The following is a 229,882-nucleotide window of genomic DNA, read 5'->3' on the forward strand; positions in this document are numbered from 1 at the left end:
AGCCCAATCTGATATTACCGGTCGATGCCAACAGCCCCTGCAATGATTATGACTTTCCGGGCGCGCTGACCCGTGAAGCCGATGGCAGGATGACATGCCATTTACCTATCATTCGCGAAACGCTGCCCAATGGCGTCCAATATGACACGATCGACGCCCGTCGCCGCGACACGGACAATATGGGACCGGTCAAGGTTCCGACTGGCCATGTATTTCTTATGGGAGACAACCGGGACAACAGCTCCGACAGCCGTGTCGCATCGGAACTGGGCGGACTGGGCGGCCCTGTTTCCTGGGATCGCCTCGGTGGCCGGGCCGAAATAATCACCTTCTCGGTTGATGGCAGTACAACGCTCAACCCCGCCACATGGTTCAGCTCGCTACGAGGCGACCGCGCAGGAACCAGCTTGCGCCCCCACAAGGCGAAACCGAATGAATGACGCGGCCACACCAAAACCGCGCAAAGCCAGGACCGCGCGGAAAAAGGCAGAACCCGTAGTCGAAACGTTCCGCGAAGAAGTCGGGCCCACCGAACTCTATGACCCGCTGGTCCGCAGCGAATTGAAAAAAGCAGCTGTCTGGATCGGCATGGCAACCCTGGTTGTTGCGCTGGTGTGGCTGGCACAACCGATTTTGCTTATCATCGGCGGCCTTGTCCTCGCCGCCATGTTTGATGGCGGCGCGCGTCTGTTGGGACGGATATTGCCGATTCCCCGCGGTTTTCGCCTCACAATCGTGGTGCTGGCGGTCTTTGGTTTCATTTACTGGACTTTTGTGTTCACCGGTTCCGAACTGGCAGCCCAGGCAGCAAGCCTTCAGACGATTGTCGAACGGCAGATCGAGACCATTGGCAACCAGATCGCGGCGGCAGGCTTCAACATCTCTGCAGATGACGTCAAAGGCTTCGGCAGCCAGATCCTGAACTCTGTCGGACGCGTCACTGCCGCAGTGACATCGGTCGTTGGAACTCTGACCAATATGGCCATGATGCTGGTACTGGCCATCTTCATCGCCGCTGAACCGCGGATGTACGAGCGTGGTGTGGCGTGGATGTTGCCCCTTGCCGAACGCGAACATTTCTATGGCACCGCCGAAAAAATCGGCCGCGTGCTCCGCCGTCTCATGGCCGGACGCTTGCTTGGCATGGCGGTCGAAGGTTTTGGTACATGGATATTGCTGAGCCTCGGTGGTGTGCCGATGGCGGCGTTACTGGGTATTCTGACCGGTTTGCTGGCGTTTCTTCCCAATATCGGGGCGATCGTGTCGGGCGCGCTTATCATACTGGTTGGCTTTTCTGCCGGGGTTGATGTCGGCCTGTACGCGATTTTCGTCTATTTCGTGGTCCAGATGGTCGACGGCTATCTGATTGTGCCGATGGTGGCCAAACGGGCGGTGGATCTGGCACCAGCTTTGGTTCTGGGTGCGCAGATCCTGTTCGGCGCCTTGTTCGGCGTGCTGGGTCTTGCGCTCGCCGATCCCATCATCGCGATGATCAAGGTTGCGCTGGAACGGCAGTCCGAGCGGAACGAGGCGCGGGCCATCCGCCAGGGGCCGTGAGGCCGCGCGCATGCTTTTGATTATCGGGTTTCTACTGGGCGTCGCGAATTTCGCGATGCACAAGGCTGTGGTGGAATCCGGACATCCCTTTGTCGAGGATACCAAGCGTTATTTTGGCCGGCATATTGGCCCTTATGGCAGCTACGCTATCGAGCTGGCGTTACTCATCGGGGCCTTGTGGCTTGCGAACGAGGGCTCCGTTTTGATCACGCTGTTTTACGCCGCTTATACAGCGATGAATGTGATCGCGACCTGGCTCTTACTGACGGGCAGGAGCTAAGGCACCAAAGACCCTTTGTTATTGGACGCCGCCTGCCTATATGGCGCGGGTGCCGCCTTTAGAAACCCCGACCGATAGCAAGCCCGATTTCGCCGTCATGCGGCGGTTCTTGCCCTATTTGTGGCCAAAGGACCAGATCGGGCTGCGTGTGCGTATCGTCGGCGCCCTGCTTCTGGTCGTTCTGTCCAAGCTGATACAGTTGAGCATGGCGTGGCTTTATGGCGCTGCGGTCGACCGGATGGTGCCGGGCATGGAGGACGGCGTTGCCATCGCCATTGCGCTGGTCGCGGCCTATGCGGGCGCGCGTTTTAGCGGCGTATTGTTCGACAATTTGCGCAATGTCGTTTTCGAACGCGTCGGACAGGACGCCACCCGACGCCTTGCGGAAAATGTCTTTGGCCATTTGCACAATCTGTCGATGCGGTTCCACATGAACCGGCGGACAGGAGCCGTCACCAAGGTCATTGAGCGCGGCACCAAGAGCATCGATATCATGCTCTATTTCCTCCTGTTCAATATCGCGCCGACGCTGCTCGAACTGATACTCGTGTCCGCCTATTTCCAGATCGAATTTGGCTGGGGCCTTGTGGCGGCGACCTGGGTCATGGTGGTCGCCTATATCAGCTTTACCGGCGTCATCACAAACTGGCGCAACAAATTGCGCGAGGAAATGAACGAGCTCGACACCCAGACGGTGGCCAAATCGGTCGACAGCCTGCTGAACTATGAAACCGTCAAATATTTCAACGCGGAAAAGCGGGAATCGATCCGCTACAATCAGGTCGTCAGCCAATGGGCGGATGCGGCCGTCAAATCTGAAAACTCGCTCGCTGTCCTCAATATCGGCCAGTCCCTCATCACAAATCTGATGATGGCAGGGGCGATGGGCTATGTTGTGTGGGGCTGGTCACAGGGGCAATTTACCACCGGTCATGTCGTGACGGTCAACACGCTTCTGGCGCAGCTTTTCCGGCCGCTGGACATGCTCGGTATGGTTTATCGCACGATCCGCCAGGGCCTGACCGATATGGCGGCGATGTTTGAACTGATCGATACGGCACCTGAAATCGTCGATGCCCCGGGCGCGCCATCTCTCGTTATCAACGGCGGCGCGCTTGCCTTTGAAAATGTCCAGTTCGGTTATGAGGCCAATCGTCCGATCCTGAAAGGTGTAAGCTTTGAAATCCCGCCCGGCGGCCGTCTGGCGGTTGTTGGGCCGTCCGGCGCAGGGAAATCGACAATTGCCCGCCTCATTTACCGCTTTTACGATGTTACCGGCGGTCGGATCATGATCGATGGCCAGGATATCCGGCAGATCACGCAAAGTTCCCTGCGATCCCAGATCGGCATTGTCCCGCAGGATACCGTGCTTTTTAACGACAGTATTGGTTATAATATAGGTTATGGCCGCGAAGGTGCAGACCAGACGGCGATAGAAGAAGCTGCGCGGGGCGCCGCCATCCATGACTTCATCGCCTCCCTGCCCGAAGGTTATGATGCAAAAGTTGGCGAGCGTGGCCTGAAATTGTCCGGCGGGGAAAAGCAACGGGTGGCCATTGCCCGTACATTGCTGAAAAATCCCCCGATCCTGATCCTGGACGAAGCAACCAGTGCATTGGACAGCCGGACCGAGGCAGAAATCCAGTCGACACTCGACCGTATTTCCGTACGCCGCACGACCATCATCATTGCGCACCGGCTTTCCACGATCGTCGATGCAGACCGCATCCTTGTTCTGGAAGCAGGTCAGGTAGCCGAACAGGGTACGCACCACGAATTGCTGGCAAAGGGCGGGCTCTATGCCGAAATGTGGGCACGGCAGCAGAATGAGGTCGAAGAAGAGATGCTTGCCGAGCAGCAAAGCTAAGGACGGACAGCATCTTTCTGGTTGGAAAATGGAACTATTTTCGGGCGACTGTATTTTTTTGAAACAATTGCGGTGTACCTGAACTGCGTTAACCAAATATCTTCACCATCTGCTGCGTGAATTCTGAATAGGTTAGTGTGAATTTCGCGGGACTTCGCGCTTCAAATGCAACTTTGGTTAATCACATTGATCCACATTTTCCGGGTGATAGCGGGGAATCGTGGCGCGTTTTTTATCGCGCTGACATGTTCTTCCAGAGGAGGTTTATATGAAAGCCCGCACCCTGCTTACCCTCGGCCTTGCATCCGCGATGCTGATTGCTCCTGCTTCGGCATTTGCCAAAGACGAGCGTGATCCCGGCCGCCTTCCGCGCGTCGACAAGAATAAGGATGCTCCGGCGCCTGCGCCTGTTTCAACTGCCAATGGCGAAGCCGTCACCACGCAGTCCGTGGATGTACGTGACCCCGGCAGCGCAAAAGTACCGGACAAATCGCGCGACACCATCCGTCGCCGCTGAACATGGCGGAGTGCGCTTCCCGCATCGGGAAGCGCACCCGAAATTCTGGCACATCCGGTCGGATGCTTTTATGCAATGGGGGCATAAAGTGAAACGCGCGGTACTGACGCTCATATTATTGCTGGTGGCAATTACAGGCACCGTATTGAATCCGGCCGTCGCGGCCGAGCGCGATTACACGCCCAATCACCCCAATCTCGAGGATGAAGAACGGGTATATGCCGGTTTTTCCTTCACGCCGCTTTTGGTCGAAACGAAGGTCGCCGGAGTGGATGTGGAGGTTGAAACGTCCATCGTCCGGGAAGTCCGGGCTCTGGCACCTTCGGTACCCTCGACGGCTGCGCTTCCTGCGGCGCCCTTGCACGACGGTAGCGCCGCCAAACGTGCGGCGCGTGCAACCGATGTACGAATCTCCGCGCGGCGAACATTCGCGCTCAGTTCCAAATTCTTTGTCGACACTCTGGCTCGGGCAGAACTGCCCACAGGGGATGTTCAGACCGGACTGGGCAGAGGGCGGACGGAATTCATGGCGGATCTGGGTGTGCGATCCGAAATTGGGCGGTTCAGCCTGTGGGCCGGCGGCGCCCGCAAAGCCAATCTCAAAACCAGATGGTCCTCCGGTCGCGACGTGAATGAAGTATATGCTGGCTGGAATGCCCGGATAGGGAAGTCTTCCGATTTGCGCATGGACTTTGTCGCGACGCAAAAGCGCGAAAACTATCTTCGCCGCGAACAGTCAATATCCACCGAATTCAGCAAGGCTATTGGCCCCGGCAAAAGAATTGCCGTTTATGCCGGCCGCTATACCGGGCCATGGGGCAAGGAAGTAAGCGCAGGGGCAACTCTGCGTTTCAAACTCTGAACCCTGTTTCTTAAGCGCGGAGCCTTTACAGGCCTAAATCTGTTCTTTAATTGTTCCAAAGCGACTCAACTATCCACAGCGGAGTCGCTTCATGGTCGCATCACGGTCTATCCTGGAAGAGTTATCAGGGTTAGAGGGTGGCGCGATGGCAACCGCCCCTGTACCAGTTAAAGCTGCCGACATATTGCACCGTGTCTTTGGTTTTCCGGCCTTTCGCGGGGTTCAGGAAGATATTGTGTCGCGGGTGCTGGCTGGTCGGAACAGTCTGGCCGTGATGCCGACGGGGGCAGGAAAGTCCCTGTGCTATCAATTGCCGAGCGTGATGATGGACGGCACGACCATCGTCATTTCTCCCCTGATCGCGCTGATGCATGACCAGATGCGGGCGGCCGATGCCGTCGGTATCAGGGCAGCGACGCTGACTTCGGCAGACGATAACCGGGCCGAAACCATGAACCGCTTTCGACAGGGGCAGCTCGATCTTTTATATGTCGCGCCGGAACGGGCGAACAGCTTTGAATTCCGTGGCCTGTTGCGGGAGAGCAAGATAGCGCTTTTCGCCATCGATGAGGCACATTGCGTATCCGAATGGGGGCATGATTTCCGTCCGGATTACCGACTGTTGCGGCCCTTGATGGATGATTTCCCAGAGGTCCCCCGTCTCGCCCTGACGGCCACGGCCGATGCCCATACGCGGGCGGACATTGCCGAACAGCTTGGCATATCGCCGGACGGCATCATCGTCTCCGGCTTTGACCGGCCCAATATCCGCTACGCCATGACCGGCGGCGGCAAAGGCGGGGTCGCTTCGCTGGTCCGTTCACTGAATGGCGCCGGCATTGTCTATGCACAGACACGCGACCGGACCGAAAAGATCGCGGCACAGATTGCCGCAACCGGACGGACCGCGCGCTTCTACCATGCGGGCATGGAGCCACATGTTCGCGCAAAGGCACAGGCCGATTTCGTGGCGTCGGAAGATATGGTGATGGTGGCAACGGTCGCTTTTGGCATGGGTATCGACAAGCCGGATGTGCGCTTTGTGGTCCATGCAGGACTGCCAAAGTCAATCGAATCCTATTATCAGGAAAGCGGCCGTGCCGGACGGGATGGCGATCCGGCGGTGGCCCATATGCTGTGGTCTGCGGGCGACTTTACCCGTGCGCGCGAACGGCTGGCCGAATTGCCGGACGAACGCCGTGATGCGGAGAGGGTGCGTATCGACGCCCTGTCGCGTCTTGTCGAAACCCACGCCTGTCGGCGCGCGATATTGCTGCGCCATTTTGGCGAAGATCCGCCCGAGACATGTGGCAATTGCGACAATTGTCTGGAGGCACCAGCGGTAAAGGACGCAACCGAGCTCGCGCAAAAGCTGCTTTCGGCTGTGTACCGGACGGGGCAGATATTTGGGGTTGGCCACCTGGAAAAGGTTCTGACCGGCAAAAGCGACGAACGCGTCCTCAAATTCGCGCATGACCAGTTGTCGGTCTATGGCATCGTCGATGACCAGGAAGCCGGATCGCTGAAGCCATTGGCGCGGGCATTGCAGGCGCGGGGCAGCCTGGTTGCCAATGAACATGGCGGCCTGAAGCTGGCGGGTGATGCACGGCAGATCATGCGCGGCGAAAAAAGGATCGAGATTGCCCTCGTGCCCACAGGTCGCAAACGGCGTGAGCGCGGGGGCGGCAATCCGCTTGGCGATCCCCTGTTCGATGCCCTGCGGGCCAAACGCCGCGAGCTGGCGGAAGAGGCGGGCGTGCCGCCCTATGTCATATTCCACGATTCCACGCTGCGCGACATGGCGATGCTGAAACCGCGGAACCGGGCGGACATGGCGCTCGTCAACGGGGTCGGGGCACGCAAGCTGGACGCCTATGGCGAGGCGTTTCTGGCCGTAGTGCGCCAGTTCCAGACGGCCGCATGATGCACACCGCTTGTGCTAACTGCATGATTAAAATATGGGTCGAGCCATGTTCAGAAAATTGACCGATAAAATCCTTGTCGCCCCGCAGATCGACTGCGCTGCCGTTGCTGCTGCGGCCGAACAGGGCGTCACGTTGATCATCAACAACCGGCCGGAGGATGAATCGGCCGACCAGACCCCGGGCGCAGAGATTGAAGCCGCAGCAAAAGCGGCCGGGATCGCCTATGTCGCCATTCCGGTGACCCATGCCGGATTTGCCGAATGGCAGGTGACCGCCATGGCAGATGCGTTGGACAAGGCCGAGGGCAAGGTGCTTGCCTATTGCCGGTCGGGGACACGTTCGACCTTGCTGTGGGCACTGGCCCGGGCGTCGCGCGGCGACCATCCCGCGGTGCTGAGCGAGCAGGCCGCAGATGCCGGATATGATCTTTCGCCCGTGACGGCGATGATGGACATGGTCCGCGGACGCGCCTCATGACACCCATGGTGGCCGAGCTTCTGAAACTGGGCGGGTCCATCGCGGCCATCCTGTTTCTTGCTTGGCTGGCACGCAAACTCGGGCTGGGCGGCGATGTGCGTATCCGCAGCGAAGAACAGGCCCGCGCCATTGCCGAGGAGATTATCTGCGGATTTGATCCCGTCGATATTGCCATCGACAAGGCCGGCATCGGCGCATTGATGCGGGATGCCCAGGGGCGACATCTGCTTGTCCGCCGCCACGGCGCGCATTTTGCCGGACGCCTGCTCGACAACCATAGCGAGACAAGGCTGGACCAGAATTTCCTGACCGTCGGCACCGGCGAGCGAACATTTGGTCGGGTCACGCTCAACCTTGGTAAAGACGCACAATATTGGGCTTCGGGCCTCAGGCATTTACGCACATGACCGAAAAACTGTTCAATCCTGTCGACTATGCCGTCCCCTTCTTCATCCTGCTCGTCATTCTGGAAATGCTGTGGGTGCGCCGGAATGCGCCCGAGAAATACGAGCCGCGCGACACGCTGACGTCGCTGGCGCTCGGCACCGGAAGTACTGTTGCAGGTGCGCTGTTCGGCGGCACCATGTTCGCCATCGCCATGTGGGGCTATGGCTTTCGCATCACGACCATCCCCTGGACCTGGTGGGCATGGATCGCCTGCTTTGTCCTGGATGATTTTTTCTATTATGTCTTCCACAGGTCCGCCCATCGCGTCCGCTGGTTCTGGGCAGCGCATGTCAACCACCACAGCAGCCAGCATTACAACCTGTCGACCGCACTGCGGCAGACATGGACCGGCTTTTTCGCCTTCACCTTCCTGTTTCGCCTGCCCCTGGTCTTTATCGGATTCCATCCGGCGATGATCCTGTTCGTGGGGGCCATCAACCTGATTTACCAGTTCTGGATCCACACCGAGGCGATTTACAAATTCCCCCGCTGGTTCGAATTCATCATGAACACCCCCAGCCATCACCGCGTCCACCACGCCACCAATCCGCGCTATCTGGACCGCAACTATGCCGGTGTCTTCATCATCTGGGACCGGATGTTCGGCACCTTTACCGAAGAGGTCGAGGGCGAGAAAATCCGTTACGGAATCGTCAAGCAACTGGGAACCTTCAACCTGTTATGGTCGGTTTTCCACGAATGGGTGGGGATCGCGCGGGATATCTGGTCGGCACCCTGGAAGCACAAGTTGTCTTACGCATGGCGGCCGCCGGGCTGGAGCCATGACAACAGCCGCGACACGTCGGACACCATCCGGCAGCGCTGGCTTGACCGGCAACAGAATCAGCCTGCGGAATAGCCTTATTTACACTCTTGCCAGCAATTAACCGTCCGATTAAACCCTCCACCGAAGAGGAGACGGCATGGACGAATTTGACATCATCGTGGTTGGCGGTGGATCGGCTGGCAGCGCGGTGGCAGGGCGCCTTTCCGAAGGTGGCCGGTTTAAAATATGCCTGATCGAAGCCGGCGGCAGCAACAACAATATGCTGATCAAAACGCCGGGATTCATGCCCTTCATCCGCGGTGCGTCCAACTGGAAATATGAAACCGTACCTCAAAAGGGACTGAACGGCCGGACAGGCTATCAACCGCGCGGGCGCGGGCTGGGCGGGTCGAGTGCAATCAACGCCATGGTCTACATACGCGGCCACCAATGGGATTATGACAATTGGGCCGCGCTTGGTTGCGATGGCTGGTCCTATGCGGATGTGCTGCCCATATTCAAACGTTGCGAAGACAATGCCCGCGGTGCCAACCCGTTTCATGGCACCGGCGGCCCCCTGTCGGTCATGGACCAGCATTGGCCGCAAGCAGGAAGCCTTGCCTTCATCGAAGCGGCGGCGGAGCTGCAACTGCCACGCAATTCGGATTTCAACGGCGCAAGCCAGGATGGTTTCGGCCTGTATCAGGTCACACAAAAAGGTGGCGAACGCTGGACAGCCGCGCGGGCATATGTCGAACCGGCCCGCGACCGCATGGAGATCATCACCGGCGCCCTTACGGAAAAAATCCTGGTCGAAAACGGGCGCGTCACAGGCGTCGTCATATCCCAGGGCTGGGGCCGGAAACGCACCATCCGTGCGCGCGGCGCGGTTGTGCTTTCGGCAGGTGCGTTCGGAAGTCCGCAGATATTGCAGTTATCGGGCATCGGTCCCGCAGCACATCTGCAGAGCGTCGGCATAGATGTCGTGCACGACAAGCAGGCGGTCGGCGCAGATTTGCAGGACCATATCGATTATGTTTCGAGTTTCGAAACCACGTCGAAAGACGATTTTTTCGGTGATTCCCTGCGCGGCACGATCCGTATGGCAAAGGCATTTTTCGAACACCGGCGCAAGCGGACCGGAATTCTGACCACATGTTTTGCTGAAGCCGGCGGTTTCTGGCGGTCCACTGCCGATGCGCCCGCACCCGACATCCAATATCATTTTGTGCCCGCCATGCTGGAAGATCACGGGCGCACCAAGGTGAAGGGCCACGGATTTAGCTGCCACGCCTGCGTCCTTCGTCCCGAAAGCCGCGGCACCGTACGCCTCGCCTCGCCCGATCCTCGCAAAGCACCGCTGATCGATCCCGCATTCCTGACCGATGATCGCGACATGGCAACCCTGCGCCGTGGCGTGCGCGAGATGCATCGCATTTTCAGCGCACCGTCGCTCGCGGCCTATGGCGGAATAGACCGTCACCCCGTCAACATCGACAATGATGCCGAACTGGATGCCCTGATCCGCAGCCGCGCCGACACCGTATACCATCCGGTAGGAACCTGCCGCATGGGTTCCGATGCCGATGCGGTGGTCGATCCACGGCTGAAATACCGGGGGCTGGATGGCCTTTATGTTGCCGACGCCAGCATCATACCGCGGCTGGTTTCGGGTAACACCAATGCGCCCAGCATCATGATCGGAGAGCGTGCAGCCGAATTTATCCGCGCCGATTTGCAATAATCTTGCGGAAAGCTGCCCGCACCGCTAACGGCGGGCGCGCTATGGGCAACAACAGCACAGAATATTTCAGCACGCGCGGAAATGCGGATATCCTTGATTTCGCAGGCGTCACCCTTACCGGTCTTGCGAGTGACGGCGGGCTCTATGTTCCGCGTCATTGGCCGCGGTTCACACCCGACCAGATTTCCGACATGCGCGGGCTGGACTATGTGGCGCTCGCCGCACGCGTCATGGCACCGTTTACCCAGGGCGTTCTGAGCGAGGATGAACTGCAGGACCTCTGCAAAGCCGCCTATGGCAGTTTTGCCCATGGTGCGATTGTCCCGCTGAAGCAGCTCGACAGCCAGCATTTTCTGCTCGAGCTGTTCCATGGCCCCACATTGGCATTCAAAGATGTCGCGTTGCAGTTGCTGGGCCAGTTGTTCGAACGTTTTCTGACTGGAACCGACAAGAAACTGACAATTGTGGGCGCGACGTCGGGCGACACGGGTTCTGCCGCCATTGATGCCGTGGCAGGGCGCGACCAGATCGAGATTTTCATGCTGCACCCGCACGACCGGGTATCGGATGTGCAGCGGCGGCAAATGACGACGATCCTTGCCCCCAATGTGCACAATATCGCCATTGAAGGCAGTTTTGACGACGCACAAGCGATGGTCAAACGCATGTTTGGTGACAGCGACGTCAATGGTCCCCTGACCCTGTCGGCCGTCAATTCGATCAACTGGGCCCGGTTGATGGCGCAGGTCGTCTATTATTTTGCTTCGGCCCTGCGGCTTGGCGCGCCCGATCGTGCCATTGCCTTTTCCGTCCCGACCGGCAATTTCGGTGATGTCTTTGCAGGCTATGTCGCTGCCCGGATGGGATTGCCGATTGAAAAGCTGATCGTTGCCACCAATGTGAACGACATATTGCACCGTGCCCTGGCCCATGGTGACTATTCGGTGTCGGGCGTTACCCCGACGGCAGCGCCGTCGATGGATATCCAGGTGTCGAGCAATTTCGAGCGTCTTCTGTTCGATCTGGAGGGTCGCGACGGAGCGGCCACGCTGGCACGGATGCGGGCTTTTGAGGCCAGTGGCCACATGCAGATCGCCGCCGAAATGCGGGCCAAAGCCGATATATTTGTCAGCGCGCGGGCCGATGCCAATGACATGGCGCTGGCGATGCGCTGGGCCTATGAACATTGCGGGGAAGTTCTGGATCCGCATACCGGAATCGCGCTGCATGCCGCGCGCGCCGAAAAAATCGCATCGCATATTCCGGTGGTAACCCTTGCCACCGCACATCCGGCAAAGTTCCGCAACGCAGTGGAACGGGCCACCGGTGTTCGTCCCGCCCTGCCCCAGCGCCTCGCCAATCTGTTTGAACGCGAAGAGCGTTTTGACATTTTGCCGGGTGATTATGACGCGGTGCGCGACTATGTTCTCGCAAGGGCCGCGCGATGATATCTGGCCTGAACGCACATTAAAGCCGAACATGGAAACCCGATTCGTCACCCTGACCAGCGAACCGCGCCCCGATTATACCCTGATCGACAGCGGCAATGGCCGGAAATATGAAAGCTATGGCGACCGCCGTTTCATCCGCCCCGAACCACAGGCCATGTGGGCACCGGCGACGGAAGACTGGGATGCGGATGCCGAATTTGTGCCGGGATCGGACGAGGATGGTGGCGGTCGCTGGTATAACAACCGTCCGGTTCCGATGGATGGATGGCCGCTTGTCTGGAACGACGAAGTCACTTTCAATGCACAGTGCACACCGTTCCGGCATCTGGGATTTTTCCCGGATATGGACCCGGTCTGGCGCTGGATGCGTGGTGAACTGGCCGGCGTGGAAAATCCGGTGGCGATGAATCTGTTTGGCTATACCGGCGTCGGGACACTCGCCCTTTCTGCGGCAGGCGCACAAATGGTGCATGTCGATGCCTCAAAAAAATCCGTCGCCCAGGCCCGCGCCAATGCGGAAATGTCGGGCATGAGCGGCCGGCCGATCCGCTGGATCGTCGACGACGCTGCAAAATTTGTTGCCCGTGAAGTCCGCAGGGAAAAGCGGTATGACGGCATCCTTTTGGATCCGCCCAAATATGGCCGCGGGCCCGAAGGGGAAGTGTGGCGGCTGGAGGAAGATTTGCCCGGTCTCATCGCCAATTGCCGCAAATTGCTGGATGATCAATCCCATTTTCTGTTCCTGACGGTGTACGCGGTCCGGATGTCGGCACTGGCATTGGGTGGATTACTCCATTCCCATTTCGCGGATTTGGGTGGCAAGGTCGAGTTCGGGGAACTGGCCGTCCGGGAACAGGCGCGGGGCCTGTTGTTGCCCACTGCAATATTCGCGCGCTGGTCGCGATAAGGAGGATTATGGCCGACTCCCTGATACTTGAAGTGCATGATCTGGTCGTCAATGTCCTCACCGGCATTTACAGCCAGGAAACACATTTGCCGCAACCGCTGAAAATTTCGATCAGCGCGACACTGGATATTGCCGATCGCTACACACCGGACACGCCGCTGGATGCGTCTAAAAACTATATGACGTTGAAAGAGGCGGCGACCCATCTTCCCGAAGGTGTCCATTTCACCCTGATCGAAGCGGTTGCCGACCACATCATCGAAAAGCTGTTCGCCGACGATGCGCGTATCAGCCATATCAGCGTCAAGATCGTTAAACTGGCCATTGCCGAAGACGGGGAAGCCATCGGCATCACAATGGCGCGGAGCCGCAAATGACAGTCGGCGCGCCGCTCGCTTTGGTCACGGGCGGCAAGCGCCGCTTGGGCGCCGAAATTGCAAAGACCCTGGCGAAGGCGGGCTATGCCCTTGCGCTGGTCAGCCATGTGGACAAGGAACCCGATGCAGATCTGCTGCAGATTATGGCCGGGCAGAATAGCGAATGGCATGCTTTTACCTGCGACCTTGGAAATCCCGAAAATGCGGGAAAGCTCATTTCCGAAGTGGCGGCACATTTTGGCCGGCCTGTGGATTTGCTGGTCAATAACGCCGCCATGTTTGGACAGGATGACTGGCACGGCATGGATGTCCATTCTCTGGAAGCCCATTTCCGGCTGAACCTGTTTACGCCGCTGCTGTTGGCAAAGGAAGTTGCACAGGCGGCCGGTGGCGGCCAGCGACCCGCCATTGTCCATATTCTTGACCAGCGTATCACCAATCCGCATCGCGACCAGGTCAGCTACACCTTGTCCAAACAGGCGCTGGCGGCTTCGGTCCGGTCGATGGCCGCATCCTTCGGATCTGCGGCGCGGGTAAATGGTGTTGCACCCGGACTTGTCATTTCCACCGACGATTATGACGACGCGCTTGAGGGTCGCCTGGCCCGGATGATGCCGTTGGAAGCCCTGCCTTCACCCCAGGCGGTGGCCGAAGCTGTATTGTATCTTGCGCGGGCGACGGATGTGACCGGCCAGACAATTTTTGTCGACGGCGGCGCCCATTTGAAAAGCTTTGACCGCGATTTCATGCATCTTTGAAAGATGCACGTTTAACGCACGCGCCAGACCTTGATCCCCTCGCCCCGCGTTCCCAGCGGTTCAAGCCATTGCGGAACTTTCCCCTTTTCCATCTGTGCCCATAATCCAGCCGGATCTTTGCGGGCATAAATGGCAAGCTCGGTTTCCGCGGTACACAGCGCCAGATAATCGATCCCCCGCGCCTTTATCAGCTTGTGCGCGGCATCGGGTGGGGAACGGAACATCTGGATATGGTCGTGCATCGCCTGCTCGTTACGGTGATGGCTGCTGGCAAGCACGCTATGCGGTGTTTGCGCCAGAATCGTGGGGCCCATGTCGAAGGTCGACAGAAAATTCCCCTTGGGCAGAGAACCAAGCGCACGGATCGACGGGGCCGACTGGCACAATATATCGGCAGCCTTGGTTTTGGCCTTGGCCGTGCTGGCATTGCCACTGTCCGGCAGCGCACGGATCAGCGACGACATGGCAGCCCCGGGAACCAGAAGAACAAGGATCGCGGCAATCAGGCCAATTCTGCGGATCGGAACCTTGGCCTGGCGATATTGCCGGAAAAGCACGGCGATGAAGCTGGCGGTCACGGGGATGGCAAAGGCGGTCGCCACCGAAATGGTGCGAACGACGAGCAAGGACAGCAGCAGTCCGAAGAAAAGGAAAAAGCCGATCGTCAAAAGCTGGCCCCGGGCTTCGCCCCGTACACGGGCGCTCAAAAGGAACCAGCTGATTGCGCCTGCAACCAGCCCTGCCGACAGGTTCAGCGCGACCCGCCATGGCTGGTGCCAGATGGGCAGGCCTTCGGTGACATTGCTGTACCAGTACGTACGGACCAGCGGGTCCATGCCGCCAAATGCACCGCCGACGCATTGGGGCGCCATCGACAGTAAGAGCGCGAGTGCAAGACCACCGGCCAATGCTGCCGCGCCCAGACGCATTTCCCACCGGACCGGGTTCAGATAGGTCGCAGGGATCATGACAAAAGCGGCGGCGGCAATCGCAAACATGTGCGGCGGCGAAATGGTGTCGCAATAGGTCGCAGCGTAAAGCCCCTGCGCCTGCGTCCCGAAGAAGAGCAACGCTGTGCACAGGGTGAAGCTGATGATCGTCCAGAAAAGCCGCCCCTCAACACCCGATCCCCGCACCCAGCCGATGCCGAGAAACAGGAAGAAGGCCGCAGTCATCGGCGCACCTTCAAGCGAGATATGCAGCCATACCGCCAAGGCAAGCCCGAGCAGGATACCGGCCTTGCGCACATCGGCACGGAACAGGGTGGAAAGGGCAAGCACGGCCATGGCAATCTGCCAGCCATGATGGTCGATCCGCATGGGACGCAGTTGCAGGAGCAACGCGCCCGATGACAGCGTTATCAGCGCTGCCGCAACGCCTGCTTCCCGCGATGCGATGTGGGTTGCGATCCGTGCAAGCATGTAGCTGACCCAGCCGAGCAGCAGCAGCGGCACCGCAATCCCGGCGACAATCTCTGCCCACATCTGCCCCGTCAGCGGGCGGAGAGCCAGGATAATCAGGGCAAGCGGAACTTCGACCAGCCGCGACCAGTGCATCGGCGCGCCGTCGGGGCGGTTCATGCGATATTGTGTGGTGTCAAACCAGCTCTGCCCGTTCAGAAAATCGCGCAACTGCACGAGCCGCAGGGCGTCATCGGGGTCCCACCCCGCCAGCGTGCCGATCTGCGGCCAGCTCGACCAGACCAGAGCGACGCTTACCAATAGCCATAATATCGCCAGCAGCCGCACCGGCATCGTCTCGCGACCTTTTTGCGCCCCAAAGTTCATCGGATACCCCCGCCTCGCTTTAACGCGGTGCAGCGTTCTTGTCTGCCTCATCTTTACGGCGCAGATAGAGCCAGGGAACATGGCCGGGATCGAACTGGGTCCGGTGATGCCGGTCAAAATAGGGCGGCATATGGTCGCCGACGAGCAGGATGTCCGCATCGGGGAAATCGGACGCGGTAATCTCATCCGCCAGAGCAGTCTGGATGTCGTGGTAAATGGCAAACTGGCGGCAGATCTGCGGATATTCCGCCTTCAGAAAGGCCGAAACACGCTCGCAATTGTCGACGTTCAGATTGAGTCCCGACGGCACCGGCAAATGGGAATTCAACGTCAGCCAGTACAGGAATGTCGGTTTTTGCGCCGCCTTCAGCTTGGCCGCGATTTGCTGCGGTATCTGCCGGTCGCACGCGCCGGGAAACACACCGCCGCATTTTTCGGCGCCGGCCTTCATCATGTCCTTGCCGAATTCGCGTTTGGCAAAACCGATATTGGGATACCATTGTTCCCGCTTGAAGAAGGAGCCGGTAAAGCTGTGCATAGCCAGCGTGTCATAGCCCTTTTTCGCCAGAACACTGGGCAGGCACCCTGTATCCTTGCGGTCGAGAAGGTCATAATAATCGCCCCAGCGCCCGCACAATTCACGGATTTCACCAGCGGTGGTGCTGTTATAATAGGGCGCGGTTCCGCGCTTGAATTCGTACCGGGCCTGGACAGCGCTATTGTCGACAAGCGGCGCGAACAACAGCTTTGCCATTTCGGGATTGTCCTTGGGCAGGCCCATGGCCTCCACCACGATCAAAACCAGATGGCGCTTGCCATCGGCCCGTGCGGCAAATCCGCTGTCCCCTGTTGCCGAACCGAAAAGCGCACCTTCGGGTGCGGCGCGGAAATAATGGCCGCGCATATCCTTGCCCATCCACAAGTCGACAGCGGCAAGCGACACAAAGGCGGCGGCGGCAGCAATGATGAGCATCGGCCGCGCAAAATCGCTGTCGCGGCGCAAAAGTTTGTAGGCGGCAATCATCACACCGATAATAACCGCCGCGCCCGCGATATAATCGAACGAGTTTGAAGGCTTGATCTCGGCAAAGAACTGCAATGAGTAAAAGAGCGACGACATGTCGAGATTGAACAGCCCGCCAACAAATTTCAATGTCGAGAAGGTCAATATGCCCACAAAGGCCAGATAGCGGATCGCAAAGGGCATGCGTTTGACGACAAGCCCGATCAGCCCAGCATAGACTATTTCCATATGCCGCGGGGGTGCGCCTGAAAACCACATGGCGGCAAAGCCGATATTGGCCAGCACCACCCATATCAGGATCCAGTTTCCGAATTTCCGGACTTCGTCATCAACCTGCAAAAGGGCAGGTCTTGCGGCTTGGGCGGTCAAGGTTGTCACCGGAATACCCCCCATTTGCGCATGGCATAGACGGCAACAAAACTGATGCCGATCGCCACGGCTTTTGACGCGATGGGTTCGATACCAAAGCGGCCGAGAATTTCGACGGTGGTGACAGTAATCCCGAGGCCCACCAGAGCAGAGCCTGCAAACAAAGCCCGTTGCACATGCAGCGCCGCGCCATCGCGTGTCTTGCCCGTGAAGACAATATTGGCGCTGACCAGCCAGTGGATGACGATACCCACACAATAGCCTGCCGCCGACGCAATGGTCGGGTCGACCGCCACGGCCACAAGGCCGGAAAACAACGCCACGTCAAACAGCAGCGCAATGATGCTGGCGGCGAGATAGCGCGTGATCGTAAACCGGTGCCAGAGCACCAGTGCCGAGGCGATTGCGCGGTCCATGGCGCTTAGGCAGCCTGGCCGATCTTGCGGCCTTGGCCGTTATCGTCCGTATCCTTGACGATACGGCGCGGAACTTCGCGTTCGGACTCGAGCGCAGCGGCTTGGTCCTCGGTCACCTTTGCAACCATGACCTGCTGTGCACCTTCATCGCCGGCTTCGTGATATTCGGCGTCTTCGTTCACGTTCCAGATATTGTAGACGCGCGATCCTGCGACGATGTTTTCGACCGTCAGCATGGCCGTCATCATGGCATGATCCTGGTTGTTATACCGGTGCATCCCGTTCCGGCCTACCATATGCAGGGTCGGGTAGAGCGTTTCGAGTTCGGACCGCATGGCTTCGACATTGGCGGCATAGTCATCGTCATAAACGGGATAGGCCTTTTCCTGACGGACAACGGCACCACCCACGACATCCTCTGCCTTGCACAGCCCAAGGATCGCCATTTCCTTTTTAGCAAGCTCGATAAGATCGGCATCGCTCGACGACCAGAGGCCGTCATTTTCGAAGCAGAAATATTCAAGGCCGACGCAGGCAATCGAGGGATCGGGAACCATTTCGGGCGACCAGCTGCGGAAATTCTGTACGCGGCCAACCTGTACCTTGCTGTCGTGGATATAAATCCAGTTGTCGGGAAACAGATCCTTCGACTTGATCATCAGGGCGACCGTCAAAAAGTCACGATAGCGCAAATTCATGGCGGGCATCGAACATTGTGGCAGCGGGTGGATACGTGCCGAAAGCTCGCGCATCGGCGCGCTGCTGATGACATGCTTTGCACAAATCAACGCTTCGGTGCCATCGGTCCGGGTTGCCGACAAGCGCCAGTCACCATTGCTGTCCTGTGCCAGTTGCTTGAAGCGGTGGCCCATCAATACCGTGTTGCCATTCGACACCACAAAGTCGCGGGCCGCGTCCCACATCATGCCGGGTCCCAGACGCGGATAGCGGAAGGTTTCCAGCAATGTCTTGGTTTCCATGCCGTCATTCGGTTTCCTGTTCAGACCGAAAGACCGTTTGAGGCCATCGACGACGGCGGCACCGAGGCTGAGGCCCTTAATACGCTGTGCGGCCCAGTCGGCAGACATTTCGTCGCACGGCATACCCCATACTTTTTCCGTGTAGGTTTTGAAAAAGATCGAGAACAGCTTTTCGCCAAACTGGTTTATCGTCCAGTCCTGGAAGCTGCGTACATTTGTATTGGGGTAGAGCTTTGCCTTCGCATAGCTGATCATGCATTGGGTGGAACGGACGATGCCCAGATTGAACAGGGCCTCGAATGCCCGCAGGGGATAGCTGTAGAATTTTCCTTCATAATAGATGCGGCTCATCCGCGGACGCTGGATAAAGTCGTTGGGCAGGATTTCATTCCACAGGTCAACGACCTCTTTCGACTTTGAAAAGAAACGGTGCCCGCCAATATCAAAACGATAGCCGTCTACTTCGACAGTCCGGCTGATGCCCCCGACATAGCGCTCATCCTTCTCGATGACGGTGACGCTATATCCTTTTTTGGTCAGGAGATATGCCGCAGTCAGGCCGGCAGGCCCCGCTCCGATAATCGCCACGTCAACTGAGTTCTGGCCCTGAGCAATCACTTGTAATCCCCCGTAGATATGTATCGGGGAAATCTGTGAACGAAATGCCCTAATAGATGGTTAACGCGGGGTTACAGAATCGCCAAAACGCGGCAGATAATGTTACCGAATATTGCGACCAGCTAATATTATCTTGCTTTTAGTGCCACCGGGGAGCATAGGGCCGCCAAGCGTATGAGGCGAGCGGACATAACCGCCGCAGTATTGGCAGCGTGAGGGCCCGGACGAACCGGCTCCGCCAATCGGACAAGATACGCAAAGCTTAGAGGCTTCCCATATCACGCAGGGTTGTTTCCAACGGGTCGGCACAAGCCGCTCCCGAACACCTGCTGTTGCGCCCGTGCGATCCTGTCTGAAGGGTCTGTGCGTTGGGGCGAGACGACTATTGAAAGTAATTTTATGTCTTTTTTCCATGACCTGGGCCTCGCCCAACCTATCCTGAAAGCGCTTGAGGCGGCCGGATATGATACCCCCACGCCGATCCAGCAGCAGTCGATCCCGCCGCTGCTCCAGGGCCGCGACCTGTGCGGAATTGCGCAGACCGGAACCGGCAAGACGGCGGCATTTGCCCTGCCGTCGCTTCACCATTTTGCGACAAAGCCCAAGGCACGCCAGCAATATAGCTGCCGGATGCTTGTGCTTTCGCCGACGCGCGAACTGGCCGCGCAAATTGCGGAAAGTTTCCGCACCTATGGCAAGTTTCTTGGCCTCAAGATCGATTGCGTCTTTGGTGGCGTGCCGATTTTCAGCCAGAAAAAGCGGCTTGCAGGCGGCGTCGACATTCTTGTTGCCACGCCGGGCCGCTTGATCGACCTGATCGAGCAGCGCGCGATTACCCTGAAGGATGTCGAGATTTTCGTGCTCGACGAAGCCGACCAGATGATGGACCTCGGTTTCATCCACGCCTTGAAACGGATCGACCAGTTATTGCCGAAGCAGCGCCAGACGTTGTTTTTCTCCGCCACCATGCCCAAGGCTATTGCCGAACTGGGCAACCGTTTCCTGAACAACCCTGTTCGCGTGTCGGTTGCCCCTGCGGCAACCACGGCAGAGCGGGTGGAGCAGTTTGTAACTTTCGTCGAGCAGCGCGAAAAGCAGACCCTCCTGACCCTGAAGCTGAAGAGCGAGGATATCGACCGCGCTCTGGTCTTCACCCGCACCAAACATGGTGCCGACCGCGTTGTGCGCGGCCTTGCAGGTGCAGGCATTCAGGCTGCCGCCATTCACGGCAACAAAAGCCAGGGCCAGCGCACCGCCGCCCTGCAGGCATTTCGTGACGGCAAGATCAAGATTCTGGTGGCCACCGATATTGCCGCGCGCGGCATCGACGTTCCGGGCGTCAGCCATGTGTTCAATTTCGAACTGCCCAATGTTCCGGAACAATATGTCCATCGCATTGGCCGGACCGCACGTGCGGGACGCGAAGGTGTCGCCATGAGCTTCGTTGCCGGCGATGAGCGCGGCTATATGAAGGATATCGAGCGCCTGACCGGCGTACGCGCTATGACCTTGGGCCTGCCCGAAGGTTTCCGTGCGGCAGTCGCTGCCTTGCCCCCTCCCATCGCGGATAAAAAGCCGCAGCAGTCCCGCGGTGGTCGCGGCGGTGGTCACCCCGGTGGCGGTCGCAGCAACTATGCCGGCAAGAAACTGGGCGGGAATAATGGCGGCATCGGTCGCAACGGTGAAACGCGCCAGCGTACACCGACCCCGCAAGGTGGCTGGTCACCCGCTGTTGGGCCCCGTGATGATGCACAAGCGGCGCGCGAACGCATGCCGACCGCCGACCGGGCCTTTGCCGCACGCAAGGAAAGCCGTCGTGACCCCGGTGCACCGCCACGCAATTACGGCCCGAAAAAATCGGGCCCCGGCAAATATCGCAATGCTGTAAAGCGCGCCGGATAAGCATATTTGGTCCCGCCGTTTTTTTGCGGAAACGCTTCGGAAAAAAACGGCGGAGACTGGCTACCCGGCGGGCAGGTTTAATGCCGGAAGTGGCGCATCCCTGTGAAGACCATCGCCAGACCGGCTTCGTCGGCGGCGGCAATCACCTCATCATCGCGCATTGAACCACCGGGCTGGATCACGGCGGTGGCCCCTGCTTCCGCTGCGGCCAGCAAGCCGTCGGCAAAGGGGAAAAAGGCGTCCGATGCCACAGCCGATCCGACTGTGCGCGGGGTTTCCCAGCCATAGGTTTCGGCCGCTTCACGTGCCTTGATGGCGGCAATACGCGCGCTGTCGCGCCGGTTCATCTGGCCTGCGCCAATGCCCGCGGTCGCGCCATCCTTGGCATAGACAATGGCATTGGATTTGACATGCTTCGCAACCGTCCAGGCAAAGCGGCAATCCGCCAATTCCTGTGCGGTCGGCGCGCGCTTCGTAACCACCTTGAACTCGCTATCGGCGACATGGCCATTGTCCCGCGACTGGACCAGCAATCCGCCGGTGATCGGCTTGATTGCAAGACCCCCGCGCTTGGGATCGGGCAAATTGCCCGTCAGTAACAGGCGCAGATTCTTTTTCTTTGCAAACACCGCCTTGGCCGCGTCGTCAGCGGCAGGCGCCGCAACCACTTCGGTGAAAATTTCGGTGATCGCCTCGGCCGTTGCGCCGTCGAGGGGGCGGTTGACGGCCACAATTCCGCCAAATGCCGAAACGCTGTCGCATTCGAGTGCCGCCCGATAGGCGTCGATCAACGTATCGCCGCTGGCCACACCGCAAGGGTTGGCGTGCTTGACGATAACAACCGTCGGCGGGCCATCGCGAAACTCGCTGACAAGTTCGAGTGCGGCATCAGCATCGTTATAATTATTATAGGACAGCTCCTTGCCCTGCACCTGCTCGGCCTGCGCAATGCCGGCACCATGCGGTCCGACAGGGACATAAAGCGCGGCACGCTGATGCGGGTTTTCGCCATAGCGCAGTTCTTCGATACGGTTGCCATTGACCGCGAGCATGTCCGGAAACAGTTGCTGCTGGTCGGCAAAGGCGAACCACTGGCTGATCATGCTGTCATAGGCCGCGGTCGCGGAATAGGCCTTGGCCGCGCATTTCCGGCGGAAATCATAGCTGGTCTTCCCGCCGCTTTCCTCCAGCTCGGCCACCAGATTGTCATAGTCGGCGGGTTCGGTAACTATGGTGACATAGGCATGGTTCTTGGCCGCGCTGCGCACCATTGAAGGGCCACCAATATCGATATTCTCGATAATCTCGTCGCGGCTCGCGCCCTTCATGACGGTCTGGGCAAAGGGGTAAAGGTTGACGACAACCAGATCGATCGCGCCGATGTCATGTTCTTTCATGGCGGCGGCATGTTCGGCATTGTCACGGACGGCCAGCAGGCCGCCATGGACCTTGGGGTGCAGCGTCTTTACCCGGCCATCCATCATTTCGGGAAAGCCGGTCAGCTCGCTGATATCCTTAACCGCCAGACCGGCGTCGCGCAGGGTCTTTGCGGTCCCCCCTGTCGACACCAGTTCAACATGCCGCGCCGCCAAGGCATGGCCCAATTCGACAAGGCCGGTTTTGTCCGAAACCGACAAAAGGGCCCGTTTGATTACGACGTCTTCCATGTATTTATCCTAAATGGCGTAATTGCCAGCTGAACGTGAGGCCGCCCTTACCGGAATCGGCGCCGATCACAAGTTGGTGCGTGGGGTGCGGGCGACCTTCTTCGTCGACCCAGAGGCTTTCGTCGACCGCTAGCGTTCCTCCCGCAGCGGCAAAGGCCCAGTTGCTGCCGTCCGCCATCCGCAACAGGGCCGTCTGCTTGTTCTCGGTCGGCATGATCTCGATATCGGGGCCAAGGTGGAACCGGACGTGCACCGGCGTGCCTTCCTTCGACTTCCCCTTGGGAAGCAGCGTGTCTTCGCCGCGCAGTTCGAGCCCGTCCGATCGCAGGATCAAAAGCCGCGAATGGATATAGCCATAATTACGGACATAGCCGTCATGGCTGGCCTCTATGCGTGTTGCCTTGTCGACATCGCGCCGTTCAAGACCGACCTCGGCCACGCCTTTGCCCAGTTGCCCGCCTTGCAGGATGGCGGTGGAGTTGGTGTCGTTGATGCACAGGGTCGAATGCGCCGCCGTCGTGCGCAGACCCCGTGCCAGCGCCACCGGGATGGACGAGCCGACGAGGGCCGCCCCGCCGCAATTCACAATGATCCGCTGACGCCCGTGCGATAATTCAAATGCCAGCGTCGACGCGCAGCCCGATGCCGATTGCCGCGCCAGGGGCGGCGGGCCTGCATCCAGCAGAAGGACCGACTTGCCCGCCGATACCCGCTGATAGCCCCAGTCCAGCGCCTGGCGGTGCGGGCGGGCACGCACTTCGCTCGCTTTAACAAGCGCCTCGATGCTTTCGGCGGCCATATGGGCCGACCCCTGCCATGCCCCCAGCCCGCCATCGGCATGCGTCAGGCCGAGCAGGGCCGGAACGGCGCGGCCGATTGCATCCGACAGAAAGGCGGGCACCATTTCCTTTCGGGCGTTGTAGCATTGTTTCAACAGGCTCAGCAGGCCGATCAGTTCGATCAGCTGCACCGGTGAGCGGGAAACCACACCGCCATCTGCGAAAATTGTTGCCTGCAGGGATGCGGCCAGCCCGTCCTCCCCCACCGCGCGGCGTGCCTTGCCCTCGGGCAGCAGCAGCGACGCCGCGACCACACCGGCCCAGCCCAGGCTTTTGGTGAAGTGGCTTTGTGCACGCGGTGCCGACTGGTCGAGATGGCGCGCGACACGGGCGAAATGGTTGATGACGCGCGACCGGTAAACCGGATCATTGCTGCTCAGCAAAAGCGGCGATCCTGCCGCCATGTTCAGCAGCCGCCACGCACAATTGTCCACGCGCCAGGCGGGCTCGCGCGTTTTCATGCCATTGGCGATCAGCCAGTCATCCGCAATCGATGCCGCGATCGGCGCGCCTTCGCCCCTGTTCGTCGCCGCCGCCAGATCGCGCAGCCAGCCAAAACGGTGGATATAATCCGTCATCGTCGGCGGCAGCGCCAGCTTCTGATAGTCGAGCCCGCTGAACGCCTGTTCGAAACCCTGATAATAGAATTTGCCCATCCGCAGCGCCTGCCCGCGCGCAGCATCGCCGTTCAATATGTCTTCGGGAACGGTGATCAGGCGAAGCGGGACTTTGCCCTTCAGCCGCCCGCTGTGCAGGGGTGTGCGCCAGGTGAGCTTGTAAAATTGCAACGACAGGCGTTCGAAGAGATTTTGGCCCACGCCCGTGGGCCTGACGATCAATGCCGCCTGCCTTACTCCCCCATCGCCTGCGTCATTCTCCGTCATCCACCCCTCAATGCGTGGATGTTGGCGGCATAGTGGCCCGGCCCGCCCTTGAACGTTGCTGTTCCGGCGACCAGTGTGTCGGCGCCAGCCGCAATTGCCAGCGGCGCGGTGTCGACCGTGATGCCGCCATCGACCTCCAGCCGGATATCGCGCCCTGTCTTATCGATCATTTTGCGGATCGCCTCGATCTTGCGCAGCTGGCTGGAGATAAAGCTTTGCCCGCCAAAGCCGGGATTGACGCTCATCACCAGCACAAGGTCGACCTCGTCAATCAGATAGTCGAGCATCTTGGCCGGTGTCGCAGGGTTCAGGACAACCCCCGCCTGCTTGCCCAGCGATTTGATGAGTTGCACCGTCCGGTGGGGATGTGGCCCGGCTTCAGGGTGGAAGGAAATGATATCCGCCCCTGCGTCGGCGAAATCCTTCACATATTGGTCCACCGGCGAAATCATCAGATGCACGTCAAAGGGCTTGCTGCTGTGGGGACGAAGCGCCTTGACCACAGCGGGGCCGATGGTGATGTTCGGCACGAAATGGCCGTCCATAACATCGACATGGATCCAGTCGCAGCCCGCTTCGTCAATCGCGCGCACCTCTTCGCCCAGCCGGGCAAAATCGGCAGAAAGGATCGAAGGCGCGATGCGGATGGCGCGGGTCATGAATGGCGCTTAGCGGCCTGACACGCCAGCGGCAAGGCGAGCCGTTGCGTTATGCACAGCTTATCGCGCGTTTGGACTCGGTTCGCGGCGGTAAATGAACAGGTCACCGATAACATCGGTTGATTCGGCAAATTTGACAAAACCCAATTTGCCCGCGACCTTGTGCGAAGCGGCATTGCCCCGGTCAATGATGCACCGTATCTCGCCCAGTTGCGCTTCTTCATCGGCCCAGTTCAAAATGGCGGTCATCGCCTCTGTCGCATAACCCTTGTTCCACGCGTCGGGGACAAAAGCCCAGCCGGCTTCAGGATAGTCCACCAGCTCGGGCAGGCCGCGTTCGAAGCTAGCCAGACCGCCATTGCCCACAAAGGCACCGGTCGCACGTTCGACAAAGGACCAGTAGCCATAGCCCAATAGGGTCCAGAGCCCGATCCCGCCCAGAAACTTCCCCCAGCTGGTGTTGCGGCTGCGCGGTTCCCCGCCGATAAATTCGGTCATGCGCGGATCTGCCCATGCGGCGGCATAAGCTTCCCAATGCGACAGCGCCATCGGTTCGATGCGGAGCCGTTCGGTTGTCAGCGTCGGTGGAATCATAAATTTCAGGCGCCCTTTCGCTTAAATCGCGCGATGAAAAATCCGTCCATACCACCCTTGTCGGCAAGCATGTGCGGCATGGTCCGGACATCGCCCTGCGCATTGGCGGTCACCCCCTGCGGCAATTCACCTGCGGAGACAGGCAGGGCCGAAAAGTCGGAATGCTTGGACAGGAACAATTCGGCCTGCGCTTCGCCTTCCTGCGGTTCCAGCGAACAGGTGGCATAGACCAGCAGACCGCCGGGTTTCACCCAGTCCGCCGCACGGTCCAGCATCGCGCATTGCAAGGCGGCCAGATTGTTGATCTGTTTGATATCGATACGCTGCAGCACATCGGGATGACGCCGCATGGTGCCGGTTGCACTGCACGGCGCATCGAGCAAGAGGGCATCAAATTGTTCCGACGGTTCCCATTGCATCACATCGGCCGTAACCCGATCGGCATGAAGCTGTGTCCGTTCCAGATTGGCCATCAGCCGGTCCATCCGGCGCGCGCTGTTGTCGAGCGCCGTGACCGCATAACCCGCCGCCGAAAGCTGCATGGTCTTGCCCCCCGGTGCGGCACACAGATCCAGCGCCCGCTTGCCCGAACCATCGCCCAGAAGCCGTCCGGGCAGGCTGGCGGCCAGGTCCTGCACCCACCAAGCGCCTTCATCATAGCCCTGCAATTCTTCCACCGCCGTGCCGCGCGGCAGCCGGACATGCCCCGGCATCAGGCTTTCCCCGCCCAAAAGCGCGGCCCAATGTGCGGTCGAGGCGGGATCGCGCAGCGCGAGGTCCAACGGCGGCGGTTCCGATAAAGCGGCTTGCGCGCCTGCAACCATGTCGTCGCCCCATGCCGGATGCCACCGCATCAGGACCGCTTCGGGCAAGGACGGCAGTTCGGGCAGGGTGACATTCGCCCGCAACAGGGAGCCCAAAACACCATGCACCAAACGGCGCGGACCTTTTTCCACCAACGGCAAGGCTGTTGCGATGACGGCATGGGGCGGCGTTCCCAGCCGCAAAATCTGCGCCAGCGCGAGCCGCAATACCATCCGCGCCTTGCTGTCGTCCGGCAATGCCTGCTTCGTCTTGCTATCGATCAGGACGTCGAGATCGACCGACCAGCGCAGGCTTTCCTGTGCAATGGCAATGGCGAGCGCGCGATCCGGCGGCGAAAGGCCCTTGGTTGCATTCGCCGTTGCCTGATCCATGGGTGTGCCCATGCGCATCACCGCATCAAGCAGGCGCAGCGCAGCGCGGCGGGTGGGCAGACCGGAAATTTCTTCGTTCATGAATGCCCGTTAGGCGGTCACCCGGCGAAGCTCAATCAGATTGTCCCGGCCCCGGCCTGCTTTCAATCCCGACCGAGCGGGTCCAGTGCGCTGCGGCGGGGCGCAGCCGGCATCTCGCCGGTGCGCACTTCCCCTGCAAGATCCTGCAAAGCAGCAATGCGATTTTCCGTTGCGGGATGGGTGGAAAACAGCTCGGACACCTGCGTCGGCACGATGTAGAGTTGCGCCGCCGATGGGTTGGCCTCGCTTACCGGATTGCGAATGGCCTGCGCCGCGCCCGAAATTTTGGCGAGGGCAGAGGCAAGAGCCATCGGCTTTCCGGAAATTTCCGCGCCACCCCGGTCGGCGCCATATTCACGGGTGCGGCTGATCGCCATCTGGACGATCATCGCGGCAAAAGGCGCCACCAGCACCGCGGCCAGGGCCGCAAGACCGCCGCTGCGGTCGTCCCCGCTGCGGAAAAAGAGACCGAAATTGGCAAGCATCGAAATGGCACCGGCGATGGTCGCCACCATGGTCATGATCAATGTGTCGCGATTCTTCACATGTGCCAGTTCGTGCGCCATCACCCCTTCGATTTCATCCCGGTTGAGCATGTTCATCAAACCGGTGGTCGCCGCGACGGCGGCATTTTCGGGATTGCGTCCGGTGGCAAAGGCGTTGGGATGCGGGCTGTCGATAATATAGACTTTAGGCATCGGCAGTTCGGCCCGCTGGGCAAGGTTGCGCACCATGCTATAAAATTCGGGCGCGCTGTCGATGTCGACCTCGCGCGCGTCGTGCATGCGCAGCACGATCTTGTCGGCGTTCCAGAACGTGAAAATATTCATTCCAAAGGCGACGAGAAGCGCAATCATCGCGCCGCCCGTTCCGCCCAGTATATAGCCCAGCGCCATGAACAGCGCGGTCAGCCCGGCCAGTAACATTGTGGTTTTGAGCATGTTCATCTTGCAAATACTCCTGTTGCACCCAATGTGGGAATGCACCGAAAGTCCTTCAAGGAGCATCCGCCATGGGCCAGCGCCCACCCCATGTGAAAGCGCCCGCTTATCTGTCCAAAAGCCCACCCGTGCCGGAGCCCAAGGACGTTGTGCGCAAACCGGAGCCGGATCCCGAGCGGCCGGACCCTGTGCGCTATGGCGATTGGGAACTTAAAGGCGTCGCCATCGACTTCTGAACCACGGCATCGGGCGACAAACTGCCCAAAATTTGTGCATGTGCGAAGTTACTTGTTCTCTGCATTATTTTTGTGCAGACATTAGGCAATGGCAACAAGACCGCCCTGCTTTGACGAGATGCTGAATGAGGACGGGACGCCGCGCGCGGCTTATGCAGCCTATCACAAATGGTTCTCCGAACAGGACAGCACCCATCTGAAGCAAAAGGCCCGAGATGCGGAAGAATTTTTCCGGCGGACGGGAATTACCTTTGCGGTCTATGGGGATGACGAGGCGGAGGAACGGCTGATCCCGTTCGACATCATCCCGCGCATCGTCACCGCACGGCAGTGGACCAAATTATCGCGCGGGATCGAACAGCGCGTGCGCGCCATCAACGCCTTTTTGCAGGATATCTACCACCGTCAGGAAATCGTCCGCGCTGGACGCCTGCCTGTCGACCTTCTGGTCAAAAACGATGCCTTTGTCGCCCAGATGATCGGCTTCACTCCGCCGGGCGGCGTATACACGCATATTGTCGGCATCGATCTTGTCCGCACAGGGCCCGACGAATTTCTGGTGCTGGAGGATAATGCCCGCACCCCGTCGGGCGTATCCTATATGCTCGAAAACCGCGAAACGATGATGAACATGTTCCCAGAACTGTTCAGCACCATCCGCGTCCGGAATGTCAGCGATTATCCCAAGAACCTGCGCGCTTCGCTCAGCCGCGTTGCCCCGCCGGCCTGCACCGGCGATCCGGTCGTCGCCGTCCTTACCCCCGGTATCCACAACAGCGCCTATTTCGAACATGCCTTTCTGGCCGACCAGATGGGCGCCGAACTGGTCGAAGGCCATGACATCCGCATCGTCAATGGCCGGGTCGCCATGCGCACAACCCGCGGGTATCAGCCCATTGACGTGCTGTATCGGCGGCTGGATGACGACTATCTGGACCCCTTGATTTTCAAACCGGAATCGGTGCTGGGCATACCGGGTATTTTCGATCTGTACCGCGCGGGCAAAATCACGATCGCCAATGCGCCGGGGACCGGGATCGCCGATGACAAGGCGATTTACAGTTACATGCCCGACATCGTCGAATTTTATACCGGCGAAAAACCGATCCTGAAAAATGTCGATACATGGCGCTGTTCGGAACCCGATTCCCTCGCCTATGTGCTTGACCATCTGTCTGAACTGGTCGTCAAAGAAGTGCATGGATCGGGCGGCTATGGCATGCTGATCGGGCCTGCCGCGAGCAAGAAGGAACTGGCGGCGTTCACGGCAAAACTGAAGGCCAAACCGGCCAATTATATTGCGCAACCGACGCTTGCCCTGTCAACCATACCCATTTTCGCCAATAGCGGCCTTGCCCCCCGCCATGTGGACCTGCGGCCTTTTGTTCTGGTGTCGCCCGACAAGATCGACATCACGCCCGGTGGCCTGACCCGTGTGGCCTTGCGCAAGGGATCGCTGGTGGTCAATTCCAGCCAGGGCGGCGGAACCAAGGATAGCTGGGTGATCGAGGATGATTAAGCCATGCTAGGCAAGACCGCTTCCGGCATATTCTGGATGTTCCGCTATCTGGAGCGGGCGGAAAATATTGCCCGGCTGATCGAAACCGGACACCGTTTCACCCTGACCCGCAACCGCGGCCGACAGGACGAATGGCGCTCGATCCTTTCCGCATTGGGCATGGATGCGGCCTATCGCGCCAATCATGACGAATATAATGCCGCACAGGTTGTCGACTATCTGCTGCGCGACAAGACCAATCCCGGCAATTTGCGCAACCTGATCGACAGCGCCCGGCAAAATGCCCGCACCACCCGCACCGCAATCACGCGCGAATTGTGGGAGGCGGTCAACGAATGCTGGATCTGCGTCAACGATGCCCTGAAACGGCAAGTGCGCGAGGCGGAATTGCCCGCGACGATCGACCTGATCGAGCGGCAGACGTCGCAAGTGCGCGGTGCGCTGGAAAACACCATGCTGCGCAATGACGGCTATAATTTCAGCAGGGTCGGCAATTTTATCGAACGCGCCGACAGCATGGCGCGGCTTCTTGACGTCAAATATTATGTGCTTTTGCCGTCCGTCTCCTTTGTGGGATCGTCACTCGACAATATACAGTGGGAAACGATCCTGCGGTCGACCTCGGCCTATAGCGCCTATCGCTGGCTCTACCCCGGCAGGGCAAGTGCGCTCGGCATAGCGGACTTCCTCATCCTCGACCGCCGTTTTCCGCGCAGCCTTGCCTTTTGCTATGGCAAGCTGACCGATAATCTGCGCCACCTTGCCATGTCCTATGGCGTCCAGTCGGACAGTCTGACCGAAGCCGAGCGCATCTACGCAGGGTTCGCATCGATGACGGCGGCATCGATATTGGAGGACGGATTGCACGAATTTCTTGTCGATTTTCTTGCGCAGAACCGCCGGCTCGCCGCCATGGTGGAGCAGGAATATAGGTTCAACTCCTGATGCTTTTGTCCATCCACCATCTTACCGAATATCAATTTGACCAGCCGGTCCATTATGCGCTGCAACGGCTGAAGCTGCGTCCCAAGGACGGGGCGGGGCAGCAGATTGTGGATTGGACCCTGACGGTCGATGGCGGCAAGGTCGAGGCCGAGCATGACGATCCGCACAATAACCATGTGACCCTGATTTCGATCGAAGAAGGCCGCACCGCCATCACGATCAGCTGTCAGGGGCAGGTGGAAACCACCGATAACCACGGCATATTGGGCCGCCACCGCAGCCATGTGCCGCTCTGGGCCTATTGCCGTCCGACGCGGCTGACAACGGCGGGGCGGGGCGTGCAAAAGCTTTTGTCGGGAATGGAGCGGGACCAGAACGACCGGCTGGCGCTGTTGCACCAGCTATCGGCCCATATCCTCGCCTCGGTCACCTATCAGGGCGGGGCGACGGGCGTCGACAGCAGCGCCGAAAATGCCATCGCCGCAGGGGCGGGTGTCTGTCAGGATCATGCCCATATCTTCATCGCCGCCTGCCGGTCCATGGGGATCCCGGCGCGCTATGTGTCCGGTTACCTGATGATGGACGGGCAGGTGGAACAGTCCGCCAGCCATGCCTGGGCGGAGGCGCATGTCGATGCCATCGGCTGGGTCGGGTTCGATATCTCGAACGGCATCAGCCCCGATGGCCGCTATGTCCGCGTGGCGACCGGCTTCGACTATCGGGACGCCGCGCCGATTTCGGGCATGTCCTTTGGCGCGCGGGACAAAAGCATGGTTGTCAGCTTGCGGGTGGAACAGTAAGCGGATCAAAATCAAGGGTCGGGGGACTTTTCGGATAATGACTTATTGCGTGGGAATGTTGCTGGATAAGGGCATGGCCTTCATGTCCGACACGCGCACCAATTCAGGCGTCGACAATATATCGACCTTCCGCAAGATGTTCAGCTGGTCCGTCCCCGGCGACCGTTTCATCACCATGATGACCGCAGGCAATCTCGCCACGACGCAGGCGCTGATCAGCCAGCTGGAGGAGCGGACCAAGGCGCCGAGCGAGCGCAAGCCGTCGATATTGGAAGCGCCGACCATGTTTCAGGTCGCAAATATCATCGGCACCACCCTGCGCGATACCATTGCAGCGCGTGCCCTGACCGGCCCCACCGCCGCCAGCCCTGCCCCCAATTTCAACGCCAGCGTCATTGTCGGCGGCCAGATCAAGGGCATGGAATCGCGCCTCTACCTTATCTATCCCGAGGGCAATTTTATCGAAGCCAGCCCCGAAACGCCCTTTTTCCAGATTGGCGAAACCAAATATGGACGGCCCATATTGGTGCGCGGTTTTGAATCGCACATGTCCTTTGCCGACATCACCAAGCTGTTGATGGTGTCGTTCGATTCCACGCTGAAAGCGAACCTTTCGGTCGGGCTGCCACTCGATCTGACGCTCTACCGCAACGACGAATTTGCCGCTTTCCACGAGCGTCGCATTACCGCCGACGATCCCTATTTCGAAAAAATCTCGGACAGCTGGAGCGAGGCGCTGCGCAACGCTTTCCATTCGCTGCCGGATTATGAACTTGACGCCTGATCCTTGAGGTCAGCAGGCCCGATACCGGTCGCTTCATAGATATCCATCACCGGTCGCTCGGTCGAAAGCCGGCTGATCGCCTGCACAAAGGCAACCGATTCCGGAACCGCAAAATGGGTCAGCAGCGATGCGCGGTCCTGCCATTTTTCGACGAAAACCAGCCGATCGGGCTGCTCGCAATCGGCATGGACATTGTGCGCCAGGCACCCCGGTTCCGCGCGCGAGCGCTGGCTGTGCGCGATACATTCCGCCTCGATCGCCGCGCGGTTTTCCGCATTGGTCAGCACATGGCCGGTCACGATGATCATGCAGTTTCTCCCGAAAAAGGCGCGGCAATTTCCGGCCGGACCCGCGCCAGCCGCCCGGACGCCCGGTCGATCATGGCCCAGGTGGTGTTGGCCCGCACGATGACCTTGCCCGCCGTATCGACAAAATCGACCCTGCGGTCAAATTGCGCGCCCTTGGGGCTGCTCTCGATCCAGGTCCGGCCCGTCACGCTTTCGCCTGCGGCAATGTTCCCGCGATAGTCGATCTCGTGCCGGGTCACGACCCAGATATAGGCGGCGATATGCTCGGGCGCAGCCACCGCCTGCCAGTGCGCTGTCGCCATGTCCTGTATCCATCGCACCCACACGGCATTGTTAACATGGCCGAGTTCGTCAATGTCCGCCGGCGTCGCGGTAAAGCTTTGTGTGAAGGGTGTCATGATCCGCTTTTGGCCATCCCCATCTGCCACAGAAGAAAGGCCGCTTCTTCCGCATTTTCACGCAGGCGTTCAAAGCGCCCCGACTTGCCGCCATGCCCTGCGCCCATATTGGTCTTGAGCAAAAGGACATTGTCGTCGGTCTTCATGGCGCGCAGCTTCGCGACCATTTTCGCAGGCTCCCAATAGGTCACGCGCGGATCGTTGAGGCCCGCCGTCCACAGCATCGGCGGATAAGCCTTTGCCTCGACATTATCGTAAGGCGAATAGCTGCGGATATAGTCGAACGCGGCCTTGTCGGTAATGGGATTGCCCCATTCGGGCCATTCACCGGGCGTCAGCGGCAGGTCTTTGTCGAGCATGGTGTTGAGCACATCGACAAAGGCGACGTGGCTGACCACCGCGCCGAACAATTCAGGCGCCTGGTTGACCACCGCACCCATCAGTTCGCCGCCCGCCGAACCACCACTCGCCGTTACCTTGCCCTTGCCGGTGAAGCCCAGGGCGCTCAGCCCCTTTGCCGCGTCGACAAAATCGTTGAAGGTGTTGGTCCGCTTGGTCAGCTTGCCGTCGAGATACCATTGATAACCCAGATCATCACCGCCCCGGATATGCGCGATGGCATAGGCAAAGCCGCGGTCAACCATGCTGAGCCGGTTGGCGGAAAAGCCCGGCGGAACGGCATAGCCATAAGCGCCATAGGCATAGAGATGCAGCGGCTGGCTGCCATCTTTCTTGAACCCTTTTTTATAGAGCACGGAAACAGGAACCTTCGTTCCGTCGCGTGCGGTGATCATGACGCGTTCGGTCACATATTGCGCTGAATCATAGCCGCTCGGGATTTCCTGAACCTTCAGGGTTTCAAGCCGCCCTTCCCTCACATGATAATCATATACCGTGTCGGGTGTGACCATCGATTCATAGGACAGACGCAGCTTATCGACGTCATATTCCGGGTTGTCGTCAAGTTGGGCAACATAACTCGCCTCGGGGAAGCTGATGGGCGTCGTGCGTTCGAGGTCATCATAATAACGGATCTCGACCTGATCGAGGCCGGCCTCGCGCCCCTCTACGACGTAGAATTTTTTGAACAAGCTCAGGCCGGTAATATAATAGTCGTCCGACCCGCCAATCAGTGTCGTCCACTCAGCGGGTTTTTTCAGGCTCGCTGTCGCGATGCGGAAATTCACATGATCGTCGTTGGTAAGGATATAGAGCGTCCCGTCGCGGACATCGACGCTATACTGCCGGCCGACCTTGCGCGGGGAAATCATGATGGGCGTCGCTGTGGGGTTGCTTGCCGGAACCAGGCGGACTTCGCTCGTCACATTGTCGCCCGTTGCAATGACAATCCAGTCTTCCTGCGCGGTCAGGCCGACGCCCACGCCAAAGCCGATATCCTGTTCCTTGTAGAGCAGCTTGGCCGCCGTCAGATCGTCCCCCAGACGGTGATACCAGGCATTGTCCGTGCGCCAGTTTTCATTGGCCAGACCATAGACCACGCCCTTGCTGTCGGATGACCAGACGATACCCGACAAGGTGCCGGGAATCACGTCATTCAGATTTTCGCCGGTCGCCAGATTGCGGAAATGCAGGTCGAACCGTTCCGATCCGTTATCATCATAGGCATAGGCCAATAGCGTGCCGTCGGGGCTGACTTCTGCGGCGCCAAGGCGGAAATAAGCCTTGCCCTTGGCAAGTTCATTCTCATCCAGAATCAGCTGGTCCGGTCCACCCGCCACGGGCTTGCGGTAATGCTTGCGATATTGCGCGCCCTCTTCAAATTTGGACCAGTAGATATAGTCGCCATCCTTTTGCGGAACCGAACTGTCATCTTCTTTGACCCGGCCCTTCATCTCCTGGAATATGGTTTCAGTCAGCGCGGCCTGCGGGGCCATCTGCGCTTCGAAATAGGCATTTTCCGCCTTCAGATGCTCCAATATTTCTGCGTCATCGATCGTGGGATAGCTTTGATCCTTGAGCCAGTGATAATCATCGGTCAGCGTCACACCATGATAGGTGGCGCTATGCGGACGCTTGGCCGCGACGGGCGGCTTGATTTCGGCAGCGGATTTTTCGGTCATATTTTCTTTCTGGGCAAATAGTGGCGAAGACACAGCGCCAATCATGACAAACAGGGGGAGCAACGCTTTCATGAGAAGACTTCCTCGCTTATAGGGGATGTATAACCATATGAACGGAAGTCCGATATGTCCACCTATGAAGCCCGCCTAGGCGCCCTGCGCGCGCAATTGAAAAAAGACCAGCTGGACGGATTTGTCGTGCCGATCTGCGACGAACATATGTCCGAATATGTCGGCGACTATGCGCAGCGTCTGGGCTGGCTGACGGGCTTTGGCGGTTCGGCAGGATCCGCCGTTGTGCTGAGCGAGGAAGCAGCCATTTTCACCGACGGGCGCTACACGCTGCAGGTGCGCGAGCAGGTTGACGGGCAGAACTGGCAATATGTCGGCGTGCCGCAAACCAGCATTGCCGACTGGCTGAAGGAACATGCACCGGCGGGCGCACGGATCGGATATGATCCGTGGGTCCACACCAAAGGCTGGGTCGAAAGCGCCAGCCGTGCGCTCAAGGCCAAGGGCGCCGAGCTTGTGGCCGTCAAAAGCAATCCCATTGATGCGGTGTGGGCGGATCAGCCGGCGAAAAGCGATGCCAAGCTGTTGGTGCACGAGGACCGCTATGCCGGCCAGAACAGCGCCGAAAAGCGCGCCGCCGTCGCGGAATGGCTGACCGACAATGGCGTCGACAGCACCGTGATTTCGGCGCTGGATTCGGTCGCATGGCTTTTGAATGTGCGCGGGTCCGATGTGTCGAACACGCCCGTCGCGCTGAGCTTCGTGCTGGCGCATGCCGACGGAACGGCGGATTTGTTTGTCGCACCGGAAAAGGTGGACGATGCGGTCAGGGCCCATCTGGGCAATGCCGTCCGGCTGCGCACTCCGGAAGAATTTGTGCCCGCGCTCAAGGCCATGAACGGCAAACGTATCGCCGTCGACCCCGACCGCGCGGTTGCTGCCATATTCGGCGCGCTGAAAGATGGCGGCGCGACGATAGTCGAGGCGCGCGATCCCACGATCCTGCCCAAGGCGATCAAAAACCCTGTCGAACAGGAAGGGCATCGCGCCGCGCAAGCCCGTGATGGCGCAGCATTGAGCCGCTATCTGCACTGGCTTGCCCAAGAAGCGCACAAGGGCGAACTGACGGAACTTTCCGCAGCGGCGCAACTCCGCGCCTTCCGCGAGGCGACCGGAATGCTGAAGGATCTGAGCTTCGATACCATCTCGGCCGCCGGACCCAATGGGGCCAGCCCGCATTACAAGGTGGATGAAAAGACAAACCGCCGTATCGACCCCAACAGCATTTATCTGGTCGACAGCGGCGGCCAGTATCTCGACGGAACTACCGACGTCACGCGCACCATCTGGGTCGGGCCGGGCGAACCGACAGCCGAAATGAAGGACCGCTATACCCGCGTCCTCAAAGGTCATATCGCGCTTGCCCTTGCCGTCTTTCCGGAAGGTACGCGCGGGGCACAGCTCGACACATTGGCGCGCGCGGCGCTCTGGCAGGCGGGCGTCGACTATGCCCACGGCACGGGTCACGGCGTCGGCAGCTTCCTCGCGGTGCACGAGGGCCCGCAACGCATCGGCAAATTCTCCGGTGGCCAGGCCGGAACGGACGAACCCTTGCAAGCGGGCATGATATTGTCGAACGAGCCCGGCTATTATAAACAGGGCGAATATGGCATCCGGATCGAAAATCTGATCCTGGTGGAGGAGCGCACGATCGAAGGCGCAGAGGGTCGCTATTTCGGATTCGAAACCCTCACCTTCGCACCGATTGACAAGGCCCTGGTCGACACCAGCCTACTCACCCGCGATGAATTGCGGTGGTGGGATGATTACCATGCCAAGGTGCTGAAAATCGTCGCCCCGCAATTGGACGGGGATGCGCTTGCGTGGGTAACCGAAGGCTGCGCACCTTTGGCTAAGGGATAGAAACTCTGCCATTGGGCGTTGGCGAGGGGGGTGAGCCCCCTCCACCCGCACAACCCGGATTTCAAACCTTGTGGTGCGCCCCGATGCTGGACCGGATCCGGTCGAGCGTCTTCGTGCGGATCGCCTTCTTGTTCCACGCATAGGAGGGGGCGGGCAACTGGGCCAATTGTCCGGCGACGGCTAGGGCGGTTGCCTCCACCTTGTCCGGATCGGCAAGCATATCGAGATAGCCCGCTTCAACGGCACCGGCCGGATCATAGATGAAACCCTGGATCATCGCGCGGGTCAGATGCGTGGGATTCAGGCGGTCGCGGGCGAGTTCCATGGCAAAAACAGGTAGCTGCATTCCGGTTACCGCTTCATTTGCCCCGATTTTGAAGGCGCCTGATGCCCCGATGCGGGTATCGCAGGCATGGAGTATGAACGTCCCCATCGCAATGGCATGTCCGGTACAGGCCGCAACGACCGGCAGGGGACCGCCATAGAGGCGGAGCAGGAGTTCAGCGCCAGCGTCCAGCAGCTTGTAAACCCCGTCGGCCCCCAGCGTCGCAAAGGCATTGAGGTCGAACCCGCCCGAAAAGCGGCCTTCGCGTCCTGCCAGAACGATTGCCTTTGCTTGCGCCTCCGCGGTGTCCAGCGCCGCGTTGACAGCCGCAATCATTTCGAAATTGATCGCATTTGCTTTGTTATCGTCCATGCGGATCAGGGCAATATCATTGGCGATTTCAACGGTTGCGGACATGGATACTCTCCCAAAAACCTTAATTGGCCAATTAAACCTCCAGTTTACGTAAACGTCAAGTGCTATTGCTTCACGCGGCCTTTGCTGGTCGTTTCTTTTGCTATGGCGTTCGGGATGGCAGAGGCTAATATCCGCCCGACATCATTCAGGAGTTCAGTATGACGCAGACTTTTTCCGACTATACGCCGCCCAAAGTCTGGGAATGGAACAAGGAAAATGGCGGCCAGTTCGCCAATATCAACCGGCCAATTGCAGGTGCAACGCACGAAAAGGATTGCCCGGTCGGAAAGCATCCGCTGCAGCTTTATTCGCTGGCGACGCCGAACGGGGTCAAAGTGACCGTGATGCTGGAAGAGTTATTGGCGCTTGGCCATGAAGGTGCCGAATATGATGCCTGGCTGGTAAACATCCGCGACGGAAACCAGTTTTCGAGCGGTTTTGTCGAGGCCAATCCCAATTCGAAAATCCCGGCGCTGTTCGACCATTCGACGCCGGAGCCGACACGGGTTTTTGAATCAGGGTCGATCCTGCTTTATCTGGCCGAAAAGTTCGGCGCATTTCTGCCAACCGAGCATCACAAGCGCACCGAAACCATCAACTGGCTGATGTGGCAGATGGGCAGCGCCCCCTATCTGGGTGGCGGGTTTGGCCATTTCTATGCCTATGCGCCGTTCAAGTTCGAATATGCCATCGACCGTTTCGCGATGGAGGTGAAGCGGCAGTTGGACGTGCTCGACCGGAACCTTGCAGATCGGGAATATATGGCGGGCGACGAATATAGCATCGCCGACATGGCGATTTGGCCCTGGTATGGCGCGCTTGTCAAAGGGCTGATCTATGAGGCTGGCGAATTCCTGTCGGTGCACGAATATCACAATGTGATCCGCTGGACCGACCTGATTGCCGAGCGTCCGGCGGTGAAACGCGGGCGAATGGTCAATCGTGTCATGGGCGACCCTGCCAGCCAGTTGCACGAACGGCATGATGCGAGCGATTTCGACACGAAAACACAGGACAAGCTGGCCCCCACGGGCTGATTGACTCTGTTGGAATGTTCTTATAATGTTCTCTTCTTCTTTTGGGAGAGATTCGATGATTGGATATGTTACCTTAGGTACGAACGACCTTGCGCGTGCGGCTGTTTTCTATGACGCACTGGCCGCGGAACTTGATACGCCGCGGATGATGGACTTTGACGGCTTCATTGCATGGGGCAAGCCCGGCGGTGCGGCAGGGATCGGTTTGACCAAGCCCTATGACGGCAATCCGGCCACCGTTGGCAATGGCGTGATGGTCGCGCTGGAGGCAAAGGACAAGGAACAGGTGGACCGGTTGTACGAACTGGCCCTGGCCCATGGCGGGACCTGCGAAGGCCCTCCCGGACCCCGGGGCGACAATTTCTACGCCGGCTATTTCCGTGATCCGGATGGAAACAAGCTGAACGCTTTCATCATGACCTGAAATCACCCCTTATTTTAAGGAGAGCGCCATGGCCCGGGATGTTTATGATCTGGAAACTTGTCCCCTGCATCTCGGGCTGGGTGCTCAGGCGCTGGTGCAGCCGCCTTTTACCGGCATGGAATGGTATGAAAGCTATGCCGCCCGCACCGCGAAGGACGGGGCGGAAGGGCGGCTTGTCACCATCCACCGCTTCAGCGAAAGCTGGGACAGCTGGGAAATGCACCCCTTGGGCGACGAGGTGGTGCTATGCCTCAGCGGCGCAATTACCCTGCATCAGGAAAATGCCGACGGGTCGACCTCGGTTGTGACTCTGGGACCCCATGAATATGCCGTAAACCCGCCCGGAACCTGGCATACCGCCGATGTCGCGGGGGAGGCCGCCGTCCTCTTCATCACCGCCGGAGCCGGCACTGAACATCGGCCTCGAAAGGCGGCTGAAGCGTAAGCCGGGTTAACGAACGGGGGTTATCTGGACCGAGCGGAGCACAAATTCAGCCCCCAATTGTCCGCTTCCTCCTGCCAATTGAAGCTGGAGCAACTGATGCAGACAGTCGGCACCCAGCGTAAAGCTCTGGACATCACCACTACGCCCCGCTTGCACGGTCCGTGACGTAAACCATTTGCCGCTATTCCCCTTCGCCGAAACACACGACAAATCCCAGCGGATTTCCGAATCAGGAGCGCTCGATTGCGCATCATATTGCGCCGTAAACCGGTAGGATCCGGGCTTGAGGAAGAGAAGTTTACGCATCAACTCGCCCCGTTCACCAGACCCCGCAAAGGCCGACAGGGTAAACGCGCCCCGCTTGTCAGCTTCGGAAAATGCACCGCCGATCGCCGAATTCTCGGTGAGCTGCCAACCGGCAGCGGGGTAGCGCAGATTGACGGTGTCTTTGTTCATCGCGGCGGTCTGCAGCGCCTTTGGCCGCACCGACGGCAAACTGGCATAGTAGCGCTCAAAGGCCGAAAACTGGCCTTTGTTTGCCAGAGTCGAGAGCAGATAATTGGATTGGTCCCGATATTCAGGCCGATCCGGCAAAGGACCTGCTTTCAGCAACACGTCGACCAGATATGACGGGTTCTCCATCGTCCCGATCGCATGGGGCAGAAACGACAGAAGCCATTCCGGCGCGGCCTTAACATAGGGCGCCAGACCTGCGCGTACCTCCGGATCATCCAGCGCGCCGGTCAGTGTCGGAAACAGCAGCGGGAAACTGCTGGGCGTCGTGCGCATGGCGATATCATAGTGATACAGCGCCTGCTTCTTGTCGTTCCGCGCAACTGCATCTTCGATCAGCCAGAGCTGCGTTCCAAAATCGCGCCGGGATACCTTCTGGGACAACAGCATGAATTCCCGCGCCTTTTTCCGGTCCCCGCGCGCATCGGCAACATAACCCAGCAAACGGATCGCCACCGGGTTCAGCGCACCGCCGCGAAGCGATTGCTTTGCCATCGCCTCAACCTTCGCCAGAGTCGCCGGGTCCTGCTTGGCCGCAAAGAGTTCATCGGCCTTGCGCGACAAGGCCAGCGGATGATCGGGCACAAAGCGCAACGCCAGATCGGGATTTTGCTGCCAGGTGATATTGGCGACGGCGTGGATGAACGACAGCCATGCAAGAGTGCAGGTGATGGCGGCGATACTGACCAGCTTGACCCAGAACAGAGGCGGCTTTGCACGGAGAGCGGCAAAACGCGGTGGGGCTTTACGTTTTCTGGACATATCTTAGCGCGGTTTCACCTGTCGAAGGAGCCACAAACTGGCGGAGACGGAGGGATTCGAACCCTCGGTACCGGATTTACCAGTACGACGGTTTAGCAAACCGTTGGTTTCAGCCACTCACCCACGTCTCCTGCGCGCTTGGCATCGGGGGCCTATAGCGTCGCAATTCGGGGGCTGCAACGGTTATTGATGGATGAATGACCGCACCGGCAAAATTGCGCGCCTAGATTCGCTCTGGCGCAAATAGGACTCGGGTGGTCGCCCGTTCATTGTGCGCTCATCTACAAGATTCATAAGTTTAGGCCATTTTTGACGGGAGGTGTGCGCCATGCGCAATCGGGCACATAAACAGGGAATAGGAGCAATGATGAAACAGGCATTGTTTATGATGGCACTGGCGCTTTTTGTGGCCACGCCATCCAGCGCCCAGATTACAACGGTTGATCCTAACGAGGCCATTGACGCAGATCTTGGCACTCCGCCTGCATCCCCCCCGGCCGACCAGAATGTGACGGTCCAGGACGGTGTACCGACCGAGACCCCGATGCCCGCACCGTCGGACAAGATGATTACGCCTGCACCTGCTGCGGACCAGAACACCTATCAGGAAGACGATCTGATTGGCGCTGCCGAAGGTGTCTTTGGCAAAGGCGCCCAGGGCCTGGGCAAGCTGATCGAAGATATTCTTAAAAAGCAGGGCCGGCCCAATGGCTATATTGTCGGTCGCGAAGGCGGCGGAGCCTTGGTTGTTGGTCTGCGCTACGGTTCGGGAACACTGAATCACAAGATTGAGGGGCAAAGGCCGGTCTACTGGACGGGTCCTTCAATCGGATTCGACGCAGGCGCTAATGCCGGCAGCACCTTCGTGCTCGTCTACAATCTTTACGATACGGAAGATATCTACAAACGCTTCCCCTCGGGCGAAGGTGTCGCCTATCTGGTAGGCGGATTTAACGCCAGCTATCTGCGGCGCGGCGACGTTGTCCTCATTCCCATCCGCGTGGGTGCAGGACTGCGGCTGGGCGCCAATGTCGGCTATATGAAATTTTCAAAGAAGCAGCGCTGGCTGCCCTTTTAACGGGCGCGTAAATCTTCCATCCGCTTGAGATAGCGTGCGAGGACGTCGATCTCGAGATTGACTTCGCGGCCAACATGCACGCTATCCAGCGTCGTCATCTCGGCCGTATGCGGAATGATGTTGAGCGTGAAATGCGCGGTCTGGTCCGACTGGTCTTCAATTTCATTCACCGTCAGGGAAATGCCGTCGACGGTGATCGAACCCTTTGCCGCGATATAGGGTGCAAGCGCGGCGGGCGCTGATACAACGACTTTCCAGCTATCCCCTACGGGATCGCTCGCAATAATCTGGCCAATTCCGTCGACATGGCCGGTAACGATATGGCCACCAAGTTCGTCGCCCACTTTTAACGCGCGTTCGAGGTTCAGCCGCGCGCTGTTTTGCCACAGTCCACGGGCAGTGCGCGAAATTGTTTCCGCCGATGCGTCAATGGCGAACCATCCCTCACCCTTGTCCACGACAGTGAGGCAAACCCCCGAACAGGCAATGGATGCGCCAATGGCGACACTGTCCATGTCGTAATTGCAGGTGATGACCATGCGCAGATCACCACGCTGCTCAACAGAGGTGACAGTGCCAATATCGGTAATGATGCCGGTAAACATTTCAGTTGCGCCTCTTAATAGGTCCTGACCCTAGATAAGGGCGTCGTAGACTTCGATGCTATCCTTGCCAAGACGGCGCGATAGGGAAATCTGCCACCGCCCATGTGCCGCATCGAGATTGCCGAGACCTATATCGCCAAGACAGGCCGTTCCGGCGCCGATCAATATAGGCGCACGGTATAGAAGCAGACGGTCCACAAGACCCGCGCGCAGAAAGGCGGACGCCGTCTTCGCCCCCCCTTCCACAAGCAGCGTGTTGCAGCCGAGCTGCCCAAGATCATCGAGGCTGCGCAGCACTTCCCAGCCCTGCGGCGCATCGCCACTACCCAGCATAATTTTGCGGGGGCTGCGTGATTCGAGGCCGGCGATCCGTACGTCCAGCCGGGGGGCGTCGATCCGGACCGTCCCTGCGCCTACCAATATTGCATCGCACCGAGCTCGTTCGACATGGGCATGGGCACGGGCATATTCGCCCGTAATCCAGCGGCTTTGTCCATTTGCGAGCGCGATCTGGCCGTCCAGTGATGTCGCCATCTTCAGCGTGACAAAGGGACGTGCACGCTCCAACCGGCTGAAAAATCCGGCTAATTGCCGTCGCGCCTCCGACGCCATGACGCCAACTTCAATAGCAATTCCTGCTTCCGCCAGTAATGCGAAGCCCTGTCCGGCGGTGCGCGCATCCGGGTCGTTGATGGCGCCGATCACCTTTGCCGGACGTGCATCGCGCACCAATTGTGCACAGGCCGGACCACGTTCGGATTGATGTGCACACGGCTCCAACGTCACGTAGATAGTCGCGCCGGCCGCAGCAGAGCCAGCTTGCTGGAGCGCCATTGCCTCGGCATGCGGACGCCCTCCATTCTGGGTCCAGCCACGGCCGATAATGACATCGTCCCGCACAATTATGCACCCTACGGAAGGATTGTTTCCGGTCTGGCCGACGCCGCGCTCGGCCAGGGCCAGCGCCGCAGCCATATAATGATGGTCGGCGCGCGTTGCTATTTGTCCGCTCCTGCGCGCTGATTTTCCTGCTCCGCTTTTTGCGCAGCCTGTTCGGCACGCGCCTCACGCTCGATCCGGTCAACATCCATGCCTACGGCGCGACCGAAGGCTTTATAAGCCTCTTTCTCACGGGCAATCATCTCGTCTTTCAGCTTCTGCCGCTCTGCAATCGCAGCCTTCGATTCTTTGATCGTGCGTGTCGCGGGCCAGCTTTCGACGTAAATGATCTCGCGTGGAGGCGGTTTTCCTTTTTCTAGGGTGTCGAGATAAAATGTGTAGATGATGATAGCCGTCGGCACGCATGCGGCGAGAAACAACCAGGGACTGTGGTTTCCCGACGTTCGCAGGAACCCGATCAGGTCGGAACCGGCGCTTTTGAGCGAGACATCTTTGAAAAAGGACATATCCGCTCAATAGGCGGGGTGCGGCCTGATTTCCAGTGTCCTGGGGTCAGGCCGCACATTTTGTTCTACTTGATGTCGAAACGGACGGTCAGTGTTTGCCAATCTTCAACGGGTATTCCGTCGCGCGTCGCGGGCTTGAAACGCCATGCCCGTAAAGCCTGCTTTTCAGTTGCGCGGGCAAAGTCCGGATCTGTAGCGTTCAGGATCTGCACCTGCCGGACACGTCCATCGGTACCCACCAATATGCGGACCGTTACACTGCCCTCAATCTCCAGTCGCAATTTGCCGACGGGATAATCAGGTTGGAAATCCTTCGCAAAGCGGGGATCACGCAACGCTGCCTTGAAAATGGGTGTCGGTATTTTGGAATCGGTTCCCAAGGAGGAGCCCAGTTCGTCATCACCCCCCGCAGCCGTTCCGATAGAGCCTGTATCGGGCTTATCACTGGTTGTAATAGGGCCGGGATCGGGCGGCATCTTTGTTTCAATGATAGGGTCGGGCGCAAATATCGGTTTTGCCTGTTTTGCGACATTGTCGTCCGGCTTAGGATCCTTTTTGACAGGTTTCTCTTCGGGGATATTGGTGCCGTGAATGATCGTCGGAATGGGAACTCGTTCGGCAATGATCGGCGATAACGCCACAGCCAGAATGATCGATCCATTGACCAATATGGCGGCACCCATCCCCAAACTGCTGGTACGCCGCGTTTCCTGTACATAACTCATATCGGGTCTCCTCTCTCCCAGTTATGGCGAAAGGGGCCGGAGCCATGCGTAGCAACGAACCACTCCGGACTCGTCTCGCAAAAGTTATGTTATATTATATCTAATAATAAGCAAGCGGAAACCGTGCGCTGCTGCGCGCCCGCCTTACGCGCTGCGAAAAGCGTTCGTAATGGGGTAGCGCCGGTCACGTCCAAAGTTGCGGGTGCCGAGTTTGACACCGGGCGGTGCTTGCCGGCGCTTATATTCTGCCAGATAGAGCAGTCGTTCGATCCGCGTTACATCGGCGCGGTCAAAGCCGCGGGCGACTACTTCGTCGACCGACAATTCTTCCTCGACCAAAGCATGCAGCATTTTGTCGAGGACCGGATATTCGGGCAGGGAATCGCTGTCCTTCTGATCAGGGCGCAACTCGGCACTGGGCGGCTTTGTGATGATGGATTCCGGCATGACCGGTCCGTCCGGACCCAGTCCGATCCGGGGTTTGTTGGCGTTCCGCCATTTGGAAATGGCAAACACCGTCATTTTATAGGCGTCCTTGATCGGATTATAGCCACCGGCCATATCGCCATAAATGGTGGCGTACCCCACGCTCATTTCGCTCTTATTGCCTGTCGTCATCAGCATGTGGCCGAATTTGTTGGACAAGGCCATCAACGTTACGCCCCGGATGCGCGATTGCACATTTTCTTCGGTGATATCGACCTTTGCATCGGCAAAACTGTCTGAAAGCATGACGTCAAAGGCATCGACCGCAGGGGAAATCGGGATGGTGTCCAGTCTGCAGCCGATCATGCGCGCGCATTGTTCGGCATCATCGAGGCTGGACTGGCTCGTATAACGGCTGGGCAGCATGACACACCAAACACGGTCGGGACCCAGAGCATCGGCGGCGATCGCCGCGCAAATGGCGCTGTCGATACCGCCGGACAGGCCCAGCACCACGCCGGGAAAGCGGTTGGTATCGACATAATCGCGCAGGCCCGTCACCATCGCACTGTAAATGTCGGCAGGATGATCTTCCCAGATGGCCAGTTCACCGGCTTCACATACCCAACCGGTGCCCTTGCGGTGCCAATGGGTCACGCGCAGTTCCTCTGTCCAGTCGGGCAAACGGTGCGCGGCCGTTCCATCGGCATTGAGGACAAACGAGCTGCCGTCGAAGACAAGCTCATCCTGCCCGCCGACACGGTTCAGGAAAAGCAATGGCAAGCCGGTCTCGACGACACGGGCTGCAAAGATATGCTCCAGACGGCGGTCATCCTTGTCAATTTCATAGGGGCTGCCATTGGCTGAAATCAGAATCTCGGCGCCCTGTTTGGCGAGATGTGTCGAGACAGGTTGCAGCCAGCCATCCTCGCATATCGGCAGGCCCAGCTTGACCCCCCTGAATTCGACAGGTTCCGGCAACGGCCCGGGCGTAAAAATGCGCTTTTCGTCAAAGGTGCCGTAATTGGGCAGCTCATGCTTGTACCGCACCGCGACGATGCGTCCGCCGTCAAGCAATGCAATCCCGTTATAAAGCGCACCGCCGTCCACAAAAATGGACCCGACAAGCATCGCAGGTCCGCCATCTGCTGTTGCAAGCGCGAGTTCGGCGAGTTGCGCGGCTGCCTTGGCTGCAAAAACCGGCTTCAGGACAAGATCCTCGGCCGGATAGCCAATGAGTTGCTGTTCCGGAAAAACAATCAGATCCACACCCGGCGCCTTGGCGCGCCATGCCAGCATTGCCGCTGCATTTCCGGACAGGTCACCGACCCGCTGATTGATCTGGGCCATGGCGATTGTGAGCTGGTCTGTCATTGCCCCTGTCTATTGTCCACAATGTAACGGGGCAAGCTGATTGTCAGGGCGTCTGTCTCTCGCTAGAGCGGCCGGAAAACCTGCAAGGTGGATTTTCGGGGAACGCGCGCATGAAATTGATAACGGGAAACAGCAACCTGCCTTTGGCCAAGGGGATTGCCGAATATCTGGGCCTGCCGCTTACAGATGCCAGCGTCCGCCGTTTTGCCGACAATGAAATTTTCGTGGAAATCCATGAGAATGTGCGCGGCGAAGACATGTTTGTGATCCAGTCGACCAGCCACCCTGCAAATGACAATCTGATGGAATTGCTGATCATGATCGACGCGTTGCGGCGCGCCTCGGCCAAGCGAATCACTGCCGTTCTTCCCTATTTCGGCTATGCCCGGCAGGACCGCAAACCCGGCCCGCGCACACCGATTTCCGCCAAACTGGTCGCCAATCTCATCACCGAGGCAGGTGCCGACCGCGTGCTGACGGTTGATCTGCATGCCGGGCAGATCCAGGGCTTTTTCGATATTCCGACCGACAATCTCTATGGCGCGCCGGTTATGAGCGCCGACATTTTGTCGCGTCATGCCGACAAGAATATCACTGTGGTTTCACCCGACGTCGGCGGTGTGGTCCGCGCCCGGGCGCTGGCTAAGCGGCTGGAGGATGCGCCGCTCGCTATCGTCGACAAACGCCGTGAAAAGGCGGGCGTGTCGGAAGTGATGAATATCATCGGTGATGTGAAGGACCGCTTCTGCATTCTGATCGACGATATCGCTGACAGCGCAGGAACGCTGTGCAATGCGGCCGATGCCCTGAAGGCCGCGGGCGCTTCGGATGTGGTTGCCTATATCACCCATGGCGTTCTTTCGGGCGAGGCGGTCAACCGCGTCAATGCATCGTCGCTGCGCAAACTGGTGATTACCGATTCGATCCTGGCCTCCGACGCTGCGAATGACAGCGAAAAGATACGGCAGCTGCCCATCGCGCCGCTCTTGGGCGAGGCTATCAAGCGGATCGCCGATGAAAGCTCGGTCAGTTCCCTTTTCGACTGATGAAGTCGGACGATATCCTTCTTGCCAACAGGCTTGCCGATGCAGCGGGCGAGGCGATCCGGCCTTTTTTCCGCTCCGGCTTTGCGCATGAGGCGAAAGAGGACGCATCGCCGGTAACCGAGGCGGACCGTGCGGCAGAGGCCGCGATACGACGCATTTTGGACGCCGAATGCCCGCGCGATGGCATTATCGGCGAAGAATATGGGGAAAAGCCGGGGACGTCCGGCCGCACCTGGGTGCTCGATCCGATAGACGGCACGGTCAGCTTCATGGCCGGCAGGCCCATATTCGGTTCGCTGATTGCGCTTATGGAAGAAAACTGGCCGGTGCTGGGCGTGATCGACCAGTGCATCAACCGCGAACGTTGGGTGGGGGCGGCCGGCTATCCGACTACCCTCAACGGGAATGCGGTGCAGACGCGCGGCTGCCGTTCGCTGTCGGATGCGACGCTGGCGACCAGCGGACCCCAGTATTTTACGCAACATGACGGGGACCATTTCATGGCCCTCGCCGCCAAAACGGCGCATAAGCGCATGCTGTTCGGTGGCGACTGCTACAATTATGCCCTTCTGGCGAGCGGCCATATCGACATCGTGGTGGAAGCTGGCTTGAAGCTGCACGATTTTGCTGCTTTAGTGCCGGTAATAATAGGATCGGGTGGCATGATGAGCGATTGGTCGGGAGAACCCCTTCACGCAGATGTTAGTGGTCATGTTATCGCCGTGGGCGACCCCGCACGCTTAGAAGACGTGCTGGAGGCGCTCCAATGCGACCACTGAAACGCATCAGTCCGGTCCATTTCATCCTGCCAGCGCATGCGCTGCGTCGCTATGTTTCTACTTATTATTTCTTTGATTTCAAGAGTGATAGGGGTGAACTCGAAGACTTGTTGCATCCGGAATGGGCCAGTGTGCATTACACCGTATCCGGATCTTCACGGGGCAGTATCGTCGGTGAGCCACCATTGTTGACACCGGATGTGAATCTGACCGGTCCGACCGGTAAAGCCGCCCGTATATTCTTCGAAGAACTGAAGCTCATCGGCATTGGTCTGCTGCCGCTCGGCTGGTATCGGCTGGTCGGGTGCCCTGCTGAACGTTGGGCCAATAAAGTTGGCGAGCTGGAAACGGTTCCCGAGTTTTCCCTGTTCCAGAAAATCTGGACCGAATTGAAAGGACTGAACGATCCGCAAGAAATCGCAGCCCTGTTTGACCGCATGTTATCGGAACAGATTACCATTGCAGACCCTCTGGAAATCGAGATTGAAAATATCCACGAAGCCTTGGCGAATCCCGACATAAGCAGCGTTGCCGATCTGGCGAATGTGGCAGGGATCGGCCAACAACGTTTGGAACGCCTGTCGCGCCGCGTATTCGGTTTCCCCCCGAAAAGGCTTCTGCGTCGTCAGCGGTTTCTTCGTACACTGGGCAGTGTCATGATGGATCCTGAACTGAAATGGTCCGCCGCACTGGACGACCAATATTTCGATCAGGCGCATTTTAACCGCGATTTCCAGGAATTTATGGGCATGTCTCCTGGCCAGTATCTCGCAATGCCACGCCCGATCAGCATTGCCGCCACTTTGGCGCGTGCCGAACATGTCGGACATCCTTTACAAGCGCTGCAAGGGCCAGGTTTGTCGGACAATCATTAGGTCGAGGCTTATGCTTCGGGTTATATGCCTTCTTTACTTGCATTCCTGCCCGAATCCCGCTAGGCGCGCGCCTTCCGAATAAGCAGGCTGGCCAATAGGGCTGCCATGTCGGCTTGATACGGACTCAACAAAGGAGACCAAAATGCCCAAGCTCAAGACCAAGAGCGGTGTGAAGAAGCGCTTCAAGCTCACCGCAACCGGCAAGATCAAACATGGCGTCGTTGGAAAGCGGCACCGTTTGAGCAGCCACAATGCGAAATATATCCGCCAGAACCGTGGCACCAGCGTGATCTCGGATCCCGATGCCAAGACAATCAAGAAATGGGCGCCCTACGGTCTGTAAGACCGGCGATCATTTGCACGAAAGGATATAGATTATGGCACGCGTCAAACGTGGTGTGACCACCAAAGCCAAACATAAGAGAATTTTGGATCAGGCGAAGGGCTATTATGGCCGTCGCAAAAATACCATCCGCGTCGCGCGGCAGGCCGTCGAAAAGGCAGGCCAATATGCCTATCGCGACCGTAAGGTAAACAAGCGCAATTTCCGCGCTCTCTGGATTCAGCGCATCAACGCTGCTGTACGCGCCGAAGGTATGACCTATGGCGTATTCATGCACGGACTGAAGCTGGCCGGTGTCGAACTGGACCGTAAGGTACTTGCCGACCTCGCCATGAACGAAGGCGCCATGTTTAGCACCATCATCGCGCAGTCGAAGGCGGCGCTGGCGAAGGCAGCTTAAACCTCCAACTTCGAAAAATGCGCAAAAGGGCGTGGGCGGCACTTGCCGTTCGCGCCCTTTTGCTTATGCAGGCGAACCGAGATGACAGACATTGCAACCTTACAAAATGAACTGACCGCCGCCATTGCGGCCGCTGAGTCACCCGAAGCCCTTGAAGCCGTCCGGATTGCCGCGCTCGGTAAACAGGGGAGCGTCTCGGCGCTGCTGAAAACGATGGGCAGCATGTCACCCGAAGAGCGTCAGGTGCGCGGACCATTGATCAATGGTCTGCGCGAAACCGTAACCGAAGCGCTCGCTGCAAAAAAGGCAGCGTTGGACACTGCAATTCTCAATGCCCGGCTTTCGACAGAGCGGCTGGACATGACCTTGCCTGCGCCCGCCCTAGTGCAGGGGTCCGTACATCCAGTCAGCCAGGTCATGGACGAACTAGCCGAAATCTTTGCGGACATGGGCTTTGCCGTAGCCGAGGGTCCGGAAATTGAAGATGATTGGCACAATTTCACGGCACTCAATATTCCGGAGACCCACCCGGCGCGCGCCATGCATGACACATTCTACTTTCCTGCAAGCGCGGATGGTGCGGCAAAGCTGCTGCGCACGCATACTTCACCTGTGCAAATCCGCACCATGACGTCACAGGAACCCCCGATCCGGATCATCGCCCCCGGACGCGTCTACCGTAGCGACAGCGACGCGACGCACACCCCGATGTTCCACCAGATTGAAGGGCTGGTCATCGACAAGGGCATCCATCTGGGCCACCTGAAATGGACGCTGGAAACCTTCCTTAAAGCCTTTTTCGAACGGGATGACCTGACCATCCGTTTGCGACCAAGTTATTTCCCCTTTACCGAACCTTCGGCGGAAGTCGATGTCAGCTTCTCTTTGGAAAATGGCAAACGTATCCTTGGTGGCACCGGGGGATGGATGGAGCTTCTAGGCTCCGGCATGGTCCATCCAAAAGTCATTTCCGCCTGTGGTCTCAATCCGGACGTTTATCAGGGCTTTGCCTTTGGTGTGGGTGTCGACCGTCTCGCGATGCTGAAATATGGCATGGATGATCTTCGCGCCTTTTTCGACGGCGATCTGCGCTGGTTAAAGCATTATGGATTTTCCGCGCTGGATGTTCCCACTCTGAGCGGAGGAGTATCAGCATGAAATTCTCTCTAAGCTGGCTCAAGGAGCATCTGGAAACCGACACTGACGTGCATGGCGTTGCCGATATGCTTAACCGCATTGGGCATGAGGTGGAGAGTATCGACAACCCCGCCGACAAATTGGCAGACTTCCGAATTGCACGCGTGCTGACCGCTGCCCCGCATCCGCAGGCGGACAAGCTGCAGGTGCTTTCCATCGATACAGGCGGTGAACCGGTGCAGGTGGTTTGCGGTGCCCCTAACGCGCGTGCGGGCTTGCTGGGGGTTTTTGGCCCTGCCGGTGCCGTCGTTCCGGCTAATGGCATGGTGCTGAAAGTTGCCGCCATCCGCGGCGTCGAATCCAACGGCATGATGTGTTCAATTGCCGAGCTTGAACTGGGTGACGACCATGATGGTATCATCGAGCTTCCCGAAAATGCTCCGGTTGGCCAAGTTTATGCGCAGTGGGCAGGTCTGGACGATCCGGTAATCGATGTCAGCATCACACCTAACCGACAGGATTGTATGGGCGTCCGCGGCATTGCACGCGATCTGGCAGCTGCTGGATTGGGTAAACTTCGTCCGCTGTACGAAGTATATCGCATGGACTCGCTCGCTCCCATTTCCGGCGACGATCCCGCTCCCGAAATTGCGACGCTCGACCCCGAAGGTTGCCCTGCCTTTTACGCACAAGCTGTAGCGGGCGTCACCAACGGACCCGCTCCGCAGTGGATGCGGGACAAGTTGCACGCAATTGGCCAGAAGCCGATTTCGGTCCTCGTCGATATCACCAATTTTATTTCGATTGATCTGGGCCGTCCGCTGCACGTCTATGATCGGGCAAAGCTGAACGGCCCGCTTGTAGCGCGGAAGGCAACCGACGGGGAAGAGGTGCTGGCGTTAAATGGCAAGACCTATACGCTCGATAGCAGCATGACCGTAATCGCCGATGACACCATGGTCCACGATATCGGTGGTGTCATGGGGGGTGAGCATTCAGGCGTTTCTGAAAGCACCACCGATGTTTTGATCGAATGCGCCTATTTCACGCCAGAGCATATCGCTCGTACGGGGCAGAAACTGACGTTGACCAGCGATGCCCGCCAAAGATTTGAGCGTGGCGTTGATCCGGCATTTCTGGATGATGGCCTTGCCATCGCAACCAAGCTAGTGCTCGATCACTGCGGAGGGAAGCCCAGTGCGATCACGCGCGCAGGAACGCCACCAGTTGCGCCGCGCAACATTTCCTACGACCCGGGACACTGCCTGCGGCTTGGTGGCATTGACGTTTCGGGCGACGAACAGCGCAACATTCTGGAAAAGCTGGGCTTTTCACTGACGCCAGATTGGCAAGTCACGCCGCCTAGTTGGCGCCGAGACGTCGAAGGTGTCGCGGATATAGTTGAAGAGGTAGTCCGCATGGTCGGGCTGGACAATGTGCCTTCCACTCCGCTGCCCCGTGCGGAAGGAGTGGCGAAGCCGACCGCAACCGCCATGCAGAAGATTGAGCGCAAGGTTCGTCGCACGGCAGCGGCGCGTGGTTTGAACGAAGCCATTAACTGGTCATTCCTCCCGGAGAAGGAAGCCAATGCATTTGGCGGCGGCCATTGGTCGCTCGCAAATCCGATCAGCGAAGATATGAAGGTCATGCGGCCGTCATTGCTGCCTGGACTGTTTTCCGCGGCTCAGCGGAATATGAACAGGGGCGCGTCCTCGGTGCGGCTGTTTGAAATCGGTCGTCGCTATCTTGCGGAAACGGAACACCTTACTGCAGCTTTTGTCCTTGCCGGTGAAAAGGCGCAGCGCAACTGGGCGAGTGGCAAGGCAACCCGTTTCGATGCTTTTGATGCCAAGGGAGAAGTGTTGGCTCTTCTGGCTGCGGCAGGAGTGGCGACCGAAGGTTTGATGTTAATGGGAGAGGCCGGAGAGCATTATCATCCCGGCCAGTCGGCAACGCTGCGCATGGGACCCAAAAATGTTCTGGCTGCATTTGGCGCCGTCCATCCGGTCACCGCCAAGGCCTTTGACATGGACGGACCAGTGGTCGCGGCCGAAATTTTTCTCGATGCTATTCCGCTTAAGAAGAGCAGTAGCATCATGCGATCGGCCTTTACACCGCCGGCATTGCAGGCAGTTACCCGTGACTTTGCCTTCCTCGTACCGGAAGACATGCCCAGCGGCGACTTGGGCCGTTCGATTAGAGCAGCCGACAAACAGAATATCGTCGATGTCCGCCTGTTTGACCAGTTCAGCGGTCAAGGAGTCCCAGAGGGCCAGAAATCACTGGCATTTGAGGTGACGCTGCAACCAGTTGAGAAAAGCTACAGTGACGAAGATCTGAAAGCGATCTCCGACAGGATAATAGCAGCGGCGTCTAAACAGGGTGCTCAGTTAAGAGGCTAAAGAAAAAGGCCGGAGCATTGCTGCCCCGGCCTTTCACTTTTCTAACGATCTTGTTTTCTCAAAATTTTAAACCGGCCGTCAGGAATACTTGGCGCGGGTTGCCGTAAAATGCGGTGAGCGTTCCTTCACGGCCCAGTGAAGCAATCGGCAAACCGTTAACGCCGAGTGTTGGAACACCGGTCGTCGCGTTAGCGGCGATAAAGCTGTAGCCGGATGTTTTATACTGCTTGTCGGTCAGGTTCTTGCCGTGAATGCCGATGCTCCATTTATCGTCAGGCGATGTGTACACGATGCTGGCATCCAGCAATGCATAGCCAGACTGGTCGATAAACGAATTGGGGATTTCAAACTGGTTGGTGCTGCTGCGGTAGGACAGGGTTGTACCTAGATTCAACCGGCCCGCACCTAGGGGTGTCATATAGGCCAAGGTTGCACTGGCGGTCCAATCCGGTGTGTTCTGGATTTGCCGGAATTGAGCAACATCTGTGGGCACATTCGCGATGTTGGTGATGTATTCGTCGAACTTGGCATCAATATATCCGACTGCACCCAACAGATTGAGCCTGTCACCATCGGTGGCAAAATTTTCGCCAAGGTGCGCGTTGAATTCGAGTTCCACGCCCTTGAACGTTGCCTTGCCCGCATTCGATGTGACGCCGCAGAAAGATGGTAGTCCGCCGACAATGCAAGCAACCGAACCCGGAATCTGGACATCGGTGTAGTCGGCGTAGAAGCCGGCCAGTGCAAAAGTCAGCCCGCCATCAAACAGGTTGCCTTTATAGCCAACTTCATAGCTGTCGACGCTTTCGGGACGGAAGCTCAGGAATGCGGCGACTTCATCATTTTCGCCCCGGATACCGTTCCCGTTGAGGTCAGGCGCGTTTGCGCCCACGCCGCGGGGATCAAAACCGCCGCCTTTAAAGCCCTGGCTGTAGCTGGCGTAGATATTGTGGTCAGGGGTCGGCTTAAAGCTGACCGACACGCGCGGGGTGAATTTGTTGAAGCTGCGCTTGCCGCTGAAGTTTGTGCTGGCCGCCCCGAACGGAACGCCAGCACCGCCAAAGAAAGGCGATCCGCCACCCAGATAGTTCTGACGAAGAATGTTGGCTGTACGGGTATCCCATGTGTAGCGCCCACCGACCGACAGGCTAAACTGATCGGAAAAATCATAGGTGAAATCGCCGAATACGGCATAGGTTTCCGTATCCACCGCGGCATTTGTAAACGCCGTCAATCCGTTCAAAGTGGTGAACAGACGGACGTCAAACAGGGTGTCGGCGGTCGCATCAAGATAATAGGCGCCGATCATGCCGTTTAACGGGCCTGCATCGACGAGCAGCTGCACTTCCTGGCTGATCTGTTCGTTGAAATAGGCGCCGGGAACATCGACATCGACAGCCGGAAGTGCGTCGAAATCGATAGGCGTGAAGGTATCATCCTTACGCCAGGCAGAGATTGACCGCAGCGTCAGGCTTTCCGAAAGGTCCACCGAAATGTTCATGGCCAGTCCGTAGGCCTTGATGTCCTGCTCCGGATCAACGAGACCGCCGCGCGTATCATAGACATCGTCCAGCACGGGTGCACCGGACAACAGCCCTGGGATCAAACGGTGTCCACCGCGCGGGTCGCTCTTGTCGCGGCTGTAGTCGCCGCTGATACGAACAGACACAGGCGCGCCATAGCCGCCAAGTTCGATGGTGCCACGGGCAGCCCAAACGTCTTTGTTGTAATTTTCCCGACCCGTCGTCAGATTGTCACCAAAGCCGCCACGCGACAGGCGGGCAACGCTGGCGCCGACACGCACAATATCGCCAATAGGTGCCGATGCTGTAATGACACCATCAGCCTGGCCATAGGTGCCAACCGTTGCGCGCACGGCAACGGACACGTCCTGCGGCAGCCGCTTGGTCACATATTTCACGGCGCCACCGATAGTGTTGCGTCCATAAAGTGTGCCTTGCGGGCCGCGCAAAACCTCGATGCGCTCGACATCATAGATATCGAGAACGGCGGCCTGCGGACGGTTCAGATAAACATCGTCAAGGTAAATACCGACGCCCGGTTCGAAACCCGACACCGGATCCTGCTGCCCGATGCCGCGGATGAATGCGGACAAGGTCGAGTTACTACCGCGTGACGTTTCGAGAGTGGTGTTGGGCGTGATGTTGCCCACATCGGTCAGGTCAAGAGCGCCCCGCATTTCGAGCGCCTCGCCAGAAAAGGCGCTGACGGCAACAGGTACATCCTGAAGACTTTCTTCGCGGCGACGTGCAGTGACGATGATTTCATCACCCGCATTATCGGCCTCTGCCGCATCTTGCGCCATCACGGGCATGGCCACAAAAAGGCCGGGTGTGGCAATGCCGGCCAGCAAAGCTGCGCGAATGAAAGAGATTTTAGGGGATTTCATAAGTCACTCTCCTGCAGAAAAGCGGGTCTTTACCCGTTCTGGAAATGGGCTATAGTGAAAGTTGAACCATGTTTCAACTTGTAGTGAGAGGAAAGCTGGAGAATGCCCGCCGAACGTGGCATATCAGCAACAATGACGCCCGCTGGCAAAACTCCCCGTACCGAACGAGGGCGCAAAACCTTGCGCCTGCTGCTGGATGCAGCTGCGGCCGAGTTTGGGGAAAAGGGTTTTCATGAAAGCTCGGTGGTCAGCATTACGCAGCGCGCGGGCGTCGCTCTGGGCAGCTTTTATACCTATTTCGATTCGAAAGATTCATTGTTCCAGGCGCTCGTTCGCGACATGTCGGCCCGGGTGCGCAACACCGTTGGCCCCGTCATGGCTGCCGAGCCCGACCGTCTCGACGGTGAGCGCAAGGGCCTAGCCGAATTCTTGCGCTTTGTGCGGCGGCACAAGGAATTATACCGGATTATCGACGAGGCGGAGTTTGTCGATCCGCCCAGCTACCGCGCACATTATGAAAATACCGTGGCGGGCTATATCGCCAGTCTGAAAGATGCCGCCACCAAAGGACAGGTCCGCGCAGATGTCGAAGAAGTGCACGCCTGGGCAATTGTCGGCATGAACGTGTTTCTGGGTCTGCGCTATGGCGTAATGGGTGAGGATCGCGACGCGAACGAGGTTGCCCAGATTGCTGCAGATTTCCTGACCCATGGCTTGAAACGGTAAAGCTGTCCCCAATCCGCTCGGTTACCGGTTCCAATTGCGGACAAATCCCTCTAAGCGGCGCGCATGACGCTGAACCGCCGAACATTTGCTATCATTTCCCACCCTGACGCCGGTAAAACGACGTTGACCGAAAAGCTTTTGCTGCAAGGCGGCGCAATCCATCTTGCCGGTGAAGTCAAGGCGCGCGGGCAAGCGCGACGGGCGCGTTCGGACTGGATGAAAATCGAACAGCAGCGCGGAATCTCCGTTACTTCTTCGGTCATGACCTTCCAGAAGGATGGCATTGTCTTCAATCTGCTAGATACGCCCGGGCATGAGGATTTCTCGGAAGACACTTACCGGACCCTCACCGCTGTTGATTCCGCGATCATGGTGATCGATGCGGCAAAAGGTATCGAGCCACAGACCCGCAAATTGTTCGAAGTGTGCCGCCTGCGCTCGGTACCGATCATCACCTTTGTAAACAAGGTGGACCGTGAGGGGCGTCCGGCATTCGAAACTATTGACGAGGTTGCCGATGCACTTGCGCTGGACGTCTGCCCGATGAACTGGCCCGTCGGCATGGGTGGAGAATTTGAAGGGCTGTTTGATTTTACCACCGGCCGCTTGAGCCAGCCTTCAGGGGACAGCAGGGCATTTGAAGGCATGTGCAGTGACCATGAATGCCTGGATGCAACCAGTCTGGACCAGGTGTTGTCCGCAGAAGGAGTTGCGCGTCTGCGCGAAGAGGCGGAGCTTGCGCAGGCAGGCTATTCCGAATTTGACCTTACCGCCTTTCGGAACGGTGATCTGACACCGGTTTATTTCGGATCTGCCCTGAAAGAATTCGGCATCATCGAACTGATCACCGCCATTGCCGCTTTCGCACCGCCGCCACGTCCGCAACCCAGTTCGAAAGGCGAAATTGATCCTTCTGCCAAGGAAGTCACGGGCTTTATCTTCAAGGTGCAGGCAAATATGGATCCGCAGCATCGGGACCGTATTGCCTTTATGCGGCTTTGCTCCGGAACGTTCAAACGGGGCATGAAATTGACCCCATCGGGCCTCGGTAAGCCGGTTGCTATCCACTCGCCCATCCTGTTTTTTGCACAGGACCGTGAAATCGCCGACAGTGCCGAGCCTGGAGATATCATCGGCATTCCCAACCACGGGACCTTGCGCGTTGGTGACACCTTGTCGGAAAAGAACGATGTTCGCTTTACTGGTCTTCCCAATTTCGCGCCGGAAATCCTGCGCCGGGTTGTGCTGCGCGACCCCACCAAGACCAAACAATTGCGCAAAGCCCTCGACGATCTGAGCGAAGAGGGAGTCATTCAGGTATTCTATCCGGAAGTCGGTTCTAACTGGGTTATCGGCGTGGTCGGGCAATTGCAGCTTGATGTGCTCATTTCCCGTCTCGAGGCGGAATATAAGGTCGATGCCTTTTTAGAAGCAGCGCCGTATGACACAGCCCGCTGGCTGGTCGGCCCGGACAGCGCGCTGGCACAATTTGCATCTTTCAATGCCGGCAATATGGCCAAGGATCGCGACGGCCATCCCGTCTTCATGGCCAAATCGGCATGGGATGTGGGTTACCAGCAGGAAAAGCATCCGGATCTGAAATTCAGCGCAACAAAGGAGCGTTGATTACGGAGTTGCGCGGGTTTCGTCGCCGCTGCGCTAACGCCAGACGGAAACGCCAAAAGGTTCGACAAGCTGCCCGCCCAGGATGAAATTCGCCCCATCCGGCGCAGGCACATGGACTGGCTCAGCAGCAAGATTGAAGGCAAAAGTCATCCCCCCCCGACGCCGTAACCGGAGCGTGGAGGGCAAGGGTGTAACCGCGATATCCGCTTCCGCGCACAGCCGGACCAGCAGGCTTTTCAAAAATGCATCATCCGTAAGGGTCGCGACATAAGTAGTGCGGCCCGATCGGATGGCAGCAGGGCTGCCATCTTCATAGCTGGCGATTATCTCAGCCTCATCCACCTCAATAGTCTCACGCCAACGTCCGCTTGTGAAACATTCCCCCTGATAGTTCAGAAGTTCGGTGCAATCCGGCCGCAAGGTTTCAACGGCAATGATCTTCGCCGGTACAAACTCCCGCAAAGGACCAGGCGGCAAACCTTCACTGATCGAAAATTCCTGCGTTTTGGCGCCCGAACGCGGCCCGAAAAAAAGTAAGCCGTCACTTGCGCGCAAGCGTTGCATAACCGCATCATCCGGCATGGCCAATGTCGGCGCGACGATAAGCCTGTACCCTGCCAGCGATGCTTGCCCAGCGGACAAGATATCAACATCGACCCCTAAAGCCCGCAATGCACAATAATATTGGAAGACTACCGCCGGATAGCGATAGCCAGCTCCCTGCCGTTCAATATCATCAACGAAAGCAGATGCGGTGTCGACGAGCAACGCGACCGGCGCTTTAGCTGCTGCTTCTGAAAGATCGCCAAGCTGCGCCATCTCCCGTGCGACCTGCTCAACTTCCGGCCAGGCTGGCGAAGGATGGTCATCGGGACGCAGCAATCCGGCATGCATCTGTTCCTGGGCAAAGGGCACCTGACGCCAGCGGAAATAGGCCACACAGGCTGCGCCATGGGCAAAAGCCTGCAAGGACCAATGCCGGATCATTCCAGGGGCCGGTCGTGGATTATGGGGCGCCCAGTTTACCGGTCCGGGTTGCTGTTCCATCACCCACCAGGCGCCTTTGGAAAGTCCGCGCACAGTATCGAAATTCAATGCGGCCAGGTCCGGATGACCCGTACGCATGAAGGGCTGCCAATCCGCAGCCGGTGCCTTTGCCATCAGTTGATCGGAAAAGCCGAGCGGATAATTGTCATAGCTAACAAAATCTAGGCCTTGGGTCAGCGCGGCATTGTCGACGCCGGTTGTCGCAGGCGGAATGATATTGTGCGTAACCCATTGTTCCTTGCCGGCATGTGCCCGGATTGCGGCAATCATGACGTCATGAAAGCGCACGACCTGATCCGAGGCAAATCGGCGAAAGGCGAGCCGATGGGCAGGGTTGGTTTCACAGACGGTAAAGAATGGCAGGTCGATCTGGTCGAAACTGTCATATTCCATCGACCAGAACACATTGCCCCATGCGTCATTGAGCGCGTCTATGGTCCCGTAGCGTTTTGCACACCACAGCCGGAACGCGTCGCGCGCCGCCGGTGACGCGCTAAGCGTCGTATCGTGGCAGCAAAGTTCATTGTCGGTCTGCCAACCTGCGACATAGGGATGGGAGCCGTAGCGCTGCGCCATAGCCGCGCTGATGCGTTCCGCCTGAGCAAGATAGGTTTTGCTGGAAAAGTCGTAATGACGGCGCGAACCGAAGCCGCGGCGCAAACCGGTTTCGATATCGACAGGCAAAATATCGGGATATTTTTCACAAAGCCATTTGGGCGGTGTTGCTGTTGGCGTACCGAGGACGACCTTCAATCCGGCTGTACCCAGAGTGTCAATGGCGCGGTCCATCCACTCCCAAGTGAACGCACCTTCGCTTTTCTCCACACGGCCCCAGGCAAATTCACCGATGCGCACATAAGAGAGGCCGAGATCGCGCATACGCTGCGCATCGCGGGCCCACATATTTTCGGGCCAATGTTCGGGATAATAGCAAACGCCTAACATGACGGTCTTGTTACTGGACATTCCGTCAAGAGCAAGAGCTTCATGTACGCTTGATATCAAAAGCGATTGTCAGTCGCTCCCCTGCGTCAAAAGGAATGGTGCTATGCCACATGGTGGACGGAAACAGGACCAGCCGCCCCGGACGTGGCTCGACAGTTTGATAGGCAGGCAGATCGAGGCCCAGTTCCGGTGGTGGTGTGCCCAAGGCGAAATGTCCGGAGGGCGGCGGTCCCGGTTGGTCGGGTAAGGCGACGTAGAAGGCCGAACTGATCCAGCCGTTCACATGGCTGTGGCTTGCGTGAAAACCGCGATCCACAAGCCGCACAGACCAGCTTCCGTCCAGCAGAAGCTTTGAGCGGTCTGCCGCAAGAAGCGGATGTCTGGGATCTGGTGGCGGCAATGCCTCTACGTAACCGCGCACGGCATCCATGATCGCTCGCCGGATGGATTGCACCTTTGGATCGGGATGGAAAAACAGCGGGCGATCGGTTTGGGTGCCACCGCGGACCGACTGTTCGGGATAGGGCGCCTGAAGGATATGCAAGCACCGCAGCATTTCGGCCAGATCCGAAATCTGTGCCGATGAGATATCCAGATCAAGCACCGCCAAATAGGGCGGCGCGCCATCAAGCCACTGCGCCAGCGCGTTGCCCGTCAGCCGCCAGATCAAAGACAGATAAGGCCAGAACATTGCACCGGCAGGCGTCCCGATATGGCGGCGCGCACATTCCTCAGCGGCACCCCACTGACTGCGACGCAGGTGGTATCGCACCCGGCACAGATCCAGACCCGGATCACGCAACCCTTCGACATCTGCAAATGCGGTATCGGCCCCGGCATCGTCACCCGATTCCGCAGCGAGATAGAAGCGGGCGGAACGCAAGTCATTCTGGCCGGGATAAAGCGTTTCCGCTTTTGCCAAAATCTCCCTGACTTTTTCCCAATCCCTGATCATTGCCGCCTGATGGAACCAGGCGAGGTGAAGTGCCAGCGAACCGTCCTGCTGCGCACAGGCCTGCGCATAGCTGCGGTCGTAATCCACCGCATCACCTGTCGTGAGCCTAATGCGCGCCAAAATGCCATGGCCTTCGGTCCATTTGGGATGCTGTTCCAATGCGCTTTCCAGCAAGGCTTCAGCCGTGTCCCGCTCCCCTTCCGATGCCAGAGCCAGTGCGCGATTGCGGATCAGCTCCATGTCCCCAGGGTTTAACGTGCATGCACGGGCAAAAAGCCCTGCTGAAGGCCGCCAGCTTTCGTAATGCAAAAGCGCGCGGACAGCCGCAATTTGTGGATTATCAGGGGAAAGCCGGTGGGCCTCGTCAATGGCTTCAACCGCGCTTTCGATATCCTGAATCTGCCGCGCCTGGCATGCTGCCCCGAATAGCGCGGCGGCATCCACGGTTTAGATGCCCGCCTTGCAATGCTGGTCGATAAATTGCTGGTGTGTGGGCTGGCGCCCGGCTTCGAACTGCATCGCACCGCGCAATTTACCCAGCCACTCCCGGCCGTCGATACCGCGGTAATCAAATAGCGGATCGACAGCTTCCGGAATATTGCCCTGCCCTATATGGACCGCCAGCCAGCTGGGAGGGCCAAATAAGTCCATGTCGCGGGCGATGTGGCGTCCATAGCTTTTGAAATGGTCAATCTTGAACTGTAACGTGTCGGGAATGGCCATTTGCGCGCAATATCGCCAAAGTTCGCCATCGTCGCGGGTGCTAAGCTTGTAATGCAGCACCAGAAAATCACGAATGCGTTCAAACTCGGTCACGGCGATATGGTTATATTCGTCGGCCAAGAGCGGGTTGAAATCCTTATCCGGAAACAGCGCGAGCAACTTTGATATCCCGGCCTGGATCAAATGCAGGCTGGTGGATTCCAGCGGCTCCATAAAACCGCTCGACAGGCCTATGGCGATGACATTCTTGTTCCAGAACTTCCGCCGCCGCCCTGTCGTAAAGCGCAAGCGGTTGGGACCGGCGAGCGCTTCTCCGTCCAGATTGGCGCGCAGTGTTTCCTCCGCCTCATCGTCCGAAATAAACTGGCTGCAATAGACATAGCCGTTTCCGGTCCGGTGTTGTAGCGGGATACGCCATTGCCACCCGGCGGTGCGTGCGGTGGATCGGGTGTAGGGGGTAAATTCGCCTGCCTTGGCGCATGGCATCGCGACCGCACGGTCGCAAGGCAGCCAATGTGACCAGTCTTCATAGCCCGTTTGCAAACTACCCTCGATCAGCAGGCCGCGAAAGCCCGAACAGTCTATGAACAGATCGGCGCCAAATACTTGGCCATCTTCCAGCTGGACGGAGCTGACAAACCCGTTCTCGCCATGTTGTGCGACCGACGCGATCTTGCCTTCGACACGCTTTACGCCGCGCTCTTCGGAATAGCGGCGGAGATAGCGCGCATAGAGTCCGGCGTCGAAATGATAGGCATAGTCAAATGTCGACAGAACATTGCGCGGGTCCTGTCCGGGCCGTGTAAAACGCCCCGCCCGCGCAAGTGCCCACGCCATGCTGTGTTCGTCAAATGCGGCGGTCTCGCCTGCTTCGCGCGCTTTCAGCCAATAATGGTGCAGGCTGACAATATCGAACGCCCGGCCATGGGGTCCGAAGGGGTGGAAATAGCGATTCCCCAAATGGCCCCAATCGACAAATTCGATCCCCAGCTTGAACGAGCCCTGCGTTGCTTTCACGAATTCCCGTTCATCAATGCCGAGCATTTCGTTAAACGTGCGGATGGGCGGGATCGTGGCCTCACCTACACCGACGGTGCCGATATCGTCGGATTCGATCAGGGTGATCCGGCACCCTTGCCGAAGGCTGTTCGACAGCGCGGCCGCGGTCATCCATCCGGCTGACCCGCCGCCGACAATTACAATCGATTCGATACGCTTGTCCGTCATCATTTCCCGTTACGCCCGCCACTTGTTTTTGCAACGAAAACGGGTCCGGAAGCTTTCGCCACCGGACCCGTCTCTTATCCTGTCGAAGGTGCGACCCTTCGGGCCTGGTTTAGAAGCTGAAACGCACCGAACCGGTCAGCGTGCGGCCGATCACCGGTGTGCCGGTAATGCCACCACCAAAGGTGCCATTGCCATTACCGCGCGAGTCATAGGTGTTGAACAGGTTGTAGACGTTAAGGCCCACTTCCAGATTATCGAGCGGCATGACCTTCAAATTGGTGTTGAAGACCGTTTTGCCCGGATACACCAGGGCCCCGTCAAAGGTGCTCGACTGGCCCACGGCGGTGACGCCGATCGTGGCAATTTCCATTACGTCATAATTCGCCGACAGCGAATAGCTGAGGTCCGGAATGTTCAGTGCGCGGCCAAAGTTGGCCGAGCCTGCCACCTGCGTGCCGTTGCGTGTCGACGTGAACTTCTGCTTCGCCTTTGTATAGGTGGCGTTGGCGATGAAGTTGAAACCGCCCAGACGCAGAGTTGCGAAGAATTCCGCACCCTGGGTTTTGAAGCTGTTGTCAATGACGCAGCCGCCGCCCGGGCAGATGCCGGTCGTGGTCGGTTCAAAGTCGCTGCGCTTGAAGTCGCCCTTGAGCAGGGTGAATTCCACGGTGTAACGGCCACCGCCCAGATCACCGCGGTTCTTCAAACCGATTTCATACTGGTTCACAAAGTCGACCGAAGGTGTCACGCCATCGGTACAGGCCAGCGCGGTTGCCTGTGCGCGGGTGCACAGGCTGCCATCCGGATTGAACTTGCCGCTGACGGTTTGACGGTCGCTGTTGAACCGGCCACCGCGCGAAGCGCGGCCAAAGATCGAGAGATCCGGCGTTGCCTTCCACAAGGCACCTGCTGTCCAGCTGGTGTAGCTGCGGCTGTAATCGAGCACTTCGCGGGTGCCATTGGCCGTCATCGTGGGGATGAGCACACCATTGGAATTGATGTTGAGCTCCGCACCCCCTGCAATGGTGTAGCCCGATGCCTTGACCTTTTCAAACCGGACGCTGCCGTCCAGATTGAACGTGTCGTTGTCGAGAACCAACTGCGCATAAGGCGCGGTGTTGGTATAGGACAGGTCATAGTCACGTGCACAACAACTACCCCAGTTATTATTATAACCGGAGATGCCTTCCTGCGTGATCTTGTTGGCAGCCGCAGTCGCGGTCGGGCTGTCAAATAGGTCCAGCTGTGACGGGTTGTTACCGCTAAGTTCGCGCAGTGATTTGTTGACGTGCCAGTCCATTGCGATGGTCTGGTCCATGTAGAAATAGCCGACGCGTGCAGTCAGTTCCGCAAAGCCGGTTTCAAATTTGCCCGCGATGGTCAGATCGTTCACAAAGCTGCCGAGATCACGGATATTCGTCTTCACATTGACGTTATTGTCCAGATAGGTGCCCGTGTAGAGCTGGCCGGCATTGGGTCCGCTCGCATAGCGGATCGCCTGCACGGTACGGCCATTGACGGTCGAACCCAGAACGCTGGCCGTTGTCGCAATGCCAAGGAATGGCGAAGCAAAACCACCGCTCAAATCCGAATAGCGCGCATTATTGTCCACGGTGATATTGTCGCTCAACTCATAACGGAACTGCGCACCGATCGATTTCTGCTTGGTGGTGATCCCGTCCATCTTGACGCGTTCCAGTGTGCCTTCCCGATTATAGATGAGGAAGCTCTGGTTATAGAGCGAGTAATTGGTGTCCTTGCGGCCGTCAAAGCCGGGGAACGGACGAATATTGCTCACCTTTCCGCCGCTGATCGTCGCCAGTGCAGGTGCGCCGGTGTAATTGGGCTCTGCTGTGTCGGCATATTTGAACAAGAGACGGAAATAGCCTTTGCCGTCTCCAAATTCCTTGGTGACATTGGCCTTGACCTGAATGCTGTCGCTGAGGTTGTAGCCGGCGTCGAGCGGGCCGCGACCGCGCTTGAACGAACCGCCAACATGGAAATTCATGCTGTCGGTCAAAGGACCACCATAGCGGAAGTTCAACTGGGTTTCGCTGTAGTCGATACCCTTTTTCAGCTCGACATAACCACCCTCTTCGCGGCCATAGTTGCTGATATAGTTGATGACGGCGCCGGGAGCTTGCGACGCAAAGGTTGTCGCAGAACCGCCGCGCACCGCTTCGATATTGGCGACGGACGGATCAAAGCGGGTCCAATAGTCGTTGTTACCGAACTGGATATCGCCGAACAGCACGACAGGAAGGCCGTCTTCCTGTAGCTGCACGAAGGGAGCACCACCGGTCGCAACGGGCAAACCGCGTACCGCGATGTTGGAGTTACCGCCGGGACCCGACGTTCCGGGCACCTGAATACCGGGGATCAGTTTGAAGACTTCGGCTTCTGAACTGGGCTGGAAATCCTGGATCAACTGCGCGTCGATGCTGGTGACCGATACCGAGGTTTCGATTTTGGTCTGGTCACGGCCGGAGGCGGTGACCACAATTTCGTCAAGGCTGGAAACTTCTTCATCAGCCGCCGCCGCTTCATCTTGTGCAGACACCGGAACGGCGACCAATGCGGCGCAAAGTGCAATCGCGGACGCGTAGCCATGCATATGGGATATCTTCATATCATCCTCCCCTAAAAATCGAAAACGGGCGCTGTTTTACGCCTCCACTGCGCTTGATAGTGATTTGGAAATCGTTTGCAAGAATTTTTCGCAAACCTTTGCATAAAATTTTGTCCGGGCCTTTTTTGTGGCATTATCGTCACATTTTGCAGCGGGTCAGGCGCGCTCAGGCCGTGCCTAATTCACTATCCTTCACCCGTAAAACCGCAAAGGCCGCGCATATCAGCAAGACCCCCGCCAGCACCAAGGCATTTCGGGCATCCCCGCCGAGCCAGGGTTCATAATAGAATGGAAATGTGGCCGCATTCAAAAGCATGGGAATAACGATCATCATGTTGAATATCCCCATATAGACGCCCGTGCGGCGGGGCGGAATGCAACTGGCCAGCATCACATAGGGCGTTCCCATGATGCTGCCCCAGCATATGCCAACACCAATGGCTGCCGGAAACAACATCGCGGTATCGGTCATCTGCGGTATGGCCATCATGCCGAGGCCGCCCGCCACCAAGGCAGCGGCATGCACCTTACGTGCACCAATCTTCCGAATCATCGGCATCATCAGCAGCGCGGCCACAAAGGCGACGGCATTGTAGAAGGCCGCCATGGTTCCGTTGGTCAGAACGGCGCTGCGAAAACCGTCGCTGACCGGTTCGCTGGTGTTATAGACCGAGCGCGCGATCGAGTAGGTTACATAGGTCCAATAAATGCCCATGGCGTACCATTGGAACAGCATCATCACACCCAGCTTGCGCATTGGCCGTGGCATTTCGACTATCGCCGATCCTATTTCCCGGAATGTCGCCGACGCGGTTTTGGGTTGGGCCGCAATCTCCGCCTTCTGGCTTTCAGTCAGCGGTAATTCCGGCACGCGGATAACGGACCATAATATGGTCGAAAGCGACAAAACGGCACCAATTGTGAACACAACATAGACCGTATCGGGAATGTTATTCGCGCCAATGGCATCCTTGTTCATGCCGAAAAGTCCGACAAGAAGCGCGGGCGTCCCGAGCGCAAGACATTGGGCAAGGCCGGTAAAGGCGCTTTGGGTCAGAAAACCTACATTATGCTGATCTTCGTTGAGGCGGTCGCTCACATAGGCGCGATAAGGTTCCATTGTGATATTGTTGCCAGCGTCCAGGATCCACAGCAGGCTCGCCGCCATCAATATGCTCTGCGACAGGGGCATGAATAAAAGCCCGAGCGAACATAATATCGCACCGACGATGAAATAGGGCGTTCGCCGTCCCCATTTCGAATTGGTCCGGTCGCTCATTGCGCCGATAATTGGCTGCACCACCAGTCCGGTGACCGGCCCTGCAAGTTGCAATATGGGTAAAGATGCCTCGTCCGCACCCAGATAGGAATATATCGGGGCCATGTTGCCTTGCTGCAGCCCGAAGCTGAATTGCAGCCCCAAAAACCCCAAATTCATCTGCAGAATTTTTGACAAGGACAGATGCGGTTTGGTCGTCGGTTGGGACATTTTTTTCTCCTCGGCGGAACAATCCGCTACTCTCCGCATTATCTGCTAACGCATAGGGGGAATTTTGCAACAATCGATTGCATAACACGGGGCTGTTATTTTCTTTCCTCTTGCCACAGGGACAAATCGTCCTCAATATTGGCGGGGTCTGGACCCGATATTAGGAGCAAAAATGGACAGTCAGGGGCGGGTTCGGAATATTACCGATTTGGCGCGTTTGGCCGGGGTCTCCCCCGGAACAGTATCCCGCGCCTTGGCAGATTCGCATCTGATCGCGAAAAAGACCCGTGACAAAATTCAGCAACTTGCCCGCGAACATGACTTTCGGCCCAATGTGATGGCCCGCAACCTGCGCATCAAGCGCGCAGGCGCGATTGGCGTACTGATACCATTAGGCCACGAAACGGGCCAGCATATCTCTGACCCCTTCTTTATGACCATGTTGGGTCATCTCGCCGATGCGTTAACGGAGCGGGGTCACGACCTCTTGCTGTCACGCGTTATTCCGAAAGATCCCGATTGGCTGAACCGCGTCGTTGATTCTGGGCGCGTGGACGGAGTGATCTTGATTGGACAATCCGACCAGATCGACGTCATTGAGAAAGTCGCCAGCCGCTATCTTCCCCTGGTTGCCTGGGGCGCAAATCTGCCCGGCAAGAATCATTGCTCTGTAGGGTCGGACAACCGGAAGGGTGGCCAGATAGCGGCACAGCATCTGATCGACCGGGGATGCCGTAATTTTGCCTTCTTCGGTGATCCTGTTGCGCCCGAGATAGCGGAACGTCTTGAAGGCTGTCGTGCCGCCCTTGCGTTGGCCGGTCTGGGCGACAGCCTCAGCATTTTACCGGCTCATTTGACGGCCGAAACGGCCCATCCTGCTATCAGCAAATGGCTGGACGATACGCAGTCGATCCCAAATGGCATCATCGCCGCATCCGACGTGATCGCCATGAGCGCATTACGCGCGCTTGCCGAACATGGCGTGAAGGTGCCGGGTCAGGTGCATGTGGTTGGATATGATGACCTGCCATTTGCCAACCAGACGGTTCCGACACTTTCGACGGTAAGGCAGGATCTTGCTGCCGGTGCCGGACATCTGGTCGACCTTTTGTTCCGGCGCATTGCGGGAGAGGAAACAGGTTCGGTTGTGCTCAAACCCGAGCTTGTCGTCCGTCAATCAAGCTGAGCATTTTTAGGGTCAGGACCTAGCTGGGCGTGGCGAGAATATCTTGCGCCAGCGCCAGACCGCCGAGCAGCCCGGCCTTGTCACCCAAGCCGGGTGCCACAATGATATCAGATGCCTTTCCGCGGAAATAACCCCGACCCAACTCATCCGCCTGCGCACATATCCGGTCGAGCAATGCCGGCGTAGCTGTGACACCCCCGCCCAAAATGACGCAGCCCGGTTCCATGATCGACTGCAACGTCACCACCATATGCGCAATATACCAGGCGATGATGCTATGCGCTTCATGGTCGGACGGCAGTTCGGACAGGGACATTCCCCACCGCGCCTTGATGGCGGGGCCACTGGCAAGGCCTTCCAGGCAATCAGCATGGAACGGGCAGATACCGGGAAATTGCATATCCTTTGGATGGCGAGGGATGCGGATATGCCCCATTTCAGGATGGGACAGACCCTGAAGTGGCTTGCCGTCGACAATCGCGCCGCCACCTATGCCGGTGCCGATCGTGACATAAACACAGGCGGGCTTTCCCCGACCGGCACCCCATCTCGATTCGGCGAGTGCTGCACCATTCACATCGGTATCGAAACCCACAGGAAGACCCAGCGCCCGACCGATGCGACCGGCAAAATCGGTGTCACTCCAGCCCGGCTTTGTCGTTGCGGTGATATGCCCCCAATTGGGCGCATTTCGATCCAGCTCGATCGGACCGAAACTTGCTATGCCTATTGCAGCCAGCATGCCGTGCTGGTCTTGTGCGGCGCGCAACCAGTCCAGCGTTGCGCCAATTGTTTCATCGGGCGTTAGGGTATCAAAGCGTGCGGTTTCCCGGACATCATCGGGTCCTGCCACAATGCCCGCTACAAATTTGGTTCCGCCCGCCTCGATGCAGCCGAAGAGCGGGCGGGTCATGCGGGCCCCAGAAGCTGGGTGGTTGTTCCATCGATCGAAATTTTCAGCACAGGAGCGATAGTGCCCCCAAACTGGTCGCGCTGCAATCGGGGTTCGGCAAAAATATCGCGTCCCGCGAGGCCCCAGTGATCGACAAAGCTATAGACTTCCAAATTATCCAGAACTTGCCAGCAATAGGCTTGTCGTGGTTCGGCTGCAGGATTTGCAAGGACAAGACCCGTTCCGTTCAGCGGGGTATATGGCCCGGCAAGGGCCGGCGCGACCATGCCATACAAACCGCTCGGTCCCTTCGGTCCATCCGGGGCGAAAACGGAATTTTGCGAGGACCAGAAAAGATAATAGAGGCCGTCCCGCAACACCAGATGCGGACGCTCCATCTCATTGCAGACCCCGTCTGCGGAAATGATGGGTGGCAGCAGACGAAATCCGTCTTCTCCCATCGCAGAATGCGCCACCGCGAGCCCCACGACGCCATTATGTTGGGACCGTGAGCCCGGTAATGACCCTGTGAACAGAATATAGGCATTGCCGTCTGCTGGATCGCGGAACCAATAAGGGTCGCGAAAGCCCTTGATATTGCCGGGCACGCCCTGATCGACACCGACATCCACATACATGCTGCCGTCATTGACGACGAGAGGGCGGGCAACAGACCAGTTGGAAATGGTTGGTAGCTTCCCTGAAAGGTCCAGCTTTCCTGTTGTCTGGAACAACCGCTGTTCGAAACTGGGTTTGGGATCGCTGCGGCGGCCTGCAGCTGTGAAATAGGCAGTGACCTCGTCCGTTTCCGGATTGAAGCGCGCCGAACCGGACCATTCGCGCGTACCCGGATTCAGGTCGTCGGGAAAAAGGAGACCGCAATCTATCCACGCATCATCCTTGCGGAAAAGCATGCGGGTGCGGGCAATGTCGTGACGCAGGCCGGGATCAGGCAAACGCGGTGCCGACAACACCATCCACAATTCCCCGCCGGCAATCTGGGCCACACTGCCGTCCGCATTTTGCAACGGCCACAAGTCCCACAAATCCTGATCGGGAACGACGGAAACAACATCCTGTGCGGATATAAAGGGCGCTGCGGGCAAGGGGCGCTTGGCGATGTCTGCCACATGCTGCGCGCTCCAATGGGACATCGACCAGCCGCGATCATCGGAAATATGGTGCGCTGAAATCGACATTCGCTGCTCTTGCCCCTCTCTTCGGGACGTCCCTATAATGCTTGCAGACAAATTACAACAATCGATTGCATAAATTAGGGTCAGCGAAAATTCAGGGCCATATTTGGCCTTTTTTGCCATGATATCGCCATGACTAATGCCTATCTGGAAGATCAAGACCCCCAAGGCGATACTTGCAATATGACTGATATGACTTTCTCCCCTGCCAAAACGGCGCGCGAAACAGCGTCCGATATCGGCGTTGCCGCCCGTGCCGAGCGGCTGAAGCGCGTGCCCGATGACAAGGCCATGCTGCGCGCCGTGGCAGAGCTGACGCGCGATCTGGGTACGGCGAATCCCCGTATCTTCTGGTCCGACTTCCTGTTTTCGGCAGCGCTCGGCTATGCCGCGCTGGCCGTTGCCATCCTGGCCGGGCCTCTTTGGCTAAAGCTTGTCGCCGCTGCGGTTTCTGTGCTCGCACTTTACCGGGCCGGTGGCTTTATCCATGAGGTCACCCACATGAAGCATTCGTCCGTTCCGGGTTTCCGGTTCGGCTTTAACGCCGTGATCGGCGTGCCCCTGCTGGTGCCGTCCTATATGTATGAAGGTATCCACAATCTCCACCATGCCCGCACCCGGTACGGGACGGACCAGGATCCCGAATATCTGCCGCTCGCGCTGATGAAGCCCTGGACGCTTCCGGTGTTCATCCTTGTGTCAATCCTTGCGCCCTTCGCATTGCTGTTCCGCAATGCGGTTCTTGCACCCCTGTCCCTGTTTATCCCGCCGCTCCGCAAGCTGGTGGTGGAACGTTATTCCGGACTGGTCATCAACCCTGCCTTCCGCCGCCGGCCGGCCGAAGGCGAAGCGCGCCGCAACTGGATTTGGCAGGAAACCGCCGCAAGCATCTGGTCGATTGCGCTGTTGACCGGTGTTTTCACCGGAATCATCCCGCTGAACGCTTTTCTGATCTTTTTGGGAATCGTGTCGGCCGTCGCCGTTTTGAACCAGATTCGCACATTGGTTGCACATCTGTGGGAAAATGACGGCGAACCGTTGAGCGTCACCGCGCAGTTCCTCGACAGCGTCAATGTGCCGCCGCCGGGGCTGTTGCCCGCGCTGTGGGCGCCGGTCGGCCTGCGTTACCATGCGCTTCACCACCTGCTGCCCAGCGTGCCTTATCACGCCCTCGGCGAAGCCCACCGCCGCCTCAGCGCCGAGCTTGCGCCCGATTCTGCGTACCACAGCGCCAGTTACAAAGGCCTGCCCGGCCTTGCCTTTCGCTTGGCCAGAAGCACAATGGTGCGCGGGGCCTGAACGGCCCTTCAGTTCAGAAAATCGAAGGAAAACTGGAGCGGGCGAAGGGATTCGAACCCTCGACCCCAACCTTGGCAAGGTTGTGCTCTACCCCTGAGCTACGCCCGCTCTGGCGGTCGGGACAGCGGATGAGCCTGATGGCCATCTCGATTCCCCGACAGGTGAGGCGCGCCGTTAGCATGGGGTATTTCCCCCCGCAACCCCCAATTATATGCTTTTTATGCAAACGGGTGATTGCCTGTCTTGTATAAGGCATATCTTTGCGCACATAGGACGCTTACGAATCCGCTTACAAAGCACGGAGAATGACTTTGGCAACGTTGGGCCTGACCACCGAAGAACAAAAAGCAGTCGAGCAATTCCGCCAGCAGGTGGTGACGCCTTCGATGGACAAACTCGTCATATTGGATTTCTGGGCCGAGTGGTGCGGCCCATGCAAGCAACTGACGCCGGTTCTGGAAAAGGTCGCGGCCGACTATGCCGACCGGGGTGTCGTGCTGGCCAAGGTGAATGTCGACGAAAATAAATTCATCGCCGCGCAGTTTCAGGTGCGGTCTATTCCCACCGTCTATGCCATATTCCAGGGGCAGCCCATTGCCGACCTGACCCCGGCACGGACCGAACCGCAATTGACCCAGATGCTGGACCAGATTTTGGCAAAACTGCCCGTCAAGGCAGGTGACGGCAGTCCAGACCCCGCCACGCAAATTGCCCCGCTGCTGGAGGCGGGCGAAGAATTGCTGGAAAATGAGGGCGCAGAACAGGCCTATAGCCTGTTTATCGATGCCCTCGCGATTGCGCCGGAACATCCCGCCGCCCTGTCCGGCCTGATCCGCGCATTGGCAGCGCTGGGGCGCGCGGACGAAGCGCAGGCGATCTATGACAGTCTGGACGAATCGCTCAAGACGGACGCGGCTTTGGTACGCGCCAGCTCGGTATTGAGCATTGCAGCCTCCGCCGTGGCACCCGACGAGTTGAACGCGCTGAAGGCGGTGGTCGACGCAGCGCCGGACGACCATGCCAAACGGATAGAACTCGCCAATGCCCTGATGGCGGCTGGCCAGCGCGATGAAGCAGCCGATGCGCTGCTGCACAGTATCGCTGCCGACCGTGAATGGAATGACGGTGCGGCCAAGGCGCGGCTGCTCGAAATTTTTGCGATGATCGGTTTGGAAGATCCCTGGGTGTCAGCCACCCGCCGCAAATTGTCGGCCATATTGTTCGGATGACCGTTCGCCGCATCTCGATCTTTCCCCTGACCGGGGCCATCCTGTTTCCGGGCATGCAATTGCCGTTGCACATATTCGAGCAACGCTACCGCGATCTGGTAGGTGATTCACTCGCCCGTGACCGGATGATCGGTATGGTCCAGCCGAAGAGTCAGGGTAACCATCCCCCCTTGTTCGAAGTCGGTTGCCTTGGCCGGATCGGCGATGTCGAAGCGATGGATGACGGCCGGTACAATATCATATTGGAAGGACTGCAGCGCTTTACGATCCGCAAGGAACTGGACGTCAGCACCAGTTTCCGACAGGTCGAGGGCGAATTGTGGGAAGAAGACGAAGCATCCGATGCTCTGTCCATTGCCGAACGCGCATCGCTAGAGATCGAATCGCGTCGCTTTGCCGATATACAGGGCTATGCCGTTGATTGGGGTGCCGTGGGGCAGCTTGATGACTATTCGCTGGTCAATGCCATCGCCCAGATCGCGCCTTTCGACTATGCAGCAAAGCAGGCTTTGTTAGAGGCGCGCGGGCTATCTGCCCGGGCGGACCTGATCGTACAGTTGATGCAGTTTTTCGGTCGGCACGATGGCTCCGACGACCGCGTTACCCTGCAATAATCGCCAGCCGACGGCGCTTACAAAAAGCTTTCGCGCAATCCATCAATTACAAATTGCGCCGCCAATGCGCCCAGCAATACACCGAGTAGACGGGTAATCACCGCCTCGGCCTTTGCGCCCAACACCCGCATGAGCGGACCCGCCGCCAAAAGTGCCAGTAAGGTAAGTACCAGTACGGCCGCAAGTGCCGCCAGAATGACTCCGGCCCGTTCCAGCCCGTCATTCTGCGCCATTAACAGCATGACCGAAGCGATGGATCCCGGCCCTGCAATCATGGGCATTGCCATCGGAAAGACCGATACGTCTTCGATTTCGGGGGTGTCGATGATTTTTTGCGCCCGTTCCTCGCGACGTTCGGTACGCTTTTCGAAAACCATTTCGGTAGCGATCAGGAACAGCATGATTCCGCCGGCGATCCGAAAACTGTTAAGTTCGATGTGCAATGCCGCGAGCAATTCTTCGCCAAACAGCGCAAAGACGAGCAATATCATCGACGCCACAAATACCGCACGCAATGCCATATTCCGGCGCTGCGCGGCGTTTGCGCCCTTTGTCAGGCTGGCATAAATCGGCGCGCAACCGGGCGGGTCGATGACGACGAAAAATGTGATGAAGGCGGAAAGGAACAGATCGATCATTTCGATGCCGCAACCTGATCCAAAATGACGGTTTCCGATGCTTGACCGTTCCACAGCTTTACTTCGACCGTCCGGCTTCCGTCGGGTTGGACAACCCATGTGTAGCTGAGTGACTGGTCGCGGGAAAATCCGCTTTTCATCTGCGCACCTTCAGCCGGAGCGACCAGCAAAGCCGGAGCGCGGCCTTTGCAGCTTGCGACCTTTGTCTCGATCATTTCCTTGGGCACGCGCGGTGTCGTCAGCGCGTCGCCATGATCGACAACCCATTTCCATTCACCGTCGCCGCGTTCGTTTTTCTGGATGAACTGCCATATGGTCGTGAAATAGCCGAATGTGCCATTTGGTCTTTGCCACGCGCCGGTTGTCGCCCCTGTTTTGCCGTCGCAGGACATAAATGCCTTGTGCGCCTGCCATTTGACGGCAGCCGGCGGGTCAGCACGACCCTTGAGCCAAGCCTGCGCCAGATTGGGCTCCGGGTCAAACATCACCGCATCCTTGGCCGCGGTTTCACGAAATGCGGTCCACTGGCCCTTTTCCTGCGCCAATCGGGCAAATGCTATTTCAGCGGAGATGATAGCACTGGGATTTGCAATCCGCGGTTCGAACCCTTCGGGCGCACGGGGTCCCCCGGCACAGCCGGAAAGAACCGACAATGCAACGCCCATCAAGCCGATCCGCTTTAGCACATCATATTCCTTCAGGTTGTGGAAGGTCAGCGCGACGATATGCCGCAACCAGCGTATTGCGCAGAAGACAGGCTATTGTCATGGGGCCAACCCCTCCCGGTACCGGTGTGATGGCGGCAGAATGCCCTGCCGCTTCGGCAAAGGCAACATCGCCGACCAGACGACCTTTGGTTTCACCTTCGGCCGGTGGCAGCCGGTTAATACCAACATCGATTACAACTGCCCCGTCCTTGATCCAGTCGCCCTTCACCATTTCCGCGCGGCCAACTGCGGCCACGATGATATCGGCACGGCGAACGACATCCGCCAAATCCTGTGTCCGGCTATGTGCGATTGTTACAGTGCAGTTTTCGGCGAGCAAAAGCTGCGCCATCGGCTTGCCCACAATATTGGAACGACCGATGACCACCGCATTTTTACCGGACAGATCGCCCATCCGGTCTTTGAGCAGCATCAGACAGCCCAAAGGCGTACATGGAACAAATGCCTCTTCACCCACGGCAAGCCGTCCGGCGTTGACCACGTGAAACCCGTCCACATCCTTGGCCGGATCCAGCGCGGCAATGACGGCCTTGTCGTCCATGTGCGGCGGCAAAGGTAATTGAACAAGGATACCGTCAACCTGTTCATCGGCGTTGAGTCTTTCGACCAGTGCGATCAGATCGGACTGCGCGGTATCTGCAGGCAGACGATATTCGAAACTGGCCATTCCCGCTTCAATGGTCGCCTTTTTCTTCGAGCCGACATAGACTTGGCTGGCGGGATCGTCGCCGACCAGTACAACGGCCAGGCCGGGCTTGCGACCGGTGTGTTGCACAAAATTTGGTACAGACGCAGCAATACGTCCGCGCAGATCCGCGGCGAATGCCTTTCCATCAATGATCGTATCTGTGCTCACATGCCCGCCGAAGCAATGTCATTGGCGAGGCCCATCAGCAGCATTTGCAGAATGCGCAGTCCGATCAGCAGGACCATGGGTGAAAAGTCGATCATGCCTGTATCCGGCATGATCTTGCGTATCGGTTTCAAAAACGGGTCCAGGATCATGTTGAGGGCATGCCAGATGGAGGACACGAAATTGTTCGACAGACTCACCACATTGAAGGCCAGCAAAAGGCTGAGGATGAATTGCACGATGACGACGGTCGACAGGATCGTCATCAAATAGCCAATGATTGAAATAAGCGCGAGAAGCATGGGTTTCTCCGATAGAAGACAGATAGCAGCGATTAGCCGAGGCGGCGCGCTGTATCAATCACCTAAAACACTATTTGTGAATCAGCGTGCCTGCGCCTTTATCGGTGAACATTTCGATCAGCATCGCATGGCTCGCACGTCCGTCCAATATGACGGCGGCGTCGACACCGGCCTCTACCGCATTAACGCAGGTTTCAATCTTGGGTATCATGCCGCCGCTGATCGTTCCGTCGTCCTGCAGTGCGGCAATGGCTTCCGGATCGAGATCGGTCAGCAACCGCCCCGCTTTGTCGAGCACGCCTGCCACATCGGTCAGCAAGAACAGACGCGAGGCACCCAGTGCACTTGCAACCGCACCTGCCATGGTGTCTGCATTGATATTATAGGTGTGGCCATCTTCGCCCACGCCGATCGGGGCGATGACCGGGATCATTCCGGCACCGCTGATTGTATCGATTACGCTGCGATCAACTTTCTGGGGTTCGCCGACATATCCCAGATCGATACTACGTTCGATATTGCTGTCGGGGTCTTTTTGCGTCCGTTGCACCTTGGTTGCCGTTACAAACCCGCCATCCTTGCCGGAAATGCCCAGGGCACGGCCACCTGCCGCGTTAATCCAGCCGACCAGTTCCTTATTGATCGCGCCGGATAGCACCATTTCGGCCACCCTTGCGGTTTCGGCATCGGTGACGCGCAGACCGTCCACAAATTCGCTTTCGACGCCCAGTTTCTTGAGCATCGCGCCTATCTGCGGTCCGCCGCCATGCACCACCACGGGATTGATGCCGACCGCTTTCAGCAGGACAACGTCGGATGCAAAATCGCGCGCCAATGCCGCATCGCCCATCGCATGGCCGCCATATTTCACGACGAAGGTCTTGCCCGCATAGCGCTGCAAATAGGGAAGCGCCTCGGTTAAGGTTTCCGCCTTAGCAAGATTGATCGGGTCGATACTCATGGGTTAGGCCGCCGCATCCAGCTTGCGGCCGATGCGCACGACCAGCGCAATGACGAGAGGAACCATGACCGCAGAGAGTACGATTTTGGCGATCATTTGCCCCATCATCAGCTCGGCAATCGGGCGGACGCCATAAAAGGAAACGGAGATGAAGATCAGCGTGTCGACAATTTGCGATAAGGCCGCCGCGATGAAACCGCGTATGGCCAGAAACCGGCCCGATGTTCCCTTAAGCCGCGCAAACAACCAGACATTCAGGGACACCGAAACGCCATAGGCAATAATGCCCGCGGCCATCATCCGGCCGCTTTGCCCGACGATGATGGGAAAGGCTTCCTTCGCCGGTTCATACATGCCCGCATCGGTGGGCAGTTGAAGGACGAAGTAGGACAGACCGATGGCGATAAACAGCGGGACAAAACCGTAGCGGACGAGACGGTCCGCTATTTCCCGCCCGTGCAGTTCGGCAATCGCGCTTGATACCGCGATCAGGGTCAGGAAAGGAAAAATCCCGGCCTCGACGGCCAAGGGACCGATCGCCACCTGCTTTGCGCCCAGAAATCCGCCTAAGGGAACCATGCCGCCGTAAAAGATCGCAAATACAAAGAGCGAGCGGGGAACGGCACCCAGTGATGTGCCCGATGTGGTCTGTTCAGTCATGGACACTGACTAGCGTCTAATTTTATTGGCGCAAGACCGAGGTTGACGCTAGGTGGGGGGTAAAGTGCTTGGGGTCGGGAGTTTTTCATGCAAATTTTGTTAAGCCTTGCCGGCATGGTTTTGATTTTGGCGATTGCGGTTGCGCTTTCGTCAAACCGCCGCGCCATCAAGTTTCGCGTTGTCGGTGCCGCCTTTGCATTACAGGCCAGCCTGGCTGCGCTGGTCCTTTATGTGCCGTGGGGCAAGACAGTGCTGGAAGTCATGTCGAATGGCGTATCCAATCTACTGGGTTATGCGGCTGCCGGGACAAATTTCATCTTCGGTCCGATCGCGACACCGGAAATTGGCGGGACCAGCTTTGCGATAGCGGCCTTGCCCGTCATCATCTTTTTCGCGTCGTTGATCTCGATCCTCTATTATCTGGGCCTGATGCAATATGTGATCCGCTGGATCGGTGGCGGCTTGCAAAAGGTTACCGGCATCTCGAAGGTTGAAAGCCTCTGCGCCGCTGCCAACATATTTGTCGGCCAGTCGGAATCGCCGCTCGTCATCCGACCCTATCTGGCGAGCCTGAAGCCCGAGCAGCTCTTTTGTGTCATGACCGTCGGCATGGCCGGTGTCGCCGGCACCATATTAGCCGCTTATGCGTCGATGGGTATCCGCATCGATTATCTGCTTGCCGCTGCATTCATGTCGGCGCCGGGGGGTATCCTCATGGCCAAACTGATGATGCCGGATGTCCCGCCCCTGCCGGTGAGCGAGGGTGACCCCGCGCTTTCCAATCCGCATCCGGATGAAGAACCCGTCATCCTTGCCGATGATGGTGAAGAAAAGCCCGCCAACATCATCATGGCCGCTGCCCAGGGTGCGCAAACGGGGGTCAAACTGGCCGTTGCCGTGGGTGCAATGGTGCTGGCCTTTGTTGCTCTCGTGGCTCTTGCCAATGGGATATTGGGCGGGATCGGCGGATGGTTCGGGCAGCCAGGCCTGAGCTTCCAGCAAATTGTGGGCTATGTCTTTGCGCCGGTCATGTATCTGCTCGGCGTTCCCTGGGGCGAAGCGTTGCAGGCAGGCGGCCTTTTCGGCACCAAAATCGTCCTCAACGAATTTGTCGCCTTCATCGATTTGGGGGCGTTGAAGACTTTGTCCCCTGCCACCGTCGGCATCGTGACCTTTGCCCTGTGCGGTTTCTCCAATTTTTCGTCAATCGCCATCCAGATGGCCGTTACCGGCGGGCTGGCACCCAACCAGCGACCTGTGATCGCGAAGCTCGGCCTCAAAGCCTTGGCGGCGGGGTCCCTATCCAACCTGATGAGCGCCGCCCTGGCGGGGCTTTTCCTCAGCTTGGGCTAAAGCCAGATCACCCCTCACCCGCCGTGCGCTTCAGCTCATAGAGCAGGTCAAGCGCGGCCCGCGGGCTGAGGGCGTCGATGTCGAGCCCGTTCAGCTTTTCCCTCAAAACATCGACCCTAGCTTCAGCCGAGTTAAGAGCGGCGCTAAAAAGAGGAAGATCATCGAGTCCTGCGGCTAGTCCCCCGGTCTCGGCACGGCCTTTCTCCAGTTTAGTCAGCACCGACTGTGCCCTGGCAATCACTGCCGGCGGCAACCCTGCCAATTTAGCAACTGCAATGCCATAGCTACGGTCGGCAGCACCTTCTGCCAGTTCATGCAGCAGGACAAGATCCCCCTTATACTCCTTCGCCCGGACATGGTGAAGGGAAAGCGCATCAAGACTATCCGCAAGCCGGGTCAGTTCATGATAATGGGTAGCAAACAAACAACGACAGCGGTTCGTTTCGTGAATTCCCTCAACAACCGCCCAGGCAATCGCAAGACCATCATAAGTCGATGTGCCTCGTCCAACCTCGTCCAAAATTACAAAGCTTCGGGGAGTCGCTTGTGCCAAAATTGCCGCTGTTTCGACCATTTCGACCATGAAAGTAGACCGACCTCGAGCAAGATTATCGGACGCACCAACGCGACTAAAAAGTCTGTCGACTATGCCAAGCCGTGCTGAAGTAGCGGGCACATAACTACCAGCTTGGGCAAGCACAATGATAAGCGCATTTTGCCGCAGAAATGTAGATTTCCCTCCCATATTCGGTCCGCTAACCAGCCAAAGGCGACGGTCTGGCGCAAGGGTACAATCATTAGCAATAAATCGGTCACCCGATTTGGAAAGTGCACTTTCGACCACCGGATGGCGGCCACCTTCAATGTTTATCTCCGCTAAATCCGAAAAACTCGGCCGACACCATCCTCCTTCTGCTGCACGTTCAGCCAGTGCAGCAGCGACATCAATCCGTGCCAATGCGTCAGCACTTTCAGAAATTGCATCGCGGCGACTAAGGATATGGTGAATTAAGTCCTCTAAATGCGCAGCTTCTGCTGCGAGAGCATGCCCGCTTGCCTGTGTAATACGGACTGCTTCTTCATGTAATTCAGGAGAGTTAAACCGCACAGCACCCGCCATTGTCTGTCGATGCGTAAATCCGGTGCCGGGTGCTAGAAGCGCATCACCATATTTGGCAGGAACTTCAACGAAATAACCAAGCACAGCGTTGTGCCGAATTTTGAGTGCGGCTATTCCTGTAGATTCTCGGTATCGCGCCTCCATTTGACTTATGGCAAGTCTACCATCGCGTCCCAAAAGACGCAAAGAATCAAGCGCTGCATCGTAGCCTTCGGCTATATAACCACCTTGCCCAATATCGGTGGGCGGCGCGGCTACAAGCGCCCTAGCAAGCAAATCCACCAACGCTCCGTGCCCATCAAGCTTTGGTAACAGCTGGTCAAGCAATAGAGGACGGTTGTTCAATGCTCCTAGTCGCTCACGAAGCGTGCGCGCTCCATTCAATCCGTCACGTATTTGTCCCAAGTCGCGCGGGCTGCCTCGCCCTGCAACTACGCGGCCCAGTGCGCGCGCAATATCAGGTAATTGGCGAAGTTCGGTACGTATAGTTTCTCGTAGCAAAGGCGCTTCATGCAACCATTGTACTAATGAAAGGCGTGCATGGATTACACTTTTGTCCATCAATGGAGCCGCTAGATCTGCAGCTAGTTGCCTAGCCCCGGCACCCGTGATTGTGCGATCCACTTCAGCCAATAAAGTGCCGGACCTCCCGCCTTTTAGGCTGCTATTAATTTCTAGACTGTCGCGGGTAGCCTGATCGATCAGCAAAAAATCCTGTGCTTCACGGCGCAAGGGTAGCTTCAGAAACGGCATTGACCCTTGCCCAACGTGCTCAAGATATTTGAGCAGTCCACTAGCCGCAGATAACTCCGCACGCGTTAACGCGCCAATGGGGTTTGTAGATGGCAGCATGAAAAGCCGCTTCAGCATTTCTTCCCCGGCCAAACTGTCAAATTCTGTTTGAGGTCTCTGGATCGAACCAAGTGGTAAGTTTTTAAATCCAGCTGGCACTACAATTTCACGAGCAGCCAACCGTGCCAGCTCAGCTTCAACTGCATTTTGACCCACATTGATCAGTTCGAAATATCCTGTTGAGATGTCAGCGGCAGCGATCCCCACAACATCACCAACCACCGTTAATGCGACAAGTATATTCGATGCCCAACTGTCGAGCAGGCTGTCTTCTGTGAGTGTCCCCGCCGTAACAAAGCGGATGATGTCGCGATTAACAAGTGTTTTGGCACCGCCTCGAGCGCGCGCTTCTTCTGGACTTTCTGTTTGTTCAGCAATTGCAACCCGATGCCCTGCTTTTATTAGGCGGGCAAGATAGCCCTCGGCTGCCTGAACTGGAACACCACACATCGGAATGGGCTTTCCATCATGCTCTCCACGCGAAGTTAAAGCGATATCCAGTGTTGCCGCTGCGATGCGCGCATCATCGAAAAATAATTCGAAAAAGTCACCCATTCGATAAAATAGGAGACAATCTCCAGCCTTGGCCTTCAGAATTAGATATTGCACCATCATCGGCGTCGGTTTGCTATAATCTGCCATGTCAGTTGCGTTAGCGAAGGCTACACTGCGGGGCAATGCTTGCCCTAACCTCGCCAGCAGGTTAGGGGCAATGCACGTCGACAATAAAGGATTAGGGTCCAAAAGATGAGCGAAAGCGATGTACAGTTTACCGCGCAGGAGGCCCTAGAATTCCATTCACAGGGGCGTCCCGGTAAAATTGAAATTGTCGCAACAAAGCCGATGGCAACGCAGCGCGACCTTAGCCTCGCGTACTCGCCTGGCGTCGCCGTTCCAGTTCAAGCGATCGCTAACGATCCGGCCACCGCTTACGACTATACAGCCAAAGGCAACCTAGTTGCCGTCATATCTAACGGCACGGCAATTTTGGGAATGGGGAATTTGGGAGCGCTCGCTTCCAAACCGGTCATGGAAGGCAAAGCTGTGCTCTTTAAGCGCTTTGCCGATGTAGATTCTATCGACATTGAAGTAAAAACCGAAGATGTTGGCCGCTTCATTGACGCGGTCGAATTGCTGGAGCCGACATTTGGCGGAATCAATTTAGAGGACATTGCTGCACCGTCTTGTTTTATCATAGAACAAACCTTGCGCGAGCGTATGAATATACCCGTGTTTCATGATGACCAACATGGGACCGCAATCATTGCAGCAGCCGGACTTATCAACGCATGTGAACTGACGGGGCGTTCGCTCAAAGATATAAAGGTGGTTTGCAACGGTGCAGGTGCCGCGGCCATTGCCTGCACAGAACTAATTAAAGCCATGGGCGTTCCCCACGATAACGTCATCATGTGTGACCGGTCTGGCGTTATTTATCAAGGCCGAACGGAGGGCATGGACCAATGGAAATCAGCGCACGCTGCACGTACAGCAACACGTTCATTAGCTGAAGCAATTGTTGGTGCAGATGTGTTTTTAGGACTGTCAGCGGCAAATGCTCTCAGTGCGGATATGGTGAGGTCCATGTCTGACCAGCCAATCATTTTTGCGATGGCTAATCCTGATCCAGAAATCTCCCCGCCGGTGGCACGAGCAGCGCGACCGGATGCGATCATAGCAACCGGCCGTTCGGACTTTCCCAATCAAGTTAACAACGTTCTTTGCTTTCCATTCCTCTTCCGCGGTGCGCTTGACGTCCGTGCGACAACTATTAACGAACCAATGAAAATTGCAGCGGCTAATGCACTTGCACAACTCGCTCGCGAAACGGTACCTGAAGAAGTCGCTGCAGCATATGGTGGAATGTCCCATAAGTTTGGCCGCGACTATATCATCCCTTCACCCTTTGATCCCCGCTTGATGGAAATTGTGGCCTCAGCCGTTGCCAAAGCTGCGATGGAATCTGGCGTCGCGCAAAAGCCGATTACGGACATGTCCGCCTATCGAGCCCAACTGCGTGCTCGTTTGAATCCTACTAATTCTGTGCTGACCCAAGTATATGAAGCAGCTCGTGCTAAACCACGCCGCGTGATTTTTGCTGAAGCGGAAGAGGATGTCGTTTTACGAGCGGCAATTCAGTTTAAACAAGATGGCTACGGTGTGCCGGTACTTGTTGGGCGTGACGCACGTGTAAGGGACATGTTGCGCGACTTAGGCACTGACGCTGAAGACTATGAGATCCACAACAGTGCGCAAAGTCCTCTTGTGGAAAGAATGGTCGACCGTCTCTACAGTCGACTGCAACGACGGGGCTATTTACGGCGCGATATCCAGCGGATGGTCAACCGCGACCGCAATATTTTTGGTGCACTACTGCTGCAACTGGATCAAGCCGATGCCATGATTACCGGTGTCACCCGTACCTTTGGCCAGACATTACGCGAACTTCGCCGCGTCCTTGACGCCAAGAAGGGGGAAATATCTTTTGGTATTCACGTAATGGTCGGAAAAACACACACAGTTTTCATCGCTGACACCACGGTAAACGAACGACCTTCTGCAGAAGAATTGGCGCATATTGCTGAAAAGACCGCTGGCGTTGCACGTCGAATGGGCCATATACCGCGTGTTGCCTTCTTGTCGTTTTCAACCTTTGGAAATCCGCACGGCACGTGGTTGAACAATATCCGCGACGCCGTAGCTCTTCTTGACGCACGGCGTCCCGATTTTGAATACGAAGGGGATATGCCACCCGACGTAGCTCTCAACCCAGCCTTGATGAAAAATTATCCCTTCTGCCGCCTGTCGGGTCCGGCAAATGTATTGGTCATGCCCGGACTTCAATCCGCCAACTTGTCGGCAAAGCTGCTGAGAGAATTGGGAGGCGATCAGGTAATCGGGCCGATGTTGATTGGGATGGAAAAGCAAGTTCAAGTCGCCACAATGGCATCAAGTACAAGCGACCTTGTTACCTTGGCGGTGTTAGCAGCGGCTGCAGTTACCGAATGAGCCTTCGCCTGTCAGGCACATTCTGGGCTCAATTGGGACTATTCGGCGTGCTACCTTGACCAGTACCCGCGCCTACAGATCCAATGTTGCCAAAGATATCTTCGAAGAAGCTCTTGTTACGACCTAAGGTCGGGGTCTTGTCACCTTCGGGGCTGATTTTAGAGATCAATTCTTTCCCAGTCTGCGTCACTGATGTTACATTTCCTGCTGAGTCAAACCGAACTTTGAGTACATATTGTTCGGTCGCAGTCGGCTGAGCAAATGCTAGCTGACGAGTGTCGCGGGCGTAATAATACCAGTCATTCTTATCGAACTGGCCGACAAATGTTGGGCGGCCTAAGGCTGCCTGGACCGAATCCTTATTATCCACTCCCGGCTGGACTGAGGTCAGCAGAGTCTGGTCACCGATATAGCCCTGATGCGCGCGCAGGCGAGTACAGCCTGACGACATAATCAGCGCAGTAACAAGCGTGCCGAAAACCATAATCTGCGACTTCCGCATAAACATCTCCGCTTTTCCACGAAACTAGCGCATTGCCATTGCATCCTTGGCTGGCAATATCAATATGCAAAGCCGGATGAATGCTTGATGAGCGTTATGGAAGTGGTTGTTGATGGCTTTTTGGAAACAATTTTGGAAACCCGGATCAGCCGATCCCAAGACTCGGATGGTTCCGCTCTATAATCAAATTGTCACAAAAGCGCGCGAGCCGCATTGGTATGAAATGGGCCACGTTCCCGATAGTATCGATGGCAGATTCGATATGATTTCGATACTATTCTCGATAGTTTTATTGAAATTGGAGACAGAACCGGCGCAAGCGCAGAACATGGCTCACCTAACCGAAGTCCTTGTAGACGACATGGACGGGCAATTGCGTGAAGTCGGTATTGGAGACATGATCGTCGGCAAGCATATAGGTAAGATTATGGGTGCCGTTGGAGGTAAGATTGTAGCCTTCCGCGAGGCGGGCGTTGATCACAATCGATTGGACGAGGTCATTGCTCGAAATTTGTATCGAGGCGAAGCCGTCAATATCGACGCGGCTACGCACGTACGGGAGAATCTCTTAGACGTAATGCAAAAGCTGTCAAATATTGCTCCTTCTGACCTTGCCAGAGGAAGCGCTGCATGGTGACGCAGAGCGAATTCAGTTATAAGCTAAAAATTTTAGAACTGGGAGGAAAAATCCGCAACATTCTTTTGTCTGCTGATGAACCCCAACTTGCAGCTTTAGCAAAGCGGTTCGACCTCGCTGCATTAGAACGGTTGGATGCCGAAATAATGCTTTCAATTGAAGGCTCTGAAATATCGGCAAACGGCCGGTTTGAAGCAATTTTAGTGCAGAACTGTATCGCCTCAAATGAACCTGTACCAGCAGTTATAAGTGAGCCGGTTTCCATTCGCTTCATTCCCGAACCTCAAATAGATCAGGAAGAGTATGAAATTCTGGCAGAAGATTGTGATGTAATGTTTCATGACGGCCAAGTGATTGACCTCGGGGAAGCTATTGCACAATCACTCGGTCTTGCGCTTGATCCCTACCCGCGCAGCCCGAATGCCGATAAAATACTGAAGGCGGCCGGCGTTAAAGGAGAAGACGAAGACGAAAGCGGTCCTTTTAGTGTGCTCGCTTCGTTGAAGAAAAAAATGGCAGAAGAATGATTCGCAATGTTTGACTCGCAACTGCGATTGCTAGTCGATAGGCCACTACATTTCGTGGCCCTTCGCGTAGCACGCGCCGGTCCATCCGCCGATTGCCTGACAGTAGTTGGTGCACTGGTGGCGTTGGGCGCCTCTGCCGCAGTTTCAGGGGGGCATATGCCGTTGGCTCTCGCCCTAGTTTTTGCAAGCCGTATCTTTGATGGCTTGGACGGCGCTGTTGCTCGAATCAATGGTCCAACTGCTTGGGGCGGGTATCTGGACAGCCTTGCAGATTATGTATTTTATGTTTCGATCCCGGTTGCATTTGGTTTGAGTCATCCAGAGAATCTTGTTCCGGCGTTGCTACTTGTTGCAAGCTTTACCATTACTGCGGTGAGCTTCTTGGCATTCGCTGCTATAGCAGCACTTCAAACTCCAGATCGGAATGGAGAGCAGCCGAAAGCTTTTGTTTATTCGACCGGCCTTATGGAGGGCGGCGAAACTATATTGTTTTTTGCGCTCTTTTGCTTGTTTCCGACCGCTTTTCCAGTGCTCGCTCTTACATTTTCTGGGTTATGCTTGCTCACGGTAGTACAGCGCCTGTGGCTTGCATCTAAACAATTCTCTTAAGGCGACAGCTAATCTAAACATTATCCACGCCGCCACCTGAACCAGCGTTCTGCCCATTTGAGCAAACCCTCTGGTTTATGGGAGAGGCCATATTGGCCAGCAGCATATTTTGTTGCCTCTGACCAAGTTGGATAAGGATGGATAGTCGCCAGAATCTTGCGCAGGCCCATTTTGTGTTTCATCGCAAAGGTAATTTCGGCCAGAATTTCACCCGCATTTTCGCCAATTACTGTGGCTCCCAAAATCCGATCACTACCCGCTGCGGTCAAGATCTTTACGAAACCTGTGCGCTCCCCTTCGGCAATAGCACGATCTAACTCATCAAGATCATAGCGGGTCACCTCAAACGCCCCGCCCATATGGACAGCATCAGCTTCCGTAAGCCCCACCGCCGCAAGTTCTGGCTCTGTATAAGTAACACGAGGGAGCACACGGTAATCGGCCTTGAATTTCCTAAACGGACGAGCGAGCGCATTGACGCTTGCGTACCAAGCTTCGTGAGAGCCGCCATGGGTCAATTGTTGCTTTCCAGCGACATCGCCTGCGCAAAGAATATGCGTCATATTGGTCCGAAGAAAGCCGTCAACGGCAAGTTTTCCGTTAACGACCAATCCTAATTCTTCGAGGCCGAAACCGGTCACACGAGGTTTACGGCCCATAGCGATGATCACGTCATCGTAAATGATCTGTCTTAACCCGGCTGACGCTTCCACAATTAAACGTTTATCTGGTTCAAATCGAACCGCTTTATGTCCGGTCAAAATCTCTACGCCGTCAGCGCGGAGGCTTTCCATAACAAGTGCTGCGGCCTCTGCCTCTTCCTTTAACAAAAGCCGGTCGGCTAATTCTACCAAGGTGACTTGCGCGCCAAGTCGCTGGAAAGATTGGGCCAATTCGCATCCGATGGGACCTCCGCCCAAAATGACGAGTTTTTTTGGCGGCACTCGGCGCTTCGCAAACTCATTCCATAAGGTTTCGCTCGTAAGATAGCCGCTTTTGTCGATGCCAGGCAGAGGTGGGACTAACGGTTCTGCTCCTGTAGCAATGATAAAGGATTGTGCAGTCAGCCGCCTGTTACCGTCAATTTCTACTGTCCAAGGGTCAATGAAGCGCGCATAGCCTTTAATGCAGTCGACGCCGAGGCTGGTGAAGCGTTCCACGCTGTCATGCGGTTCGATCGCCGTGATGACGTCACGAATTCGCTGCATGACTGTTTGGAAATTGATGACTGGAGTAGGGGTTTCAATTCCAAAACGGGCGGCCGTAGAAACCAGATGAGCGACACGCGCGCTTTTTATGAGTGCTTTTGATGGTACGCATCCGGTATTGAGGCAATCGCCGCCCATCTGATGCGCCTCAATCAATGTGACTTTTGCTTGTACCATTGCGGCGATGTAAGCGGAAACCAGGCCGGCGGAACCGGCGCCAATGACGATCAGGTTGCGGTCAAAACGCTTGGGCTTGGTTGCTCTATTTACCACGACGGCCGTTCACATAAGCTATTAAGCCTTTGGCCACCCACGGGAAAAATGCGAGCAGAACAAAAGATCCAATCAATGTCGGCGACAACAGGCCTGCTGTGGACTCTATTTGGCTGATTTGTGTGCCAGCATTCACATATACAATTGTTCCGGCGAGCATACCTAATTGGCTGACCCAGAAAAATGTCCAGGTTCGAATTCCCGTGAGACCCATCAACAAATTGATAACGAAGAATGGAAAAACGGGAATCAAGCGGAGGGTAAACAGATAAAATGCGCCGTCCTTGGTTAATCCATCGTCTATGGCTTTTAACCGTTCCCCGAACTTCGATTGCACCCAGTCTCTGAACACATAGCGAGATCCCAAAAAAGCCAGAGTCGCGCCGATCGTCGAAGCGAACGATACAAGAATTGTTCCGATTATAAGGCCGAAGAGCGCTCCTGCTATAAGCGTCATTATCGCTGCACCCGGAATGGAAAGTCCAGTAATGGCAACATAAATCAGAAAAAATCCGATTAAATACAGTTCAGGATGAGTGTCCTTCGCCTTGAGTATTTCAGCCTGCTGAGCCTTGAAATGCTCAAGGCTGAGATATTCGCCGAGATCCAGAGCAAAATATGCAACGACAAGGGAGGCAACGAAAAGAACGAGTAGAATTTTTTTCATATCGCTCCCCCCAAATTCAGATCGCTAAGCGCACCTGCCCCTTAAAATGGTACGTCGTCGTCAAGATCATTGTCAAAATCTCCGCCGCCAAAGCCCGACGACCCGCCGCTCCAATTGCCACCACTTTGACCGCCACTTCCTTGTCCGCCGCCTGACGTTCCACCGGACCAGCCATCATTGCCTCCGGATCCGCCACGTGCGCCATCCAGCATAACCAGTTTGCCGTCAAAACCGCCAACCGAAACTTCCGTTGTGTACCGGTCGTTACCTGCTTGGTCCTGCCATTTACGTGTGCGCAACTGGCCTTCAATGTAAACTTTGCTACCTTTCTTGAGATAGCGTTCTGCAACACCAACTAAACCGTCACTTTGCAATACAACGCTGTGCCATTCGGTACGCTCTTTTTTTTCACCCGTTGCACGGTCTTTCCAGTCTTCCGACGTGGCGATGCGCAAATTGCAGATGCGACCACCATTTTGGAACGACTTCACTTCCGGATCTGCTCCAAGATTCCCTACAATTATAACTTTGTTGACGCTGCCCGCCATGTTCCTGCCCTCTAATTTTAAACTGAATGTTATGTGCGGCTATAAGCCGAAGGAGACCGCTGTCCAATAGGTTATACCTGCGGCGATGTAAGCTAGAGCAAAAAGATAAATCACCATGAAGGCGGGCCATCGCCATCCATTAGTCTCACGACGAGTTACGGCGATTGTCGAAATGCATTGTGGCGCAAAAACAAACCAAGCTAAAAAAGCCAAAGCGGTGGCGAGTGACCATTTGGCAGACAGTTGAGAACCAAGACTCATTGCCGCCTTTTCTTCGTCTTCGGCGTCGACAGCATAGGCTGTGCCAAGAGCAGACACAGCTACTTCTCGCGCAGCCATAGCTGGAATCAATGCCAATGCGATATCATGATTAAAGCCGATCGGGCGCACTATCGGCTCGAGGCCATCGGCAATACGGCCTGCAATTGAGTATTCCACTTGGCTTTGTGCGTCACCCATCGGCACTTTCGGAAAATTCAACAGCGCCCACAAAATGACCGTTGCAGCAAAAATGATTGTGCCAGCCCTACGTAAAAAAACCCAAGCGCGTTGCCAAAGGCTCAATGCAATGTCGCTGAAACGTGGTAACTGATAGCGCGGCATTTCGATCAGGAAACTGCCGCTACGGCTTTTTGTGACGAAGCGCTGTATGACAGCGGCAGCCAACATAGCGCCTACTATCCCAAACAAATATAGCCCAAACAACACGAGGCCTTGCAGACCAATGCCCGGCCCAATGTTCTGCGCAGGAATGAACGCACCAATGATTAGGGTATATACAGGCAAACGGGCGGAACAGGTCATTAGCGGCGCAATCAAAATAGTCGCTAAACGCTCCTTCTGGTCCATGATACTGCGCGTGGCCATGATGCCAGGAATTGCGCAGGCAAAAGAAGAGAGTAATGGAATAAAGCTATGGCCTGACAATCCAACAGCTGCCATCATTCGATCCATGACAAAGGCGGCACGCGTCATGTATCCGGTTGCTTCTAGCAATAGAATGAAGAGAAACAGTATTAATATCTGAGGCAAAAAGACCACAACGGAACCAACGCCTGCTATTACGCCGTCTGTCAGGAAAGACCGCAATATGCCAGCAGGTAACTGCCGATTGATAACGTCTGACAACGCGGCGAATCCACTTTCGATCCAGCCAATCGGCGCTTCGGACCACCCATAAACGGCCTGAAACATGACAAACAATAGCATCAGCAAAATCGCGACACCGCCGACGGGATGGAGGAGGACGGCGTCCAGCCTTCTTGTCCATTGCCGACCTTGGGTTTCGCTGAGAATAGCCCGCTTTGCAATTCGGTGTGCACGCTCTGTAATTTGTTTTTGATTTTCTAGCGCATGGTCTTGTTCTGGCCTTGGTTTGGACAACGCTTCACTGAGCACGCTAAGCAACCGCTCTAGCCCGCGTTTGCGAACGGCGACCGTGGAAACAACGGGCACGCCAAGTTCGGCCGACAGAATTGCCGGGTCAATTTCTAGACCGTCGCGCTCAGCAAGGTCTACCATGTTCAGTGCTACAACAACTGGCAGACCTTGCCCGATCAATTCGATGGCAAAGCGTAAATGATTGTCCAAATTGCCGGCGTCTACAACTATCACAAGCGCATCGGGACGACGTTGTCCTTGGAGTTTACCAAGTACGACGTCGCGCGTGACTGCCTCGTCCAAGCTATCGGGCTGCAAACTGTAGGCACCTGGCAAATCCAGCAGCTCAACCGGACGCCCGTCAGGTAATGCTGCACGACCTGATTTACGCTCAACGGTTACCCCTGGGTAGTTTGCTATTTTTTGCCGCGCGCCGGTCAGCGCATTAAATAGCGAGCTTTTGCCACTATTGGGATTGCCCACCAGCGCAACTAATGGTGGCGTCCCACTCATTCAGAAAGCTCGCAAAAAATGGCCGAGGCAACTTTTCGGCGCATTGCAATCCGCATACGTCCCACACGCACAGCAATCGGGTCACGCCAAAGCAACATACCCTTATGCAGAACCTCAACCTCGACGCCTTCTTCCAAACCTAGGGAACGCAAACGATGTCCCTCATTTTCGGGAATTGCAGCCCAGTTTATGCTTCGCACTTGAGCATGACTGTTTAGAAGGAGGTGGTCTAATTGCACCGATGTCATTTGCAACCGATTCGCAATAACATCAAGTGCTATTCGGTTCTAAGCCGGATAGCGAAGACGTCCTACAAATCGTGATACGCTCGGAATAAAGTCTTTCCGCGAGCGGACCTGCGCTTTCAACTTTTCAAACTGCATCACATTTTCAATCCGCCGATCAAGAAATGCACGCGTCTCGGAAAATTCAACACTTTCATCATTGATGAAAACGCTCAATGTGCTGCCATAAACGGCCGAAAGCATGGCACGTTTGGTATAGTGGTTGAAATCGCTGGATGTATCACCTGCCATTCGCCACATTCGGTCCGCGGTCCGCCATCCGATTTTGGAGGAACGGACGAGATTTTGCGGCATCGCCATAATCGCCATCGCACGGCGTAAAGATTCGCGATTGGGGTTCATCACCTCTAGTCGAGTAGCCAACAGGGTCGTAACGCGATCTCGAATTTTTAACGAATTCAACTTTTCTTCTGGCAGTCGATCTGCCAACTCCCGATCGACCGCGTCAATCCAAGAGTCGATCATTGCCATTGGATCCCCTTTGAATGACAAGGAGGCGATATCGGATTCAATGCCCAATTCTGAGGTCGCCAATTCTACCGCGACATCATTCCATCCGTCAAAGGCCGCATTGCGGGCAATAAGTGGTGCAAGCGCAAGACGAATTTCGTCTAGGGTCGGGTCCTTAGGAAGATCATGATTAATCATGAACCAGATGTAGGCGCAAGATGGCACCATTAAAAGAGCTATCGTTTTCTCACCAACACCAAAGCAATCATGACCAGTAGGCTACCCGTGAAATCAAGGGCTGTTAATGTCTCCCCAAAGGCCAGCCAACCAGCGGCAGCCGAGAGTGCTGGTTGAAGCAATAATGCCAGGCCGATGACCAGTGGGCTGAAATGTGGAAGGGCATAGGTTAGGCAACCCTGACCCAAAAATTGCGAAGTGAACGCAAGCAACAGCACAGGCCACCAAACGGTCGGCAATATTTGTTCGCCTGCATATAGCGACGCCGGCAGCAGGACAGCGGCTGCCACGGCACTTGCAAGAGCCAGAGAACCCCAGCTTTCCGTACTCTCCCTCACGCGTATCATCATGAGAAGATACACCGTATATGTTAGCCCGGCACCTAGGCAGAGCATATCTCCCGCGAAGTGCTCCGGCGACAATTCCAAACTTTGTCCCGTCAGTAGAATTGCACCGATGAAAGCCAATACAACCGACACAATTTGCCACTTTCCCGGCATTTTGCGGGCTGCCACCACTCCGTAAATGACCAGCAGCAGACTGGCACAATTGGCGAATAGCGTCGCGTTGCCGAGCTTTGTTTTGAATATACCGATGTGCCAAGCGATGATGTCGATTCCAAAGAAGACACCCGCAATGAAAATGAAAATAAAGGTGCGCGGTTTCACAGAAGTAAGGCGGAATCCAAACTTACGGCCAACTAAAAATAGGAAAGGTGTGGCCAATGCCAGCCTCCAGAATCCCGTTGCAATGGGGCCGCTGTCTGCAAAACGTACAAACAGGGGACCAAAAGCAATGGAAATGTTCCCCGCAATCAAGGCGAGAAAAGCCAATGCCTTTGGGCTTTGATGATGGAAAATATTTGTTGGCATAAACCCCCGTTGCAATTTGCAACGCTTATCCGCATCTTGGTCGCAACCAAAGCTTAAAAGAACAGGAAGACTTATGACCGCAACTTTGTTCGATCCGATCCAACTTGGCGCAATCGGTGCACCCAATCGCATATTTATGTCGCCCCTAACCCGCGGACGCAGCACCGCTGGTCATGTTCCAATATCCGATTTGAAAGCCGACTATTACAGTCAGCGTGCGAGCGCGGGCCTTATCATCGCGGAGGCAACCGGAATTTCACAGGAAGGTTTAGGTTGGCCTTCTGCACCAGGTATCTGGAACGATAATCAGGTGGCAGCATGGAAACCAGTGACTGACGCCGTGCACGGAGCCGGCGGGCGAATTATTTTGCAATTGTGGCATATGGGTCGGCTAGTGCATCCGGATTTTCTTGGTGGTTCGCAACCAGTGTCGGCATCAGCAACCACTGCCCCGGGGGACGCGCACACCGCTGAGGGTAAAAAGCCCTATGTGCAAGCGCGGGCGCTGGAAACATCGGAAATTCCGCGTATCGTTGAAGATTATGTTACGGCCGCAAAAAACGCCATTGCGGCTGGATTTGACGGGGTGCAAATTCACGCTGCCAACGGGTATTTAATCGACCAGTTTCTTCGCGACAATTCTAATTTCCGCACTGACCAATATGGCGGCTCCATCGAAAACCGTATCCGCTTACTTTGCGAAGTGACGGAGGCAGTAGTCAGTGCCGTCGGAGCCGATCGTACAGCCGTAAGACTGTCACCCAATGGCGAAACGCAGGGAGTTGATGATAGCAACCCAGTTTCGCTGTTTACGACGGCAGCGGCTGCCCTCCAAAAAATCGGAATCGCCTTCCTTGAGCTGAGAGAAGTAAAGCCTTACGGCAATTTTGGCAGGACAGATGTGCCCCGTGTCTCCCCTCAAATTCGGCAAGTGTTCAAAGGTCCACTTGTTCTGAATCAAGAATATACAAAGGAACTGGCGGATGCGGATTTGGCTTCAGGCCTTGCTGACGCGATAAGCTTTGGTCGCCCATATATCAGTAACCCTGATCTTGTGGATCGTCTTCGAACAGGAGCTGATCTGGCGAAAGACAATTATCGGACATGGTATTCGCCAGGCGCAGAGGGATATACGGACTATCCGTTTCTTGAACGCAGCCACGCTTAACGTTCATGCTTGCGGCGGGGCTGAATTTTTATGTGATTGCTATACCCGCCGGCTTGCTCATCCTGTTTTCAATTGCCGAGTGTTTATGGCCCCGCAGCAAACGCGTTCTGGGGCGCCTCCCACGCTGGCGGACACATGCGCTGTTTTTTCTAACTAACGCCGCTTTAGGTAGATTGCTTGCGTTGTTCGTTGTCGTGGGAAGTGCTGCGACTTGGTCTGCGGCCAATGAATTCGGCCTGCTCTACCAAAGCGAATGGCCTTGGTGGATAGAGGCTTGCGTCGGCTTTCTGTTACTCGATTTAGCCGTTTGGGTGCAACATTGGGCTATGCACAGGTCGCACATATTATGGCGGGTACATAAAGTGCACCATAGTGATCGCGATCTGGACGCAACTACAGCGCTGCGGTTCCATCCTTTCGAGCTCTTTATATCCACTTTTTTCAAGTCGGCCTGCGTCGCTTTACTGGGCATCCCCGTACTTGTTGCACTTGCTTTTGAGGTTTGGCTTAATTGCAATGCCCTATTCAACCATAGCAATATTCGTCTTCCAAGTGCCCTTGATCGAGCGCTGAGAATAGTTTTGGTTACGCCCGACATGCACCTCGTTCACCACAGCACGAATGTCAAAGATCAGTGTCAAAACTACGGTTTTGCTCTGACTTGGTGGGACCGAATATTTGGGACCTATGCCGATCAACCCACTATGGACCGAGATCAACAAACTGTCGGTCTTGAAAACATAACAGATGACCGTCCGGCACAGTTTATGTGGAGTATGAAGCAGCCATTGACGTAGCGTCAATGCGGCCTTTACATGCACCACTTGACGAGCCCCGAATTCCAGAGCAGTTTTCTTCGCGGGAGTGGGGAAAATGCCGAAAAAACGTTTCATCTTTTTAGGGGCGGTTGCCGTCCTAGCCATCGGTTTCGGAGCAACTTACGGATGGCGTCAATGGCAGGAAAAATCTGTCCTCGATGATTCCAGGATCGCACAGGTTGCGTCAGATAAAGAAAACACATCTGGCCCAGCGATGAAGCTGCTCTGGGGTGACACCCATTTGCATACATCAAACTCGATTGATGCATTCGGGTTTGGTGTCAAACTGGGACCCGAGGAAGCATTGCGTTTCGCTCGCGGGGAGGAAGTTACCTCGACCTGGGGTTTAAAAGCAAAGCTGGAACGCCCACTGGATTTTCTCGTGATTGCAGATCACTCAGGTGGGCTCGGTGCGACTAAGGCATTATACGACGCACCTGGTTTCCTCATCCGCGATCCAGTATTGCGCCGCTGGCATGATGAGATGCACAAAGGACCCGAAGGCATGCAGAGGGTCACAGCAGAGCTTATTGATCGGGTGGGTCGCAACGACCTTCCAAAGTCACTTACCGATCCTGAAAGACAGCGCGAGACATCAACTAATATCTGGACCCAGCATAGCACCCTGATCGAACGTTACAACGAACCGGGTAAGTTTACCGCATTTATGGGTTTCGAGTACACTTTGATGCCAGGTGGCAACAATCTGCATCGTGTTGTTATGTTCCGTGACGGCAAAAGCCGTACCGATCAAGTGCTCCCATATGACCCCGGCCAAGGCGATACTCCTGTGAGCCAGCTCTGGGACTATATGGATAATTATGAAAAACGTACGGGCGGTAAAGTCTTGGCCATTCCGCATAATAGTAACTTGTCGAACGGCCTAATGTTCGAGCTGGTTGGCCCTGGCGGAGGACCAATGACCGCGGAGTATGCGCGTCGCCGCGCAGCTCGGGAGCCAGTGGTGGAAATGACGCAAATCAAAGGTGACAGCGAAGCGCATCCGTTCCTGTCTCCGAATGACGAATTTGCAGGTTTTGGAACTGCAGGCTGGGATTTGGGCAATTTAACCATGCAGGCCGCAAAAAAGCCTCAGGATTTTGCGGGAGAGTATATTCGCGAGGCATTGAAACGCGGACTTGCAATTGAAGCGAAAACGGGAGTGAACCCCTATAAATTTGGCGTTATTGGTTCAACAGATAGTCATACTGCACTCGCAACCGCTGATGAGAATAATTTTTTCGGTAAGCACTCAGGCGGTGAGCCCAATGGGAAACGGGCATCAGAACCACAAAATCTTGGAACTCGAATGGGGCGCTTTGGTTGGCACTATCTCGCCGGAGGTTATGCTGCCGTGTGGGCAACGGCCAATACCCGCGCAGCCATTTTTGACGCAATGATGCGTAAGGAAATTTATGCCACCACCGGACCACGGATGACCGTGCGATTCTTTGGCGGATGGGATTTTAAGCCCAGTGATTTTAAGGGCAATTGGGTAATGTCAGGTTATAAGCGTGGCGTGCCCATGGGAAGCGACCTTAAGCCTGGTAAAGGAGTACCCACCTTTATCATTTCTGCTCTCAAGGATCCGATCGGCGCCAATCTTGATCGTGTTCAGGTTGTTAAAGGATGGGTCGATGCATCCGGACAGATGCACGAAAAGGTATTCGACGTGGCTTGGGGTGATGCAGACAAGCGAAAGCGGGACGCTACTGGAAAGATTCCGGCCGTAGGGGACACAGTAGACGTCACTAAAGCAAGTTATACCAATATCATTGGTGATCCTGAGTTACAGACGGTGTGGAGCGACCTCGAATTCAACCCGAACCAAAAGGCTTTCTATTATCTGCGTATTCTAGAAATTCCGACACCGCGGTGGGTTCTTTTCGACGCTATCCGGTATGGCGCAAAGTTATTGCCGGGTACCCAGTTAAAATCGCAAGAAAGGGCGTATTCGTCACCGATCTGGTATAATCCGACCAAAGCAAGTTGAAAAAAGGAGGGCTTGGAAAGCCCTCACGTTCATTCGGCTTCAATCTCGGCCAATACTGGGTCAGGATCAGCAATGCCCATCAAACGACGCATGGCTAAGCGGGCTAGACGTTGTGTCTCTGTCTTTCGTCGCGCCGCCGCCATGGGAACTAACGCCGCGGGGCGAGCGATTTCGGCGTCATAAGCGTCTGCAATAATAAGTCCTGTTCGTTCAGGCAGGAATGAATCTTGGTACAAGGGACCTATATCAAATCTCTCCGGCACTGCCCAAAAGAAGCGATCGCAAAAATCTAGATATTCTTGCCATTTTTGGTCACCCAATAAATCCGCACGCGCGCATTTTATCTCGACCAATATGATTTCACCTTTCGTGTTTATACCCATTAGATCTGCACGCCGATTATTCCGTAGCGAAACCTCAGGCTGAACCATGATCTGATTGCGTAAAAACAGGCGCGAAACACCACGCGCAACAGCAGCGGCATTCACTGCAAGCATAGGCAAAGGATCGAAGTTAGCAGCATCAGTCATGTCAGGACTGATAGAACATATAAGGAACAAAATAAAGGCTCCAATTCGGAGCCTCTATTTTTAGTTCGCTTTGGGCGGATCAACGATAGAATATATGGTTGTCGATCGATCCGATCCGGGTCAACCTCCAACCCGGCGAAACATGACGTGCGTGGAAAAATAGTGCGCCTTCAACTGGGCTTTTCCAACTGTCATTAAGTGCGATCCGACTGATCGCCACAGCATTACGCCAATGCGCACTGCCCGTTGAAATAGGCGGCATGCCACCGCCACGTACAAATGAGAACTGACTTTTTTGATACACTACACCGCAAAGCGTAGAGGGGAAGCGTCCTGACTGGGACCGAGCGATAACAACTCGTGCAACTGCTAACTGTCCAGCAAGGGATTCCCCTTTAGATTCAAAATAAACTGCACTTGCTAAACAACGCTCTTCGGCATTGAGCGGTTCTCGCACGTCTTGCATGCTTACGAGTTCTGCTAGCGAGGAAACGGGATTGGTTATCTCGGAATCGCTTTCTGCGCCTTCCGGTTTCGACTGCTCGCGATCGGTTGGTATAAACACGATATCGCCATCTTGAGTAAGACTCGTCGTCACTTCACCTGATTTCAGGCGGTCGACATTTTCCTGATCTGAAGCGATTTGGGCCGCATCAACTACGATGGCGGATGCGCTAAGCGCTGCGCTTTGGTCATTTCCAAAAGCAAAACCAGCATCGGCGGTCAGAACGGCGGATGCTAGTGTACACGAAATGGCCACCACGGAGGCAGCCCGAACCATTTTCAACATTAATCGTACATTAGTGCGGTGGCAGCAGCGGATGAGCCTCTAATCTTTTGTTCTGGCTCTTCGTTTGTTGCATCCGACTCGCGTGTTTGTCTGGTCACCCCAATTGTGTCCCGCGCGACAACCTTCGCTACTCGTTGCGCGCCCCTCTATTGAGCATCACCGCGCAGTCAAGACTCAGCGACTAAAAGTCCGTTCAACCGTTCTTTCGACGCGACATCCAGTTCAAGAACCCACAAATCAGGATCGCTTTTCGTACGCGATTTCCAATATTTTGTGATCTCTGTATCGTTACCCTCAACCCCTAGTATTATCGGGTGCCAGGAAAAGGAACCATCAAGTTCAGGAAAACGCTCATAGATAACAGGATCAGAACCCTTAATCTGCCCGACAAGTAAAATGGCACCCGACAGTTGGTCGCCTTTGCGCAGAACGGTGGCAAATCCGCCTTGGGCTTCGGTAAGTTTCTGAAGCGCCGAAACGCGAAACTCACTGGTGAACCGCACAAAACTCAAGCAGCGTTGCGCTCTTCAGACAAGGTTAGCAGTGCGAACATTGCTCCTGCATCAGCAGCACCACGTAGTTGCGTACGAAATTTTTCGTCCCGGAAGAGGCGCGATACCTCGGCAAGTGCTCGCAAATGTGATGCACCATCTTGGGCAGGGGAAATCAGCGCGCAAACCAAATCTACCGGTTCGTCGTCGACAGCATCATAGTCTACAGGTTTCGCCAGACGGGCAAAGACAGCTACCGGCACTTCAATGCCTGAAACCTTACAATGAGGGATCGCCGTACCACCACCAAATCCGGTTGGACCCAATCGCTCCCGCTCAATCAGGCCGTCAAGAACGGCGCTTGAGTCGAGCAAATAGTTTTCGGCGGCAAGGGTCGAAAGGCGTGCGAGAAGATCAGATTTGCTCGCGCAAACCAAATTCGCAACGACAGCTCCCTCAACGAGCCTTGTAGAAATTCGAATCATATCTTGTTCAATTGCACCCGGTCGGGAACCGGGAAGCAAACCCCAAATATCTGAATATGTTTAAATATGTGTCGTGATGTTGGCCGAATTCTAAGGTGCCGATTTCGGTTCAACCCACCCGATCGTGCCGTCTTCGCGGCGGTAAACCATATTATGGCGGCCAGTGCCAGTGTTTTTAAACAGTAAAGCAGGCGTGTTGCGCAAATCCATGAGCATGACGGCATCTGACACAGTGGATTCTGGAATATCAACACTCATCTCTGCCACGATCACTGGCGCGTCAGGTGGCGGAACGTCTTCAGAGAAGTCTCCACCGTCAAAGACGGTATATGCGGCTTCTTCTTCGCGGAGGGCATGCGCGGATTGAGCATGTCGGTCCTGTAAACGTCTCATGTAGCGACGAAGTTGTTTTTCAATACGGTCGGCCGCTTGATCAAGCGCTACATGTGCATCCTGCGCTTCGCCTCGACCCTTCAGCACGAGACCTTGCATCACGTGCATTACAATATCACTTGTGAAACGTTCATGCGGTCCACGACCGAATGTGGCATGCGACGAAAGTGCCTTGGAAAAATATTTGTTGGCGATGGCGCCAAGCCGCTTTTCTACATGGCTTTGCAATGCTTCACCGGTCTCGACCTGATGTCCTGAAACCCTGATATCCATTGCTTATCTCCTTTTCTATAGTGCTGACTCGGAACCAAGCCAGAGCGCATCTTTGATTTTGGATATAAATTCACTGTGTAACGCCAATTCTTGGGGGGTGGCGCTATGTGGACGAGCTGCGCGAAATGGGCGATCTCTTACAAACTGGCGTACACTACCATCGTCCAATCCTACAACGGCAGCCTTGTCATCCACTAAACCAAGACCAATCTGGCGGCCGCCAGTAAGTTCAATATAGAGCTGTGCGAGTAATTCAGCGTCCAGCAGTGCGCCATGTTTTATGCGGTGGCTCCGGTCAATGCCGTATCGCGAGCATAATGCGTCCAGGGATAGCTTCGCCCCCGGATGCTTTGCGCGCGCCAGTCCAATTGTATCTATCATGCGGTCGAGCGAAATCGGGTCAAAACCACAAAGTTGAAGTTCGGCGTTGAGAAAGCCAAAGTCAAAGCTCGCATTGTGCGCAACAAGCGGGCTGTCGCCCAGGAACTCGAGCAATTCCTCAGCCTTTTCCGCAAAAAGCGGTTTATCTGACAAAAAACGATCCGATAAGCCATGCACCTGCTCGGCCGCTGCAGGCATTGGTCGTTGCGGATTGAAATAGGCGTGGTAGCTTTCACCGGTTATCACCCGGCCGACCATTTCGATGCATCCTATCTCTACCATCCGATCCCCAGTATGGGGATCAAAGCCGGTCGTTTCGGTATCGAAAATTATCTCTCGCATTCTATTCTCGAATGTGAGCCTGTTTTACAGGTTATGCAAGACCCGCTCGCAGCTTTTTGACAAGTTCATGAACATTGCGTCGTGTTTCATCGAGCGACTGACCCGTTTCGATTATAAAATCTGCGCGTGCACGCTTGTCTGCATCATTAGTTTGTAATGCGATAATCTGATCGAATTTTTCCGCTGTCATGCCGGGTCGTGCGAGAACTCTGTCCCGCTGAATATTATAAGGTGAGGAGACTACAACAATGGTGTCGACGCCGTTATGTCCGCCCTTTTCAAATAAAAGCGGTATATCAAATAACACCATATCCGCATCAGCATGTTCGCTCAAAAATGCTAAGCGCTGCTTTGCTACCGCAGGATGAACAATGGATTCCAATCTCGCTAGTTTGTCCCTATCCCCAAACACCGCCGCACCTAACGCTTTTCGGTCTACTCCGCGCGCGCCGGTTGTGCCGGGAAAAGCTGATTCAATTTCGGGTACCAATGCCCCGCCTTCTTTCTGCAATTCGTGCACAACAGCGTCCGCATCAAATACAGGTATGCCTTCATCGGCAAACATCGCTGCCACTGTCGATTTGCCCATACCGATTGACCCAGTGAGCCCGATAATGCGAGGTCTTTTCACTTTAGGAGCAACTCCCGCAGTTCATTTTCCACATCGTCGGGGGGTGCGACACCAAAAAAGAGTTCAAATGCAATTGCGGCTTGACCCACCAGCATCTCAAGTCCGTCGACTACCTCTAAGTCCCGTTTCCGGGCCTGTTTAAGCAAAGCCGTTTCGATAGGAGCGTAGACCAAATCATACACTACCGCATGTTCAGGCAAAGGGCTGAGATCGATTTCGAGCGGTTCATGCCCTTTCATGCCTAAAGGACTGGCGTTCACCAACAATGTCGACTCAGGCAGACGAGCGTTCATTGGCAATACCCGCCCTTTTAAACCGAAATGCGAAAGTAGTCCTGCCGCTTTAAGGCCATTACGTGCGAGTAGAACGACCTCGCCGATATCTGCCTGCCCCAGTGCGAACAATACCGCCCGAGATGCACCGCCAGCGCCGATTACTACCGCGGTCTCTCCTGCAAGTGGAAGGTCTGCAATAGGGCCATAAAAACCGCCTGCATCGGTGTTCGTCCCAATCAACTGACCATTCTCGCCTCGAAAAACAGTATTGATCGCGCCAATGGAGCTTCGAATATCGCCAACATCCATCACATGATCCAGCGCTGCGATTTTGTGTGGGATGGTCACGTTGCATCCACGCCATTCCGGATCGGATGCACGCTCACGGAAATAGCCCTCCAAAAACTCTGGCGCTATATCTTGCGCCTGATAGTCGCCTACAAGTCCCAGCTGGCTCAACCAAAATCGATGAATCAAAGGCGATTTGGAATGCGATATGGGATGCCCGATAACTTCAGCATAATTGGTCATGACGGCAAAAGACCCCTCAGTCTTAGATAGTCAAGCACCGGTAACAGCGGCAAGCCGATGATTGTGAAATGACTGCCGCTTACGCTTTTGAATAGCTGCGCGCCTTCAGCTTCTATACGATAACAGCCAACACAATGGCGGATATCTTCCCAGTAGTTAGCTACATAGTGGTCGATAAATGTCGGGCTTAAATGTCTCACCGTCATTTGTGCGCTGTCTATAACGCGCCAAATGGGTTGGCCCGCTTCGCAGATGACTGCCGCGCTAATCAAGCGGTGAGTCTTATTCGACAGTTGTGACAAATGCGCACGTGCGACGTCAGGATTGTCGGGTTTATCCAGTATTTTCCCGTCGGCAGTAACTGCGATCTGATCGCAGCCCAATACCAACGCCGCGGGGTATTTGCGCGAAACCTTCAGCGCTTTGGCTTCGGCAAGCGCATCCGCGATCTCACGAGGCTTAGCATCGTTGGCAATCAACAAGTCCTTGATGCTATGTTCGTCAACCGATGCAGGCACCACTTCAAGTGAAACGCCGGCTTTCCGAAGCATCGCTTCTCTTCCAGCACTTTGAGACGCCAAAATCAGCTTCACGACGATTCGGCTCGCTGGAGTTCACGTTCGTTAAACAGATTAATGATCGCTGCCGCTGTTTCTTCGATGGAACGTCGCGTTACATCTAGAACCGGCCAACCATTATCTGCAAACATCCGCCGTGCATGCGCAACCTCTAACTTCACTTTTTCTTCATCGACATAATCTGTATCGGGTGACTGGTTGAGCGACAAAAGACGATTACGACGCACCTGTACCAATCGTTCTGCACTGGTAACCAATCCAATCACCATCGGATGCTTCAGGGTAAAGAGAATAGGCGGTGGCGGAGATTCTGGCACAATTGGAATATTCGCCGTCTTGTATCCTCTGTTTGCTAGATAGATACTTGTCGGTGTTTTTGACGTCCGGGAGACACCAGCCAATACAATATCGGCCTCTTCCCAATTCTGGGCATTGATGCCGTCGTCATGTGCAATCGTGAATTGAATTGCATCAACACGAGCAAAATAGGCAGCGTCCATTGCATGTTGGCGACCAGGACGAGCCTTTGCTTCTTGGCCCAGCATTGTAGACAAAGCGTCACTAACAGCATCAAGAGCGGCGACTGCCGGCAAACCTAGAGCTCTACACCTGTTTTCCAGTTTACGACGTGTGTCTCTGTTTACCAATGTAAACAGAACCAATCCTGGGTTGGCCGCTACGTCAATCATAATACGGTCTAAATGGCTTTCGGACCGTACCATCGGCCAGAAATGTTTGACCACATTTTCGACCCCGTCATACTGCGCTAACGCAGCTTTTGCGATATTTTCCAAAGTCTCGCCTGTGGAGTCGGATAATAGGTGGAGATGAAATCGGTCCATTGGGACAGTCTTGTTGGCAGCATGGGGATAAATCAAGGGACAAAGTTTTTGCTCGAACAACTTCCCCGCTGTTCCAAATTAAGCACCCGATTCTGGCACAACCTTTCCACAAGGACATTTCGCTATCCACAGGCTGTTAATAACAAGGAAGACTTGTGCGAATCCGAGCGCCTCCTTCACTTGCTTCCAGTCAAGCTGTTGGCAATATCAGCAAAAGCTTTTAAGACCGAGCATATCAACAGCCCATCATCTTTCATCATCCATATATAAATTAGATATTTGATTGGATTCCTTATCCCGATGCCAGCGACTACCCACAAGAAACTGCTCAGCGTCCTACAGGGCAACCAAGAATTGGTTCCGCCCGTTTGGCTCATGCGCCAGGCAGGCCGTTACTTGCCCGAATATAGGGAATTGAGAGCGCAAAAAGGTGGTTTTCTGGAACTTGCCTATGACAGCGATGCTGCAACCGAAATTACGATCCAGCCGATCCGCCGTTTCGGCTTTGATGCGGCTATCCTTTTTTCTGATATTCTCGTCGTCCCACATGCAATGGGGCAGGAGTTATGGTTTGAGGCTGGGGAAGGTCCGCGGCTGGCTCCGAGGTTAGCTCAATCGGAGTTGAATGGATTGACAGCCAGCCCAGAGCGCCTTTCTCCAGTTTTGGATACTGTGCGGAAAGTGTCTGCTGCTTTACCTAAAGAAACGACATTTCTTGGGTTTGCAGGCAGCCCATGGACTGTCGCCACCTACATGGTGCACGGACAGGGTAGTAAAGACCAATCAGAAGCGCGGCGAATGGCATATGCTGAGCCCGATCGTTTTCACGCACTGATTGAGTCGATTATCACAACGACGGTCGACTATTTGTCCGGCCAAATTAACGCAGGTGTCGATGCAGTCCAATTATTCGATAGTTGGGCCGGCTCCCTGTCGCCCGCTCAATTTGAAAAATGGGTTATTGCACCCAATGCGGAAATAGTCCGTCGCCTGAAGGTCCTTCACCCAGACGTTCCGATTATCGGATTTCCGAAGGGAGCGGGTGGAAAACTTGCCGCATATGCCGAAGGAACCGGCGTTGATGCGCTTGGTCTGGATGAAACTATTGATCCCCATTGGGCCAACCGCGAACTACCAAATGGGCTGCCAGTACAAGGCAATCTCGATCCACTCGTGTTGATTTCTGGTGGAAATGATTTGATCAAGGCGGTGGAAAATATACTTTCGGCCTTCAGAAACCGACCCCATATTTTCAACTTAGGTCATGGCATATTGCCCGATACCCCCATTGAGCATGTTGAACATTTGCTTTCTCAAATACGAAAAGGATAAGCATGGGAAGATGCCTGTATGACGGATGTTATATCAATGCTCTATTTGTGGCTTAAATCCGCGCATATTATTTTTGTAATTTTCTGGATGGCGGGCTTGTTCATGATCCCGCGTTTCTTTGTTTATCATCAAGAGAGTCCCGAAGGGTCCGAAGAAGAATCTCGATGGGTTAGCCGTGAAACCAGGTTGATCAAAATCATCCTGAATCCATCAATAATTGTAGTTTGGGCGGTCGGCCTTTTATTAGCTTGGCATATTGATGCGTTATCTGCAGGTTGGTTCCACGTTAAACTCCTCTTTGCATTATGTTTGTCAGCTTATCATGGTTGGGTAGCAGGATATGCCAAGAAGTTGGCGAAGGGGGAACGAAAACTCAGTGGTAAGCAATTGCGGTTGCTCAATGAAGTACCGGGGATCGCGGCGGCGGCGATAGTAATTATGGTTGTTGCCAAGCCATTTTGATTTTTTGATCGAAGCTGACCAACTCAAGTTGGTTGACTTTTCTACTTTGGACACTATCGAACATTTGAAGCCCGTCCTGGGCGTGAGCGCAAGCATTCAAGCAACTGCGCCAAACAAACTTCCTCTTTTGCCGGTTGTCCTTTTTGAAGCCGGCTGATCAACAGGGTCAACAGCCCTTCTGTCAATCGGGTACAAAACCCACAACGGAATTATCTATGCATTTGAAAGAGCTGAAAAGCAAAAATCCAGCAGATTTGGTTTCGATGGCCGAAGAATTAGGCGTCGAGGGTGCATCGACGCTGCGCAAGCAAGATCTTATGTTTGCAATCTTGAAAGAGCTTGCAGAAGATGGCGAGCAAATAATGGGACTGGGAACTATCGAGGTACTGCCCGATAGTTTTGGTTTTTTACGTTCTCCGGAAGCCAATTATTTGGCTGGACCTGACGATATTTATGTTTCTCCTAACATGGTGCGACAATTCGGTTTACGGACTGGCGATACGGTTGAAGGTGAGATCCGCGCACCCAAGGATGGTGAACGATATTTTGCTTTAACTAAAGTCATGAAGATTAACTTCGATGATCCAGATGCTGTACGGCATCGCGTCAATTTCGATAATTTGACACCTCTTTATCCCGATGAGAAACTTACGCTCGATTCATTGGATCCGACGATCAAGGATAAGTCTGCACGCGTTATCGACATCGTTAGTCCACAGGGTAAAGGGCAGCGCGCTCTTATTGTAGCCCCCCCAAGAACCGGTAAAACGGTACTGCTGCAGAATATTGCACGTGCAATTACGGACAACCATCCAGAAGTATTTCTTATAGTGTTGCTGATCGACGAACGACCCGAGGAAGTCACCGACATGCAGCGTTCGGTCAAGGGTGAAGTCGTTTCGTCTACCTTCGATGAGCCGGCAACCCGTCACGTTCAAGTAGCTGAAATGGTTATTGAAAAAGCAAAGCGGTTGGTTGAGCATAAGCACGATGTTGTAATCCTACTGGATTCAATTACTCGTTTGGGCCGTGCCTACAATACGGTGGTGCCAAGCTCCGGAAAGGTATTGACTGGCGGTGTGGATGCCAATGCGTTGCAACGGCCTAAACGCTTCTTTGGTGCTGCGCGGAACATAGAAGAAGGCGGATCGTTGTCGATCATCGCTACTGCGCTGATTGATACTGGTAGTCGGATGGACGAAGTTATTTTTGAAGAGTTCAAAGGTACAGGAAACTCTGAAATTGTGCTTGATCGTAAAGTTTCGGATAAGCGCATCTTCCCATCGCTTGACGTTGGTAAATCGGGAACTCGTAAAGAAGAGTTGCTGGTCGAGGAGGGTAAACTAAAGAAAATGTGGGTGCTGCGCCGCATTCTGATGCAGATGGGTACTGTGGATGCAATGGAATTCCTGCTCGACAAAATGAAAGATTCTAAGACGAACGAAGATTTCTTCGATTCTATGAATCAGTAATACAGAAGGCTCGATATGATGTTTGAACTTGTGATCGCCTCAGCCGCTGCAGCAACCTCATTAGGTGGTCCTGCCGATATTTGGGCGGCTATAGTCAAGGATTTCTCAAACATCGGAGAACCAGCCGCTTTCGCGGCTTTTGTTCAGGTTCTTCTCATCGATTTGGTTCTTGCAGGCGACAATGCGATTGTGGTCGGGGCATTAGCTGCAGGTTTGCCAGCAGATCAACGTAAAAAGGTCATTTTAATTGGTGTTTTGGCCGCGCTCATCTTGCGGGTCATCTTTGCATTGATGGTAACTTGGCTTCTTGGCATTGTGGGACTGGTTCTTGCGGGCGGATTGCTACTTCTATGGGTGGCTTGGCGCATGTACCGTGATATTGCCGGCCACGCAGGGGAATCCGCTGGTTCACCTGAAGTAATTGGTGATGAACATTCAGGCATAAAATCTACTAAAACTTTCGCTGGAGCTGCATGGGGGGTTGCAGTTGCCGACGTGTCGATGAGTCTCGACAACGTGCTTGCGGTTGCTGGAGCAGCACGTGAACATCCAGGTATTCTAATTGTCGGTCTTATTTTTGCAGTCGCGTTAATGGGTGTCGCGGCGAATGTTATTGCACAATATATTGAACGATACAGATGGATTGCTTGGGTCGGTCTTGCAGTGATTGTTTACGTCGCGGGCAAAATGATCTGGGAAGGTTGGCACGAAGTCCAACCCCACGTAATGGCAATTGCTGGGATGTGATATTAAAGAGCCCTACCAAGGGCTCTTTTTAGCTCAAATGCTGGTCAAAAAATTCTGCTGTTCGCAAATCCGCAAGTTGAGCGCCTTTATCGTCACGACGGTCTCCCATTTCCGTGGCAAACCCGTGATCAAGGCCTACATAGTCGTGTAGTATCACCTTTGGATGATTATCAAGACGGGCATGAATCGCGGCCTGCGCTTCGGGACCGACAAAATGGTCCGCAGTTGGAATATGGAGCATCAACGGGTTAGCAATCGCATCTGCTTCATTCAGCATCTGATCAATCATGACACCGTAGTAGCCAACTGATGCACTAACATCAGTTCGCGTGGCTGCCATATAGGCAAGACGTCCTCCCAAGCAGTAGCCGACACAGCCGACTTTCTCCAAAGGTAATTGTCCCGAGATCCCTGCGCGTAAAGCATGTATAACAGCTTCGATATCCTTGACGCCATCATCGGGATCATATTGACCGAAATAGCCAAATGCTTCCTGTAACTCCGTCTCTATATCCGGGTTGAGTTCTACGCCTGGAGCAAAGCGCCAAAAGAGGTCGGGAGCTATAGCGACATAACCGTCGGCCGCTAGTTTATCGCATTTCTGACGGATTCCCTGGTTGATTCCAAAAATTTCCGGAATGACGATTATTGCAGCCTTTGCTCCACCCAAAGGTGCTGCCAGATAGGCGTTGAAAAGCGCATCTTCGTCCAACGCATTGATCTTCACCATGTTAACCATAAACAGTCCTCTTGCTGTGCAATTGCTTGATTCGGCTTTCGCTCTATAGTGTCCTGTGTTCGAGGGAAAAGGAAGGAGGGCAAGAGCCCATGAAAATGAATATAGAAATTGACTGCTCACCAGAAGAGGCCCGCGCTCTTTTGGGATTGCCCGATGTCACCGAGGCGAATGAGGCTTATGTCCAGAATATCACCAAGTTGATGAAAGGTGCGGGCGGGATTGAGCAATTGCAAGAATTGGGCAAACAGATTGCGCCAATGGGACAAATGGGACTTCAGCTGTTTCAACAATTGATAGAAACAGGGGCCAAGGCGGCTTTTTCCGGTGTAGCGCCGAAGGATAAGAAATAGACTGAAAATGCCCGCCGGAGATACGATTTTTGCGCTGTCGAGCGGCGCACCGCCGGCGGCGATTGCGGTTTTGCGGATTAGTGGGCCGAGAGCTGTTAACTCGGCTGAAGCTTTGGCGGGGTCTGTTCCGGAGGCCCGGCGGGCTTCTCTGCGGACTTTGCGGGATGCTTCGGGGGAGGTGTTGGATCGGGCCCTGCTGTTGGTTTTCCCGGGGCCGGATAGCGCGACGGGTGAGGATCTGGTCGAGTTGCATGTCCATGGCGGGCGGGCGGTGGTGCGTGCCGTTTCGGCGGCCCTGGCGGCCATGCCGGGGTTACGGGCGGCGGAGCCCGGGGAATTTACCCGGCGCGCCTTTCTAAACGGGCGGATGGACCTGAACGAGGCCGAAGGCTTGGCGGATCTGCTGTCCGCCGAGACCGAATGGCAACGCCGGGCGGCAGGCGCGATGATGGGCGGCGCCTTTTCCCGCCGGATCGAACAATGGCGGCAGGACGTGCTCGCCCTGTCGGCGCTGACCGAGGCGGAACTGGATTTTTCCGACGAGGGCGATGTCGAAACACAGAATAATGTTGAAATAACAGATAGTTGTAAAAGACTTCATGACGCCATTTGCACCCTGGTCCGCGCGCCGGGTGTCGAAAAACTGCGCGACGGCCTGCGTGTCGTGCTCGGCGGCCCCCCTAATAGTGGTAAGTCGACCCTGCTGAACGCGCTGGTCGCCCGGGAGGCCGCCATCGTGTCGGATATAGCCGGTACCACGCGCGATGTGATTGAAGTACCGGTGTCGATCGGCGGCATCGCCTTCCTGTTTCTCGACACTGCGGGTCTGCGCGATACTACCGACGACCGGATCGAGGCGATCGGTATCGAGCGCACCCATGCCGCGATGGAGAGCGCCGATATCCTGCTGTGGCTGGGCGAAGAGGGCGCAGGCCCCGATCATCCGAACCTGGTGGAGGTGGAGGCCAAAGCCGATGATCCGGCCCATCTGCGCAAAGGTTCAGGGGCGGTGAAAGTTTCTGCGAAGACCGAAGAAGGAATGGCGGATCTGGTCGCCACCCTGACGAAAAAAGCGAAAGGGCTTTTGCCTCCACCCGACCAGTTCGCCATCAACGCGCGCCAACGCACCCTGCTTGCCCAATGTGCCGATGCCTTGCAGCAAGCTGGCGAGACTCAGGACTGGCTGATCACCGCGGAGAATCTCCGTCAGGCGCGGCTCGCACTGGATGCCCTGACGGGGAGGGCGCATACAGAGGACTTGCTCGACACATTATTTGGCCGCTTCTGCGTCGGAAAATAATCTGTTTCACGTGAAACACCCCCAACAACTTTGACCCCGCCGCCTGCCTGCGCTATGCGCGCGCCATGCGCAGCGATGTGGACATTTTGGTTATTGGCGGAGGCCATGCGGGCACCGAAGCCGCGGCGGTTGCCGCGCGCATGGGTGCGCGTGTCGCGTTGGTCAGTTTCGATAAGGCAACCATCGGTGCCATGTCCTGCAACCCGGCCATTGGCGGCTTGGGCAAGGGGCATCTGGTGCGCGAAGTCGATGCCTTTGACGGCCTGATCGCGCGCGCCGCGGACGATGCGGCAATCCATTACCGCATGCTCAATGCCTCCAAAGGCGCGGCAGTGCAGGGCCCGCGTATCCAGGCGGATCGCGCCCTTTTCAAGGCATCAATCCAGCGGCAATTGTCGGCGCTGCCCAATCTGACCATCGTCGAAGGCGAGGCCGCGGCCCTGCGTTTTGCGCCCGAAAATGCGCGGCGCGTTGTGGGTGTCGATCTGGCGGACGGCAGCAGCATAGGCTGTTTCGCCGTCATCCTGGCCACCGGCACCTTTTTGGGTGGAAAATTGTTCCGGGGGGAAGAACGTCTGGAAGGGGGCCGGATTGGCGAATCGTCGGCGCTTCGGCTGGCGGACCAGATCCGTGGCGCCGGATTGCCGATGGCGCGTCTGAAGACAGGCACACCGCCGCGGCTGGACGGGCGCACCATCAACTGGGCAAAGCTGGATGTGCAGCCGACCGATGATGGTTCATGGACCATGTCGCCGATTACCCCGGGCCGTCATATTCCGCAGCTTTTCTGCGCCGTCAGCCGCACAAATAGCCAGACCCATGATATCATCCGCAGTGGTTTGGACCGGTCGCCCTTGTTCGGAGGCGATATTGCAGGGCAGGGGCCGCGCTATTGCCCCTCGATCGAAGACAAGATTTTCCGCTTTGGCGACCGGGACGGACATCAGGTCTTTCTGGAGCCGGAGGGGCTGGACAGTTTCCTGATCTATCCCAACGGTATCTCGACATCTTTGCCGACTGATATCCAGATTGCCATGGTCCGTTCCATGCCCGGTCTGGAGCAGTGCGAGATTGTCGTCCCGGGCTATGCCGTGGAATATGACCATATCGATCCGCGTGCGCTGGACAGCCAACTGGCGGTGCGGGGCTATGAAGGCCTTTATTGCGCGGGGCAGATTAACGGCACAACCGGCTATGAAGAGGCCGCCGCGCAAGGGTTGATTGCCGGCATGGGCGCCGCATCCCGCATCCTGGAAAGGGAAATGCCGGCGCTTGACCGTTCCAACAGCTATCTGGCGGTAATGGTCGACGACCTGATTTTGCAGGGCGTGACCGAGCCTTACCGTATGTTGACGGCACGTGCCGAATATCGCCTGCGGCTTCGGGCCGATAACGCATCGACACGCCTGACCCCCCTTGCCCTTCAGGCGGGATGCGTCGGCGAGGAACGGGCGCTTTGGTTTAACCAGCGCTTATGGGAAAAACAGGCGCTGGAGGCCGAATTTGCGCAATCCTTCTCCGCAGACCAGCTGCTGCGGCAGGGATTGGATGTGAAGCGGGACGCCGGGCGCATGCCCCTTTATGACTGGCTCCGCTTTCCTACCGTTACTGTCCGCGACCTACTGACTGTTTCACGTGAAACAGATTGGGAAGGGGACGAGGCATTGCTGGACGAACTGGAGCAGGACGGCCGCTATGCCCCCTATATCGAGCGGCAGGAGAATGAAATTCGCGAAATCGCGGCGAATGAAAAAATCGTGCTGCCCGCATGGATAGACTACCGCTCCATTGCCGGCCTTTCGAACGAAATGGTCGAGCGGCTGGATGCGGCGCGTCCGGAAAATCTGGCCGCTGCAGCACGCGTTCGCGGCGTAACACCTGCGGCGTTGGTTGCCATCATGGTACACGCCAAACGGGCACAGCAGCCGGGCGATGTGGCTGCATGACCGAAGAAGAAGCCCGCCGGTGGTTGAAGGATCATTTCACTGTTTCACGTGAAACAGAGGAGAAGCTGGAAACCTTCATCGCCTTTCTAAAGCGCGAGGCGGAAAGCCAGAATCTGATCGCCGCATCAACGCTGGCCCATATTTGGGACCGCCATATTGTCGATAGCGCGCAGCTCCTGCGTTTTTGTCCGGAAGGTCCGCAAAACTGGATTGATCTGGGATCAGGAGCAGGCTTTCCCGGACTGGTCGTGGCCTTGCTGGGGCCGCATCGGGTAACTTTGGTGGAATCGCGCGGTCGCCGGATCGACTATCTGCAGCGGGCGGTTGCCCTTCTTGATCTGGAATCCCGGGTTACTATTGCCGGGATGCCGCTGGAACGTGTCGAAACTGCCCCATATTCGGTCATAAGTGCACGGGCATTTGCCCCGTTGGACCGGTTGTTCGACCTTGCCGCACGATTTTCCACAAATAAGACGTTATGGCTGTTACCAAAGGGTCGGAATGCCGCTAAGGAATGGGAAGGGGTTCAACCGGTCTGGAGGGGCGAATTCCGGATCGAGTCGAGTGTGACCGATGCCGAAGCCGGCATATTGGTCGGGCATTTGACCGGAAAAACTGAAAAACACACCGCTGCGGCGGCAAAGAGGCATCAGAGACGATGATTCGAATTGCTATAGCGAACCAGAAAGGCGGCGTCGGAAAGACGACGACCGCAATCAATCTTGCCACCGCGCTGGCCGCAAGTGGATGGCGCTGTGTGCTGGTCGATCTTGATCCTCAGGGGAACGCATCTACCGGACTCGGGTTGAAGCAGGCGGAACGTGTGCACAGCAGCTATGATCTGCTGTTGGGCGAGGCGTCTTTAAAAGATGCGGCCATTTCCACGATGATCCCGAATCTGGATATTGTGCCGGCGACGGTTGATCTTTCCGGCGCTGAAATCGAACTGGTCGAATATGAAGACCGGACCGGACGGTTAAAGGCCGCGTTCGACAAGTCGGATTCGCATTGGGATATCTGCCTGATCGATTGCCCGCCTTCTCTGGGCTTGCTGACGATCAATTCGCTGGTTGCCGTGGATTCGATCCTGGTCCCGCTGCAATGCGAATTTTTCGCACTGGAGGGATTAAGTCAATTATTACAAACAGTTGAGCGTATTCAGAAGCGGTTTAATCCCGATCTTGCCATCCTCGGCGTCGCGCTCACCATGTTTGACCGCCGCAACCGGCTGACCGACCAGGTTGCCGATGACGTCCGCAGTTGTCTTGGTGGATTGGTGTTCGACACGGTAATTCCGCGCAATGTCCGGCTTTCGGAAGCGCCCAGCCACGGGCTGCCGGCTCTGGTCTATGACCATCGCTGCTCCGGGTCCGAAGCCTATATGAATCTGGCCCGCGAATTGATCGGGCGTATGCCTGCACGGGAACTGGCCGCATGACTCCGGAAGAATCGGCCGAAAAAATCCCGCTGCGCAAGAAAATGGGTTTGGGCCGCGGCCTGGATGCACTTTTGGGCGAGGCCATTCGCGGGGAATCGTCCAGCACGCCTGCACCAGTCACCGAAAGCGCGGGCGCACAGGGTGTGGCCATGATCCCGGTCGGCAGTATCCGGCCAAATCCCGAACAGCCGCGCCGCCATTTTGCCGATGAAAAGCTGGAAGAACTGGCGGGCAGTATCCGCCGCCACGGAATTATCCAGCCAATCGTCGTTCGTCCGCTTGATGACGGGTATCAGATTGTCGCCGGTGAACGCCGCTGGCGGGCGGCGCAGCGTGCACAGATTCACGAAGTACCCGCTATTGTGCGCAATTTCGACGATGCCGAGACGCTGGAAATCGCTCTGCTGGAAAATATCCAGCGGCAGGATCTCAATCCGATCGAAGAAGCGGAAGCCTATCGCAAGCTGACAGAAGTATTCGGGCATAGCGCGGCTGCGCTTGCCGATATGGTGCACAAGTCACGCAGCCATGTTGCCAATATGATGCGTCTGCTCGATCTGCCGGCGCCCATTCGCGAACTGGTGATCGAGGAAAAACTGTCCATGGGCCATGCCCGGGCGCTGCTCGGCAGCGACGATGCCGTGCGCCTTGCGATGGTCGTGATCAAACAGGGTCTTTCCGTCCGTGCTACAGAGGCTTTGGTCAAAAAGGGCCGCGCTCCGCAAGGGCAGGGTGGTTCGGGCCGCGGTTCCTCCGGATCGGACAATGCCGATATCCACGCTGTCGAAACACATCTGGGCGATTTGCTGGGGCTGAAGGTCAAGATCAATCAGCGCAATGCCACCGGAGCAGGCTCGGTAACGTTCGAATATGGCAGTCTCGACCAGCTCGATATGTTGTGCCAGCGGCTAACCGGCGAAAAATTCTGATATTTTGCAGCGCCGCTTGCTTGCAGTGTCGGTAATATCTTCGCAAAATTTACATCTTTTCTGTCGGCGTTCCGAACGGCGACCTTGAGCAAGCCGGTTCAAAAACTGGCGCTTTCCTGATGGTTTCGGGGACTTTTCATGTCCAAAACTACGCTGAAATGGTAAGCTTTCATTAACCATGACATGCAGCAAAGCCTTATGATTCGATGTGCATAAGCGACCCTCGAATGCAGTGGGGCATTCTAATCTGCTTATGTCACAAAGGACCAGTATATGTTGAACAAGTCGAAAATCGCCCTTGCTGGCGCAATCGCAGCTGCCGCTTTGGTTTCGACCGGCGCGCAGGCCGCAACCCAGACCGCAACTGCGGAAGTTGATATCCTTGCTGCCGTGCAGCTTGCACAGAATGACGGCCTTGACCTGGGCGTTGTTGCTTCGAGCGCTGCCGCTGGCACCGTCACCCTGCCAACCACTTCGAACACCCGCACCTGCTCGGCAGGCGTGACCTGCGTCGGCACCGCCCTGCGCGGCCGTTTCACCGTATCGGGCGCGACCTCGGGTTATGTTGTTGGCGTTACCGTTCCTGCTTCGACCACGCTGTCTTCGGGTGCCAACTCGATGACGCTGACGCTGAACCCTTCGATCACATCGTTCACCTCGACCGGTGCGGCTGAAGTTTTCTACGTTGGTGGCACGCTGTCCGTTGGTGCAAACCAGGCTGCAGGCACCTACACCGGCACGTACAACGTATCGGCTGACTATCAGTAATAGCCCCGCGTCTCCGGACGCAGGTTAGGGAGAGTAACCCCCGGCGGCCCCGCGCTGCCGGGGGTTTTCTTTGCCCGATATCCATTCGTTAGCCGGATGGTAACCATATTCTGGCATGCCCGTACATGGACCCGTGCGGACCGGCGACCAGGCCGGGCGCCGCACAACATGTGGATGGGGAATATTTATGCGTACACGGCTGATTTCGGCATGCCGTCATTTTGCCGCCCGAATCGTTCTGGGCGGTACATTTCTCGCTCTTGCACCAACAGGGATCGCAGCGCCTGCCAATGCCGCGGGGGATCTTTTGATCGCGCCGACGCGGGTCATCCTGGATGGCCGGCGCGGGGCCGAGGTGATCCTCAACAATATCGGCGATGAAGAGGCGACCTACCGCATCACTCTGGAGCTGCGGCGGATGAATGTTCAGGGGCGGCTGGACGATGTCGACGTTGCCGGAGCGAATGACAAAGAAAAATCCGCGCTCGACATCATCCGTTATGCGCCGCGCCGGGTGACATTGCCGCCCAACCAGCCGCAGTCGATCCGCATCGGCCTGCAGGCGATCGATACGCTGCCCGATGGCGAATATCGGGCCCACATGTTGTTTCGCGCTATTCCCAAAACGCCGGCGGCCGATGGTTCTGCCGATTCGGGCAATAGCCTGCGTATCCAGTTGATTCCCATTTACGGGATCAGCATTCCCGTCATCGTCCGCAAGGGCAATCTGCAGGGTACGGCTGCGCTCGCCAATGTGCGGATGGGCAGGGACAATGAAGGCCCGACGCTTGAATTTGATATGGCACGGCAGGGCGACAAGTCCATTTTTGGCGAAATCCATGTGACCAAGCCCGGCCAGTCCGAACCGCTGTGGGAGGCCAAAGGCATTGCCATCTATCCCGAAGTCGCCAGCCGCTCGGTGTCGCTTCCGCTTACTACTGAAGTCGCGGCGAAGATGAAGGGCGATATCATTATTTCCTATTATGAAGCCCCGGAAGCCGGCGGCGGATTGATCGCGCAGGTGCGTACCGTCCTTCCCTGAGGGGTTGAAGGCGCCACTATCTGAACGTCATGCGCAGATATTTTCATAAGGCCGCACAGGCACTGACGGCGTTGGCCGTGGCGACGGGGATGCTCACCATTCCCGTCGCTTCGGCGCGTGCGTCGACCTGGCAGCCGAATGAGGATGACGCGCTGCTGTTCGATGTGCGCGTCGGGCAGTGGCGTGTCGGTGACGGGGTGCGCGGGTATCAGACCGACACCGGCGTCTGCGTAGATTTCGCCGATGTCATCATCGCCTTCGACCTGCCCGTCCGCCTCGACAAAAAGTCGCGCCGCGCAACTGGCTGGTTGTTCGAAGAAAGCCGCACCTTCACCCTTGATCGCGAATCCAGTATGGTACAAATCGTGAACAAAAGCGCGCCCGTCCCGGCGACCGCCGTCCGCGATGTTCCGGAGGGCTGGTGCGTGGATACAAAGGTTCTGGCAAGCTGGCTGAATGTCGAGGTGAAAGCCGATCTGTCCAACGCGCTGCTGATCGTCAGCGCCGATCGCAAGCTTCCCTTTGAATTGGCCGAGGAACGCAAGGCGCGGGCCGGGAAAGTGCGGCCGACCAAGGCGTTCGACCTCGCCAGCCTGCCCCAGGCGCGCGATCCCTATAAAATGTTCCGCACGCCCTCGGTCGACGTCGTGGCGTCAGTCATCGCCGCCCGCGACCAGCGCAGCGGCCGCCGTTTCGACGCGCGCTACGAAATTTATGCGAGCGGAGAGGTCGCAGGCGCGTCCTTTGATGCCCGGCTTTCGTCCGATGACAGGGGCGTGCCCGAAAATCTGCGCATGCGCGCATACCGTACCGATCCTGATGGCGGCCTGCTCGGTCCGCTGAAAGCGACGCACTGGGCGCTGGGCGATGTGTCGACCAGTGTCACGCCGCTCGGCATCCAGACCACCGCCGGCCGCGGCGCATTTGTCACCAACCGCCCGCTGAACCGCCCCGACAGTTTCGACCGCACCGTATTCCGCGGCGAGCTGCCCAACGGATGGGACGCGGAACTCTACCGCAACGAACAGTTGATCGGCTATGTCCAGAGCCGCGGCGACGGCCGCTATGAATTTCTCGATGTGCCGCTGCTCTATGGGCAGAACCGGTTCGAGGTGGTGCTTTACGGACCGCAGGGCCAGATCCGCCGCGATGTGAAGATGATTCCGGTCGGCCTCGGCTCCATCCCGCCGCGCGAGACCTATTATTGGGCGGGTGTGCAGGATGCAGGCCGCGATCTCATCAATCTGGATGGCGTTGATCCCAATGACTATCTCGGCTGGCGCGGCGGTTTCGGGGTTGAGAGGGGTCTTGACCCCAAGACGTCAGTCGCCGCCTCGTTCGTCAGCGCTGTTTTGCGCGGGCAGCGCAACTATTATCTCGAAGGATCGGTCCGCCGCGCCATCGGCCCCACTCTGGTCGAGATTGCGAGCGCCGCCAATCTGGTCGGCGGTTATGCCCTGCGCGGACAGGTTCTGGCGCAAGTGGGCGAAACGCTGATCAGCGGGGAAAGCGCCTGGCTGATGGGCGGCTATGAAAGCGAGCGCTACGACCGCGATGTCCGCCGGTTCAACAGCCTTTCGGTCGACCACAGCTTCCGTTTTGGCCGCCATTATTTCCCGATCCGGGCCGAGATGCGCTATATCGACCGGATTGACGGTGGCCACCGTCTGGAAGTCGAGTCGAGAATATCCTTTAATATCAGTAAGATAAATGCAAGTGCCGAGCTGGATTGGGTCAAGGACCAAAGCCCGTTCGGAATAAGCCCGGATGCCCGGCTAGACGCATCGCTACGCCTGTCGGGCCGCATCGGTGGCCTGCGTTTGCGCGGCGAGGCGACTCTTGGCCTGACCGGCGATAGCGGTTTCCGGGAATCCAAGATCACGGCCGAATGGCGCGCCGGTGAAAAGTCGGACTGGAAAGTCGAGGCCGGCTATTCGAATGGCGATTCCCGCGGTCGTCTCGCTCTCGGCCATACACGCCGCTTCAAACATTTTGCGCTGACCGGCCAGGTCGAAGCCGCCAGCGACGGGTCGGTCGCCGCCGGTCTGAACCTCGCCTTCAGCATCGGACCCAACCCGCACAAGGGCGGCATGCGCTTCGCATCGGAAAAGCTTGCCTCCACCGGGCAGGCATTTGCGGTCGTGTTCCAGGACGAAAATGCCGATGGCATCCGCCAGCCGGGCGAGGCTGTGCAAAAGTCGGTCGAACTGACCGCCGGATTGTCCGCCCGGGGCTTGCCCACCGATGCCGAAGGCCGGACCATCCTCGACGGTTTGCAACCTTATGAGCCCGTCCTGATCGGCATCGATGCATCGAGTCTGCCCGATCCCTTTGTCCAGCCTGCGACCAGTGGCATCGTCGTGACCCCGCGTCCCGGCGTGCCCGTTGTTATCGAGCTGCCACTGGTTTCAGCAGGTGAAATTTCCGGCCAGTTGCAACGCGAAGGCGGTAAGATCCTGAGCGGTGTGGATATTGAACTCGTCGACAAGAATGGCCGCGTCGTCAAAACAACGCGCAGCGAATATGACGGATTCTTCCTGTTCGAATTCGTCCCTTATGGCCGCTACAGCCTGCGCGTCGCGGCGCTGGCCGCCAATGTCGTCGGCGTGGAAATGGCCCTCCCGTCGGTTGCGGATCTCGGAAAAGACAGCGGAAGCGTCGACTTGGGAATCGTAACCGCCCGTGCCGCACAACGGGTGGCCGGATTGGCACCACCTGCGCAGGGGCCTTGATCCCTGCAGTTATTTAGGCCTGTATGACGGCATTAAGGCACGAAGAAGTAACCCGAAATCTCTCGTCTGGAGAGCGGAGAGGGAATCTTACGCCTTCATCCAGCCGGCTGTCTTTTTTGAAAAACTTCGGCTTCATGTAACCGTCCCGCCCCAATTTGCGAATGGGTCACAGGTTCGCTTCATCAGCGATCCTGCGACATTCGACCTATTGGAATTTGGAGAGTTTATGAGCAATCATTCGCTAAAGCTGGCAGGTGCGGCCGTCGCATTGTCTGCCGCCATCACCCTGGCCACTGCACCCGTACAAGCCGCCGATGGAAAAGAAAAATGCTATGGCGTTTCGCTGAAGGGCAAGAATGACTGTGCCGCAGGCCCAGGAACCAGCTGCGCCGGAACTTCGACAGTCGACTATCAGGGAAATGCCTGGAAGCTCGTCGCGAAGGGATCGTGCATAAAGATGGGTGGCACATTGACGGCCCATAGCGGTAATGCAAAGCCGGTTCCGCAGAAAGCCGGCAACAAAGGATAAGGTCTGTCCTGAATTTGCGGATGGACGCAATGTCCGATGAAATGCAGATCCCTGTTCCGGTAACCCACTCCTCCCTTGGCCGGATCATCCCCCACCTGCGAATCACCGGACATTACCTTGCCCAACCACCTTCGGGTCGCGCCATGTGCGTCGGGGTCCATCCGCAATACCATCATGATCATTGCCCCCGCCCGGCACCTTTTCGTGAAACGGAGAGAAAATGAAAATCACCGCTTTTTATAACCGCCTGGTTTCATGGCTTCCCGAAAGCTGGGTCGAGCAACTTACATTATTATTTGTCCGAGTTTCCCTTGCGGGGATTTTTTGGCGATCGGGCCGTACCAAGATTGAAGAGGGCAGTTGGCTCTCGATCAGCGACACTGCCAAATTCCTGTTTCAGGAAGAATATAGCAACGTCCCTCTCCCCCCTCTTTTTGCGACCTATATGGCGACCTATGCCGAGCATCTTTTTCCGATCCTGCTGGTCATTGGTCTGTGTACGCGATTGTCCGCACTCGCTTTGCTTGGCATGACGATGGTGATCCAGATTTTCGTCTATCCCGAAGCCTGGTGGTCGGTACATATGATCTGGGTTGCACTTGCTCTGGTATTGATTGTGCGCGGTCCCGGCCGGATTTCGAGCGATGCATTTATCGCCAAGCGGTTCTGATTGCTTTTTTAAGGCGCCTGGGTACGCACGGCGACAATAAAACCATTATTCAGCCATCGGCCCAACATTGCGCCTGCGTCTGCGACGGCCGATTCATGGGGGCGCAGTTTGAAAAGCAGGTCGAGAACATCACCAAAATGCGCACCGCCTACCATGGCGTTGAGCGCCGGGCTTTCGAAAGCGGGTGCCGTTATGAAAGTCGGCTGTTCCCCGTCACGATATACATGGCAGGCCATGGGTTCATTCAGCGAATAGGGCGGACAGGATACATCGTCTGAATCGCATGCGTGCCAGATCGCAGCGACATCATGGTGCACCAGGCTGGTGCTGATACCGGGTATGAAATCCAGGCAGAGGGCGCCCCAGTCCTTGTCACTAAATGCGGCCGTTGAATCTGCGAAATCACCCGTCGTATATGGTTCGGCATTGGCCGCGCCAAAGGCACGATGCATGGACCATTCTATCCATGCCAGCTCGCTTACCTCCGGGTCTTTTGCAAAGAGTTCGGCAAGGGTGCGATCAAATCCTGCGCCTACATCATCAAGTGTCCAGCCGCACGGTGGATTGATGATTACATGGTGCGCTGCGGCCTGGTGAAAAACCTCTTCACCGATCCAGCGCGCCGTCCGCTTGAACGTATCGCTTAACGCTTCGATCAATGTCGTGCGGTAGTTGTTTCGATAAATGCCCAATCCGGCATCGAATTTCGACGATGAAGCCTCAAGCGGATCGCCGTCTTCGGCGAGCAGACTTGCCATGAATTGAAACTGCCGTTCGGCGAGCGAGGTCATGACACTGCCTGCAGGGATTCACAGCCGGCCAGCGACCGGGCAATATCCAGTTCGTCCAAAAGTTCGGCGAGTGGCGGAATATTGCCGTCGCGCTCGATCATCGTCGCGACCGGTCCCAGGAAATGGAGCGCCTCCTTATACAATGACCACACACCGTCGGCGACGGCGCGATCGTGCGTGTCGATAATGATCGGGCCAGGGGTATGCCCCGCCAGATGGATCTGGCGCACTTGTTCGTGCGGGATTCCGGCAAGATACTCTTTAGCCGCGAAGCCATGGTTATGCGCACTCACATAAATATTGTTGATGTCGAGCAGCAGGAAGCAACCGGTCCGTCGCGCCATGGCGGTAATAAATTCCCATTCCGTCATCTCGTCTTCGGGAAAAGTGAGATAGCTGGACGGATTTTCGAACAGCATCGCGCGACCCAATATATTCTGGGCGTGGTCGATATTTCGGCAAACCATATCCAGCGCTTCAGAGGTCAAGGGCAGGGGTAGCAAATCATGGCTGTTATGGGCGCTGGTCCGTGTCCAGCATAAATGATCGGAAATCCACAGGGGCTCTATTCGCTCGGCCAGATTTTTCAGACGGACAAGATAGGCTTCATCCAGACCGCAGGCTGACCCGACCGACATCGACACGCCGTGCAAAATCACGTCATATTTGGTGCGGACCTGTTCCAATATGCGTAACGGCCGCCCGCCTTCCAGCATGAAGTTCTCTGAAATAACTTCAACAAAATCTACCGGCACACCATGTTCGATAAAGTCGCTATAATGGTCGGTTCGAAGACCAATTCCAAAGCCGGCATGGGCGCTGATTTCCGGTTTCATGATATGCCATTTTTTAAAATGCGGGTCCGGTGCTTATATGTGGGGGGACAGATAAGCACCGGATTATCGCAAGGCTGCAAAGCTCAGCCCAGATCGCCGATCACGCCGCCCTTTGACAGGCACTGTCCGACTTTCAATGCCTTGAAGCCATGACCTTTGCAGGCATTCTGGCCTTTGCATTCATTTTCAGAAGTTGCGCAATCGGAGTTGCCCTTGCAGCTATGCACGCCATAGCAATGAACGGTATCGTTCGCACCCAAAGCGCGGCCCTTGCTGCCGGTCGGGGCTTCTGCAGCAAAGCTGGCGGCAGAAACAAGAGCCATCGCGCCCGCAAGAGCAGCCAATGTTGTTGTACGGGTAGCTGTCATATCAATCCAATCCTCGAAAAATTTGTTTCACCCATCGTGGGTAGCTTGCTGTTCGCGTGAACAGGTCGGATGGTTACATCGGGTGAAATCGAACGGCTCTAACCGAGGCGTTTTGCGCATATTCGAAATTATTTTTCAGGCCATATTGCATCACCCCTGTAACTTTAATGCTATTCTCTGCGAACACCCTCTGGCAGAATATTCGGGCGACGAGGGAGCAGATATATGGAGCAGGCGGATCTTAAGCCGGGGGATGTGGTAAAGCGGCATCGTTTGTCGACGCGGCTGTGGCACTGGACCAATGCGCTGACGCTGCTGGTTATGCTGATGAGCGGGCTGATGATCTTTAACGCGCATGGGCGGCTTTATTGGGGTCAATATGGCGCCAATGACGACAAGGCCTGGCTGATCATCGACGATGCGGGCGATACCGGCTTTGTCGAACTCGCCGGGGTGCGGGTGGAAACCACCGGTGTTCTTGGCATATGGACCAATGAAGAAGGCGAGGTAAAGCGGCGCGCCTTTCCCTATTGGCTCACCATTCCGTCGGGTTATGATTTGCAGGCGGCGCGGCGCTGGCACTTCACCTTTGCGTGGATTCTGGCCATTGCGCTGACGCTCTATATGCTCCGTTCCTTGTGGAACGGGCATGTGCGCAATGATCTGCATATCCGCAAATGGGAATGGTCGCCCTCCCACATCTGGCACGACATCAAAGAACATGCACGGCTACGCTTTCCAACGGGGGCGGCGGCCAGGGATTATAATATCCTGCAGAAATTCGCCTATATCTCGGTCATCTTCGTCCTGTTGCCGCTTATCATATTTACCGGCCTCACCATGTCGCCGGCGATGAATGCGGCGTGGCCGTGGTTGCTTGATCTGTTTGGCGGGCGGCAGTCGGCGCGGTCGATCCATTTCCTGTGCGCTTTCGGTCTGGTCGCGTTCTTCTTTGTGCACATGGCGATGGTCATATTGGCAGGGCCCGTGAACGAGGTGCGGTCCATGATTACCGGCAAATACCGCTTGCCCGGAAAGGCCGAGCCGGCACCCGCGCCCGAAGTTGCATCCATGGAAGGAGAAACGGCATGAGCGGTTCGAATATCCTGTTGCCCCGTCGCCGGTTCCTGACCGGAGCTGCCTTGGGCGGCAGCGGCCTTTTGCTTTCAGGCTGCGATGCCCTGACCGAAGATCCCGGTTTCCGCTCTCTTCTGCGTACAGGCGAAGCGCTGAACAAAGGTGCGCACCGGTTGATCATGGACCGCGGCGCACTTGCCCGCGAATTTAGCGAAAGCGACATGTCGCCGGTTTTCAAGGCCAATGGATCGATCAGCGGGGGCACTCCGGAATATGCGGCGCATGTGGCCGACAAATTTGTCCGCTGGTCATTGCGGATCGACGGCATGGTCAAAAACCCGCAGAATTTTGACCTCAAAACCCTGATGGCGATGCCATCGCGCGAACAGATTACGCGCCATGACTGCGTCGAAGGGTGGAGCGCAATCGGCAAATGGCGGGGCACGCCGCTGCGCCTGTTGTTGCAGGCGGCGGGCCTGTCGACCCGTGCGCGCTACATCGTCTTCCACTGCGCGGACCAATGGGGGCCGGGTGTGCCTTATTATGAATCGATCGACCTGATCGATGCCTTCCACCCGCAGACCATATTGGCGTGGAGCATGAACGATGGCATATTACCTGTGAAACATGGCGCGCCCTTGCGCCTGCGGGTTGAGCGGCAACTGGGTTACAAGCAGGCCAAATATGTCATGCGCGTCGAAGCGACCGACGATCTTTCCAAATTTTACGGCGGCAAGGGCGGCTATTGGGAAGATGCCCATGACTATGACTGGTATGCCGGGATTTAGGCCCTAACCCCCGGACAGTCCCGCCCCCAGAAAAGCGACCGCTGGCCTTAGGACCGGATGCGGTTGGGGAACAGGCGCTTGAGATTGGCGACCTTCGGCTTGTCCCAGGCGACGATGTAGGGGTGAGCCGGATTCTTTGCCATGAAGTCCTGATGATAGCCTTCGGCAGGGTAAAAGCTGAAGCCCTCGATCTTTGTCACAATCGGCTTCTTCCAATATTTGGCCTTGCTCAACTGCGCGATGTAGGCGGATGCTGCTGCACGCTGGGCGGCGTTGGCCGGGAAGATGGCGGTGCGGTACTGGCGGCCGGTATCGGGACCCTGCCGGTTCAACTGCGTCGGATCATGCGTGACGGAAAAGAAGATGTGCAACAGGTCGTTATAGCTGACGACGGCGGGGTTATAGCGGATGCGGACCGATTCCGCATGGTCCGTGATTCCGCTGCTGACGCTGTCATAATCGGCGCTGGCCTTGGTCCCGCCGGAATAGCCGGACTCGACACTCGTCACGCCTTTGACGCGTTCGAACACACCTTCAATGCCCCAGAAACAGCCGCCGGCAAAAACCGCCGTCTGGGTCCCTTTGGGTTCGGTGATCGGGGCCTTGGGGGCGGCGATGGCAATGCCTTCGGCGGCATGGGCCATGGCGATGGGTGATGTGCCCTCGGGTCCGCATGCCGCGGTGAAGGCAAGGGCCGTTGCCAGAAGCAACAGGCGGGGGGTGCGTTTATTGCGGGGAAGGTGACTCGACATGGACAGGCGCTCCAACCGTGATTGAACGGCCCGTATCGGTATCGGCGCTGCTGGCATTTGCCGGATTGATAACGGTCAGCCCTGCAAGGCCGAGGGCAAAGCCACCGGCAAGGCTGAGGAAAAGATCCGAGCGCAGAAAGTTAAAGATACGGTCCATTATTTTCTCTTGTTATCGCCTGTTCGGCGGCAGGAGCAGATACGTTACCCTGCCGCAAAAAGTTTCAAGCAGAGGTCACGTTAAATCGTCCTTAACGCGCCGTTTTCTTCTGTTCATTTGCGCTCAGACGAGTGCGGCGCACGCCGACTGGATTCGGGTGCAGGCTTCTTTCAGGATTTCCGCCGAGGTTGCGTAGGAAATGCGGAAGCCGGGGGACAGGCCGAAGGCGGCGCCATGCACGGCGGCGACGCGGTAATCGTCCAGGAAATAGTCGATCAGATCGGCGTCTGTTTCGATCTTCTTACCCTTCGGCGTCGTTTTGCCCATGACGCCACTGGCGTCAGGATAAACGTAAAAGGCGCCTTCGGGTGTGGGGCAGTTCAGCCCCGGGGCGTCGTTCAACATGGCAACCACCATGTCGCGCCGTTCCTTGAACGCGGCGTTGCGCTCGCGCAGAAAATCCTGCGGCCCGTTGAGCGCGGCAAGCACGGCATATTGGCTGATCGAGCAGGGGTTGCTGGTCGATTGGGATTGCAGATCGCCCATCGCCTTGATCAGCCATTCCGGACCACCGGCATAGCCGATACGCCAGCCGGTCATGGCATAGGCCTTGGACGCGCCGTTCATCGTCAGCGTGCGGTCGTAAAGGTCAGGGCAGACCTGCAGCATGGTCGCAAAGGGCGACTGCGCATACCAGATATGTTCGTACATATCGTCGGTCAGCAACATGACATGCTCGTGCTTCAGCAGCACCTGGCCCAGCGCCTCCAGCTCGACTGCATTATATGCGGCGCCGGTGGGGTTGGACGGCGAATTGAGGATCAGCCAGCGGGTCTTGGGCGTGATCGCGGCCTCCAGCTGCTCGGGCGTGATTTTGTAATTTTGCGCGGCGGTCGCCATGATGACAACGGGCGTGCCGCCTGCAAACTGGACGATGTCGGGATAGCTGACCCAATAGGGTGCAGGAATGATGACCTCATCGCCCTTGTCGACCGTGGCGACCAGCGCATTGAACAGCGTGTGCTTGCCGCCCGAATTCACCGTGATCTGCTTCGGGCTGTAATCGATGCCATTGTCGCGCTTGAACTTGGCGATGATGGCCTGCTTCAGCGGGGCGATGCCATCGACGGCGGTATATTTGGTCATGCCGTCTCGGATGGCCTGTATTGCCGCCTCTTTCACAAAGTCGGGCGTGTCGAAATCAGGCTCGCCTGCGGACAGGCCGATCACGTCAATGCCTTGCGCCTTCAGGTCAATCACCCGGCCGGACATGGCGAGGGTGGCGGAAGGGGCGATCCGGCCGAGGGCGGCGGACAGACGATCGATCATGGGACTGGCTTTCACGGGCTGAATTGAACGCAAATTGCGTGGCTGCCCCTAATGCCTCACCGAAAATTACGCAACCCTTGTGGCCGGGATTAATCCGCGTAGCGAATTGCCGACATAAAAGGGTGCGTCCAGATCGGCGGCGAACAGGTCCGCCTCGACCGCGCGGCCGGTGTCGACAAGCTCGCGACGCAGGACGGAGGGCAAAAGCCCGGCCTCCAGCCGGGGCGTGTGCAGCATCCCGTCGCGCTCGACAAAAAGCGCGGTGATGCTGCCTTCGGTCAGGCGGCCGTCGGGGGTAGTGAACAGAACCTCGTCGCAATCGGGACGCGACCGGCGTGCCTCGTCGTAAAAGGCGCGGTCGCTGGTCTTGTGGCGCAAGCGGAAATCTGTGCTGTCGACAGGAAGCGGTACCACTGCCACACGCCAGGGCGCGCTTTCCTCCAACGGCCGGACCTCGATCGACAGCGCCCCGCCTTTGGAGGCCAGCAGCCGTATCTTGGACAGCCGGTCCAGATGGAAGGTTGCGGCATGCAGCCGGTTGCGGGCCTCGTGCCGGTCAAATTCGAAACCGAAGACGCGCGCGCTTTCCTTCATGCGTTCCAGATGCAGTTCCAGCCGCAATATACCCTGCGCCGGTTCAAAGCGCATTGTTTCAATCAAATCAAAACCGGTCCCGCCCACCTTTGCAAAATCCCCCTTTGCCAGACATTCCGCCCATTCGGCGTTCATGTCGGAATCCGCAACGACGCCGGACCCCAGCCCCAATGAAACCGTCTTCGTCGTTTCGCACAAGGTAAAAGTGCGGATCGCGACATTAAACGCCGCATCGCCAGAGGCATCAATCCGCCCGATCGAACCGCAATAAAGGCCGCGCGGTGCGGCTTCGGTCTCGGCGATGACCTGCATGGCGCGGATTTTGGGCGCGCCGGTAATTGAACCGCACGGGTAGAGCGCGGCGATCACGTCCACCGCATCGCGTCCGGGCGCGAGTTCGCCCGTAACAGTGGAGGTCATCTGGTGGACGGTGGGATAGCTTTCAATGTGGAACAGGTCCGGGACGCGCACCGACCCTGCTTCGCACACCCGCGACAGATCGTTGCGCAGCAGGTCGACGATCATCAGATTTTCCGCCCGCTGTTTGGGATCGGTCCGCAAAAGTTCGGCCTCCGCCACATCGGCCGCAGGATCTGCCCGGCGTTCCGCGGTGCCCTTCATCGGCTTGGTCGTCACGCGGCGGTCCTTTGCCGCAAAGAACAGCTCGGGCGAGAAGGAGAGATAAGTGCGCTCCCCTGTCCAAACCACACCACCATAGCCCGCCGCCGCCCGCGGACGCAGTGCGGCATAGAGCGCGAGCGGGTCCCCTGCATAATCGGCCACAAGAGGAAAGGTGAGGTTTGCCTGATAGATATCGCCCGCCTTGATATAGTCCTGCACCGTTGCAAAAGCCCTGGCATAGTCCGCACGGCTGATCAGGGGGCGTAGCGGCGATAGCCATGCCCCCGCCGGATCGGGCAGGCATGACGCCATGGCGTCAGATTCAAGTGTCTGATATTCCTTGAATAATCCGAACCAGGCCAGCGGTCCGGCCGGCGGATCACCCAATTGTGGCAACAGCGCCGCGCCCGCATCATAACTTAAAAAACCAGCGGCGTGCAGCCCGTCGGCCCGTGCCGCGCGAAGCTGTTCGAGCAGTGGGCCGACTTCTTCTCCGCGCTGCGCCGTCAGTATTGCGACCGGGTGGGCATAAAGCCGCGCCGGCGAAGCGCCCGTGGTGCGGGCGTCGTCGAGAAGGACAAAGGGCGATGCGCGAAAAGCTGGAGCGGGTGAGGGGAATCGAACCCCCGTATTCAGCTTGGGAAGCTGCTGCTCTACCATTGAGCTACACCCGCTTGTCCGCGTGCCATTATCGCGCAGGGGCCAAAATGGCTAGGCCTTTAACCGCGCGGCATGCCATGCAAGATGGTCGGCCATGAAGGTGGAGATGAAATAATAGCTGTGATCATAGCCGGGCTGCATCCGGATCGTCGCCTGTTGCCCGGCGGCCTCGCACGCCTCGACCAGCAAATGCGTTTTCAGCTGTTCCGCCAGAAAATTGTCGCCCTCGCCCTGATCGACCAACAGGTCGGGCAAACGTGCGCCACCGGCAATCAGCGCGCAGGCATCATATTCGGCCCAAAGTTCCCGATCAGGTCCCAGATATCCACCCAGCGCCTTTTCCCCCCACGGGCAATTCAGCGGCGAGACGATCGGCGCAAAGGCCGAGGTTGACCGGAATTTTCCGGGCGCGCGAAGGGATATGGTCAGCGCACCGTGGCCGCCCATGGAATGCCCCATAATGCCCTGCCGCTCCATATCGACGGGGAAGTGTTCGGCAACCAGATGCGGCAATTCACTCTCGATATAGCCGCGCATCCGGTAATGTTCGGCAAAGGGTTCGACCAGCGCATTGACATAAAAGCCTGCGCCCAGACCGAAATCATAGGCGCCGTCGGGATCATCGGGCACGCCCTCACCCCGCGGACTTGTATCGGGCGCGACAAAGATCAGGCCCAGTTCCGAACAGGCCCGTCGAAATTCGCCCTTTTCGGTGACATTGGCATGGGTGCAGGTCAGACCCGACAGATACCAGACCACCGGCAATTTCGCACCCGGCGCGTGGGGCGGGACATAAACCGAAAAGGTCATCTCCGTCCCCGTCGCGGTCGAATGATGTTTGTAGACACCCTGCACACCACCAAAAGCGGTGTTCGTCGAAACCGTTTCAAATGTCATGCAAGATATCCTTTGGTCAGTCGGTGACGCGGTGCAGCGCGCACAGCTTGTTGCCATCGGGATCGCGCAAATAGGCGAGATATAATTTCATGCCACCGCCTTCGCGTATGCCGGGGGGGTCCTCAATCGCCTTGCCGCCATTGGCGACGCCTGCGGCATGCCAGGCATCGGCCTGCTCCGGGGTCATCGCAAAACCGATGGTCATGCCGTTTCCGCAAGTTGCCGGTTGGCCGTCGATCGGCGGGGTGACGAGGAACATCGACCCATTATGCATGTAAATCAGGCGACCCTTTGGGTCCTGAATACCCGGCTTGCCCCCAAAGGCAGCAAAGGTTGCGTCGTAAAAAGTTTTGGAGCGGGCAATATCGTTGCTGCCCACCATCATATGACTGTACATTTTCCTTCTCCTTTAACCCCGCCATCTGGCAAGGGCTCCGCCCGCTTTGACCACCAACCCTTAAGGGGTGCAAGTGCAATTTTTTGTTCAGAAAGGAGGAAGGAAAAAATGGAGAAAGAGATGTAATGGTGAAACGGAGCCCGCGTTTTGGGAACATTGCAGACGCCCACATATTGTGAGATGTTTCGCCAATGGAACAGCTGATATCCATTGCACTTCGGATTGATCGTCAGGTGCTCCACTACCGGACTGTAATGAATCTGGTGGGTTGGACATGCTTTGTCGTGGTCACTGCCGATTATGCAGGCTTCATCAAAATACCACCGTTTCTTGCCATTCCATTCTGGTTTGGTGTGATTCTGAATATTTTCAGGTGGGGCATTTGGGAAGCGATGGTCCAACCGCAAATACAGGCACGGGCCGAACGGGATGGAAGTCGGGATATGATTTCGCCGGACCAGAGAGAAAGTCGATAATTGCAGCATTGCCGTGATAGCTGTCTCGGTTCGCGCAAAGACACGAAAGAAGTCGGAATTCTTTTGTTCGCCGCCTACCGCGCGCCCCATGTTACCGAATAGGTCATGTCTTCACGATAGGCAGATGGGCCGTTTGCAAAATGGAAGCGATATATGCCGGTTTCAGGGACTGTGATGGTCAATATCCCGTCGTTCTTGCCGCTGATGGTCCGCATGGCGGGCGTCCAGTTGGTTGTCGGCCAAGGCTGGATATCCAGATAGACTTCGCCGCGATCACCAGATGGGCTGTCTATTTCATAGTCGATAAATGCCTCTTGCCCCTTGAACAGAAGCATGTGGCCGGCACCTAGCTCGGTGTTCGTCACCACCTTGCCCTGACGGCTATATTCATAGATGCCAAGATAAGGGAAAGCGCCCGATATATAGGCTATCAGCCAAAGGCCTAGGGCTGCGGCCAGAACCGAACCACTGATGCTTAATAGATTGCCGCCGATTTTCGCGCGGCCATGGTCATTGCCCGCGTCGTTTGGCGGCGCACCAAATAGCATTTGACCGGCCATCTCCGCCGGATCCGGGCGATGTAACTCAAAGAGGCTGCGATCAGTCACGGTCACATGATATGCGAGTAGCCTTAGCAAAAGATTGACGTCGGCTAACGCGCAAACCACACCATCTCCTCACTGGCGGAGAAGAGCGAGAGGGGGAGTGCGCACCCGAGCTATCGCGGTTTGGGGACAGTCCCTGACGGTACAGTCCCCGCTTTACAACGCCGAGTATATCATCCGCGATAGGCCGGAATGGCCCAGCCTTTCAGAATCGCCATCGCACGCAGGGCGAAGCCGGCAAGTGCGCTCAGGCTTGCGGCGAGGAGGACAGGCAGGCCGATCCACAGCAGCAAAACGAACAGGCCAGAGGCAAGTGCCGCGGCGGTGACATAGATTTCGGGCTTCAGCAAAATGGACGGCTCGCCTGCCAGAACATCGCGGATGATCCCGCCGACACAGGCGGTAATGACGCCCATCATCATCGCAGGCAGCAGGGGAACACCAAGCGTCAGCGACTTCCACGCGCCGAACACAGCATAAATGGCGATCCCGATCGCATCGAACCAGTCGAGCGCGCGGGCATTCCAGAAGGATTTGGGGGTCACCCACACCAAGGCAGCGGTCGCGAGACAAGTGGCGGCAAAACGCCAGTCCTGCACCCAAAATACCGGCGCACCGATCAAAAGATCCCGCACCGTCCCCCCGCCAACCCCGGTGACGAGCGCGAAAAAGGTAAATGTTACCAGAGTTTGCTGGCGGTTCGCCGCCGCCAGTGCACCAGAAGCGGCGAACACCGTGATGCCGAGCAGATCAAGCCACTGGAGAAGGGGAACGACATGGGGAGTCAAAGGGGTAACCTCGCTAGAGCTCCGGTCTTATACCGATGTGACCGTAAACCAGATTAGACCGAACCACAAAAGCGCGACGATTGAAACGGGGTGGAGCCGCTTCATCGTCGTCCAGTCATAGAGCAGCAGGGAAAGAAAAAGCCCGATCCACAATGTGAACAGCCAGGGAAGGAATGCCGCCTCTATTTGCGGTTCGCTCCACCCGACCATCATCGGCACGACCACCGGATCGTAGCAACGTGCGAGCACCGGTTCCATCATGAAAAAGGTGCCGGTCAAAATCAGGCGGCGGTGCCGATCCGGTCGCCGCCGCTGCAGATAGGCGAGGGCTATGAAGATCGAAAAGCTGGGTAGCAGGATGCGGTTTGCCTTTACCTCCGGGCTCATCGCCGCCCAGCCTTTCCAGACCATGATAAAAACCCAGATCGTGCTCAGCGTGACGCCGAGCGCGATCACAATGCCCGCCATTCCCAGCTTTTGGTGAAGCCCTATATTCCGGACGCGGACGAGATTGGCCTGGACGAAAAGCAACAGCATCCATGCGCCACAAAGAAGGCCATGAATTATGAATTTCGGGTCCGAATTGCTGGGCTGACCTGTGTTGGTGAACAGGTTGTCCGAAAAACCGACCAATGTGAAAAGCAGCAGAAGCAGCGTTACAACCGGGAAATAGTATCGCTGCATAAAGCGGCTGTCCTACATGTGGATCGGCTTTCCTGTAACAGCCATTGCCGCCTCTTTCAACGCTTCGGCGTGGGTGGGGTGGGCGTGGCAGGTGTAGGCAACATCTTCCGATGTCGCGCCGAACTCCATCGACAGCGCGGCTTCGGCGATCATGCTGCCCGCGATTGAGGCAATGATGTGGACGCCCAGCACGCGGTCGGTCTTGGCATCGGCGATCACCTTTACGAAACCGTCGGTATCGCGGTTCGTCTTGGCGCGGCTGTTGGCCATCATCGGGAATTTGCCGACCTTTATTTCCCCTTGTGCCTTCGCCTCTTCCTCGGTCAGGCCGACGCTGGCGATTTCCGGATAGGTGTAGACGACGCCGGGAATGACGTCATGGTTCACAATGCCGGTCAGACCCGCGACGAATTCGGCGGCGGCGATGCCTTCGTCTTCCGCCTTGTGCGCGAGCATCGGGCCGGGGACGACATCACCAATGGCGTAGATGCCGGGGACGCTGGTCTGGAAATCATGGCCGATTTCGATCTGGCCGCGGGCATTGACGGTCAGGCCTGCCTTGTCGAGGGCGAGTCCTTCGGTGTTGGGCTTGCGGCCAATGGCGACAAGGACGCAGTCCGCCTCTATGTTTTCCGATGCACCGCCTGCAGCGGGTTCTACGGTCAGTGTCGCGGTGCCGCCCTTGACAGTGGCGCCGGTGACCTTGGTACCGGTGCGAATGGTGAAACCCTGCTTCTTGAAGATCTTGGCGGCTTCCTTGCGGACTTCGCCGTCCATGCCGGGCAGGATCTGGTCGAGATATTCGACGACGGTAACTTGTGCGCCAAGGCGCAACCACACACTTCCCAGTTCCAGCCCGATCACACCGCCGCCAATGACGACGAGATGCTTGGGCACCTTGGGCAAGGCGAGCGCGCCGGTGGAATCGACAATGACCTTCTGGTCAATGGTCACGCCCGGCAGCGGGGTGACCGACGAACCGGTCGCGATCATGATCTTCTGCGCGGTGTAGCTTTTTCCGGCGACGTCGATGCTGTTCGGCGAGGTAAAGGCGGCATGGCCTTTCAGCCAGTCGACCTTGTTCTTTTTGAACAGAAACTCGATACCGCCGGTCAGTTCGCCCACGGCCTTCGTCTTTTCGGCGTGCATCTGGTCGAGGTTCAGGCCGACGCCTTTGAAGTCGATGCCGAATTTGGCGAGCGCGCCCGACTGGGCTTCATGGTAGAGTTCCGAGGCGTGGAGCATGGCCTTGGACGGAATGCAGCCGACGTTGAGGCAGGTTCCGCCCAATGTTTCGCGGCTTTCCACGCAGGCGGTTTTCAAACCGAGCTGGGCGGCACGGATTGCAGCGACATAGCCGCCGGGACCTGCGCCGATGACGATCAGGTCATAATCTTGTTCTGCCATGGTGTCGGCTCCTTACAGGTCGATCAACAAACGGGCGGGATCTTCAATTGCTTCTTTGACGATCTTGAGGAATGTCACCGCCTCGCGCCCGTCGATCAGGCGGTGGTCGTAGCTGAGCGCGAGATACATCATCGGGCGCACGACGACGGCGCCATTGCGGACCACGGGCCGGTCTTCGATACGGTGCAGCCCGAGAACAGCGCTCTGCGGCGGGTTGATGATCGGTGTCGACATAAGGCTGCCGAACACACCGCCATTGGAAATGGTGAAGGTGCCGCCGGTCATATCCTCCATCGTCAGCGAACCGGATTTCGCCTTGGCCCCGAAATCGGCAATGGCCTTTTCGATTTCGGCAAAGCTCATGGCGTCGGCATTACGCACGACCGGGACGACGAGGCCATTGGGCGCGCTCACCGCGACCGAGACGTCGAGATAATTGTGATAGACGATTTCATCGCCCTGGATTTGCGCATTCACCGCGGGCACATCGCGCGCGGCGAGGGCAACAGCCTTTGTGAAAAAGCCCATGAAGCCCAGCCGGACGCCATGCTTCTTTTCAAACAGATCCTTATATTTGTCACGCGTCGCAATGACTTCGCTCATGTCGCAGTCATTGAACGTGGTCAAAAGCGCTGCGGTTTCCTGCGCGCTCTTCAACCGCTTGGCGATGGTCTGGCGCAGACGGGTCATCTTGACGCGTTCTTCCTGACGCGCACCAGCAGGGGCTGCCTTGGGCGTTGCGCTCTCTGCCGCGGGTGAAGCTTCGGCAGGCGCAACCTTGGCGGCGGCGACCACGTCTTCCTTTGTCAGGCGTCCGTCTTTGCCGGTCCCCTTGATCTTGCTGGGATCGATGCCGAGCTCAAGTACCAGACGGCGGACAGCGGGGGAAAGCGGCAGGTCGCTGTTTTCGGCGGCCGGCGCAGCTTCGGCAACAGGTGCAGGGGCAGGTGCCGTTGCCACAGGTTGCGGGGCAGCCGCAGGTGCAGCAGGCGCCGCGGCGCCCGCGCCCGCGCTGCCTTCTTCGATGGAGGCGATCACGGCGCCGACATTGACCGTCGCGCCTTCCTCGACGCTGTATGCGCCCATGATTCCGGCGACGGGTGCGGGCACTTCGACAGCGACCTTATCGGTTTCAAGGCTGGCGATCGGCTCGTCGGCGGCAACGGCTTCGCCCGGCTTTTTCAGCCATTGGCCAAGGGTGGCCTCGGTGATGGATTCGCCCAGTACGGGGACTTTGACTTCGGTGCTCATGGGGATCAGCCTTTTCTCTGACGGCGGATTTCTGCGCGGACATTATGACCAAGGGCGTCGGCGACCAACGCGGCCTGTTCGGCCTGATGGCGCTTGGCAAGGCCGGTTGCGGTCGCCGCAGCGGCCTTGCGCCCGGCATAGCGCGCGCGGGTCGGTTTAACCTTTGCGTTCAACAGGCATTCTTCGATGAAGGGATCGACAAAGGACCAGCTGCCCGCATTTTTCGGTTCTTCCTGTGCCCAGACAACCTCTTCCAACCCGGTCATACGCTTCAGGCGAACCGTCAGAGGTTCGCCGGGGAATGGATAAAGCTGCTCGATCCGGACAATCGCGGTGTCGCTGTCCCCGGCCGCATTGCGGGCCTCCATCAGGTCATAGGCGACCTTGCCGGAACAGAGCACCAGACGCTTCACATCCTTGTCTGCAGGTGCCCAGGGGTCGGACAATATCCGCATGAAGTGGCTGTCGCCCTGAAAATCTTCTGCCTTGGAAACTGCCATTTTGTGCCGCAGCAGGGATTTGGGTGTCATGACAACCAGCGGCTTGCGGAACGACCGCGCCATCTGACGGCGCAGCAGGTGGAAATAATTTGCCGGCGTCGTGCAATTGGCGACCTGGATATTATCCTCGGCGCAAAGCTGCAGGAACCGTTCCAGACGGGCCGAGCTATGTTCGGGACCCTGACCTTCATAGCCATGGGGCAACAACATCACGAGGCCGTTGGCGCGCAGCCATTTTGCCTCGCCCGATGCAATGAACTGGTCGATCATGGTCTGGGCACCATTGGCAAAGTCGCCAAATTGCGCTTCCCACAATACCAGCGTTTTGGGTTCGGCACCGGCATAACCATATTCATAGCCGAGCACGCCAAATTCGGACAGCGGGCTGTCCAGAACCTCGAACCGTCCGTGCGGCAATGTCGAGAGCGGCACATATTTTTCTTCCGTGCCCTGATCGACCCAGACAGCGTGCCGCTGGCTAAACGTACCGCGGCCTGAATCCTGTCCCGAAAGACGCACGCCAAATCCTTCCGACAGCAGGGAGCCGAAGGCCAGGGCTTCGCCTGTTGCCCAGTCAAAATTCTCGCCCGAAGTGAACATCGCCTTCTTCGCGTCGAGAACACGGCCAAGGGTGGGATGGATATTCAGCGTGTCGGGCACCGATGTTAATGTGCGACCCAAGCTGTCGAACAGCTTTTTGGAAATGCCCGTTTCAACGTTACGGCGCGCGGTTTCCGGATCGGCAGGCTTCGAAAGCCCCGACCAGCGTCCGCCAAACCAGTCCGCCGCATTGGGCTTGTAATCGGCGGCGCCTGTAAATTCCTGCTCGAGCAGGGCGACAAAACGAGTCGCATGTTCATTGGCCCAGTCGGCATCAATCACACCTTCGGCCTGAAGCCTTTTGGCATAAATCTCGCTGACGCCGGGATGGCCCTTGATCACCTTGTACATCAGTGGCTGGGTAAAGCTCGGCTCGTCACCTTCATTGTGGCCGAAGCGGCGGTAGCACCACATGTCGATCACGATATCGCGGTGGAATGTCTGGCGAAATTCGATGGCGATCTTGCACGCAAAGGTAACCGCCTCGGGATCGTCGCCGTTAACGTGGAAAATCGGGGCCTGAACGCCCTTGGCAACATCCGAAGGATAAGGCGACGAGCGCGCATATTGCGGGCTGGTGGTAAAGCCGACCTGGTTGTTCACGATAAAGTGCAGGCATCCGCCGGTATTATAGCCGCGAATCCCAGAGAAACCGAGGCATTCCCAAACGATACCCTGTCCTGCAAAGGCCGCATCGCCATGCAACAGAACCGGCAGGACCTGCTCATGCTTGCCAAGGTCGCCGCGGGCGGTCTGGTTGGCGCGCACCTTTCCGAGAACGACCGGATTGACCGCCTCCAGATGGGACGGATTGGGGACAAGGCTCATATGCACCTTGATGCCGTCAAATTCGCGGTCGGTGCTGGTGCCCAGATGATATTTCACATCGCCCGAACCGCCGACATCATCGGGATTCGCGCTGCCGCCCGAAAATTCATGGAATATGATGCGATAGGGCTTGGCCATCACATTGGCCAAGACGTTCAGGCGGCCACGATGCGGCATGCCATATACGATTTCGCGGACGCCCAGTTGCCCGCCATATTTGATGACCGCTTCGAGAGCGGGAATCATGGATTCGCCGCCGTCCAGACCGAAACGCTTCGTGCCGACATATTTGCGGCCCAGGAATTTTTCGTACTGTTCGGCTTCGATAACCTTGGCCAGAATCGCCTTTTTGCCTTCGGGCGTGAAGTGGATGGCGGCGTCCTTGCCTTCCATCCGTTCCTGCAGGAAACGGCGTTCTTCCACATCGGCAATGTGCATATATTCCAGACCGACGGGGCCGCAATAATTTGCCCGCAAGATGTCGACCAGTTCGCGCACGGTCGTCCATTCAAGACCCAGCGTTCCGCCGACAAATACTTTCCGGTCCAGATCAGCGCCCGAAAAACCATGATATTCCGGGGTCAAATCCGCCGGTATTTCCTGCTTGGAAAGGCCAAGTGGGTCCAGATTGGCCGCAAGATGGCCGCGCACGCGATAGGTACGCACCAGCATCATGGCGCGAATGGAATCATTCGCCGCCGCAACCGCGTCGGCCTCTGCCATTTGCTTGCCCGCCGCCTTGGCCGCAGCCTTCACCTCGACCACCATCTGGGTGGGGTCGAGCGATGCCGTCAAATCGTCGGTGACCGATAAAGGCCAGTTGGCGCGCTCCCAGCTGGGACCGCGCTCAATTTCAAAATCCTGGTTCTCAAGACCCATATCTATGCCTTCCTTGGGGAGGGAAACGGCAGGGATGCTTATCCCTTCAGTACTTCGACCAATGTTTTGCCGAGCAGTGAAGGAGAAGGGGATACGCGAATGCCTGCGGCTTCCATGGCCGCAATCTTGCTTTCCGCATCGCCTTTGCCGCCGGATACAATAGCGCCCGCATGGCCCATGCGCCGCCCTGGAGGCGCCGTGCGACCTGCAATAAAGCCAGCCATCGGCTTCTTGCGGCCCTTCTTGGCTTCATCAATCAGGAATTGTGCGGCTTCTTCTTCTGCGCTGCCGCCGATTTCACCGATCATGATGATCGATTTGGTGGCGTCGTCGGCAAGGAACAGTTCCAGACAGTCGATAAAGTTGGTGCCGTTGACCGGATCGCCGCCAATGCCGACGGCGGTCGTCTGGCCCAGGCCTTCGGCCGTGGTCTGGAACACTGCCTCATAAGTCAGGGTGCCGGAACGCGAAACAACGCCGACCGAACCTTGCGAGAAGATATTTCCGGGCATGATGCCGATCTTGCATTCGCCCGGGGTCAGAATTCCGGGGCAGTTCGGGCCGATCAAGCGCGATTTCGACCCTGACAGGGCGCGCTTCACCTTGACCATGTCAAGCACCGGAATGCCTTCGGTAATGCACACGATCAGGGGGATTTCCGCGTCAATCGCCTCAAGAATCGAGTCCGCCGCAAAGGGGGGCGGAACATAGACGACCGTCGCATCGGCGCCGGTTGCCTGCTTGGCCTCCAGCACGGTGTCGAACATCGGCAGGCCGATATGTGTTGTTCCACCTTTGCCGGGGGTAACGCCGCCGACCATTTGCGTGCCATAGGCCAGCGCCTGTTCGGTGTGGAAGGTGCCGGTCGCACCGGTCATGCCTTGCGTAATGACCTTGGTATTCTTGTTGACGAGAATGCTCACATGCGTCTCCTGAAATATGATGTCCGCTTATTTCAGCGACGGATCGATCTTTTTGCAAGCAACCAGAAGTTCCTTCACCGCATCCACAGATACGTTGAAGTTTTTCTGCGCCTTTGCGTTCAGCTTGATTTCGGCGATGCGTTCAACGCCGCCAGCGCCAATGACGACAGGAACGCCGACATACAGGTTCTTCACGCCATATTGGCCGGTCAGATTTGCAGCACAGGGCAGCAAACGCTTCTGGTCGTTCAGATAGGCCTGCGCCATCTCGATTGCCGACGTTGCCGGGGCATAATAGGCCGAACCCGTTTTCAGCAAGGCGACGATTTCACCACCACCCGAACGCGTACGCGCGACGATTGCGTCAATCTTTTCCTTGGTGGACCAACCCATTTTGATAAGGTCGGGGACCGGAATACCGGCAACGGTCGAATATTCGATCACCGGCACCATCGTGTCGCCATGTCCGCCCAGTACGAAGGCGGTGACATCACGGACCGAAACATTGAATTCTTCGGCGAGGAAATGACGGAAACGGGCGCTGTCCAGAACGCCGGCCATGCCCACGACCATATTGTGCGGCAGCCCCGAAAATTCGCGCAAGGCCCAGACCATGGCGTCGAGGGGATTGGTGATGCAGATGACAAATGCCTTGGGGGCATACTTCTTGATGCCTTCACCTACGGCCTTCATGACCTTCAGGTTGATGCCGAGAAGGTCGTCACGGCTCATCCCGGGTTTGCGGGCGACACCGGCGGTGACGATGCAGACGTCGGCGCCCTTGATGTCCTTGTAGCTGTTCGTGCCCTTAAGCTTTACATCAAAGCCTTCGACGGGTCCGGCCTGCGCCAGGTCCAGTGCCTTGCCCTCCGGCATACCTTCGGCAACGTCGAACAGGACAACGTCGCCCAGTTCTTTGGATGCAGCGAGGTGGGCAAGTGTGCCGCCGATCATACCGGCACCGATAAGCGCAATTTTCTTGCGAGCCATGAAACGATTTCCTTCCCTTAAGGCCTGTAGCGGAATTGAGGCGGCGTTACGCCGAATCACTTAACTTAACAACCCACTAAAGCGTATAAGTTAAGCCTTTTTATGATAACAGTTCGCAATAGCATTAATGGCGGTTTCAGCCTGCGACGCGACGTAACATTTCCATCCAGATCGGGACCTGTCCGTGGAATCCTTCGGCCCAAACGCGTTCGTCCAGCCCATGGGCGCCTTCCCGTGCGCCGACAATGCCCCACAGTCCGCCAAAGCCATATACCGGTATACCATTTGCTCTCAGAAATGCCCCGTCCGTTGCCCCTGCTGACTGGAACGGCATAACCGGCGCATCCTTAAACCGGGTGGCAACCGCCGCCTTATAGGCTTCGGTAATATCGGCACGCAGCGGTGTGGGTGCTGTTTCGGGGGTTTGCGACCCTTCTACAGCGGTGACGGTTACATCGGGCCCAGCCAGCGCCTGCAATTGCTGGCGCACTTCTTCAATTTTCACGCCGGGGAAAATTCGGCAATTGACGTTGGCCTCGGCCTTTTGCGGCAGGGCATTGGGGGCATGGCCGCCCGACAGCATGGTCGCGACACAGCGTGTGCGCGTGCTACCGCTGTCCATGGCTTCCAACAGATCGGCGGTCTCGCGGTCGGTCGGATTGGCAAGGAAACGCCGGACCAGCTCGCCATATTGGCCGCTATCGCCTTTTGAAAGCGCTTCATAGGTCGCCCGCGTCGCATCGTTGATCATCGGCGTAAAGCGGTGGCGCTCCACTGCGGTCAGCGCATTTGCCAGCGCATAGATCGCATTGTCCGGACGCGGCGCACTGCTATGCCCGCCGCGATTGATGGCGGTCAGCTTATAGTCGGCATAGGTTTTCTCGGCGATTTGCATGCCGAAACCTTCCACACGGCCGTCGGGAAAGACCGATCCGCCCCCTGCATCGCTGTTGAGGGCAAATTCGGCATCGATCAGCGACCGCCATTCGGTTGCGGCACGGCGCGCACTGTTACCGCTGGTCTCTTCATCGCCTGTAAACAGGACGATGATGTCCCGCGTATTCTGAAACTTTTCCGCCCGCAAATATTGCAGAGCCAGAACAATCCCTGTCAGGCCCGCCTTGTTGTCATTTGATCCACGGCCAAGATAATAGCCGTCCTCTTCGCGAAACTTGAAAGGTGGATATTTCCAGTCGCTTTCCTTGGCTGCCACCACATCCATATGCGCCATCAGCAATATCGGCTTCTTCCCGCTCGGCTTCGCGGCAGGCCAGCGGGCGATAAGGGTCTGGGTACCGTCATGATCCTTGACGACAATATCGGTTATACCGGCTTTCCGGAACTCGGCACTCAGCAAGCCGGTCAGCTTTTTGAATTCGGCGGTCTGCCCCTCGACGGTCGGAATCTCGACAATCTTTGCAAAAAGATCCCGCTCCGCCTGACGTTGGGCATTTTGCGCCTGGCCCTGTGCGGCGGTTATTGCCAGCAAGCTTGCCGCGACTATCGATAAACGTCTGAACATCCTCTTCTCCTTTGCGCAAAGCCTAACGCGGACCATGGCCCTCCGCCAGATATTCCTCGGACTGCATTTCCAGAAGCCGCGATACGGTGCGTTCAAATTCAAACCGGCCATCCCCTTCGGGATAAAGCTGGTCCGGTATGGCATCGGCGCTGGCCAGAAATTTGACGCGATATTCGTATAGTGCGTCGATCAGGGTTACAAAACGTGCCGCCTCGTTTCGGTTTTGGGGGCCGAGGACGGGAATGCCGACCATGATGACGGTGTGGAAACGACGCGCAATGGCAAGATAATCGGCCGACCCGCGCGCCTCGGCACATAAGCGCTTGAAGGAGAACACCGCGACACCTTTCAGCGCCTTGGGCACATGCAGGGTCCGCCCTGTACCCACATCCAGTTCCGCAGACGGCACATGGGCGCGATCTTCGGGTGGATAGTCAGTCAGACGGAAAAAGGTTTGCGATAAGGCCGCCGTTGCCTCCGGTCCGTTGGGCACCAGCCAGGTTCGTGCACTGCCCAAGCGGTCACGGCGGTAATCGACCGGTCCGTCGAGGCTGACTATGTCCAGCCTTTCCTTGATGAGATCGATGAAGGGCAGGAACAGGTGACGGTTGAGCCCGTCCTTGTACAAATCATCGGGATGCCGGTTCGATGTAGTCACCACCGTGACGCCTGCAGCGATCAGCCCTGAAAAAAGGCGGGACATGATTGCGGCATCGGCCATATTGTTCACGACCATCTCGTCGAAGCACAGCAGGCGCGATTCTTCCGCCAGGGATTCCACCAAAGGCGGGATCGGATCGCCCCGTTCCTTTTCCCGCTCCACCTTCAGGCGTGCATGGATATCGAGCATGAATTCATGAAAATGGACCCGCTTTTTCCGGCGGACCTGAACCGTGTCGAAAAACAGGTCCATCAGCATCGATTTCCCGCGCCCGACACCACCCCAAAGATAAAGGCCCCGCGCCGGGTCGGGCTTTTTCCGTAAAAAGCGCCAGATGGTGCTTCCCCGTGGAGGCACTGCCTCAAGTTCGTCCTGGACGCGCGCCAGTGCACGGACGGCCTTTAACTGGTCCGCGTCGGGCTTTAATTCATTGGCCGAAACCAGCGCGTTGTAACGGTTTTCTACCTTATCCATAACACGCTGCCGGAACGGTCATTTCCGGGTGGGTTTTCGGATGGTGCCGGAAAAGGCAGCGACCCGTTCATCGCCTTGCGTCACGATACCGCGCATGAAAAGCAAACGGCCGGTTTCTTTCAAAAGCTCAACCTCCGCGTCCAGCGGTTCGCCAATGGTACCGGCGCCGATAAATTGCACCGAAAGGTCCAGCGTGACGGCGGCCCCGGCCTCGATGAGGCCGAACATCCGCGATGCGCCGAACATAGCAACATCGATAAAGCCCAGGGTGACGCCGCCGTGGACGGCATTGCGCAGATTGCTGTGACGGTGCTCGGGGAACATGCGCAGCCTCGCCTTGCGGTCACCTTCACTGCGTACCAGCATCTTGCCCAACACGGTTCCATTATACCGCGTCGCATCGGTCATCTGCCAATTCAGCCAACCCGGATTATCCGGATCGGGACTGCTGTCGAATGCGGGTGTTTCCAACGGATGTCCCGCGATTAAATATGCCGTTCGGCAACCATTTTCTTGGTTTCCGCGATGGCCTTGGCAGGATTCAAGCCTTTGGGGCAGGCATTGGCGCAATTCATAATGGTATGGCAACGGTACAGGCGGAAGGGATCCTCCAGCTCGTCCAGACGCTCCCCGGTCATTTCGTCACGGCTGTCGGCAAGCCAGCGATAGGCTTGCAGAAGAATGGCAGGACCCAGGAACTTGTCGCTGTTCCACCAGTAGGACGGGCAACTTGTGGAGCAGCAGGCGCACAGGATGCATTCATACAGGCCGTCCAGCTTGGCGCGGTCTTCCGGTGATTGCAGGCGTTCCTTGCCCGAAGGTTCCGGCGTGACGGTCTGCAACCATGGCTTGATCGACGCATATTGCGCGTAGAAATGGGTGAAATCGGGAACCAGATCCTTGATCACTTCCATATGCGGCAGCGGCGTGATGGTCACTTCGCTTTTGCAATCCTCGATCGCCGTGGTGCACGCCAGCCCGTTTTTGCCGTCGATGTTCATCGAGCAGGATCCGCAAATGCCTTCGCGGCAGGACCGGCGGAAGGTAAGCGAACTGTCCTGCTCGCTTTTCATCTTGATCAGGGCATCGAGAACCATCGGGCCGCAATTGTCGGTATCGACCTCAAATGTGTCATAACGCGGATTTTCGCCGCTATCGGGATCGTAGCGATAGACTTTGAATTTCTTGACTTTACCCGCGGTGCTGGATGCATGCACCCGGCCCTTCTGAACCTTACTGTTTTTGGGTAAAAAGAAATCAGCCATTTGAATATCCCGTGGAATCTAGATGTCTTGTTATTCCGCTATAGTGGCAACGCCCTAACCAACCGTTTCGCTAATCACAAGCCCTCAACTGCGTCGACTTGGCTTGCCTTTTTTGCAAGCGACACGCGCAATTTATCGATTTTGCGACCGTCCATGTCGACAATCTCGAAACGCCAGCCCTGGTCGACGAAGGATTCGCCCTCCTCCGGCAAATGGCGCAAGATATGAAGGACATGGCCCGCAGCCGTGGCATAATCGCGGTCGTCGGGCAGATCGATGGACAGCACCTCGGCCATGGCATCGGCCGACATCGCGCCGGACACCAGCATCGATCCGTCGTCCAGCGTAACAATGTTCGGGGCGCTACCCTGCGCCTGATCCGAGGCAAATTCACCCGCGATCGCGGCCAGCAGGTCGTTGGGCGTGACGATTCCCTCAAAATGCCCATATTCATCGTAAACCAGCAACATAGGCACATCGGATGACCGCAGGATTTCAAGGGCATCCATGGCATCCAGCTGATCCGGAACAATCTCCGCCTTGCGCATCAGGTCGCGCAGATCGAGCCGCTTCCCGCCAATCTGCGCCGCGACAATATCGCGCGACTGGACCACACCGATAATATCGTCGGCATTCTCGCCAGTTACCGGAATGCGGGTGTGGGGCGAATGGACCAGCATGTCGCGGACATCTTCTTCGGATGCATCTGCGGAAATGCGGTCCACATCGGTGCGCGGTGTCATTACCTCGCGCACGGGACGATCGGCCAGACGCACAACACCGGCAATGACCTTATGCTCATGTTCCTCAATGATTCCGGCATGCGTCGCTTCGGCAAAAACCATCCGCAACTCTTCGGTTGTCAGGGCTTCCCGGCTGTCACGGCGCAGGCCCAGCATGCGAAAAATCAGCGCGCTGGAACGATCCAGCAGCCACACAATAGGAGCCGTAATGCGCGACAGCATTTCCATGGGTCCGGCAACAATGATGGCGATGCGTTCCGGCGCCACAAGTGCAAATTGTTTCGGAACCAGTTCACCTACGACCAGCGAAGCATAGGTGGTGATGGAAATGACAATACCGAACCCCAATGTATCGGCCCAATCGGCAGGGATTCCCAAATAGGCGAGTCGTTGCGCCATAGGTTCGCCCAGAGTGGACCCCGAATAGGCCCCGGCGATGATACCGATCAGGGTGATTCCAATCTGTACCGTCGATAAAAATTTGCCCGGATCACGTGCCAGCCGCAGCGCCGTATTCGCACCCCGCGTGCCGCTATCGGCCATGGCTTTCAACTTGGCGGCGCGGGCCGATACAATGGCAAGTTCGGACATTGCGAACACACCGTTGATGGCGATCAGCACAAGGATGGTGGCGGCATCAAACCAGGGAAAGGGACTAAGTGGTTGCATAGAAGGCTATGTCCCATAGTGCCAAACATCCGGTCATGGCAACAAAATGCAACGTCACGCGTTAGGCACTGCGATGCGACCCGCACGCGGAATAATCTCCGGTTCATATTCCGTGGCGTTTAATAAATGCATCATCAGGAAGGCTATGAACATGAATACAAAACAAATCCTATCCCTCACCGTGCTGGCATCAATGCTCCCCCTTTCGGCCTGTGTGACCGACCCTGAGACCGGCAAACGCACGATTTCGAAAGCGGCTATTGGTGGCGTCGGTGGCGCGCTTGGCGGATATCTTCTGGGTGACCTTATCGGTGGTCGGCGTGACCGAACCGAAAAGATCGTTGGCGCGGGCATTGGCGCAGTCGCAGGTGCAGGCGTCGGCTATTATATGGACGAACAGGAAAAGAAGCTGCGCCAGCAGACCGCTGGTACCGGCGTCAATGTCATTCGTGACGGCGACAATCTGGTGCTCGACATGCCTTCGGAAGTCACATTTCCGGTAAACAGTTCGAACATCGAACCCAATTTCCGCACGACGCTTGATCAGGTCGCAGCGACCTTGGTCCAATATGAAAAAACCTATGTCGACGTGCTGGGCCACACCGATTCCACAGGCTCGGATGCCTATAATCAGGCGCTGTCCGAACGCCGGGCATCTTCGGTCGCGGCCTATCTGGGATCACGCGGCGTACAGTCTGCGCGCCTGGCTACCAAAGGCTATGGTGAAAGCCAGCCGAAGGCGAGCAATCTGGATGAGGCAGGTCGCGCCGCCAACCGGCGGGTCGAAATCCGACTTGTTCCGGTAACCGAAGGCTAGGTCCTGAACTCGTAAATATCGTCGACGACGCTATTTACGAGTTTACGGCCTAAACCGCCACGCCCTTCAGCAACTTGGGTAAAGCACCGCTCTCGCCCCGTGCCTCGGCCATGAAAAAGGCCTTGGCGGGGCGGGTGCGTTGCACCAGACTCATTCCAAAACGCCGGATGGCCGACGCTGCTTTTCCGGGAATACCGAACAGGCGGTTCAGCCCGTCGGTTGACATGGCGACCATCAGGGTGTCCACGCTTCTCCACCTGCTATAACGTTCCAGCAACTGGGCATCGCCGAGATCAAGCCCCAGCCGCATCCCGTCCACCAAAACTTCTGCCAGCGCTGCCACATCCCGCAGCCCCAGATTTAGCCCCTGTCCGGCAATGGGGTGGATGCCGTGCGCACTATCCCCGATCAGGACAAGCCGCTCAGCGGTAATTGAACCGGCATGGTGGAAACCAAGCTTATAGGTTGAAAGGGGCGCTGCCATTTCGATCTGACCCAACAGACCGCCCATCGCCTTTTCGACCTCGGCGGCGTATCCCCGTTCGGATAGCTTCATATAGCCCGGCGCATCGGCTTCATCGACGGACCAGACGATAGCGGATCGATGCCGGCCGTCGGCGCTGTCGAGCATGGGCAGGACTGCAAAGGGGCCGCTCGGATAAAAAATCTCATATGCGATATTCTGATGCGGTTTTTCGTGGAAGACCGCACCTACCATTGCGCTGTGATTATACTGCCAGTGGATGATCTTTATTCCGGCTTCATCACGTGTTGTACTTTGCCGCCCTTCGGCGACAACCATCAGGTCTGCAGACAGGGTTTTCCCATTATCGAGCTCTACGGTCACGCCCGCCGCATTGCGCGTTTTGGAAAGAATGTGCACTGGCATATGCAAATGAATTGCCTCATTGGCTTTTGCCGCTTCGTACAGGCAGCGCCGGATCAACCTGTTCTCGAACATCTGCCCGAGATAGCCGTCCTCGGCACCGGGAACGAAGTCGAGCGAGCCGCGCTTCAGGCCATCACTGACCCAAATCTGTTCAATCGGGCATCCCTTGCCCTCCAGCGCGTCGCCAAGGCCGATGGCTTCGAACATTTTCATGCTGGAACTGGAAATAGCCGATGTGCGCCCGTCAAAATCATGGGCAAGCATCGCTTCGGGATCGGCGCGATCCACGACATGACAACTGATTCCATGATTGGCCAAGGCAAGCGCCTGTGTAAGTCCCACAAGGCCGCCGCCGATGATAATGATATCCGCTTTTTCCATCATGTGCAGCTTATGGCCCAATTGCGTCCCGGACTCAAAGAAGGATTTTGCCCGTAATGCTTGACGGGGAGTCCGGTGAAGGCGAAAAGGGGGCGTATTAACCTTATAGAGCAGTGTTTCATGGCGTCGCGCATTTCGAAGATCACCGGCAAGAACAATATGGCCAACTGGCGCCAGATGATGCGCGCGTCTCTGATCCGGAGCGGCGCGTTGTTCGGTGCGGCTGCGCTTGGGTTGTTTGCCTTCTTTTACGGCTTTTCCGTTTTAAGCTATTCACCTGCGGATGCGGCGTTCAACAGTGCGGCTGCCGATGTTCAGCATAACTGGATGGGCCAGCCCGGCGCCTATATTGGCGACGCGGCGCTTTTCCTGTTCGGCTTACCCGCAATTTTCCTGTTTCCCCTGATGCTGATTTTTGCACGGCGTCTTTGGCGCGATGTACCGCAACCGCAGTGGAAACGGCAGTTGGTGACCTGCCTTGCAGGCATGTTCATCATCGGTTTCGGAATGGCCTATTGGCAGCATGGCAGTGACATTGGCCTGCCTGCAGGATGGGGCGGAACGTTCGCCCTTCTGTTGGATAGTGCCGTCACGCCCCTTATCGGCCAGGTTGAGGGTGCGCTGGGGACATTGATCCGCGTCATACTGATCGTCGGCACCTTATTGGGCGGGATAACGGTGGTGATCCGGTCCCTGCAACTGGAACGCCCGCTGTTGCGCATACCGGCCCTGCCGATGCCGAAATTCGGAATGAATCTGGACGCGGGCACCGACAGCGACGAGGCCGCACCTGTCATCAATCTGGAACCCAAGCCGCCGCGCAAGTCGGTGGAACCGGAAAGCCGCAAGCCGCCGGTCATCGACGATCGCAGTTCGGCGCCCAAGAAAGCCGCATTTTCGACAGGGGCCCGGCAAGGCGACTTTTTCGGCAGCTATGCCCTGCCGTCGCTCGATCTGCTGGATCCGCCTCCAGCCGTTTCGGTGCCGAAACTGGATAAAACTGCTCTGGAGGCTAATGCGCGGCTTCTCGAATCCGTGCTCGACGATTTTCATGTGAAGGGCCAGATTGTGGCGGTGCGGCCCGGTCCGGTGGTGACCATGTACGAACTTGAGCCCGCGGCCGGTATCAAGTCCAGCCGTGTAGTACAGCTTGCCGAAGATATCGCACGCAACATGTCCGCCCTGTCGGCGCGTGTGTCGACCATACCGGGCCGGACGGTGATGGGAATCGAACTGCCCAATACGCACCGTGAGGCGGTGGTGTTCCAGGAAATGGTTGGCTCCAGTGCCTTTGCCGACCAGAAAGGTGCGCTGCCGATCATTTTGGGCAAGAATATCTCGGGTGATCCGGTGATCGCTGATCTGGCGCCTATGCCCCACCTCCTCGTGGCTGGTACGACCGGGTCGGGTAAGTCGGTCGGGTTGAACTGTATGATCCTCTCGCTGCTTTACAGGTTGACGCCTGACCAGTGTCGGATGATCATGATCGATCCCAAAATGCTCGAACTCAGCAGCTATGATGATATCCCCCATTTGCTTTCTCCTGTGGTGACAGAGCCTGCAAAGGCAATCCGCGCCCTGAAATGGGCAGTGGAGCAGATGGAGGAGCGTTACCGCATGATGTCCTCGCTGGGCGTCCGGAATCTCGCCAACTTCAATGAAAAGGTCCGCGCTGCCAAGGCAAAGGGTTCGCCATTGGGGCGCAGGGTGCAGATCGGATATGATCCGATGACCGGCCAGCCACAATATGAGGAAGAGCAACTGGCCTATGAACCGATGCCCCAGATTGTCATCATCGTGGACGAGCTTGCCGATTTGATGATGACAGCCGGGAAGGAAGTGGAATTCCTGATCCAGCGGTTGGCGCAAAAGGCGCGTGCCGCCGGGATACATCTGATCATGGCAACGCAGCGGCCCTCGGTCGATGTCATTACCGGCGTGATCAAGGCCAATTTGCCGACCCGTATATCCTTCCACGTAACGTCTAAAATCGACAGCCGAACCATTTTGGGGGAACAGGGCGCAGAGCAGCTTCTGGGCAAGGGCGACATGCTGTATATGGCGGGTGGCCGCGGACTGACCCGCATTCACGGACCTTTTGTGTCCGATGACGAAGTACGGCGCGTGGCTGACCATTGGCGCGGACAAGGGCAGCCTGAATATATCCAGGCCGTTACCGAAGAACCCGAAGACGGCGGATTCGATTTTGGCGGTATCGGCGGCGAGGATAGCGAGGAAGATGCCCAGTATCGCAAAGCCTGCCAGATCGTATTCGAAAGCCAGAAGGCATCGACAAGCTGGATCCAGCGGCAGCTGCGCATCGGCTATAACAGCGCTGCGCGTCTGATTGACCGGATGGAAGAGGATGGATTAATCAGCGGTCCGAACCATATCGGCCGGCGCGAAGTTCTGCGTGACCGGAACGGCGAACCGCTTTAGGCGTTAAGACTTGGTTCAACGCGCGTTTGGCAGACGGACCCGCCCTCTCCCTTGGAAAATGACAATGACTTTTGGAAAATATGCCCTGATGTTCACGCCGGTTGCGCTGGTGATGACGATGCCGGGATCGGCGCAGAGCGGTTCGGCCAAGATGGACCGGGTTGTGGCCCATATGCAGTCGGTCGGTACGATGACCTCGACATTTACGCAGACAGACCGGCGCGGTTCGACCCTGTCGGGCAAATTGCTGTTGAAGCGGCCTGGCCATATCCGTTTCGAATATCAAAAGGGTGTCCCCCTGCTGATTGTCGGTGACGGCAAATCGCTGACGATGGTCGACTATGAAGTCCGCCAGGTGCAGCGCTGGCCCATCCGAAACAGCCCGCTTGCGGCGTTGCTTGACCCGGGTCAGGACCTGCGCCGTTATGGCAAGTTGGTTGAAACATCGACCGACGATGTGATCAGCGTCGAAGTGCGCGATCCCAAGCGGCCGGAATTTGGTGTCATCACGATGGTGTTCGTGCGTCAGGCAGGCGCGCCGGGTGGATTGACGCTGAACGGATGGGTGGCGCTCGATTCGAAAAATAACCGCACCAGTGTCCGACTCGGTAATGTGAAATATAATGGAAATGTGCCTAATTCGGCCTTTACCTGGAAAGACCCGCGCCCCGTTCGCCGTAAAAGCTGATATGGGGCGACGAACCGATGCTGTGCGCCGACCAGTCGCCTTGGCAGGGTTCCTTGTTCATCTGAGTGACAGGAAACGCATAGTATAAATTCCTCATCAGCGGTTGGTAGTTCGTGTGGTTTTCCCCCTGTTGCCCACGACGATGAAGCCGGCCCTGATATCCGCGTGACGAACGCAAGCTTAGCCCTCATCCCAAATGCCCCCGGGATGAGGGCTTTGCTTTTTCCGCTTCATTTTTGCCATCAGCCGCTTGCCCACGGCCTCGGGTGCATCTAGGGCCTTTAGCTTATGTCACAGACACTCCGCATCGCCTCGTGGAATATCAATTCAGTCCGCGCCCGGATCGACATTGTCGAACGCTTTCTCAAAGAGGAAGCACCGGATATTTTATGCCTTCAGGAAACGAAGGTCATCGACAGCCTTTTCCCCGAGGGCCTGTTCCGGCAACTGGGCTATCGCCACATGATGATCAATGGACAGCCGATGCATCATGGCGTGGCAATTGTCAGCAAGGTGCCACTCATCAATCGCAAGGTTGAAGACTGGCAGGCGAATGGAGAGGCGCGCCATATCAGTGCCGAGCTCAATATCGAATCCACAAAGGGTGTACGCCTCGACAATGTCTACATACCGGCGGGTGGCGATATCCCGGACCGGGAGGCAAATCCGAAATTCGGGCAGAAGCTGGATTTTCTGACCCGCATGAAAGAGTGGTCCGACAGCATCAGCAGCCCGACCATTTTGACGGGCGATTTCAACGTCGCCCCGCTCGAACATGATGTGTGGAGCCATAAGCAGCTGATTAACGTCGTCAGCCATACGCCCATCGAGTGCGATCATCTCGCGGCGATCCAGCAGGCCGGAAACTGGGTGGACATTGCGCGGCATTTTGTCGACCCCAGCCAGAAACTCTACACCTGGTGGAGCTACCGTGCGCAGGATTGGGAAACGTCGGACCGCGGCCGACGACTGGACCATATGTGGGTGACGCCCGATCTTAAAGACAAGGCCAAATCCCATGTCGTGCACAAACATATACGCGGATGGGGCAAGCCTTCGGACCATGCACCCATCGTCACGGAATTCGCCTTTTGACGGCCCCTGTGTCGGCGGTGGGCAATCCCCGGAATGCGGCGCGAGCTATCGACGCGCTTCGCCGGGGATGGATTGTCCAAATCGGGTCAGCAGGCTCGGCCATCCGGATCGCAGCGATTGAAACGACCAGCGCGATAGCGGACGTCAAAGGTTTGCTTTTGTCGGCAAGCCGGGCAGCGACGCTGAAACTGGTCAACCAGCGGGCCGCAGCGGACACGAACCTGCCCGTCTGCATCGCAGCGCCTGCCGACATGGACCTGTCGATGGCACTCGCCATAGCCGACCCGACGCTTGATTTGCGCTATCCGATGAAAGGGCCTTTTGTGGCCCAGCCAATTGGCGAAGCCGCCCCGTTGCAGGCGGCAATGGAGTTGGCGCGTCTTGCAGGTCTATTGCCGGCTTTTCTGGTACTGGGTGACGAGGCGGTTGCCGAAGAAAGCGTGAGCCCGGAAGATGTGGCCGCTTTCGATGACAGCAACGCGCTTGCGATCGCGACTCGCGCGCGCTTGCCGGTCGCGGCAAATGCAGAGGCGGAGATTGTGGCCTTCCGTTCCGCTGCGGACTCGACGGACCATATCGCACTGGTGATCGGAAAGCGCGACCAGAGCGATCCCGTGGTGCGTTTGCACAGCGAGTGTCTGACAGGCGATGTGTTGGGGAGCCTGAAATGCGACTGCGGCCCGCAACTGCATGAGGCGCTGCACCAGATATCGGACGCACAATGGGGCATATTGCTCTATCTGCGGCAGGAAGGTCGCGGAATAGGCCTTATCAACAAATTGCGCGCCTATGCCTTGCAGGATCAGGGATTCGACACCGTTGACGCAAATGTTCGGCTCGGCTTTGCCATTGATGCGCGGGACTTTTCCGTGGCGGCACAAATGCTCAAGCTTTTGGGTGTCTCTTCGGTACGTTTGCTGACCAATAACCCTGAAAAGGTTGCCGGATTGCAGGCCGAGGGGATCGGGGTTCCCGAGCGCCTGCCCCTGAAGATTGCTTCAAACCCGCACAATGCCCATTATCTTGCGACCAAGCGCGACCGCACCGGGCATAAGCTCTAAGCCATAATATAGGTCAGGGGTTGCCCCTAAAATCCTTGCGGGTCCTCGGGCTCAGCCTGTGGCTCAGCCGGTCGGCGCCCCAGCGCTTTATCGATAAACTCTTCATCCAGTTGCTCGGGCCGGGTGCCATCGGGCAATCCGGGGTCGTCGACAGACGGAACACCCTCTATCGGATTTCCATTCTCGTCCAGAAGCAGGGGTTCGCCATCTTCACCCAGAAGCTCCTCGTCTTCCAATCTTTCCGGGAAAGTGACTTCGGTGGCGAACTGCTCGACTGGACGGCCAGCGACCGCGACACGCATGAACGCCGCCCAGGCCTGCGCCGGAGCCCGCCCGCCTTCCAATCCGCCGACGGCACGCGCATTGTCACGACCCATCCATACACCGGTCGTCAGGCCGCTTGAAAAGCCCAAGAACCAGCCGTCCTTGTTGCTGCTGGTGGTCCCTGTCTTTCCGGCCACGGGTCGGCCAATATTTGCTGCGCGGCCGGTTCCGGTTGCAACTGCCGTCTGCATCAGGTCAGTCATGCCGCCGGCAACCCATTCCTCAACCAACTGGATCGATTTCTGCGGCTTGGCCGAATAGATTACTTCGCCGTCAATCGTCGTCACTTTGGAAATGCCATATGGAGTCAGGCTGCGCCCTTTTGCCGCCACTTCGGCAAAGGCACGGGTCATGTCGATCACGCGCGCTTCGGACGTGCCCAATACCATGGACGGTTGCGTGTTGATCGGTGTCGTAATGCCGAACCGGCGCGCCATATTGGCAATGCTGCTGGTGCCCACTTCCTCACCCAGCTTGGCGGCCACCGTGTTCTTTGAATAGGCAAAGGCCGTGCGCAAGCTGATCTCGCCGGCATAATTGCCACCACTATTCTTGGGCTGCCAGCCGTCTATCTCGACAGGTTCATCGACAACCGTATCTTCGGGACGGAATCCCGATTCCAGTGCGGTCAGATAGACGAACAATTTCCATGCCGATCCCGGTTGACGAACCGCGGTCACCGCCCGGTTATAGTTGCTGGTCACATAGTCGGTACCGCCAACCATCGCCTTCACGGCACCGTCGCGGTCAATGGCGACCAGCGCGCCCTGGGCGCCTTTTGGCACATTGTTGACAATCGCCTTTGTCGCGGCGCGCTGCATTTTCAGGTCGAGCGTGGTCCACACGTCAATCGGCTTTTCCGTCTCATCGATCAGGCCATCCAGTTGCGGCAACACCCAGTCGGTGAAATATCGGACACTGTCCTGCGGCGGTTCGGCTGCAATCTTGACCTGGGCTGGCTTGACCGCTGCGGCTTGTTCCGCCGTTATCATGCCTGCATCCTGCATCACTTCGACAACGACACCGGCGCGGTCGAGCGCGGCCTTTGCGTCTGCGGTCGGCGAATAGCGTGAAGGCGCCTTCACAAGCCCCGCGATAATGGCAGCCTCGGCCAGCGAAAGTTCTTCCGCGCCGTGGTCGAAAAATTTACGGCTCGCGGCATCAACGCCATAGGCGCCGCCACCGAAATAGACCTTGTTCAGATAAAGCTCGAGTATCTGCTCCTTGGAAAACTTGGTTTCCATTGCCAGAGCAAGGATTATCTCGCGGATTTTCCGCCCGAACTCCTTGTTATTATTCAGGTAGATGTTACGCGCGAGTTGTTGTGTGATGGTGGAGCCGCCTTGTGTCCAGCGGCCTTCGATCGCGCGCACATAAAAAGAGCGGGTAATACCGATCGGGTCGACGCCCGGATGCATGTAATAGCGGCGATCCTCAACAGCGACCATCGCCTCTTTCATCTCGGTCGGTAACTGCGAAAAGGTGAGCCAGCGGCCAAAACTGGGGCCAAGGGACTGGATTACTGTGCCATCTGCTGCACGTACGCGGATCATCTGGCCATTTGGTGATGCCTTCAAATCCTCGAAACTGTCGATTTCGCCGCGGGCAACGGCGACGAATATGCCGAGTACCATCAACCCCAACAGGAACGCGCCAACACCGATTTTGAAAAGACGAACAACCCACATCATGAATGAGCCTCGTCCGCTATTTGGAGTATATGCAGATGCCATCGGGGGCGTTGTTATCGCCAATGGGATTCAGGGACAAGGACCAAGTTATTCGGGGTCGAATTCAAGTGCGGCGCTGTTAATGCAGTAACGCAGACCCGTTGGTCCCGGCCCGTCGGGGAAAACATGGCCGAGATGCCCTTCGCACGCGGCACAGCGTACTTCGGTACGGATCATGCCATGCGACGTGTCGCGATGCTCCTCGACAACTTCCGGATCAGCAGGCGCGGTAAAGCTGGGCCAGCCCGACCCGCTGTCAAATTTCTTATCCGAAACAAAAAGGGCGGTGCCGCAACCCGCGCAGCGAAATTCGCCGGGGCGTTTTTCATCAGTCAGCTTTCCTGCAAAAGCGCGTTCTGTCCCAGCCTCGCGCAGGACATGATATTGTACCGGGTCCAGCTGCTCCCGCCATTCCGCATCGCTTTTGTGTACTTTTTCCATTTTTCCGCCTTTCAGACCATGGAGATGGTGGGGTGGGTGCCGTTCTTCAAGACCGGGGTTTAACCTAAGGTTTACCATAAAGCGGCTAAGGTAAAAAGGCTATGATAGGACCAGATCATAAGCGCCGCGCTTTGACCGTGATGATGCTTGTACCGTTGCTTATGGCTGCGGGCGAGGAATCCTGTCTGTTGTGCACAAAAACGCAAGAAAGCGCGGAAGTAGCTTCAGACAGGGCAACACCCCTTTCCATTGATATCACCACACAACTCGATTTCAGCCGCGCTGCACTTTCCGGCGGCGGCGGTGGCCAGATTGATGTGGACCCCCAAAATGGCAGCCGGCGTGTCGACGGATCCATCATCGACCTTGGCGGACCTGCCTTCGCCGGTACGGCTGTTGTGCGTGGAGAGCCGGGTCGTGCCATTCGTATCGACATGCCCACAACCGCCGATATGACCTCTTCCACCGGAGCAGTGATCAAGATTGTCGGACTGCGCGCCAGTATCGTCGGTAATCCGCGGCTGGATCGCGAAGGCCGCCTCAGCTTTTCCTTCGGTGGTAAATTGGTGGTGCAGGGTAATGCTTCGGGGACTTTTCGTGCACGGATCCCCATAACCGCCCAATATGAATGAATTTACCGGCTTCGTGCCGCAGCCCGGGCAATCCGGATCAGTTCTTCTTCCAGTATAATCACGCCCAACCCTTCGCGAACGCTCATAAGTTTCGATTCCAGATCGAGAAGATGGCCGTTCAGGCCGACTAGCCGCGCGGATGTCCAGCGGCCCAACTGGTTGACGAAATCGTCCGCATCTTTCCAGAAAATCGAACGCGTCGCTTTCACAACGGCGCCGGGATTGGAGCCCTTGTCGACTTTGGCCCGCAAGGCAGCGAGCAAAGCCACGCGGCGTTGAAGTGCCCGGGTGATGCGGATTGCATCCACGCCCAGATTATGGGCCGATACTAATTCGCGCCCTGTACCCCGCAGGTCGCCATTCATGATCTGGTTGATCAGACCGTTGACATTCTCCTCACCCGTTTCGGCCGACAAGGCTTCAAAAATGGTGACATCGACGGTCGCCGGCCGTTGCGGTGACGCATCATAATAAAGCGCCAGTTTCTCGATTTCGGCCTGCGCCAATTTGCGATCCTGATGGGTATAGCGGGCAATACGCGCGGCAAGACTGCGGTCGAGCTTCAGGCCGACCGTGGCGGCATAGCCCATGACGGCCGACGCGGCGTCTGTTTCTTCGGGAAGATAACATATATGCGACATGGCGCGAGGATGGCTTTCCACCAATTTGCGCAATTTGCTTGTCTTGGTCAGATTTCCGGCGGTTGCGATTACCGGGTTAACGCAACTGTCCAGTTCAAGCAGATTTTCGACTGCGGCCAAGGCTTCTTCGCGGCGGAAATTGACCCGAACATAGCGTTTGTCGCCAAATAACGACAGGGCAGAGGCTTCATCGGCCAGCAGCGCCGGGTCATTGCGGATGCGGTCGCTGTCGATGTCGATCCGTTCGGCCCCAACCAGTTGTGCCGCCATTTGACTGGCAATGTCGGCAATCGCCGATTCATCCTGACCGAAAATGAAGAAAAGCCGTATATCGGACCGCGTTGTTATAGCGCTGATGAAACCGCGTTCCTTGGCGTTGGTCATTCGCCGCCTGCGTAGAGCGAAAGGCGCGTCACTATCTGGTCCGCGACACGCTGGGTCAGATTTTCCAACGCGGTATTTTCGCCGGCTATGGTGGCATATTCGGAACTGACCACATCGATGCCGGCATCTGCCCCGGCCGTCGCGTCCAGCACGGTTTCCCCGGTTGTCAGCGAGATAAGCTGGTAACGGGCCCGCAATGTGCGTCGTTCACGGGTGACGGTATCGTCGGCGCGAACACCAAAGCCTTCAATCTGGTCATCGAGAGCAACCACCAGCCGGAATTTGGCCGATGCGGATTGTGCGAATCCCAACCGGTCGTTCAACGCATTGCGCATCAGCCATCCATTTTTTCCGGCGATAGGCTCCACCATGACCGTGCCAAGAGTGGAGGCAACGGCGCCCGTCGATCCTCCGCTATATAGCGGTTTCAGCCCGCATGCGGATAGCATCAGGCTGAGCAGAATTAAAGCGAGCAAATGTCTCATATGACGATGTTGACCAGCCTGTCCGGGACGACAATAACCTTGCGGATTTCCGCATCTCCGATGGCATGCTGGACCTTTTGGCTGGCAAGCGCAAGCGCCTGCATCTCGTCCTGGCCCAGTCCTTTTGCAACGGTGAGTGTATCGCGCAATTTGCCTTTGACCTGGATTGCGATAGTCACTTCATCTTCCACCAACAGCGCCGGATCAACCTGGGGCCAGGATGCATCGGCTATCAGGCCTTCGCCCAATCTTGTCCATGCCTCTTCAGCCAGATGCGGAACCATGGGTGCGGACAGGAGAAGGATAGTCCGGATGGCTTCGTCGCGGGATGCGGAAGGGGCGGCCTTTTCTATGGCGTTGGCCAGATCATAAATCTTGGCGACGGCCTTGTTAAAGGATAGCGCCTCGATATCTGCGCCGACGCCTGCAATCGCCTGATGCGTTTTGCGCATCAGCGCCTTGTCTTCACCCTCGGCACCACTGACCTGTCCCGTCAAACGCCAGAGACGCTGGACAAAGCGCCAGCAACCTTCGATGCCGGCCTCGGACCATTCCAGATCGCGTTCGGGCGGGCTGTCCGACAGCATGAACCAGCGCACGGCGTCGGCCCCATATTGGTCGACAATGTCATCGGGATCGACGACATTCTTCTTCGACTTGGACATTTTCTCGATACGGCCGGCCGTCGCAGGCGCTCCCGTTTCGACGATGGTCCAGATATCGCCTGCGCGTGTGACCTGATCGGGACTCAGCCATTTGCCGTCGGCATCCTGAAAGGTCTGGTGCGTCACCATGCCTTGCGTGAACAGCGAGGCAAAAGGCTCCTTGACGTCAATCATGCCGATATGGCTCAGGGCGCGTGTCCAGAAGCGTGCGTAGAGAAGATGCAGGATCGCATGTTCCACACCGCCAATATATTGCTGCACCGGCAGCCATTTTTCGGCAATCGCACGATCAAAGGGCTTGTCCCCCGGCTGGCTGGCAAAACGGATGAAATACCAGCTGGAATCGACAAAGGTATCCAGCGTGTCGGTTTCGCGGCGTGCGGGCTTGTGACATTGCGGGCAGTCGACTTTGCTCCATGTCGGGTGACGGTCGAGCGGATTGCCGGGGATGTCAAAAGTCACATCTTCGGGAAGCTTTACCGGCAATTGCGCCTCTGGCACGGGCACGGCGCCACAGGAATCGCAATGGATGATGGGAATGGGCGTGCCCCAATAACGCTGGCGGCTGACACCCCAGTCGCGCAACCGGTATTGCGTCTGCCCTTGACCCCAGCCTTCGGCTTCTGCCTTGGCGATAACATCGGCAATTGCCTGTTCGCTGGTCAGGCCGTCCAGCCAGTGGGAATTCACGATTGTCCCGGGGCCGGTATAGGCGACGTTACCTGAAAAATGGCTGTCTGTCAGATCACCGTCTGAGACCACGCGCGTTACCGGCAAATCATATTTCCGCGCGAAATCAAGGTCGCGCTGGTCGTGCGCCGGGCAGCCAAAAATGGCGCCGGTCCCATAATCCATCAGCACAAAATTGGCGACATAAACAGGCAGATGCCAGCTGGGGTCCAGCGGATGTTCGACCGTCAGGCCTGTGTTAAATCCTTTTTTCTCGGCCGTCTCAATGTCGGCTGCGGTCGTTCCACCCTTGCGGCATTCTTCGATAAAGGCCTGCAATTCGGGCGCGTTGGCTGCCAGCTTTTGCGCAACGGGATGGTCTGCGGCAATCGCGACGAAGCTCGCCCCGAACATGGTGTCCGGCCGTGTCGTGTAGACATCGATGCCGTCGCCATTCGATCCCGGGAAAGCAAAGCGGCAGCGCAAGCCTTTTGATTTGCCGATCCAGTTTTCCTGCATTAGCCGGACCTTGTCAGGCCATTGGTCCAGCGACGAAAGGCCGTCGAGCAATTCGTCCGCAAAATCGGTGATTTTCAAAAACCACTGGCTGAGCTTGCGCCGTTCGATAGGAGCGCCCGAGCGCCAGCCTTTTCCGTCGATCACCTGCTCGTTCGCCAGCACGGTCATATCGACCGGGTCCCAATTGACGGCGGATTCCTTGCGGTACACCAGACCGGCGGCGTACAGTTTCAAAAACAGCGCCTGTTCATGGCCATAATATTCCGGCTCGCAGGTCGCCAGTTCGCGCGTCCAGTCGATGGCAAAGCCCAGACGCTTCAACTGCGCCTTCATGTTCGCGATATTGTCGCGGGTCCAGCCGCCGGGGTGCACACCCTTTTCCATAGCGGCATTTTCGGCGGGCATACCGAATGCGTCCCATCCCATGGGGTGCAAAACTTCGTGCCCGGTCATCCGCCGGTAGCGGGCAAGAACGTCCCCCATCGTATAGTTGCGGACATGCCCGATATGGATACGCCCTGACGGATAGGGAAACATTTCCAGCACATAGCTGCGCGGTTTGGGCGAGCTGTCATCGGCGACAAAGCTCGCCTTCTCTTCCCAAATCTTTTGCCACCGCGCGTCGGCGACGTGCGGGTTGAAACGATCAGGCTGGCTCATCGATTATCCGCTTATGGACGTGCGGCGAAGGTCGCGGGCCTTGGTCAAAATGATGGCTTCCATCTTTTGGACGGTGGCGGCGCGCAGGGGTGCGGCAACCCATTGACCATTTTGCGAAACTTCACGGCTGCCGGCAACGCGCAACGCATCGGCGCGCAAGTCCTGATCAAGAATTGAGACGGTCAGCTTGATGCGTTCGCCAGGGCTTTGCGGATTTACATACCAATCGGTCACAATCACGCCGCCAGCCGAATCGGTCTGGACGAGCGGCATGAAGGACAGTGCATCAAGCGAAGCGCGCCACAAATAGCTGTTCACGCCGATTGTCGTTACCTGACTTGCCGCGAGGTCGGCCTTCGGGCGCGCCGTGCCTCCGCACGCCGACAACAACATGGTGCCAGAGGCGAGGATAAGTGCCAGGCGAGAGATGCGCATATAATGTCCTTGAACGATGAATTTCTGGGGAACCTCTATAACGCCTTGCTGGCTTGAGCAAGCTTTCTGGGTGCTGAACCAACGAGTTTCCCAATGGGCGGTAAGGAATGTTGAGCCGACTTTGTGGATATCATGCAACATATTGGCAAAAATCGCGTTCTAATTCCGATTAATCGGTATCGACGCTTTCGATTTGCGCGATTTGGTCCTATATCTGTTGGGGAACAGGGAGTCGTTTTGGTTCTGTGATGAACAAGGGTAAGCCTTTCCGGCGGAAAAACGCCGCTTTTGCAGCAGCAATGCTTGCAACGGGCTCGCTTGTCCTGTCGCCGCTGGTCATGCCTGCCTGGGCCGCCGATTCCGTCGCGCAAACAAAATCGTCCGCGAAAGATTGGCTGAATACATTCACGCCCTCCGGTGTCGACAGCCGCCTTGCCGCGCGGTTTGACGCTTCGAAAAGCCAGAACAGCGCCCGCTTTCCTTTCACCTTGGCCGGCGCAGACTCTTCGCGCAGCCGTACGATCATCGTCGCCGCCCGCGCAAACAGTCGTTTGACCGCCGGTGCAGTTTCCGTGCGCAGTGCAATTGCTGCAACCGAAACAGGCGCAGGAAAGGCCATGCGGCTTTCCACGGTGGACTATCGCCTGACCGCATCCAAGGGTTGGCAAGGTTTTGCCTTGCCTTCGACGCCCAAATTGTCGGCTAAGGTTCCTCTGAGCGAACTGGGCCGCGGGAATTTCCGTCTGGATGATAGCGCAAAGAAACCAAGCAAGTTCAGCACGAATATCAAACTTGATCAAAATCGTGAAGTCGCACCGCCCGCACGGGGTAGCGCAGCGTCCGGTGACTATAAGCTTGATGTCGGCGGAAGCTTCTCAATCAGCCGCAAGATTGATGTGACCGCCGGACTGCGTTACGCGAGCGAAAATGACCGCGTACTTTCGAGGGTGGACAACCGCAAGGATAGCGAAGCGGTCTATGTCGGGACGAAAATCCGCTTCTAATCCCTCTATTTGCTGCGAAACGCATCAATTGCAGCCCACCCGTCAATCTTTTTGGGGAACAACATTCGGCCCCTTGCCCGGTTCATTCCGCCCAGTGCGATAACGGCGCAATCGCCTGCTTGCCGTGCGAGCCCATCGAAGGCCGGAAGACCAAGGTTCGGTGCGCCCGGATGGCTTGCGGTTGGAAATAGCGGCGAGATCAGTAGCGCATCGGCACCGTTCCGGCGCGCCTCGGCAAGTTCGCGCCGATTGTGCACGGGCGCGGTATGGAATTGTGTCCGTGCACCGGCGGAACGCTGGTGAAAACCGTCCGCGCGCCATGCGCGTGCCAAACGGGCATCGCCCGCCAACAGCAGGATGTGCCCCCTTTGCCGGCAGACATGGGCGACTTTGAGGAAAAGCGTTTTTCGGTCGGATAACGCCATATCATAATGGCGAAAGATCACCCCGGATCGGAATGGAAGGCGGCGCACCGCGTCCAGCAACCCATCGCCGAAACGGGGATCTGTCATCAGCCAAAATGCTGGAAGGGGGTGGCGGCGGCGCATCCACTTGCCTATAGCGCCGCACCATGCAGGAAGCGATACGCGAAACGGCCGAGGGCCGGCTGAATGAAATCACATCACAAATGTCGGCCGCTGCAAAGCTTGCGCGCCGCGCACCGGCGGACATCACCCTGATCGCCGTGTCCAAAACGCGAAGCATTGGCGACATAGAACCTCTGATCCGTGCAGGTCACCGCAATTATGGCGAGAACCGTATACAGGAGGCCCAGACCAAATGGCCGGAATTAAAAGCCCTGGATGCGGACATTGTCCTTCATCTGATCGGCCAGTTGCAATCGAACAAGGCCGCAGAGGCGGTCAGCCTGTTTGATGTCATCCATTCGCTGGATCGCCTTTCTCTTGTCACGGCCTTGGGCAAGGCCATGCGTGAACAGGGGCGGCTCTTGCCATGCTTCATCCAGGTGAATATCGGCGCAGAACCGCAAAAGGGTGGTTGTGCGATCGACGCCCTGCCCGAATTGCTCGCCGCCACACAGTCCGAGCAAATTCCGGTTGCAGGTCTGATGTGTTTGCCGCCTGCGGATTTAGAACCGGCACCTTATTTTGCGTTGCTTGCCGAAATGGCGGCGCGCCATGGTTTGGACGGGTTGAGCATGGGCATGTCAGGCGATTTTCAAACCGCCATCATGCTTGGCGCCACGCATATTCGCGTTGGCACCGCCTTATTTGGCGAGCGCGGGTGATGCCGGCACGGTGAACAGCGCGATGCCCGTACGCGTCGGCACAAGCGCCTCAATCCTATCCATATTAGTGCAACCAAACGCCGCGATAAGCGCAGGGTCCCGCACATCCAGCCCGCCCGTCAATGCACCAAAGGCCGGCATGACCAGTTTTCGTTCACTTCGCACGAAACAACGGCGCGACACATGCCGCCCGCGGACAGCCTGCCGGAACTTTGGATGGAAATGTCCGGAAATTTCCGGTCCTTCTTCTGCATCCAGTGCTTCATGGCGGAATATCACATTGCCGCGTCTCAAAGATTCGACCGTCTCGCCACCCCAATGGCCCTGCACATCGGGGTCATGGTTTCCGGTTACCCAAATCCAGCGCACGGCTGTAACAAGCTCCTTCAACAAAGCCGACGCGCTGCCCTGAAGCCGTTGTTCCCCGGCACCGTCATGGAAATTGTCACCCAGAGAAACGACGGTTTCGGGGCGGCATTCCTCGACCAATGCGGCCACCTGTTCCAGCGTGGCGAGGCTGTCATAAGGGGGGAGCATCTGCCCCCCGAGGGCAAAGGCGCTGGCCTTTTCAAGATGGAGATCCGAAACGACCAGCATCTTTTGCGCTGGCCAGTAAAGCGCAGCATCACCGGCAATTTCAAAACTGTGCCCGCCAAAGGTGAATGTCCGTGCCATTGCAACCGCCTATGCGGATTAGGACGGCATGTGGCAAGCGGTCGTCAGTAGGCAGACGCCAAACGTGCGGGTGTCTGGCGCGACACGCCTTTAGGCAAGTCAAAGCCAACGCGGCGGTTGCCAAAATCGATCAACACACGGTCGAACAATTTAAGCGCATCCATCCCCAGCAAGATTGCCGGCCGATCGTTCAACGAAAGCGCGGTGAAGGCATAATTTTCGGCAAAGGTGATGGGCAGGTCATTGATGGTCAATCCGCCCACTTCAATTTCCTTCAATTGTGTGAACTCCCCGTTCAAAATGGATCCGGTAACGCTCTTCATCTTTACCGGGATGAAATCGACCGTGCGATGCCGTCGGCGGAGTTTGTCGCGAAGCGCAATATTGGCCATGCTGCTTTGCGCGCCGGTATCCAATATGATGTCGACCTTTATCCCGTCGATCTTTGCACTCGATAAAATCATGCGTCCGGCTTTGCGCTTTGCACTGACGACGATCATGCCGTTTTCAAGCCTCGTTTTCCCGCGCGTGCGGCGCGACGGCAGGACATCCATTTTCTGGCTGGCGAAGTCCAGCAGAACACGGTTGTCTTCCAGACTGTCGATACCCAATAGTCCATAGGCACCCAGATTGGACCGTTCGAGTCCTGGGGCTTCCACCCCTTCCAAATTTACCGCCGCAGTGGTCAGCTTATCGATGTAAAAGGAATTGACCTGCGTTTTACCTGAAATGGTCGCAAGTGTCAGCGTTGGACCCGACTCCAGGGCCAGATCGCGTGCCAGATCATTGGCAATCACCGTCCGTTCGGCGCCGGTATCGACAATGAAGGGAACGGCTGCGCTTCCATTGACCTGAACTTGCACCGTCATCCGGTCGCTGCGGTCAATGCCGAACTGTTCGACAATTGCAGGGGGCTCCGCGGCATTTGCGTCGACATCGTCCTGTGCAGACGCAGGTCCCAGAAAAGCAAAAGTGGAAAAAACCGCTAGGGCAATATGTTTCATTTCTCCATCTCCTGCGCACATGATAGGCTTCTTTATATGCCGCCACAAGTCGCCGCCTGTCGAAGCGAATTTGGGCTTTGTCGAAGGCGGCGTGGGCTACCGATTGCGATAGAAGGCTGCCTTGTTTAGCCCTTTTGTCATTCGAAAAGAGAAGGGGATTGCCGTGAAGAAATTACTCCTGTTGGCCGCCTTGGCCTTGCCGATGGCACCTGCCCTGGCCGATGCACCCAAACCGGATGCGCTTGTCGCAGATGGCGTACCGCCTGTACCCGATGAACTGCCCGCCGAAACGCGACCCTATATGGAATTCCGCACCGCCGGTTTTGTTGGCTGGCATCCCACCGACCGTTCCATGCTGGTTGCCACCCGCTTTGCGAATACGGCACAGTTACATCGCGTCGCAGGGCCAATGATGGCCCGCAAACAGATCAGCTTTGAAGCCGAACCCGTCGGCAATGGCAGCTGGGCGCCCAAGAAAGGCGATGTTTTGCTCGTGCAGAAAGACGTGGGCGGCAATGAATTCTTTCAGATTTACGCCCTCAAAGATGGCAAGCTGAACCTTTTGACAGATGGCAAAAGCCGCAATGGGCTGAATGCATGGAGCAAGGACGGCGAATTGGTTGCCTATACCTCGACGCGACGGAATGGCACCGACAACGACATTTATGTCATGAATCCGCGCGACCCCTCGACCAACCGCATGGTGGCGGAGGTCAAGGGGGGCGGCTGGGCCGTGTCGGATTTTGCCCCTGACAAGAAAAGCGCGCTGGTCGCCCAATATGTGTCGGTAACCAATGTCGACATTTCACTTCTGGATCTTGCAACCGGTAAGATGACGCCGATTGGCGATCATGCCAAAGACATCGCCTATGGCGGTGGGGAATTTGCGCCGGACGCTACGCTTTGGGTAACGTCGGACGAAGGTTCGGATTTCCAGCGGCTGGGTACGCTCGACCCCAAAACCGGTGTCTTTACCGCGCGTGGGCCGAAGGAAAGCTGGGACGTCGACGCTTTTGACATTTCACCCGACGGCAGCTTCATCGTCTATGCAACGAATGAAGCAGGGATGAGCAAGGTCAAGATCCTTGACACCAAGACCGACAAGGTGCGCGTGGTTGAAGGGTTGCCTGCCGGTATTGTTGGTGGTTTCGACATCTCCGAATGGGGCGAGATCGGGATTACCTTCACTTCGGCCCGCAGCGCCGCCGACGCCTATAGCATCGATCCCAAATCGCTCAAGGTTACCCGCTGGACCGAAAGCGAAACGGGCGGCCTCGATGTATCCAAAAATGTCGAACCCGAGCTGGTGAAGGTAAAAAGCTTTGATGGCCTGGAAGTATCCGGCTTTCTCTATCGCCCCGATCCTGCAAAATTCCCCGGCAAGCGTCCCATGATCATGAATGTCCATGGCGGACCCGAAGGCCAGTCGCGCCCCGGATTCCAGGGACGCAGCAACTATTTGCTGAACGAAATGGGTGTGGCGATCTTCTATCCCAATGTTCGGGGGTCGACCGGTTACGGCAAAACCTTTGTCAGCCTCGACAATGGTCCGTTCAAACGGGAGGATTCGGTCAAGGATATGGGCGCATTTCTTGATGTACTGGGTAAGGACAAGGGGCTGGATGCCAGCCGCTTCGGACTGACAGGCGGGTCCTACGGTGGTTACATGTGCTATGCCGCAGCCGTGCAGTATAAGGACAAGCTGCGTGCCACCAACTGCATCGTCGCCATTTCAAACTTTGTGACCTTCCTTGAAAATACCCAAAGCTACCGTCGCGACCTGCGCCGTGTCGAATATGGGGATGAACGCGATCCGGTGCAGCGGGCAAAACTGCTCGAAATCTCGCCGCTGACACGGGTGGCCGAAATTTCAAAGCCGATGTTCGTCGTCACGGGCGGTAACGACCCGCGCGTGCCGGCATCCGAAGCCGACCAGATCGTTAAAGCCATCCGCGACAAGGGCGGCGTTGCCTGGCATTTGCTTGGCAAGAATGAAGGGCATGGTTTCGCGAAGAAGGAAAATATCGACTATCAGTTCTGGACGACATTGCTGTTCTGGAGACAGAATTTGCTTAACTGACCTGCAAATTGCACTCGCCTCCTCCCGGAACGGTTTCCGGGAGGAGGATAGGGGCTCATCAAGGCGTCATCGCCACGCCCGCCAAACTTTCGGCCTCTAACAGCAACTCGTCATCGACCGACCCTTGCGCCACGCTTTCCCGTCCGATCATCACCAGCAACGGGACCGCCAGCGGGCTGACCCTTTCGAGATCGACATGCAACATAGTGTCCGCGGCGCGGTCGAGCAGATTGCCGAGCCGTCCAACATCGGTCAGCCGCGCCCGTGCATCGGCCCAGGCGGCCTCCAACAAAAGGTGGTCGGGCTCATATTTACGCAGCACGTCATAGATCAGGTCGGTTGAAAAGGTCACCTGCTTGCCGGTTTTGCGCTTACCCGGATGCTGTCGCTCGACGAGCCCGCTGATTACCGCAACCTCGCGGAATGCGCGTTTCAGCAAATAGCTGCCCTCGACCCATTCGATGAACTCGTCGGCTAATATGTCGGCGGAAAAAAGTGGCGCGGGGTCCGTTACCGGCTTCAGGCTCCAGACGCCCAGCGCATAGTCGCTGGCAACAAAGCCCATGGGCATCAGTCCCCGGCTTTCCATCCGGCGGGTCAGCAGCATTCCCAGTGACTGATGCGCATTCCAGCCTTCGAACGGGTAGGCGACCATATAATGCCGCTTGTCGTGCGGAAATGTTTCCACAAGCAATTGTCCGGCTTCCGGCATCTGGCTGCGATAGTCCTGCATCTCCAGCCATTCGCGGACATCGTCGGGAAAGCGGGCCCAACCGGCCCGTTCGGTCAGCATCTGCCGGACCCGGCCTGCAAGATGGGTGGTCAGGGGCATCCGCGCGCCCATATAGCTGGGGATTGTGTTGGCGGGCTTTGTCGATGCGCGGACAATCAGGTCGAGATCCTTGATCGATTCAACCTCCAGCGCCATGCCCGCAAAGGTGAAACGGTTGCCGGGGGTCAACGTTGAGGCAAAGCTTTCTTCCACCTTTCCCAGTTTGCGGCCATTCCGGAAGCGCACATCCAGCATGGGGGAATCGACGATAATGCCCGCATTGAACCGGTGCTGTGCGGCAAAGCGGGGATGCGCGAGATGCCATTTTCCGTCGGGACGCAATATCAGCTTGCGGAACTTGTCATAGGCTTTCAGCGCGTAGCCGCCGGTTGCAACAAATTCGATGACGCGGTGGAACGTGCCTGCATCCAGAGCAGAATAAGGCAGTGCCGATTGCACTTCGGCCAGAAGCTCGGCTTCGTCAAAGGGGCCGGCGCAGGCGATGCCCATGACATGCTGGGCAAGCACATCATAGCTTCCAGGCTGAAAGGTTTCGCCATCACGTACCCCTTCATGGACGGCATCATAAGCGGCCTGCGCTTCCAGATATTCGAAGCGGTTGCCAGGTACCAATATCGCCTTGCTCGGTTCGTCCATACGGTGGTTGGAGCGGCCGATACGCTGCAGCAAACGGGAACTGCCCTTGGGGGCGCCCATCTGGATGACACAGTCCACATCGCCCCAGTCGACACCCAGATCGAGAGAGGCCGTGCACACCAGCGCGCGCAATCTCCCTTCCGCCATTGCGCCCTCCACCTTTCGCCGTGCCTCTATCGACAGCGATCCATGATGGATACCGATCGCATATTTGGGATCGTTGGCATCCCACAATTTCTGGAAGATATATTCGGCCAGAAAGCGCGTGTTGCAGAAAATCAGGGTGATGTTGTTGCGGCCAATTTCTTCGATCAACTGGGGTATGGCATGTTGCCCGCTATGCCCCGCCCACGGCACCCGCCCCTCGGGCAAAAGGATCTCGAGGTCCGGTTCCGCGGCAGTTTCGCCTGTCACAAGCTGCACCAGATCGATGTCGCCATCGGGGGCAAGCCATGCGCGGTAGTCGTCGGGGTCGGCGACGGTTGCCGACAGCGCAACGCGTTCCATCTGTGGCGCCAGTGTCTGGAGGCGCGCCAGCGACAGGCTCAGCAAGTCACCGCGCTTGCCATTGGCAAAGGCATGCACCTCGTCGACAATCACGCGTTGGAGCGTCGAAAAAAGAAAGACGCTGTCTTCGTGGCTGAGCAACAGCGACAATGATTCCGGTGTTGTCAGCAGAATATGCGGCGGTTTGACGCGTTGCCGTTGTTTGCGGTCCGACGGTGTATCGCCGGTTCTTGTTTCGACCCGGATGGGCAGGCCCATTTCCTCGATCGGCATCAACAAATTGCGCCGGACATCGACGGCAAGCGCTTTCAAGGGGGAGATGTAGAGCGTGTGCAAACCTTCGGCAGGTTCGGTGGCCAGTGCATTCAGCGTCGGCAGAAATCCGGCTAACGTCTTTCCGGCACCCGTCGCGGCAACCAGCAAGGCATGCCGGTTCTGCGCTGCTGCATCGAGCATGTCCAGCTGGTGCCGCCGCGGAGCCCAGCCCCGGGCGGCAAACCAATTCAATATGATGGGTGAAAGCGTCACAAGGGCTTAATGCCCGACAGTTTCTCCGCGTTCCAGACCTGATGCAGCAAGTTGCGCATCAATCTGCGCCATAAGCCGGTCCAAACCCTCTTCGCTCGACGCTTCGGCGCGGGCGACCAGCACATCCTGGGTGTTAGATGCCCGTAGCAGCCACCAGCCGTCCGGCGTGTTCACGCGGGCGCCATCGGTATTGTTGACATCTGCACCTTCGGCGGAAAGCCGTGCAAGCACCTCGTCGATAACTGCGAATTTGCGACTTTCGTCGACCTGGAAACGCATTTCAGGCGTGTTGATCATGTCGGGCATCGCGCCGCGCAATTCGGTGACGCTCTTGCCCAGCTTGGCCGATGCCGCCATCAGGCGGACTGCAGCGTAGATGGCATCGTCAAAGCCATAATATTGATGTTTGAAAAAGACATGGCCGCTCATTTCGCCCGCCAATGGTGAACCTGTTTCCTTCATTTTGGATTTGATCAGGCTATGGCCGGTTTTCCACATAAGGGGCTGGCCGCCCAATTCGCCAACCCGGTCATACAAAGCCTGCGATGCCTTGACGTCAGCAATGATCGTCGCGCCAGGCATGTCGCCCAGAACATCCTCGGCATAGATTTGCAAAAGCTGGTCGCCCCAGATGATACGGCCTTCGCCGTCAATCGCGCCGATCCGATCGCCATCTCCGTCAAAAGCCACTCCAAAATCGAGTTTCTTCTCGGCGACAAGCCGCTGCAAATCGACCAGATTTTTTGGGTCGGTGGGATCGGGGTGGTGATTGGGAAACTGTCCATCCACATCCACAAACAGAAGATGATGCTCTCCTGGCAACATCTTCACCAGCTTTTCAATCGCCGGTCCCGCCGCGCCATTGCCAGTGTCCCAACCGATGCGGAACGGCTTTTCCGGTGCGGCCTCGGCAACGCGGGCGACATATTGATCAAGGATATCGAGATGTTCCGAGGTGCCTGTTCCCGAAACCCAGTCACCCGCAGCGGCCATGACACCCAGTTTCTGGATATCTGCGCCGAAAAACGGGCGACCCTGCAGCACCATCTTGAAGCCATTATAATTGGCTGGATTGTGGCTGCCGGTTATTTCAATGCCGCCATCGACATCATCCAATACAGCCTCGGCATAATATAGCATCGGCGTCGGCCCCATGCCGATGCGCACCACGTCTACACCGCAGTCATTCAGTCCGCGTACCAATGCTTCTTCGAGCATGGGCGAGCTGACCCGGCCATCATAGCCAACAGCCGCTTTCTTGCCGCCAGCACGGACAAGGCAAGTGCCAAAGCCGCGGCCGATCGCGTAGGCATCTTCGGCACCAAGCGTTTCGCCGATGATACCGCGAATGTCATATTCACGAAGCGACGTTGGATGAAAATTATGGCTCACAGGACACTCCCTTAAAAATCTGCGGGTCAATTAGCGTGATTTACTTTCCAAATCCCTTAGCAAAAGGTCGCGGGCTTCATTTAGTTCCCGGGCCCGTTCAGCGCTGCCACCTGTGTCAGGATGATTTTGGGCAATCAACGCGCGGTGGCGACTGCGGATCTGCTCAGCCGTATCATAGCGCGATACGCCAAGCAGAAATCGGGCCTTGTCGATGCTATACTGTTCGCTTTGTTTTGCACCAGTGCCAAATAAACGCCAGGTGAGACCACGATACCATGTGACAGCAATCGCAATAGCGACGGCACCTATCAATATACTCCCGCGCGCCGCGACAAAGGCGCCTGCCAGCCCCAGCAGGAGCGGAAGCAGCTGCTGGCGACGAATTTTCCCTTTCCAGACCCCCCAGCCAAGACCTGCAAGGACAAGGGCGATCAACGCTCCCATCAGACGAGCATCGCCATCTGCGGTTCGGGAAGCGCCAGCCCGGTTACAAGTTCGCGCAATTCCTGCCGCGCAACAATATGGGCGGTAGCCAATTGTCCCAGATGCCCCTTGTCGATCAGGGTGAGGCCCGACGGGAACAGTTCCCGGTAAATCACACGCTCATTCAGGCCCGGAACAGACCGGAAGCCAACCCGCTTGGATAGTTCAGCGATGGCATCGGTCATACGCTGCTGGTTGCGGGCCTCCATATTATGCAGCCGGTTACGGACGACGACCCAATCGATGGTAACCCCGTCCGCCTTCGCGCGTTCCTTGCGGGCTTCCCAGATCAGCTCGGCATAAAAACTCAAACGCCGCACCTTGAAATTTTCCGCATCAACCTGGCCGATGAGATCGAAATCGACAAAGCTGTCGTTGATCGGCGTCACCAGCGTGTTTGCGCGCGTGGCCACGAAACGCGCATATTTGTCGTCACGGCCAGGGGTGTCGTAGATCAGGAAGTCATGGTCCTTTCCGAGCCGTTCCACCTGACGTTCCAATGTTGCTTGTGAATCATGTTCGAACACCTCGAATACCGGCATCGGCAAGGTAATGCCGCGGCGTTTGATCGTGTCCTGGCGATTCTCGAGATAGCGATACAGGGTACGCTGGCGCGAATCGAGGTCGATGCATGCGACGCGCGCGCCACGGGAAGCCAGCGCAATCGCCACATGCACCGCGGTTGTTGATTTTCCAGTGCCGCCTTTTTCATTGGCGAAAACGATATGATGTGCCCCGGCCATGTGCCCTAAAATGTCCCTGTTCGATATTTGCCTTGAAATGCCACTAAGGCATCTCTCATAGGCGATGTTCAAGAGCCAATAACCAAGGCGAACCGCACGTGCAAACCATCAATCAGCTTGACTTATTACGAAACAACATTGCAGCACTACGTAAAAATGGTCAGCGTGTTGCCTTGGTACCCACTATGGGGGCGTTGCATGCCGGACATATGGCTCTGGTAGAACAGGCTAAGCGGCACGCTGACGCTGTTGTGGTCTCGATTTTCGTAAATCCCACACAATTTGGTCCTAATGAGGATCTTGACGCCTACCCACGCACCTTGGAGCGTGATTCCGATCTTTTGCGCGCGGCCGGTGTCGCTCTTCTGTGGGCACCTCAGGTTGCCGCCATCTATCCTGAAGGTTTTGCGACAAAGGTGCATGTGGACGGGCCAAGCGCGGGATATTGCGGGGGTGCGCGTCCCGGACATTTTGATGGCGTGGCGTTAATTGTGGCCAAATTGTTCAATCAGGTGACACCGGACGTTGCGTTCTTTGGGGAAAAAGATTTCCAGCAACTGGCCGTTATCCGCCGAATGGCAAAGGATCTTGATTTTGGTCTGGAAATTATAGGTGTACCTATCGTGCGGGATGAAGACGGTTTGGCCCTTTCGTCGCGCAACGCCTATCTGACGGTGGAAGAACGGCACAAGGCGCTGGCCTTGCCTCGCGCGCTTCATGACGCGTCCGTTCGCATCCGTGGCGGCGCCGATGTTGCGACCACCGTCGCTGCAGCGAGTGCAGACATACTAAATGCAGGCTTCGCGCAGGTCGACTATTTCGCCCTCGCTGATTCGCACACATTGGAACCGATGACGCATTATGACGGTCGTAGCGCACATATTTTGGCGGCGGCAAAAATAGGCAAAACGCGGCTGATTGATAATATAGCCGTGTAGCCGAACAGCTTATCATCCATTTCGGATATAATTTTTGTTCATTTCGTTAACCATTTGTTAGCCATGTTTGGCGAGATTGTCCTCAACAAGGGAATTGGGGACATAATATGGGCAACAGTCTTAAAAGTGCGAACTTTCTTATGGAAAGTCGTTTGGCCGACGCGGCCAAAGGATGTGCAGAAGCCTTATACGATCTGGGAATGGCCTATTCGACAGGCGCCAACGGTATCGAAATCGATCTGGTCGAGGCACATAAATGGTTCAACCTCGCTGCGCTAAACGGAAGCGAAGCCGCCATGATGTGCCGTGCGGACATTTCCGACGATATGACGGCTCGTGAAATCGCCGAAGCACAGCGTCAGGCACGGGCTTGGTTGCAAAGCATGGATCAGCGCCGCGCCGCCTGAGATTACGAATGTAAGGCCGTAGTTTCGGCTTTTCAAAACGCACCCGGTTGTTAGATACGGGCTCCGATAGAAAGGGGCCCCCGCAATGGTACAGATAACACTAACCGAAGTTTATCTGATTGCGATGATCTTGATCTTCGCGGTACCCTTTTTGATCTGGCGTCTTTTTTGCACCGAATATTATGCACCGCTTGTGGTTGTGCAGATCATTTGCGGAATTTTGCTGGGCCCCGGCATATTGGGGGCATTTTTTCCGGACTATTACGCCTTTGTCTTTCGACCCGAGGTCATCGGCGCCCTGAATGGCGTCGCCTGGTGGGCGGTCATGATATTTGTCTGGATCGCAGGAATTGAACTCGATCTGTCGGAAGCGTGGCAAAAGCGGCGTGAAACAGGTGTAACCGCCGGTCTGGCATTGATCGTCCCTCTTGTTTTTGGAAGCGTCGCTGCCGCTATTTTGCTGCAAACCGGTTCTGGTTGGGCAGGTGCCAAGGGTCAATATTGGCAAGTGATTGTCGGTATCGGGATGGCCTGCGCCGTTACCGCCCTGCCGATCCTAATCCTGTTCATGGAAAAGCTCGAAATATTGCGCCAGCCGCTGGGCCAGCGCATTTTGCGTTACGCAAGTCTGGATGATGTCGTCATCTGGGGCGTCCTGGCGGTGATATTGCTCGATTGGCAACGCATGGGGCGACAGGGTGCATTTCTCGCCGGTTTTGCCGTCGCCGCCTATCTGATACGCAGGTTAATGCCCAAAATTGCAGAAAGCGACCGCTGGTATGTCGGCTTGATCTGGCTCGCGATCTGCGGATTGGCAGCCGACTGGGCAGGCTTGCACTACATGGTCGGTGCGTTCCTGTCGGGTGTGGTTCTGGATGCAAAAAATTTCGATCAGAAACGAATGGATTATTTCCGCGCGACGGTATTGCTGGCGATGATGCCGGTATTCTTTTTAAGTACAGGTTTGCGCACAAACTGGGATGTGGGCGGAGCTGTGGTTTTCGCCGCGGCTGCCTTGTTGCTTGCCGCATCGGTGACCGGCAAACTCGTGGGTATCCAGTTGGCGGGCCGTATTTTAAAATGGGAAAAGGGCGAGGCGTCCCTCATTGGCTGGCTGTTGCAGACCAAAGCGCTGATCATGATCATCTTTGCCAATATTTTGCTGGATAAGGATATCATCACAAATCAGACGTTCACAGCGCTCCTTTTGATGGCGGTTGGCAGCACGATGCTGACCATCCCGATCGTCACCCCGAAACTGAAAACACTTAAAACGATGGTTTCGCGGTCGAGTTAAGGACGCTAACAGGATTTTTACAATCTCGGCACTATCGCTCTGTTTGACCATAAGGAATCGTACATGACCGCACCAATAATTGTAACTGGCGCCGCAGGCTTCATCGGGCATGCTGTTGCGCACAGGCTTTTGGCGCGAGGCGAGCACGTAATCGGTGTTGATATCGTCAACGACTATTATGACCCAGCTTTGAAAGAGGCGCGTCTGGCAACTTTTGAAGGGCAGAATAATTTTACCTTTGAACGATGCGATGTAGCGGATGCGGCGGGAATTGCTAAGCTGGTCAAGGATAATGGTGTACGGCGGGTGGTACATCTCGCAGCGCAAGCAGGTGTTCGGTATAGTATCGAAAATCCATTCGCCTATGAGCGATCCAATCTTGCCGGTCACCTTTCGGTGATGGAAGCATGCCGCCACGCCCCCGATTTCGAACATCTTGTCTACGCGTCCTCCAGTTCGGTTTATGGCGACAAGCCGATGGGTGGCGAAGGATTTTCCGAAGACGAACCCGCCATGAGCCCCGTTTCGCTCTACGCTGCGACGAAGCGGGCGTGCGAATTGATGAGCCAGTCTTATGCAACTCTTTACGGATTTCCGCAGACCGGGTTACGGTTTTTTACGGTTTATGGCCCTTGGGGTCGGCCCGACATGGCCTATTTCAGCTTCACGCAGAAGATATTGAAAGGCGAAAGCATCGAAGTTTTCGGCAATGGCAAAATGGCGCGTGATTTCACTTATATCGACGACATCGTGGACGGTATCCTCGGGGCGCTGGATAACCCGCCGGCAACCGGTGAACATAGGGTTTTGAACATCGGTGACAGCCATCCGGTTGGACTGATGGAAATGATCGAGACTTTGGAAAGAGCCATAGGCCGTGAGGCGGTAAAGGTCATGCGACCCATGCAGCCGGGCGATGTCACTGCGACTTATGCGGACGTGTCAAAATTGCACGCGCTCACTGGGTATAAACCCAAAGTCATGTTGGCAGAAGGACTGCAGCGTTTTGCCGACTGGTATTTAGACCACTATAAAGCGGGTTGAAAAACCTAGTCGTTGGCGGATTGGCTGCGCGCCTGCCATTCGTCAAACGATGCGGCGAGTTTGCGGCCTGCGATCTGCCGGCCTGCCTCGCGCGGTAGCCCGAGGGACGCCGATAGGGGGCCGCCCAGCAAAGCGTCGCCTAATGCCATCAGTACCATTTCCAGTGTCAGTTCGTGCAGCGAAGCGTCCGCCATTCCATCTTCGGCAATCTGATCGACCAGATTATGGATTGCTTCTACAATAGGGTCCAGCGCATCCTCATTACCCGACAACAGCATCCAGGAGGCAAGAGCCCCTGCGCCTTCGCGGTCAAAATGGTCAAAAATCAGATCCGCCAATTCATCAGGTGTCACTTCACCGCCGCGCATCTGGAAAACCGCTTCCCCGATTTTGGTGCAGATGCTGTTGCCCATATAGGCAGCAAGATCGCGTTGTAGTCCGGACGCCGAGCCAAAATGATGAAGCAGGTTGGCATGGGTTCGCCCGATGCGCCCCGCCACAGCCTTCAGAGTGACTGCTTGTGGTCCAGCCTCCAGCAATAGTTCGCGCGCCGCCTCCAGCGCAGCAGATCGACTTGCCTCGGGGCTCAGCCGGCGGGGCATGGCAGCATCCTTGATATTCACGACCTTGGTATTTTCTATCGCCATGTAAAGTATTTGCCTCTTATCTTTATCATTGCGGGCCAATTCTACCCGTCTCTTCCATCCTTGCCAAACATCATGAGGATACCACGGGCATTTGTCCAATCCTCCCTCCATATCCACATATTCTATCGGGGAAAAATCGACCGAACAAACATGTATTGCAAGAGACTTGGTGCAGGGTTGATCAAGCACCTGTGAAGGCATCTCTGGGGCAGACCTGTTGGTAGGCAGAAGGATAAAGATTACAGGTTTACTCAAACCAGCATCCATCACTCTGATAATATTATATATTTTTGCATTCCTTATATGCCGTTAACCAATGGCATTAAACGGAATTTCATGGGCTTTGGCTAAACGGGCAGGATGCACGAGACCAAAACATCCGGCTTTAACGCATTATCTCCCGAACAGCGGCCGGATATTGTGGCGCGCAGCTATCGCGCACCCGCGGACGCAGTAAGTGAACGGCACTGGGTACGCCAAGACCCCTTCGCTACAGCATTTTTCAATGCTCTGTCCGCCGTTTTCCCGCACGGCGAAACTTTCATGATTCGCAGCCTTCTTCCATGGGTGGACCGTGTTGAGGAGCCACTGCGGAGCGAGGTTGAAGCCTTTATCGAGCAGGAAGCCGGGCATAGCCGCGAACATGTGGCCATGAACAAGGCGCTGATCGGCGCGGGATATGACATAGCGCCGCTCGACCGGAAAATTCGCGGCTTTGTATCATTCTTCGAAGATGCAAATGACCATGTGAAGCTGACGGCCACGATGTGCATTGAACATTTCACCGCAATCATTGCGGCAGAACTGCTGAAGAACCGCAACCATCTTGCGGGTGTTGACGACAAGATGCTCGAATTGTGGCTTTGGCATGCAATTGAGGAAGTCGAACATAAGGGCGTTGCCTTTGATGTCTGGAACCACGCCACCCGGGACTGGAGTGCTGCGCGCCGTTATTTGTGGCGCAGCTTCTTCATGGTCGCCGTAACAACCAGTTTCTTCATCAACCGCACCCTCGGCCAGATCGAGTTGCTGCGTCAGGACGGGTTTGGCTTTTTCACGGCGTTGAAAAACATTCTTGTATCCGGTTTTGGAAAAGGCGGCATAGGTCGCAATGTCCTGCGTCCCTGGGCTTCTTTCTTTCGCCCGGGATACCATCCTTGGGATTTTGATGATCGTCTGCTTTTGGCCCAGGGTGAGGCGGATCTTGCATCAATTGCCGCATCGCGCGCGGGTTATGGTGCTAACGGTAAAAAACCGGTCCAGGCTCCGTTGGTTGCGGCGGCCTAAGCCGCACGCAACTCGTTCAGATATCGGTTAAAGCCCGGATCGAAAGCGCTTCGCATAAGGTTATCCTCGCCATCTGAGGATGACAGTTCCATTTCATAAAGCGCGCTCGCAACCATCTGCCCGCGGCCCAGGCTGTGCCGGTGTTCGACACGTCCGGTGTTTTTGAAGCCCAGTTTACGCAGCACCCTGCCCGACGCGGGATTATCGGTGAAATGACCCGCGATCAGCTTTTTATACCCAATGGCGTGGGCAATACGAATCACTGCCCGCCCGGCCTCGGTCGCAAAACCGAGACCCCAATAAGGGCGCGCAATCCAATAGCCCAATTCGACCTCACCATTATGTTCGCCTAAGCCGCAGCTGCCCACGAGGCGGGGTGCGCCGTCTGTCCGCAGCATCAGCATGAAGTTCGGGAGCAATATCGGCTGCGACGCGGTCACGAAGGAGCGGGCGTCATCCAGGCGATAAGGCCATGGCGCGCGCGCCAAATTGCGGACAATGCCTTCATCGTCAATCGCCCGGTGCAATTCCTGCGCATCTTCGGGCCAACTCGGCCGCAACAGTAATCTTTCGGTTCGTGCGAACATTTTCTCTCTCCGCTTCTTGGAGCCGCCCTTTGCAGAACAAAGCGACAGTCCTGTTACATCGACCCCTCAGGGCAAGCTTGAACAGGGAGAATGAGGCAAAAAGAAAGGGAGACCGGTTGACCCGTCTCCCTGTTCGAAGGTGGAAACCACCTTTGGCGATTTCCGGGTCATCCGTCTGGACAACCCGTCATCGATTGTCCGTCTTATTCGGCAGCGATGGCCGGCATATCCACCGACACATATTTGCGGCCAAGTTTGCCAGCATGGAATCGCACGCGACCTGCAGTCAGTGCAAAAAGGGTGTGGTCCTTTCCAAGGCCGACATTGGCACCCGGATAAACCTTGGTTCCGCGCTGACGCACGATAATGTTGCCGCCAACGACGGTTTCGCCGCCAAATTTCTTAACGCCCAGGCGACGGCCTGCTGAATCGCGACCGTTGCGTGACGAACCACCTGCTTTTTTATGTGCCATGGTCTAAACTCCTTGCGCTGTCCGAGCCGAGGCTCAGGCTTCCTTTTTGGCTGCTGCCTTCTTAGGCGCAGCGGCTTTCTTGGGTGCAGCGTCAGCTGCAGGTGCCGCTTCGGCCTTTTCAGCCTTAGGTGCAGCAGCCTTCTTTTCTTCCTTGCCGACGGCGAGGATGCGCAGAAGCGTCAACGACTGGCGATGACCCTGCTTACGGCGGTAGTTGTGGCGGCGACGCTTCTTGAAAACGATCACCTTTTCGCCGCGCTCTTGCGCGATGATCTCGGCAGATACCGTCAGGCCGTTTACGTCCTGCGCCTTGTCGCCGTCACCGGCCAACAGGATATCTCCCAGCGAGATCTTGTCACCCGCTTCACCCGACAGTTTTTCAACTGCGATTTTATCTCCGGCGGCGACGCGATACTGCTTGCCGCCTGTGCGCACGATAGCGAACATGGCTCTAACTCATCCGTTTCTACAGCTTAGCGCTTTTAAGGAGCGCGGTTGCTCACGCGTGGTACCAGTCGGCGAATCCCGACAGGCCACGCAAGAAGGGGCGCAGCTAGTCTAGGAAATCGCCGCTGTCAACGCCTTTTGCCGCCTTTTCGGCGCTATTGCGCGCCCCTTGCGCAGTTGAAGGGGGTGCCTTAGACAAGGATCATGTCCATAAACAAGCTTGCACCCGCGTTCCTGGTTGCTCTTCTGCTTAATGCATGCAGCACAACCGAGGGCCAGTTCCCGTCGCTCGAACGGCGCCCTTACGAGAGCAACGCGCCGGTTTCTGTGCCCGAAACTGCCTCTGATGTAGCGCCGGAATTGCCGCAGCAGCTGCAGGCGAAGGTTGATTCCCTCATCCGGAGGCATGCTGCGGCACAGGATGATTTTCAGCGTAAACTGCCAACGGTTCAGGCTTTGGCATCCCGCGCCGCCGGAAGCGCGCCCGGCACCGAAAGCTGGGTGAATGCGCACCTGCAACTGTCGCGCCTTGACCAGTCGCGGGCCGATTCGATTGCGGTTGTGCGTGAGTTTGATTCGCTCATTGCGGAACAGGGAAAAGCGGATTCAACCCTCGTCCCGCTTCTCAGCAAGGCGCAACAGCCTGTTTCCGAAATGATTGCGGAGCAGAATGCGGAAATCGACAGGCTCTCCCGGTTGATCGGGGAATAGCTATTCCCTAGCCCAAAGACGCGCATTTTCTTGCGTGCAGGTCTGTTGCAGTGCACAAATACGCATCATGACCGGCCAGAACACTTACACCATTTCGCAAAATCCAGACGTCCGTCTTTTGGGCAAGATGCTGGGTGACGTTATCCGCGCCTATGGTGGAGAAAAGCTGTTCCGCCAGACAGAATATATCCGGTCTACAAGCGTCGACCGGTTTCGCGGCATAGAGGGAGCTGGCGAAAGCGATCGGGGTCTGGGCGCGCTCAGTCTGGACGACACGTTGAATTTTGTACGTGGATTCATGTTGTTTTCCTTGCTCGCCAATCTGGCCGAAGATCGCCAGGGCCTCGCACATGAAGACGGGGCTACCGTTGAAGAGGCCTTTGAGCGTCTCAAAAAGGAAGGAGTCAGCCCAGACGCTGTGCTCGCGATGCTGTCCGCTAGCCTGATTGTTCCCGTTTTGACGGCGCACCCGACGGAAGTTCGGCGCAAGAGTATTATCGACCACAAGAACCGGATCGCGGCATTGATGGCGATGCGCGACGAAGGGCAAACCAGCACAGCGGATGGTGACGATATAGATTCCGCCATTTACCGGCAGATCGCCCTGCTGTGGCAGACCCGGCCCTTGCGCCGTGAGAAGTTGTTCGTAACCGACGAGATCGAAAATGCCCGCGCCTATATGCAGGAGGTTTTCCTGACGGCGCTGCCCAAGCTGTATATGCGCTGGGAAAAGGCATTAGGCGCCCGACCACCGGGATTTGTCCGTCTGGGAACCTGGATCGGCGGCGACCGCGATGGCAACCCGTTCGTTAATGCCGAAACTCTGCGTTATGCGGTGACGCGCGACGGCGGCACGGCGATCCGCCATTATCTGGAAAGCATCCACCGGCTTGGTGCCGAGATATCCATTTCGAGCGGGATGAGCGAAACGCCCGAATCGGTTCTGGCGCTTGCCGACAAGAGCGGCGATCTGGCGCCCAGCCGTGCGGACGAACCCTATCGCCGTGCGCTGTCCGGCATATATGCAAGACTGGCTGCGACACATGTGGCGTTGATCGGCGATTCGCCGCCCCGCCCTTCCGCCTTGGCAGGCGAGCCCTATGGCGGGCCGGACGAGTTGCGCGCCGACCTGGTCACCGTTGCGGCCGGACTGGCAAAGGATGGCGACGGAGCCTTGTCGAGCGGCGGGGCATTGGGCCGCCTGATCCGCGCGGTCGAAATTTTCGGTTTTCATCTGGCAACGCTCGACCTGCGGCAGAATAGCGATGTGCATGAGCGGGTTATCGCCGAACTGTTGCGCAAGGCGGGGGTGACTTACGACTATGCGGCGCTTGACGAGCAGGCCCGGGTGGATTTGTTACTTGAGGAACTGTCACATAACCGTCCGCTTGCCGGCGCTTGGACCGAATATAGCGAGGAAACCGCCAAAGAACTCGCTATCATCCGTGCGGCTGCGAAAGCGCAGGCGGATTTCGGGCGGCAGGCCATCACCACCTATAATATCAGCAAGACCGAAAGCGTTTCGGACATGCTGGAGGTTTATGTCCTGCTGAAACAGGCAGGGCTATATCAGGTTGCCGAAGATGGCACGCCCAGTGCGACGATCATGTCGGTGCCTCTGTTCGAGACCATTGCCGACCTTCAGGCGGCGCCTGCCACGATGAAGGCCTTTTTCTCCCTTCCTCCGATGCGCGCACTGGCTAAGGCGCGCGGGCATCAGGAAGTGATGATCGGCTACTCCGATTCCAACAAGGATGGCGGCTATCTGACATCGACATGGGAATTATATGAAGCGTCCAGCGCTTTGGCTCCGGTTTTTGCCGAAGCAGGGGTCGCCATGCAGCTTTTCCACGGTCGTGGCGGTGCGGTGGGGCGGGGAGGCGGATCGGCGTTCGGCGCCATCCTCGCGCAACCGCAGGGCACGGTGCAAGGCCGTATCCGTATTACCGAGCAGGGCGAAGTCATTGCCGCGAAGTACGGAACGGTCGACAATGCTGTGACGTCGCTGGAAACCATGGCTTCGGCAACGATGCTCGCCACGCTGTCGAGCGACCCTATCGACAAGGCTGATGTAGTCCGATTCAAGACAGCCATGGCGGATCTGTCGGCACGTGCCTTTCGCCGTTATCGCGGGCTCGTGTACGAAACGGAAGGATTTCGCACCTTCTTTCGCCAGATGACTCCCATCGGAGAGATTGCGACGCTGAAGATCGGGTCACGTCCGTCCAGCCGCACGGCGTCAGATGCGATCGAAGATCTGCGGGCCATTCCCTGGGTGTTCAGCTGGGCGCAGGCACGCGTTATGCTGCCGGGCTGGTATGGTACGGGTCAGGCTCTGGCCGATTTTGCCGACAAGGGGCTATTGAAGGCGATGGCCGGGGAATGGTCCTATTTCCAGACGATCCTTGCCAATATGGAAATGGTGCTGGCAAAATCCGACATGGGCATTGCGGCGCATTATGCCGGACTGGTCGAGGATCACGACCTTTCGCAAAGGTTGTTCGGCCGCATAAAGGATGGCTGGCACGCGGCCCGTGACAGCTTGCTTGATGCGACCGGTCAGAGGCATTTGCTGGAGGCGCATCCGGCTTTGAACAATTCGATCCGTTTGCGGTTGCCCTATATCGAACCGCTCAACCTGTTACAGATTGAGCTGATGAAGCGCTACCGTGCGGGCGAAGAGGATGAGCGGATCGGGGAAGGTATCCAGCTGACAATCAACGCAATAGCAACGGCATTGCGCAACAGCGGCTAGCCCGGAAAATCTATCATATCCAATCGACAAAAGCGGTTGGCCGTTCGACGAGGCGTGAAATTGAGCCTTCACCTCTGGCACAGGGCTGTTACACCATCCGGCATATCATTTGACCGGAGAGAACCCCATGCGCCTAGCACCCTATGCCTTATCGATACTTGCCCTAGCGCTCAGCGGCGTCAGCACGGCCGCACTCGCGCAAGATGCGGTCGCCGCAACCGCAGGACAGCAGGACCAGAATGCCGCCATCCAGGCCTTCTTTGAGGAATATGACGCGCAGCAACTGGCAATGTCCCCCCTCGCAAAATCCTATCGTGGAATAAAGGATAGTGACTATGGTCGTTGGGACGACGGTTCGGACGAAGCGGAGGCACGTGCACAGGCAGCTGAACAAGCGGCACTCAAGGAAATGCGCGCACGATTTGATCCGGCAAAGCTGAGCCCGGAAAACAGGCTATCCTATCGCCTGTTCGAAAAACGCGCCTCCCGTACCACTGCGGCGTTCAAATATAATGATTACGGCTATGTTTTTGACCAGATGAACGGCGCGCAAAGCCAGATTCCAGCCTTTCTGATCAACATCCACCGCATCGACAACAAGTCTGATGCGCGCGCCTATATCAACCGCCTTTATGGGATCGGCCCCGGCCTGAATCAGGCCATCGCCTCATCCAAGGCCCGCGCTGCAAAAGGTATAATGCCACCTAAATGGGTGTTCCCCTATGTCATCAGCGATGCCCGCAATGTCATTAGCGGTGCCCCCTTTGATGCTGGCCCCGATGCACCGCTATACGCCGATTTCAAGGCCAAGGTCGCCAAACTCGCAATTAGCGATGTCGAAAAGAACTTACTGATCGAGCAAGCGGCACAAGCGCTTAATACCGCCGTCAAACCTGCTTATGAGGCCTTGATCGCAGAGATGACGGCACAGGAAAAAGTTGCGGGTACCGATGATGGTGTCTGGCGCTTTCCTGATGGCGCCGGTTATTATGCCGAGCGTCTTTCCAACTATACCACGACCAATATGACTGCTGACCAGATCCATGAATTGGGGCTGGCGCAGGTTGCCCGTATTCACCGTGAAATGGCCGTGGTGCAAAAGAAGATGGGCGTGAAGGGGGACCTGCAGGCCTTCTTCAAATATATGCGGGAAACGCCGAAATTCTATGCGCCGGAAACCGATGAAGGCCGGGCGCTCTATCTGGCCGAAACGCAAAAGGCGCAGGACGCCATCACACCGCTTCTTCCCAAATGGTTCGGGACATTGCCCAAGGCGCCACTAGTGGTAAAAAGGGTGGAGGAATTCCGCGAAAAGTCGGCAGGCAAGGCTTTCTACCAGCGGCCCGCTCCCGATGGTTCGCGTCCAGGCACCTATTATGCCAATCTCTACAAAATGGCCGACATGCCGCTGACCGAGGTTGAGGCCCTTTTCTATCATGAAGGTATTCCGGGCCACCATTTGCAACTGGCGATCCAGACCGAGCTGAAGGATGTGCCGGCTTTCCGCAAATTTGGCGGCGTGACGGCCTATTCGGAAGGCTGGGGCCTCTATTCCGAAAAACTGGCCAAGGACATGGGGCTCTACACCGATCCCGCACGGGATTTTGGCCGATTGCAGCTCGAACTGCATCGTGCAATCCGCCTGGTTGTCGACAGCGGCCTGCACCATAAGCGCTGGACCCGCGAACAGGCGATCAAATATGTGCAGGACAACAGCGCGGACGCCCCCGGCGGCATCGTGAAAGCGATTGAACGCTACATTATCTACCCCGGTCAAGCGACCGCCTATATGGTCGGCCGCCTGAAGATCAGCGAATTGCGCGAAAAGGCGCAAAAGGCACTTGGGTCAAAATTCGATGTGCGCGGATTCCATGATACGGTCCTGAAATCGGGGCCGGTTCCGCTGGATGTGCTGGAGGAACAGGTTAATGCTTGGATAGCGTTGAATAAATAGCAGAATTTTGCATTTGTCGATTTGACGCATAGTTTGGTTTATAAATTTTAACCATCTTTCATTAACTTGGTCGGGTGCGGGCATTTGCCCTCACACGACCGGGAGAGTGGGGCATGGGTTTGTTTGTGGAGTCCTTTTTTTCCAAAGACATTAAGGCGGTATTGTCTCAGCCTTGGTTTGTTGCCGTGCTTCTTATTACCATGGCACCGGGATTACACGCCATTGCAACGTGGGATCTTGACGGCCGACTTTCGTCCACCGCCTACGCAGTCCGCCATTATTCGTACATGGTTGTTCTCGTTGAAATTTTAGTCATCTGGTTGGCGTTGAGAAATGATCTGTCTTTCTCGAATACCTTTTGGGAGCTTCCAAAACGTGTACGAACGCTGCTGGCTTTATGGCTAACTTTTTCGTTGATCGCATTGTTTTCGACCATGTCCGGTCTGTCCAACGCGTTATTCACTTTAGTTCGCTACTTAACCCACGGATTCTTTTTGGTTTCTTTGGTTCATTTACTGAGCAAGAGCAACCGGTTCGATATTCAAATTTCGCTCAAGGTTTTGAGCGCTGGTGCCGTAGTCTATGTGGTTCTGCTGGCTATATTCTGCATTCTGGTTCCAAATCCCCAAGATTTTCCTTGGGTCAGAAGGGTGCCTTCGGCGACTAACATTCGTCAGATTGGGAACAATGTCGGGTTATTAGCTATTGCGCCTGTTGCCCTACTGATGGCTTCCAAACGTCGTTCCTGCGTTGGTCCGACAATCGCCTTTGTAATTATACTATCTTTTGCAACTTGGACTGGCAGTCGTGCCACTTTACTGGGGTTATTCTTTGGAATTGCCTGCGGTTTGGTAATTGTTAGACACTTCACAACTTTAAGAAACATGGCCTCGGCTGCAGTAGCTGCTGTCATGTCAATTTTGATATCCGTAGCCATGCCAGTACCAGACCCGACTTTTGGCCTTTTTAGGCTTGTGAAAGCGAGTGGCGAACAGGACGATCCGTCAAGCGGCAGATGGGAGCTGTGGGCACAGACATGGGAGCAGATAACTCAGTCACCCTGGATAGGACATGGCGCTGGCAGGTATCGTGACGATATGAACCTGCATTTCGGAACCACATGGAATCACCCCCACAATTTTATTCTGCAGTATCTTTATGACTGGGGCTTCGTTGGGGGGAGCATAGCGTTAATTTTACTTGCTATTTTGGGTGTCGCGATCCTGCGCAGAACCAAAGCCGATCCGCTATCGCGCTTTATAGCAATCACGGCTTATTGTGCGATTTGCGCCACGGCGATGATTGATAGTCCACTTTTCCATCCCCTACCGATTATGATTGCTTTAACCTTAATTGCTCCGGTGTTTGCAATTGCTAAGGAGTCATTATAGAATCCAAGTTAAGCCTTAACTACAACGCAGCAAACTAGGCCAAAGCTGGATTCTATTCAGCAATATCGTCGGCAGCCTTGGTTGCAAAATCGAAATGTATCCGGACCCAAACGCCCAGCTGCGCCTTGTTATCAATCCGTGGCGGCTTGACGAGGAATTGCCATGCCGCGAGCCGTAATGCTTTGGCGAGCCCGGTGCCTCGCGGATTTTCACCGATAATCTGACAGTTTTCGACCCGGTTGCGTTCGGCCATGCGACAGGCGATGTCCGCGGATGCGCCGGGAGGGATGCGTTTAACAGCGGCCAGATAAGGGGCCAGCTCGGCAATATAAGGTTCGCGCAGCCAGGCCACGGGATAGAGTTGCGCTCCACCGGGGCCAAGGCCGGGTCCTATCGCTCCATTCGATCCCAGTCTGGATTCGGAATTGTTTCCCGAACTTGCACTACCGCCGCTCGATAATTTAGACAGGTCCATAGCTTCAAAATTCGATTTGCTGACCCTTATAAAGTCCGGACTAGGCGGAGGAGCTTTTACCGGGTTTGCCGTTGGTAGAAGCGGTCTGGGGATAGGGGAGGCAGACTTGCGCTGCTGGGCCTTTGCCGACGAAGTTTTGGTTTCGCTCTTCTCGTTAATCTTGGAGGCGTCCTTTGCGTTGAGGGAAAATGTGCTTAGGCCCTGTCGTGGCCCGTCGGAAACGGCTGGCTGAACAGTCAGACTAAGGATCGCAAAAATAAACAGTGCTTCAAAAAGCAGTGCGACAGCAAAAAAGAAGCCACGCTGCTGAAATGAATCCCTTATCGACCCATTAAAATGATCGTTCCGTTTAATTGGCGCCACTCAGCTCAAGGGTTTCGATCATTACGCGGCGGGTGAAAATTTTGCCGATCTTAAGATTTTAAATTACTTACTGATTTGGCGCGCAATGGTTGAGAGGAATTTCTGGAAAACCAAAGCAATATCAAGGCAAAGACACTCATGAAAAATGGAGTTCGCAAAGGATAATCCAAGGCACTAGCGGCGGCTATCATAAAGATAAGATACCCTCCCATGCGCGCCATGGACACGGAGATAGATTGGCCGTCTTTACGAAACCAAATATCAAATGAGCGCCAAACTAAGGCAACAATTCCTATGGCAAGGAGAATTGTACCGCCAATCCCAAAACTCAGCGGTATTTCAAGATATTCGTTGTGGGCACTATTTAGATAAGTTGTGTCTAGCAATAGCCTTGGCTCGTGCTGCTCGTATACTGTTGCAAATGAACTTGCACCCGAACCCCAAGGCCAATAGTCAAATAGATGCCTTATAGATGCGACCCAAAACTGGCCTCTTTCATCATCGGCAGAATCTTGGAATATCAACCTTTCGATTGCTTCCGCCCGCGAAAGAACGAGCGCAGTTAAGGTTAAAGAAATTATAAGAAAAGCCATGACCAAAGGAAAAACATATCTCGCAGCTTTTTTGCTTCTATTGGGCATAGAATTTATATGGGAGAGATATATGGCCGCTGCTCCGATGAGCCCCATTACAGTAGTCATGACGCCTGACCGAGAACCTGTCACAAGTACCAGGGGTATAATTACAATTGCAATGCACATCGTAATTACTGCGGTAGTTTTGGTCCCCCGACCCTTTGAAGCTCTCTGAATATAAAAGACTGCCAATAGGGGCAACAGACAAGCTAGAAATAATGCCGCGTGATTGCGGTTTGCAAACAAGCCGACTGCGCTGTTGTTATTGGTAATGTTGTACAAATGATATGTAGAACCACCTCCACCAACAATTTGCATTAAACCTAAGAGACCAGAAAGCGCGCCTAATCCAACGATCAAAGTGATAAATCGATCAAGATCGGGGGTTCTTAGCTGCACTCCCAAAATGAACACTGCAAGAGCAGGAACTACAAAACTAACTGAAACCCAGCTCTCCATTGGGCTGACAGACAATGGGCGCCATTCATCCGGCAAACCTGAAATGTCGCCGATTTCCAAAATCAAGGCTCTGCCCGGCTGCGCTCTCCAAATTTCAGGTGGCAACGGAATTAAATGCATAAATGCGAGCAAAAGTACTGCTGCGTAGCCTACTAGTGCGTATCGATGATCTCTAAGTTGGCCGAATTCAAGCGTCGACAGGCCAATTGCACAAACTACAATTGAGCAAGGTAGGAGAAATGCTAATGATTGCACGTCTGACCGTGAGGAGCCGCCAGTGAGCGCCAGAATCATCATAAAGCAAGCCAGAGTCCAAAATTGGATTGGTTTTGAAATGGTTTGTCTTTGGAAATGAAACAAAGCGAAATCCTAAAAAGTAGTTTAATTACGAAAGCCGCAATTAGGACAAACTTGAGAAGAGCTATCAATGTCAAGTTTTCAACTTTTATCAAGGGAGCTTCGCGCATGTATACGAAAGCGAATGCGACGCTCGGCCATGAAGGTATCGCGAACTGTCGATAAACGGTAGAAGTCACCGTTTATTTCCGCTAACGGCACGCCTCGTGCTCGGGTTCAAGCCAGCAGCTAAGAAAAACATAATTTGATTTAAGCCAATTCTGGAATTAAAAAGTCATGATGCAAAACATCTCTCCCGTCGTGGAATCCGCGCAATTTGGTGAATCTAGACTGGAAGGAAATCAAACAAATTTTGCACCTCCGATATTGTTGCAAGTTTGGCAAGTGGTGCTTCGTTGGAAGTGGGTCATCTTCGGTGTAATTGCCTTCGCCTTGGCGATTGGCTTGGTTGCAACGATTTTAGCTACCCCACAGTATACGGCGACGGCTAGGATAGAGATAAGTCGCGAGCAGAAGAATGTCACCAACGTTCAAGGAATTGAGTCTGCGGAAGCGGCGCGCAATTTGGAGTTCTATCAAACACAGTATAACTTACTCGAAGCAAGGTCGCTTGCGGAGCGAGTTTCGCGCGAGCTCAAATTAGGTAGCAGTGATTCTATTTTTAAGGTGCATAACGTTAATCCTGATGAAGGTAGTTTGTTTTCGTTAAAGTCTAACAACCCTCCTACCGCAAAAGAAAGACAGCGCCGGGAGAAGCTTGCGGTAGATCTCCTGCTGAAGCACATTTCCATTTCACCCATCCGAAACTCAGCATTAATCGATATTAGTTATACCAGCGCTTCGCCATCTTTTTCGGCGCAGATAGCTGATACATGGACGCAACAGTATATTATCCAAAGCATGGACCGTCGATTTGCATCAACTGCGGATGCACGTAAGTTTCTCGAGGGACGGCTTGCGGATTTGAAAGCCCGTCTGGAAACATCAGAGCGTGAACTGGTTAGCTACGCTGCAAACAAAGGGATAGTTGCTCTCGGAAAAAGCAAAAGCTCAGATGGCAAAACGGAAATAGAGCGTACTCTTGTGTCGAGTGACTTGGAGTCTTTGAATTTGGCACTCGCTCAGGCAACGGCGGACCGAATTTCTGCCGAAAGCAGAGCTCAACAGCGGTCTGGCGGGGCTAATAGTGCAGCGTTGAATAACATAGCGATCTCGCAACTACGGCAGAAGCGGGCCGACGTAGAATCAGAGTATTCGAAGTTACTCGTTCAATTTGAGCCAGGTTACCCAGCAGCTAAGGCACTTGCGGAACAGGTGCGAGCTTTGGATACAAGTATTGCTCGAGAAGAGGCGCGGGTGTCGTCCAGTCGCTCCGCCGAGTATCGAGAAGCTTTACAAAGAGAGGAGAATTTAAGGCAACAGGTGGAGTCGTTAAAGGCGAGAATGAACTTACAGCAACGTGACAGCATTCAATATAACATTTTTCAGCGTGAAGCGGATACCAATCGCGAACTCTATGACGGCCTTTTACAGCGATATAAAGAAATCGGTGTAGCGGGAGTAGGGGCTAATAATATCGCTATCGTGGATAATGCCAAGATACCGGACAAGCCTTCATCTCCGAATTTACCCCTGAACTTAGCACTTGCATTAGTCGCAGGAATTGGCCTTTCAGCAATGGCAACATTTGCTCTGGAGCAAATTGACGAAGGTCTGCGAGATCCGAATCAAGTTCAGCGACTTCTGCAAATACCGCTACTTGGAAGTGTTCCGGATATTGAAGATGAAAACGCGTTAGCTTTGCTGAGTGACGCGAAGTCCGCGCTGTCAGAAGCCTATTTAAGCATTAGATCCAACTTGGCCTTTTCGACTGATCACGGTGTCCCACGAGCATTTATGGTAACCAGTACGCGACCTGCTGAAGGGAAAAGCACGACGAGCATAGCGCTTGCGACAATGTTAGGCCGAACAGGAAAGCGCGTTCTTTTAATCGACGCAGACATGAGATCGCCATCTATGCATCATTTTACCCAACAGAAGAATGACATTGGATTGAGCAACTTTCTTGCAGGAGAAAATGATTGGCAGCGTCTTATTCTTCCTACTGACATTAAAAATCTGAAATTGCTGCCTGCAGGACCAATGCCGCCAAGCGCAGCGGAACTGCTTAGCAGTGACCGGATGCTGATGCTCATAAACCAGATGGGGGACCATTTCGATCACATCGTTATCGATTCTCCACCCATTCTTGGCTTGGCAGATGCGCCATTATTGGCGCGAGCTGTCGAAGGATGTGTATTCGTAGCTGAAGCTGAGGGTGTTGCCATTCGCGGAATCAAGGGTTCTTTGGGTCGCTTGCAGTCAGTTCATGCTCACATTTTTGGCGTAGTCCTAACAAAATTGAAGCATCGCCAAGCCGGCTATGGCTATGGCTATGGCTATGGCTATGGTTACGGCGCCAGTGATAATGAATAAAATTCGTTCTCTCTCCGCCAGGATGTTTTAAGGGCACCGGTTACGAAGATCCGAGCCGATGTTTGAAACAGCGTGCGCGGATATGAAGTCCCATCTTGGTTAGCTTGTACCAAAGTGAGTTGAACCCGACTTCAATTTTGAAGTTCCCAAGGGGCTAAATTTTCTTTTCCATTGTTGCTAGCCCGAAGAGCGTTGCGGTGGTAGCAGCGAATGGGGTTTGATCAGGCTACACTTCGGTAGTTTTGCGCCAATCTTCTTGGCATTGTCGCGATGCGGATCAAGTTCTGCGCGCGTTGGGCTTTTAAGTGATCTTGTTTGACGGGAGCCGTAGCGATGCCGCGAGGAGGGGCGAAGTGATACCGCAGATTGTGTGTGAGTGAGTGCTGATGTTCAATGAGGACGACCTCTAAGTGCCCAAGCCAGCAGTTCTGCCAATCGAGTGATACCGGAGCTGGGTCAAAAAATTTAGGTCGATCACCAATCAAAGTATTCGAATCGCCTTCAGTCATGGACCACGCGCGCACGAGCATCAAGCTCCACGTGAGGCACAACATCTCAACTAGTAATGGCTGAACACCTTCCAACACAGTTGCACCACCTAGGCTTGCTTCGTTCTCGTCAATTCGGCCCGGCGCCTCTCTGCGTGTACATAGCAGTGAAAGGAAATTTAAACCTGCAGCTAATAAGACATGCCGGGACGGAACTTTCAAATAATAGCTAATTCCATCACTAGCTCGAAAACGATTAACGTTGCGAAGATCGCGACCTTTTACCAGTTAAACTTCGATCCTGCCTTTATTTCTATCGCCATTCGGTTCATTTGCTGGCTATACTGTTATGATGGTAGTTAAGATTCACTGTGCCGATACAAAGGCATCAGCCTTATAACTTATCTAATATTAGATGAGCTATGTCGATTCCGAGTTTTTCCCGTGTGTACTGTGTTCCTACTTTCTTACAGTTCGACGACATATAGAAGAGAAGTTCAGATTTTTTCTTTAGTTCGATAACTTTCATTGCGATATCTTTCACGGCTCCAGCCTCAAACTGAATTCCGCACGCGTTTTCTTCCAAAAACGTACCTGCTTCGCAATGCGGCGTAACAAGCGTCGGCAGCCCAAGTCCTAGATATTCCCAAACTTTCACCGGAAATGAGTCTTCTGAAATATTACCACTTTTCCTTAGGCACAGGCCCACATGGCATTTTGAAATTTCAAGAATTGTATCTTCAAAACTCAATCGGCCTTTGAATACAAAGTTTGGCAAATCGCACGCTCGGGCGAGTTCTGCCTGATTTCCGTAACCTATGACTATAACGTCAATATCTTCTGTGGAGAGAGTGGATGCAAGATCGATAAGGCTTTGAATATCCTGGAAATATCCCATGACGCCGTGGAAACAAACTGTGAATTTTTTGTGCTTGGGTGCTGATACATTAGCAATTCGGGCAGGGTACCCATTATAGACGCACCTGACATCAGCAGTTGGAGCATCCTCTAATACCACACGTGCAAGTCCATTGGTTGCAGCGACTATGAGTTCCGCGTTCACGTACATTCGGCGCGAAAGCGAAGCAAATATCCGATAAAATATTGATCTAGAACCTATAAGTCCTGACTCCGCGTACACTTGCGGATAAATATCTCTCAGTTCGATGATATAACGAATTCTGCGATATCGGGCGTAAGTGCTAAGTATCAATGCGCTTAAGTATGCTGGCGAAGAAATTACAAGGATGTCACTTTGCGTAATAAGCGATGGAACAGCCTTAGAGGCCGCCACACCCAATCTAATCTCTCCCCATATTCGCCTTAACAGTCCCTGTGAATTTTCAACTTCATGAACCGCTAAGTTGATGATCTGGCATCCGGAAATGGGCTGAGCATGGGGGGTCGAAGTCAAAACATATATACCATCAATTCCAGGGTGATGCCGCAACGCTAACGCCTCAATCACAGACTGCGCTCGAAGGCTACCCGCTCCGGGATAGGGTGGCAAGTGTTGAAAGAAAAGAACGAAATTTGTCATCTTTGTCAAACTATGAGGACGCGTCGCGCCATGAAATATGGCAACAATTAAGATACTTACGATACAGCAGGGAACACCTAGTTTTCAATATTAGTCTACCCTCGATAATGCTGATTAACAATCTTGGGAGCGTATCGATCATCAAATCTACCATTCCAAACCAAAAATGCTGTCAACCAAAATGCGTAATTAGAAATAAATCCTGAGGACTGGGATACGGACAACAAGGGCATTGCGACAAAAAAGGCTACTCTCATCGCATCATGTCGATTTGGCGAACTTTTTCGCAACGCCTTGAACGCTGGAAGCGCAAGACCGAGAATGCAGACAGTAGCCCCGACAACACCAAATTCAACGATAAATTCTGCTACGGCATTGTGAAGGCTTTTAGCAGTAAGGAGCTCAAAGTTACTCAAAGAAAGTAAATAAACGGAACCCCCAGGCCCTAAACCAAGAAAGTTATTTTGGTAAAGGGCTTCAATATTGTATATTAAGGCGTCTGTGCGATCATAAATAGAGCCACCAAGGTTGTATGGATCAAAATGGATGATGCGATCAATAGGGTCTATAAATAAACTATAGAAATCGAAATTTGTTTCATATAGGTCAATATTTGAATTAATTCCAAAGTATAGAGATGGGTAAATTAAGCACATTCCAAAGGGGATGGCATATACCAGCTTTACTTTGAATGCCCTTGCTATCGACAGCAAATAAAATATCGCATATACAATCACGCACGCGATAATAACAGCTTTCGCGTCATTACGAACATTAAGGAGAAGCATCAAGGTTGAAAGGATAAATTTCTCTAATAATGTTTTTTCACTTATAAGTAAAACGCAAAACATCCCACCTAAAAACAAAGCTAAGTCATTCGGGGTGTAGAAAAAGGTATTGATCCACAAATAGCTCTCTTCATTTACAACTGTTGGTATTTCAAAGGCTATTATCTCTTGGGAGATCGCGAGCGCTAACGAGGCATATAGCGCAAAATATGAAATCTTTAGCAGCACCAATGACCCATTTTTGAAACTACTTTGTATGAAACTGAGAAATCCCAAAAATGTCCAAAGTTGCCAGTACTTTAGCGATTGAAATGCCATGGACTGCCATGGAGTGTCGTTGAAATATCCTGCAAAAATCCCATAACAAAGTACCGCTAACGATATTGCAGTATTAGTTCTGAAACGAGACGATGCAAGCATTATCCAAATAAACACGATTGAAAATATTAAGTAGTAAGGAGTAATTCCAACATCTGCAGCTGGACGAAGTACTGGATTAAAAATGGCAACCAATACTACGAATATAGCGATATATATCTTCGCATCTCTAAATTTAGATACATCAATGTTCTGAGTTCGATCGATTGCAGTGGGGTTCATCTACCTATATCTCAACTTTTTATAATATTCTACCAAATAGTTTCCTATTTTTGCATACGAGGGATAATTGTAGTGACTGCAAGGCTTTCTATACATATATTCGTTAAATTCTTTCTGAGAAAAACCTAACTTTTTTATCACATAATTTTTATCTACATCTAATTCATCTGATTGATATGCCGGATACTTTAATTCATCAAGCGCTGCGATCCTGGTTTCTTCGTTATTCATAATTAAATCAGAAAAATGAATCTTGCGTTTATCAACTTTGAATTTTTCGGGTAATATATATGACTGATAAAACTTTGTAAAAATTGATTCATAGTGTTTTCCGCCATAATACTTCCAAGATAGCTCTCTTGAGAGAACCTCCATTGCTTCCTTTTTAGAATAATTAAAATAGTTTAAAATAGCTACGGATTGTACTTGTCCAGAAAATTTCAGCCAAGCCATTTTCCAAATACTTATTGTGGGATAGTTTCGGATCTTTATTTCGCCATATCTATTGTGAATGGATTTGAGGTTTCGTAAGTCAAATTTAAAGTGCTGCCAACTTTTCGGCATTATAGATTCGGTTGCCGCGTTGGTGCCGGACAATATGTACTTTATCTTTTGTTCTCTTGCGATTTTGAACATCGCTGCGAAAATAGCGTGATCAGTGACCATTTCGATGTCGATTACATCGGCTTTGAAGAACGAGCGTTGAATATCTCGAAACTCCTGCCAATCTATCACGTAGGTCATTAGATCTAAGTCGAGTTTCTTGACAATGTTTTCGATGTTTTGGACAGCTAATTCTGAATTCCATCCATTGTCAAAATGCACGGCTAGTGGCTTAAGGCCAAGCTTAACAGCTTGATATGCAACGTAAGAAGAATCCACACCACCGCTCAATCCTACGATGCAATCATACTCTCCGTGTGATTTACTTTTTATCTTTCTAACGACAGCAGCGAGTTGTTCTGCAGCATCAGGCTTTCCTGCAGGGATCAAAGAAACCTTGAACTCATGCTCTTTGCAATAGTTGCATATACCTTGGTCATCAAACTCAATTGGGACGGCTGTTTCGTCCATCACGCAACGGGTACAAATCTGGTTCATTTTTAGCTTTCTTGAAGTGCTTCTTCTAGCGCAGAGTATTCAGGGTACGAAATCAACACGGCTTTATGTTTGCCATAAAAAACGAACATGCTGCCAGCAGAAACCGCTGAAGCACCTCCCTGCTGGACCGCTTGGCGAAAATGCTCAATAGATCCAGCGCCTCCTGAGGCAATTACAGGAATGGAGACGGCTTGGCTAATCAGTTCGATTAGATGCAAGTCATATCCCATCATTTCACCCTCGTGATCTATGGACGTAAGCAATATTTCTCCTACGCCCAGGTTTTGGGCATTCAAGGCTGCTTCAAGCGGCTTAAGACCTACTGACTTTGTGCCCGACTTAATCATTACATCTCTGTTTCCAAATAACCTCCGCTTAACGTCGATCGATGCGATGATGGCTTGGCTGCCAAAAATCGAAGCCGCTTCTCTAATCATTTCAGGGTTTGAATGTAAGGCGGTATTAACAATGATTTTTTCTACACCGAGCCGTAGTAGCGTATGGAAATGCTCAATTTTTGTGACGCCCCCACCATATGCAAGTGGCATGAAACACTCAGAAGCAATTTCTTCTAAGAATTCAAAATCGGGCTCACGTTCCTCACGCGTTGCCGCGATGTCGAGCAATACCAATTCATCGACTTCCTTGTCATTGAAAATGCGGATAGCATTTATGGGATCGCCTATGTAGATTTCATCTTTAAATCTGGACGTTTTCACCAGCCCACGATTCTTGAGCAATAAGCAGGGTATAACTCTGTGACGTAGCATATTAAACCATTTCCACGAAGCCACGCAATAGGGCCTTCCCAAAACGATGGCTCTTCTCTGGATGAAATTGGAACCCGTAAAGATTTTCATTTTGGAACGCCGCGTCAAATGCAGTCAAGCCATGCTGAGCGCGTAAGAGAACATCGCCTGCGTTCTCGCACCGAACAAAGTAAGAATGAACAAAGTAGAAACGTGCGTCCTTGTCGACAAATTGCAGAACGGGGCTATTCTTCGCTAACGTAACCGTATTCCAACCCATATGCGGAACTTTTACGATTTCATCAGAGTCGGGGTTGAACCGTATCGCTTTAGCGGCGACCCAACCCAGACCGGGAGTCGTGCCTTCTTCGCTTGACTCCGTCATAAGTTGCATACCGAGGCAAATGCCGGCAATGGGTATTTTTCTAACCAATGCTGCATCGTCTAGGGTGCTTTTTAATCCCGACCTAATAAGTTGACCCATGCCAGCGTCAAAAGCTCCTACGCCAGGTAGTATTAACTTCGACGCACGTTCAATTACTCTTGGATCGGAGGTTATCTCCACGATGGCGCCAAGTCGCGTGAGCATATTCTGTATTGAGCCCAAATTTCCCACGCCATAATCAACGATCACGATAGTCAATTTCCAAAACCTCTTCTACAAATTTGGTGAAATTTGATATCCAATCCAATTCGAAAAACTCGGTGTATTGAACTGAGTTACTATGTTTTTGATTTTGAGCCGTCGCTAGAATACTTCCCAGTTCATTAAACGATAAAAAGCTTGGAAACGGAGGGTCTGGCAATGCGAACCGGGATTTTGGGGTAGACCACATCAATGGCTTGCATCCCATCGCCGCTGCTTCAAACAATCCTGTAGATAGCTCGCTTATTACGAAAAGGGATCTACTAAGAGTATGATAAATATTCGGATTACTGTCTATTTCCACACCTTGTGGTAAATTAATACTTTGCAGTCGTTCTCGTTCGATGGGGTGTGGTCTAAATAGAACGCGCTTCGCACCAATCTCGGAATTGTTTCTAATGTCATTGGCCAAGGATATGTAAGACTGAGTGTCAAATCCATCGCCGAGTATTAGAATATCACTCTTATCGGCTGGCTCATATGTTCTCTTTAATGATTCAGCGAAATGTGGGTTGCCCACAGCGATTTTCGCTACGGGCATGTTAAATTGCGCATTCCACCATTTGCCATACGTAAGCATATAATGCGGGAGTGTCTGCCGAAATCCAGTATGCGCGATCACATGGTCACCAATATTGTACCCGTCATGTCCACTTGAAATCATTCCGTGCTGATATTCGGCGGTAACAACTTTGGCCATACGGGCGGCCTGGATCACCCCTATCATATTACTCCCCAAGCATCCGTCTTCAAGCATAAGAAGCCGGATTTCCCGCTTCAGAAACCATCGATAGTAGTAATCAACTATTTGGGGATAGGTGGCCAGCCGGTGGGAAAGCATCGCGGCGAGGGTATTAACCTCCTCGTCGCTGAGGTCAAAGCCGATGATGGTACGAGCACGTAAGGCTGCCATAGCGATAACAGTTAATGCCAAATCCCGATGCTGCTTGCTGGTCCGGCACCAGCCCAATGCGTGTGCTCGCACTTTTGAGGGTGTATTGTACAAGGTATTGGTGGGGGCAAAGTTTTTCGGCCACGTCCAGTTTCCATGCCCTTGAAAAATCAATGACTGCTTGGGACTGGCTTCGGCAAGAGAGCTTGCTAACCGATCGCGCGTGCAATCGAGTTCGGCATAATTTCCCAACCCAGTCGTTAAAAAGCACACCTGGGCCTGTTTGGGTTGTGAAGTTACATTATGCCATAAAGAACGTATCAGATAACGGGCTTTCCTAGGATATCCCCTCTGGGTGAAATTAGCCCCCATAATTGGACGCTCATAGAAAACTTTTCCAATAATAGTACGTATAAAGGCTAACCGGATAAATGCCCATGCCGGTATGTCTGTTGTTGGGCAGTTGAAAGCGAGTAAGTCGGGATCATTCTCAACCGCCAACAAATCAATTAGATTAAAAAATGGCTGTTGAGACATCAATTTTTGCACATTTTATTTAATAAGCCAAACCACGGCATGCGATAGCAATATTGAGCCAAAGCCCACGTCGTCAAGAACAGTAAGATCTGCCCAATCATGAATGAAATGGCTGCTCCCAATAACCCGTAATTTTGAATTAGGAAAATACTAATTAAAAAAGCTACAATTCCGGTAGAAATGGTTGATAAAGACAATAAGCCTGTTCTAGTTGAAAAGAAAACATAGTTCGTAACCATGTAGTACATTCCAGTAAAGGCATTGCCCAAAAACATAAAAAAAGTTATTTCTGAAACTTCTATGAATTCAGGTCCAAGTAAAAATGGGATAAAGAATTCTATTGTAATAGAAAGAATAATAGCTACGAATATGATACCCAAAAAATATAAATATGTGTAGTAAACAATAGTAGATTTTTCTTCCAAACTCGCGTTGGTAAGTTTCTTCATAAGCCAAGGAGCAAAAGCACGGTTGGATGCATCAGCCAAAATACCGAGTATCAATCCAATTTGAACTGCCGCGAAATAAATGCCTGTACTTCCAATATCCATAATTTTTGTCACGAGCAGACGATCTGCCATACTCAGTATCAGACCGCCAACTGCATGTGGCATGAGTGGGAGGCCGTAGCGAAGCGCATCGGCAATGTACTTCTTGTCAACTACATTACTGACCCAGCCTTCTTTTCGCAGCTTAATAAATGCGAAAATAGCGATTACGCTCCAAGCGATTGCTAGCCCGGATAGGCGACCTTCCCAAGACGCCATCAAGCCCACAACTAAGAAAATCGACAGAACACTGTCTGTGATTGCATGACTAAGTCTGAGCACTCCATACGAAAGAGCCCGATCTGAGCATTGCCATAATGTCAGTAAAAGCTGAACCAAAAACTGGCAGCCCGCTAATCCGACCGCGATAATTAGCCAGCTCACCGGCAGGGTTGTAAGCGATAGCAACGGTGTCGGAAAAACTGCGATCAATGCTGAAGTAACGAATACACTCGATAGCAATATCAAAAACACAGATGAGACGTATTTTGACAGCGCGATCTTCGAGTCAAAAAAACGGACCATAACCGCGCCATGAGTGTTGAAACCGACAATGATAAAAAGAAAGGAGCTCACGACGGTAAACATTCCAACTTTGCCATAATCGTCGGCTGATAAGTATCGGGTAAGAATTGGAAGCAAAATTAACGGTACGCCTGCGACAGAAAAGTTAGCCAAAGCGTAAATAGCGGCATTGCTTAATAAGGATCGCTGGAATTTCACTAGTGTTAATTCAAACCACCGTTTCGAGAAAATGTGATAATATCTTGAGTCCGACTTTACCGCTCTTTTCAGGATGGAACTGCAGGCCCGATATATTGCCGGACTGGATCGCAGCAGTTATATGATGGCCTCCATAACGGTATGTCGCTAAGATATTTGCTTCTGACTCAGGGGCGTATTGGTAGGAATGAACAAGATACACGGCGTCTTGCGGAGAGAGGCAAGCAATAGCGTTTTTGTGGCTGTTGATCGAATCGTGCAGCTCGAGAGTGCTCCATCCAATAAATGGCGATTTTAGTGTTATTCCGCTTTTGTCGGTCATTGGAATTCGAACAACCCGGCCCGGTATGAGATCGAGCCCTGAGTGTTCACCAAATTCGGTACCTTTTGTTGCGAGCAACTGCATTCCGAGGCATATACCCAACATCGGCCGACCGAACGAAGCGAACTCCCGGATCGCTGCAGCTATTCCTTGTCGTTCCAACCCGTCCATACCATCTCGAAATGAACCAACACCTGGAATCACAAGTCGCTCAGCGTTTAAAATATCTTCAGGTGATGTGGCAATGCGGATCTCTGATGCACCGCTTGTCTGCAAAGCCCGCGTCACGCTAAACAAGTTACCGAGTCCGTAGTCAACTATTGACACACAAGATTTGCTCATAAAGTTCTCACTGTCACGGTTGTGGTTTGAGCAATGTGATGTAGAGTTTGCATGTCTGTCCTATTGTAATGCAAAGCATCAGCCACTGCGACCGCATCGGCTCCAGCTTCGATTGCGCCGATTATATGATCAGATTGGCCATATCCTCCGCTAATTATAACGGGGACTTTTGTGACCGCATGCACCGCCTCCAATAAACGAAGGTCAAAGCCTTTACGCGTTCCTTCTTGGTCTATTGACGTTAGCAGTATTTCTCCGACCCCAAGCTCCACTGCTTCTTGAACCCATTCGATTACGCTGATGCCGCTTCTCTCTCGACCACAATCTGTGTAAACTTCCCAAGATTCGTCGGATCGCCTTTTGGCTTCGATCGACAACACCATGCATTGTGAGCCAAACTTGCGGGCGACTTCCTCGATTAGCTTAGGTCGATGTACGGCAGCTGTGTTTATGGCAACCTTGTCTGCGCCTGCCCGTAATAGCGCCGTCACATCATCAAGGCAGCGGATACCTCCCCCCACGGTAAGCGGCACAAATACATCATGCGCCGTCTGCTTCACTATTTCCAGCAAGTTCGATCGACCGTAAAGGCTGGCTACGATATCCATATAAATCAATTCATCAGCACCTTGCTCGTAGTAGCGCTTCGCGTATACTTGGGGCGCCCCTATAACCCTTAAGCCTTCAAGATGGACGCCTTTAATAAGGTTTGGTCCCTTAACGTCGAGCCTCGCGATTATGCGAAATGGTCTTTGCAGATTAGTCACTAGTATTTCCTAACGCTTTCGGTCGCCAATTACGCGCTTTAGTTCTTCAAAATCGTCCGCAGTATCGATATCAAGCGATCGCTCGCGTGGCATTATATGAGCTACGCAATCCTCGCTTATAAAACTACGGCTCTGAAGCAACCAGCTTACACGCGCAATATATATGGCTCCGTTCAACACATATACCGGAGGTAAGTCTTGACGGCGACTGACGTTTTGATTCGGGAACAAGCTTTCAAGCTGCATATTTTCGCGCAAACGGTACATCCAAAACGGTGACTCTTCGGCTAGGCACATTGATACGCAACTGTTTGCTCCGGACACGTTCAGTATCTTGAAGGCATCATCAATATCTAATGATGTACGTAAGGGAGAAGTGGGTTGAAGTAGGGCGACATAGTCAAATCCAGGGCACATTCCAAGTGCATGCAGTACCACATCGATTGACGAGGCAGTGTCGCTTGCTAAGCTGGCGGGCCGAACAAACGGGGCATTGCAACCCCACTCGCTAGCCAATTTAATCGTTTCATCGTCATCTGATGAGAGTATCACTTCATCTATTGAACTAGCCTCTAACGCGGCCGTAATCGTCCAGGCAATCAACGGCTTTCCCCCTACAGGAAGAATATTCTTTCTAGGGAGCCCTTTCGATCCCCCGCGCGCAGGTATAATTGCTAAAAGCGAAGAGCTCATTGTGTCACATTGCCGTTCTGAAATGCTTGCGAAGCCGATCTAATTCGGCGAATGGCGCAGTCTCCATTCGCCATCGACAACTTCCCAAAGATGAGGCGAACGGAATTTATCGCAGGTTTCAAAAAATTCATCGCGCGTCATATTAATGTAATCAAGAAATTCGGTCTCATAGCGCGCTGGATATTCGCCCTCATACCTATTTATGAGCGCCAATCCCTCTTCTCTGGTTATATGATGATTGCGAATTTCTTGTGCGGAATCCATCATGGCACGCCCAACGCCAAATTTAATCCACCGGGTATAATAGAAGAAGCCATCAACCTTGTCGTCTAGGCTGTTGTATTTAGAATATGTACCTTCAGTTCTTACAGGATTAGCTTCAAAACCCGTATGCTCGACAGCATAATAATATGCTTCTTGCGGCACCCATTTTTTGTAGTATCCTAAATATTTGAAATCTATACCTTTTTTGTGCAGTATTTCAGGGTCCAAAGGGAGGTAACTCATAAGGTCGACTTTAGGTACGCCTTCATCAAGGTAAGCACCCATTTGTTTGCCACCAAGGTAGATGTCGCGGAAGTCCATCTTACTTACATAATCCAGAGCGAAACCTTCACTTTCGGCGTTCTGGTCTTTGCCGGCATACGATGAAGTTTTATGTGATATTTGCTCGCCATATTCCCCGGGCATTTCACCGTAAAAAATCAACGGTATGTTAAATTGGGCCGCCATTTTAGCAACGAATGTTTTCTGGCCAAGAATGAAAGGCTGAAAAGGATGGAGAAGATTGATCGTTGCGTTACGTGTAAGTAGCCGGTGCGTTTTGCCGTTAGGAGTATAAAGAAAATTATCAAAGCCGCCAACGTGCAGCCACTGTTGGAAGTTTTTCCAACCAATATCTGTATAAAGATGGGGGGACCAAGTGACTGTCAACGGATTCATGCCATATTTGTATTTGAGCAAATGAGATTGCATCGCACTGTCTTTGCCACCGCTTCCTCCAACGATGCAATCGTAGCTCCCGTCAGTTTTCCGATACTGATTGCACAATTCAATCAGCTCCTTTTCACGATCATCCCAATCGATCTCTCCAGATTCTTTCAGGTTATTAAAATTGCATGCATGGCAAACGCCTGCATCGTCGAACTGCATCGTAACCTTACGCGATTGGTTACTATGGGCATATTCATTGCTCGACATCGGTTGCTGATTGGACATATTGCATTTTTTACAGAACAGCACTTGCTTAGGAAGGCCATACAGCACTTCTAAATCGTCCGGATGCGCCGAGTATCGCTTTAAATCAACGGAAGAAGACGGACCGATTTTCATTGTTACTCCTTTGGAAATTTTTTAGCTTTGTGGCTTATTGGTTCATATTTCGTGCTTGGACTAGATCATCGGGTCGACCGACATCAAGCCAAGGTTCGTGCATCGGAAACGCCACCGTTCGACCAGATTCACTTTGTATCCGTTCAAACAAGGTTGGCATATTACAATGCGTATTCCTTTCAATTAATGAAAGGCAAGTCGGATTCAGCACGTAAATCCCGGCATTTATGTGGCTACGATATACTGGTTTTTCTTCAAATCCTGTAATATCGACGCCCTTGGTCTTTACAACTCCAAAAGGGTTTTCGATTTCATGTTGACGAACTGCCATTGTTGCTGAGGCACCTTGTCGCTGATGGAATTCCAAAATGTCATAATAATGTATATCGGTTAGGACGTCGCCGTTAGTCACGATCAATGGAGACGATGGAAGATTATCGATTAGGCTCAAAGATCCCGCGGTTCCGAGTGGCCTCTCTTCGTGGAGATACTCGATCTTGACGTTCCACTTATTGCCGTTTTCGAAATAACTCTCGATTATCTCTCCGAGATAATGAACAGAGATAATGAAATTTGAGATGCCATCGGCTTTTGCTCTTTCGATAATGTGTTCAAGCATAGGCTTACCACCTATTTCGATCATGGGCTTTGGGCATTTTTCAGTATGAGGGCGAAGTCGCGTGCCTTTGCCGCCAGCCATTACAACCATATAATTGTCAAGCGCCGAGGGCGTTATAATTGTATCCCACATATGGAGCCCAACTACTTTGTTATCGGTGTCAATCACCGGTAATTGATGTATTTTATTGGCGCTCATCAGTTGAAGTACCAGATCCCGTCCCATATCCGGGGGAACAACAAGAGGTTTGCGGTTTATGATGCCGCTTATCTTACTATCCAAATTATGCCCTTTAAGAAAGGCACGCCTAATGTCTCCGTCTGTCAAGGTACCTGCCAATTGGCCGTCTTCTGTAATTGCAAGAACAATCTGCATGCTCGATTGTTCTAAACTGTAAATCGCCTCTTGAATTGAAGCAGTTACTGCGACCTTTGCCTTCAGCCAGTCGTCGTGAGGGTTGCCTGTGTTCATATTAAGCTTTCGTTTTCAGATTAACCCGACGTCTGGATGTCGTAGAACGGTTTTTTTAAGATGGCTTCTAGCGGATAGCTTGCTAATATCTTTACAATTCTCTCAGTTGCTCCGCCATCTCCGTACGGATTTTTGATGTGTGCAAGAGATTTGCGAAATTGGGGGTCGAACAGTTTATATAACGCTGCTAAAATGTTACTATATTCGCCGTCACAACTTATTACGCTTTGAGCCATCAATCTACCTTGTTGGCGCTCACCAATATTCACTGTTCCGATTTTCAAGGACGGTGCTTCAGCAATGCCGCTCGATGAATTTCCAACGACGCCGTCAACAAATTGCATACAGGATAGATATCGCAATTGCCCAAGTGAAGTGTACGCTTGGGCATTCCAACGATTACTTACATAATCTTCTATTAGGCCAATCAGTTCATCGTTCCCATTGTCAGCATTGGGAAGCGTGAATATCAGTCCTGCATCTGGAAAGGCATCCAAAGCTCTCAGCAATGCTGTCATTTGTGCTACAGAGTTTTCTTGGGCCAATGTTACCGGATGAAAAGTGACTAACAGGTTCTGTTCAGCAAATCGGAAACTCAGAGAATCTTCTAAAGTCTTTTTGTCGAGCAGGGTTAAACGCTTAATGGCATCGACCCCCAGTCCACCGACATCAAAAACACGATGTGGTTCTTCGCCCAGTTGAATCACACGTTGGCGATATTCGGAATTGGCAACAAAGTGGAGATGTGACATTTTTGTCAACGCGTGCCTAATGGCGTCATCAAATGCGCCTTCGGTAATTTCACCACCGTGCAAATGCGCAATCGGAATTCCGGCTATCAACGCCGCTGTCGCCGCAGCGAGCATTTCAAATCTGTCACCAAGTAAAACTAATATATCTGGTTTTAGTGCAGCATATGCGTCCGCAAATCCTATCGTGCCTAATCCAACCGATTTCGTAACAGCTGAAGCGGAATCGGAACTTAGAAGCATATCAATTTTACTGTCGATGATGAAATCCGCTGCTTCAATTTCGCGATATGTTAAACCATATTTTGGTGACAGGTGCATTCCCGTGGCAATAACTTGGAGGTTTAAATCGGAAGCCTGCTTAATGTCGTGCATTAAATTTTGAAGCAATCCGAACTCAGCGCGCGAGCCGGTGACCACGCAAATTTTCCGCATCATATTTCAATCATTTCGTCTGTATCGAAACCCCGAATTGCTCGACGCCCTAGTATTTCATCCCAACGCATCGGCGAGATACCTGTGCCGGGTCTCTTGACGGCTAAATTGTCAATCGTAAAAACTTCACCAACTCTAATAGGGCGACGGGCCACAATTGATTTTCTTGCAATATGTAGGTTACAGCTTTCACTCTTAGTACGCCGCTTCACGCCATCGCCCAATGCAAGCTCGACATTTCGGATGCTATTTACCAAAGATCGAAGCTCCGCAGGCTCCAGACTTGCGTTGTGGTCTGGTCCAGGTAATGTTCGATCGAGTGTGAAGTGCTTTTCTATTATAGTTGCACCCAAAGCGACAGCAGCGATTGATACCTCGATGCCGATAGTATGATCCGAATATCCAACCTTGACACCGAAAGCATTTTTCAACGCAATCATTGCTCGCAAATTCACTTCATCCGTGGGAGCGGGATATTCCGTCGTGCAGTGGAGAACGGTAATTTCGCTACGTGGAGTTCCTGCGCTCTCGATGATGTCAATCGCCGCTTCAACTTCTCCTAATATCGCCATGCCCGTCGACAGTATTATTGGCTTGCCGTACCCCGCCATGTAGCGAAGCAAGGGTAGATTGTTTATTTCGCCCGAAGGCACCTTTATCATCTCGAGGCAATCAAGTTCCATTAAAAGATCAAAGCTATTTTCATCAAATGCCGTCGAAAAAAATCTGATTCCATGCCTTTTACATTCCTCGATCAAGATTTCGTGATCGCCGCGCGATAGCTCCAATTTTGCTATCATTTCATGCTGAAGCGCTTCACCGGTGTTTTCTTGTTGATAATTAGCAGTTGGAGCATCGCTTGATACTAAGTTGCTGGCTTTGAACGTCTGAAACTTTACGAAGTCGGCCCCGGCAGAAGCGGCTTCTGCCACAAGTGCCTTTGCGATAGCGATGTCACCGTTATGGTTCACTCCAGCTTCGGCAATTATGACCGTCTTCACGAAATTCTCCTTGCAGGCACGCCAACATATGTCGCGTCTGAATCGCAATTATCGAGCACTACTGCACCCGATCCAATTACTGTATTTCGACCAATTATGCGTTTTGAAATCTCGCAGCCTTGGTTCACGACGGCCGCAGCACCGATCCAAGTCCCTTCTTGCACCTCAACATTTCCTAGAAGGCAGGCCTGAGGAGAAATCGTAACAAAGTCTCCAATTACCACATCATGACTTATTGTAGCATTCAAATTGAATATACAGAAATTGCCGACTTCGATATTGTGGGTGAATCTTACGCCAGCACAAATAATAACGCCTTTTTGGTTTCCAATCTTTTCGATTTGACGGTCACCAAATGTGGCGCTTGGGTGAATTAGATTGGTGAAACTAATTATCTTGCCATATCGCGCTGCAATTTTGGCGCGAAGTGCGCATTCTCCGATACCAATCACATATGGCATATCCAAATAGTGATGGATGTTCGCTTCGGGAATAGTATCAAAATCCAAAAGGCCACTTTCACTTTTGTCTTTAGATACAAGAACTGGGGATAGGCCTAATGCCATTGCTACATCACACGCCTCTCTGGCCATACCGGCTGTACCAAAAATGCCAACGCGATTGGATTTCATTTGACGGTGCTCGTAACGCTACTTGGCAAGTTCACCAACCGATCTTCCAAAAACTCAGCATTTGGCAAATCGCTCCGCAAACAGTTCTTGAACATCGGAAGCCTATTCATCAATGTCCAAACAGGACGCGTCATCACCCCTTGTTCATTTGTCGTTGAAAGCATTTCATCTCGTTGAACGCGATCTTGGCAGACAACCGAGTTCAACCAATAGTTTGAACGGCAATCTTGCGGCTCAGTTACAAAACGCAAATCACTCGTGGCGAAGAATTCGGCATATTTCATCGCCAGTTGTCGCTTTGTACAAATAAATTGATTGATTTGTTCCAATTGCGCGCAACCCATAGCGGCATTCAAATTTGGAAGGCGATAGTTAAAACCTATCTCGTCGTGATAATATTCAAAGCTATGAGGTATCTTAGCCGTCGTAGTCAGGTGCTTCGCACGAGCTCCTAAAGTCATATTCGATAAGATCATACCTCCACCCCCGGTCGTAATGATCTTGTTCCCGTTAAAACTAAAAACTCCGACTACTCCAAACGTCCCGGTGTGGCGACCTTTATAAGTACTGCCAAGTGATTCCGCCGCGTCTTCTACTAAAGAGATATTCCAATTTTTACAGACTTTTAACAAGCCGTCTATGTCGACTGGATGGCCAAATGTATGCATAGGGACGCACGCTCGAACTACTCGGCCACTGATTTTTTCTACGCATTTATTCGAGTTGTTTAATTCGGCGTTTTCAAACAACCAGTTTTCCAAAGCGGCTGCTGACATTCCCAGAGTCTCACAACAAACATCCACAAAAATGGGTTCGGCACCACAATAAGCGATCGCGTTGCAGGTAGCCACAAAAGTCAATGGCTGAGTTATAACCAAATCATTGTGTTCTACGCCAACTAACTTAAGCGCAATATGGAGCGCCGCTGTACCGTTGACAGCCGCTATTGCCGCTGGACTTCCGGTATATTCTGCAAAGTTTTTCTCAAACTTATCGACATAAGACCCCACACTTGAAACAAATGTGGATTTAATGGCGTCAGCCACGTACGTTTGCTCATTGCCTTCGAATTTAGGGGCATGCAAAGGGATAAAATCCGTCGTACGATATTCGTCTCGGACAAATTCTATCAGCCTTGAAATGTCAGAGACGTTAGACATTATATATGTCAGCTTTGTATTTTACCAAGTTTTCAGAGATCGTGAACCAATCGATTGTTTTTCGCATTCCCTGTTCGATTGTATGCTGAGGTTCAAAGCCGGTCAAAGCACGTATTTTGCTATTGTCGCACCATAGTCGAAACACCTCAGACTTTTCCGGTCGTAATCTGTCTTCGTCCGATATGAATTCCACATCGCTATTCATAAGTCGCTTTATTAAATCGAGCGTGTCACGGATAGATATTTCATAATTTGATCCGATGTTGACAGTCTCACCTATCGCCTCTGCACACTGTGCAAGCTCCACAAAACCGCGGCAGGTGTCGGTTACAAAATTAAAGTCGCGAGTAGGGCTCAAATCTCCGAGTTTAATCTGTTTAATTCCATTAGCGATTTGCGCAATTATTGTAGGTATTACGGCGCGAGCCGACTGTCGTGGGCCATAAGTATTAAATGGACGCGCGATTGTAACTGGCAAGTCAAATGCGTTGAAAAAACTCATCGCCATTGCGTCGGCTGCAATCTTTGATGCGCTGTATGGGGATTGTGGTTGAAGGGGATGCGCTTCGTCAATGGGCACGTAACGTGCCGTGCCATACACTTCACTGGTCGATGTGTGTATCAAGCGCTTACCGCCATTTTCCAGCAGAGCCTGACTAATGTTGAGGGTGCCTTTAACGTTTGTATCTAAATAACTGTCAGGCGCCACGTACGAATACGGTATCGCAATAAGCGCGGCCAGATGAAAGACAATGTCGACGTCTTTTGTAATCGCCTTACAATAATGCGGGTCACGAATGTCGCCATTCAGAACTTCGATTTCTTTAAGGCAATCGACATCCTCAAGCCAACCCCAATGGTTGAACGAATTGTATAGAGTTAAAGCTTTGACGTTATACCCTTCGGCCACAAGAAGTTCGGTAAGATGCGAACCGATAAAGCCGTCCGCACCAGTAACGAGTGCAGTCTCGCCGCGGCCGATCACTTAACTACACCATAAAATGATGAAATCGCATCAGCAATACTGTCTTGTTGCGCTTCGTTTAACTCAGCGAAAATTGGTAACGAAAGTATCCGATTTTGAAGTCCGAAGGCTATTGGGAAGTCTTCGGGCACATGTCCTAAATGCGCATATGCCGGCAGGAATGGTAATGCACTCTTATAATTTATAACTGTAGGTATTCCTTGAGTTTTCAGGAACTCTCCGAGACTGTCGCGGTTTTCGGTTTCTACTACATATAGATGATAAACATGCTCTCGCCCGGCGACTTCTGTGGGCGTCTTGATTTGTGCGATATCCGCCAACATTTCGTCATAGCGTTTAGCGACGGCGCGGCGCCTTGCCGTCCAGTTTGCCAGATGCGGCAATTTGACCCGCAATATGGCGGCCTGCAACCCGTCAAGTCTTGAGTTGATACCTTCCATCTCGTGGTCACCCTTAACCAAGCCTCCATGTCGTGCAAAGCAAGCCATATGCCGTGCAAGGGCCGGATCTTGTGTGGTTATCGCACCCGCATCACCCATTGCCCCGAGATTTTTGCCCGGGTAAAAGGACCAAGTGGCGATATTGCCGAATTGTCCGGCTTTCTTTCCATTTATGGTAGCGAGATGCGCCTGAGCGCAATCTTCGATGACCCAAAGATTATGTCTCTGGGCTATGGCCATCACTTCGGGCATGTCGGCCATTTGGCCATAGAGATGCACAGGTATTATTCCAACAGTCCGACTGGTGATCTTCTCGGCAATTTTCGAAACATCAATGGTCGAGGTTACCGGATCAATGTCAACGAACACGGGCTTGGCTCGATGTTGGCCTATTGTTTCGGACGTTGATATCCAGCTTTGAGCAGTTGTTATGACCTCGTCGCCGGGCTTTATCCCTAGCGCCTTCATCGCAATATACAGAGCATCGGTACCATTTGCGCAGGAAACGGTGTGCCTTGCTTCCATCAATTCCGAATACTCGGCCTCAAAAGCTTCGACATCAGGTCCGCGCACAAAACTACTGTTATTAATAGTGCGCGCGATCGCCGCGTCAATTTCATCCTTTAATGCTAGATATTGGGCGTGCAGGTCGACAAATGGAATAGTCATGGTGACTCCGTAATTCTTATTTGAAAGAGCGCAGATAACGTGCAGGATTGCCTGCATAGATACCCGGCTTTGAAATGGATTTAGTGACAACCGAGCCTGCGCCGACAACGACATCATCGCATATTGATACGGGCATTATGGTTGCGTTTGAGCCGATCGACACACGATTACCGATTGCTGTAGACTCCCACTTGGTGACGTCGCCGCGCGCCGGACCGCCATCTGCAAATCGATCATTCACAAACATTACGCCATGGCCGACAAAACAGTCATCGCCGATAGAAACCATTTCGCAGATAAAGCTATGACTTTGCACGCGTGTCCGCGCGCCGATCGCTACACCCCTTTGGATCTCACAAAACGGACCAATGAACACATTGTCTGAAAGGTCACATTCGTAGACATTTGCCGGTTCTATAATTTTTACATTGTGGCCAGCGCGAACATCTCTGACCATAGTCTCATAAAGTTCTATATCGGTCATGTGATCCCACCAAGCTTGGAATGTTGCGAACGAAAACGAAGGTAAGTGTTTTTTCCGGTTTCAATCGATTCGTAGAGAGCCGTTATCAGTTCCAGACTTCGCCGTCCCTCCAATCCATCGACCAGTGCGGCCGAATCTGTTTTTAGGCAATCAAGAACATGTTCATAATATGCCTGATGACCGTATCCATAAACATTGGGTGGGTTGACCGAGAACTTTTCTAAAACTTCATCGTCCCCTGGCTGTGGGTCGACGAAGTCCCAGGTTTGTATTTTGTTTACGGCAAAACCCCCGATAACAACTGTCCCGCCTTCTCCCAATATCGAAAGCGACCCCTCAAGATCACGAGGACGTGCGGCATTAGTTGCCTCCACAATTCCCAGCGCACCATTGGCAAATTCGAGCGTTGCGATCGCTGTATCTTCGGCTTCGATATCAACCAAGGTTCGCGTTGCCCGCGCATGGACTGAAACCACATCACCCATGAAATACTCGAGCAAATCGACATGGTGGCTTGACTGATTTGCCAAAACGCCGCCATCTTGTGCCCACGTGCCACGCCAACTGTCCTGATTGTAATAGCTTTGGTCGCGGCGCCATCGGACACGTACAGTACCTAACACTAACTTGCCAAACCGACCCGCATCTAGTGCCTCGCGTGCTTTTACGACGGGAACATTTAGCCTGTTCTGCTTTACAACAAAAAGCTTAACCCGTGCCCTGTCGCATGCAGCGATCATTGCATCGGCATCTTCCAGCCGCAATGCCATCGGCTTTTCTACAATTACATGTTTACCGGCGTTTGCCGCAGCGATGGCGTGCTCCGCGTGCATCCCGCTTGGTGTCAAAATCGAGACAACATCAATTTCATCAGAAGCCAACATATCATCCAGGGAATGGAAAGAACGCACCCCAAATTTCTTGGCCATAACATCAGCGCGATCAGGTTGGATGTCACAAACAGCAGTTAATAGAGCACCGTCGATCAACCCATTACCTAAAATTTCAGAATGCCTTTTTGCGATACGTCCACACCCGACAATACCGAATCTAAATTCTGACATTCCATACTTCCTTTTAAGTTTGATTAGTGGTCTTTAGCGTGAACTTGGCGGTAGTGACTTTCGGTCGCGCGCAAGTTTTAACGCCTCAATTTCTGCCGCTAGTGCTTCATATTCACGCAACTTACGTGCTAGAAAGCGGCCGGTAAGAGCTCCCTTTTCCGCTATCCCATTAGGTGTCAGAACGTAGGCGTATCTCCACTTTGTGTCTGAGGCTTTAAAGTTTTCAATTTTAACTAACCCTTTTTCGACGAGCGCGTTAATACAATAATTTACTCGACCTAAACTCATACCAAGTTCGGCTGAAATTTCTCGTTGCGTGATCGCAGGATTACTTTCGACGATCTGCATAACTCGGAAATGAACTTCCTCAGACTTGGTAATGTTACCTTCGTGGTTAACGTCGGCCAATAACTTGTCCCCAAACAGCTAGTAACCTGTGTTCAAAACTGAACAAGAATCGTTTTAACAAAATGCTTCGCATTTTAAAGAGATTTTTTGCGGCGACGACCAAGTTTAAATTAGCCGGAAGTTCACCCGCAACCCGTCCTTTGGTTTCGGTATCGGCCAGGGTTGCCATGCCGGTGTGTAACCTTCCGCAATTTCCACACGCACATTGGTGAGCAGATGATGCATGAACAGCTTCATCTGCATATATGCGAAGTGCAGGCCCAGACACATATGTGCACCCCCGCCAAAGGGCACCCAGGCATATTTATGCCGCGCTTTCACCTTGTCGGGTGTAAAACGCATGGGATCAAATACTTCCGGCTGTTCCCAATATTCCTCCATCATATGGACATAGGATGGACTGATGCTGACCGCGGTGCCCTTAGGAATATGGTAGCCCATAAATTCAAAATCACGCAGCGCGCGACGGGGGATGGAGGGGACCGGCGAAATCATCCGCAACGCTTCTTTAAACGCATATTCGGTCAGTTCGAACTTATCGAGATCGGCAAAGGCAATATCGCTGCCGGCCGGCGCAATGGACAGGCATTCCTGCCGCAGTTTTTCCTGCCATTCGGGATATTTTGCGAGATACCAGATCATCGAGGTTACCGACGAGGTGATGGTGTCATGTGCGGCCATCATCAAAAAATTCATATGGTCGATCAGTTCGCCATCAGACATATATTCGCCTTCTTCACGTCGTGAGCGGCAGAACTGGCTGAACATGTCCTGCCTGTTCTCATTGCGGCGACGTTCGGCAATTTGGGGTCCAAAATAATCGATCAGATATTTGCGACCCGCCACACCTTTGCCCATCGATGTAAAAGGAATGGGCGCGCGGATGGGTGCGACCGATGCCTGCACCATATCGACAAATGCGGTGTTGATCTTGTCAGCCTCTGGACCAAGTGGGATGCCCAAAAAGCTGCTGGCCGCAACGTCCAGTGTCAATTGCTTGATCGCCGGATAGAACAGCATTTCACCGCGCCAGTTTTTCAATTGCTCGGCAAAAATGCGGTTCATGTCTTGTGTATAGGCGCGCATGGGTTCGGGTTTGAACGCAATGCCGAGTGCACGGCGATCCATGCGGTGATGGTCAAAATCCATAAGCATCAGTCCGCGCGGAAAGAGCAGGTTCAGGACTGGCCCCCACCCCTGTTCCGACGAAAAAAGCTTGTCGCGATCGAAGAGCATCAACTCATTGGCTTCTGCTCCGACCATTGAGATTGTGGGATTACCAAAAGCGTTGGTGCGAAAAACCTTGCCATAGGTCTTCACCATGTGCGCGCCATATCCCGGCGGGTCGCGAAGTACGCGAAATGTTGTGCCAACGATCGGCAGTCCGTTTTCACCCGGGATATGGGACAAATCGCCAATCTTCGTGCGGGGCACCCAATGCGGGTTGGCTGCTTCGCTATGGGCCAGGGCCATGAGAGGGGGGTCCTTTGTTAATCGTGCGATTAAAACCTACTGCCACCGATGTCAGTAGGGTGCAAGCTGCAATTCCCATATTGATACATCATGAACGCCAGCCGACCAACATATTCACCTGCAATTCAACCGCTGATCCATAAAAAGAAACGCAGGGCAAAGCTGCCAACAGAGATTCGGGCTGAAAATGTTCGGGCAGCTTTCATTACAGGGGTGCGTATCATGGGGAACAAAATTCAGCACATCGGCAAAGGCGCGGTATTGAAATTCTCGCTTCTGGCTGCAGCAAGCTTCGGCCTTTCGGGCTGTGTCTATGATGTCGGTTTGGGCTATGCCAGCGACGGCTATTATAACGATGCCTATGATTGTGATCCCTATTGGGGATACGACAATTATTACCAGTGCGACTATGGGCATGGATTCTACAATATCGGTTTCGGGGGTGGCTGGTACGACAGCTACTGGTATCCAGGATATGGATTCTACCTGTTCGATAATGTCGGGCGCCGCTATCCGATGCGCGACCATCACCGCCGCTATTGGGGCGAAAAGCGCCATAACTGGTATCGGGAAAATCGCGGTCGGCACCATGATGGCGGGCGAAATCGGGGTCGGGGTCAGGGCTATACTGGCAATGCGACGCCGGGAGCTATCGGCTGGCCCGAACAGAATGGTGGCCGGGCGCGTGAGGATGACGACCGGCGCGGTCGCCGCGAAGGCCGTAACGGTCGCAACCGGCAATGGACAGGTGGCGACGGTACGGGCGTAAATGCGATCCCGACGCCAAATCCCGACATTGTGCAAAGGCCGGGCAGAGGACGGGAAAGGGGCGATGGGCTCCGCAACGGTCCTCCCCGGGGAGAGCGCGCAGGCAGAGCCTATGGGGATAATCCTAGCCGTGCATTGCCTCAGCCCCAGCAACAAGCTGCTCCGCCAGCTCCACGAGCGGCGCCATCACCTCAGCGGGATCAACCACAACGTCCGCCCGCGCCGCGTCCTAACCGGACGCAAGGCGAAAATGTTCGGGAAGAATAAAAAAGCGGCCGTGCCGGGGGCAGTGGCACGGCCGCAAAACGCGCGGGACCAGAGAGTTGTCATGCGCGAAACGGATTTCAGAAACTATCCTGGGTGAAAGGCGCGCGTTTGCCGAGCCGGCGCGCTTCAATGGCTTCGTCGGCAATACGGGTCATGTAGTCCAGCTGTTCAAACTGCGCCTGGCGCCGCGCAGACGGCGTCATGTTTGCGATGCCGGTTACAAGATCGGCTGGCTCATGGCCTGTGATCCCGATAACCAACGCCAGAAAAATCGATGCGAATCCAAGAGATGTAAAAACGACAAGCGCTGCATCCGGCGACATATTTCCTCCGATATCTACGTACCATTTCGCGTCATGGGCAATGAAAGGCATCCATGCGCGGTTAGGGAAGAATGGTCGGGACGGGTTAATTTTGGCTGAGACAAGATAGCCAAAGAGAAATTTACCATGAAGAGCACATGGCGGCATACTGGCGTGTCAGTTGATGAATTCGACGAGGTTGCGTGCGGGCGATCGATAAATAAGTAGACCTTTCAATCCAAACGGAATAAGCGACGCCGCCAAGGGCTTGGACGTATCGGAATAGACAGAAACTTTATTTATGATCGACGCCGAATACTATGTGCTGACAATAGTTTGCGCATTAATTACACTCTTTCTAAGCCTGAATTCGAAAACTCTGAGCGCGCGTTTAAATCTCGTAGACGTTCCAGTGGGTCGAAAGCAGCACAAATCCCCAACTCCCTTAATGGGTGGCGTTTCCATATTGATTGCTTTCGTGCCAGTTGCGTTAGCGTACACATTGCTAAATGTGCCCGAAAGGTGGATCGGTTCCTTTCTCATCTGGATCGCTTGCGTTACTGTTATGGCATTCGTTGGACTCGCGGATGACCGCCATTCATTGTCCCCACGTTTGCGGCTGCTAACGTCATTTCTAGTTTTTGCTTTGGCTGCCGCATTGGATCCGACCTTCAATGTCCGTGTTCTCGACTTCATGACACCAAAATTTTCCATCGGGCTAGGCACATGGTGGCTAGCTATAATATTCACCGTGATTTGTTGCGTGGGGCTAATCAACGCCGTTAACATGGCTGACGGAAAGAATGGCTTAGTCTTGGGTTTGGCGCTTGGATGGCTTGGAATTCTTGCCATTCGCGCTGGCGGCCCCTTGTTACCTCTTACAGGGCTTTTGGCATCCTGTTTGGCAGTTTTGCTTGTGTTCAATATGCAAGGCAGGCTGTTTTTAGGGGATGGCGGAGCCTATGCGATTGCTACCGCATTAGGTCTACTATCGATCATGATTTATAATAGTCCGGGGACAAACTCACTCCGTGCAATTTCTGCAGATGAACTTGTATTGTTGTTTATCGTGCCGATTACCGACTCTTTTAGACTGACCTATACTAGGCTGAAACAAGGTAGATCCCCTATGTCCGCCGATCGGGACCATTTTCATCATCATTTGCAAGAAAAATTTGGTTGGCCTAAGGGATTGTTTGTTTATTGGATTTTATCTTTTCTTCCAGGAGTGACTCTTATTTTAATAAGGGAAATTTCAAATCTAAATGTGAATTAAAAACGATAAAGTAAAAAATAGTTTTTATGTAATATAAAATAATTTATATTTGAACTGGATTCTTGATACGCTTTAGATTATTTATTAATCAATAAAAGCGGAAATTCTAGATGTCAGATCCAGTAAAGCTGCATTGTCTTGAAAGCGACAAATTACGACTTAGCCTGCCTTTTCGGAAAAGGCCGTATTGGGTTGTATTGTGTTCCGGCGAACATCTTGGATACTATCGCGGACGCAGGGCTGGGCGATGGATTGCACGTTATCGTCATCCAGGAGGACATTTCAACTATCAAGAATCAACGCTTGCTGGAGCTGACGATGATGCTCAGGCAAATGGTGAAACAATCTTGGACTTCTCACAAGCTCGTGACGCGTGTCGAAAGTGGACAGCTGCAATAAGACAATCAATGGTTGATAGACGGAGTAGTTACTTAATTTCCGACGTTTTAGATGACTATATCAAGGGTTTTTCGGGTAAGGATTTTGAAAACACCAGAAGGCGAATTGACGCGATCATCAGACCGCAACTGGGCCATTTCGATACTGCTGAGCTTACAACAAAAACAATAATCGATTGGCACTTAGCACTCGCCAATTCACCCGCTCGTTTACGAACAGCACCGGGTGCGGTCCAAAATTTTAAGCCAACAGAAAACACTGCGGACGCGCGCCGACGTCGAAGATCCAGTGCAAATCGAATCCTAACAATTCTCAAGGCAGCTTTGAACGTCGCCTATCGTAGCGAAAAGATTTCAAGTGACGATGCCTGGAGACGGGTTAGGCCGTTCGGAAAAACCGAGGCAGCGAGGCTTCGATATCTGTCCGATGACGAAACACGGCGGTTGGTAAACGCATGCAGTATTAAAATTCGTCCACTGGTCACGGCCGCACTACTGACCGGCGCACGTTATTCAGAACTCACTGGGCTGGAGGTAAGGGATTTTGACCGCTATTCAAAAACTCTCTGGCTGAGAGAAACAAAAGCCGGAACACCGAGGGCAGTGTATCTCGAAGCTGAAGGTGTTGAGTTATTGTGTAGTGCAGTGGCGGATAAAGGCCGGCACGATCTAATTTTCCCTCGACCAGACGGAAAAAGATGGGGCGCGGCGCACCAAGCAAGGCCTATGCTCGCCGCTTCTGAAGCAGCTGGGCTTGAGCCAGTTGGATTTCATGATCTAAGGCGAACATTCGGTGCACGGCTGGCAATGAAAGGCGTGCCGATCGCGGTGATAGCGGAAGCGCTTGGACATTCCGATGAGCGAATCACCAGGAAGCACTACGCTCATCTGGCGCCATCATATGTAGCAGATACGATTAGAAATGCCGTAACCGGGCTAGGAATCGTGTAGGTTTGCTTTGTAGCGGCATTGCAGATTCATTCCCTGTTGCCGCCCCATTACTTCCCTGTAATCGGGTTAAAATTCCCTGCTATCTGACTAGGGAATTTTCCTCACAAATTACGCAAATATAACATAAAATTTGCCGATCTGGTGCCCTAAAATAGTCGATGTACAGATAATTCCCTGTAAATTCCCTGCTAGCAGGGAATTTCGCAGCAGATCAGCCGTGCGTGATTTTCTGCTTCATATTCTTCATATGAAATGTCTCAACTGATCCTCATCACGTTGCGACTGTTACCAATGATACCCAAAATGCTCCCTGTTCTGACAAAAGAACAAGGCCAGTCGCGCGTTAGGGAAGTATTGGGGATGTTATTGGAACGCCGTCCAAGCCGCGCAAATCTGGTGACCCCTACGGGAATCGAACCCGTGTTTCAGCCGTGAAAGGGCCGCGTCCTAACCGCTAGACGAAGGGGCCAATCGCTTGGCGAGCCGCGCCTTTACGGATTCGATCTGCCTAGGTCAAGCCCAACATGAAGCAAAATCAATCGGCGAAGGCTATATCGTCAATATGGAGCTCGGCCTTGGGCGTCGGACCCCAATCGTCAACTTTGGCGCGACCCGCCAGCCAATATTTTTGGCCACGTTCGCCATGCAGCAACATTTGCCCCAACATTGTCTCGCCTTGGCGAAATGCCATGGCTTTGAAAGATACGCCGTCGTCCCCGCCAACGATGGCGCGAACATGGTCCTTTCCCACTATATCGCACTTGATGATGCGCACGGGGCCCGTAACTATGCGAGGCCCCGGCCAGCCCATCCCATAAGGGCCAGCACCTTCCATCGCCTCAATAAATGCAGGATTTAGGCCGCGCGGCGTGAGTAATGCGTCAATGAGCATCGCGCTGTTGGCACAAGCTCGGGTCACATCTGCAGCCAGCCGTTCATCAAGCCAGTCGGCTAGCGCATCGACCTTATTCGCACTTATCGTCAATCCAGCCGCCATGGCATGCCCGCCTCCTGCCACCAGCAGGCCAGCCTCGCGCGCTGAAATTATAGCGGCACCTAGATCGACGCCTCCGATGGATCGGCCGGAACCTTTGCCAAGCCCTTCCGCATCGACGGCGATGACGATCGAAGGCTTACCTGTCTTTTCCTTGATACGTCCTGCAACGATACCGATGACCCCTGGGTGCCATCCCTTGCCTGCCAGTAACGCTACCGCGCGGTTATGCTGACCAGCCAGCATCTCTTCGGCTTCTTCTTGTACTTGGGCTTCGATTGCCCGCCGTTCCTCATTCAGGCGGTCCAGTTCTGCGGCTATCGCGCGAGCTTCGTCCCGGTTCTGGGTGGTAAGCAAGCGCACACCAAGATCCGATTTACCTACCCGTCCACCCGCGTTGATGCGCGGACCCAGTGCAAAACCCAGGTCGGAGCAAAGCGGAGCACGGTTCAACCGGCTGGCTTCGATCAGAGCGGCGAGCCCAATGTTGCGCCGACCGCCCATTACTTTAAGTCCTTGCGCCACAAATGCACGGTTGAGGCCTCTCAAATGGGCCACGTCGGCAACGGTTCCTAACGCCACAATGTCGAGAAGTTCCATCAATCGGGGCTCCGGTCGACTGGCGAAATAGTCCCGATCCCGCAACGTCCGGACAATTGCTGCTGCCAAAAGAAAGGCCACACCAACAGCGGCGAGATGGCCGTGTGATGCTGCCTCGTCATTTTCATCAAGCCGGTTGGGATTTACTAGCGCGAAGGCCGACGGAAGCTCCGCTGCGCATTTATGGTGGTCCACAACAATGACTTCAAGGCCAGCCGCTTTGGCTTGGGCAAGTGCGTCAAAGGCCATCGCGCCGCAGTCCACCGTAACGATGAGGCGGATGCCGCTTTCTCCGATGCGGACCAATGCCTCTCCGGACGGCCCATAGCCTTCCATCAGCCGGTCAGGAATATAATGGCCAGCATCCAGTCCCAAGTCGCGTAGCAAGCGTATCAACAAGGCCGCGCTGGTTGCGCCGTCCACATCATAGTCGCCGTAAATTGTCACTGCTTCACGCGCTTCGACTGCATCAGCCAGTCGTTCTGCGGCCCGATCCATATCCCGGAATATGGACGGATCGGGCATGAACCCGCGGATGGTAGGCTCGCGATGGCGTTCGATATCATCGCGAGGGACGCCGCGTGCTAAAAGCAATTGTGTAACCAAATCATCCGGTTGGAATCCCGGATCGCGCGCGTCGACATCTCCGCTACGCCATTTCCAGCTTTGTCCCGTAACGGAATGTGTGATGTTGAGGACCGAAGACATGGGCCTTCCCTATGCGGGGTTGCGAATGCTAGCAAGCGGGCATGAAAGAATTGCTTATCGTCTGGCACAGCATGACTGGTGGGTCGGAAGCGCTTGCGAAGGCGGCGGCGACAGGCGCCGAACAGGAAAGCAAATTAAAGGTAAAGCGTCTCTTCGCAGAACAGGCTACCCCCTCAGATATGTTAGGGGGTAGTGGATATCTGTTTGTGTTCCCCGAAAATCTTGCCGCGATAAGCGGGGTGATGAAAGCGTTTTTCGACCGCTGCTACTATCCCTGTCTGGGCAAGATAGAAGGACGACCCTATGCAGTAGTAATTTGCGCAGGCTCGGATGGCAGCAATGCCGCGCGGCAGGTGGAGCGCATTGCGACAGGCTGGCGGCTACGAAAAATTGCAGAGCCTTCCATAATCTGCACCCACGCTCAGACCGAGGCAGCAATATTGGCGCCAAAAATTATTGACGAAGAGGCGCTCGCCCAGGCGCGCCAAACTGGCGCGCACTTGGCAGCCGGCATGGAGCTTGGAATATTTTAGCGGGTCGGAGTTGCCCGGCCGTGCTCACTTTTCACCCGGCGAACAGTGCCACTCGATGCGCGCATAACGATTGTCTCGGTCGTAATCCGGCCGTCGCGTAAAGTTTTTACACCATGCAAGAGCGATCCGTCTGTGACACCAGTTGCCGCAAAAATGCAGTCTCCTTTAGCCAGCTCTTCCAGATCGTAGATTTTGTCGAGGTCCTCGATGCCCCATTTATGGGCACGTTTGCGCTCGTCGTCATTCCGGAACAGCAATCGACCTTTAAATTGTCCGCCGACACAACGAAGTGCTGCCGCGGCGAGTACACCCTCTGGCGCGCCACCTGTCCCCATATAGATATCTACAGTGGTTTCCGGGTTCGTGGTGGCGATGACGCCTGCAACATCGCCATCGGGGATCAGCATCACGCCGCAACCCAAGGCACGCAATTCTGCGATAAGCTTTTCATGGCGGGGACGGTCCAGCACACAAACAATGATCTCGCTAGGATCGACACCCTTTTCCCGCGCAACGGCGGTCACATTTTCGGTAACGCTACGGTCAAGATTGACGATATCGGGTGAGTAGCCCGGGCCAACAGCGATTTTGTCCATGTATACGTCGGGGGCATTCAGCAAATTGCCTTCTTCTGCGACCGCAAGCACTGCGAGTGCGTTGGGACCAGCTTTTGCCGTAATCGTAGTTCCTTCAAGCGGATCAAGCGCGATATCAATCCGTGGTCCTTTGCCGATTGCGGAGCCGACTTTTTCGCCAATGTACAGCATTGGAGCTTCGTCCCGCTCACCTTCCCCAATAACGACGGTGCCATCCATGTACAGCCCGTTCAGGGCAGCGCGCATCGCTTCAACCGCAGCCGCATCGGCCGCCTTTTCATCACCGCGTCCGATCAATTTGGCTGCAGAAATTGCTGCTGCTTCCGTTACGCGGACCATTTCGAGGACTAGAACTCGGTCGAGAATTTGGCTTGCTGCCGTCATAGGTTTTTCCTAGCTTATTGAAAATCGGGTCTCTTTTGGGAAGATTCTTCGGCAAATGGGCGTCGTGGTTGCGGTTTGCTGCTCCGATAAGGAAGGCTTAGCCAAATGTCGAGATTGCTTATCATTGCAATTGCATTTTCAGCTACCGCATCAAGGGCGGCATCAGATCGGGATGCAGATGTCGCCGCCCAGATCGAAACAGCACGACGTCTGGTTGCGGTTGATAAGAATGGATGCGTAAAATACCCGCAAACGGACGAGATTGTTGTTTGCGGGGAAAATCCAGATGACGCCAGCCAGCGCATTTTCGATCGGTCGGAAGGTAACGAAGAAACGCGAATCCGGCGCGGGGAAGCTGTCTCGACCCGGCGTGCCGCGGCTTGCATTGCCGGTGACAACATGTGCAAAATATATATGAAGGGTGTCGGGATCGGTTTTGGATATGTACCGCCGCCCGTCATTCCACTGGAAGAAGTGCTGAAAGGACTGCCCGAACCGGACATGGTTGTTCCGGAAAACGGGTCGCCGAAATAGACCTGCATTCTTCCTTCATTCTCCCAGTATATGCATCACCATCGGCTCGCCCATCAGGCTGTCCGAAGTAGCGAGCGTATTCAATGTATCGTTTATCGCCTGTTCGGGACCCGCATGGGTTACCATTGCAATTAATGCCGAGCCGTCGTCACTCGTCTCGGTCTGGATCAGACTTTCGATCGACAACCCCGCATCCCGCATAGCGGCGGTAATTTCGGCTAGCACACCTACCCGGTCTGCGACGATCATACGTATATAGGTTTTGCCAACGCGATGGGCGGATGCAGCGCGTGGTAGTTTTTCCAGTTCGGATGATGGCATGGAAAAGGCAGGTCCTGTTTCTTTACGGGCAATGTCGACAAGGTCGGCCACGACCGCCGATGCCGTCGGACGGTCCCCAGCGCCCGCGCCCTGAAACAATAGTCGGCCTGAAAAGTTACCCTCCGCCACTACAGCATTCGTCGCGCCAGTAACGTGCGCCAGCGGATGTGCCAAAGGAACAAGGCATGGCTGCACACGCTGGAATATTTCCGACTTGCCATTTTCGCCGTCTATTTCCGCGAGCCCAATTAGGCGAATCCGATATCCAAGCGCCTTGGCCTGCGCGATGTCGGCTGCCAAAATCTTGCGGATGCCACGAGCTTCCACGCCGCCAAAATCAATCTCTGATCCAAAGCTGAGCGATGCAAGAATTGCCAGTTTATGTGCGGCATCAATGCCGTCGATATCAAAACTCGGATCCGCCTCTGCAAAGCCCTTTGCCTGCGCATCAGAGAGAACATCGGTGAAATCAAGGCCTTCCTTTTCCATCGTCGACAGGATGAAATTGCAGGTTCCATTCAAAATTCCGTAGACGCGGTCAATCCGGTTTGCGGCCGCCCCGTCGCGCAAGCCCTGAATGACCGGTATTCCACCCGCGACCGCCGCTTCAAATTTCAGCGCGGTATTTTTACACTCGGCCAGTTGCGCCAATTCCGCCCCGTGATGTGCAATCATCGCCTTGTTCGCTGTGACAAACGCACGTGTGCTGGAAAGTGTTTCCCGGGCCAAGGTGAGAGCAGGACCATCCGACCCACCGACCAGTTCCACAACCACATCAACGTCACTTGCAGTGGCAAGTTCACCCATGTCATCGACCCATCGATATGATGACAGGTCCACACCCCGATTTTTCGACCGGTCACGCGCTGTGACGGCTACGATTTCAATAGGCCGCCCAGCACGCCGCGCAATTAGCGCCCTATTTTCCTGTATAAGTTGGATAACTCCGGTGCCGACGGTGCCGAGACCAGCGAGAGCAATACGCAGGGGAGAGGACATTTTCTGGGTTCAAGCTTTCTGCTAAGTTGCGAGCATTGGCGGTGCGCTTAGGCGCTTCGCACAAAAATTACCAGCCTAAGCTGGCTTCTCGTAAGACCTGTCGTTGCAAAGCGTTGGAAAATGCAAAATGCAGCAGATTAGCGGGGAAGGAGTTTTACCTCAGCACGCCAAACAGGGATCCAGTCGACAGAACCCCTGCATTCACCCATGACGGTCGCATCTGTGAGGCGAAACATCGAGCCGTCCCAAACCCAGCTTTCGGATGAACCACAATCGCCCAGTCCGCGACCTTTGGAGTAGCTGCTGATGGACTGAGTTGCAGCGTCCCAGTCGGCATTCACCAATATGGGAATCTTGCTGTCAGCAGAAAATCCGGTGGCGCCATAATCAAATTTGGCCGGTTCGAATTTCCATTTTCCGTCGACGCTCCGTTGCCCCACATAAATGCCGGACGAAAAATTATAGGCGCCCGCGCCGCAATTGAGCAAGACAAGAGACTGCGCACCTGCGCTACCATTGCCAAGGCTGTAAGCTGTATCCTGTGTTGAACCGAATCGTTCCTGCGCACAGGGACTTCCTTCCGACAGGGCGACCAAAGACGAAGCATCAGGCAACATATCGCTCGGTACGATCTTTCGAACTGCCAATACGGGAACGGTTGTCTTTTTTGCGGTGGCTTTTCGCGCGCCAAGCGCAATGACGGCGCCCTTGGATCCAGCGCGGCCTTGGACGCTATCAACATAGCGCAGCGCGGCTGCCACACCCGATAGAGATGCAGCGCCCAACTTCGAGCCATTTGTATCGACAAGTTGCAGCGATGTGCCTTTTGCAAGAGCGCGCGCAACCTTGATCGCTGCGGCATCCTTCAGAGTAATGGTTTCGGCCCCGCTCGCGATGGTACCGGATTCAGTAACTTTTCCATCTACCAAAAGACGGAACCGTCCAGGCTTTGTCGAAAAACCACTAATCTCGACCGTGGGCATCGCTTGCAGCCCCGACTTACGTGTAACAACAACGGACAGCCCATCATCCCATGGACCATCGGGTTTCAACGCGACGGCCTGACAGGACAAACCATTGTCACAGCCGACCGTCCAATCCTTAAACGTCATAACCTTTCCAGGGGTCGGCACCGGGTTTGACGCGATGATCGCTGTCCCTGCAAAACATAATGCTGATGCTAAAATTGCCCTGTGCATAGCCGCAGGCTAGCGCTTTTGGGCGGCCTAAGCTAGGGGCTTTCGGATTGACATCGATTGGAGAAAATCATGCGCGCAGTAGGAGTTATCGGAGCAGGGCAGATGGGCGCAGGCATTGCGCAAGTGAGCGCTGGCGCCGGCTACCATGTCTACTTGGCCGATATCGATATTGCCCGGGCGGAAGCCGGAAAAGCCGGAATTGCAAAGGCTTTGGGCAAACTGGTTGCCAAGGAAAAAATGACGCAGCCCGATGCCGATGCTTTGCTTGCGCATATTGAGCCGGTTGGAAGTTATGCGCCGATGGCGGATGCTGGATTGATCATCGAAGCCGCAACAGAGCGTGAAGAGATCAAGCGCAAGATTTTCGAAGCGGCAGGTGCTGTTTTGGCAGCCGAGTCCGTTCTGGCGTCGAACACATCATCTATTCCTATCACCCGTCTGGCGCAGGCATCGCCAGATCCCGCCCGATTTATCGGAGTGCATTTTTTCAACCCGGTTCCCGTCATGGGATTGATTGAAATCATTCGCGGCTTAGCCACCAGTGATGTCACAGTAGATCTGGTGCGGCGTTTTGGCGAATCCTTGGGTAAACAATTGGTGTTTGCAAATGATGCGCCCGGCTTCATCGTTAATCGCGTGCTGATGCCGATGATCAACGAAGCCTGCTTTGCCCTTGGCGAAGGTGTCGCGAGCATGAGGGATATCGATACTGCGTGTCAGTTGGGACTGAACCATCCTATGGGTCCGCTGACCTTGGCGGATTTCATTGGTCTTGATACCTGCTTTGAAATCACCAACGTCCTTTTCACGTCAACCGGCGATCCCAAGTTCCGTCCCGCCCCACTGCTCCAAAAATATGTCGAGGCAGGATGGTATGGTCGAAAAGTGAAGCGTGGATTTTATGATTACAACGGTGATGTACCAGTTCCGACACGCTAATTTCGACCCCGATCATATGCCACAACGCTAGCAGGTAAGTCTTAGTCGACGGCTTTGATCGCCCTGAATGCAGAGTCCAGGTCGGCGATTAGGTCATCCGGATCTTCGAGACCAATCTGAAGGCGGATAACGCTACGTTCGATGTCCCATGGTACTTCCGATCGGCATGTCTCCGGGTGAACGGGTAAAGCAAGGCTTTCAAACCCGCCCCAGCTATAGCCGATCCCGAAAAGGTCGAGCGCATCGACAAATTCCGCAGCCTTGGCTTTGTTGCCCTTCAGGACAAAGGAGAACAGGCCCGATGACCCGGTAAAGTCACGCGCCCATATGGCATGTCCGGGGCATTCAGGCAGTGCAGGATGCAATACCACTTCCACGTCGGGACGGGTTTGCAGCCATTTTGCTATTGTTAAGGCGGATACTTCATGCGCATCCATCCGGACAGCTAAGGTTCGTAGACCTCGGGCAGCGAGATAGGCGTCATCTGGCGACACAACTTGGCCGAGTTGCTGTGTGGTTTGACGTAACCGGGTCCAGTATTTCTCATGGGTTGTGACACTGCCCAGCATGACATCGCTATGTCCGACAATGTATTTTGTGGCCGCCAGAATGGTTATATCAACACCTTTATCAAGCGCGGTGAAAAAATAGGGTGTTGCCCATGTGTTATCCAGCAGCGTTACAACACCCCGCTTCTTCGCCTCTGCACAAATGGCAGAAACATCTTGCACTTCAAAGGTTAGGCTGCCGGGCGCTTCGAGCAATATTGCGCGCGTCTTATCACAAAAAAGACGGCTGTAATCCGTAGTCATCGGATCGAAGTAACGGGTTTCCACGCCGAAGCGCTTTAAAAATCCATCCGCGAAGGAACGGCTGGGGTCATAGACATTATCTGTCATCAATAGAACATCACCCGGCCGCAGGACAGAAAGCAGGGCGCAGGAGATCGCAGCGACCCCGGACGGATATAGCATCGTGCCTGCGGCGCCGGGCTCCATAGCTGTCAGCGCATCCGCAAGCGCCCATTGCGTGGGCGAACCTCGACGACCGTAAAAGAAGCGACCGTCGCTATTGGACTTCTTCCCCGCTTCTAAACTGGCAACATCTTCATATAAATGTGTGCTGGCTCGCCATACAGGTACATTTACGACCGATCCCGTATGTTCTTTTTTTCGTCCGCCTGTCACCACGCGGGTTGCGATTTTGTGCGGCCTTTTAGAACTCAAGCCGCACCCGTTTCCTTAGGGGTGTCCTTGTCCAGGCCCCATTCGGACCAGCTTCCGTCATACAGTGCGACGTCTTTCTTGCCGGTCAGCCTTGCGCCGAACAGAACGACCGCGGCAGTCATTCCCGAACCGCAAGTCGTAATCATGGGTTTGTCCAAATCAACGCCCGCATCGGTAAAGGCAGCAATAAGCTCATCGCCGCGTTTCCATGTCCCATCGGGATTGTACAGATTGGCGAACGGCAAATTCCGGCTTCCCGGAATGTGGCCGGATGCCATGTCGGGACGCGGCTCCGCTTCTTCACCCGTAAATCTTCCTGCGCCGCGGGCGTCCACAACGACGGCTTCGCGGCTGTGTAGATTGGCGAGCAAATCGGCTTTGGACTTAACACCCTTTTCGTCTTTCCAAACAGTGAAATGGCGGTGCCGTAACGATGGTTTTCCGGTTTCCAGTGCACGACCTTCGGCTTTCCATTTGGCAATACCACCGTCCAGAATGGCGACGTCATGCGCGCCAAACAAGGTCAGCATCCACCATGCACGCGTAGCCGATTTAAACGGGCTATCATCATAAACGACAATGCGACTGCCGTCGCCAAGTCCGAGAGACTGCATTCGGCTGGCAAATTTTTCGGGCGGCGGAAGGGTGTTGGGCAAATTGCTATTCGCGTCTGCCAACTCTTCGAGGTCCATAAATACGGCCGTAGGAATATGTCCGCCTTCATACTCGGCCTGCGCATTACGACCGGCATCGGGCATGAACCAAGTTGCATCTACGATACGCAAATCGGAGGCACCGATTTCTTTTGCCAGCCATTCGGTGCTTACCAAAAGTTCCATATTCTATGTCCTAGCCCGCTGTTTTTCGATTCTTGTGCAGTGCAAGATAAGGCGGTTTTCTAATCTAGCCAAGTGTTTCCACAAACTTCCTCGCCTGCCGCCGCAACGCTGATTGGTCTTCCGGACTCATACGGTCCCAGTTTTTATACGGCATGGCCATTCGCGGGTTACTCCGCAGTTTCTCTTCATTCCGGCCAATAAAGTCCCAATACAAGGCGTTGAAGGGACATGCGTCCGGACCGGTTTTCGATTTGACCTCATATCGGCACGCGCGACAATAATCGGACATCCGATTGATATAGGCGCCACTTGCTGCATAGGGCTTAGATGCCAACATGCCGCCATCGGCAAATTGGCTCATTCCCAAAGTGTTTGGCAATTCTACCCACTCATAGGCATCGGCGTAAACGGCAAGATACCACTCGTGGACTTCTTGCGGATTCGCGCCAATTAGAAGCGCAAAATTGCCTGTAATCATCAGTCGCTGAATATGATGCGCGTAGGCATGCTCAAGCGTCTGTCCGATGGCTTGGGACAGGCAGTGCATGTCCGTCTGCCCGGTCCAGTAAAAATCGGGAAGTGATCTTGTCGCACCTAGTTCATTGCGCCGTACATAATCGGGACCGGCCATCCAATAGATTCCGCGCACATATTCGCGCCAACCGATGATCTGCCGTATGAAACCCTCTGCGGCGTTTATGGGGACATTCCCGTTTCGGTAGCACCGCTCCACTTGCTTGCAGAGTTCAATCGGGTCGATCAGCCCGGAGTTGATATAGGGCGATAAGATGGAGTGCCACAGAAAGGGCTCATCCGACAGCATTGCATCCTGGTAATCCCCGAAGTGGGCCAAGGCATGGTTCAGGAAATGTGCCTGCTGGTTAAGGGCATCGCCACGGGTCACAGCAAAGCCAAACGACTTGGTACTCCCAATATGATCGCCAAAATATGTCTCGACCAGTTCCATTACTTCGCGCGTGATTTTGTCAGGCGGGAAGTGGAGCGGGCGAGGGATTGTATTATCCCGATTTGCACGTTTGCGGTTCTCGATATCAAAGTTCCATTGCCCGCCGACCGGCTCGTTTCCATCCATGAGCAGGCCGGACTTACGGCGCATATCGCGATAGAAAAACTCCATCCTCAGCTGCTTGCGACCTTTGGCCCACGCTTCAAACTCGCTATGAGAGGCAAGAAAACGATCATCCGACCTCAGTGTAACGGGCACATCGAAGCGATCCTGCCAACTAACGAGCATTTCCTTCACACGCCATTCACCCGCTTCTGTAGCGCAGATTTGGTGTGGCGAATGGCGCTCTATTGCGCGAGCCAGTTCGCCAGTGAAACTGCCTGAGTTTTCCGGATCATCAAGGGTGACATAGTCTACATCCCAGCCTTCCGAACGCAAAAGCTCGGCATGGTGTCGCATTGCCGAAAAAATATAGACTAGCTTGGCTTTGTGATGCTTTACGTACAGCGCCTCTTGATGAACTTCGACCAACAGAACAACACTCCGGCGCTTGTCCTGTCCCCGAAGCGATGAAATGTTGAGGCTTAGCTGATCGCCGAAAACGGGAACTAATATGGTCATTAAGAATCCATAACCTCGCACGTCCACTAAGCGCGATACAGGCTTTTAGGCATGGATTGAGCGCTGGCCCAGTTGACCGAAGCTACGCGGTCCCAGATCAACCCGCAGAGGTCCCATTTTCCCTTGCGGAGGTTGTGCTTCACGACCGACTAAACAAGCAAGGCGGGTAGAATCCTTACCGGCTGTCCAACGATAGGTAAGCTCTGCCACTACAATCGGAACGATAATCTGGCGCTCTGCCACTGTGTAGCTTAGCAACTCCTGCGATGGGATTGATATCTCCAGTTCCAATGCGATTTTTTCGCCCGCTTTTGCATCGCCTATCATATTATCCTCGATAGCAATCGATCGATTAAAAAAGGCGTCGATTGTGGCGGCCTGGTCGTGGTGTGCGGAAATCATAGTCGCGCGCAAAAGCATAACAGTTGCCGCTTCCTTGCCCACATTCTCGATCACAAGCGTCCCTTTGACCGTAAGGGCAGTAAAGCTCAATGTCGCGCGCTCGGGCCGGAATTCCAGTTTTACGTGAGGTCGTATTTGCTCGGCCTGCGTTCTATGTATGTTGACGGCATGATGAACTGGTGCCGTACCCGTGTCCGGAACGTCGATAATGGGTAAGCTGTCTTCAATTCGTCCATCTTCATTGTGCTTTCGGCGCCAGATGAACCAGCCGGCAAAAAGCATAGCAAGCAGGGCCGATAAGGCGAGTGCGATTGACGCCCATTCATTGGCTACTGGCAAAGGAGAGTTGCTTCGCTCATCTTGCGCAAACGGTGGTGCACTGATGTCAGAGTTGGGCTCAGTTTGAGGCGTGTCAGTTATAGTGCTGCCAATGGGCGGTATCAAAGCAGGTGTCGCACTTGTAGATGAAGATGTTTGGCGTTCGGATGGGGCCGAGGCCGTTGATCTCCGGTTCGGTGTGGCATCGGGCGACTGGGTTGGGCGATCGGACGGTGCCGCTGTGCTCCGTTGAGGTTCGGTGGGCTCAGTGACAGGAGGCGCTGTTATGGTAGGGCGGATTTCGGGTCCAGCAGTCGGTTCGGGTTGCGTACGTTCTGGTTCAATGCGGAAATCACGCAATTCCGGTGGTGTTTGCGGTAGCGCATCCTGCGCATGCAGCGGGGCGGCCAGCAGAAACAAAATTGAAGTAGTTTGCGCAAACCGCGCCATCTGAATGACTTTCAAGACCCGACGTGAAAAGGTTCAAACACTTTCTGGCACTGAATGAAGGATGAATAACGCTGTGCTTTCCAACGAGCTGTTTGCATCCTGCGGCGAAACGGATAAATGCGCTGGTTATGACCGAACAGCCTAAAACCGCCTTTCTTGGCCAACAAAGCACCATGCCATCATCGCCGGAAAATGCTAAGCTGGACTATGTTCCCAATCCGCGACCGGGAATGCTGTATATGGCTCGCTTTGCTGTGCCGGAATTCACGTCGTTATGCCCTGTCACGGGACAGCCGGATTTCGCTCATCTTGTGATCGATTATGCGCCAGACCAGACAATCGTGGAATCAAAATCACTTAAGCTGTTTCTCGGATCTTTTCGAAATCACGCGGCCTTTCATGAGGATTGCACCGTGGGTATCGGTCAAAGGCTGTTTGAGGAAATGAAGCCACATTGGTTGCGCATCGGTGGATACTGGTACCCCCGGGGTGGTATTCCAATTGACGTTTTCTGGCAGTCGGGCGAGCCTCCTAAGGGATTGTGGATGCCCGACCAGGGTGTCGCACCTTATCGCGGACGTGGCTGATTATTTAAACAGGCTGCCTAGTATTCCACGCACCAGCGATTTTCCCAACGACCCTGCCAACTGACGGCCAACAGAGGTTGCTGCCGATCTGGCCGCAGATTGCACCATTTTTTCAGCCATACTGGGCTTGGCGGCTTCGCGCGCCGCTGCGGCTTGCTGACGCGCGAGTTCCTTTGCCGCGGCAGCATCTGCCTTGGCTTTCTCTTTGGCAGCAAGGGCGGCTTCTTTCTCAGCGACAGCCTGAGCTTTCGCTTCTTCGGCAGCCGCCGAGGCTTGTGCCGCTTTGGCGACGAGGATTTCTTCAGCTGATTCTCTGTCGATCAAATCATCATATTTATCGCCGATAGCATCGGTCTGGATCATGATGCCGCGCTCTTGAGGTGTCAAAGGACCAACGCGGCTGGCAGGTGCCTTGATTAATGTTCGCTGTACAATGGACGGAGAGCCATCGGGTTGCAGCAAGGACACCAGCGCTTCACCGATTTTTAGCTCGGTAATGACCTGTGCAACGTCGATATCCGGATTGGGCCGAAAGGTCTCGGCTGCAGACTTCACAGCCTGCTGGTCACGCGGCGTAAAGGCATTTAGCTTATGCTGGATCCGATTGTTCAACTGTGCGGCCACAGTGTCAGGAATATCGATGGGATTCTGCGTGATGAAATAGACGCCAATTCCCTTAGACCGGATCAGCCTGACAACCTGTTCGATTTTTTCTAACAAGGCCTTCGGTGCATCATTGAATAGAAGATGCGCCTCATCAAAGAAGAAAACCAATTTGGGTTTGTCGGCGTCGCCCACTTCCGGGAAATTTTCGAACAGTTCAGAAAGCAGCCACAGCAGGAAGGTCGAGTAAAGTTTTGGGCTGGCCATGAGCTTGTCGGCGGCAAGGATGTTGACGACCCCGCGCCCGCTATCGTCGGTTTTGATGAAATCCAACAGGTCAAGCGCCGGTTCGCCGAAGAAATGTTCTC

220 protein-coding genes and 4 tRNA genes (2 of these 224 cut by a window edge) are annotated in these 229,882 nt (G+C 55.2%); 91 read left to right on the top strand and 133 right to left on the bottom strand.

What is annotated here, in order from left to right; translation table 11 throughout:
* The 15 genes from lepB to FOM92_RS12085 all read left to right on the top strand — a co-directional run.
* Positions 1-440, top strand: the 3' end of a protein-coding gene (lepB, locus tag FOM92_RS12015) for a signal peptidase I (RefSeq protein ID WP_143777102.1). Its footprint begins 505 nt before the window's first position; 440 of the gene's 945 nt are visible here — the last part of the coding sequence; its start codon lies beyond the left edge, outside the window; the stop codon is at positions 438-440.
* Positions 433-1,557, top strand: a complete 1,125-nt coding sequence (locus FOM92_RS12020; protein WP_143777103.1) for an AI-2E family transporter — start codon at positions 433-435, stop codon at positions 1,555-1,557. The genes lepB and FOM92_RS12020 overlap by 8 nt, the downstream gene beginning before the upstream one ends.
* 10 nt (positions 1,558-1,567) lie before the next feature.
* Positions 1,568-1,837 (top strand): hypothetical protein, encoded by a 270-nt coding sequence (locus FOM92_RS12025; protein WP_143777104.1) that lies wholly within the window; start codon positions 1,568-1,570, stop codon positions 1,835-1,837.
* A gap of 49 nt (positions 1,838-1,886) precedes the next feature.
* Positions 1,887-3,704, top strand: a complete 1,818-nt coding sequence (locus FOM92_RS12030; protein WP_170226876.1) for an ABCB family ABC transporter ATP-binding protein/permease — start codon at positions 1,887-1,889, stop codon at positions 3,702-3,704.
* A gap of 268 nt (positions 3,705-3,972) precedes the next feature.
* Complete coding sequence (locus tag FOM92_RS12035; protein WP_143777106.1) at positions 3,973-4,221, top strand: hypothetical protein; 249 nt, start codon at positions 3,973-3,975, stop codon at positions 4,219-4,221.
* Between the two features lie 88 nt (positions 4,222-4,309).
* Positions 4,310-5,083: a hypothetical protein gene (locus tag FOM92_RS12040; protein WP_143777107.1), complete on the top strand. Its 774-nt coding sequence runs from the start codon at positions 4,310-4,312 to the stop codon at positions 5,081-5,083.
* 145 nt (positions 5,084-5,228) lie between these two features.
* On the top strand, positions 5,229-7,007 hold the full coding sequence (recQ, locus tag FOM92_RS12045; protein WP_143777830.1) for a DNA helicase RecQ: 1,779 nt from the start codon (positions 5,229-5,231) through the stop codon (positions 7,005-7,007).
* Positions 7,008-7,053: 46 nt separating this feature from the next.
* The gene (locus FOM92_RS12050) at positions 7,054-7,485 is read left to right on the top strand and encodes a protein tyrosine phosphatase family protein (protein WP_143777108.1); all 432 of its coding nucleotides are present in this window, start codon (positions 7,054-7,056) and stop codon (positions 7,483-7,485) included.
* The gene (locus FOM92_RS12055; protein WP_143777109.1) at positions 7,482-7,892 is read left to right on the top strand and encodes a hypothetical protein; all 411 of its coding nucleotides are present in this window, start codon (positions 7,482-7,484) and stop codon (positions 7,890-7,892) included. Before FOM92_RS12050 ends, FOM92_RS12055 begins: the two co-directional genes overlap by 4 nt.
* The gene (locus FOM92_RS12060; protein WP_143777110.1) at positions 7,889-8,791 is read left to right on the top strand and encodes a sterol desaturase family protein; all 903 of its coding nucleotides are present in this window, start codon (positions 7,889-7,891) and stop codon (positions 8,789-8,791) included. Before FOM92_RS12055 ends, FOM92_RS12060 begins: the two co-directional genes overlap by 4 nt.
* 64 nt (positions 8,792-8,855) lie before the next feature.
* Entirely contained in the window at positions 8,856-10,442 is a 1,587-nt protein-coding gene (locus FOM92_RS12065; RefSeq protein WP_143777111.1) for a GMC family oxidoreductase, read from the top strand.
* Positions 10,443-10,483: 41 nt separating this feature from the next.
* Positions 10,484-11,890 carry a threonine synthase gene (thrC, locus tag FOM92_RS12070; RefSeq protein WP_143777112.1) on the top strand — a complete coding sequence of 469 codons (1,407 nt, stop codon included), beginning with the start codon at positions 10,484-10,486 and terminating at the stop codon, positions 11,888-11,890.
* Positions 11,891-11,921: 31 nt separating this feature from the next.
* Positions 11,922-12,800, top strand: a complete 879-nt coding sequence (locus tag FOM92_RS12075) for a class I SAM-dependent methyltransferase (protein ID WP_143777113.1) — start codon at positions 11,922-11,924, stop codon at positions 12,798-12,800.
* Positions 12,801-12,808: 8 nt separating this feature from the next.
* Positions 12,809-13,177: a dihydroneopterin aldolase gene (locus FOM92_RS12080; RefSeq protein WP_143777114.1), complete on the top strand. Its 369-nt coding sequence runs from the start codon at positions 12,809-12,811 to the stop codon at positions 13,175-13,177.
* Complete coding sequence (locus FOM92_RS12085; RefSeq protein ID WP_143777115.1) at positions 13,174-13,935, top strand: SDR family oxidoreductase; 762 nt, start codon at positions 13,174-13,176, stop codon at positions 13,933-13,935. Before FOM92_RS12080 ends, FOM92_RS12085 begins: the two co-directional genes overlap by 4 nt.
* Positions 13,936-13,946: 11 nt before the next feature.
* On the opposite strand, the gene FOM92_RS12090 is transcribed toward FOM92_RS12085, so the two are convergent.
* Genes FOM92_RS12090 through FOM92_RS12105 form a run of 4 tightly spaced genes read right to left on the bottom strand, consistent with a single transcriptional unit; the run spans position 13,947 to position 19,129 of the window.
* A complete protein-coding gene (locus FOM92_RS12090) occupies positions 13,947-15,722 on the bottom strand; it encodes a hypothetical protein (RefSeq protein ID WP_143777116.1) in 1,776 nt (591 codons plus the stop codon).
* A 19-nt stretch (positions 15,723-15,741) separates the two neighbouring features.
* Positions 15,742-17,124 carry a sulfatase-like hydrolase/transferase gene (locus tag FOM92_RS12095; protein ID WP_170226877.1) on the bottom strand — a complete coding sequence of 461 codons (1,383 nt, stop codon included), beginning with the start codon at positions 17,122-17,124 and terminating at the stop codon, positions 15,742-15,744.
* Positions 17,121-17,531, bottom strand: a complete 411-nt coding sequence (locus tag FOM92_RS12100) for a GtrA family protein (protein WP_143777118.1) — start codon at positions 17,529-17,531, stop codon at positions 17,121-17,123. The genes FOM92_RS12095 and FOM92_RS12100 overlap by 4 nt, the downstream gene beginning before the upstream one ends.
* A gap of 5 nt (positions 17,532-17,536) precedes the next feature.
* Positions 17,537-19,129, bottom strand: coding sequence for an NAD(P)/FAD-dependent oxidoreductase (locus FOM92_RS12105; protein WP_425473387.1), 1,593 nt, complete (start codon positions 19,127-19,129; stop codon positions 17,537-17,539).
* Positions 19,130-19,528: 399 nt separating this feature from the next.
* Here FOM92_RS12105 and FOM92_RS12110 point away from each other — a divergent pair, with 399 nt between their 5' ends.
* Positions 19,529-21,031: a DEAD/DEAH box helicase gene (locus FOM92_RS12110; protein ID WP_143777119.1), complete on the top strand. Its 1,503-nt coding sequence runs from the start codon at positions 19,529-19,531 to the stop codon at positions 21,029-21,031.
* 77 nt (positions 21,032-21,108) lie between these two features.
* On the opposite strand, the gene purH is transcribed toward FOM92_RS12110, so the two are convergent.
* The 6 genes from purH to htpX form a co-directional block, all read right to left on the bottom strand.
* Complete coding sequence (purH, locus tag FOM92_RS12115; protein ID WP_143777120.1) at positions 21,109-22,698, bottom strand: bifunctional phosphoribosylaminoimidazolecarboxamide formyltransferase/IMP cyclohydrolase; 1,590 nt, start codon at positions 22,696-22,698, stop codon at positions 21,109-21,111.
* Positions 22,699-22,702: 4 nt separating this feature from the next.
* Entirely contained in the window at positions 22,703-24,421 is a 1,719-nt protein-coding gene (locus FOM92_RS12120) for a heparinase II/III family protein (RefSeq protein WP_143777121.1), read from the bottom strand.
* Positions 24,418-25,080 carry a ribulose-phosphate 3-epimerase gene (gene rpe, locus FOM92_RS12125; RefSeq protein WP_143777122.1) on the bottom strand — a complete coding sequence of 221 codons (663 nt, stop codon included), beginning with the start codon at positions 25,078-25,080 and terminating at the stop codon, positions 24,418-24,420. The genes FOM92_RS12120 and rpe overlap by 4 nt, the downstream gene beginning before the upstream one ends.
* A 60-nt stretch (positions 25,081-25,140) precedes the next feature.
* Positions 25,141-25,674, bottom strand: coding sequence for a GNAT family N-acetyltransferase (locus tag FOM92_RS12130; RefSeq protein ID WP_143777123.1), 534 nt, complete (start codon positions 25,672-25,674; stop codon positions 25,141-25,143).
* A 5-nt stretch (positions 25,675-25,679) separates the two neighbouring features.
* Positions 25,680-26,951, bottom strand: a complete 1,272-nt coding sequence (locus FOM92_RS12135; RefSeq protein WP_143777124.1) for an RsmB/NOP family class I SAM-dependent RNA methyltransferase — start codon at positions 26,949-26,951, stop codon at positions 25,680-25,682.
* Positions 26,952-27,013: 62 nt separating this feature from the next.
* A complete protein-coding gene (gene htpX, locus FOM92_RS12140) occupies positions 27,014-27,898 on the bottom strand; it encodes a zinc metalloprotease HtpX (protein ID WP_143777125.1) in 885 nt (294 codons plus the stop codon).
* A gap of 65 nt (positions 27,899-27,963) precedes the next feature.
* On the opposite strand from htpX, the gene FOM92_RS12145 reads away from it, so the two are divergent.
* From FOM92_RS12145 to FOM92_RS12165, 5 genes are all read left to right on the top strand, one after another.
* The gene (locus FOM92_RS12145) at positions 27,964-28,128 is read left to right on the top strand and encodes a DUF1674 domain-containing protein (RefSeq protein WP_143777126.1); all 165 of its coding nucleotides are present in this window, start codon (positions 27,964-27,966) and stop codon (positions 28,126-28,128) included.
* Positions 28,129-28,216: 88 nt separating this feature from the next.
* Positions 28,217-29,647 (top strand): circularly permuted type 2 ATP-grasp protein, encoded by a 1,431-nt coding sequence (locus FOM92_RS12150; RefSeq protein WP_143777127.1) that lies wholly within the window; start codon positions 28,217-28,219, stop codon positions 29,645-29,647.
* A gap of 3 nt (positions 29,648-29,650) precedes the next feature.
* Positions 29,651-30,592 (top strand): alpha-E domain-containing protein, encoded by a 942-nt coding sequence (locus FOM92_RS12155; RefSeq protein WP_143777128.1) that lies wholly within the window; start codon positions 29,651-29,653, stop codon positions 30,590-30,592.
* Positions 30,592-31,392 (top strand): transglutaminase family protein, encoded by an 801-nt coding sequence (locus tag FOM92_RS12160; protein ID WP_143777129.1) that lies wholly within the window; start codon positions 30,592-30,594, stop codon positions 31,390-31,392. The genes FOM92_RS12155 and FOM92_RS12160 overlap by 1 nt, the downstream gene beginning before the upstream one ends.
* 37 nt (positions 31,393-31,429) lie before the next feature.
* A complete protein-coding gene (locus FOM92_RS12165; protein WP_143777130.1) occupies positions 31,430-32,176 on the top strand; it encodes a proteasome-type protease in 747 nt (248 codons plus the stop codon).
* Here the strand turns inward: FOM92_RS12165 and FOM92_RS12170 are convergent.
* The 3 genes from FOM92_RS12170 to FOM92_RS12180 are packed head-to-tail and all read right to left on the bottom strand — an operon-like array spanning position 32,158 to position 34,963.
* Positions 32,158-32,484 (bottom strand): putative quinol monooxygenase, encoded by a 327-nt coding sequence (locus FOM92_RS12170; RefSeq protein WP_143777131.1) that lies wholly within the window; start codon positions 32,482-32,484, stop codon positions 32,158-32,160. The two genes, FOM92_RS12165 and FOM92_RS12170, sit on opposite strands and share 19 nt — an antisense overlap.
* Positions 32,481-32,882, bottom strand: a complete 402-nt coding sequence (locus FOM92_RS12175; RefSeq protein WP_143777832.1) for an acyl-CoA thioesterase — start codon at positions 32,880-32,882, stop codon at positions 32,481-32,483. The genes FOM92_RS12170 and FOM92_RS12175 overlap by 4 nt, the downstream gene beginning before the upstream one ends.
* Positions 32,879-34,963 (bottom strand): S9 family peptidase, encoded by a 2,085-nt coding sequence (locus tag FOM92_RS12180; RefSeq protein WP_143777833.1) that lies wholly within the window; start codon positions 34,961-34,963, stop codon positions 32,879-32,881. The genes FOM92_RS12175 and FOM92_RS12180 overlap by 4 nt, the downstream gene beginning before the upstream one ends.
* A 126-nt stretch (positions 34,964-35,089) precedes the next feature.
* On the opposite strand from FOM92_RS12180, the gene FOM92_RS12185 reads away from it, so the two are divergent.
* Positions 35,090-36,898 carry an aminopeptidase P family protein gene (locus FOM92_RS12185; RefSeq protein ID WP_143777132.1) on the top strand — a complete coding sequence of 603 codons (1,809 nt, stop codon included), beginning with the start codon at positions 35,090-35,092 and terminating at the stop codon, positions 36,896-36,898.
* A gap of 61 nt (positions 36,899-36,959) precedes the next feature.
* Here the strand turns inward: FOM92_RS12185 and FOM92_RS12190 are convergent, their stop codons facing one another.
* The gene (locus FOM92_RS12190) at positions 36,960-37,640 is read right to left on the bottom strand and encodes a crotonase/enoyl-CoA hydratase family protein (protein WP_143777133.1); all 681 of its coding nucleotides are present in this window, start codon (positions 37,638-37,640) and stop codon (positions 36,960-36,962) included.
* A 158-nt stretch (positions 37,641-37,798) separates the two neighbouring features.
* On the opposite strand from FOM92_RS12190, the gene yghU reads away from it, so the two are divergent.
* The 3 genes from yghU to FOM92_RS12205 are packed head-to-tail and all read left to right on the top strand — an operon-like array spanning position 37,799 to position 39,546.
* Entirely contained in the window at positions 37,799-38,677 is an 879-nt protein-coding gene (gene yghU / locus FOM92_RS12195; RefSeq protein ID WP_143777134.1) for a glutathione-dependent disulfide-bond oxidoreductase, read from the top strand.
* Positions 38,678-38,732: 55 nt separating this feature from the next.
* Positions 38,733-39,101, top strand: a complete 369-nt coding sequence (locus FOM92_RS12200; RefSeq protein WP_143777135.1) for a VOC family protein — start codon at positions 38,733-38,735, stop codon at positions 39,099-39,101.
* Positions 39,102-39,129: 28 nt separating this feature from the next.
* Positions 39,130-39,546, top strand: a complete 417-nt coding sequence (locus tag FOM92_RS12205; RefSeq protein WP_143777136.1) for a cupin domain-containing protein — start codon at positions 39,130-39,132, stop codon at positions 39,544-39,546.
* A gap of 6 nt (positions 39,547-39,552) precedes the next feature.
* Here the strand turns inward: FOM92_RS12205 and FOM92_RS12210 are convergent, their stop codons facing one another.
* Both FOM92_RS12210 and FOM92_RS12215 read right to left on the bottom strand, forming a co-directional pair.
* Positions 39,553-40,821, bottom strand: coding sequence for a hypothetical protein (locus FOM92_RS12210; protein ID WP_143777137.1), 1,269 nt, complete (start codon positions 40,819-40,821; stop codon positions 39,553-39,555).
* Between the two features lie 38 nt (positions 40,822-40,859).
* Positions 40,860-40,952: transfer RNA gene (locus FOM92_RS12215), tRNA-Ser, on the bottom strand.
* Positions 40,953-41,185: 233 nt separating this feature from the next.
* Between FOM92_RS12215 and FOM92_RS12220 the strand changes: the two genes are divergently transcribed.
* Complete coding sequence (locus tag FOM92_RS12220) at positions 41,186-41,899, top strand: DUF1134 domain-containing protein (protein ID WP_425473388.1); 714 nt, start codon at positions 41,186-41,188, stop codon at positions 41,897-41,899.
* Here FOM92_RS12220 and FOM92_RS12225 read toward each other — a convergent pair.
* The 5 genes from FOM92_RS12225 to FOM92_RS12245 form a co-directional block, all read right to left on the bottom strand.
* On the bottom strand, positions 41,896-42,504 hold the full coding sequence (locus FOM92_RS12225; protein ID WP_143777138.1) for a riboflavin synthase: 609 nt from the start codon (positions 42,502-42,504) through the stop codon (positions 41,896-41,898). The two genes, FOM92_RS12220 and FOM92_RS12225, sit on opposite strands and share 4 nt — an antisense overlap.
* Before the next feature lie 30 nt (positions 42,505-42,534).
* Positions 42,535-43,506, bottom strand: coding sequence for a bifunctional diaminohydroxyphosphoribosylaminopyrimidine deaminase/5-amino-6-(5-phosphoribosylamino)uracil reductase RibD (ribD, locus tag FOM92_RS12230; RefSeq protein ID WP_281285624.1), 972 nt, complete (start codon positions 43,504-43,506; stop codon positions 42,535-42,537).
* Entirely contained in the window at positions 43,503-43,910 is a 408-nt protein-coding gene (locus tag FOM92_RS12235) for a hypothetical protein (RefSeq protein WP_143777140.1), read from the bottom strand. The genes ribD and FOM92_RS12235 overlap by 4 nt, the downstream gene beginning before the upstream one ends.
* A gap of 65 nt (positions 43,911-43,975) precedes the next feature.
* Positions 43,976-44,635 (bottom strand): energy transducer TonB, encoded by a 660-nt coding sequence (locus tag FOM92_RS12240; RefSeq protein ID WP_143777141.1) that lies wholly within the window; start codon positions 44,633-44,635, stop codon positions 43,976-43,978.
* 144 nt (positions 44,636-44,779) lie between these two features.
* Positions 44,780-46,435 (bottom strand): NAD+ synthase, encoded by a 1,656-nt coding sequence (locus FOM92_RS12245; RefSeq protein ID WP_143777142.1) that lies wholly within the window; start codon positions 46,433-46,435, stop codon positions 44,780-44,782.
* 110 nt (positions 46,436-46,545) lie between these two features.
* On the opposite strand from FOM92_RS12245, the gene FOM92_RS12250 reads away from it, so the two are divergent.
* From FOM92_RS12250 to pheT, 7 genes are all read left to right on the top strand, one after another.
* Positions 46,546-47,481, top strand: a complete 936-nt coding sequence (locus tag FOM92_RS12250; protein ID WP_143777143.1) for a ribose-phosphate pyrophosphokinase — start codon at positions 46,546-46,548, stop codon at positions 47,479-47,481.
* Positions 47,481-48,260 (top strand): inositol monophosphatase family protein, encoded by a 780-nt coding sequence (locus tag FOM92_RS12255; protein WP_143777144.1) that lies wholly within the window; start codon positions 47,481-47,483, stop codon positions 48,258-48,260. The genes FOM92_RS12250 and FOM92_RS12255 overlap by 1 nt, the downstream gene beginning before the upstream one ends.
* Positions 48,248-49,135, top strand: coding sequence for a helix-turn-helix domain-containing protein (locus FOM92_RS12260; RefSeq protein ID WP_143777145.1), 888 nt, complete (start codon positions 48,248-48,250; stop codon positions 49,133-49,135). The genes FOM92_RS12255 and FOM92_RS12260 overlap by 13 nt, the downstream gene beginning before the upstream one ends.
* Before the next feature lie 142 nt (positions 49,136-49,277).
* Positions 49,278-49,478: a 50S ribosomal protein L35 gene (rpmI, locus tag FOM92_RS12265; RefSeq protein ID WP_143777146.1), complete on the top strand. Its 201-nt coding sequence runs from the start codon at positions 49,278-49,280 to the stop codon at positions 49,476-49,478.
* 34 nt (positions 49,479-49,512) lie between these two features.
* Entirely contained in the window at positions 49,513-49,878 is a 366-nt protein-coding gene (gene rplT, locus FOM92_RS12270) for a 50S ribosomal protein L20 (protein WP_143777147.1), read from the top strand.
* Positions 49,879-49,959: 81 nt separating this feature from the next.
* Positions 49,960-51,036 carry a phenylalanine--tRNA ligase subunit alpha gene (gene pheS / locus FOM92_RS12275; RefSeq protein ID WP_143777148.1) on the top strand — a complete coding sequence of 359 codons (1,077 nt, stop codon included), beginning with the start codon at positions 49,960-49,962 and terminating at the stop codon, positions 51,034-51,036.
* A complete protein-coding gene (gene pheT, locus FOM92_RS12280; protein ID WP_143777149.1) occupies positions 51,033-53,417 on the top strand; it encodes a phenylalanine--tRNA ligase subunit beta in 2,385 nt (794 codons plus the stop codon). The genes pheS and pheT overlap by 4 nt, the downstream gene beginning before the upstream one ends.
* A 58-nt stretch (positions 53,418-53,475) precedes the next feature.
* Here the strand turns inward: pheT and FOM92_RS12285 are convergent, their stop codons facing one another.
* Positions 53,476-55,827 carry a TonB-dependent receptor gene (locus FOM92_RS12285; RefSeq protein WP_143777150.1) on the bottom strand — a complete coding sequence of 784 codons (2,352 nt, stop codon included), beginning with the start codon at positions 55,825-55,827 and terminating at the stop codon, positions 53,476-53,478.
* 102 nt (positions 55,828-55,929) lie between these two features.
* Here FOM92_RS12285 and FOM92_RS12290 point away from each other — a divergent pair, with 102 nt between their 5' ends.
* Both FOM92_RS12290 and FOM92_RS12295 read left to right on the top strand, forming a co-directional pair.
* Positions 55,930-56,553, top strand: a complete 624-nt coding sequence (locus tag FOM92_RS12290) for a TetR/AcrR family transcriptional regulator (protein ID WP_246087278.1) — start codon at positions 55,930-55,932, stop codon at positions 56,551-56,553.
* 63 nt (positions 56,554-56,616) lie between these two features.
* On the top strand, positions 56,617-58,179 hold the full coding sequence (locus FOM92_RS12295; RefSeq protein ID WP_143777151.1) for a peptide chain release factor 3: 1,563 nt from the start codon (positions 56,617-56,619) through the stop codon (positions 58,177-58,179).
* Between the two features lie 33 nt (positions 58,180-58,212).
* Here the strand turns inward: FOM92_RS12295 and FOM92_RS12300 are convergent, their stop codons facing one another.
* From FOM92_RS12300 to FOM92_RS12320, 5 genes are all read right to left on the bottom strand, one after another.
* Positions 58,213-60,192, bottom strand: coding sequence for a beta-galactosidase (locus tag FOM92_RS12300; RefSeq protein WP_246087279.1), 1,980 nt, complete (start codon positions 60,190-60,192; stop codon positions 58,213-58,215).
* Positions 60,193-60,211: 19 nt separating this feature from the next.
* Positions 60,212-61,570, bottom strand: a complete 1,359-nt coding sequence (locus tag FOM92_RS12305; protein ID WP_143777152.1) for a putative 2OG-Fe(II) oxygenase — start codon at positions 61,568-61,570, stop codon at positions 60,212-60,214.
* 3 nt (positions 61,571-61,573) lie between these two features.
* Positions 61,574-63,079, bottom strand: coding sequence for a tryptophan halogenase family protein (locus FOM92_RS12310; RefSeq protein ID WP_143777153.1), 1,506 nt, complete (start codon positions 63,077-63,079; stop codon positions 61,574-61,576).
* A gap of 106 nt (positions 63,080-63,185) precedes the next feature.
* Positions 63,186-65,705, bottom strand: coding sequence for a TonB-dependent receptor domain-containing protein (locus FOM92_RS12315; RefSeq protein ID WP_143777154.1), 2,520 nt, complete (start codon positions 65,703-65,705; stop codon positions 63,186-63,188).
* 166 nt (positions 65,706-65,871) lie between these two features.
* Positions 65,872-67,194 (bottom strand): MFS transporter, encoded by a 1,323-nt coding sequence (locus FOM92_RS12320; RefSeq protein ID WP_143777155.1) that lies wholly within the window; start codon positions 67,192-67,194, stop codon positions 65,872-65,874.
* Between the two features lie 172 nt (positions 67,195-67,366).
* Between FOM92_RS12320 and FOM92_RS12325 the strand changes: the two genes are divergently transcribed.
* A complete protein-coding gene (locus FOM92_RS12325; RefSeq protein WP_143777156.1) occupies positions 67,367-68,380 on the top strand; it encodes a LacI family DNA-binding transcriptional regulator in 1,014 nt (337 codons plus the stop codon).
* Between the two features lie 19 nt (positions 68,381-68,399).
* Here FOM92_RS12325 and FOM92_RS12330 read toward each other — a convergent pair whose 3' ends face one another.
* Together FOM92_RS12330 and FOM92_RS12335 are read right to left on the bottom strand one after the other, a co-directional pair.
* Entirely contained in the window at positions 68,400-69,293 is an 894-nt protein-coding gene (locus tag FOM92_RS12330; RefSeq protein ID WP_143777157.1) for an ROK family protein, read from the bottom strand.
* The gene (locus FOM92_RS12335; RefSeq protein ID WP_246087280.1) at positions 69,290-70,471 is read right to left on the bottom strand and encodes a glycoside hydrolase family 68 protein; all 1,182 of its coding nucleotides are present in this window, start codon (positions 70,469-70,471) and stop codon (positions 69,290-69,292) included. Before FOM92_RS12335 ends, FOM92_RS12330 begins: the two co-directional genes overlap by 4 nt.
* Positions 70,472-70,651: 180 nt before the next feature.
* Between FOM92_RS12335 and FOM92_RS12340 the strand changes: the two genes are divergently transcribed.
* A complete protein-coding gene (locus tag FOM92_RS12340; RefSeq protein ID WP_425473389.1) occupies positions 70,652-71,767 on the top strand; it encodes a fatty acid desaturase family protein in 1,116 nt (371 codons plus the stop codon).
* A 33-nt stretch (positions 71,768-71,800) separates the two neighbouring features.
* Here the strand turns inward: FOM92_RS12340 and FOM92_RS12345 are convergent.
* A tRNA-Gly gene (locus FOM92_RS12345) sits at positions 71,801-71,875 on the bottom strand.
* Positions 71,876-72,072: 197 nt separating this feature from the next.
* Between FOM92_RS12345 and FOM92_RS12350 the strand changes: the two genes are divergently transcribed.
* Positions 72,073-72,996, top strand: a complete 924-nt coding sequence (locus FOM92_RS12350; RefSeq protein WP_143777158.1) for a tetratricopeptide repeat protein — start codon at positions 72,073-72,075, stop codon at positions 72,994-72,996.
* Positions 72,993-73,610, top strand: a complete 618-nt coding sequence (locus tag FOM92_RS12355) for an LON peptidase substrate-binding domain-containing protein (protein ID WP_143777159.1) — start codon at positions 72,993-72,995, stop codon at positions 73,608-73,610. The genes FOM92_RS12350 and FOM92_RS12355 overlap by 4 nt, the downstream gene beginning before the upstream one ends.
* 17 nt (positions 73,611-73,627) lie before the next feature.
* Here FOM92_RS12355 and FOM92_RS12360 read toward each other — a convergent pair whose 3' ends face one another.
* The 6 genes from FOM92_RS12360 to FOM92_RS12385 all read right to left on the bottom strand — a co-directional run bounded on the left by FOM92_RS12360 (position 73,628) and on the right by FOM92_RS12385 (position 77,752).
* On the bottom strand, positions 73,628-74,248 hold the full coding sequence (locus FOM92_RS12360) for a MarC family protein (protein ID WP_143777160.1): 621 nt from the start codon (positions 74,246-74,248) through the stop codon (positions 73,628-73,630).
* A complete protein-coding gene (locus FOM92_RS12365; RefSeq protein ID WP_246087281.1) occupies positions 74,245-74,982 on the bottom strand; it encodes a Cif family virulence factor in 738 nt (245 codons plus the stop codon). Before FOM92_RS12365 ends, FOM92_RS12360 begins: the two co-directional genes overlap by 4 nt.
* On the bottom strand, positions 74,936-75,832 hold the full coding sequence (gene folD / locus FOM92_RS12370; protein WP_143777161.1) for a bifunctional methylenetetrahydrofolate dehydrogenase/methenyltetrahydrofolate cyclohydrolase FolD: 897 nt from the start codon (positions 75,830-75,832) through the stop codon (positions 74,936-74,938). Before folD ends, FOM92_RS12365 begins: the two co-directional genes overlap by 47 nt.
* The gene (locus FOM92_RS12375; protein WP_143777162.1) at positions 75,829-76,131 is read right to left on the bottom strand and encodes a YggT family protein; all 303 of its coding nucleotides are present in this window, start codon (positions 76,129-76,131) and stop codon (positions 75,829-75,831) included. The genes folD and FOM92_RS12375 overlap by 4 nt, the downstream gene beginning before the upstream one ends.
* A gap of 70 nt (positions 76,132-76,201) precedes the next feature.
* Positions 76,202-77,092 carry an acetylglutamate kinase gene (argB, locus tag FOM92_RS12380; protein WP_143777163.1) on the bottom strand — a complete coding sequence of 297 codons (891 nt, stop codon included), beginning with the start codon at positions 77,090-77,092 and terminating at the stop codon, positions 76,202-76,204.
* 3 nt (positions 77,093-77,095) lie between these two features.
* Positions 77,096-77,752, bottom strand: a complete 657-nt coding sequence (locus tag FOM92_RS12385; RefSeq protein ID WP_143777164.1) for a queuosine precursor transporter — start codon at positions 77,750-77,752, stop codon at positions 77,096-77,098.
* Between the two features lie 87 nt (positions 77,753-77,839).
* Here FOM92_RS12385 and FOM92_RS12390 point away from each other — a divergent pair, with 87 nt between their 5' ends.
* On the top strand, positions 77,840-79,105 hold the full coding sequence (locus FOM92_RS12390; RefSeq protein ID WP_143777165.1) for a NupC/NupG family nucleoside CNT transporter: 1,266 nt from the start codon (positions 77,840-77,842) through the stop codon (positions 79,103-79,105).
* 7 nt (positions 79,106-79,112) lie between these two features.
* Here the strand turns inward: FOM92_RS12390 and mutS are convergent, their stop codons facing one another.
* On the bottom strand, positions 79,113-81,719 hold the full coding sequence (mutS, locus tag FOM92_RS12395; RefSeq protein WP_246087282.1) for a DNA mismatch repair protein MutS: 2,607 nt from the start codon (positions 81,717-81,719) through the stop codon (positions 79,113-79,115).
* A gap of 105 nt (positions 81,720-81,824) precedes the next feature.
* On the opposite strand from mutS, the gene FOM92_RS12400 reads away from it, so the two are divergent.
* On the top strand, positions 81,825-84,086 hold the full coding sequence (locus tag FOM92_RS12400) for an NADP-dependent malic enzyme (RefSeq protein ID WP_143777166.1): 2,262 nt from the start codon (positions 81,825-81,827) through the stop codon (positions 84,084-84,086).
* Between the two features lie 28 nt (positions 84,087-84,114).
* On the opposite strand, the gene FOM92_RS12405 is transcribed toward FOM92_RS12400, so the two are convergent.
* A complete protein-coding gene (locus FOM92_RS12405) occupies positions 84,115-84,588 on the bottom strand; it encodes an outer membrane protein assembly factor BamE (protein WP_342778185.1) in 474 nt (157 codons plus the stop codon).
* Positions 84,589-84,700: 112 nt separating this feature from the next.
* Between FOM92_RS12405 and FOM92_RS12410 the strand changes: the two genes are divergently transcribed.
* From FOM92_RS12410 to FOM92_RS12420, 3 genes are read left to right on the top strand one after another with little or no spacing between them, the layout of a single operon-like run.
* Complete coding sequence (locus FOM92_RS12410; RefSeq protein ID WP_211347432.1) at positions 84,701-85,225, top strand: ubiquinol-cytochrome C chaperone family protein; 525 nt, start codon at positions 84,701-84,703, stop codon at positions 85,223-85,225.
* On the top strand, positions 85,219-85,752 hold the full coding sequence (locus tag FOM92_RS12415; protein WP_143777168.1) for a YceD family protein: 534 nt from the start codon (positions 85,219-85,221) through the stop codon (positions 85,750-85,752). The genes FOM92_RS12410 and FOM92_RS12415 overlap by 7 nt, the downstream gene beginning before the upstream one ends.
* 6 nt (positions 85,753-85,758) lie before the next feature.
* Positions 85,759-86,361, top strand: coding sequence for a CDP-alcohol phosphatidyltransferase family protein (locus FOM92_RS12420; RefSeq protein ID WP_143777169.1), 603 nt, complete (start codon positions 85,759-85,761; stop codon positions 86,359-86,361).
* 20 nt (positions 86,362-86,381) lie between these two features.
* Here FOM92_RS12420 and FOM92_RS12425 read toward each other — a convergent pair whose 3' ends face one another.
* Genes FOM92_RS12425 through FOM92_RS12450 form a run of 7 tightly spaced genes read right to left on the bottom strand, consistent with a single transcriptional unit; the run spans position 86,382 to position 92,814 of the window.
* Positions 86,382-87,842: a dihydrolipoyl dehydrogenase family protein gene (locus FOM92_RS12425; protein WP_246087283.1), complete on the bottom strand. Its 1,461-nt coding sequence runs from the start codon at positions 87,840-87,842 to the stop codon at positions 86,382-86,384.
* Complete coding sequence (locus FOM92_RS16135) at positions 87,832-88,509, bottom strand: TVP38/TMEM64 family protein (protein WP_246087284.1); 678 nt, start codon at positions 88,507-88,509, stop codon at positions 87,832-87,834. Before FOM92_RS16135 ends, FOM92_RS12425 begins: the two co-directional genes overlap by 11 nt.
* A 41-nt stretch (positions 88,510-88,550) precedes the next feature.
* Positions 88,551-89,057, bottom strand: coding sequence for a single-stranded DNA-binding protein (ssb, locus tag FOM92_RS12430; protein ID WP_143777170.1), 507 nt, complete (start codon positions 89,055-89,057; stop codon positions 88,551-88,553).
* Positions 89,058-89,096: 39 nt separating this feature from the next.
* A complete protein-coding gene (gene feoB / locus FOM92_RS12435) occupies positions 89,097-90,950 on the bottom strand; it encodes a ferrous iron transporter B (protein ID WP_143777171.1) in 1,854 nt (617 codons plus the stop codon).
* A complete protein-coding gene (locus FOM92_RS12440) occupies positions 90,947-91,198 on the bottom strand; it encodes a FeoA family protein (RefSeq protein WP_143777172.1) in 252 nt (83 codons plus the stop codon). The genes feoB and FOM92_RS12440 overlap by 4 nt, the downstream gene beginning before the upstream one ends.
* A gap of 39 nt (positions 91,199-91,237) precedes the next feature.
* Complete coding sequence (locus tag FOM92_RS12445; RefSeq protein WP_143777173.1) at positions 91,238-91,903, bottom strand: COQ9 family protein; 666 nt, start codon at positions 91,901-91,903, stop codon at positions 91,238-91,240.
* A 38-nt stretch (positions 91,904-91,941) separates the two neighbouring features.
* Positions 91,942-92,814, bottom strand: coding sequence for a DMT family transporter (locus FOM92_RS12450; RefSeq protein ID WP_143777174.1), 873 nt, complete (start codon positions 92,812-92,814; stop codon positions 91,942-91,944).
* Positions 92,815-92,887: 73 nt separating this feature from the next.
* Between FOM92_RS12450 and FOM92_RS12455 the strand changes: the two genes are divergently transcribed.
* From FOM92_RS12455 to FOM92_RS12465, 3 genes are all read left to right on the top strand, one after another.
* Entirely contained in the window at positions 92,888-93,982 is a 1,095-nt protein-coding gene (locus tag FOM92_RS12455; protein WP_143777175.1) for an alkene reductase, read from the top strand.
* A gap of 5 nt (positions 93,983-93,987) precedes the next feature.
* Positions 93,988-94,779 carry a sterol desaturase family protein gene (locus FOM92_RS12460; protein WP_143777176.1) on the top strand — a complete coding sequence of 264 codons (792 nt, stop codon included), beginning with the start codon at positions 93,988-93,990 and terminating at the stop codon, positions 94,777-94,779.
* Positions 94,780-94,855: 76 nt separating this feature from the next.
* Complete coding sequence (locus FOM92_RS12465; RefSeq protein WP_143777177.1) at positions 94,856-96,793, top strand: DUF3604 domain-containing protein; 1,938 nt, start codon at positions 94,856-94,858, stop codon at positions 96,791-96,793.
* A gap of 29 nt (positions 96,794-96,822) precedes the next feature.
* Here FOM92_RS12465 and FOM92_RS12470 read toward each other — a convergent pair whose 3' ends face one another.
* From FOM92_RS12470 to FOM92_RS12515, 10 genes are all read right to left on the bottom strand, one after another.
* Positions 96,823-97,323, bottom strand: coding sequence for an MmcB family DNA repair protein (locus FOM92_RS12470; protein ID WP_143777178.1), 501 nt, complete (start codon positions 97,321-97,323; stop codon positions 96,823-96,825).
* 79 nt (positions 97,324-97,402) lie between these two features.
* Positions 97,403-98,113 carry a cell wall hydrolase gene (locus FOM92_RS12475; protein ID WP_143777179.1) on the bottom strand — a complete coding sequence of 237 codons (711 nt, stop codon included), beginning with the start codon at positions 98,111-98,113 and terminating at the stop codon, positions 97,403-97,405.
* Between the two features lie 167 nt (positions 98,114-98,280).
* A complete protein-coding gene (locus FOM92_RS12480; protein WP_246087356.1) occupies positions 98,281-98,616 on the bottom strand; it encodes a DUF1491 family protein in 336 nt (111 codons plus the stop codon).
* Positions 98,617-98,621: 5 nt separating this feature from the next.
* Positions 98,622-99,089 (bottom strand): PTS sugar transporter subunit IIA, encoded by a 468-nt coding sequence (locus FOM92_RS12485; protein ID WP_143777181.1) that lies wholly within the window; start codon positions 99,087-99,089, stop codon positions 98,622-98,624.
* 90 nt (positions 99,090-99,179) lie between these two features.
* Positions 99,180-99,755 carry a ribosome hibernation-promoting factor, HPF/YfiA family gene (gene hpf, locus FOM92_RS12490; protein WP_143777182.1) on the bottom strand — a complete coding sequence of 192 codons (576 nt, stop codon included), beginning with the start codon at positions 99,753-99,755 and terminating at the stop codon, positions 99,180-99,182.
* Between the two features lie 15 nt (positions 99,756-99,770).
* Entirely contained in the window at positions 99,771-100,478 is a 708-nt protein-coding gene (gene dnaQ, locus FOM92_RS12495; protein ID WP_143777183.1) for a DNA polymerase III subunit epsilon, read from the bottom strand.
* A gap of 31 nt (positions 100,479-100,509) precedes the next feature.
* Positions 100,510-101,109, bottom strand: a complete 600-nt coding sequence (coaE, locus tag FOM92_RS12500) for a dephospho-CoA kinase (protein WP_143777184.1) — start codon at positions 101,107-101,109, stop codon at positions 100,510-100,512.
* Complete coding sequence (locus FOM92_RS12505) at positions 101,106-101,915, bottom strand: shikimate dehydrogenase family protein (RefSeq protein ID WP_143777185.1); 810 nt, start codon at positions 101,913-101,915, stop codon at positions 101,106-101,108. Before FOM92_RS12505 ends, coaE begins: the two co-directional genes overlap by 4 nt.
* Positions 101,912-102,508 carry a Maf family protein gene (locus tag FOM92_RS12510; protein WP_143777186.1) on the bottom strand — a complete coding sequence of 199 codons (597 nt, stop codon included), beginning with the start codon at positions 102,506-102,508 and terminating at the stop codon, positions 101,912-101,914. Before FOM92_RS12510 ends, FOM92_RS12505 begins: the two co-directional genes overlap by 4 nt.
* Entirely contained in the window at positions 102,505-103,335 is an 831-nt protein-coding gene (locus FOM92_RS12515) for a pyruvate, water dikinase regulatory protein (RefSeq protein WP_143777842.1), read from the bottom strand. The genes FOM92_RS12510 and FOM92_RS12515 overlap by 4 nt, the downstream gene beginning before the upstream one ends.
* A gap of 300 nt (positions 103,336-103,635) precedes the next feature.
* Between FOM92_RS12515 and hemE the strand changes: the two genes are divergently transcribed.
* From hemE to FOM92_RS12535, 4 genes are all read left to right on the top strand, one after another.
* Positions 103,636-104,667 carry a uroporphyrinogen decarboxylase gene (gene hemE, locus FOM92_RS12520; protein WP_143777187.1) on the top strand — a complete coding sequence of 344 codons (1,032 nt, stop codon included), beginning with the start codon at positions 103,636-103,638 and terminating at the stop codon, positions 104,665-104,667.
* An 18-nt stretch (positions 104,668-104,685) separates the two neighbouring features.
* Positions 104,686-105,129: a CopD family protein gene (locus FOM92_RS12525; protein ID WP_246087285.1), complete on the top strand. Its 444-nt coding sequence runs from the start codon at positions 104,686-104,688 to the stop codon at positions 105,127-105,129.
* Positions 105,130-105,344: 215 nt separating this feature from the next.
* Complete coding sequence (gene rho, locus FOM92_RS12530) at positions 105,345-106,601, top strand: transcription termination factor Rho (protein ID WP_143777188.1); 1,257 nt, start codon at positions 105,345-105,347, stop codon at positions 106,599-106,601.
* 18 nt (positions 106,602-106,619) lie between these two features.
* Positions 106,620-107,348: a YjbE family putative metal transport protein gene (locus FOM92_RS12535; protein ID WP_143777844.1), complete on the top strand. Its 729-nt coding sequence runs from the start codon at positions 106,620-106,622 to the stop codon at positions 107,346-107,348.
* A 28-nt stretch (positions 107,349-107,376) separates the two neighbouring features.
* Here FOM92_RS12535 and FOM92_RS12540 read toward each other — a convergent pair whose 3' ends face one another.
* Entirely contained in the window at positions 107,377-108,087 is a 711-nt protein-coding gene (locus tag FOM92_RS12540; protein ID WP_143777189.1) for a dienelactone hydrolase family protein, read from the bottom strand.
* Positions 108,088-108,176: 89 nt separating this feature from the next.
* On the opposite strand from FOM92_RS12540, the gene FOM92_RS12545 reads away from it, so the two are divergent.
* From FOM92_RS12545 to FOM92_RS12595, 11 genes are all read left to right on the top strand, one after another.
* Positions 108,177-108,437, top strand: a complete 261-nt coding sequence (locus FOM92_RS12545) for a DUF6489 family protein (RefSeq protein WP_211347401.1) — start codon at positions 108,177-108,179, stop codon at positions 108,435-108,437.
* Between the two features lie 7 nt (positions 108,438-108,444).
* A complete protein-coding gene (gene mnmE, locus FOM92_RS12550; RefSeq protein ID WP_143777190.1) occupies positions 108,445-109,737 on the top strand; it encodes a tRNA uridine-5-carboxymethylaminomethyl(34) synthesis GTPase MnmE in 1,293 nt (430 codons plus the stop codon).
* Between the two features lie 65 nt (positions 109,738-109,802).
* A complete protein-coding gene (mnmG, locus tag FOM92_RS12555) occupies positions 109,803-111,683 on the top strand; it encodes a tRNA uridine-5-carboxymethylaminomethyl(34) synthesis enzyme MnmG (RefSeq protein ID WP_143777191.1) in 1,881 nt (626 codons plus the stop codon).
* Positions 111,680-112,345: a 16S rRNA (guanine(527)-N(7))-methyltransferase RsmG gene (gene rsmG, locus FOM92_RS12560; protein ID WP_143777192.1), complete on the top strand. Its 666-nt coding sequence runs from the start codon at positions 111,680-111,682 to the stop codon at positions 112,343-112,345. Before mnmG ends, rsmG begins: the two co-directional genes overlap by 4 nt.
* Positions 112,342-113,121, top strand: a complete 780-nt coding sequence (locus tag FOM92_RS12565) for a ParA family protein (RefSeq protein ID WP_143777193.1) — start codon at positions 112,342-112,344, stop codon at positions 113,119-113,121. The genes rsmG and FOM92_RS12565 overlap by 4 nt, the downstream gene beginning before the upstream one ends.
* Positions 113,118-114,050 (top strand): ParB/RepB/Spo0J family partition protein, encoded by a 933-nt coding sequence (locus FOM92_RS12570; protein WP_143777194.1) that lies wholly within the window; start codon positions 113,118-113,120, stop codon positions 114,048-114,050. Before FOM92_RS12565 ends, FOM92_RS12570 begins: the two co-directional genes overlap by 4 nt.
* Positions 114,051-114,323: 273 nt before the next feature.
* Complete coding sequence (locus tag FOM92_RS12575) at positions 114,324-114,818, top strand: DUF4402 domain-containing protein (protein WP_143777195.1); 495 nt, start codon at positions 114,324-114,326, stop codon at positions 114,816-114,818.
* A gap of 187 nt (positions 114,819-115,005) precedes the next feature.
* Positions 115,006-115,860: a fimbrial biogenesis chaperone gene (locus tag FOM92_RS12580; protein WP_246087286.1), complete on the top strand. Its 855-nt coding sequence runs from the start codon at positions 115,006-115,008 to the stop codon at positions 115,858-115,860.
* 29 nt (positions 115,861-115,889) lie between these two features.
* Positions 115,890-118,592: a carboxypeptidase regulatory-like domain-containing protein gene (locus tag FOM92_RS12585; protein WP_143777196.1), complete on the top strand. Its 2,703-nt coding sequence runs from the start codon at positions 115,890-115,892 to the stop codon at positions 118,590-118,592.
* Between the two features lie 226 nt (positions 118,593-118,818).
* On the top strand, positions 118,819-119,121 hold the full coding sequence (locus tag FOM92_RS12590; protein WP_143777197.1) for a BufA1 family periplasmic bufferin-type metallophore: 303 nt from the start codon (positions 118,819-118,821) through the stop codon (positions 119,119-119,121).
* A 220-nt stretch (positions 119,122-119,341) separates the two neighbouring features.
* The gene (locus tag FOM92_RS12595; RefSeq protein ID WP_143777198.1) at positions 119,342-119,791 is read left to right on the top strand and encodes a DoxX family protein; all 450 of its coding nucleotides are present in this window, start codon (positions 119,342-119,344) and stop codon (positions 119,789-119,791) included.
* Between the two features lie 8 nt (positions 119,792-119,799).
* Here the strand turns inward: FOM92_RS12595 and FOM92_RS12600 are convergent, their stop codons facing one another.
* The 3 genes from FOM92_RS12600 to bufA2 form a co-directional block, all read right to left on the bottom strand.
* Positions 119,800-120,582, bottom strand: a complete 783-nt coding sequence (locus tag FOM92_RS12600; protein WP_143777199.1) for an HvfC/BufC N-terminal domain-containing protein — start codon at positions 120,580-120,582, stop codon at positions 119,800-119,802.
* Positions 120,579-121,418, bottom strand: a complete 840-nt coding sequence (gene bufB / locus FOM92_RS12605) for an MNIO family bufferin maturase (RefSeq protein ID WP_143777200.1) — start codon at positions 121,416-121,418, stop codon at positions 120,579-120,581. The genes FOM92_RS12600 and bufB overlap by 4 nt, the downstream gene beginning before the upstream one ends.
* A gap of 83 nt (positions 121,419-121,501) precedes the next feature.
* Positions 121,502-121,786: a BufA2 family periplasmic bufferin-type metallophore gene (gene bufA2, locus FOM92_RS12610; RefSeq protein WP_143777201.1), complete on the bottom strand. Its 285-nt coding sequence runs from the start codon at positions 121,784-121,786 to the stop codon at positions 121,502-121,504.
* Between the two features lie 225 nt (positions 121,787-122,011).
* On the opposite strand from bufA2, the gene FOM92_RS12615 reads away from it, so the two are divergent.
* Both FOM92_RS12615 and FOM92_RS12620 read left to right on the top strand, forming a co-directional pair.
* The gene (locus tag FOM92_RS12615) at positions 122,012-122,878 is read left to right on the top strand and encodes a cytochrome b/b6 domain-containing protein (RefSeq protein WP_143777202.1); all 867 of its coding nucleotides are present in this window, start codon (positions 122,012-122,014) and stop codon (positions 122,876-122,878) included.
* A complete protein-coding gene (locus FOM92_RS12620) occupies positions 122,875-123,651 on the top strand; it encodes a molybdopterin-dependent oxidoreductase (RefSeq protein ID WP_143777203.1) in 777 nt (258 codons plus the stop codon). Before FOM92_RS12615 ends, FOM92_RS12620 begins: the two co-directional genes overlap by 4 nt.
* A gap of 47 nt (positions 123,652-123,698) precedes the next feature.
* Here FOM92_RS12620 and msrA read toward each other — a convergent pair whose 3' ends face one another.
* From msrA to FOM92_RS12730, 21 genes are all read right to left on the bottom strand, one after another.
* Entirely contained in the window at positions 123,699-124,403 is a 705-nt protein-coding gene (msrA, locus tag FOM92_RS12625; protein ID WP_246087287.1) for a peptide-methionine (S)-S-oxide reductase MsrA, read from the bottom strand.
* A complete protein-coding gene (locus FOM92_RS12630) occupies positions 124,378-124,560 on the bottom strand; it encodes a hypothetical protein (RefSeq protein ID WP_143777204.1) in 183 nt (60 codons plus the stop codon). The genes msrA and FOM92_RS12630 overlap by 26 nt, the downstream gene beginning before the upstream one ends.
* A gap of 123 nt (positions 124,561-124,683) precedes the next feature.
* Positions 124,684-125,886, bottom strand: coding sequence for a pyridoxal phosphate-dependent aminotransferase (locus FOM92_RS12635; protein WP_143777848.1), 1,203 nt, complete (start codon positions 125,884-125,886; stop codon positions 124,684-124,686).
* 69 nt (positions 125,887-125,955) lie between these two features.
* Entirely contained in the window at positions 125,956-127,740 is a 1,785-nt protein-coding gene (gene pabB, locus FOM92_RS16000) for an aminodeoxychorismate synthase component I (RefSeq protein WP_342778198.1), read from the bottom strand.
* Positions 127,705-127,778: transfer RNA gene (locus tag FOM92_RS12650), tRNA-Gly, on the bottom strand. Before FOM92_RS12650 ends, pabB begins: the two co-directional genes overlap by 36 nt.
* Positions 127,779-127,815: 37 nt before the next feature.
* On the bottom strand, positions 127,816-128,661 hold the full coding sequence (gene fghA / locus FOM92_RS12655) for an S-formylglutathione hydrolase (protein ID WP_143777206.1): 846 nt from the start codon (positions 128,659-128,661) through the stop codon (positions 127,816-127,818).
* A gap of 16 nt (positions 128,662-128,677) precedes the next feature.
* Positions 128,678-129,058 (bottom strand): VOC family protein, encoded by a 381-nt coding sequence (locus FOM92_RS12660; protein WP_143777207.1) that lies wholly within the window; start codon positions 129,056-129,058, stop codon positions 128,678-128,680.
* On the bottom strand, positions 129,043-129,624 hold the full coding sequence (locus FOM92_RS12665) for a hypothetical protein (RefSeq protein WP_143777208.1): 582 nt from the start codon (positions 129,622-129,624) through the stop codon (positions 129,043-129,045). The genes FOM92_RS12660 and FOM92_RS12665 overlap by 16 nt, the downstream gene beginning before the upstream one ends.
* Positions 129,609-130,148: a hypothetical protein gene (locus tag FOM92_RS12670; protein ID WP_143777209.1), complete on the bottom strand. Its 540-nt coding sequence runs from the start codon at positions 130,146-130,148 to the stop codon at positions 129,609-129,611. Before FOM92_RS12670 ends, FOM92_RS12665 begins: the two co-directional genes overlap by 16 nt.
* 164 nt (positions 130,149-130,312) lie before the next feature.
* Positions 130,313-130,927, bottom strand: coding sequence for a trimeric intracellular cation channel family protein (locus tag FOM92_RS12675; RefSeq protein ID WP_143777210.1), 615 nt, complete (start codon positions 130,925-130,927; stop codon positions 130,313-130,315).
* A gap of 27 nt (positions 130,928-130,954) precedes the next feature.
* A complete protein-coding gene (locus tag FOM92_RS12680) occupies positions 130,955-131,611 on the bottom strand; it encodes a hypothetical protein (protein WP_143777211.1) in 657 nt (218 codons plus the stop codon).
* A 12-nt stretch (positions 131,612-131,623) separates the two neighbouring features.
* On the bottom strand, positions 131,624-133,018 hold the full coding sequence (lpdA, locus tag FOM92_RS12685; RefSeq protein ID WP_143777212.1) for a dihydrolipoyl dehydrogenase: 1,395 nt from the start codon (positions 133,016-133,018) through the stop codon (positions 131,624-131,626).
* Between the two features lie 12 nt (positions 133,019-133,030).
* Positions 133,031-134,269 carry a 2-oxoglutarate dehydrogenase complex dihydrolipoyllysine-residue succinyltransferase gene (odhB, locus tag FOM92_RS12690; protein WP_143777213.1) on the bottom strand — a complete coding sequence of 413 codons (1,239 nt, stop codon included), beginning with the start codon at positions 134,267-134,269 and terminating at the stop codon, positions 133,031-133,033.
* Between the two features lie 5 nt (positions 134,270-134,274).
* A complete protein-coding gene (locus FOM92_RS12695; RefSeq protein WP_143777214.1) occupies positions 134,275-137,076 on the bottom strand; it encodes a 2-oxoglutarate dehydrogenase E1 component in 2,802 nt (933 codons plus the stop codon).
* A 38-nt stretch (positions 137,077-137,114) separates the two neighbouring features.
* The gene (gene sucD, locus FOM92_RS12700) at positions 137,115-137,999 is read right to left on the bottom strand and encodes a succinate--CoA ligase subunit alpha (protein WP_143777215.1); all 885 of its coding nucleotides are present in this window, start codon (positions 137,997-137,999) and stop codon (positions 137,115-137,117) included.
* A 27-nt stretch (positions 138,000-138,026) separates the two neighbouring features.
* On the bottom strand, positions 138,027-138,989 hold the full coding sequence (gene mdh, locus FOM92_RS12705; protein ID WP_143777216.1) for a malate dehydrogenase: 963 nt from the start codon (positions 138,987-138,989) through the stop codon (positions 138,027-138,029).
* A 136-nt stretch (positions 138,990-139,125) separates the two neighbouring features.
* Positions 139,126-140,511 carry a M20/M25/M40 family metallo-hydrolase gene (locus FOM92_RS12710; RefSeq protein WP_170226879.1) on the bottom strand — a complete coding sequence of 462 codons (1,386 nt, stop codon included), beginning with the start codon at positions 140,509-140,511 and terminating at the stop codon, positions 139,126-139,128.
* A gap of 22 nt (positions 140,512-140,533) precedes the next feature.
* On the bottom strand, positions 140,534-141,646 hold the full coding sequence (gene zapE, locus FOM92_RS12715) for a cell division protein ZapE (protein ID WP_143777218.1): 1,113 nt from the start codon (positions 141,644-141,646) through the stop codon (positions 140,534-140,536).
* 18 nt (positions 141,647-141,664) lie between these two features.
* Positions 141,665-142,117 carry a PaaI family thioesterase gene (locus FOM92_RS12720; protein WP_246087288.1) on the bottom strand — a complete coding sequence of 151 codons (453 nt, stop codon included), beginning with the start codon at positions 142,115-142,117 and terminating at the stop codon, positions 141,665-141,667.
* Positions 142,118-142,131: 14 nt separating this feature from the next.
* Positions 142,132-142,911, bottom strand: coding sequence for a succinate dehydrogenase iron-sulfur subunit (locus FOM92_RS12725; RefSeq protein ID WP_143777219.1), 780 nt, complete (start codon positions 142,909-142,911; stop codon positions 142,132-142,134).
* A gap of 74 nt (positions 142,912-142,985) precedes the next feature.
* Positions 142,986-144,323: a hemolysin family protein gene (locus FOM92_RS12730; protein ID WP_143777220.1), complete on the bottom strand. Its 1,338-nt coding sequence runs from the start codon at positions 144,321-144,323 to the stop codon at positions 142,986-142,988.
* Positions 144,324-144,474: 151 nt separating this feature from the next.
* Between FOM92_RS12730 and FOM92_RS12735 the strand changes: the two genes are divergently transcribed.
* Positions 144,475-145,140, top strand: coding sequence for a YiaD family glycine zipper/OmpA-like lipoprotein (locus FOM92_RS12735; protein ID WP_281285609.1), 666 nt, complete (start codon positions 144,475-144,477; stop codon positions 145,138-145,140).
* A gap of 49 nt (positions 145,141-145,189) precedes the next feature.
* Here the strand turns inward: FOM92_RS12735 and FOM92_RS12740 are convergent, their stop codons facing one another.
* Positions 145,190-146,410 carry an FAD-dependent monooxygenase gene (locus tag FOM92_RS12740; RefSeq protein ID WP_143777850.1) on the bottom strand — a complete coding sequence of 407 codons (1,221 nt, stop codon included), beginning with the start codon at positions 146,408-146,410 and terminating at the stop codon, positions 145,190-145,192.
* Positions 146,411-146,530: 120 nt separating this feature from the next.
* Here FOM92_RS12740 and FOM92_RS12745 point away from each other — a divergent pair, with 120 nt between their 5' ends.
* From FOM92_RS12745 to ribA, 4 genes are all read left to right on the top strand, one after another.
* On the top strand, positions 146,531-148,849 hold the full coding sequence (locus tag FOM92_RS12745) for an FtsK/SpoIIIE family DNA translocase (RefSeq protein ID WP_246087289.1): 2,319 nt from the start codon (positions 146,531-146,533) through the stop codon (positions 148,847-148,849).
* Positions 148,850-148,913: 64 nt separating this feature from the next.
* Complete coding sequence (locus FOM92_RS12750; RefSeq protein WP_425473390.1) at positions 148,914-149,537, top strand: LolA family protein; 624 nt, start codon at positions 148,914-148,916, stop codon at positions 149,535-149,537.
* Positions 149,538-149,825: 288 nt separating this feature from the next.
* Positions 149,826-150,632 carry an exodeoxyribonuclease III gene (gene xth, locus FOM92_RS12755; RefSeq protein ID WP_143777223.1) on the top strand — a complete coding sequence of 269 codons (807 nt, stop codon included), beginning with the start codon at positions 149,826-149,828 and terminating at the stop codon, positions 150,630-150,632.
* Positions 150,629-151,693 (top strand): GTP cyclohydrolase II, encoded by a 1,065-nt coding sequence (gene ribA, locus FOM92_RS12760; protein ID WP_246087290.1) that lies wholly within the window; start codon positions 150,629-150,631, stop codon positions 151,691-151,693. The genes xth and ribA overlap by 4 nt, the downstream gene beginning before the upstream one ends.
* 26 nt (positions 151,694-151,719) lie before the next feature.
* Here ribA and FOM92_RS12765 read toward each other — a convergent pair whose 3' ends face one another.
* Positions 151,720-153,750 carry a transglycosylase domain-containing protein gene (locus tag FOM92_RS12765; protein ID WP_143777225.1) on the bottom strand — a complete coding sequence of 677 codons (2,031 nt, stop codon included), beginning with the start codon at positions 153,748-153,750 and terminating at the stop codon, positions 151,720-151,722.
* A gap of 45 nt (positions 153,751-153,795) precedes the next feature.
* Positions 153,796-154,188, bottom strand: coding sequence for a peptide-methionine (R)-S-oxide reductase MsrB (msrB, locus tag FOM92_RS12770; protein WP_143777226.1), 393 nt, complete (start codon positions 154,186-154,188; stop codon positions 153,796-153,798).
* A gap of 101 nt (positions 154,189-154,289) precedes the next feature.
* On the opposite strand from msrB, the gene FOM92_RS12775 reads away from it, so the two are divergent.
* Entirely contained in the window at positions 154,290-154,820 is a 531-nt protein-coding gene (locus FOM92_RS12775) for a DUF4402 domain-containing protein (RefSeq protein ID WP_143777227.1), read from the top strand.
* Between the two features lie 2 nt (positions 154,821-154,822).
* On the opposite strand, the gene holA is transcribed toward FOM92_RS12775, so the two are convergent.
* Genes holA through FOM92_RS12795 form a run of 4 tightly spaced genes read right to left on the bottom strand, consistent with a single transcriptional unit; the run spans position 154,823 to position 159,278 of the window.
* On the bottom strand, positions 154,823-155,845 hold the full coding sequence (gene holA / locus FOM92_RS12780; protein ID WP_143777228.1) for a DNA polymerase III subunit delta: 1,023 nt from the start codon (positions 155,843-155,845) through the stop codon (positions 154,823-154,825).
* Positions 155,842-156,330, bottom strand: coding sequence for an LPS assembly lipoprotein LptE (lptE, locus tag FOM92_RS12785; RefSeq protein WP_143777229.1), 489 nt, complete (start codon positions 156,328-156,330; stop codon positions 155,842-155,844). The genes holA and lptE overlap by 4 nt, the downstream gene beginning before the upstream one ends.
* Positions 156,327-158,843, bottom strand: coding sequence for a leucine--tRNA ligase (gene leuS, locus FOM92_RS12790; RefSeq protein ID WP_143777230.1), 2,517 nt, complete (start codon positions 158,841-158,843; stop codon positions 156,327-156,329). The genes lptE and leuS overlap by 4 nt, the downstream gene beginning before the upstream one ends.
* A gap of 3 nt (positions 158,844-158,846) precedes the next feature.
* Entirely contained in the window at positions 158,847-159,278 is a 432-nt protein-coding gene (locus tag FOM92_RS12795; protein ID WP_143777231.1) for a DUF3576 domain-containing protein, read from the bottom strand.
* 245 nt (positions 159,279-159,523) lie between these two features.
* Here FOM92_RS12795 and FOM92_RS12800 point away from each other — a divergent pair, with 245 nt between their 5' ends.
* Positions 159,524-160,282 (top strand): hypothetical protein, encoded by a 759-nt coding sequence (locus FOM92_RS12800; protein ID WP_143777232.1) that lies wholly within the window; start codon positions 159,524-159,526, stop codon positions 160,280-160,282.
* 5 nt (positions 160,283-160,287) lie between these two features.
* Here the strand turns inward: FOM92_RS12800 and FOM92_RS12805 are convergent, their stop codons facing one another.
* Positions 160,288-160,794: a thiamine phosphate synthase gene (locus tag FOM92_RS12805; protein WP_246087292.1), complete on the bottom strand. Its 507-nt coding sequence runs from the start codon at positions 160,792-160,794 to the stop codon at positions 160,288-160,290.
* A gap of 59 nt (positions 160,795-160,853) precedes the next feature.
* Between FOM92_RS12805 and FOM92_RS12810 the strand changes: the two genes are divergently transcribed.
* On the top strand, positions 160,854-161,531 hold the full coding sequence (locus tag FOM92_RS12810) for a YggS family pyridoxal phosphate-dependent enzyme (RefSeq protein WP_143777234.1): 678 nt from the start codon (positions 160,854-160,856) through the stop codon (positions 161,529-161,531).
* Here the strand turns inward: FOM92_RS12810 and pdeM are convergent.
* Positions 161,511-162,206: a ligase-associated DNA damage response endonuclease PdeM gene (gene pdeM, locus FOM92_RS12815; RefSeq protein WP_143777235.1), complete on the bottom strand. Its 696-nt coding sequence runs from the start codon at positions 162,204-162,206 to the stop codon at positions 161,511-161,513. The genes FOM92_RS12810 and pdeM overlap by 21 nt on opposite strands.
* A gap of 44 nt (positions 162,207-162,250) precedes the next feature.
* Positions 162,251-163,210: a retroviral-like aspartic protease family protein gene (locus FOM92_RS12820; RefSeq protein ID WP_170226880.1), complete on the bottom strand. Its 960-nt coding sequence runs from the start codon at positions 163,208-163,210 to the stop codon at positions 162,251-162,253.
* A 163-nt stretch (positions 163,211-163,373) separates the two neighbouring features.
* Here FOM92_RS12820 and FOM92_RS12825 point away from each other — a divergent pair, with 163 nt between their 5' ends.
* Positions 163,374-165,290 (top strand): S9 family peptidase, encoded by a 1,917-nt coding sequence (locus FOM92_RS12825; RefSeq protein WP_246087293.1) that lies wholly within the window; start codon positions 163,374-163,376, stop codon positions 165,288-165,290.
* A gap of 58 nt (positions 165,291-165,348) precedes the next feature.
* On the opposite strand, the gene FOM92_RS12830 is transcribed toward FOM92_RS12825, so the two are convergent.
* Genes FOM92_RS12830 through FOM92_RS12845 form a run of 4 tightly spaced genes read right to left on the bottom strand, consistent with a single transcriptional unit; the run spans position 165,349 to position 170,372 of the window.
* Positions 165,349-167,754: a ligase-associated DNA damage response DEXH box helicase gene (locus tag FOM92_RS12830; protein WP_143777237.1), complete on the bottom strand. Its 2,406-nt coding sequence runs from the start codon at positions 167,752-167,754 to the stop codon at positions 165,349-165,351.
* Between the two features lie 6 nt (positions 167,755-167,760).
* Positions 167,761-169,146 (bottom strand): phosphoglucomutase/phosphomannomutase PgmG, encoded by a 1,386-nt coding sequence (gene pgmG, locus FOM92_RS12835; protein WP_143777238.1) that lies wholly within the window; start codon positions 169,144-169,146, stop codon positions 167,761-167,763.
* A 30-nt stretch (positions 169,147-169,176) separates the two neighbouring features.
* Positions 169,177-169,590, bottom strand: a complete 414-nt coding sequence (locus FOM92_RS12840) for a J domain-containing protein (RefSeq protein WP_143777239.1) — start codon at positions 169,588-169,590, stop codon at positions 169,177-169,179.
* Positions 169,590-170,372, bottom strand: a complete 783-nt coding sequence (locus FOM92_RS12845; protein ID WP_143777240.1) for a division plane positioning ATPase MipZ — start codon at positions 170,370-170,372, stop codon at positions 169,590-169,592. The genes FOM92_RS12840 and FOM92_RS12845 overlap by 1 nt, the downstream gene beginning before the upstream one ends.
* A 98-nt stretch (positions 170,373-170,470) precedes the next feature.
* Between FOM92_RS12845 and panC the strand changes: the two genes are divergently transcribed.
* From panC to FOM92_RS12865, 4 genes are all read left to right on the top strand, one after another.
* The gene (panC, locus tag FOM92_RS12850; RefSeq protein ID WP_143777241.1) at positions 170,471-171,310 is read left to right on the top strand and encodes a pantoate--beta-alanine ligase; all 840 of its coding nucleotides are present in this window, start codon (positions 170,471-170,473) and stop codon (positions 171,308-171,310) included.
* A 107-nt stretch (positions 171,311-171,417) separates the two neighbouring features.
* On the top strand, positions 171,418-171,717 hold the full coding sequence (locus tag FOM92_RS12855; protein ID WP_143777242.1) for an SEL1-like repeat protein: 300 nt from the start codon (positions 171,418-171,420) through the stop codon (positions 171,715-171,717).
* A gap of 85 nt (positions 171,718-171,802) precedes the next feature.
* A complete protein-coding gene (locus FOM92_RS12860; protein WP_143777243.1) occupies positions 171,803-173,014 on the top strand; it encodes a cation:proton antiporter in 1,212 nt (403 codons plus the stop codon).
* A gap of 63 nt (positions 173,015-173,077) precedes the next feature.
* A complete protein-coding gene (locus FOM92_RS12865; protein ID WP_143777244.1) occupies positions 173,078-174,058 on the top strand; it encodes an SDR family NAD(P)-dependent oxidoreductase in 981 nt (326 codons plus the stop codon).
* Between the two features lie 5 nt (positions 174,059-174,063).
* Here FOM92_RS12865 and FOM92_RS12870 read toward each other — a convergent pair whose 3' ends face one another.
* A complete protein-coding gene (locus tag FOM92_RS12870) occupies positions 174,064-174,705 on the bottom strand; it encodes a TetR/AcrR family transcriptional regulator (RefSeq protein ID WP_246087294.1) in 642 nt (213 codons plus the stop codon).
* Between the two features lie 360 nt (positions 174,706-175,065).
* Here FOM92_RS12870 and FOM92_RS12875 point away from each other — a divergent pair, with 360 nt between their 5' ends.
* A complete protein-coding gene (locus tag FOM92_RS12875; protein ID WP_143777245.1) occupies positions 175,066-175,992 on the top strand; it encodes a metal-dependent hydrolase in 927 nt (308 codons plus the stop codon).
* Here FOM92_RS12875 and FOM92_RS12880 read toward each other — a convergent pair.
* From FOM92_RS12880 to rplU, 3 genes are all read right to left on the bottom strand, one after another.
* Positions 175,989-176,579: a GNAT family N-acetyltransferase gene (locus tag FOM92_RS12880; RefSeq protein WP_143777246.1), complete on the bottom strand. Its 591-nt coding sequence runs from the start codon at positions 176,577-176,579 to the stop codon at positions 175,989-175,991. The two genes, FOM92_RS12875 and FOM92_RS12880, sit on opposite strands and share 4 nt — an antisense overlap.
* Before the next feature lie 203 nt (positions 176,580-176,782).
* On the bottom strand, positions 176,783-177,052 hold the full coding sequence (rpmA, locus tag FOM92_RS12885; protein ID WP_143777247.1) for a 50S ribosomal protein L27: 270 nt from the start codon (positions 177,050-177,052) through the stop codon (positions 176,783-176,785).
* Between the two features lie 33 nt (positions 177,053-177,085).
* Positions 177,086-177,499, bottom strand: a complete 414-nt coding sequence (gene rplU / locus FOM92_RS12890; protein ID WP_143777248.1) for a 50S ribosomal protein L21 — start codon at positions 177,497-177,499, stop codon at positions 177,086-177,088.
* A gap of 204 nt (positions 177,500-177,703) precedes the next feature.
* Here rplU and FOM92_RS12895 point away from each other — a divergent pair, with 204 nt between their 5' ends.
* The 4 genes from FOM92_RS12895 (at position 177,704) to FOM92_RS12910 (ending at position 184,310) form a co-directional block, all read left to right on the top strand.
* The gene (locus FOM92_RS12895; RefSeq protein WP_143777249.1) at positions 177,704-178,210 is read left to right on the top strand and encodes a hypothetical protein; all 507 of its coding nucleotides are present in this window, start codon (positions 177,704-177,706) and stop codon (positions 178,208-178,210) included.
* A 67-nt stretch (positions 178,211-178,277) separates the two neighbouring features.
* Positions 178,278-180,965 carry a phosphoenolpyruvate carboxylase gene (gene ppc / locus FOM92_RS12900; RefSeq protein ID WP_143777250.1) on the top strand — a complete coding sequence of 896 codons (2,688 nt, stop codon included), beginning with the start codon at positions 178,278-178,280 and terminating at the stop codon, positions 180,963-180,965.
* A gap of 127 nt (positions 180,966-181,092) precedes the next feature.
* Positions 181,093-182,919, top strand: a complete 1,827-nt coding sequence (locus FOM92_RS12905; RefSeq protein ID WP_143777251.1) for a DUF885 domain-containing protein — start codon at positions 181,093-181,095, stop codon at positions 182,917-182,919.
* A gap of 113 nt (positions 182,920-183,032) precedes the next feature.
* Entirely contained in the window at positions 183,033-184,310 is a 1,278-nt protein-coding gene (locus tag FOM92_RS12910) for an O-antigen ligase family protein (protein WP_143777252.1), read from the top strand.
* Between the two features lie 52 nt (positions 184,311-184,362).
* On the opposite strand, the gene FOM92_RS12915 is transcribed toward FOM92_RS12910, so the two are convergent.
* Together FOM92_RS12915 and FOM92_RS12920 are read right to left on the bottom strand one after the other, a co-directional pair.
* Positions 184,363-184,785, bottom strand: coding sequence for a hypothetical protein (locus tag FOM92_RS12915; RefSeq protein ID WP_143777253.1), 423 nt, complete (start codon positions 184,783-184,785; stop codon positions 184,363-184,365).
* 413 nt (positions 184,786-185,198) lie between these two features.
* Complete coding sequence (locus FOM92_RS12920) at positions 185,199-186,539, bottom strand: O-antigen ligase family protein (RefSeq protein WP_143777254.1); 1,341 nt, start codon at positions 186,537-186,539, stop codon at positions 185,199-185,201.
* 336 nt (positions 186,540-186,875) lie between these two features.
* Here FOM92_RS12920 and FOM92_RS12925 point away from each other — a divergent pair, with 336 nt between their 5' ends.
* Positions 186,876-189,074, top strand: coding sequence for a GumC family protein (locus FOM92_RS12925; protein ID WP_246087295.1), 2,199 nt, complete (start codon positions 186,876-186,878; stop codon positions 189,072-189,074).
* Positions 189,075-189,956: 882 nt separating this feature from the next.
* Here FOM92_RS12925 and FOM92_RS12930 read toward each other — a convergent pair.
* The 22 genes from FOM92_RS12930 to FOM92_RS13035 all read right to left on the bottom strand — a co-directional run bounded on the left by FOM92_RS12930 (position 189,957) and on the right by FOM92_RS13035 (position 211,732).
* Positions 189,957-191,030: a glycosyltransferase family 4 protein gene (locus FOM92_RS12930; protein ID WP_170226881.1), complete on the bottom strand. Its 1,074-nt coding sequence runs from the start codon at positions 191,028-191,030 to the stop codon at positions 189,957-189,959.
* 167 nt (positions 191,031-191,197) lie between these two features.
* Entirely contained in the window at positions 191,198-192,490 is a 1,293-nt protein-coding gene (locus tag FOM92_RS12935) for an O-antigen ligase family protein (protein WP_143777256.1), read from the bottom strand.
* Positions 192,491-193,591, bottom strand: a complete 1,101-nt coding sequence (locus tag FOM92_RS12940) for an N-acetyl sugar amidotransferase (RefSeq protein ID WP_143777257.1) — start codon at positions 193,589-193,591, stop codon at positions 192,491-192,493.
* 2 nt (positions 193,592-193,593) lie between these two features.
* Positions 193,594-194,451 (bottom strand): AglZ/HisF2 family acetamidino modification protein, encoded by an 858-nt coding sequence (locus tag FOM92_RS12945; RefSeq protein ID WP_211347402.1) that lies wholly within the window; start codon positions 194,449-194,451, stop codon positions 193,594-193,596.
* A complete protein-coding gene (gene hisH, locus FOM92_RS12950) occupies positions 194,363-194,974 on the bottom strand; it encodes an imidazole glycerol phosphate synthase subunit HisH (RefSeq protein ID WP_246087360.1) in 612 nt (203 codons plus the stop codon). The genes FOM92_RS12945 and hisH (FOM92_RS12950) overlap by 89 nt, the downstream gene beginning before the upstream one ends.
* Positions 194,964-196,415, bottom strand: a complete 1,452-nt coding sequence (locus FOM92_RS12955; protein WP_143777258.1) for a hypothetical protein — start codon at positions 196,413-196,415, stop codon at positions 194,964-194,966. Before FOM92_RS12955 ends, hisH (FOM92_RS12950) begins: the two co-directional genes overlap by 11 nt.
* Positions 196,415-197,686, bottom strand: coding sequence for a lipopolysaccharide biosynthesis protein (locus FOM92_RS12960; RefSeq protein WP_170226882.1), 1,272 nt, complete (start codon positions 197,684-197,686; stop codon positions 196,415-196,417). The genes FOM92_RS12955 and FOM92_RS12960 overlap by 1 nt, the downstream gene beginning before the upstream one ends.
* A 10-nt stretch (positions 197,687-197,696) precedes the next feature.
* Positions 197,697-198,350: an imidazole glycerol phosphate synthase subunit HisH gene (gene hisH / locus FOM92_RS12965; RefSeq protein ID WP_143777260.1), complete on the bottom strand. Its 654-nt coding sequence runs from the start codon at positions 198,348-198,350 to the stop codon at positions 197,697-197,699.
* The gene (gene hisF / locus FOM92_RS12970; RefSeq protein WP_211347405.1) at positions 198,347-199,117 is read right to left on the bottom strand and encodes an imidazole glycerol phosphate synthase subunit HisF; all 771 of its coding nucleotides are present in this window, start codon (positions 199,115-199,117) and stop codon (positions 198,347-198,349) included. Before hisF ends, hisH (FOM92_RS12965) begins: the two co-directional genes overlap by 4 nt.
* A 9-nt stretch (positions 199,118-199,126) precedes the next feature.
* Entirely contained in the window at positions 199,127-199,810 is a 684-nt protein-coding gene (locus tag FOM92_RS12975) for an acylneuraminate cytidylyltransferase family protein (RefSeq protein ID WP_143777261.1), read from the bottom strand.
* Positions 199,811-199,849: 39 nt separating this feature from the next.
* Positions 199,850-201,142 (bottom strand): N-acetyl sugar amidotransferase, encoded by a 1,293-nt coding sequence (locus tag FOM92_RS12980; protein ID WP_143777262.1) that lies wholly within the window; start codon positions 201,140-201,142, stop codon positions 199,850-199,852.
* A 34-nt stretch (positions 201,143-201,176) separates the two neighbouring features.
* Complete coding sequence (locus FOM92_RS12985; RefSeq protein WP_143777263.1) at positions 201,177-202,232, bottom strand: nucleotidyltransferase family protein; 1,056 nt, start codon at positions 202,230-202,232, stop codon at positions 201,177-201,179.
* 20 nt (positions 202,233-202,252) lie between these two features.
* The gene (neuC, locus tag FOM92_RS12990; protein WP_143777264.1) at positions 202,253-203,419 is read right to left on the bottom strand and encodes a UDP-N-acetylglucosamine 2-epimerase; all 1,167 of its coding nucleotides are present in this window, start codon (positions 203,417-203,419) and stop codon (positions 202,253-202,255) included.
* On the bottom strand, positions 203,416-204,417 hold the full coding sequence (gene neuB / locus FOM92_RS12995; RefSeq protein WP_143777265.1) for an N-acetylneuraminate synthase: 1,002 nt from the start codon (positions 204,415-204,417) through the stop codon (positions 203,416-203,418). Before neuB ends, neuC begins: the two co-directional genes overlap by 4 nt.
* Positions 204,414-205,049 (bottom strand): LbetaH domain-containing protein, encoded by a 636-nt coding sequence (locus FOM92_RS13000; RefSeq protein ID WP_143777266.1) that lies wholly within the window; start codon positions 205,047-205,049, stop codon positions 204,414-204,416. Before FOM92_RS13000 ends, neuB begins: the two co-directional genes overlap by 4 nt.
* Positions 205,046-206,209, bottom strand: coding sequence for a LegC family aminotransferase (locus tag FOM92_RS13005; protein ID WP_143777267.1), 1,164 nt, complete (start codon positions 206,207-206,209; stop codon positions 205,046-205,048). Before FOM92_RS13005 ends, FOM92_RS13000 begins: the two co-directional genes overlap by 4 nt.
* The gene (locus tag FOM92_RS13010; RefSeq protein ID WP_281285611.1) at positions 206,202-207,194 is read right to left on the bottom strand and encodes an NAD-dependent 4,6-dehydratase LegB; all 993 of its coding nucleotides are present in this window, start codon (positions 207,192-207,194) and stop codon (positions 206,202-206,204) included. Before FOM92_RS13010 ends, FOM92_RS13005 begins: the two co-directional genes overlap by 8 nt.
* Positions 207,191-208,303, bottom strand: a complete 1,113-nt coding sequence (locus FOM92_RS13015; protein WP_143777268.1) for a DegT/DnrJ/EryC1/StrS family aminotransferase — start codon at positions 208,301-208,303, stop codon at positions 207,191-207,193. Before FOM92_RS13015 ends, FOM92_RS13010 begins: the two co-directional genes overlap by 4 nt.
* A gap of 16 nt (positions 208,304-208,319) precedes the next feature.
* Positions 208,320-208,787, bottom strand: a complete 468-nt coding sequence (locus tag FOM92_RS13020) for an acyltransferase (RefSeq protein WP_143777269.1) — start codon at positions 208,785-208,787, stop codon at positions 208,320-208,322.
* On the bottom strand, positions 208,784-209,851 hold the full coding sequence (locus tag FOM92_RS13025; RefSeq protein ID WP_143777270.1) for a Gfo/Idh/MocA family protein: 1,068 nt from the start codon (positions 209,849-209,851) through the stop codon (positions 208,784-208,786). Before FOM92_RS13025 ends, FOM92_RS13020 begins: the two co-directional genes overlap by 4 nt.
* A gap of 33 nt (positions 209,852-209,884) precedes the next feature.
* Positions 209,885-210,259, bottom strand: a complete 375-nt coding sequence (locus FOM92_RS13030; RefSeq protein ID WP_246087298.1) for a MarR family EPS-associated transcriptional regulator — start codon at positions 210,257-210,259, stop codon at positions 209,885-209,887.
* Between the two features lie 105 nt (positions 210,260-210,364).
* A complete protein-coding gene (locus FOM92_RS13035; RefSeq protein ID WP_143777271.1) occupies positions 210,365-211,732 on the bottom strand; it encodes a cytochrome P450 in 1,368 nt (455 codons plus the stop codon).
* Between the two features lie 222 nt (positions 211,733-211,954).
* On the opposite strand from FOM92_RS13035, the gene FOM92_RS13040 reads away from it, so the two are divergent.
* Complete coding sequence (locus FOM92_RS13040; protein ID WP_143777272.1) at positions 211,955-212,767, top strand: hypothetical protein; 813 nt, start codon at positions 211,955-211,957, stop codon at positions 212,765-212,767.
* A gap of 77 nt (positions 212,768-212,844) precedes the next feature.
* On the opposite strand, the gene FOM92_RS13045 is transcribed toward FOM92_RS13040, so the two are convergent.
* Positions 212,845-213,090, bottom strand: coding sequence for a hypothetical protein (locus FOM92_RS13045; RefSeq protein ID WP_143777273.1), 246 nt, complete (start codon positions 213,088-213,090; stop codon positions 212,845-212,847).
* Positions 213,091-213,370: 280 nt separating this feature from the next.
* Here FOM92_RS13045 and FOM92_RS13050 point away from each other — a divergent pair, with 280 nt between their 5' ends.
* Positions 213,371-214,345, top strand: coding sequence for a glycosyltransferase family 4 protein (locus FOM92_RS13050; protein ID WP_143777274.1), 975 nt, complete (start codon positions 213,371-213,373; stop codon positions 214,343-214,345).
* A gap of 110 nt (positions 214,346-214,455) precedes the next feature.
* Positions 214,456-215,694 (top strand): tyrosine-type recombinase/integrase, encoded by a 1,239-nt coding sequence (locus FOM92_RS13055; RefSeq protein WP_143777275.1) that lies wholly within the window; start codon positions 214,456-214,458, stop codon positions 215,692-215,694.
* Between the two features lie 394 nt (positions 215,695-216,088).
* Here FOM92_RS13055 and FOM92_RS13060 read toward each other — a convergent pair.
* Positions 216,089-216,163, bottom strand: a tRNA-Glu gene (locus FOM92_RS13060).
* A gap of 66 nt (positions 216,164-216,229) precedes the next feature.
* Positions 216,230-217,996: a single-stranded-DNA-specific exonuclease RecJ gene (gene recJ / locus FOM92_RS13065; protein WP_143777276.1), complete on the bottom strand. Its 1,767-nt coding sequence runs from the start codon at positions 217,994-217,996 to the stop codon at positions 216,230-216,232.
* Between the two features lie 41 nt (positions 217,997-218,037).
* On the opposite strand from recJ, the gene FOM92_RS13070 reads away from it, so the two are divergent.
* On the top strand, positions 218,038-218,529 hold the full coding sequence (locus FOM92_RS13070; RefSeq protein ID WP_143777277.1) for a flavodoxin family protein: 492 nt from the start codon (positions 218,038-218,040) through the stop codon (positions 218,527-218,529).
* On the opposite strand, the gene glpX is transcribed toward FOM92_RS13070, so the two are convergent.
* Positions 218,526-219,509 (bottom strand): class II fructose-bisphosphatase, encoded by a 984-nt coding sequence (gene glpX, locus FOM92_RS13075; RefSeq protein ID WP_143777278.1) that lies wholly within the window; start codon positions 219,507-219,509, stop codon positions 218,526-218,528. The genes FOM92_RS13070 and glpX overlap by 4 nt on opposite strands.
* Before the next feature lie 105 nt (positions 219,510-219,614).
* Here glpX and FOM92_RS13080 point away from each other — a divergent pair, with 105 nt between their 5' ends.
* Entirely contained in the window at positions 219,615-220,043 is a 429-nt protein-coding gene (locus FOM92_RS13080) for a hypothetical protein (protein WP_143777279.1), read from the top strand.
* Positions 220,044-220,058: 15 nt separating this feature from the next.
* Here FOM92_RS13080 and FOM92_RS13085 read toward each other — a convergent pair whose 3' ends face one another.
* Both FOM92_RS13085 and FOM92_RS13090 read right to left on the bottom strand, forming a co-directional pair.
* Complete coding sequence (locus tag FOM92_RS13085; protein WP_143777280.1) at positions 220,059-221,363, bottom strand: homoserine dehydrogenase; 1,305 nt, start codon at positions 221,361-221,363, stop codon at positions 220,059-220,061.
* A gap of 137 nt (positions 221,364-221,500) precedes the next feature.
* Entirely contained in the window at positions 221,501-222,475 is a 975-nt protein-coding gene (locus tag FOM92_RS13090) for a DUF1176 domain-containing protein (RefSeq protein ID WP_170226883.1), read from the bottom strand.
* A 156-nt stretch (positions 222,476-222,631) separates the two neighbouring features.
* Here FOM92_RS13090 and FOM92_RS13095 point away from each other — a divergent pair, with 156 nt between their 5' ends.
* Positions 222,632-223,501, top strand: coding sequence for a 3-hydroxyacyl-CoA dehydrogenase NAD-binding domain-containing protein (locus tag FOM92_RS13095; RefSeq protein ID WP_143777282.1), 870 nt, complete (start codon positions 222,632-222,634; stop codon positions 223,499-223,501).
* A gap of 41 nt (positions 223,502-223,542) precedes the next feature.
* Here the strand turns inward: FOM92_RS13095 and metC are convergent, their stop codons facing one another.
* The 4 genes from metC to FOM92_RS13115 all read right to left on the bottom strand — a co-directional run bounded on the left by metC (position 223,543) and on the right by FOM92_RS13115 (position 227,895).
* Positions 223,543-224,727 carry a cystathionine beta-lyase gene (gene metC / locus FOM92_RS13100; protein ID WP_143777283.1) on the bottom strand — a complete coding sequence of 395 codons (1,185 nt, stop codon included), beginning with the start codon at positions 224,725-224,727 and terminating at the stop codon, positions 223,543-223,545.
* The gene (gene sseA / locus FOM92_RS13105) at positions 224,724-225,566 is read right to left on the bottom strand and encodes a 3-mercaptopyruvate sulfurtransferase (RefSeq protein WP_143777284.1); all 843 of its coding nucleotides are present in this window, start codon (positions 225,564-225,566) and stop codon (positions 224,724-224,726) included. Before sseA ends, metC begins: the two co-directional genes overlap by 4 nt.
* A gap of 64 nt (positions 225,567-225,630) precedes the next feature.
* Complete coding sequence (locus tag FOM92_RS13110; protein WP_143777285.1) at positions 225,631-227,154, bottom strand: cryptochrome/photolyase family protein; 1,524 nt, start codon at positions 227,152-227,154, stop codon at positions 225,631-225,633.
* A 45-nt stretch (positions 227,155-227,199) separates the two neighbouring features.
* Complete coding sequence (locus FOM92_RS13115; RefSeq protein ID WP_143777286.1) at positions 227,200-227,895, bottom strand: hypothetical protein; 696 nt, start codon at positions 227,893-227,895, stop codon at positions 227,200-227,202.
* Between the two features lie 70 nt (positions 227,896-227,965).
* Here FOM92_RS13115 and FOM92_RS16005 point away from each other — a divergent pair, with 70 nt between their 5' ends.
* Together FOM92_RS16005 and queF are read left to right on the top strand one after the other, a co-directional pair.
* Positions 227,966-228,127 (top strand): hypothetical protein, encoded by a 162-nt coding sequence (locus FOM92_RS16005; protein WP_170226884.1) that lies wholly within the window; start codon positions 227,966-227,968, stop codon positions 228,125-228,127.
* Between the two features lie 325 nt (positions 228,128-228,452).
* Positions 228,453-228,911 carry a preQ(1) synthase gene (gene queF, locus FOM92_RS13120; protein ID WP_143777287.1) on the top strand — a complete coding sequence of 153 codons (459 nt, stop codon included), beginning with the start codon at positions 228,453-228,455 and terminating at the stop codon, positions 228,909-228,911.
* Here queF and FOM92_RS13125 read toward each other — a convergent pair whose 3' ends face one another.
* Positions 228,912-229,882 carry the 3' portion of a helicase HerA-like domain-containing protein gene (locus FOM92_RS13125; protein ID WP_143777288.1) on the bottom strand. Its footprint extends 592 nt past the window's final position, so the window shows 971 of its 1,563 coding nt (coding positions 593-1,563); its start codon lies beyond the right edge, outside the window; its stop codon occupies positions 228,912-228,914.

It is taken from the genome of Sphingorhabdus contaminans (assembly GCF_007280415.1).
In the GTDB taxonomy this organism is placed as follows: domain Bacteria; phylum Pseudomonadota; class Alphaproteobacteria; order Sphingomonadales; family Sphingomonadaceae; genus Sphingorhabdus_B; species Sphingorhabdus_B contaminans.

Bases quoted from the DNA above. Each gene is read 5' to 3' on its own strand.
- FOM92_RS12020 (WP_143777103.1), top strand. From the start codon at position 433: ATGAATGACGCGGCCACACCAAAACCGCGCAAAGCCAGGACCGCGCGG.
- FOM92_RS12025 (WP_143777104.1), top strand. From the start codon at position 1,568: ATGCTTTTGATTATCGGGTTTCTACTGGGCGTCGCGAATTTCGCGATG.
- FOM92_RS12035 (WP_143777106.1), top strand. From the start codon at position 3,973: ATGAAAGCCCGCACCCTGCTTACCCTCGGCCTTGCATCCGCGATGCTG.
- recQ (WP_143777830.1), top strand. From the start codon at position 5,229: ATGGCAACCGCCCCTGTACCAGTTAAAGCTGCCGACATATTGCACCGT.
- FOM92_RS12050 (WP_143777108.1), top strand. From the start codon at position 7,054: ATGTTCAGAAAATTGACCGATAAAATCCTTGTCGCCCCGCAGATCGAC.
- FOM92_RS12055 (WP_143777109.1), top strand. From the start codon at position 7,482: ATGACACCCATGGTGGCCGAGCTTCTGAAACTGGGCGGGTCCATCGCG.
- FOM92_RS12060 (WP_143777110.1), top strand. From the start codon at position 7,889: ATGACCGAAAAACTGTTCAATCCTGTCGACTATGCCGTCCCCTTCTTC.
- FOM92_RS12065 (WP_143777111.1), top strand. From the start codon at position 8,856: ATGGACGAATTTGACATCATCGTGGTTGGCGGTGGATCGGCTGGCAGC.
- thrC (WP_143777112.1), top strand. From the start codon at position 10,484: ATGGGCAACAACAGCACAGAATATTTCAGCACGCGCGGAAATGCGGAT.
- FOM92_RS12075 (WP_143777113.1), top strand. From the start codon at position 11,922: ATGGAAACCCGATTCGTCACCCTGACCAGCGAACCGCGCCCCGATTAT.
- FOM92_RS12080 (WP_143777114.1), top strand. From the start codon at position 12,809: ATGGCCGACTCCCTGATACTTGAAGTGCATGATCTGGTCGTCAATGTC.
- FOM92_RS12085 (WP_143777115.1), top strand. From the start codon at position 13,174: ATGACAGTCGGCGCGCCGCTCGCTTTGGTCACGGGCGGCAAGCGCCGC.
- FOM92_RS12090 (WP_143777116.1), bottom strand. From the start codon at position 15,722: ATGAACTTTGGGGCGCAAAAAGGTCGCGAGACGATGCCGGTGCGGCTG.
- FOM92_RS12100 (WP_143777118.1), bottom strand. From the start codon at position 17,531: ATGGACCGCGCAATCGCCTCGGCACTGGTGCTCTGGCACCGGTTTACG.
- FOM92_RS12110 (WP_143777119.1), top strand. From the start codon at position 19,529: ATGTCTTTTTTCCATGACCTGGGCCTCGCCCAACCTATCCTGAAAGCG.
- purH (WP_143777120.1), bottom strand. From the start codon at position 22,698: ATGGAAGACGTCGTAATCAAACGGGCCCTTTTGTCGGTTTCGGACAAA.
- FOM92_RS12120 (WP_143777121.1), bottom strand. From the start codon at position 24,421: ATGACGGAGAATGACGCAGGCGATGGGGGAGTAAGGCAGGCGGCATTG.
- rpe (WP_143777122.1), bottom strand. From the start codon at position 25,080: ATGACCCGCGCCATCCGCATCGCGCCTTCGATCCTTTCTGCCGATTTT.
- FOM92_RS12130 (WP_143777123.1), bottom strand. From the start codon at position 25,674: ATGATTCCACCGACGCTGACAACCGAACGGCTCCGCATCGAACCGATG.
- FOM92_RS12135 (WP_143777124.1), bottom strand. From the start codon at position 26,951: ATGAACGAAGAAATTTCCGGTCTGCCCACCCGCCGCGCTGCGCTGCGC.
- htpX (WP_143777125.1), bottom strand. From the start codon at position 27,898: ATGAACATGCTCAAAACCACAATGTTACTGGCCGGGCTGACCGCGCTG.
- FOM92_RS12145 (WP_143777126.1), top strand. From the start codon at position 27,964: ATGGGCCAGCGCCCACCCCATGTGAAAGCGCCCGCTTATCTGTCCAAA.
- FOM92_RS12150 (WP_143777127.1), top strand. From the start codon at position 28,217: ATGGCAACAAGACCGCCCTGCTTTGACGAGATGCTGAATGAGGACGGG.
- FOM92_RS12155 (WP_143777128.1), top strand. From the start codon at position 29,651: ATGCTAGGCAAGACCGCTTCCGGCATATTCTGGATGTTCCGCTATCTG.
- FOM92_RS12160 (WP_143777129.1), top strand. From the start codon at position 30,592: ATGCTTTTGTCCATCCACCATCTTACCGAATATCAATTTGACCAGCCG.
- FOM92_RS12165 (WP_143777130.1), top strand. From the start codon at position 31,430: ATGACTTATTGCGTGGGAATGTTGCTGGATAAGGGCATGGCCTTCATG.
- FOM92_RS12170 (WP_143777131.1), bottom strand. From the start codon at position 32,484: ATGATCATCGTGACCGGCCATGTGCTGACCAATGCGGAAAACCGCGCG.
- FOM92_RS12175 (WP_143777832.1), bottom strand. From the start codon at position 32,882: ATGACACCCTTCACACAAAGCTTTACCGCGACGCCGGCGGACATTGAC.
- FOM92_RS12180 (WP_143777833.1), bottom strand. From the start codon at position 34,963: ATGACCGAAAAATCCGCTGCCGAAATCAAGCCGCCCGTCGCGGCCAAG.
- FOM92_RS12185 (WP_143777132.1), top strand. From the start codon at position 35,090: ATGTCCACCTATGAAGCCCGCCTAGGCGCCCTGCGCGCGCAATTGAAA.
- FOM92_RS12190 (WP_143777133.1), bottom strand. From the start codon at position 37,640: ATGTCCGCAACCGTTGAAATCGCCAATGATATTGCCCTGATCCGCATG.
- yghU (WP_143777134.1), top strand. From the start codon at position 37,799: ATGACGCAGACTTTTTCCGACTATACGCCGCCCAAAGTCTGGGAATGG.
- FOM92_RS12200 (WP_143777135.1), top strand. From the start codon at position 38,733: ATGATTGGATATGTTACCTTAGGTACGAACGACCTTGCGCGTGCGGCT.
- FOM92_RS12205 (WP_143777136.1), top strand. From the start codon at position 39,130: ATGGCCCGGGATGTTTATGATCTGGAAACTTGTCCCCTGCATCTCGGG.
- FOM92_RS12210 (WP_143777137.1), bottom strand. From the start codon at position 40,821: ATGTCCAGAAAACGTAAAGCCCCACCGCGTTTTGCCGCTCTCCGTGCA.
- FOM92_RS12220 (WP_425473388.1), top strand. From the start codon at position 41,186: ATGATGAAACAGGCATTGTTTATGATGGCACTGGCGCTTTTTGTGGCC.
- FOM92_RS12225 (WP_143777138.1), bottom strand. From the start codon at position 42,504: ATGTTTACCGGCATCATTACCGATATTGGCACTGTCACCTCTGTTGAG.
- FOM92_RS12235 (WP_143777140.1), bottom strand. From the start codon at position 43,910: ATGTCCTTTTTCAAAGATGTCTCGCTCAAAAGCGCCGGTTCCGACCTG.
- FOM92_RS12240 (WP_143777141.1), bottom strand. From the start codon at position 44,635: ATGAGTTATGTACAGGAAACGCGGCGTACCAGCAGTTTGGGGATGGGT.
- FOM92_RS12245 (WP_143777142.1), bottom strand. From the start codon at position 46,435: ATGACAGACCAGCTCACAATCGCCATGGCCCAGATCAATCAGCGGGTC.
- FOM92_RS12250 (WP_143777143.1), top strand. From the start codon at position 46,546: ATGAAATTGATAACGGGAAACAGCAACCTGCCTTTGGCCAAGGGGATT.
- FOM92_RS12255 (WP_143777144.1), top strand. From the start codon at position 47,481: ATGAAGTCGGACGATATCCTTCTTGCCAACAGGCTTGCCGATGCAGCG.
- FOM92_RS12260 (WP_143777145.1), top strand. From the start codon at position 48,248: ATGCGACCACTGAAACGCATCAGTCCGGTCCATTTCATCCTGCCAGCG.
- rpmI (WP_143777146.1), top strand. From the start codon at position 49,278: ATGCCCAAGCTCAAGACCAAGAGCGGTGTGAAGAAGCGCTTCAAGCTC.
- rplT (WP_143777147.1), top strand. From the start codon at position 49,513: ATGGCACGCGTCAAACGTGGTGTGACCACCAAAGCCAAACATAAGAGA.
- pheS (WP_143777148.1), top strand. From the start codon at position 49,960: ATGACAGACATTGCAACCTTACAAAATGAACTGACCGCCGCCATTGCG.
- pheT (WP_143777149.1), top strand. From the start codon at position 51,033: ATGAAATTCTCTCTAAGCTGGCTCAAGGAGCATCTGGAAACCGACACT.
- FOM92_RS12285 (WP_143777150.1), bottom strand. From the start codon at position 55,827: ATGAAATCCCCTAAAATCTCTTTCATTCGCGCAGCTTTGCTGGCCGGC.
- FOM92_RS12290 (WP_246087278.1), top strand. From the start codon at position 55,930: ATGCCCGCCGAACGTGGCATATCAGCAACAATGACGCCCGCTGGCAAA.
- FOM92_RS12295 (WP_143777151.1), top strand. From the start codon at position 56,617: ATGACGCTGAACCGCCGAACATTTGCTATCATTTCCCACCCTGACGCC.
- FOM92_RS12300 (WP_246087279.1), bottom strand. From the start codon at position 60,192: ATGTCCAGTAACAAGACCGTCATGTTAGGCGTTTGCTATTATCCCGAA.
- FOM92_RS12310 (WP_143777153.1), bottom strand. From the start codon at position 63,079: ATGATGACGGACAAGCGTATCGAATCGATTGTAATTGTCGGCGGCGGG.
- FOM92_RS12315 (WP_143777154.1), bottom strand. From the start codon at position 65,705: ATGAAGATATCCCATATGCATGGCTACGCGTCCGCGATTGCACTTTGC.
- FOM92_RS12320 (WP_143777155.1), bottom strand. From the start codon at position 67,194: ATGTCCCAACCGACGACCAAACCGCATCTGTCCTTGTCAAAAATTCTG.
- FOM92_RS12325 (WP_143777156.1), top strand. From the start codon at position 67,367: ATGGACAGTCAGGGGCGGGTTCGGAATATTACCGATTTGGCGCGTTTG.
- FOM92_RS12330 (WP_143777157.1), bottom strand. From the start codon at position 69,293: ATGACCCGCCCGCTCTTCGGCTGCATCGAGGCGGGCGGAACCAAATTT.
- FOM92_RS12335 (WP_246087280.1), bottom strand. From the start codon at position 70,471: ATGTCGATTTCAGCGCACCATATTTCCGATGATCGCGGCTGGTCGATG.
- FOM92_RS12340 (WP_425473389.1), top strand. From the start codon at position 70,652: ATGACTGATATGACTTTCTCCCCTGCCAAAACGGCGCGCGAAACAGCG.
- FOM92_RS12350 (WP_143777158.1), top strand. From the start codon at position 72,073: ATGACTTTGGCAACGTTGGGCCTGACCACCGAAGAACAAAAAGCAGTC.
- FOM92_RS12355 (WP_143777159.1), top strand. From the start codon at position 72,993: ATGACCGTTCGCCGCATCTCGATCTTTCCCCTGACCGGGGCCATCCTG.
- FOM92_RS12360 (WP_143777160.1), bottom strand. From the start codon at position 74,248: ATGATCGATCTGTTCCTTTCCGCCTTCATCACATTTTTCGTCGTCATC.
- FOM92_RS12375 (WP_143777162.1), bottom strand. From the start codon at position 76,131: ATGCTTCTCGCGCTTATTTCAATCATTGGCTATTTGATGACGATCCTG.
- argB (WP_143777163.1), bottom strand. From the start codon at position 77,092: ATGAGTATCGACCCGATCAATCTTGCTAAGGCGGAAACCTTAACCGAG.
- FOM92_RS12385 (WP_143777164.1), bottom strand. From the start codon at position 77,752: ATGACTGAACAGACCACATCGGGCACATCACTGGGTGCCGTTCCCCGC.
- FOM92_RS12390 (WP_143777165.1), top strand. From the start codon at position 77,840: ATGCAAATTTTGTTAAGCCTTGCCGGCATGGTTTTGATTTTGGCGATT.
- mutS (WP_246087282.1), bottom strand. From the start codon at position 81,719: ATGGCAGATTATAGCAAACCGACGCCGATGATGGTGCAATATCTAATT.
- FOM92_RS12400 (WP_143777166.1), top strand. From the start codon at position 81,825: ATGAGCGAAAGCGATGTACAGTTTACCGCGCAGGAGGCCCTAGAATTC.
- FOM92_RS12405 (WP_342778185.1), bottom strand. From the start codon at position 84,588: ATGCGGAAGTCGCAGATTATGGTTTTCGGCACGCTTGTTACTGCGCTG.
- FOM92_RS12410 (WP_211347432.1), top strand. From the start codon at position 84,701: ATGGCTTTTTGGAAACAATTTTGGAAACCCGGATCAGCCGATCCCAAG.
- FOM92_RS12415 (WP_143777168.1), top strand. From the start codon at position 85,219: ATGGTGACGCAGAGCGAATTCAGTTATAAGCTAAAAATTTTAGAACTG.
- FOM92_RS12420 (WP_143777169.1), top strand. From the start codon at position 85,759: ATGTTTGACTCGCAACTGCGATTGCTAGTCGATAGGCCACTACATTTC.
- FOM92_RS16135 (WP_246087284.1), bottom strand. From the start codon at position 88,509: ATGAAAAAAATTCTACTCGTTCTTTTCGTTGCCTCCCTTGTCGTTGCA.
- ssb (WP_143777170.1), bottom strand. From the start codon at position 89,057: ATGGCGGGCAGCGTCAACAAAGTTATAATTGTAGGGAATCTTGGAGCA.
- feoB (WP_143777171.1), bottom strand. From the start codon at position 90,950: ATGAGTGGGACGCCACCATTAGTTGCGCTGGTGGGCAATCCCAATAGT.
- FOM92_RS12440 (WP_143777172.1), bottom strand. From the start codon at position 91,198: ATGACATCGGTGCAATTAGACCACCTCCTTCTAAACAGTCATGCTCAA.
- FOM92_RS12445 (WP_143777173.1), bottom strand. From the start codon at position 91,903: ATGATTAATCATGATCTTCCTAAGGACCCGACCCTAGACGAAATTCGT.
- FOM92_RS12450 (WP_143777174.1), bottom strand. From the start codon at position 92,814: ATGCCAACAAATATTTTCCATCATCAAAGCCCAAAGGCATTGGCTTTT.
- FOM92_RS12455 (WP_143777175.1), top strand. From the start codon at position 92,888: ATGACCGCAACTTTGTTCGATCCGATCCAACTTGGCGCAATCGGTGCA.
- FOM92_RS12460 (WP_143777176.1), top strand. From the start codon at position 93,988: ATGCTTGCGGCGGGGCTGAATTTTTATGTGATTGCTATACCCGCCGGC.
- FOM92_RS12465 (WP_143777177.1), top strand. From the start codon at position 94,856: ATGCCGAAAAAACGTTTCATCTTTTTAGGGGCGGTTGCCGTCCTAGCC.
- FOM92_RS12470 (WP_143777178.1), bottom strand. From the start codon at position 97,323: ATGACTGATGCTGCTAACTTCGATCCTTTGCCTATGCTTGCAGTGAAT.
- FOM92_RS12475 (WP_143777179.1), bottom strand. From the start codon at position 98,113: ATGTTGAAAATGGTTCGGGCTGCCTCCGTGGTGGCCATTTCGTGTACA.
- FOM92_RS12485 (WP_143777181.1), bottom strand. From the start codon at position 99,089: ATGATTCGAATTTCTACAAGGCTCGTTGAGGGAGCTGTCGTTGCGAAT.
- hpf (WP_143777182.1), bottom strand. From the start codon at position 99,755: ATGGATATCAGGGTTTCAGGACATCAGGTCGAGACCGGTGAAGCATTG.
- dnaQ (WP_143777183.1), bottom strand. From the start codon at position 100,478: ATGCGAGAGATAATTTTCGATACCGAAACGACCGGCTTTGATCCCCAT.
- FOM92_RS12505 (WP_143777185.1), bottom strand. From the start codon at position 101,915: ATGACCAATTATGCTGAAGTTATCGGGCATCCCATATCGCATTCCAAA.
- FOM92_RS12515 (WP_143777842.1), bottom strand. From the start codon at position 103,335: ATGGACCGATTTCATCTCCACCTATTATCCGACTCCACAGGCGAGACT.
- hemE (WP_143777187.1), top strand. From the start codon at position 103,636: ATGCCAGCGACTACCCACAAGAAACTGCTCAGCGTCCTACAGGGCAAC.
- FOM92_RS12525 (WP_246087285.1), top strand. From the start codon at position 104,686: ATGACGGATGTTATATCAATGCTCTATTTGTGGCTTAAATCCGCGCAT.
- rho (WP_143777188.1), top strand. From the start codon at position 105,345: ATGCATTTGAAAGAGCTGAAAAGCAAAAATCCAGCAGATTTGGTTTCG.
- FOM92_RS12535 (WP_143777844.1), top strand. From the start codon at position 106,620: ATGTTTGAACTTGTGATCGCCTCAGCCGCTGCAGCAACCTCATTAGGT.
- FOM92_RS12540 (WP_143777189.1), bottom strand. From the start codon at position 108,087: ATGGTTAACATGGTGAAGATCAATGCGTTGGACGAAGATGCGCTTTTC.
- FOM92_RS12545 (WP_211347401.1), top strand. From the start codon at position 108,177: ATGAAAATGAATATAGAAATTGACTGCTCACCAGAAGAGGCCCGCGCT.
- mnmE (WP_143777190.1), top strand. From the start codon at position 108,445: ATGCCCGCCGGAGATACGATTTTTGCGCTGTCGAGCGGCGCACCGCCG.
- mnmG (WP_143777191.1), top strand. From the start codon at position 109,803: ATGCGCAGCGATGTGGACATTTTGGTTATTGGCGGAGGCCATGCGGGC.
- rsmG (WP_143777192.1), top strand. From the start codon at position 111,680: ATGACCGAAGAAGAAGCCCGCCGGTGGTTGAAGGATCATTTCACTGTT.
- FOM92_RS12565 (WP_143777193.1), top strand. From the start codon at position 112,342: ATGATTCGAATTGCTATAGCGAACCAGAAAGGCGGCGTCGGAAAGACG.
- FOM92_RS12570 (WP_143777194.1), top strand. From the start codon at position 113,118: ATGACTCCGGAAGAATCGGCCGAAAAAATCCCGCTGCGCAAGAAAATG.
- FOM92_RS12575 (WP_143777195.1), top strand. From the start codon at position 114,324: ATGTTGAACAAGTCGAAAATCGCCCTTGCTGGCGCAATCGCAGCTGCC.
- FOM92_RS12580 (WP_246087286.1), top strand. From the start codon at position 115,006: ATGCGTACACGGCTGATTTCGGCATGCCGTCATTTTGCCGCCCGAATC.
- FOM92_RS12585 (WP_143777196.1), top strand. From the start codon at position 115,890: ATGCGCAGATATTTTCATAAGGCCGCACAGGCACTGACGGCGTTGGCC.
- FOM92_RS12590 (WP_143777197.1), top strand. From the start codon at position 118,819: ATGAGCAATCATTCGCTAAAGCTGGCAGGTGCGGCCGTCGCATTGTCT.
- FOM92_RS12595 (WP_143777198.1), top strand. From the start codon at position 119,342: ATGAAAATCACCGCTTTTTATAACCGCCTGGTTTCATGGCTTCCCGAA.
- FOM92_RS12600 (WP_143777199.1), bottom strand. From the start codon at position 120,582: ATGACCTCGCTCGCCGAACGGCAGTTTCAATTCATGGCAAGTCTGCTC.
- bufB (WP_143777200.1), bottom strand. From the start codon at position 121,418: ATGAAACCGGAAATCAGCGCCCATGCCGGCTTTGGAATTGGTCTTCGA.
- bufA2 (WP_143777201.1), bottom strand. From the start codon at position 121,786: ATGACAGCTACCCGTACAACAACATTGGCTGCTCTTGCGGGCGCGATG.
- FOM92_RS12615 (WP_143777202.1), top strand. From the start codon at position 122,012: ATGGAGCAGGCGGATCTTAAGCCGGGGGATGTGGTAAAGCGGCATCGT.
- FOM92_RS12620 (WP_143777203.1), top strand. From the start codon at position 122,875: ATGAGCGGTTCGAATATCCTGTTGCCCCGTCGCCGGTTCCTGACCGGA.
- msrA (WP_246087287.1), bottom strand. From the start codon at position 124,403: ATGTCGAGTCACCTTCCCCGCAATAAACGCACCCCCCGCCTGTTGCTT.
- FOM92_RS12630 (WP_143777204.1), bottom strand. From the start codon at position 124,560: ATGGACCGTATCTTTAACTTTCTGCGCTCGGATCTTTTCCTCAGCCTT.
- fghA (WP_143777206.1), bottom strand. From the start codon at position 128,661: ATGACATTTGAAACGGTTTCGACGAACACCGCTTTTGGTGGTGTGCAG.
- FOM92_RS12660 (WP_143777207.1), bottom strand. From the start codon at position 129,058: ATGTACAGTCATATGATGGTGGGCAGCAACGATATTGCCCGCTCCAAA.
- FOM92_RS12665 (WP_143777208.1), bottom strand. From the start codon at position 129,624: ATGGGGCGCGCGGTAGGCGGCGAACAAAAGAATTCCGACTTCTTTCGT.
- FOM92_RS12680 (WP_143777211.1), bottom strand. From the start codon at position 131,611: ATGCAGCGATACTATTTCCCGGTTGTAACGCTGCTTCTGCTGCTTTTC.
- lpdA (WP_143777212.1), bottom strand. From the start codon at position 133,018: ATGGCAGAACAAGATTATGACCTGATCGTCATCGGCGCAGGTCCCGGC.
- odhB (WP_143777213.1), bottom strand. From the start codon at position 134,269: ATGAGCACCGAAGTCAAAGTCCCCGTACTGGGCGAATCCATCACCGAG.
- FOM92_RS12695 (WP_143777214.1), bottom strand. From the start codon at position 137,076: ATGGGTCTTGAGAACCAGGATTTTGAAATTGAGCGCGGTCCCAGCTGG.
- mdh (WP_143777216.1), bottom strand. From the start codon at position 138,989: ATGGCTCGCAAGAAAATTGCGCTTATCGGTGCCGGTATGATCGGCGGC.
- FOM92_RS12710 (WP_170226879.1), bottom strand. From the start codon at position 140,511: ATGTTCAGACGTTTATCGATAGTCGCGGCAAGCTTGCTGGCAATAACC.
- zapE (WP_143777218.1), bottom strand. From the start codon at position 141,646: ATGGATAAGGTAGAAAACCGTTACAACGCGCTGGTTTCGGCCAATGAA.
- FOM92_RS12725 (WP_143777219.1), bottom strand. From the start codon at position 142,911: ATGGCTGATTTCTTTTTACCCAAAAACAGTAAGGTTCAGAAGGGCCGG.
- FOM92_RS12730 (WP_143777220.1), bottom strand. From the start codon at position 144,323: ATGCAACCACTTAGTCCCTTTCCCTGGTTTGATGCCGCCACCATCCTT.
- FOM92_RS12735 (WP_281285609.1), top strand. From the start codon at position 144,475: ATGAATACAAAACAAATCCTATCCCTCACCGTGCTGGCATCAATGCTC.
- FOM92_RS12740 (WP_143777850.1), bottom strand. From the start codon at position 146,410: ATGGAAAAAGCGGATATCATTATCATCGGCGGCGGCCTTGTGGGACTT.
- FOM92_RS12745 (WP_246087289.1), top strand. From the start codon at position 146,531: ATGGCGTCGCGCATTTCGAAGATCACCGGCAAGAACAATATGGCCAAC.
- FOM92_RS12750 (WP_425473390.1), top strand. From the start codon at position 148,914: ATGACTTTTGGAAAATATGCCCTGATGTTCACGCCGGTTGCGCTGGTG.
- xth (WP_143777223.1), top strand. From the start codon at position 149,826: ATGTCACAGACACTCCGCATCGCCTCGTGGAATATCAATTCAGTCCGC.
- FOM92_RS12765 (WP_143777225.1), bottom strand. From the start codon at position 153,750: ATGGCATCTGCATATACTCCAAATAGCGGACGAGGCTCATTCATGATG.
- msrB (WP_143777226.1), bottom strand. From the start codon at position 154,188: ATGGAAAAAGTACACAAAAGCGATGCGGAATGGCGGGAGCAGCTGGAC.
- FOM92_RS12775 (WP_143777227.1), top strand. From the start codon at position 154,290: ATGATAGGACCAGATCATAAGCGCCGCGCTTTGACCGTGATGATGCTT.
- holA (WP_143777228.1), bottom strand. From the start codon at position 155,845: ATGACCAACGCCAAGGAACGCGGTTTCATCAGCGCTATAACAACGCGG.
- lptE (WP_143777229.1), bottom strand. From the start codon at position 156,330: ATGAGACATTTGCTCGCTTTAATTCTGCTCAGCCTGATGCTATCCGCA.
- leuS (WP_143777230.1), bottom strand. From the start codon at position 158,843: ATGAGCCAGCCTGATCGTTTCAACCCGCACGTCGCCGACGCGCGGTGG.
- FOM92_RS12795 (WP_143777231.1), bottom strand. From the start codon at position 159,278: ATGCGCATCTCTCGCCTGGCACTTATCCTCGCCTCTGGCACCATGTTG.
- FOM92_RS12805 (WP_246087292.1), bottom strand. From the start codon at position 160,794: ATGACAGATCCCCGTTTCGGCGATGGGTTGCTGGACGCGGTGCGCCGC.
- FOM92_RS12810 (WP_143777234.1), top strand. From the start codon at position 160,854: ATGCAGGAAGCGATACGCGAAACGGCCGAGGGCCGGCTGAATGAAATC.
- pdeM (WP_143777235.1), bottom strand. From the start codon at position 162,206: ATGGCACGGACATTCACCTTTGGCGGGCACAGTTTTGAAATTGCCGGT.
- FOM92_RS12820 (WP_170226880.1), bottom strand. From the start codon at position 163,210: ATGAAACATATTGCCCTAGCGGTTTTTTCCACTTTTGCTTTTCTGGGA.
- FOM92_RS12840 (WP_143777239.1), bottom strand. From the start codon at position 169,590: ATGGGAGCGTTGATCGCCCTTGTCCTTGCAGGTCTTGGCTGGGGGGTC.
- FOM92_RS12845 (WP_143777240.1), bottom strand. From the start codon at position 170,372: ATGGCCGGGGCACATCATATCGTTTTCGCCAATGAAAAAGGCGGCACT.
- FOM92_RS12855 (WP_143777242.1), top strand. From the start codon at position 171,418: ATGGGCAACAGTCTTAAAAGTGCGAACTTTCTTATGGAAAGTCGTTTG.
- FOM92_RS12860 (WP_143777243.1), top strand. From the start codon at position 171,803: ATGGTACAGATAACACTAACCGAAGTTTATCTGATTGCGATGATCTTG.
- FOM92_RS12865 (WP_143777244.1), top strand. From the start codon at position 173,078: ATGACCGCACCAATAATTGTAACTGGCGCCGCAGGCTTCATCGGGCAT.
- FOM92_RS12870 (WP_246087294.1), bottom strand. From the start codon at position 174,705: ATGGCGATAGAAAATACCAAGGTCGTGAATATCAAGGATGCTGCCATG.
- FOM92_RS12875 (WP_143777245.1), top strand. From the start codon at position 175,066: ATGCACGAGACCAAAACATCCGGCTTTAACGCATTATCTCCCGAACAG.
- FOM92_RS12880 (WP_143777246.1), bottom strand. From the start codon at position 176,579: ATGTTCGCACGAACCGAAAGATTACTGTTGCGGCCGAGTTGGCCCGAA.
- rpmA (WP_143777247.1), bottom strand. From the start codon at position 177,052: ATGGCACATAAAAAAGCAGGTGGTTCGTCACGCAACGGTCGCGATTCA.
- rplU (WP_143777248.1), bottom strand. From the start codon at position 177,499: ATGTTCGCTATCGTGCGCACAGGCGGCAAGCAGTATCGCGTCGCCGCC.
- FOM92_RS12895 (WP_143777249.1), top strand. From the start codon at position 177,704: ATGTCCATAAACAAGCTTGCACCCGCGTTCCTGGTTGCTCTTCTGCTT.
- ppc (WP_143777250.1), top strand. From the start codon at position 178,278: ATGACCGGCCAGAACACTTACACCATTTCGCAAAATCCAGACGTCCGT.
- FOM92_RS12905 (WP_143777251.1), top strand. From the start codon at position 181,093: ATGCGCCTAGCACCCTATGCCTTATCGATACTTGCCCTAGCGCTCAGC.
- FOM92_RS12910 (WP_143777252.1), top strand. From the start codon at position 183,033: ATGGGTTTGTTTGTGGAGTCCTTTTTTTCCAAAGACATTAAGGCGGTA.
- FOM92_RS12915 (WP_143777253.1), bottom strand. From the start codon at position 184,785: ATGGACCTGTCTAAATTATCGAGCGGCGGTAGTGCAAGTTCGGGAAAC.
- FOM92_RS12920 (WP_143777254.1), bottom strand. From the start codon at position 186,539: ATGATGATTCTGGCGCTCACTGGCGGCTCCTCACGGTCAGACGTGCAA.
- FOM92_RS12925 (WP_246087295.1), top strand. From the start codon at position 186,876: ATGATGCAAAACATCTCTCCCGTCGTGGAATCCGCGCAATTTGGTGAA.
- FOM92_RS12935 (WP_143777256.1), bottom strand. From the start codon at position 192,490: ATGAACCCCACTGCAATCGATCGAACTCAGAACATTGATGTATCTAAA.
- FOM92_RS12940 (WP_143777257.1), bottom strand. From the start codon at position 193,591: ATGAACCAGATTTGTACCCGTTGCGTGATGGACGAAACAGCCGTCCCA.
- FOM92_RS12945 (WP_211347402.1), bottom strand. From the start codon at position 194,451: ATGAAAATCTTTACGGGTTCCAATTTCATCCAGAGAAGAGCCATCGTT.
- FOM92_RS12955 (WP_143777258.1), bottom strand. From the start codon at position 196,415: ATGTCTCAACAGCCATTTTTTAATCTAATTGATTTGTTGGCGGTTGAG.
- hisH (WP_143777260.1), bottom strand. From the start codon at position 198,350: ATGAGCAAATCTTGTGTGTCAATAGTTGACTACGGACTCGGTAACTTG.
- FOM92_RS12975 (WP_143777261.1), bottom strand. From the start codon at position 199,810: ATGAGCTCTTCGCTTTTAGCAATTATACCTGCGCGCGGGGGATCGAAA.
- FOM92_RS12980 (WP_143777262.1), bottom strand. From the start codon at position 201,142: ATGAAAATCGGTCCGTCTTCTTCCGTTGATTTAAAGCGATACTCGGCG.
- FOM92_RS12985 (WP_143777263.1), bottom strand. From the start codon at position 202,232: ATGAACACAGGCAACCCTCACGACGACTGGCTGAAGGCAAAGGTCGCA.
- neuC (WP_143777264.1), bottom strand. From the start codon at position 203,419: ATGATGCGGAAAATTTGCGTGGTCACCGGCTCGCGCGCTGAGTTCGGA.
- FOM92_RS13000 (WP_143777266.1), bottom strand. From the start codon at position 205,049: ATGAAATCCAATCGCGTTGGCATTTTTGGTACAGCCGGTATGGCCAGA.
- FOM92_RS13005 (WP_143777267.1), bottom strand. From the start codon at position 206,209: ATGTCTAACGTCTCTGACATTTCAAGGCTGATAGAATTTGTCCGAGAC.
- FOM92_RS13015 (WP_143777268.1), bottom strand. From the start codon at position 208,303: ATGACTATTCCATTTGTCGACCTGCACGCCCAATATCTAGCATTAAAG.
- FOM92_RS13020 (WP_143777269.1), bottom strand. From the start codon at position 208,787: ATGACCGATATAGAACTTTATGAGACTATGGTCAGAGATGTTCGCGCT.
- FOM92_RS13025 (WP_143777270.1), bottom strand. From the start codon at position 209,851: ATGTCAGAATTTAGATTCGGTATTGTCGGGTGTGGACGTATCGCAAAA.
- FOM92_RS13035 (WP_143777271.1), bottom strand. From the start codon at position 211,732: ATGGCCCTGGCCCATAGCGAAGCAGCCAACCCGCATTGGGTGCCCCGC.
- FOM92_RS13040 (WP_143777272.1), top strand. From the start codon at position 211,955: ATGGGGAACAAAATTCAGCACATCGGCAAAGGCGCGGTATTGAAATTC.
- FOM92_RS13045 (WP_143777273.1), bottom strand. From the start codon at position 213,090: ATGTCGCCGGATGCAGCGCTTGTCGTTTTTACATCTCTTGGATTCGCA.
- FOM92_RS13050 (WP_143777274.1), top strand. From the start codon at position 213,371: ATGATCGACGCCGAATACTATGTGCTGACAATAGTTTGCGCATTAATT.
- FOM92_RS13055 (WP_143777275.1), top strand. From the start codon at position 214,456: ATGTCAGATCCAGTAAAGCTGCATTGTCTTGAAAGCGACAAATTACGA.
- recJ (WP_143777276.1), bottom strand. From the start codon at position 217,996: ATGTCTTCGGTCCTCAACATCACACATTCCGTTACGGGACAAAGCTGG.
- FOM92_RS13070 (WP_143777277.1), top strand. From the start codon at position 218,038: ATGAAAGAATTGCTTATCGTCTGGCACAGCATGACTGGTGGGTCGGAA.
- glpX (WP_143777278.1), bottom strand. From the start codon at position 219,509: ATGACGGCAGCAAGCCAAATTCTCGACCGAGTTCTAGTCCTCGAAATG.
- FOM92_RS13080 (WP_143777279.1), top strand. From the start codon at position 219,615: ATGTCGAGATTGCTTATCATTGCAATTGCATTTTCAGCTACCGCATCA.
- FOM92_RS13085 (WP_143777280.1), bottom strand. From the start codon at position 221,363: ATGTCCTCTCCCCTGCGTATTGCTCTCGCTGGTCTCGGCACCGTCGGC.
- FOM92_RS13090 (WP_170226883.1), bottom strand. From the start codon at position 222,475: ATGACGTTTAAGGATTGGACGGTCGGCTGTGACAATGGTTTGTCCTGT.
- FOM92_RS13095 (WP_143777282.1), top strand. From the start codon at position 222,632: ATGCGCGCAGTAGGAGTTATCGGAGCAGGGCAGATGGGCGCAGGCATT.
- sseA (WP_143777284.1), bottom strand. From the start codon at position 225,566: ATGGAACTTTTGGTAAGCACCGAATGGCTGGCAAAAGAAATCGGTGCC.
- FOM92_RS13110 (WP_143777285.1), bottom strand. From the start codon at position 227,154: ATGACCATATTAGTTCCCGTTTTCGGCGATCAGCTAAGCCTCAACATT.
- queF (WP_143777287.1), top strand. From the start codon at position 228,453: ATGACCGAACAGCCTAAAACCGCCTTTCTTGGCCAACAAAGCACCATG.